The sequence below is a fragment of the Chryseobacterium lathyri genome, assembly GCF_030812195.1.
Classification (GTDB): domain Bacteria; phylum Bacteroidota; class Bacteroidia; order Flavobacteriales; family Weeksellaceae; genus Chryseobacterium; species Chryseobacterium lathyri_A.
In genome coordinates, this window is the sequence record NZ_JAUSSF010000003.1 from 403701 (window position 1) to 634386 (window position 230686).

The following is a 230686-nucleotide window of genomic DNA, read 5'->3' on the forward strand; positions in this document are numbered from 1 at the left end:
GCCACTCAATATGCAAGAAACTCTTTCTTTGCAGGACTGATGCCGTCTGAAATTGAAAAGCGTTTTCCGGATAAATGGTTCAATGATAATGAAGAAGGGAATAAGAATGAGTTTGAACGCGATTTTCTTGAAGACCAGATGAAAAGAATCGGTTTAGGATCTAAATCCATGAAATATCTTAAAGTCCTGAATGCAGATTTTGAGCGAAAGATTTATGATGATTTCAACCAGCATAAGAACAATGATCTTCTGGTAATTGTTTACAACTTTATTGACATCCTTTCTCACGCTAAAACAGATAATCATATTGTAGACCAGCTGATCCGTGATGATAAAACATTCAGATCTCTTACACTTAACTGGTTCGAGAATTCATCATTGCTGAAGATTATCAAAGCAGCTGCAGAAAGCGGATATAAACTTGTGATCACCACAGATCACGGAACAGTATACGTTAAAAAACCGAGCAAGGTAGTCGGAGACCGTGAAACATCAACAAATATCCGTTATAAGACCGGAAAGAGTTTAACTTATGACGACAGTGATGTATGGGCTGTTACCAACCCTGAAAAACTATTCCTTCCAAAAGGAAATTTAAGTTCAAAATATATTTTTGCAAAAAACAATATTTTCCTGGCTTATCCAAAAAATTACAATCACTTTGTGAATTACTATAAAGAGACTTACCAACATGGAGGGATCTCATTGGAAGAATGTATTATTCCTATCAGCATTTTAGAACCCAAGTAGTTTTTTTCATAGTTTATTTAAATTTTGGGTTTAAGGCGGCAAAAATCGAATGATTTTTGCCGCCTCTTTTTTGCAACTCCTTTTAATAGTCTCCAAGAGTTCATATCTTAGCAAAAAAACAATGTTTATTATTTCGCTTACCTACAAAACTGCTCTGGAAAATGTAGAGCGCTTCATTCCAGAACATAATATATTTCTTGAAAAACATTATCATTCCGGAAATTTTATCGCTTCGGGGAGAAAGGAGCCGAGAACAGGAGGAATCATACTAGCCGATGCTGTTTCTAAAAAAGAAGTTGAAGAGATTATTAAAGAAGATCCTTTTTATATTCATCAGGTAGCAGTTTATGATATCACTGAATTTATTCCATCAAAATATAACGAACACTTTAAATTTTTTATTAAAAACTCATGAGGCTAATTACATATAACGTTAACGGAATCAGAGCTGCCTTTACGAAAGATTTTTTGGGCTGGCTGAAGACTGCGGACCCGGATATTGTCTGTATCCAGGAAAGCAAGGCTGGAAATGATCAAATAGATATTGAAAGTCTTGAAAAAATAGGCTATAATAGTTATTGGCATTCTGCTGTAAGAAAAGGCTATAGCGGCGTTGGAATCGCGTCAAAAATCAAACCTAACCATATTGAATACGGATGTGGTATTGAAAGCTATGATAATGAAGGCAGGATCATCCGTGCTGATTTCGATGGATACTCCGTAATTTCGGTATATGTTCCGTCTGCCAGCAATATTGAAAGATTAGAGTTTAAAATGCAATTCTGCCATGATTTTCTGGCTTATATAAAGGAACTGAGGAAAACAATTCCTAATCTTATTATTTCAGGTGATTTCAATATATGTCATCAGGCTATTGATATTCATGATCCGGTCCGTTTAAAGAATGTTTCCGGTTTCCTGCCAATGGAAAGGGAGTGGATGACCAGTTTCATTGAAGAATGTGAGCTGATTGACAGTTTCCGTTTTTTCAATAATGAACCCGACAATTACACATGGTGGAGCTACAGACAGAATTCCAGGGCTAAGAACAAAGGCTGGAGGTTAGATTATAATTTTGCAACCTATACACTGAAAGATAAGCTCTCAAGAGCGGTAATACTAAAGGAGGCTGTGCATTCTGATCACTGTCCTGCCCTATTGGAAGTAAACGTTTAAAATAATAAAAGCCAGCTGATCAGCTGGCTTTTTAATTTAAATCATAAGGTTAGTCGACAATTTCATATTCAACCGGAATGGTACCACGACTGATATCTCCGATTTCATCGAACGCGGCTTTAGAAATATCTAATGCTCTTGATGCATGGAAAGGTCCTCTATCATTAATTTTCACTATTACCTGTTTTCCATTGTTCAGATTGGTAACTCTAATATTAGTTCCAAACGGAAGCGTTCTGTTCGCAGCGGTAAACTTTGAATTACTAAAGATCTCTCCGCTTGCTGTTTTTCTACCATTAAACTTATCGTGGTAGTACGATGCATAACTTGTTTTCTTCGCATCTAAGGTATTACCTGTAAAAGAATAAACACCTAAGGTTGAAATCATCATTATGATTACGAGAATGAATCTTTTCATCATCTTGAATTTTATTGGTTTTGACGGAGCAAAAGTATAAGGAATGTTGTAAAGTCCCTACTCCATATGTTAAAAACCGTTAACAGAATCTCAATTATATGTTAACAAAGCCTGTAAGTACCTATTAACAGGGGTTTTAAGTAGTACTGTTAAAAAACGTTAAAAAAAACAATCAAAAGTTAACATAATTAACTTATTGTCGAAAAAATTCAAATTACAAATTATTTAAAATACTAATTATCAATAACTTAAATATTTTTGGAAAAATTTAAATAATGACTATAGTTACTTATAAAAAACAAAAATTTTATGATATTAAATGAATAGACCTGTTTAATAGAAGTCAATACGAGCATAGGTGTATATCACTCTGTATTTATTTTAACAATGGTTTTTAACAGTAGAAAGAAAAGTAACTTCAAAATTCTATTAATTAAAAAAGGTGGATTGACTTTCTGCTTTAAACATTCTTATTTCTTATTCATTATATTCAAATGAAGTAAACAAAATTGAGGTCCTTAAATACTAAAGATTCCTCCCATTATAACCACTCTTATAAAAACAAAAAACCAATGATAGCTCATTGGTTTTAAATATATAAATAAGTATTAATCTTATTTTAAGTATTCTATTACATAATCATATGTTCCCGAAGGGTAAACAACTGACATACTTGGCGAACCCGTGATTGCATTTCCTGCAGTGGTTGCAATTGTATAAGAATATAAACTTCTGTCATAAACAGTGTTTGTTCCTGCTTTATAGATAGTAATACCATATAAAGTAGTCATCCCTGTTGGAGAAGGAATATTTACGGCTGTGGAAGTACCACTTGCTGTAAAAGATCCTTTCATAGCAAAAAGCTGCTTATCACCTGTTGTAGTATTGATTAGCGTATTGGTGGTTGTTTCAGTAGTAGCAATCGTTACTTTAGGAGATTCTCCGCCAATAGGCCTCCAAACACCTGCAGTTACATTACTATTTGATGCACCATTTGGATTATAGAAATAATAGTATCCTGGTGCTACTGGTGTCGCAGTAGAAGATCTGTTACCGGTTGTAAGCGTTGTACCCGTTGAACTGTTATATACAAGCATACCGTCGAAGTATGTTGGAAATGTAACACCATCTGCTAATGCAAGATCAAATTCAAAATTAACTAAATTTACACTCGGGATTACAACTCCTTTACCCACATTAGGACCAGCACCAGCTTCTGTACTAAAAGAACTGCTTAAGTCTATTCCTACATTTGAATTATTAATGCTAGACTGAACATTATTATTAACGTTTACCTGAGCATTGATTAAGGAACCAAAAGCTGCAATAGCTAAAAAACTAAATATATTTTTCATCTTGTTCTAAATTTTAAAATTATTTTTGTGGAACAGCCCAAAGAGTTCCTGTCCAAATGAATTCAATTCCTCTACCCTGGTTAGTTGATAAATTCGCCCCAACAGGTGTTGATCCTACATAAGTTAATCCCGTTGCTGTAGTATTATTATTAATAACCTTAACAATACGGCCTATATCAGCAGGTGTATTTGTCAGTGTAGGAAGTGTAATTTGAACACCTACACTAGCTTGTGTAACTATAACATTATCCGTTGCTGCAACAGTATAAGCACCTGTATTAACAAATGTTATATTACCTCTGATTCCTTCATATCTCTGAGGGGTAGCAGCACCGCCGCCACCTACAGCAACCCAAACAGAATTTGGAGCATCATAGTAGTAGAAGCCAGTTCCAGTTACATTTACTGTCTTACCAGCTGCAGTACCATCTAAAGTGGTAACAAAGGTAAGAGCTCCATTTTGAGCAGCTACATAAGCTGCATCTTTAGCTGCTAATTCAGCTCTTGACATACGAGGGACTAGTAAGGCATCAGGTCTGGCATTGTCAGTAGTATTAGCTACTACATCTAATGTTGCGGCTGGTGTGGTTGTGTTAATACCTACACGCCCCGTTGTCTGAGCCTTGGAAACTGCCGAAAGGCCAACGAGCATTGTCGCTGTTAATAAAAATTTTTTCATAAGTTTTTAAAGATTTTAAATTACATTATTTTCCATCAATATTTCCAAATGGAAGATGCATCCCAACTTGCGAACCATTAAGGTTAACTATTTTAGCTTTGTTGGATAGGCAACTCATTGAAGCATTTGATTTTAAAACATTGCTTACTGCGCAAATTTAAGATATAATTTTGAAATTTATTCATTTTATCTAAAAAAAATAAGATACTTTTATCCAATAAAACAATAACATGCTGAAAATCAACATAATCAATATTTTAACAACTATATAAAGTAAGTTAAATTTTGGTAATATTCGGAAAAATATAAATCTATATTTTAATTGTAAAAAGCAGGTTTTCAGACTAATTCCCCATATAAATCAAATTCTTCTGCAGAAGTTATTTTTACTTCAGCAAATTCTCCTATAGAAATATAGGTTTCATCGGCTGAAACGAGAACTGTATTATCTACATCAGGGGAATCAAATTCTGTTCTTCCGATGAAATAATTGCCTTCTTTTCTATCGAATATACATCTGAATGTTTTCCCAACCTTCTCCTGATTTTTCTCCCAAGAAATCTGTGACTGCAGCTCCATGATCTCTTCTACTCTTGCTTCTTTTACTTCCTGTGGAATATTATCCTCTAATACATAAGCTCCTGTATTTTCTTCGTGGGAATAGGTAAAACATCCAAGTCTGTCAAATTTCTGCTCACGCACCCAGTCTTTCAGCTCCTGAAATCTTTCTTCAGTTTCTCCAGGGTAACCTACGATTAAAGTTGTTCTAACTGCCATACCTGGAACTTTCTCTCTGAACTTAGCCAGTAGTGCATTGGTTTTTTCATGGTTAGTTCCGCGTTTCATTGATTTCAACAGATCGGAATTGATATGCTGAAGAGGAATATCAATGTAATTGCAGACTTTAGGCTCTTCACGGATGATATCAAGAACGTCTTCAGGAAAACCACTTGGAAAAGCATAATGAAGACGGATCCATTCGATCCCGTCAACTTTTACCAACTCTTTTAAAAGTTCTCCAAGCGCCCGTTTTTTATAGAGATCAAGGCCATAATAAGTAAGGTCCTGCGCAATAAGGATGATTTCTTTTGTTCCTTTTTTTGCCAGTTTTTGTGCTTCCAAAACAAGTTTTTCGATAGGTGTAGATACGTGTCCACCTCTCATTAAAGGGATGGCACAGAACGAACACGGTCGGTCACAACCTTCTGAAATCTTAAGATATGCGTAATGCTTAGGAGTGGTTGTCAATCTCTCTCCTACCAGCTCATGTTTGTAATCTGCCCCAAGATGCTTTAAAAGGATCGGAAGGTCTCTTGTCCCGAAATACTGATCTACATCCGGAATTTCTTTAATAAGATCCGGCTTGTATCTTTCGGAAAGGCAACCTGTAACAAAAACTTTTTCGACTTCACCTCTGTTTTTAGCTTCTACATAATCAAGGATTGTATTAATAGACTCTTCTTTGGCATTATCAATAAATCCGCATGTATTGATCACTACAATATCTCCGCGGTCTTCATGAACCACTTCTTTTCCATTCGCTTTCAGCTGGCTCATTAATACTTCAGAATCATATACATTCTTGGAGCATCCTAGCGTAACTACATTGATTTTCTTCTTCCCTACAGATTTTGTGCGCATCGTTTTGATTTTGAGTGTGCAAAGATACAAAATAATAAAGAGTTAGCTCAAAAAATAAAAACCACTTTAGGAAAGTGGTTTTCAAAGTTTTATTTAAAAGTTCTTCTCTTTGAAGCTTGGAGCATTCAGATCTTTTTCTGAAAGTATCATATCTTTTTCATCAATTTTCCAGTCTATGGTAAGGTCAGGATCATTAAATTTTACACTTCCTTCAGATTCTTTATTATAAAAATTATCACATTTATAGGCAAATACTGCAGTTTCGCTCAATACAGAAAATCCGTGTCCGAACCCACGAGGAACATACAGCTGTATTTTATTTCCTGCTGTAAGCTCTAATCCGAACCATTTACCAAAAGTAGGAGAATCTTCTCTAAGATCAACCGCAACATCCCATACTTTTCCTTCTAAACATGAAACTAGTTTTGCCTGCGCATGTTCACCTTTCTGTAAGTGAAGCCCCCTGAGTACTCCATATGAAGATTTTGAAATGTTATCCTGTACAAAGTGTCCATTCATTCCGGTTAGTTCTTCGAATTTTCTTTCATTGAATTTTTCAAAGAAATATCCTCTATCATCTTCGAATATAGTCGGTTCTATAATATAACAGTCCTTTAGTGGAGTTTCTTTTATTTTCATGTTTATGCTTCTATAAATTGTACTTTTTTTTCAAATTCCATTTTAATCCTAGATAAATTCCTCCCGCAGGAATAAATATAACCAAAATAATGGCCCAAACGGGAAGCTGTGAATGAATTAAGAATATATTAATTAATAGTTGACAAACAGCATAAACCGAACTTATTACTAAGTGTGAAACTTTTTTCTCGTTGGCAAAAAGCTGGTATAAGTGCCGTCTGTGTGCTTCAAAAATGTTCTCTTTCAATAATATCCTTTCAATGATTGTAAGGACTACCTCCATTCCGTAAATTGAAAGTAGCAGAATATATTTATATTCTCCGGTCCTCATGATAAGAAGGGTAATAAGACCTATTACCCAAAAACCAATTCCCATACTTCCAACATCTCCTGCAAAACATTTCGCCTTTTGCCTAAAATTAAAAAAAAGAAAAACGAGACATGCTAAAATTGAATACAATATAAAATTCTCATCTGTGAACTGAATAATATTCTTATTGATATAGGCTAATGAACCTAAAGTTACAAGACTATAGATCCCTGTCATTCCATTAATTCCATCCATGAAATTATAGGCATTCAAAGTTCCTATTATCATGACAAATAAAATAGGCCAAGTCCAAAAAGGCATCAGACTAAATGCACCTGTAAAATATAAAAGCAGGATTACTGAAATCAAATGAACTGAAAGTCTGATTTTATTTGATAAAGTCTTAACATCATCAATAAAACTGATTGTACATATAGCTAAAAGTCCTAACCCGAAGGACCAATAATTCTGTATGGCTTCATTAAGATTGAAAAGACAGAAAATAACAAATGCTACAGGAAAGATGATTCCTCCACCTCTTAATGTAATTTGTGTATGCGCGCTTCTATGATTGGGCTTATCGATAATATTGTATTTGTGAGCAATTTTGAAATAAGCCAACATCGAGATAAAAAATAAAATTATTACAAGTGCAAATTCCATAATTATAATTGAAGTTTTTCCAATGTGTTGGAAGGATTAAATTCTAATTCTCTTTTTATTTTTTCATTAGAGAAAGTAAGAGAATCTGTAATCTTTCTTAACCTTGAAGAATTAATAGGAGCTTTATTTCCAAACAAATCACCCATTTTGGCTATTAATTTGGCTACAAAATAAGGAATACTTGCTGGGGATTTTTTATTTAGAATATTTGCTATCTTATCGGAAATCTCCTTAAAACTAGGGTTTTCATCATCACAAATATTATAGATCCCTCCATTTTTTCCTACAATATTAGCTGTAATCTCAGCGAGATCTTCCACCCAGAGGATACTTTTTCGGGCTTTCCCTCCAGCAATATTAAAGTATCTTCCATTTTTTACAGCACTAATCATATCTCCTAAATTACCGGGTGGATTAGGACCAGCGATTAATGAAGGTCTTAAAATAAATAATTTCACATTATTTGTTCTGCACCAGTCGATAAGGAACTTTTCAGCCATGATTTTACTTTTCGCATAGGGAGTATAACCTTCCAATGCTGCATTTTCATTTATACTTTCGCCAAAATCCCTTCCATAAACAGCAACTGTACTGATGAATATAAAATATTTGGGAAGCGCGCTCTCTAAAGCCTCACAAAGATTTCTTGTTCCCTCATAATTTACTGTATAAAATAATTGCTCATCTGCTTGATTTTGAGGAATAGAATGTGCCTTACCTGCAGCATGAAAAATGGCATCGAATTTTTCATCAAATGGGACTATTGTATTAGTGATATTATACATGTAATCTGCGTTACTGGTCCCAAAAGTTTTTACATGGAATTCTTTTTCTCTAAGTAAAGGAATTACATTTCTTCCTAAAAAGCCATTAGCACCTGTGAATAGCACTTTCATCTAAATTGTATTATAAAATTTGTTCAATATTGTGTTTTCTGAAAATTTCTCTTCAACTATCTGTCTTGCTTTTTCTTTTTTCAATTTTAAATCTAAGATTGACTTTTCATTAAAAGAATTAAAAAAACTTAAAAGCTCTTGATGTTCAAAATGCTGAAACGAATATCCTATATTTTTTTCATTTACAAGCAGATCAATCTCACTATTTTTTTCACCAATATATAAAATAGGCTTTCCGGCAGCCAAAATATTATATGTTTTAGAAGGAACTCCCAAACCAAACATACCAGGTGCTAAACTTACAAAAGCTACGTCTGTTCTGTTTAATACTGAAAGCTGATCTTCTCTTGAATAAACTTCGCCAAAATAAACATTTTGTAATTTATTTTCCTGTACATACTGAAGCATCTTTTGCTTAACTGCTCCTTCCCCTACAAAATAAAAAGCAAGCTTATCATTATTTACTTTTTTAATTATCTCCAATATTTCCAGCAGGCCTTGAACCCTGCCTATATTTCCGGCATACTGAAAGATAATCTTATTTTTTATAGGTGAATCATTATCGAAAACCTCTTCTTTTGAAAGGGGGTAAATATTTTCAACATCACCCCAGTTTTCTATGATCTCAATTCTTGAATTACTGTTGTATCTTCGAATCTTGTTTTTAATAACTTGCTGCATATCTCTTCCCAACGTGATCAGCTGATCAGCATTTGAATAAGCTTTGTCAAATATCCTTCTCAAAATCTTGTAAGTAAATGATTTTTCAGATTTAATGATTCCAGCAGGAATTGTATTTTCAGGAAAGACATCATGTACTAAAATAATCAATTCAATTTTTTTAAATTTTTTAAGTATTGAAATGAATAGAATCAAAGGAGCCGGATTAGTCACAATAAAAACTTTTTCACCTTTCTTTACTTTTCCCCAAAGAAAGAAGAAGATTGAAAAACTTAAAAAGACAAATCTTAAAGACCTCCTTATTAAACTATTTTTATTACCTCCGAAACCTTTTATCCTATGAACAAAAACTTTAGAATTAAGAGTAAAATTCTCACTTTTTTTTTGTGTATCATATACAGGATCTCCACAAACAACTTTTACATCATATTTTTCTGACAGTTTGTTTGCTATTTTAGTAAGAATAAAAGAGGTGGAGGTTTCCTCAGGATAAAAAAGCTCAGTTGCGATCCAAAGATTTTTCATTATTTTTTGCTCCAAACTACTCTATTAATGTAATCGGTATAACTTAAGATAATTCGTACCATTTTCTCAGAAACATTTGGCATGGAATAATCAGATACGGCTCGGTAATTTCTCTCTTTACCTGTTTTTTGCTGTTGAAGCTGGGTAAGCCCCTGTAAAATTCTTTCTGGGGAAAGTCCCACCATCATTACTGATGCTTCTTCCATCGCTTCCGGTCTTTCGTGAGCATCTCTGATATTAAGTGCTCTGAAATTAAGGATGGATGATTCTTCAGAAATTGTTCCTGAATCAGACAGTACAGCATAGCTTCTCATTTGCAATGCATTATAGTCATGGAAGCCCAATGGTTTTAAAAACTGAATTTCAGGTCTTACTGCTATCTGCTTTTTATCTATCATATTTCTTGTTCTAGGGTGCGTAGAAACAATAATAGGATATTTAAATTTTTCTGCAATAGCATTAAGGCTATCCATTAAACCGTTAAAATTCTTCTCAGAATTAATATTCTCTTCTCTATGAGAGGATACTACAAAATATTGACCTTCTTCCAGGTTTAATCTTTTTAAAACATCAGAATTTTCTATTTCCGGTAAATAATGGTTCAATACTTCGAACATAGGTGATCCTGTTTTAATAATTCTATCGGCAGGAAGGCCTTCTCTTAATAAATATTCACGGGCAATATCTGAATACGTTAGATTGACATCTGCCGTATGGTCTACAATTTTCCGGTTGGTTTCTTCCGGGACTCTTTGATCAAAACATCTGTTTCCTGCTTCCATATGAAAAATAGGAATCTGTCTTTTCTTTGCTGGAATTGCACAAAGGCAAGAATTTGTGTCTCCTAAAACAAGGAAGGCATCAGGTTGAAGTTCTTCAAGAAGAGGATCGATTTTAATTAAGATATTTCCTACTGTTTCTGTAGCCGATTTTCCTGCCGCTTCTAGAAAGTAGTCAGGTTTACGCAAGCCCAGATCTTCAAAAAAGATCTGATTCAGTTCGTAATCGTAGTTTTGCCCTGTATGGACAATGATATGATCTACAGCTTCGGAAACATCCAAAGCTGTTAATACTCTTGATAATCTAATAATCTCCGGTCGTGTGCCTACGACCGTCATTACTTTTAATTTTTTCATCATTACAAAATAAAATTATAGATATAATTACTGCTGAAAAGCACCAAAATTCAATATTGGCAAATATACAGTAAGAAGTTTGAACAAGAACGAGATACTGAACGAAAAATAAAAAGTAGGGTAAATAATAGATATTTTCTTTAATATAACTTAGTTTAAACTTCAAAAGATCTTTAAAATATAAACCAAATAAGATCAATCCAAATATTCCCATACTCATTAATACTTCGATAAAAATATTATGTGGATACATTCCATCTTCGAATAAAATAGTTCCTCCAAAGAATGGGTTATTTTTAAAAACATCCCACCCTTTAGACAGATAATAGGATCTTCCATAACCATTACCTTCAAAAATTGCATCGTAAATTCTTACAATATATTCGGTAGAAAAGGAACTGTATCTCAAATAATAGATTCCAACAATAAAAATAATTATAGAAGTTACCAATACCAGCCAATACTTCAGTTTATTGATATAAAAGAACATTATAATAACAAGGACTGTAGCAGCTAAAATAGGACTTCTGGCAGAGGAAATCAATATGGCAAATAAACCTAATCCTGCTCCTAAAGCTGGTTTTATTATTTTTTTAGGTGATAAGAAATAATAAAATACTGATAATATAATCAATGAAAGTCCATAATGTCCAGTATTGATATAGTAACTAACGAATATACCACTTGCTCTAGCAAAAATATGGCTCACCAAGATAACATACAAAAAACTACACCCTAACATTATTAATAAAAAATTAAAAATGAGGCTGGTCAGTTTTTTGACCATTTCTTTTGAAAAACTGATACTTAGAAGCGCCACAAAAGGAGTCATATTCAGACATATTATCCTTATATAGACCTCATATTCGAGATTTAAAGTTTTTTTAATAAAGAAATTATAGTAATTAAAGCTATAAAATGCTTTAAATAAGTAAAAAAGCCAAAAAAAGCAAATAAAAAAAATAGTTGATCTTCTTTTTTTTATATTTTCAAAATTCTTATATACAATATATATAGCTGTAAAAAATATAATAATACGAAAAGGAACAATAAAATAATGATTAGAGGTATTGAATGGAATTGCAAATGAATAAAAAAATATATATCCAAAAGTAATCAGGAAAACGAAAAAGAACTCTATATTATTCTTTATATAATCCTTTCTTAGTGACTCCATATTTAAACCTCCAAAAAGTAAGTGTCAGCATCTTCAGCATTAAAAGGTTCATTGATCCAAAAAATGGTATATAATTCCTCTTCGCCAATATTTTTAATATTATGAGTATACCAAATTGGCATATCTACATATGCAGGTTCTTTTCCATCCAGATAAAAATCCAACACTTCCTCCGTATCAATTTTTCTGAGCTGTATTAATGCTTTTCCTTTTATGACTGCAAATCTTTCTATTTTTCTGGTATGGAAATGATTTCCACGGGTGATGCCCGGAACTGTTGTGGAAAAAGAGCACTGTCCACCTATTCCAAGCCGGATCACTTCCACAAAAGCACCTCTCGGATCAATATGTTGAGTAAATTTTACAGGATAATGATCCCTAATTTCGAAGTAGCAACGAAATGTATTGAAAAGGTTTAAATCAAATCTTGTTGTCAATTCTGGTATTTCTCCATTATCAAAATATAGTTGTTTATATTTCTTCAATTTTTCCAAAACTTCTGAAACTTTATTTTCTGAAGTGTGTGGAACTTCATATATATTCTGGGTTTCAGCAGTTTCAATTTTATCAATAATTTCCTGAACCAGTTCTCCAACGTAAATAAGCTTTACTTTACCATCATTATCAATAACGGGAGTTTCATCATGAGTCAGCTTATGACAAAACGTTGCAATAAAAGAATTGTAATTTGGCTTTCCAAATGGTCCAAATACATTCGGAATAATCAAACCTGTAAATTTTCCTCCAGATTTCATTGCCCATTCTGCAAAGATTTCTCTACCTTCTTTTTTAGATTTTCCGTATAGATTATCTTTCTCTTCTTGTGATGAAGACGAGAACAAAACATGTGTTTTTGATCTTGTTCTTTCCAGCGAGGCCACTAAAATCTTCACTAAATCTATATTATTATTAAAAATCACTCCAGCATCAGGGTGACGGTTCATAGCCGCCAAATGTACAATGACATCACATTGTTTTACAAATTCATCCAGCTTTTCAGAATCTTCAAAAAAATTTCTTTCAAAATTAATTCTCTCAAACTCATCAGACTTTAAACCTAAAGTATTATATAAATGTGAGCCTACAAACCCATTCTGTCCTGTAATTCCTATTCTTTTCATTTTATAAATTTACAAAGTAATCTAAAGGGAAACGGAAATCATCATCTATTTCTCCTAAATAATAATCTGCCATTACTAATAATCTTGAACCTTTTTCTCCAGCCTGGATAGCAGTTACATATCCTTTTGGCACATGAAGAACGCTTAATTTCTTGGAATCTATTTTGAACTTTAAAACATTTGATTCCTTTAATGGGGCTCGCCAATTATCTATCTTGATCAGCCTGATAACAAAACTTCCCTGAATTGCTGAAAACCAACGTTGCTCAATCTTATGACCAGTCCAGCCTCTGATAAATTCAGTATCAATATTTTCTATACAGTAGATTCTTTTAACTTTAGAAGCATTGAAATTATTATTGAAAAAGAGATTTCCTCTTTCATCAGAATAAGTTCCACCTTCAAAAATTTCCGGAGTTTCCATGTTTATTTTTTAATCAGGATACTGCATTAGATCTTCACCTAAAATCTCTTTTCTTATCAGGGGAAGTTTCCACAAAAGATTTTTCATCCCTTCAACATTCTGCTGTTCTGTATTATGTGAATGATAATCTTCTATTTTTGATACGTCTTCTATGCCTTCTGAAAAATACTGGGCATAGTTTAAATCTCTGTTGTCTGCAGGGATTCTATAGAAATCGCCCATATCTTCTGCTTTGATCATTTCTTCACGAGTACATAATGTTTCATAAAGTTTTTCACCGTGCCTTGTTCCAATAATTTTTATAGGATTATCTGCATTAAACATTTCTTTTAATGCCTGTGCCAGATCACCTACAGTACCTGCAGGTGCCTTATTAACAAATAAATCTCCTGGATTTCCATGTTCAAATGCAAATAATACTAAATCAACAGCTTCCTCTAATGACATTAAGAACCTAGTCATATTGGGATCTGTAATAGTAATCTCATTACCATTTTTAATTTGTTTTATAAATAATGGTATTACAGACCCTCTTGAAGCCATTACATTTCCATATCTGGTAAGACAAACAATGGTATCTTCTAAGTTTCTGGAAGCAGCTACCGCTACTTTTTCCATCATAGCCTTTGAAATCCCCATTGCATTGATAGGATAGGCTGCTTTGTCAGTACTTAGACAGATCACTTTTTTTACTCTATTTTTTGCAGCAGCATCAATGACATTTTGAGTTCCTTCAACGTTAGTCTTTACTGCCTGCATTGGGAAAAACTCGCAAGAAGGAACCTGTTTTAATGCAGCTGCATGAAAAACATAATCTACATTTCTCATGGCAGGTTCAACACTTTTATAATCTCTTACATCACCGATATAAAATTTCAATTTATCATTTTTAAATTGATTTCTCATATCATCCTGCTTTTTTTCATCGCGGGAAAAAATTCTGATTTCTTTGAAGTGTTCTGTATTTATAAACTTTCTTAAGACTGCCGTCCCGAAAGAGCCTGTTCCGCCGGTAATAAGAAGTATTCTATCTTTTATCTGCATATGTGTTTTTATATTATTTTATTATATCGACAATAATCAGTCGTATATTAAAAGTATTTTTTTATTATATCCTCTTTATCAGAAAAATTGGGATAATTAATCAAAACCGCTTTAAGTTTCCCTTTAAAAACAAATAAACTTCCAGCTGCAGCGCCGATTATCCCAAACTTACGAATAAGTTCACCAATATCTTCTAACTTACCAGCCCCCCCTATTGCGGTAAGCGGCAAGGTCGTCTCATTCCTTGAGGCTTCAATAAGCTTTATATCATAACCTTTCATTTCACCGTCTTTGTCAATAGAATTAATTACTATTTCACCAGCACCAAGCTGTTCAAACTTTTTAATTAACTCAAGTGGTGATTTTCCGGTTGCTTTTTTTCCGTTATGGGTATAAACTTCATATCCTCCAAATAATTTCTTTTTAACATCTAAAACAACAACAACACTCTGGCTTCCAACTTTTTCAGAGATTTCCTTAATAATCTCGGGATTATTAATTGCTCCTGCACTAAATGCTATTTTTTCTACACCTAATGAAAAGATTTTCTGTGCCTGTTCTACAGTTGTTACACCTCCTCCATAGCATAAGGGCATTCTGCACTCTTCAGCCCAATGTTCAATCATTTTAAAATCGGGACCTCTGCCCTCTACGGTAGCATCTATATCTAAAATAATCAGTTCGTCAACTTCTTTTTCATTAAAAATTCTAACCGCATTCATAGGATCACCAAGATATCTTGGGTTCTTGAAATGCTCGGTTTTTACCAATCCTTTATCATGAACCAAAAGGCAGGGTATAATTCTTGGTCTTAACATCTTTCAGCAAAATTCTTTAATAGTTGGATTCCAAAATGGTGGCTCTTTTCAGGATGGAATTGTGCTCCAAAAATGTTATCATGATTAACAGCACTGGTAAAGTTTATTCCATAATTTGTTTCTGCAATAGAATCATTCTGATCATTACATTTAAAATAATAGCTATGCAAGAAATAATATCTCGGATCCCTTTCCAAGTCTTTAAGGAGAGGTGTATCTTTAACTATTTGAATATCGTTCCATCCCATGTGTGGTAATGGCAATTTGGCAGAAACCTGTGATGCATCGAATTTATGAACATAAGCATTTATCCACCCCAATCCGGGAAGGCTGCCTTCATCACTTCCTTTTGCCATCATCTGCATTCCAACACAAACACCTACTACCGGAACTTTCTGATTAACCACAAGCTCATTTACTTTATCCTTCATTCCGGATTCTGTAAATCGCTGCATAGCATAATCAAAGTGTCCTACACCCGGAAGGATAAGTTTTGTTGCATGGTCTAGCCCTGCAGCTGTCTTTGCTGTGGTAGCCGGTATATTTAGCTGCTTGTAAATGTTCAGGAAAGCGTTGATATTGCCAACACCATAATCAATAATTGTAACCATATTATTTAAACGCTCTTTTTTCAAGACCTAACAATTGCATCACTTTAGTGCCCAATTGTATTAATTTATAATTATTTTTATAGTCTCTAAAAGTTTTATTCGGTCCATTGAAATACCCCCAAAGTTCATCAACTGTAAAATCAAGCTTTTTAGCTACATATTCAAACTCCTTCATCAATTCATCTTCCGGCAACTCCGATCTTGAAACTCGATCAAGGGCAGCTTCTCTTGTCAGTTGACCTGTAAGAACTAAGCTTGAAAGGTGATTTTTTCTTTTATCAAATCCGAATTTTCTTGGCAGCCAAAATGCTTCATAGAATCTTGTAAATCTCGATTCATGATGTTTGTGCTGGTATCTCTGCCATCCGAATTTTGCTTCCAAGAGATCTTCAGCTTCTTTTTTGATAAATCTTGTATGGTCAAGAGGCTTTACAACCCTTACACCATTCACCAACCTGTATTGAATTTTATATTTAAAAATATCACATCTAGGGAAAGTTTTTAATTTTCTTTCACCAAACTTTTTATGAATATCATTTACATATTTCATATCTGTCTGATAATAAGCCCCCCAATGAAGAGGCTCTCTCACACATTCTGTAGAGAAATTTCCTCCGGTTAATATATATTTAATTCCGTTTTTAGCACAGTAATTATAAAGTGATGAGAAGAATACCAAATCCTGAGGTGTATCAATATCCGGCACCTGAGATTTTATAAAAGCTCTTTGAAGGTCTTTCATTTCTTCCCAATTGATAACATCCGTATATAAATCTAATCCTAAACCATCAACAAGATTTTTGATATTATTGGTAGAAACATCTGAATTCCAACCTGCATCTACGTGGTAAAGCATTGGTCTTAAGCCCCATTTTTCTACAGCTAAATATACTAAGTATGAGCTATCCAAACCACCAGAAATACCTATGATACAATCATAATCTTTCCCTTTTCCTTCTTCTTTGATTTTATCAATAACTTTTTGTATTTCCTTTTCGCCCTGCTCATCTGGATGCCAGTTTGGCAAAATATTGTTATAATAATTTCCACAATAGTCACATACGCCTTTTTCATCGAATATAATTGTTTCATCCGTAGAGTCCATAATGCAGTTAACGCATACCTGAACAGGTTTTTCCGAATTTTTCATCATTTTATTTTTAATTTGCAAAGATATAATAATATAAGCTATATAAAATTGAATTTTTTATTTTTTGTCAGTTGCCTGATATACAAAAAACTTGCTAAGCAAAAATTCTATTTCCATTTTTTCAATCTTAAATATTACTTTATAATTTTGTTTTTCCGAACTAAATTACTTCCTGTATTTTCTTCTTTAAAAGACACCAACTCTTCCTGTTTTTTTAGGTTTCCGATAATTTCATTATTTTCAAATACATTACTTTTAACTTTATTCCCAACATATCTTTTAGCCTTGTCAGCTCCAGTACCTGAGAAATACAAAACATTTCCTTTAGTATAAAACTTGTTATTTTTTATTATAAAATTTCGTCCGGTATCTAAATTCAAATATTTATCTGTTTGCATCTGATCTTTGATATATTGAAGGGATGTATTTTCAAAGTAACCTTTAATAACAACCTCGCCTATATTTTGAAAAATGTTTCCAGATATCTCTACATCATTCATATTGATAAAGTAGGATCCAGACTTTCGAATATCTTTAATTTGATTATTAACAAATTTTGAATTAAAGCTATAGTCACTTACAATTCCATACATATATGAATTTCCAATAATATTATCCGAAACAATTGTTTCTGGAGAAAGACTTACAGATATTGCCCCAGGCCCCAAGGTTTCTTTTTCATCAGAGCTTCTTAGAACGTTATTAATTTTATTACTAATAATTCTTGAGTTTGGAGATTTCATTAAATAAATCCCCATTCCTTTGTATGTCTTTGCTCCTTCCCAATTCCCAATATCTTCCACAGAATTATTAGTAATTACTGTACCAGACAAAGATTTATCAGTATATATGGATTCATATGCAATAATTCCATAATGTCTGAACCCTTTTATTTTATTATTATTAATGATATTATCCCTTCCGTGGCCAATAATTCCAATCCCAATTTTTGGGATATTATTTCCATCGAGCTGATTGTTTTCTATTAAATTTTTAGAATGAAAATACCCATCTCCGGAATATCCCATCAATATAACGGCATCATCACCTTCATTCTTTGATGTTTCCATTTTTGGATTTGTAAAAATGTTATTTCTTATAATATTTTCCTGGCAACCTATGCTGTTATTGGGTATCATCATAATATTAACCCCTGAAATATTATCAAAGTGATTATTTTTGATAATACATTTGGAGGCGCCTTGCATCAGAATGCCAAAACCTTCATAAAAAGAACGTGTACTCTTACCAGTTCCTGAAAAGAATCCATTTTCTATAATACATGAATTTTTATTTATCAATATCCCTGAGCCTTCATTGGCAAATAGGAGCTTTGATTTCTTATCAAAGGAAAGCATTGTATTATCATTTCCAAATACAATGACCGAATTAACCTGGAAATTCCCTTTTAAATATATTTTTAGGTAATCCGTTTTCATTTTAGTATTAAGGGCACTTTGCAGATTTTTAGTGTCAGTTTCCGCATTATTGGTTCCTTGTAGTACTATTTTCAAAGTATCTATCAAAAAAGCATCTCCTAAGCCCTTTATCGGTGTTTTTCCGAAAGAAGAATTCATAAAAAAGAGTAGGACTAAAATTAGGTATTTATTCATTGATCTTTTTTATAAATAGTTCCACATTATTAAAATACCGTGCATATTCTTTGATCTTATCATCATTCCAATTATACCAATCTGTTCGCAATAACTGGTTAATTGTTTCATCATCAAATCTTTTTCTGATCCGTTTTGCCGGGTTTCCAGCCCAAATTTCATATGGTCCTACATCTTTCACCACTATACTTCCCATTCCTATAACAGCTCCGTTACCAATCTTAACCCCTGCTTTTATCTGAACATTATTGGCGATCCATACATCATGGCCAATATTTGTTTCTAGAAACAGATCAAATTTATGGTGGGAAAATTTTTGTTTTAGGTGATCCTTATTCTCGTTAAAGACAGGAGAAGTTGATACCCAATCGATGCTATGTGATAGTCCGCCAATAATAATATTAGCCCCAAGAGAACAAAACGAACCTATACTGGTATTGATTATTGTACAATCATACCCTATATCTGAGTGTTTTCCCATGACCACATTTACCAATTGTGAACCGGAACAAACTTTGGATGTAGAGTGAATTTTACTGTCAACAACTGCCTTAAATCTGATTTTCTTCAGAATTTTATTCCAGATGTATTCTATTTTCTGTAACATATTTTTTAGCTAATTGCTCTTTTTGCTATATTGTTGTATGAAAACTTTTCTAATCCTTTATTTCTGGCATTTTCCAGCATTTTCTTATATTCAGACTTGTCATTTATAAGAACTTCTTTTAATTCTTTATAAATTTCATCAGCCGAATCTTTATACAAAAATCTGCAGTTTCCTCCTACATCAACGTGAGTCATTCCATCCCAATGTTTAAAAAAGCTAGGGGTTCCAGATCCCACCGCCTGTTCCCACAATACGGAATGTGTCCCAGGAAACATAATCAAATCTGCTAAGATGAAATAATCTAAAATATCTTCTGCGGAAAGCCAATTTACAAAAATAATTCCTCCATTGGATTCTTTTAACAGTTTTTCGAATAGATCATTAATTTCAGGATTGACCGTTCCAAAAACAATCAGTTTGATATTCGGAATTTCTTTATTCACTTGATTAAAGGCTTCCATAACCAAATGAATATTTTTCAAATAATCAATCTTTCCTCCAGTAACAATTACAAAATCATTCCCTAAATTATATTTTGAACGAAGCCTTTCTCCAGTGTTTTCTTTCATTTTCTGTTCGAACACTACATCGTCAATACCCATTTCTAAAAGCTCTGTCTTTTCCAAGCTAATTCTATAGGCATCTCTTAAAAAGTCACAACGTAATGGAGTAACTCCATAAAATTTGGTAACATAGGGAGAGAGAACTTTACCATAGTATCTCCAAATGATATGATGAAATATATTTTTAGAAAGCCAGGTTTTTGCGCTGTTGATATAATCCGTATGACAGTCAACATATACTTTGACGTTCTTATTATTCTTTAAATACTTCAGGACAACAGTAATATCCAGGAATGAATAGTCATGAATAAATAGTAAATCAGGTTTTTCCTCGTACAAATATTTATTCAAATCTTTATAAATACGTAGAAAGCGACTAAATTTATAGAAAGGTTTTTTATAATCTATCCTAATTACTTTATAATTATCCTTACATATTTTGGTAGATTCTTCAGTAAGAAAATCCTGCTGCCCCTTTGAATTGAACGTAACCATAGAAGCAAGCACAGTGACATCGTGCCCTTGCAGTGTATGGTATTTTGGAAGCATATTTTCCTGATAGGAATAATCATCGATATAAAAACTGGACAAACAAAGGTGGACTATTTTCATCTTATTGCTTACTTGATTTAAAAAATATAAAATATAAATTTAGAAAAATAAAGCCTCCACTCAACAAAGATGTAAATAACCCTACGTTCAATATAATGAAACAGAAGGGAATAAACAAAAGTCCCAACAATAATCCGTTGGTGGAAGAAATTTGAGACTTTGTAAATGCAAAATATAGACCTAACAATACACAAATAAAAATAATGCCTGGCAACCCAAAACTTGCAATACCATCTGTAGCAATAAAATTTGCATTTGCATTGGTAACCCCATCACCCACAAAATATTCTGAAACTTCAACTCCCAGACTGTTTTTATACTTGTATCCTCCCGTAACTGCATTGACTAAGTTGATGTGAGAAAGATAGGTTTTCTCATGGATTTTAAAAAACTCACTATACTGGTATGTTAATAAGCCGGCAATGCCAAAAGTTCTCATTAATATTACTGCGGAAAATAAAAAAAAACTTTTTGAGATTGCCATAAAAAATAGACAAAGTCCACTAAATACAAGCCCCAGTGCATTAACGATTGAAGTGTTAGGATACTTATTATATAAATAATAAATAAGATAAATCACTAAAGGAATAAAAAGTGTGATTTTACTTGCACTTATTCCATATATAAATACTACTGCAAAAAAACCATATATTATCTGTGCTTTGTTTTTCTTTAGTAACCCGATAATAAAGATAAGCGGCCCGATAAAATAGCTGATCCAAAGGACAAGATACCCACTCAACATTGATGACTCTTTGGCCATATCTCTCTGATCATACACTTTTTCAAAGCTTACAATAGAGTATACATCTCTAAACTCAAATAAAATATACAAAATGATAAACAATGAAAAAAAGTACAGGACTCTAAGCTTTGGAGCAGGAAATTTGGTGGATGATGTTATCTTGGGAAAATTAATTCTTGCAAGCAAAAAGATAAGCATAAACCCAATAAGTACCGGAAGTTGATTAATCAGCCTTTCATACCAGTCACCATAATGAAACATAAAGGTGATCATTATAGGAATATACAAAAGGTAATAAAATATAGTAAAAGAAACTTCTATAAACAGATATTTCCTTTTTCTTATTAAAGCAATAGGCAGAACAATCATCACATAGGTAATGATTAAACTGAATATATCCACATCCTTTTTCATATATCCCAGATAGTCAAAGTATTTATACAGATAATCCGTGTGGATATATTGATATATAAGACTAAAAAAGAGAATCGAAAAAAATTCTTTATACTGTTTGAACATTTTTTACTTTTACAATTTTTATAAAACAATAACATGAAATGGCGGAAAACACCATCATAACTACTGATAATACAATCAGAAAAGTTTCAAATTGCCATTTAAGCAGATATGCCCCCAAATATATTATTAATGTAAGAAACAATTGTATAATATTAAGTTTCAATAACAGCTTTTTCCTATCAAAGACCAATGGAATATTACTAAGAGGAATAAAGAAAAATTGGGATACTGCATAAAAAATAATCAGAACTGATATATGCTCTATGCCATTCCATCTGGAAATATTAACAAAATTTTTAAGTTGGAATACAAAAAACTCTAAAACAGGAAAACATATCAGACAACTTAACAAAAGCCATAAAAGGATTCTATTCACTTCTTTTTTGATATTTGTATATTCTCCACTAAAATATAATTTGGATAAACTGTTTCTTAATAAAGCTCCTGTAACCGTTCCAATAATAATGGATGGCAACAGCAATATTCTCAATGCAAAGGAAAACAGTCCAACGTTCGCACTGTTATAAAGGTATGAAAGCAGTATAGGGTGAAAATAAAGAATTAGAATGGTAGCAATAGAGCTAGGAAATATATATTTCACGAAGGATCTGTTTTCATGAAAAATTTTTTTTAAAGACGGTAAAGAAAAAACAAGATATTCTTTCCCTTTTTTCAGCATCCAAAAAATATAAAAAAAAGTAACAAGCCATGAAGAGATTGTATATGCAAATATTAGCGCGTTGCTTCCCTTTAACAACAATAGGAAAATCAAATTCAGCAAGGCTGTCAAAACAGGCAATATACCATTAAGCATATGATTTTCTTCAAACAAAATATATTGCTGGATACTTCCATTCATAGCAATAGTGATAGACATTGCGATCAATATAAATAGGTCGATATTTGGCTCAAATACAAAATACAATACAGACATTATTATATTTGTAAGAAAACTTATAAATACAGTTAAACTGAGTTTTTCAATGGCTGATTTCGAATTTTTTGAAATGGCAACAGAAAGTTCAAACTTTAGGGTAGACAAAGATCCAATAATAGATGTTACGGATAAAACAAGACTAAAATATCCAAAGTCTTCAGGAGAAAAATGATATAAAATGTAAAGTGTGGTTAGCAATGTAATAACCTGAGACAATGCCGTTCCCACATAATAAACAAAATTCTCCTTATTGATCATTACTAAATTTTTTATTAAAAAACGCTTCGTTCTTTAAAATTTCTATTTTATCCCATTCCCACCATTTTGAAGACTCAAGCTCTTCTATAGACTGTCTGCTAAATCTTTCTCTTATTTTTTTTGCGGGATTGCCTGCAACAATCGTGTAAGGTTCAACATCCTTTGTAATCACAGACCCAGCACCGATTATTGCTCCCCTTCCAATTTTAACACCTGATAAAACCACAGAATTAGAGCCAATCCATACATCATCTTCGATAACAATACTTCCTTTTGAAATCAAATCACTTGCGTGCGAACGGAAAAAATGCGCCTGCATATTATAAGTGGTTGCCAAGTCATAATTATGGTAAAACTCCTGTATGACTACATTAGAAGCAATGGAACAGAAAGAGCCGATAACCACCTGATTCACTTCTGCACAAATCCTTGTAGACGGACCGCTTATACTTGTGTATTTTCCGACAACAACATTTCCAAAAATTTCAGGTTTATTAAAGAAAGTAACTCCATTATTTAATGTTATTCCTGACCCAAGTAAGGCATCTCTTAAATTTATATCTTTCAGTTTACTTTTCATGAGATAAAAAAAAACGTTATGTGACATACTCACATTAAAGTTGCATTTTATCTTTTTAAAAATATTAATAAAAAAGGCAAAAAAAAGGTTTGCAATAAATCTTTTCATATTAATTATTTCTTCAGTGAGTTTATCCTTTTCAATAGTATCTATTATCTTAAGTTCTTCAAGAATATCAATATCTTGGTAATAGCGCTTCTATTTTTTTAACATGTACTACAATTATCTATTACATATTGATGATTCCTGTTAACCCACTTATAAGCACCATTCTATTCAAGGAATTGATATGCAGTAGTCCCAGCATTGCATAACCTCTTATATTACAAATCTAACACAACAAAAAGGAGCATTAATATTTTGGTGTATAATCAAACCTCTTAAAATTTATTAATGCTTCCACATCCTAAATTTAAGAAATCGTATCTGCATATTTTTCTAAATTGATTTTACTTAACTATTCTCCACCTCGATGAGCTCTAAAGCATATAAATAACTTTTTATACGTCGTGATATTCTTTATGAGAACCTATAAAATTATAACCTTGCGTCGACCAAATTTCTGTCTAAACACGCCTTAGTATCAAAAACTACTGCATTTTCTTTCTTTAGTTTATCAAGATCCATATCAAGAAATTCATTGTGAGAAACTGCTATAATAAGAGATTCATATTTCTTTTCCTGAAGGCTATCAAGAATATCAATCCCATATTCACGCTTTACTTCTTCTTTGCTTACCCATGGATCGTAAATATCTACATTTACACCGTAATCTTTAAGTTCTTTATAAATATCTACAACTTTAGTATTTCTTACATCGGGGCAGTTTTCTTTAAAGGTAACTCCTAGGATTAAAGCATTTGAACCTTTAATAACTCCACCTTTCGCAATAAGAAGTTTTACAACCTTAGAAGCTACAAATTTGGCAATAGAATCATTTACTCGTCTCCCTGATAAAATAACGTCAGGATGATATCCTAGCTGTTCTGCTTTATGAGCTAAATAATATGGATCAACCGAAATACAGTGTCCACCTACTAATCCTGGCTTATATTTAAGAAAATTATATTTTGTTCCAGCAGCTTCAAGTACATCATTAGTATCAATACCAATTCTGTCAAAAATTAAAGCAAGTTCATTCACAAAAGAGATATTAACATCTCGCTGTGCATTTTCAATAGCTTTTGAAGCTTCTGCCACTTTTATGCTTGAAGTCTTATGTGTTCCAGCTGTAATAATTTTTTTGTATAACTGGTCTACTTCTTCAGCTATTTCTTCTGTGGATCCCGAGGTCACTTTTTTAACATTGGTAAGAGTATTTACTTTATCACCTGGATTGATTCTCTCAGGAGAATAGCCTACATAAAAATCTTCATTGAACTTTAATCCAGAAAATTTTTCCAGAACCGGTACACATTCTTCTTCAGTACATCCAGGAAAAACTGTGGATTCATAAATAACAATATCTCCTTTTTTTATAATTGCCCCCAACATTTTAGAAGCCGAAATCAAAGGGTTGAGATCTGGGGCATTATATTTGTCTATAGGAGTGGGAACTGTTACTATAAAAACATTAGCCTGTGCAATATCAGACAATTGATCTGTAGCTGTATATCCAATATCTCCATTAGATTCTTTATATTTTTTTAAGCCTTCATTAAGTTTTGTAATTTCAGCTTCAAGAGTTATATCCAGTCCATTATTAAGCTGTTCCACTCTTAGTGTATTGATATCAAATCCTAAAACGGGATAATGATCAGCAAATTCTAAAGACAAAGGTAACCCTACATATCCCTGTCCAATAACTGCTATTTTATATTTTTTCATCATTAGCTAAATTTATTTTTAATTTTTTCAAACCATGTCTTTTCTTTATGGTTATTATATCCATAACCATATTTGTTGTTGTAGCCTAAGTTTTCGCTGCTGACATCGTTAAGAACAAATCCAACATTTTTAATCTTGTTTGTATCAATATTATTGTTAGCAAACTCCAGAAGTGATTTCTCAGTATACTTTGACCTTGACACATAGATAGTCACATCAGCCAATTCAGCAATCAGGAATGTATCTGTAACTAAAAGCAACGGTGCTGTATCTAAAATAATATAATCATAGTTTTCCTTCAATTCAGTCAAAAGAATTTCATAGCGTCCGTTAGAAAGTAATTCAGTAGGATTTGGAGGAATCATTCCAGAATAAATTACATCCAAATGAGGATTAAAAGATGATACATGAACAATATCTTCCAACTTTGTCTGGTCACTATAAAGATATTCAGTAAGTCCTGTAAGTCCTCTTCTTGCTGGATTATATCTTTGAAGTTGTGGATTTCTAATATCCGAACCTATAATAATAGCTTTTTTCTTAGGATTAGCCAGTGTTAGTGCCAAGTTAACCGATGTAAATGTTTTCCCTTCACCCTTCACCGTTGATGTAACAAATACTACCTTGCTTTTTTTATTTTTGGGCAACATAAAATTCATATTTGTAATAAGAATTCGGAATGCTTCCGCCATTGGATTAATATCATTCACCTGAACAATATCAGAATCTCCTTTTTCAAGACTTGGCAATTCTGCGATGACAGGAGCATGAATTAATTTCTCTAAATCATGTTTGGTAACAACCTTATTATTCAGAAGAAGCATCAAATAAATAATAAGGAAAGGCAGTAATAATCCCAGAGCTAGAGCAGCCATAAGGACAGCATTATTTTTAGGAGAAATAGGAGCAGGGGAAGCATATGCTTTATCAACCACCTTCGCTTTAGGAGCAACAATAGATTGTGCAATGGCCGTTTCTTCTCTCTTTTGAAGTAACAGAAGGTACAGATTCTCTTTTATCTGTTGCTGTCTCTCTATACTTCTGAACATTTTTTCGATTGAAGGAAGTTTTGAAATCTTCCCGGAAACTTTATTCTGTTCGTTTAAATATTCATTTCTTGCCAATTCAAGACCAACTTTATTTCGTTGAAGGCTCTGCGTAATGGAATTACGCATGGAATTAATTTGTTTTGTTACATCTACAACTGTAGGATTTTCTGAGGTAGCAGATTCAAGAAGTCTGTTTCTTTGTAAGATAAGCTGATTATATGCAGAAATACCGGATGTAGACTCTGGACTGTTCAATCCTACATTAGAAGGAAGAATCTGATATTGCCCTTGTTTTGAGACATAATTTATCAACGCATTAGTAAGTTCTAACTGAGCGTCAACTTCCAACTGTTTTGCTCTGGCTGCTGCAGAACTTTCTAAATTAATCTTAGCTTCTGTTTCTAAGTCGGTCAGATTATTTTTAGATTTAAAACTTTCTTTCTGATTTTCAACTTCTCCGAGCTCGCCTGACAATTTTTTAATTCTATCTTCTATGAAGTTAAGAGTCTTTCCTGATTCTGAATTTTTATCAGAAATAGCATCATTATTATAAGCTATTACTAAGGTATTAAGAATATCTTTAGCTTTTGAAATCTGGGGATACTTAAGCCCTAATTTAACTACTGTAGCATCTTTTGCAGTAAGGGTCACATCAAGAGCACTTTGAAGGCTGTTTACCTTTGCATCCAGCATAGATATTTGAAGTAGAAGATTATTTGTATCAACACCTTTAATCTCAGTTGGATCAAATTTAGGGTTTTTTGTAATAATAATATTAGCGAATGGAAGACTTATTGTTTTTCCGTATGTAGTAACAAATTCTTTATTTAACTTTTCAGAAGTTAAAATTAACTTGTCATTTTCTATTATTAATTTAACTGTATTTGATAGGCCTTTACCTTGTTTTTCTGAAATTACTTTCACTTCTATGGGAGAAGTTTCTTTATATAACTCTAAAGTGGTAATTCTTCCTTTTGCAATAATGTTTGTCTGAAGATTTTGAGTTACAACCACTTCACGCATCATTTTCTTCGACTTTAAAATCTCTATCTCATTGGCAATACTGTTTGTCTTAAGCCCACCCAGCCCTGAAAGGTCAGGTAAAATTCCAAGATCATTAGGTATTGGCGAAGAAGAGTTCTTAGCATCCTTTATTAATATTGTAGACTGCACATCATATACAGGTACCATAAACTTTAATGAAATATATCCAATAACAAGCGCAGTAAATGCACTTAAAAAGAACCATGGCCACCTACGGAGAAACGGTTTTATAATTTCATTAATATTAATTGAATTTCTTTCTTCTGAAAATTGTGAAGGCTGTTGGTTATCCATCAATTTTTATTTCTTATTAAATAAACTTACTACTACTGCCACAGCCGTAACTGCTATAGAAATTCCGGTCAAGATAAGTCCTGTGTTCGGATTTTGTTTAGATGCAAGATCTCTTGTATTATTAGAAGAAACTATGATAGCATCTCCTTGCTTTAGATTATAATAAGGAGAATTAATAAGGTTAGCATCCTGCAAATTTACTCTTCCATGGGTAACTTGTCCATTCTCTGTTCTGATCACTAATACATCTTCCCTTTTTCCAAACATAGTAAGATCTCCTGCAAGACCTAAAGCATTTAGAATTGTAGCTTGTCCATTTGTTATAGTGTAATCTCCCTGTCTGTTAACTTCTCCTAAAACTGTAACTTTAAAATTGGCAAGTCTTACATTCACCGTAGGATTAATAACATATTTCTCCATTTTTGTTCTCAGATCATCCTTAAAGTCTACTAAGCTTTTACCAGATGTACTTAGTTTTCCTAATACAGGAAAATCTATCTCTCCATTAGTATCTACTATATATGTTGGACCAGAAAGCAAGGTTGCTCCTTGATTAGGCATATTGCTACCAGCAAAACTGTTTGTCTGCACTAATTCTGAAGATGAATAATTCTGATTGAACGGCTTTACTACGTCCATATCTTTTGCGGTAATTAAAATAATCAGTTGATCACCGGATTGTATTGTAGCTTTTGAATTTTTTTCTGACGCTTCAATAGCCACTTTTTCTATATTCTGCATATAGTTTAAGTCATTTGGCTTGTTTTGATTAACCTTACAGGAAACCAGCATTAATGCCAAAAATATCACTAATATTTTTCCATTCATATCTTAAAATTGTACAAATATACATTTATATTTTTCTATTTATCTAACAGTTCATAGACCGAATTATTACTCTTAAACTCCGGAACAATTGACTTTAAAATCTTGACTACCTCTACTTTATCCTTTACAACGGAAGCATCTGTAATCAAGTTGATAAGATTTTCTATTTCCAGAAATTCCATAGTCGGGTCTTTAGAAATCATGATCTTTTCATTATGAGTAGGAAGTGTTTTTGCATTGTCACTTAACAGCTCTTCATATAGCTTTTCACCCGGTCTGAGACCTGTATATATTATTTTTATATCAATATTTGGTTCAAAACCGGATAACTTAATCATTCTTCTCGCCAAGTCTAGAATCTTTACCGGTTCTCCCATATCAAAGACAAAAATTTCGCCTCCCTGTCCCATTGTTCCTGCATGAAGAACCAGCTCACAGGCTTCCGGAATGGTCATAAAATACCTTACAATATCCGGATGTGTAATCGTTACCGGACCTCCAGCTTCAATCTGTCTTTTAAAATGTGGAATAACGGAACCGTTTGAACCTAACACGTTTCCAAATCGGGTAGTAATAAATTTTGTAGTATTTCCTTCAACATGCTGTAAAGACTGAACAAATAATTCGGCAGCTCTTTTAGAAGCCCCCATTACATTGGTAGGATTTACAGCTTTATCTGTAGAAATCATTACAAACCTGTTGACTTTATAACGGCTTGATAAAACAGCAATATTTTTTGACCCTAAAACATTGACGCGTATAGCCTCATTAGGATTTTCCTCGACCAGCGGAACATGCTTATAAGCAGCCGCATGGTACACCATCGAAAAGTTATAGGTCTGAAATACAGGTTCAACTCTATGTATATTGGAAACATCGGCCAAAACAAATTTAAATCTGATATGAGGAAATTTCTCCTTCATTTCGAGCTCAATATCATACAGTGGTGTTTCAGCCTGATCCAGAACAACAATCAATGAAGGGTTGAACTGTGCTACCTGTCTTACGATTTCGCTTCCGATAGACCCTGCACCACCTGTTACCAATATATTTTTATTAAAGTGTCTGCTTCTGACTTCTTCGCTTTCTATTTTTATTGGTTTCCTGTTAAGCAGATCTTCGATCTGAAGATTCCTGATTGCTCCTCCCAGATCACTGTCTCTTAATTTTTGTACAGATGGAGCTTTGAATATATTTAAGTCTTTCTCTAAAAATAAATTAACCCATGAATTCATCTCATCTTTAGACATCATTTCTTTTACAATAATGACTCCGTCAATAATAAGATCCTCTTTTGTAGATTCTTCAATTTTGCTTTTTTCATAGATAGGTTTTCCTAATAAAGAAGCTCTTTTGGAATCTGTTCTTTGGGTAAGAAAGCCTACCACCTGATAAGGCAAACTTGGGTTATCCAAAATAGCACGTGCTATAGCGATAGACTGCTCATCAATACCAAGTACCAGAATTCTTTTCTTAAGAGTGCTTCTTCTATATTCTCTTACAATATGGAAAAATTCTTTCACATACAGTCTGAAAAGGAACAGCCCCATAAAAGAAATGATAAAATACAAGATCAAGAATGGTGTAAGTATAAATTTTCCGCCTGTAGACCAGAAATAGATAAGATTGACCAGCCCTACTACAGTCATAGTGCAGAAGCAGGAAATCAGCAATTTGAAAAGGTCAATAAACGTAGAGTGCCTTATAATTCCTGCATAGGTTTTGAAAAAATACATAAAAATTGTATTTATCAAAATAATAAAAGCAAAAACAATGCTTTTATCTTCGTGATAAATAAACTCTTTTTGGGTAATCTTTTCAATAGTATAAGTAGAGAGAAATAAAGACATTACCAGAATAATAATATCTATTACAAGTATTATCCATCTGGGAAGATATCTTACGTCTGAGAGATTGACAACATTATCACCTCCAAATATTTTTTTTCTAAGAGAGCTGTACATTGCCTGTATTTATGTTCATATTTAAAAGGGTAAACCTACTTTATTAATATTCGTTTCTTGGTGATACAAAATTAAAATAAAATCCTATCTATACTTAAATAAAAATAAATTTATTAAATTTTATTTTGTATTACTTCAGAAATCCTGGATCTGCAGTCGTCCGTTAAATTGGTCCCTGACGGCAAGCAAAGTCCTGTGTCAAAAAGTGTACCAGATAAATTATTTCCAAAAAACTTACACTTTTCATATAGAGGTTGAAGATGCATGGGTTTCCATAGATATCTGGTTTCTATATCATTCTGCGAAAATATTTCTCTAAGCTTTTCCTTCGAAAGTTTATTTTTTAAAATAACGGTATTAAGCCAATAATTAGAAAAAAAATCGCTATTCGGTGCGGAAAACAACTCAATATTTTCATTATTCTTCACCAGCTCTTGATAAAAATCATGATTTTTTCTCTTTTGTTTCACTTTTTCGTCCAGTATTTCCATCTGCCCTCTTCCCATCCCTGCTGCAATATTATCCATCCTGTAATTATATCCTAATTCGGAATGGCTGTAAAATTCTGCATTGTCTTTAGCTTGTGTTGCAAGGATAAGCGCTCTGCTTTTGAAATGTTCATTTCTTGAGATCAAAATTCCCCCACCGCCAGTTGTAATAATTTTATTTCCATTAAAGCTTATAATAGAAAGGTCACCAAAAGTTCCGCAGGGCTGCCCTTTATATTTACTGCCCAGTGCTTCTGCGCTATCTTCAACAATAGGAATTTCATATTTCTTTGAGATCTGGAGTATTTCTTCTGCCATAAAGGGCATTCCGTATAAGGATACTGCAATAATAGCTTTGGGCTTTTTTCCCTGCTGCATGCAATGTTTCACGGCATCTTCCAGAGCATTTGGACACATATTCCAGGTTTGGCTTTCGCTATCTACGAATACAGGAACAGCTTTGAGATAAAGAATGGGGTTGGCGGAAGCGACAAATGTAAAAGATTGGCAGATCACAAAATCCCCTTCTTCTATATTCAATAACCTCAATGCCAGATGGATAGCTGCAGTACCGGAAGATAAAGCTGTAACATGCGAGTTATTGCCTAAATAATTTTCCAGGTTCTTTTCAAATTCATCTATATTGGAGCCATATTGGGAAATCCAGTTGGTATCAAATGCGTTATGTATATATTTAAGCTCATTTCCTCCCATATGAGGAGGTGAAAGCCAAATTTTTTCTTTTTTCAATTATCTATTTATGTTTCGTCAAAAGTATCATTTATTTTTTCATATTCAAAGCCTCTGCTCATTAAATATTTTATCGTTTTAGATTTTTTTTGATATTCCTGCATTCCTTTTTGCCTGGAATAATAATCTTCGAAGATTTTCCTGATCATTTTTTCATAATCATCCTCATTTATTTCATCAAAACAGCTGTTGATAAGCTTTTCTGGAACCTGTTTCTGTTTAAGATGCATTCTGATCTTATTCCTGCCCCAGTGTTTGATATAAAACTTTCCTCTGATATAGCTGCGTGTAAATCTTTCTTCGTTGAGATAATTCTCTTTCAGAAGGTATAGGATAATTTCATCTTTTGCTTCGTCAATTAACAGAAACTCTCTCATTTTTTGCTCAACTTCTGCATGGCAACGGTCCTGATAAACACAATAATTTACCAGTTTCAGTTTTATTTCATCAAAGGTGAAAGATTTCTTCTCCATATAGATATGAAAAAGAATGGACAGGTGCCCATTCTTTATTATAATGTTTTTAAAATCAAATTAATAGTTGAACAGGGCTTTACCTTCCATCAGCTCATTTACTTTCTTTCTTACTGAAGTGATAACTTCTTCATTTTTGATATTGTCAACTACCTCAGAGATTAGTCCTGCAATGGTATCCATATCATTTTCTTTAAGACCTCTTGTCGTAATCGCTGCAGTTCCTAACCTGATACCGGAAGTCGTGAACGGCGATTTGTCATCAAAAGGAACCATGTTTTTGTTACATGTAATATCTGCAAGCACTAATGCTTTTTCTGTTTCTTTTCCGTTTACATTCTTATTTCTAAGGTCTACCAACATTAAATGGTTATCCGTACCACCGCTTACAATATCGAAGCCTCTGTCGGTCATTGCTTTTGAAAGTGCCTGTGCATTGGCTTTAACCTGTTTGGCATAAGTCTCGAACTGGCCGTCCAATGCCTCACCGAAAGCAACTGCTTTACCAGCAATAACATGCTCCAGCGGCCCGCCCTGAATTCCAGGAAAAACGGCTCCGTCCAATACCTGGCTCATCATTTTTGTTTCTCCTTTCGGGGTTTTGTGGCCATATGTATTTTCGAAATCTTTACCCATCATGATCATTCCTCCTCTTGGACCTCTTAAAGTTTTATGAGTGGTAGTGGTCACTACATGACAGTGCTCGAATGGAGAATTCAACAGTCCTTTTGCTACTAGCCCGGCCGGGTGGGCAATATCAGCCCAAAGTGTAGCTCCGATCTCATCTGCAACCTCTCTGAATTTAGCATAATCAAGATCTCTTGAATAGGCTGAGAAACCTGCAATAAGCATTTTCGGTCTTTCTCTTAAAGCAACTTCTCTCATCTGATCATAATCGATAAGTCCTGTTTCTTTCTGAACACCATAAGAAACCACCTGATATTGAATTCCTGAGAAATTAACTCCTGAACCATGAGTAAGGTGTCCTCCCATTGAAAGATCCATTCCCATGATTTTGTCTCCTGCTTTCAAAACTGCAAGATAAACGGCGGCATTAGCCTGAGACCCTGAATGCGGCTGTACATTAACATAGTCAACACCGAAAAGTTCTTTTGCTCTGTTGATGGCTAATGTTTCAACCTCATCTACTACTTCACAGCCTCCGTAATATCTTTTTCCGGGATATCCTTCAGCATATTTGTTGGTCAGTACACTTCCCATTGCTTTCATCACGTTCTCAGAAACAAAGTTTTCTGATGCAATAAGCTCTAATCCATGGGATTGTCTTTGTCTCTCTTTTTCAATCAGGTCGAAAATAATGTCCATTTTACTTTTAGTTTTTGAAATTTTTCACCCCAAATGTACGGAATTTCCTGTAAGATTTCTTTATCCCAAAGTCTGATTTGGGAATAAAATTTCAGATATTATGCATCAATTTACCATCATTTGTGACTTTTTACCCCATTTTATAGCTTCTTTTTAAATATAAACTTGCTTTCACCAATAAGATCAATACAGGAACCTCTACCAAAGGGCCGATAACTCCTACAAAAGCTTGTGATGAATGAATCCCAAAAACGGCAATACTCACTGCGATAGCCAATTCAAAATTATTTCCTGTCGCCGTAAAAGCAATGGAGACATTTTTGTCATAAGGAACTTGAAGCCATTTGTTTATTGAAAAACTAATAAAAAACATCAATACAAAATAAATGATCAGTGGAATTGCAATTTTTACAACATCCATAGGCAGTTCCAATATTTTATCCCCTTTTAGGCTAAACATTAAGACAATCGTAAATAGTAAAGCATATAAAGTGAGAGGTGAAATGACAGGAATGAATTTTTGGGTGTACCATTCTTTTCCTTTGAATTTCGTGAGAAAATAACGGCTTAGAAAACCTGCTAAAAAAGGGATGCCCAGATAAATTAAGACGCTTTCCGTCACATCGCTGATGGGTACAGAAACATTAAAATTACCCAATCCCAATTTTTGAGGAAGGATATTAATAAACAGCCAAACAAGAAAACTGTAGGATATAATTTGGAAAATACTATTTAAAGCAATCAGCAGAGCTGCATATTCCCGGTTTCCTTTTGCCAGGTCATTCCAGACAATAACCATAGCAATGCATCTTGCCAGGCCTATAAGGATCAGACCGATCATAAAATCCGGTTCATTTTTAAGAAAAATAACAGCTAAAACAAACATTAAAACAGGACCTACGACCCAGTTTAACAATAACGAAACAGATATTACTTTTTTATCCCGGAACACTTGTGGTAATAGGCTGTAATCTACTTTCGCCAGAGGTGGATACATCATCAGGATTAATCCGACAGCTAAAGGGATATTGGTTGTCCCTGAAGAAAATGAATTTGTGATTACAGGGATATCAGGAAAAAAGTATCCTAAACCAACTCCGATGATCATGGCAAGAAAAATCCAAAGTGTTAAATACCTATCAAGAAATTTCAATTTGGTCTTCATTTTTAATGATTTATTTTGGAAAAAACATAAAACATTTCAGCACCAATTTGCAGGCTCCTTTCTTTGTATATTCTGGTTTGTTCAGGTGTGCCATCTGAAATTTTCGGGTCTTCAAACATAACTGGAATACGTTTTTCGGCCCCTGAAATGAAGGGACATCCTTTATCTGCCTGTGAGCAGGTCATAACCGCAGCAAAACCTGTACTTGGATTAAAAATAGTATCATGCTTTTTAGAAAATCCAATAAGAGGTAAAGCATTTTCAGAATACTTAACAGCGTATACAGGGTTTTCGCCGTCACTTAATTTCCAAATATGAAAACCAGCTTCTGTTAATGTTTCGACAACTTTAGGAAATAAAGCTGTTGTTTCTGTGCCTCCGGAATAACAATTCACATTAGAGATTTTAAAATAGGCGGATGCAGTTTGTGCCCAGATTTGTGCAAGATGGCTTCTCCTGGAATTATGGGTACAGATGAAATTAACAGATATTGATTCTTGATCTCTTTTTTTCTGCTGTATAAAATCTATTAACGGCTGCAGCACAGCTTTTCTCTCTTCGCTGATCTCTAGAGAAAGAATTTCTTCTATATGTTTTGTCAATTTAGGATACATTCCAATCATTATAAAGGTTAATATTAGCAACAGCCCGAACCTGGTGTACAGCCAGAATCCTGAGTAGCCTTCAGCCCACTTAAGCTTATCTTTTGCTTTTCCAGAGGGATTCCACAGGCATCTGCCGCTAAGCAGGCCGTCAGTTTATTTCTTAAGACAAAATTTTTACCGGTAAATTCCAGGTCATATTTTCCGATGGTCTGATCCTGATATTCTACTTCAATTTCAAAATCTCCAATTCCCAGCTTCTCTTCTGACAGGTTGATGATATGCAGCAATTTTCCAGGTTTAAGACGGTGTTCATAATCTTCAGCATTCCATAGCTGGAAATTCACACGTTCTTCTTTTCTGATGGTTCCTCCACAGTCGATGAAGTTTTTGGTAACCATTCCTATTTCTGTGACATGGAAGTGTTCCGGCACAAATCTTCCGTCTTCCAGCTGGAATTCTACATTTTCCAATCCGGGTAAAATGTTTTTAATGTCTGATAGTTTCATAATTTAATATTTTAATTGTTATAATGCAATATTACGATGATTAAATTCAAAAAAATTTTAACAGCAGTTTTGTTTTTTAACAGTGAAAATAACATTTGAAAAGAAAACATTTAAAATTTCAAAAGCTTTTTCATCAATACAGTAACATACAGAATTGCCTTCAATATTCCCTTTGATCAGACCTGCATTCTTTAATTCTTTCAGGTGTTGTGAGACGGTAGGCTGTGCAAGGGGAAGCTCATTAACGATATCCCCACAGATGCATTCATTGACTTTCAGAAGATACTCAATGATGGCAATTCTTGCCGGATGTCCCAAAGCTTTTGCAATGACTGCGATCTTATTCTGCTCATCCGTAAAGAAATCTGTTTTTGTAGCGCCCATGATATTTATTTATATCGCAATATTACGATAATATATTTTAGCCACAAAATTTTTAAGTAAAAATCCCCGCAGAAATTTTCTGCAGGGACCACACCAATTTATAATATATGATTAAAAACTTTCTTCTGCAAGCTCTTTATTAACAACAGCCCCTGTAAAATTTCCCTGGGCAACAACATTAGCCACAGACCTCATCATGGTGACATTATCGCCGCAAGCAAAAACACCGGGAATATTGGTTTTATGCATAGAATCAACTTTGATAAATCCGTGTTCTGTCAATTCACAGCCTAGGTCTCCGGAAGCATTGATATTTTGAAGAAAAGGTATTTTAGCGTACAGTGCTTTCAGAGAGATTTCTTTTCCGCTTTTAAAAATGATTTTCCGGATGCTTCCGTTTTCGTGTTCTATTTTTTCAATTTCATCTTCAACCAGACTGATATTATTCTGAGCCAGTTTGTTTTTCTGATCTTTGGAAAGAACCGACTTACCATTGCTGAATAGGAAAAGATCTTTCGTCAGGTTATAGACCAGTTTTGAAAATTCATAGCCCATATCACCATCTGAAAGAATTCCAGTCACTTCATTTTTCACTTCATACCCATGGCAGTATGGGCAATGCAGCACTGAAATTCCCCAACATTCTGCAAATCCGGGAATATCCGGCATAATATCTTTCACTCCTGATGCCAGGATCAGCTTTTTGGTGTAGAATTTTTCGCCGGCAGAGGTTTCCGTTTCAAATCCTTGATCTTTTCTTCTCAATTTTATGACAGAACCTTCATGAAATATTACCGTATCATATGCTTCGACCTGTTGCCTGGCAAGATCAGAAATTTCTTTTGGTGCTTTTCCGTCGTGTGTAATAAAGTTATGTGAATGCGGAGTTTGCCTGTTGCATGGCTTGCCGTTGTCAATGATCAGGATATTTCTTAATGATCTTCCCAAAGACATTCCTGCAGATAGCCCTGCATAACTTCCTCCTATGATAATGACATCGAAATTTTTCATTTTACTAGATAATATGAGCTGTTATTCTGTTTTTGATTTTAGCTGTTCGCTTTTCATTACAAAGTTAAAATAAAATTTCACTAATGCAATATTGTTGCGTTAATATTCTACCAGACTGTATACTTATTTTCAACCGATCTGCGAATCAATAAATTAAAATATGTTTCACGCTCAGGTATTAGATCATACTGAATTGAGTATTAATCTCTGTGCTTCACTTCATTAATTTCATCCCTGATTTTTGTGCGGATATCAATTTTTGCTCCTTTAAAACTAAAGATCGTGGTTCCTTTTTCACGGGCAAATTTATTAACAATGGAATCTGCGGCTTTGGAGCTTTCGAAGTAAGGACCTGTTTCTTTTAATTCATCATCTTCTTTGGAAAATTCTTTTACCCGGATCAGATTATCATATTTTTTACTGAGATCGAACCAGTTAATATAATCTGCGTTGAAGGAAACTGCCTCAATCCCTTTCCTGGAATAATAATTAATAGCCCCTGCCTGCCCGTAATTATCGCAAAGAACCAAAGTTCTGCCGCTTCCTGAAAGCTGGGAATATTCCTTATCAACTTTTTGAGCAAGCTCTTTCCATCCCTGCATATCTGCAAAATCCTGGGGCAGTGCATGATCTTTACCGTCTTCCCAACGAAGCAGTCCCATTTTTTTATATTTTTCAGGATGGCTGATGATATATTCCGGACTTTTATTGGGAAAAGCTACATTATATAAGGGTAGAAACAGCAGTACAGGAATCAGGATAAAAACAGGCCTTAGAAACTTCTTCCAGCCTTTTTCAAAAGTGTGGGCCAGAAAAACGGAACCGAATGCTATAAAAACGGGATAAAGCCCGACAGCATAATAATCTTTGGCCCTGAAAAACAAAAATAAGGCAATCGTGATTACATACATCCAAAAGAAGGATCTGAACTTTTCAAACGGTTTATAAAAAAGCAGGGCATAAAATCCCGCAAGGATCACTAATAGTGAACCGATAAAGAAAACGATCTGAGATTTAAAGAAATCAAACCTGTCAACATGAACCAACTGTCTTTCAGTAAGCTCTTTCATGTGATGAACCACAGGAAAATCATGATGGTATTGCCACCACAGATTAGGAAGCACTATCAGTAAAACTAGCAGTCCTGCCCCGTAAAGATGAGGCTGGACAAAGACCTTCCTTTGTCTGGTGAGCAGAATGGCGGGAATAATTCCCAATACGGAAAAAACAATATTATATTTATTCAAAACGCCTAGTGCAAAGATCACGGCAGCAAGGTAGAGCCATTTTACTTTTTCGGAATTAAAATACAGGATCAGGACATAATAAATAAGTGTCCATAGTAATATCTCCAGGGAAGTGGGCTGAAAAAGCATATTGATACGGAGAAGCACCGAAAGTAAAAGACCTGTTGAAGCGAGAATTTTGGCATATAAACTGCCCTGAAGCTGTTCTATAATTTTCCATACAACAACAATGGTCATTGCTCCGAAGAATGCCGGAAAAAATTTCACCCAAAATACGGATCCTCCGAGTGTTTTAACGAGCCAGGCCAGCCATGAATTCACTGGGGGAACGGAAAGATAGCCCCAAGCCAGATGATTACCCTGATCCAAATGCAAATACTCATCTCTGTGTAGCTCATACTCAGGGCTGATCAGGGAATACTGCAGGATAAATTTTGCAGTTATAAAGAAAAAGAGAATAAGGTAGCTTTTCTTCATGGCGTATGGGATAATATGGCTATTGTTTCTTTTAAGACAATTTATTAAAAGTATCCGTTACATCAATGTAAACAATTAAAATAAAAAATCCTGAGAAATAGTTCCCCAGGATCTTACAGTTTAAATATATAGTGATTGTTTACTATTTTTTCTTTTCTTTAAGCTCTTCTTTATCCTTATCGGAAGGGTTCCATACTTTCACCTCAGAATCTTTGGTAAGGCCTGAAAGAATCTGTACATTGATCCCGTCGCTGGCTCCTAATTTCACATATACTTTTTTGAACTTTCCATCCGGCTGTTTTACTTCTACAAAAGGAGTGTCTTTTCCGTTCTTCTTTTCGTACTGGATAAGTGATTCATCCAATAGCAATGCATTTTTCTCAGATTTCAGGACAATTTCACCGTTAGCAGAAAATCCTGCTCTGATATATTCGTTGTTAGGGTTGTTTACATCCCCTTCTACCGGGAATTTTATGGTTCCCAAATTATCTTTTCCTTTAGGAGCGATCATGGTCAGTTTTCCTGGAAACGTTTTGTTCTGAAGGGCACCGATCACGATCTTCATATCCATTCCCTGCTTCAGTTTCCCTGCCTGAGCTTCATCTATCTCTCCCTGGAAGATCAAAGAATTAAGATCTGCAATGGAACAGATGGTTGTACCTGCGTTGAATGAGTTGGCCTCGATTACCTGGCTTCCTACTTTTACAGGAACTTCAAGCACGGTACCTGCTGCTTTGGAACGGATCTGCGTAGTTGCCAGGCCCTGAAGTTCCGGAGTAGCTCCCGTTTTTACGATCTGTAATCTTTTTTGAGCTGTAGCCAGCTGCTGGTTGGCATTTCTAAGGGCCTGCTGCTGTGAAAACAATTGCTGCTGCGAGTTTAAGTACTCCTGCTTGGAAATAACGCCCTGCTTGTACAGCTTTTCCTGCATGGAATATTGCTTCTGCATATTATCTACGTTCATTTTAGCATTACTGATCTGCAGTTGGGAATTCACTACTTCCTGCTGTGCATTATTTACATCAGCAATATTAGGGATGATTCTCACAGTAGCAATCAGCTGTCCTGCCGTTACTTTATCTCCTTCATCTACCAGAATTTTATCAATGATTCCTGCAATATTCGGTTTGATCTCGATCTCTTCTTTTGGGATGATCTTCCCTGTTGCCATTACCTTGTCTTCCATATCCTGGTACTTTGGTTTTCTGGTCAGGAAAGCTTCACTTTCTTTAGAATTGGATTTCACGAGATACCCGATCCCGGAGAACAATGCCACTGCAAATAAAAGCCCCAGTACAATATAAATGGCTTTTTTCCAAGTGAATTTCTTTTTCATATATCTAGTTTATTTTTTACGATTAAAAAGGTTAAAGATTTAAAAACATTATTCTGATCTCAAGGCTTCAATCGGCCGGATCTTTACTGCACGCTGTGCGGGGATCATCCCGATAATCAGGCCGAGAACCACCATTACGGCCATAGCTCCAAATACATTTCCATAATTTACGGTCGGGTTATAGAATGGAAACTCGTCCTGGTTCTGGGTCACCATATTTAAAATAATCAGAACAAAGATCCCACACATGAATCCGAGAATTCCTGAAGAAAGGGTAATGACAACACTTTCCAGAAGAATCTGGTTTCTTACTTCAGCCGGTTTTGCTCCTAAAGCTCGTCGTATTCCTATTTCTTTTGTCCTTTCTTTTACCGTGATCAGAAGGATATTCGAAATGGCAATAACTCCCGCAAGAATAGTCAGTGTTCCTACGATGATCGTTAAAAGCTGCATTCCTGTAAGGAAACCTGTCAGTTTTTTAAATTCTTTTCCTAAGTTGAAGCTTCCGAAGGCATTGGTATCTTCGGGAGATACTTTATTTTTAGTCTTCAGTACTTGTTTTACATTTTCTTCTACTCCGTTAACGTTGGCATTGGGCTTGCTTACAATGGCAAACATGTCAATCTGTTCTCCTGCATTATACATTTTTGTATAGGTTGAAAGAGGGATAAAAGCAGTTCTGTCATTTTCAAAACCACCTCCTTTTTTAACTCTGAAAACACCGATCACGTTAAAGAATATCCCTTTTATATTCACCTGTTTTCCAATGGGATTTTCTTTTTTCTTGGCATCAAAGAAGTTCTTGTAGATTTCTTCTCCAATTACCACTACATTCTTATTTCCCATAACATCAGCATCGTTGAGATAGCGTCCGAAAATAAGTTTTTTCTCAGAAATTTTATTTCCTACCGCATAGTCTCCTGTAAGAGAATAAGTGCTGCTTTTACCGTTTCTGGACATGGACTCGCCGGGCGTTCCGGTAAAGCTTCCTCTGGCATTCTGTGGAGAGATATAATCTATTGCAGTCACTTTTCTTTTCAGCATTTCCATATCTGATAACTGGAGGTGAACTTCCCTTCCTTTCGGAAATCCATCAAATGGAATAGAAGTTTTCTGAGCCCAAAGAAAAATAGAGTTGGTCGCAAATCCGGAGAATAGCTTATCGAAACCATTTTCCATTCCTTTTGCTGCTCCAAGAAGACTCACATACAAAAACATTCCCCAGCCTACACCAATCATGGTAAGGAATGTTCGGAGCTTATTATTCCTCAGTGAATAATAAATTTCCTGCCAAGTATCTTTTTTAAATAAAATGTTCACTTCTTTGAGTTATAAGTTTATAATAATACTATGAGTGATGATTGATAATTGATACTGTCGTAAGAATCATCTGATTATCTTATCACTATTCAGTTCTGAGAGCTTCTATCGGTTTGATCCTGGAAGCTCTGTATGCCGGAACGAATCCTGCAATAAGCCCTGAACACACCAAAGCTATAAATGCCATGAAAATGGTTCCCCATCCTACGCTCGGGCTTTTGATGAAATATTCTTCAAGACTGTCTCCTATTAAGCTAAGCGCCAATACTCCCACTGCAACTCCAACAATTCCTGAAACTACCGTGATCACAACACTTTCCTGTACAATAAGCGCTACAATACTTCTCGGTTTGGCTCCAATAGCTTTACGTACACCGATTTCCTTGGTTCTTTCCTTTACGATATACACCATGATATTACTGATCCCGATAATTCCTGCCAGCAATGTTCCCAGTCCGATAAAACCTACAATCAGGGTAAGCACTGCCATAAACTGGAAGGTCTCGTTCATATTCTGGGCATTATTCCAGACACGGACTCCATTTTCATCATCGGGAGCAACATTCTTCCTGGCTTTTAACCGGTCTTTAAGCTCATCACCATACTTTATGGCTTCCTGTGGGGTTAATTTCTCATTATAGGCGATATATGCTGTAGATACTGTATCGGAACCTTTTTTCATCTGCTGAAGGGTCGTAATTGGAACGGTAATATGTCTTTCGTCCCAGTCTCCGCCGTCATCGGAAAATACGCCCACTACTTTGAACATGGTTCCGTTGATATTTAGGTCTTTTCCAACCGGGCTTCCGTTTTTGATCAAGTCACGCTGAACCATTCTTCCGATCACCGCTACATTCTGCTTTCTTGTAAGGTCCATAGGCGAAAGATAGCGCCCATCCAGCATCTTCCTGTTCTCAATCGTCTTTTCTCCCGGTTCCGCTCCGTTGATCTGGTAAGTACCGCTTTCCTTCCCGTATTTTACCATTAAACTTGTGGTATATCTTGGGCTGGCATCACCTACTTTTTCTTTATCTGTATTAATCAGGAAATCATAATCTTCATTATCCATCGTGACCGTTCTGTCAGACTGAAGTCCTTTATAGGCCAGCGTGGTTTTGCCTGTATAGATCGTGATAAGATTCTGTGCATCTCTTGCAAAACCTTCGGTAAAGGCATTCTGAAGCCCTTTCCCTATTCCGAAAAGAACAACAAAAATAAAAAGCCCCAAAGCCACTGTAAACCCCGAAAGCACCGTCCGCAATACGTTACTGCGAATAGAACTGAATATTTCCTGCCAACGATCTAGGTCAAACATAGTTTTTATTTTTTACTTTGTAAAAGTCAATTAACTGCGTTGTAAATTTTCTCCGAAGTCAATTAACCCTGTTGTCAATGGTAAAGTTGTTCTTAAAGTAGATTCTTTACAAATTTTAATTCACTATTGACAATTCACAACTAATTTTTTATCCTTTTTTCAACATTCCGCTTAATAAAATAAATGTTGTTTTTATTAAATTTTCAATTTTTACTAATTCTTCTTTTTTGATATAATTACAGTCTATAACTATATCAAACATGAATCTAATTCTATAACCGAGCCTCTGGCTATTTCAAAATATCTTTTCCTTTCAATTTCCGATCTTCTGGAACATCCTTCCGTTATATTTAAAACTACCGAAGTTGAAGCTCTCCGTATCTGATCTGTCAGATTAAATCTTTCACTATCCGGAATCACAGATAAAATTTTATAACATTCAATTCTTAACTGTCTGGCCGATTGATAAACATCAAGTTTATAGTGGTTCAGATTTAAAAACATGATTATTTTTTTTCATTTGTATTGGTGTGTTTGTATAACTTAATTTCTAATTAAAATTGATTTTTCAACATTCACAATTCACTTGCGAAGCAAAATTCACCATTCACCATCTACCATCACCTACAAAACAATCTGCTTAATAAACTCATCACTTTCTATGATGCCGTCTTTCAGTATTACATTTCTTTTGGTCTGTGCCGCCACGTCGGGTTCGTGGGTGACAACGATAATAGTTCTGCCTTCATTATTGATATCCTGAAGGAGTTTCATAATATCATGGGTCGTTTTTGAATCCAGTGCTCCGGTTGGCTCATCGGCCAGAACCACTTTAGGATCTGTGATCAACGCCCGTGCAATGGCTACCCTCTGTTTCTGCCCTCCCGAAAGCTCATTGGGAAGGTGGCCGGCCCATTGTGCAAGACCCACTTTTTCCAGATATTCCAGTGCTTTCTGGTTACGTTCTTTTCTCGGAACATTCTGATAGTATAAAGGAAGCGCTACATTTTCCAAAGCTGTTTTATAGCTGATCAGGTTAAAAGACTGAAAAATAAAGCCCAGAAATTTGCTTCTGTACTCTGCAGCTTTTACTTCAGACAGATGCTCAATCGGAACATTATCCAGCTCATAAGTTCCTGAATCTTTTTCATCCAGAATACCGATGATATTAAGAAGCGTAGATTTCCCGGAACCGGAACTTCCCATAATAGAAACAAACTCTCCTTCGGAAATATTAAGATTAATCCCCTTAAGAACGTGCAGCTTGCTTTTCCCCGTATCGTATGATTTATGTAAATCCTGAATTACTAACATTAAGTGATGCTTGTTTTATACCCAATAAGTAGATGATATTTTCAATTTGTTACAAGAACAATAATTTATTCGAATATTTTATTGTTTAACTTATTAATCCTTTATTTACAGTACATTACAAAAAAGTGTTTAACTGTAACTTTAATTTTTCATTTATTTTTTATCAATAACCCCTTCTAAGCCATTATCCGTGCTGGTTTCATGTAAATGTGGAAAACTTTTACAGTTAAAACTCAGCCAATTAGTATTTACCCCTTTCAAAATCAGTTCTTTTTTTCGAACTTTGTCATTAGTTCTTTACAAGAAACCGACACTTATGAATGTGAATATGTTTCTCATGTAAATACCAAACATACAAGAAGTTAAGCATTACTTCAGCGTTATCCACAGTGATGCAGATTATTTAATTTTAAAGCTATTTTAATATGGGAATTTTCGATAAAAGAGTAAGTTACAAGCCATTTGAATACCCTGAGGTTCTTCAGTTTGTAGAGGCGATCAACAAATCGTTCTGGGTGCATTCGGAAGTGGATTTTACTGCAGATGTTCAGGATTTTCATTCGCAGTTAGAGCCGCACGAAAAACATGCTGTGAAAAATGCACTTTTAGCCATTGCACAGATCGAGGTGTCTGTAAAGACATTCTGGGGAAACCTATACAATCACTTGCCAAAACCTGAATTCAACGGACTTGGAGCTACTTTTGCAGAATGCGAATTCCGTCATTCTGAAGCCTATTCCCGATTGGTAGAGGTATTGGGATATAACGAAGAATTTTCGAATGTTATAGAAATTCCTGCCGTGAAAAAAAGAATTGACTTCCTGTCCAATGTTCTGAAACACGCCAATTCTACAACACCGAAAGAATATGTATCTTCTCTTTTATTATTCAGTATCCTGATCGAAAACGTATCGCTATTCTCACAATTTGCGATCATCCTTTCTTTCACAAGATTCAAGGGATATATGAAGAATGTTTCCAATATCATCGCATGGACATCTGTTGACGAGCAGATTCACGCCAACGCAGGAATCTACCTGATCAACAAGATCCGTGAAGAACAGCCTGATCTGTTAACAGATTCAGATATCGAGGACATTTATACCTTGGTAGATCAGTCCATTGAGCTGGAAAGTGAGATCCTGGACTGGATCTTTGAACTGGGAGAATTAAGCGTTTTCTCAAAAGAAGATCTTCTGAATTTCATGAAATACCGTGTAGACGACAGCTTAAAGAAAATCGACATGGAAACCCGTTACAACGTTTCTCCTGAACAATACCGTCCAATGAAGTGGTTTGAAGAAGAAGTTTTCGCGAATTCTATGGATGATTTCTTTGCCAAAAGACCGGTAGATTACACGAAACACGATAAGAGTATTACGGCGAACGATTTGTTTTAATAAGTGAATAAATGTAGCGCGAGCGAAGCGAGCGTCAAAGCAGATAGTATCAGCAATATCATATTGAGTCTATCGAAGCATTTTATTCAAATAAAATTTCTTCATTTCCCGGAATGACAAAATAATTCAAAGCACAAAAAATGATCAATGTAATCGTAACCTACACCGTAAATCCTGAATACGTTTCAGAGAACAAAACCCGTATTCAAACATTTCTTGATGATTTTAAAAATCTGGATCAGGAAACATTTGAGTATAAGGTGTATGTAAAAGAAGACGGGGTTACCTTTTTACATTATTCAAACTACATCAATGAAGAAGTTCAGCATGAGGTTTTGAATACCCCTTCTTTTAAGAAATTTCAAAGATTAAGAGATGAAAGCGGACTGAACGGTACGCACAAAGTGGACATATTACAATCAATATAAAAAGCAACAAAATTCCGGAGCATAAACACTGTTCCGGAATTCGAAAATATAACATCTATGGAAGAACAAAATTCAAATATATGGTGGCTCAATGAAGAGTCTGAGCAGATGCTGAACAGAGGATATCTGTTAAAAGGAGAAACTGTGGACGGAGCCATCGACAGAATTACGACTGCAGCTGCAAAAAAATTATACAAGCCGGAACTACAGCCTGCTTTCAAAGAAATGATCACCAAAGGATGGATCAGCTTCTCATCTCCCGTTTGGGCGAATATGGGAACACAGAGAGGTCTTCCTATTTCTTGTTTCAACGTTCACATTCCGGACAGCATCGAAGGAATTACCCACAAAATGGGTGAAGTGATCATGCAGACGAAAATCGGAGGGGGAACTTCAGGGTATTTCGGAGAACTTAGAAACAGAGGTACGGCAGTGACGGATAACGGAAAATCTTCAGGGGCGGTTTCGTTCATGAAGTTATTCGATACTGCAATGGATGTGGTTTCTCAGGGAGGCGTAAGAAGAGGTGCTTTTGCCGCTTATCTGGATATTGACCATGGTGATATTGAAGAATTCTTATCAATCAAAGATATCGGTAGCCCGATCCAGAACCTGTTTACAGGGATCTGTGTTCCTGATTACTGGATGCAGGATATGATTGATGGGGATATGGATAAACGTAAAATCTGGGCAAGAGTTCTTGAAAGCCGCCAGCAGAAAGGTCTTCCATATATATTCTTTACTGATAATGTTAACAGAAACAAGCCTCAGGTTTATAAGGATCTGGGAATGCCTGTCAATGCAAGTAATCTTTGCTCTGAGATCATGCTTCCTTCTACCAGAGAAGAATCTTTCATCTGCTGTTTATCTTCCATGAACCTGGAATTGTATGATGAGTGGAAAGATACTGATGCCGTAAAACTGGCTGTCTATTTCCTGGATGCTGTTTTAACTGAATTTATCGAAAAAACTGAAGGAAACTACTACCTGCAGGGAGCAAGAAACTTCGCAATGCGTCACAGAGCTCTTGGATTAGGGGTTTTAGGATACCATTCTTATTTACAGAAAAACATGATCCCGTTTGAAAGTTTTGAGGCAACTCAGTTCAACGCAAGGGCTTTCAAACATATCAAAGAACAGGCGGAAACTGCTTCAAGAGAATTAGCCAATATCTACGGCGAGCCGGAACTGTTAAAAGGGTACGGATTGAGAAATACTACCACAATGGCTATTGCTCCTACCACTTCAAGTTCTGCGATCTTAGGACAGACTTCTCCCGGAATTGAGCCGTTTGCTTCCAACTATTATAAAGCAGGTCTTGCCAAAGGAAACTTTATGCGTAAGAACAAATATTTAGCAAAATTATTGGAAGAAAAAGGTCTTGATAACGAAGAAACCTGGAGAACCATTATGCTGAACCACGGTTCTGTACAGCACCTGAAAGAGCTGACTGATGAAGAGAAAGCAGTATTCAAAACATTCAAAGAGATTTCTCCAATGGAAATCATCTCTCAGGCTGCTCAAAGACAGCAATATATTGACCAGGCCCAATCCCTGAACTTACAGATTCCATCTACAATGCCTGTAAAAGATGTTAATTACCTTTATATTGAGGCATGGAAGAAAGGGGTAAAAACTCTTTACTATCAAAGAAGTTCTTCTGTTTCTAAGGAAATGATGGTCAATTTTGTGACCTGTTCTGCTTGCGAAGCATAATAATATCTTAATAATAACATTTATATAATATCAAAGCACACTCTAAAAAGTGTGCTTTTTATTTATAATTAAATTTTAACACATCTTAACATTTAAATTAAAAAATTTAATTTCCTGCTTAATCTTCCGTTAATACTGAAAATATTCACTCACTGTTCCCAGAAACGTGAATCAAGTATCTGCAGTATAAATTTTTAGCAGTTATTATTAGTAATTTTTATATACATTTGTTAAAATTCTATAATACAGAATTTTAAATTATTTATTATTGGCAAGAAATTTGTTAATAGTACACAACACAAAAACAACACAAAAAAAATTATTTCGAAATGCACAAGATTATTACTTTAATTTTGGTAATGGCTTTTTGTACCATTACTGCTCAGGTGGGTATTAACACTTCAACACCTGATCCAAGCTCAACTTTAGACATTACGAGTACTTCTAAAGGAGTTCTTTTACCAAGAATCAGCAACATTGCAGCGGTGACTAGTCCTGCCACAGGGTTAGTTATTTTTGATGTCAACAAGAAATGTATCAGCCAAAACGTAGGAACTCCTGCCCTTCCGGACTGGGTGTGCCTTTCTCCGTATGTAGCCAAATTCTTCTACATGCCGAGCGTAGTTTTTGATACTACCACTATTGCTGCAGGACAAACAAAAGACCTGTATACTTTGTATAAAAACCAGTTCTCGAATGTACCGACGAATGCAAGAAGTGCATCCGCACCGGCTTCGATTCCGTTTTTTCCAAATGCAACAGATCTGTACTATTATGTAACGGGGTATGATGCCTCTGTTTTCAGAATAAACAGCATCAGCAGCACAGGCGTACTAAATTATGATGTCTTATCAAATGCTACTTCAGCATCTTTCATCAACATCGTATTTGTTGTAAAATAAGCAGCCATGAAGCAAAATTTTAAAGGGCTATCTTTGATGAGCCTTGTTTTCACCCTGCTTACCAACTTCGTGTATGCACAGACAGACAGTACTGAGGTAGCAAGTATTTATGGGTTCTATTCCTATTCAAGTTCGCTAATGAATGCTTCTTCGGCATCAGAACTTTCGATACAGGGAAGTGCCTCTCATACTTCTACAGGAGTACAGCTTACTCCAGCAAGCTCTGGCCAGTTTGGAGGATTGTTTATCAACGGAAGAACTTTTACTTCGGTAAACGGACTTCATGTTGAATTTGAATATGACATGAAAAATGGGACACCTCTAGGAGGCGCCTATGGAGACGGTTTATCTTTTTTCCTTTATGACGGGGCAGTAACAAGCCCTACCATTGGAGCGCCTGGTGCCGGTATCGGATATTCCTATAACAGAACACAAAATACCTATGCAAGCCAAAGAAAAGCTGGTTTATCCGGGGCTTACCTGGGTATTGCCCTGGACGAGTTCGGGAACTTTAAATCGAAGCGTTTCCAGGGGGAATCCAGAATAAATGGTATTGCGGGGGTAACATGGAGCCAGGCAACAAGTCATGTTACTTTAAGAGGAGCCAGAGGAGCAGCCATCAATGCCAATGGTTTAGGATTAGGATATACCGGATATCCCGTATTGGTTACCCGTTCTACCTTAAGCAACTCAGGAGCGGTAGGAAGAATCCTGCAAACTGACAGAAGCTATCTTACAACTTCCAATACACTTCCCTCTTTATTTGATCTCAGAAATAACGCCGGAGAGTTCAGGAAAGTATACCTTGATTTGATCCCGCATTTTACAACTCCAACTACAACGGACGGATTTGATATCAAAGTGGATATCCAGACTACCCAAAACGGAACACCTGTGAATGTGATCAATTATTATCATTACAAAACTTCAGTACCTTATACTGAGAATGCAAATCCGCAAACAACTGATTTTAATACTTCGGATGTTGAAGGAGCTCCCACACCCCAAACGCTGAATGCAACCGTTCCGTCTGTTTTGAAACTAGGCTTTGCAGCAGCTACAGGAGGAGCTTTTCAGCAGCATATTATCCGGAATGTGAGACTTACCCTTCCTTATGCAGCTGTCACGAGAGACGATGTCACTTCCACTTGTAAGCTACAGCCAGTTAACATTCCAGTCTTCACTAATGATGTAGCCTACAAAGGCCCTATCAGTATTACTACTCCACCAACAGCGAGCAGTACTAATATAGATTATTCTACATTCAGTTTTACGAAAAGCAGTGATACGGATCTTACGCTATACCGTAAAAAAGTGACTCCGCAAGGAACATGGACCTATAATCAGTCTACAGGCATTGTCACCTTCAATCCATCGAGTGGATTTACAGGAACAGCAACGATGACTTATACAGTAAAAGGAAGAACTGTAAAAGATTCAAACGGCAGAATCATTGAACCTTACGGCGATACGGCTTACCGGTCTACTCCAGCTACCATCACGGTCAATTTAAAAACCACAGGCTGTATCTATTCTGTTATTTCGAACAGAATGGTAACACAGGGGGTAAAATAAAACAATAATATTCAATTATAAAAGGCATTACAAAACCATAGAACTTTCTATGGTTTTTGTTTTATATTTGTTAAAGTAGTTTAATCCTTAAATATTAAATATGAAATTCGGACAAGTAGAAGACCCTTCAAAAATAGATTTCACACTTCCTAAAGATCATTCCAAAACCAAGGAAATTTTAAGTCAGAATAAAAAAGGGCTGGAAAACATTTCCATCGGATGTGCAAAATGGAACAAAACCGACCTTAAAGGATTTTATCCTAAAGGCACCAAGGACGAACTGACCTATTATGCCAGGCAGTTTAATTCTATTGAGCTGAATGCTACTTTCTACGGTATGCCTACTCCTGAACAGGTAACAGTCTGGAAAGAAAAAACACCAGAGAATTTTAAATTTTTCCCAAAAATAACCAATACGGTTTCTCATTTCAGAAGGCTAATCGATGTTACTGAGCCGGTAACCCAGTTTGCATCAGCTGTCATGAATTTTGATCAGAAATTAGGAATGGCTTTTCTGCAGCTTCATGATAATTTTAAACCAAAGGATTATGACAGGCTGGAGAAATTCGTGAAAGACTGGCCCAAAGAAGTTCCTCTTGCCATTGAGCTCCGCAATACAGAATGGTTTACTGACGAGGAGATTTTCAATACTACCTGTGAGCTTTTTGAAGCCAACAATATCACTAATATCATCGTGGATACCGCAGGGAGAAGAGACATGCTTCATATGCGCCTTACTACCCCCAATGCTTTTATCCGATATGTAGGCGCCAATGCCGAAAGCGACTATGAAAGGCTGGACGACTGGATGAAACATCTGACAAAATGGAAAAAAGAGGGTCTGCAGAATGTATATTTCTTTGTCCATCAGAATATTGAAAAAGCATCTCCACTGCTTTCTGCCTATTTCATTAAAAAGATGAATGAGGAATGGAAAACCAATCTTAATATTCCGCAAATGGCTACCGATAATAACGGAACATTATTCTAGCAATCATGGAAAAGGATTCTATTTTTTCAATTAAAAGCCACAAAAAATTGATTTTGTTGAAAAAATTTAGTAACTTAGGATACACTGTGTCCATCTAAAGCACAGTACCTTAAAATACAAATGCCATGGAAAAAAAAATTTGCACAATCAGTATTGCCAGTACGTGGCTCGGTGATGAATATACGTTTTACGAAGACCATAAAATAAAAAGGGTTTATGATAATCACAGCCTGAGCTCCAACCGGACTGAGTGGCTGGAACCTCACCAGATCAGTAAGCAGAATAAGGATAAGCTGATTAAAAACTGTCCTGAAGAATTTAAGGAACAGGTCATGCAGATCCTGGATTATCCGTAATATATAAGTAATGAGTAATAGGTAATGGGTAATTCTTTAAACCAACAGTTTAATATTACCCATTGTTTATTGCTTATTCTTTCTTAACAAAAGTACAAGGTTCAGGAACAGGAGCAGAAAATCTAAGGATACCCAGATTCCCAGCTTTGCATTTTCATAATTATAAGTCTCCACCTGTTTTTTTGCAGCTTCCGAAAGTTTTACACTTTGATTGATATAGTTCTGGACTTCCACAATCTGGTCGATATTTTTGTTCGGAACAGCATGCTGGGAGAAATAGACCATATTCTTTTTACCCAGATATCCTATAATCCAGTATTCATCGGATTTGTCCATTTTAAGATATTCTATTCTGTAATATTCCGGACGTATTTTCCCGATATGTTTAGGCTCCAGATTTTGACTTTTGGCAGTATCCACCTTGATAAGATAAAAATCCAGTGTCTGGGGAAGCTTATTGACCACCTGCAGACCTACAGAATTATCTACAAAACCTACCGCACTTTTTTTAATGAACCAGTACGTAAACGTTGAGATTGAAAAAACCAGTGTAAGGATACGGAACAGTTTTGCCCATTTTGCCACCCTTCCTGATTTTACCTTATATAAAACCAAAGAAAGGACACAAGCCCAAAAGATAACAAAAATGATAAATACCATACTGCAAAGATACTGATTTAAGATTTTTCAGAGGAATCTTAATCTACATTCCATTCTTTGTAAAACTGATCAAGGAATCCCAGCATATAATCATGCCTTTCCTGAGCCAGCTCCTTTCCTTTTCCGGTATTCATAAGGTCTTTTAAAAGCAAAAGTTTTTCGTAGAAATGATTGATCGTGGTACCGTTGGATTTTTTATACTCTTCTTTAGACATGTTCAAACTTGGCTGAACTTCCGGATCATACATCGGATTGTTTTTAAAACCACCGAAATTGAACGTTCTTCCGATTCCAATTGCGCCAATTGCGTCTATACGGTCCGCATCCTGTACGATCTTAAGCTCAATCGGCAGCTCAGCCGGAACTTCTCCTCTGTTTTTAAATGAGATATTTTTAATGATAAATAAAACTTTTTCTATTACCCCTTCAGAAATCTGCTGACCTTCCAGAAATTCTCTTGCTATTTTTGGAGCTATGGTTTCATCCCCGTTATGAAACTTTGGATCAGCAATATCATGCAGCAATGCGGAAAGTTCTACAACTTCCTGATTACAGTCTTCTGTTGCTGCTATTTTTTTCGACAGCTTCCATACTCTTTCAATGTGGTACCAATCGTGTCCGGCTTCGGCGCCTTCTAATTTTTCTTTTACAAATTCTACGGTGTTTTCAATCGTACTTTTCATTTATCTGCCAATTCGTTTAAAATAATATTCCAGAGTTTTTTGTTATAACTTCTAAAAAAATTGATGTGCCCGATCTCATTTTTATCAGATTCAGAGGTTTTTACCAGCCTGTAGGAAGGTTTTAGGTTGGGATATGTATTGTTTAAAAGGCTCAACACTCCCTTTTCAGTCAGCCATACATCGTCTTCTGCGCGGATCACAAACACTTTTTGCGTCAATTTTTTAGAATAGTCATCAATTTTTTCCAACAATCTGTTGGTTGATTTCCTGTTTAAAATTAAGGTTCTCCAGTCATATGCGCAATTTTTTGGAAGACTTTCTCCAAGCCCGAACCAGTTCGCGGGAAAATAACCTAACAATCCGGTGGTTAATGGCTGAACAATTCCAAACCCAAGATATGCCTCTACTTTAGTTCTGAGTTTCAGGTTTCCTACAAATGCATTCTGTGTTCCCACAAAAATAAATTCATCAAACATCATGGAATCTTCATTCATACCGAGAATCAATGCCCCCACCGAATGTCCCAGACAATATTTTTTATGTTCCGGAAATTGTATTTTAATATATTGGGTCAGTGTTTTATAATCTTCAGAACCCCAGATTCTCATGGAGGCTTTAAAGCCTTTCATATTTTCCGGTTTTGAAAGCCCTATTCCTCTATAATCATAAGCAATGACTGTAAATCCTTGTTCTGAGAAAAAATGAGCAAATGAGAAATACACCTGCTGCTTTACACCTGTGGCAGAATTGATCAGAAGCAGTTTTCCGTTGCTTTTTCCGGGTCTGAAAAGATGAACTGCCAGAGGTATGTGGTCTTTTGTAATGAGCTCAAGTTTTTCCATATTATAAAAAGAAAAAATCCACTATAAAAGTGGAGATTTTACTTATATTTTTATGTTAAGTTTACAACTTTCGATATGTGGTAAATAGCTTTAGGATAAGAAATCGGACATTCTTGGAAGCCCTGTCTGTGAACCCTTCCCTCCGGAAACCCTTGAGGAAACTTCATTACCGAATTTCACACAATCCTCGATAGAATTTCCGTGACAGAGCGCTACAGCAAATCCTGAAGTAAAGGCATCTCCCATCCCCATTTTATAAACGGTTTCGTCTTTGTCATTTCGATAATATTTCATTTCTGTTCCGTCAAAATAGACTGTCGAATTGGTATCATCCCTTACGAAAACCTTATTGAAATATTTCTTCAGTATCTCTTCTCTCTTATCTTCGCCAAAAACAGTATGGAGCTCACTGCTTTTTGTCACAATAAAATCTACATTCTCTATAATTCCTTCACTGATTTTCATAGCTGGTGAAGCATAAAGCCCTACTTTCTTGCCGTATTTCTTCGCCTTTCTTACGGTATATTCTACAACTTCCATCGCTACTTCAAGCTGGACAAGAATAAGATCTGCCGTATGAAAATACCGATCTGCATCTTCTATATGCTGTATACTAAGGAATTTATTGGCTGCTGGAACCACTACAATAGCTGCATTTCCATGGCTGGTGGTTACATATGCTGTGCCTGTAGATTCCAAATCAGTTTCATGGACAAAGCCCACATTCACACCTTCACCTACCAGATTCCGCATGATCTGCTGGCCTAAGGGATCCATTCCCACACATCCTATAAAATAGACATTAGCTCCCAATCTTGCAGTTCCTACTGCCTGATTGGCGCCTTTTCCTCCAAAATAACTATCTGAATTGACAGCCAAAACCGTTTCATTGGTTTGAGGAATTTTTTCAGTTTCTAAAACCAGATCGATTGAAGAGCTGCCTACAACAATAATTTTGGGTTGTTCTGATGAGAAGTTCATTGGTGTTTTTATGTTAGTTTAATATATTCCATTCAAAAAACTAGGTTCCAAAAATAACTAATTTAATTAACTTATTTCAATAAATTCTGTAATTATCTTCACAGGTTTGTGATCTTGGCCGTATGCAATATAGCTGGCATAAAATCCTTCACCATATCCTGTTTCAAAGGCAAAAATTGTTCCCGGATGCCCATCGGCCGGCTTCAGGAATGCATACTGGTCTATGGCTCCTTTCTCATCAAAGAAATAGTCATGGAAAAATTCTTCATAGATTCCCATGAAATCGGCCCCTTTGCTGTGATACAATTTTTTTTCAAGTTCATTAAGGCTATGCTGGGTATCTACATCCATCAGGCATCCCATTCCACTTTCTACAGGATATCCGAAAACCTCCTCTTCAGCAAGATCTCTGATATCCTGGCCTTCGGTAACAGCCATTTTCCAGTCTGTAATTTCTGTATTGCTGAAAATAACTTCCGCATATGCGACACAGTTGCTTTCTCTTTCTTTATGCAGTAAAACAGGAAAATTCCCTTTTGGGAATTCTGTCGTGAAAGGCAGCATGTCATTAGTAATCAAAGGATCGCAGGCAACGAGCTTCCCACTGGAAAGATAAAGTTTCCCCACTTCGAAGCTTTCCAGTAAAGGACTTTCCACGAAGTTTCTTGAGAATAGTTTTTTTATGTTTTCTATATGTGTCATTTATTCTTTATTAATCTGCACCAGTCAATGTGATGTGTACATTTTCACTCCCTACATTGAGACAAAACAAAATATTATTCATTTCATCTTCCGAGCTTTCAATTATTAAAAGCTGATAGATTTTAGGGTCATTAGCCATTTCAATATTTTCTGTAGAAGAAATTCTTGCTGAAACTGCTAAGCTTGAATTTAAAACAATATTGACATAACTGTTTTCTATCAAATTTCCGTCCAACAGTTCTCCAATCAGATAAAACTCTTTTTTTCTTCTGATGGTAAAACTGCTAATGATCCTAAAAGTCCCAATTTTATCTTTAAAGTTCATTACAAACTTTTCAGCTTCTCTTCTAAAATAGCGATTTTATCCTGAGCATCTTTCTGTTTCTGGCGTTCTATTTCTACAACTTCAGGCTTCGCGTTAGCCACAAATTTTTCATTAGACAGCTTTTTGTCCACAGAAATTAAGAATCCTTTTAAATATTTCAATTCTTCTTCTGTTTTCTTTTTCTCTTCACCCAGATCTAAATTTTCACTCAGAGGAATGGAAACTTCTGTTGCGCTAACAAGGAATGTAAAGCTAGGCTTGTCTGTTTTTTTGCTGAAATGAATTTCAGTAACATTGCCCAGTTTTCTGATCACGGCTTCATTCTCAAAACCGGTCGCATTCGTGTAAACCTCAACCGCTTCTCTGGGAGAAATCCCTTTGGTCTGGCGGTAGTTTCGGATTCCGGAAATAATTTCTTCAGCAGTTTCGAAATTTTTAATGATTCCTTCATTAAATGTTCCTGCTTTCTTCTGCTGAGCAACGATTAAAGCTTCTTCAATGCTTCTCTCAGAAATAGTCTGCCATAATTCTTCCGTTAAGAAAGGCATAAATGGATGAAGTAATTTCATTAATTCTTCAAAGAAATATATTGTTTTATGATAAACTTCTTTAGAGATCCCTTCTCCGTAATTCGGCTTAATGGCTTCAAGATACCAACCGCAGAAATCATCCCAGATTAATTTATAAATTAAATGAAGAGCATCTGAAATTCTGAATTTTTCAAACTGATCATTAATCTCAACAATTGTTTTATTGAGCTTATTTTCAAACCACACAATAGTTTGGTTGTCTGCAAAGTTTGCCGGCTTGTCTTCATGATTCCACATATTGATCAATCGGAAAGCATTCCAGATCTTTGTTGCAAAATTTCTTCCCTGCAGCATCAAATCTTTATCAAAAAGAAGGTCATTACCTGCTGCTGAGCTCAATAAAATTCCAACACGAACTCCATCTGCCCCAAATTCAGAAATTAATTCTAACGGATCCGGAGAATTCCCTAACGATTTTGACATCTTCCTTCTCTGGCTATCTCTTACTATACCTGTAAAATATACATTTTTGAACGGAACTTCTTTTCTGTATTCCAGTCCGGCCATAATCATTCTGGCTACCCAGAAGAAAATAATATCCGGGCCTGTTACCAGGTCAGCGGTTGGATAATAATAGTTGATCTCTTTATTTTCAGGATCCAAAAGACCATCGAATACAGACATTGGCCATAACCACGATGAGAACCAGGTATCAAGCGCGTCTTCGTCCTGACGCAGATCATCTAATGTTGCAATAATTCCCTTTTGCTCTTCTAATACTACAAGAGCCTGGTATTTATCTTCTGCAACGACAAAATCATTTTCCCCATCTCCATAGTAAAAGGCAGGAATCTGCTGTCCCCACCAAAGCTGGCGGGAAATATTCCAGTCACGGATGTTTTCCATCCAGTGCTTATAGGTATTTTTGAATTTTTCCGGATAAAATTTCACCTCATCATCCATTACTACATCCAAAGCAGGTTTAGCAATTTCAGACATTTTCAGAAACCACTGAACTGAAACCTTAGGCTCAATAACTGCGCCTGTTCTTTCTGAAGTTCCAACCTTGTTCACATAATCTTCTGCTTTCAGTAAAAGATCTTTTTCCTGTAATTCTTTTGCAATCAGCTTTCTTACATCAAATCTGTTTTTACCTGCATAATGCAAACCATGCTCGTTAAGGTTTCCGTCATCATCCAAAGCATCGATCATTTTCAACTGATGCTTTTGCCCGATTTCATAATCATTGGTATCGTGGGCAGGCGTAATTTTCAACGCTCCGGTTCCAAATTCAATATCTACATAGTCGTCCTCAATGATCGGGATTACTCGGTTAACGATGGGTACAATTACATTTTTACCTTTCAGGTGGGCATATCTTTCATCATTAGGGTTAATGCATACCGCAGTATCCCCGAAAATAGTCTCGGGACGCGTGGTGGCAACGGAAAGAAATTCTTCCGTTCCTTCGATTTTATATTTTAGGAAATATAATTTTCCGTTCTGTTCTTTAAATATAACCTCTTCATCAGAGATATTGGTTTTTGCTTCAGGATCCCAGTTAACCATTCTATAGCCTCTATAGATCAGTCCTTTATTATACAGATCTACGAAGCTCTTGATTACCTGTTCTGAAAGTTTCTCTTCCATGGTGAAACGGGTTCTGTCCCAGTCACATGAGCAACCAAGCTTTTTCAGCTGCTCAAGAATGGTTCCTCCATATTTATCAGTCCATTCCCAGGCATGTTTTAAGAATTCCTCACGGGTAATATCTGATTTGCTGACCCCTTCAGACTTCAGTTTGGCAACAACTTTGGCTTCAGTGGCAATTGAAGCATGATCTGTACCTGGAATCCAGCAGGCATTAAAGCCCTGCATTCTTGCACGGCGGACGAGAACATCTTGAATGGTATTGTTCAGCATATGTCCCATGTGTAATATCCCCGTTACGTTTGGCGGAGGAATTACCACAGTATATGGTGGCTTCTCATTAGGTTCCGAATGGAAAAATTTGTTTTCCATCCAGAAGTTGTACCATTTCTGTTCTGTTTCCTGTGGATTGTACTTTTCTGAAATCTGCATAAAATTCTGTTTCTTTTGCTTACAATTTGCAAAAATAGTCTAAAGAAAAAAAATTTTAAGTATGAATTAAAATAATTTTTAACTTTGTTTCTTGAAATTTATCTAACAAACATATTAACATTCAAGAATATGAAAAATTTAATTGCAGGAATTGCATTATTTGGAACGTTTGCATTGGCTTCTGCACAAACGATTACGTTTGACAAAACTACTTTTGACTATGGTACTATCAAGCCAAGTGCTGACGGTACAAGATTCTTTACAGTAACGAACACAGGCGACAAACCTTTGATTCTTTCTAATGTAAAACCTTCTTGTGGATGTACTACACCTGAGTTCAGTCAGGATCCAATTATGCCAGGAAAGTCTGCTAAAATTAAAGTGGGATATAACACTACGCTTAACGGACCTTTCAATAAAATGATTGAAGTTTTCTCTAATGACCCTGCTAACAGCAGAAGCGTAATCTACATCAAAGGTAATGTAGACGCTAATGCTCCTGAACCAAAGCCTTTAACAGCTGAGGAACAAAAAGCAGCTGCAAAGGCTGAAAAGAAAGCAGCTAAACTAGCTAAAAAAGCAGCAGCAAAATAATCTCTACTAAAAAAATAAAAGAACCGTCTTCACTTGGAGACGGTTTTTTTATTACATTTAAGTAAGATATCAGATTGTAGAGGTTAGTATGAGTTGGCATTAACTAAAATCCCTTAATCTTTAATCTTTTGATCTTTAAATTTTTCAATCATTTAATCTAAAAAAATATGGACATCAATTTTTCAGATGACTTCCTGGTAAAGGGAAAGATCACAATAAAAAAAATTTCAACAGAATATAAAGGAAAGCTTACAAAAGAAGAAGGTGAGCAGTTATTGATTGCAGAAAAAGAAAAACTCCGCGAATTGCAGGAAAAACTTTATGCCGATGGCAGCCAGTCTCTGCTTGTTGTCCTGCAGGCAATGGATGCAGCAGGGAAAGACAGTTTGATAGAACATGTTTTCGGAGGGGTGAATCCACAGGGCTGCAGTGTTACAAGCTTTAAAACCCCAAGCTCAAAGGAATATTCCCACGATTTTCTGTGGAGACATTACCTGGCTCTTCCACAGAAAGGAATGATTGGTATTTTTAACAGATCTCATTATGAAAGTGTTCTGGTATGCAAGGTTCATCCTGAATATAATCTCAGTGAAAAAACATGGTCTTCTGTAAAGGATTTCGATGCAAATTTCTGGAAAAACAGGTATGAGAGTATCCGGAATTTCGAACAGCATCTGGCCCAGAACGGAACTACTATTGTGAAGATATTTTTAAATGTTTCCAAGGACGAGCAAAAGAAGAGGCTTCTGGACAGAATTGATGAACAGGAAAAAAACTGGAAGTTTTCTGCTGCAGATCTTCCTGAAAGGGCACTTTTCCCAAAATATATGGAAGCTTATGAAACAGCTATCAATGAAACTTCAAAGGACTATGCTCCATGGTATGTACTTCCTGCAGACACTAAATGGTTTGCAAGAGTAGCGGCTATCCAGATCATTATTGATACTTTGGAGAAAATGGATCTTAAATACCCACAGCTGGGTGAAAAGGAAAAATCTGAACTCCTGGAAGCTAAAAAAACACTTGAAAGCGAATAAACTAAGCGTAAAATATCCCATCATAGCTAAATAAATGTAAATAATTTAACAAATAAGACACTAAAAAGTGTATAATTTATTGTTCATGTTATTTTTTTTTATAAATTTATCAAAAATTAGTTTTTAACCATAAATCATTAAACTTTAGCTATGAAAAAACATTTATTATTATCAGCAATCGCTGTAATGAGTCTTATTTCCTGTAATAATGAGGGAACAGCTGTAAGTACTGTAGAAAGCATGAAGACTCCGCAAATGGAAAATTTCGACAAAGCTTTCAAAAGCCTCGGTGACCCTCAGAACAGGCCTACTGAAGAAGAGAAGAAAAGGAATACTTCTGAATTGAGTGACAGAAGAAAAGCTCTCCTTGTTCCGGCATCCAAAGAACTGATTCTTTCCACAGGTGTTACAGAAGCTGAGCTTACCAGAAAAACCGGTGGCGATATGAGCCAGATCATTGTCTGGGCTACCCAGATCTATATGCAGAAAAGTGACGAGATCCGTAGAAGCTTAAAATCTGATAAATAGATTATGAAAAGGCTATTACTTGTTCTGGGGATCTGTTCTGTTTCCTCAGCATATGCCCAGGGAGGTCCCCTTATCATTCAGAATTTCACCTCCAATTATGATTTTCATGGAACTATTTATGCCAATAATAATATAGGAGGCGGATGCTACCCCTTTGTTATTTCCAAAGATCCTGACCCTATAATAATACCGCCTGGCACTACAGTAAAATATGAAAATTACAGAGATCAATACTCTTTTTCCGGTTACCCGATTTCTACCTGGGATGTTATTTTGGGAGCAGGATCTCTTGCCTCGCCAAGACCATGGAATCATGGAAGTCTTATTCCAGGCGGTGTGATTTCCAATAACACAAGATGGTCCATGTCTAAATTCCAAATGTACCACACCGGAACTTCAGTACCTGAAACCTACTTTAACGGGGATATCGGAGAAACCGCTGCTCCGTGTAATACTGCCCCCGATGCCATAACAACAGCGTGGGGAAGCGCCAAATGGTTTACCATTACTTCCGGTACAGACGTATACACTTACCTTATCATCCAATAAACTTATTACTATGAAAAAGATACTCTTACTTTTATCAGCTTTGGCAGGAATTCTTTCTTTTGCCCAGACTTCTCCTTTAATCATACAGAACTACAACACTTTTGATGCTGTAGGAAGACTGCGTACCGGCATGCCCGGTGGCGCTCCCGGACCTTATATGTATGCTGCCCCAAATGCTCCATATGGAACATACACTATACCTGCAGGGGCTGGTACAGTATATAATACATTCGATACTTCCGGCACTGCCTTACTTCCCATAACAATTTGGTACGTTACAGATCCAACTAACCCGGCCAACAGCGGAACATATCCCTATAATCATCCTTTTATCACAACTGTAATGAACCCATCCAATGTTTGGGGCGGATTCCACTTCTGGCTGACAGACCCTTCAACCGGAGCCACGGATACTTACGAGTTGGGAGATCCTACGGTATATCCGGGATTCAGTGCTTCAGGAACGGGTACTTTTTCAAGTGCAGACTGGTTCACGATAACCACACCCAGCGGCCCAACCACTTACCTGCAGATCTTTTAGATAAACGGCAGCTGTTCTGCAGCTGCCTATTTTATTGAACAGCATGATACGGAAAATAGCAGTTTGCTTTCCGGGGATATTCTACGTCCAAATTTCACTAATCATTTACTCTATACTTAATACAAATTTAATCATGAAAAAAATATTTTTATCAGCTTTATTGGCTGTTTTAACATTAGTGTCATGCAGCAATGAAAACACTGCTGCAAATACTGTGGAAAGTATGAAAACCCCACAGATGGAAAACTTTGATAAGGCTTTTAAAAGTCTCGGCGATCCACAGAACAGACCTACAGAGGAGGAGAGAAAAAGAAATACTTCAGAGCTGAGCGACAGAAGAAAAGCTCTTCTTGTTCCGGCTTCCAAGGAACTGATTCTTTCCGCAGGGGTTACAGAAGCTGAACTGATGAGAAAGACAGGTGGCGACATGAGCCAGATCATTGTCTGGGCTACCCAGATCTATATGCAGAAAAGTGACGAGATCAGAAAAAACCTAAAATCAGAGAAATAATTATGAAAAAGTATTTAACTATGATAGGATTAGTATCCTTATCTTTTGCTTATGCTCAGGGCGGTCCTCTTGTTATCAACAATTATACATCGTATGATTTCCACACCAGAGTTACTGCAGCTAATCTTGCTACACCAGGATGTTATTTTTATGTGGCTTTAGACAACCCTGAGCTTGTAATCCCAGGCGGAGGTTCTTCTACGTATAACAGCTACAATATTCCAGGCACCAGCTGGAAGGTATCTACATCACCTTCGCCTGCAACGCTAAGATTAGGGAGCCATCCAAGTCTTGCACTGGGAGGAGCAATCTCTAATAATACGAAATGGGTGGTATCTCAATTTCAGTTTTATCAGTCGGGAACGCCTTTATCGGTGGGAGCTGTAGGTGATACTTCTTATACATGTGAACCTGTTCCTAATATTTTCATCACTCCACAAGCATCGGTGGAATGGTTTACCGTTACCAGCGGATCAACCACTTATACTTATCTCCAAATTTATTAACCTTTTTTAAAAATTCAACTTAAAAATTAATTACCTGCTCCTATTATGAAAAAATATTTTTTACAGACTGCTTTTACCGTTCTGGTTTTGATTTCATGCAGTAATGAAAATTCTGCTGTACATACTGTGGAAAGCATGAAAACGCCACAGATGGAAAACTTCGACAAAGCTTTTAAAAGTCTCGGTGATCCACAGAACAGGCCTACTGAAGAGGAAAGAAAAAGGAGTACTTCGGAACTGAGTGACAGAAGAAAAGCACTTCTGGTCCCTGCTTCTAAGGAAATGATCCTTTCTACAGGTGTTACAGAAGCTGAACTAATGAGAAAGACAGGTGGCGACATGAGCCAGATCATTGTTTGGGCAACTCAGATTTATATGCAGAAAAGCGATGATATCAGAAAAAACTTAAAATCAGAGAAATAAACACTAATCATTAAACAAATTACAACATGAAAAAACTAAGCATTATTTTAGGTATCATTGCAGGAGTAACCATTGCTGCCCAATCTTCTACGCTGGTGATCAATAATTACAGTAGTTATGATGCTGCAGGGAGGTTTATGACAGTGGGATCAGCAGGCTCTGGGTCATCCCAACCTTATATGTATGCTCTTGCCAATGCCCCTTACACCAGATATACAATTCCTGCTGGTGGCTATACCAAATATGATAAATTCGACAATACCGGAGCGGGCAACCCCATTCCTATTCCCGGCTGGTATTATATTGATCCGTTAAACAGCGCCAATACGGGAAACTACCCTTATAATCATCCTATCATCACAGCGGTGACCGCCATAGATGAATGGATGGGCTTCGCTTTCGTACTTACAGACAATACCGGATACAGCTATGACAGTTTCGAGGTAGGAGATCCTGCACTGTCAGGAGGCTTTTTAAGCAATACCCAAACCGGAGTCAATACAGGTGTTACTGCAGATTGGTACACAATCACAACAACTGGAGGACAGATTACTTATTTCCAAATCTATTAATATCTCTAATATAATCAGACCGAACATTAAAAAATATCCTATGAAAAAACTACTGTTATCTGCTGCTTTTGCCATTTTAACTTTGGCATCATGCAGCAATGAAGGCTCTGCCGTAAATACTGTGGAAAGCATGAAAACCCCACAGATGGAAAACTTCGATAAAGCTTTTAGAAGTCTGGGAGATCCGCAGAACAGGCCTACTGAAGAGGAAAGAAAAAGAAATACTTCAGAGCTGAGCGACAGAAGAAAAGCACTTCTTGTTCCGGCTTCCAAGGAACTGATTCTTTCCACAGGCATTACAGAAGCTGAACTAATGAGAAAAACAGGAGGGGATATGAGCCAGATCATTGTCTGGGCCACTCAGATCTATATGACAAAAAGTGATGAAATCCGTAAAAATATTAAATCTGATAAATAATGACTGCCATGAAAAAAATATTGACAATAGTAGGAATTACAATAGCCTCTCTGGTTTATTCGCAGGGAGGAACAATGATCGTAAACAATTATACCCCTTATGAATACCGCGGAGCCTTAATCGCTAATAATTTTTCCGGGGGATGCTATCCTATCATCGGGACCAATGCTGGAGTTATCATTCCGCCGGACTCTCATACGGGCAATGGCAATGCATTGATATATACCAATTACAGAGACCAGTATACCACATCACTATATCCTATGCCGAGCTGGACGGTTAGCCTTGCAGCCAACAGCAACAGCATAAGACCCTGGAACCATGGCAGTCTTATTCCCGGAGGAACACTTTCCAATAATACAAAATGGTCTGCATCAAAGTTTGAAATGTATGATCCTGCAACTTCTGCTTATGTTCCGGGGTTCAATACGACCGTAAGCTTAGCAGGAAACTCATGCTATATGGCACCAGACTACTTTGTAACTCCAAGCGGGGCCAACAGTGCAGAAATATTTACAATCACAACAAGTACTGGTTTAGTAGAAACCTATCTGCAACTTTATTAATCTGATTTTAAATCATGAAAAAAATATTCGCCATTATTACATTACTGTTTCTGTCATCTGCTGATGCACAACACAGCCTGATGATCGTTAATAATTACTCTACAACCTATGATTTTCAGGGAACAATTGGTGCTCATAATTTCGCCGGGAGCTGTTATCCTTATGTAACATCAAGTACCCCAATAGCGATCACCGTTCCTGCAGACTCCCATACAGGTAATGGTAAAGAATTGGCTTACAAAAACTTCAGGGATCAGTTTACAGGGTCTTTGTATCCTACTACAAACTGGACAGTGCAGGTCTCTCCTACTAATTCTTCGGTAAGAGTGTGGAATCATCCAAGTATAGCACCGGGTGGTGTTATTTCTGAGAATGTGAAATGGGCTTCTTCGCAGTTTCAGATGTATTATGCCGGAACTTCTACACCGGAGCCTGGTTTCAGCGGTCTTATCGGAGAGTCTCCTGACCCCTGTACAGGTGCCACCGGATATATTTCAACACCATACGGAGATGCAGAATGGTTCAATATCACAGTAGCCAATATTACCTATTCTTATTTACAAGTTTATTAATCAAAAAAATCAACCCTAAATTCTAATTAATTATGAAAAAACTTTTTTTATCAGCCGCTTTTGCTGCTTTAACTTTAATGTCATGTAATAATGAAGGTTCTGCAGTACATACTGTGGAAAGCATGAAGACTCCACAAATGGAAAACTTCGACAAAGCTTTTAAAAGTCTGGGTGATCCACAGAACAGACCTACTGAAGAGGAGAGAAAAAGAAATACCTCGGAACTGAGCGACAGAAGAAAAGCACTTCTTGTTCCGGCTTCTAAGGAACTGATCCTTTCTACAGGTATTACAGAAGCTGAACTGATGAGAAAAACAGGCGGCGACATGAGCCAGATCATAGTCTGGGCTACACAAATCTACATGCAGAAAAGTGACGAAATCCGTAAGAATATCAAATCTGATAAATAAATTATGAAAAAAATTTTAACAGTATTAGGAATAGCGGTAACATCGCTGGCTTATTCGCAGGGAATGTTCATGCTTAACAATTATTCTCCGCATGACTACCATGGAAATCTTTTGGCCATTAATCTCAGCGGATGTGTTCCTGCAGTCATCAATAATGACCCGGCTACAATTATCGTTCCTGCCAATTCACATATGGGAAACAGTCTTGCATGGAAAATTGATAATTACAGGGATCAGTTTGCTAATTCTCTGTATCCCATCACCAACTGGCTTGTAACACTAGGACCATCACCTTCAACAGTAAGACAATGGGATAACCCCAGCCTTATGCCAGGCGGTGTAATCTCCAACAATACCAAATGGATGACGTCTAAGTTTGCCATGTATTATGCAGGAACAGGCAACAAGGTTTTCGGCTTCAATACGAATCTGGGAGATGCAACCCCAAATTCATGTGTCACCAGTATTGATTATTTTTCTACTCCGGACGGTTCTGCAGAATGGTTTACCATCACAGCAGGGACTACAACAACAACTTATCTTCAAATATATCCATGAAAAAAACAGCAGCTTTATTATTGGGTTTAGCAGGGATATTGTCCTATGCCCAGAGTTCTTCGTTTGTATTTAATAACTACAATGTCTATGATGCTGTAGGAAGGCTGATGACCTGCAGCCCCACCCCGGGACTGATTAAGTATATGTATGCTTCTCCAAATGGGTCCTACGGATCGTATACGATGCCGGCAGGAATTTCTTCTTCCTATGCATCTTTTGGGACTACCGGTCTGGCTCCTTTCCCTATGAACATGAATTATTGGAATGTAACGGACCCTGCTAATACCGCGAATAATACATCATATCCTTATAACCATCCTTATATCACCTCTACTATGTCTTCTATTAACGAGTGGGCCTCATTCCATTTCTTTCTGAAGGACAGTGCAGGAAACAACATTGACTCTTATCTTGTAGGAGACCCCGCCGTTGCCATTAATGCAGGAGTAACGGCGAATGCCTATCAGGTGGGAACCAACAGTGGTATAGAAGCGGAATGGTTTACGATAACAACACCTACGGGAAAGGTTACCTATTTCAGTATTTATTAATGGTCCTGAACCATGTGACATGCATGAAATAGTATTTAATCCGGAGAAAGACTTTCTCCGGGTTTATTCGTTTAAAGTCAGGATAAAGTGCGTCCTTAAAAAGAAAAAACAGAGATTATTTCTCTGTTTTTTTATAAGTAATGATAATATACATAAAAAATCACGAGAAAATCTATAAGCCGGATTTTGTCCTTCCGAAGAAGTGCCTGTTATTTATCTACGTTTTACATTGCTGCAAAACTTGAGCTGATTACCCCTCGGCTTTCAGGACGAGCCGCCCCTATTTCCATTACTGAAAAGAACCGATATACTTATCATTGCACCGCAAAGAGTTTACCTGGTTTCACTACAGCCGAACTGTACCTGCTTTCTGTTGCACTTGTCCTACCCTCACGGGTGACGGATGTTATCCGCTTTGCTGCTCTATGGTGTCCGGACTTTCCTACCCCCGCCGAAACAGGAATCAACAAGCCGATTTTCTCGCGACTGCAAAGATACGCGATAATTTCGACAATTGAGAACGTGGAAACAGGTCAATTTGAAATCTTAAAATGCAGTGTCTTTTCAAATTAAGAAATTATACCGTCACATATCAACAAATTACTGCATTATTATTATCTTCGTGCCATTATATATCTATGAATTCCAGAGAAAAAGAATTTGCGCAGCTTATTAAGGATAATCAGGGCCTGATTATTAAAGTTTCGCGTTTGTATACCAATTCTCTTGAAGATGAAGAAGATCTGTTTCAGGAGATCGTCTTGCAACTCTGGAGAAGCTACGATTCTTTTAAAGGAAACTCTAAAATTTCTACGTGGATGTACCGTGTAGCCCTTAATACAGCCATTACTCTTTTCAGAAAAAAAAGCAAAAGCCTTCCAACGAACGAACTGGATATCAATCACAGGGATTTTGTAGAGGATGACGATGAAAAGCAGCAGCAGATTTCCCTTCTGTACACTGTGATTAAAACACTACCCAATGTAGAAAGAGCAATTGTAATGATGTATCTTGACGACCTGCCTTATAAGGATATTGCAGAAAACCTCGGGATTACCGAAGTTAATGCACGCGTGAAAATGAACAGATTAAAGAAAACCCTTAAAGAACAGATGCAGAAATATGCCTGATTTTGATTTAGACAGTTTTAAGAAAACATGGCAAGAGCAGCCTGTTCAGCCAAAATATGACAGCAATGAAATCCTTCAGATGCTGAACAAAAAATCACGTAATTATGTGAAGTATATTTTCTGGATCAGCGTGGCAGAATTTTTATTCTTTTCTGTTCTGGGATTATTCTATTTCTTTCAGGACGAGGAATCGGATAGCTTCCGTAAGATACTGGAAAAGCTGGGAGCTCAGAAATCCCCTGAAATAGAAACCAATTTTGACCATGCTTATTTAGCTATAAAAATTTTAAGTCTTTTAATCACAGCCTACTTTGTTCTAAAATTTTATCAGAATTACCGCAAAATAAAGATCGAAGAAAATCTCAAAGGCCTCATTATACGGATCATTAAGTTCAAGAAAACCGTTAATGCTTTTATTCTTATCAGTATTGCACTGCTAGTTGCTTTTACATTTGTATTCACCGCCTTTATTTTCTATGTTTTAAATTCTCAAAATGTACGTCCGGATAATTCCAACCTGATTATTGTTATTATCGGAATAATCGTAAGCACAGTAATGTGTGTACTGCTGATCTGGCTTTACTACAGACTTGTGTATGGAATTATCATCAGAAAACTGGACAAAAATCTAAAACAGCTTAAAGACATAGATTCTCAGGAAAATTAGCATAAACAGGCATCAGTTCAAGATTTTTCATTAATTTTATTCCACCAAATCTTAAACTATGCCATTATCTTACGTCTATGGAACTTCCGCCATTCCATTACTGGGACAAACCATCGGTGGAAATCTTAAAAAAACCGTTGAAAAATATCCGAACCAAGAAGCTTTAGTTTCTGTTCATCAGAATTACAGGGCTACCTATCAGGAATTTTATAATCAGACAACAGCTGTTGCAAAAGCTTTAATTTTTCTAGGAGCTAAATCCGGAGACAGGATCGGAATCTGGGCTTCAAACCGCTATGAATGGGTTCTGCTTCAGTATGCTACAGCCCGGATAGGAACCATATTGGTGAATATCAATCCTGCCTACAGAACACATGAACTTACTTATGTGATCAATCAATCCGGTATCCGGCTGATGTTTTCTTCCTTAAGCTTTAAAACGAGCAATTATAAGGAAATGGTAGAATATGCCAAAGAAGTCTGTCCCAGTCTTGAGCATGAAATCTTTTTTGATGATAACTGGGAAGATTTTTTGAATAACGGACAGGATATTTCGGATGACACACTTCACAGCTTTGAAGAACATGTGCAGTTCGATGATCCTGTAAATATTCAGTATACTTCGGGAACCACGGGCTTTCCAAAAGGCGTTACCCTTTCCCATCATAATATTTTAAATAACGGATATTTTATAGGCGTACGCTTAAAATATTCGGAGAAAGACCGTGTCTGCATTCCTGTTCCTTTCTATCATTGCTTTGGAATGGTGATCGGAAATATCTGTTGTACCGCTCATGGCGCATGCATCGTAATTCCCAACGACAGCTTTGATCCGGATATTACTTTAAAAACAGTTTCTGCAGAAAAATGCACCTCTTTATACGGAGTCCCAACGATGTTTATCGCTGAACTGGCTGTTAAGGATTTTGACACCTATGATTTTTCAAATTTAAGAACCGGGGTCATGGCAGGATCAGTCTGTCCGCCTGAAATTATGAAAAAGGTGGAAAGTCTGATGAACATTAAAGAAATGAGTATCTGCTATGGAATGACTGAAACATCTCCCGTTTCTACACAGACCCTGATAGGAACCCCATTGGAAAAGCAGGTCAGTACTGTAGGAACCGTTCAGGACCATCTTGAAATAAAGATCATTGACGAAAACGGAAAAACTGTAAAGCGTGGTGAACACGGTGAATTATGCACCAGAGGCTATTCTGTGATGCTGAAATACTGGAATGATCCGGAAAACACGAAAAAAGTACTGGATGACGCCCGGTGGATGCACACCGGCGATATGGCTGTAATGGATGATGATGGCTTTATTGCCATATCCGGAAGAATAAAAGATCTCATCATTCGCGGCGGTGAGAATATTTCCCCTAAAGAAGTTGAGGATTTCCTGTACACTTACCCCAACATCCTTGATGTACAGATTATCGGGGTTCCTAGTGAGAAATTCGGGGAAGAAGTCATGGCCTGGGTAAAGGTCAGAAAAGGGTTTAATGTATCGGAGACCGAACTTTTAGAATACTGTCAGGGAAGGATTGCGCATTATAAAGTTCCGAAATACTGGAAATTTGTGGATGAATTCCCAATGACAATATCCGGGAAAATAAGAAAGGTGGAAATGCGGGAGATTTCTATAAAAGAATTGGAACTGGATAAATTGAAACAGCGTATCTAAAATTGTTTTTGATATAGTACAAATATAGGGGTGAGAATGCTTCAACTGCATGAATAAAATTCCATAGATTAAACAGAAATCCACTCTAAAAAAAGCCCAGAAATACTGGGCTTTTACTTATTTATAGATAACTTACTAAAGTTCTTTTCTTAATCTTGCTACCGGAATATTGAGCTGTTCACGGTATTTGGCGATTGTTCTTCTGGCAATATTATAGCCCTGTTCTTTCAACATTACGACCAAAGCATCATCTGTAAGGGGTTTTCTTTTGTTTTCTTTCCCGATCACTTCCTGAAGATGGGTTTTGATCTCTTTCGTAGAAACTTCTTCACCGTCATCATTAGTCAGGCTGTCAGAGAAAAGATCTTTCAGATACACGATCCCGTTCGAAGTATCGGCATATTTACTTTTCACAACCCTTGAAATGGTAGAAATATCAAATCCAGTGATATCTGCAACATCTTTCAGAATCATTGGTCTCAGAGATTTTTCATCACCTGTGATAAAATAGTCCTTCTGAAATTTCACGATAGCTGTAATGGTTTGCAGCAGGGTGTTCTGACGTTGGTTAATAGCGTCTATATACCATTTTGCAGCATCTAATTTCTGTTTGATAAACAATGCTGCCTGTTTGTGCTCTGAAGAGTTTTTGTCATGGGAATACGTGGTTAAAATGTCCTTATATTCTTCTGAAACTCTTAACGTCGGAGCATTTTTGCTGTTAAGCATTGGAATCACTACTCCATCTTTTACCTGAATCACAAAATCCGGAATAATTTCCTGATTGATGGTGATCGTCTGTGTATCAAAGTTCCCTCCAACTTTTGGGGAAAGTTTTGAGATTTCATCAAGGGCATCTTTAAGATCTTCTTCTTCAATATCGTACTTCTGGATAATCTTGTTGTAATGCTTATTGGTAAGGGCATCGAACTGATGCCTTAAGATATTGGCTGCCAAGGAAACTGCTTTATCAGAACTTACTTTCTTTTCGATCTGAAGCAACAGACATTCCTGAAGACCTCTTGCTCCCACTCCCGGCGGATCCAGCTTCTGGATGTAGTTTTCCAGAATATCTTCAACTTTTTCCTTAGTAGTATAAATTCCCTGTGAGAAAGCAAGATCATCTACAATAGCTTTGATCTCTCTTCTTAAATATCCATCAGTATCGAGATTTCCAATCACATACTCTGCAATTTTCTCATCTTCGTCACTGATATTCACCAAATGAATCTGCTCCAACAGATAATCATATAATGACTGACCTTCCGTTAAAAGGCTTTCATTATCGAACTCTTCATCGTCCGGAGAGTAGTTGCTTGATGCAGTTTTATAGTTAGGTTCGTCATCATAAATATACTCGTTGACGTCAAAATCTGTTTGAATACTTTCTGTTCCTTCATCCTGATAAGCATCTTCAAGAGAAGAATATTCATCTTCTTTAGGATCTTCCTTAACAATTTCCAAAGCAGGATTTTCCTCTAGCTCTCTTTCCAGCTCCTCTTCAAACTCCAGTGTATGAAGCTGAATAAGCTTCATCAACTGAATCTGCTGAGGGGCCAGCTTCTGTCCTAATTTGAGTTGTAAGTGTTGTTTAAGCATATTAGTCTTTGTGTTTTAACATAAGATATCTACGAATTTAATAAATTAATTCGACAAAAAACACATTTAGCATGATTTTTGCATTAACTTATTAACATAATAAACTATTAGAAAATAAAAAAAGCCTTAATTTTTACATTAAGGCTTTTTTATTGATCTAGAATTCAGCACTTTTCGGTGTTCTAGGGAAGGGAATCACATCTCTGATATTGGTCATTCCCGTTACGAAAAGAACCAGTCTTTCCAATCCTAAACCGAAGCCTGCATGCGGCACAGAACCGAACTTTCGGGTATCAAGGTACCACCAAAGTTCTTCTGCATCTACATGCATATCTTCCATTTTCTGTTTCAGTACATCCAATCTTGCTTCTCTTTCCGATCCTCCGATGATTTCGCCGATACCGGGGAAAAGAACGTCCATTGCTGCAACGGTCTTATTGTCATCATTCAGTTTCATATAGAAAGCTTTGATCTCTTTAGGATAATCGAATAATACTACCGGGCTTTCAAAATGTTTTTCCACCAGGAATCTTTCGTGTTCAGACTGAAGATCCGTTCCCCAGCTTTCAACCGGATACTGGAATTTTCCTTTTTTATTTTCTTTTGAGTTCATCAGGATCTCAATGGCTTCTGTATAACTTACACGTTTGAAACGTTTGGCTATAACATTCTGAAGTTTTTCAATAAGTCCTTCTTTTGCTCTGTCTTTTTCAGGTTTTCCTTTCTGTTCCTCCTCAAAACGTTTGTCCAGGAATTCAAGATCATCTTTACAGTTGTCAAGAACGTACTGGATCACATATTTTAAGAAATCTTCCGCAAGGTCGATATTGTCTTCGAGGTTGTTAAAGGCCACTTCCGGCTCTATCATCCAGAATTCGGCAAGGTGCCTTGTTGTATTTGAGTTTTCAGCACGGAAAGTTGGTCCGAATGTATAAATTCTGCCTAATCCCATTGCCGCCGTTTCTCCCTCAAGCTGTCCGGAAACCGTCAGGTTGGTTTTCTTTCCGAAGAAATCCTGTGCAAAATCAATTTCACCGTCTTCAGTTCTTGGGATATTGTTCAGATCAAAGTTGGTTACCCCAAACATTTCTCCTGCTCCTTCTGCATCAGCTCCTGTGATTACCGGTGTGTTGATATAGAAGAACTGGTTTTTGTTAAAGAATGAATGCACTGCAAAGCTAACCGCATGACGCACTCTGAAAACAGCCCCGAATAAATTCGTTCTGAATCTTAAATGGGCCTGATCTCTCAGAACTTCCAAAGAATGTTTTTTAGGCTGAAGAATCGTTTTATCTCTGTCTTCTGTAAAGTTGTCTCCTAAAATAATAATTTTCTTTGCCACGATTTCAACGCTCTGCCCTGCTCCCTGACTTTCCACAACTTCACCTACTACTTTTAATGAAGCAGCCGTGCTGATTTTACTGATAACCTCTTCATCGAAATTTTCGAAATCAACAACAATCTGCAAATTATTAATCGTAGAACCATCATTTAGTGCTATAAAGCGATTGGCGCGGAATGTTCTTACCCAGCCGTAAACCGTAATGTCATGATGTAATACTTTCTTGTAATCCTGTAGGATTTCTTTAATCGTCTGCTTTTTCATTTGTTGATTATAAATTTTCTTATAAAATTAACGTCTGCAAAGTTACAAAAAAACAGCGCAACTTGATGATTACGCTGTCTTTTTAAAAAATCATTTATCAAAATATTGAATCTAAAACTATGCTATAGATATTATTTAGACGATGATATACTTTAATGGACCAATTATCACTATTTATTAAGTCTTCTCTCCGTATGTCTGTAACTACACATGCTGCATTTATTGTCCTGGTATAATTAATTTTTGATTTTATTAGAGCTTTAAATGGCAGATTAAAGTATATTAGTATCAAAATAATCTTTCGATAGTATAATTTACTCAGATGATCATCATATACCGTAAAACAGCTTTAATCGAAGGGCTTTCATATCTGATTCTGCTCTTCGTTGCCATGCCTTTAAAGTACTTTTTTAACATACCGGAAGGAGTAAAATATTTTGGATGGATCCATGGAATTTTGTTTCTTGTATTTCTGATAGCTCTTCTGTTATCCGCAATAAAATACAGGTGGAGTTTAAAAAGAATCATATTGTATCTAATAGGTTCAGTACTTCCATTTGTACCATTTATACTGGATAAAAGGCTCAAAGAAGAATATTCATAAAGTAATTTCGTGACCATTATTTTAGAATTTAAAAAGCAGGAAGCTGCCTTATTTTATCGGGATTTCAAAGGTCAATAAAACCGCGTTACAGTTCTGCTTTTAAACGATCCTCTTCCAATTCCGTCTCCTCACATTATACTCTAATTAAAGAATACTGTTTTTTTTCTCTCTTTTCCGGTTCGGATTTTCCATGCATGATAGGAGCTTGGTACGTCATATTGCCATTTGGGAAGCAGTAAAATGATCAGTATAACATCGATATGGGATACAAATCCTAACCCGACTGTAAGGTAGAATGCCCAGCCTGTCTGTTGAAACCCGATCAAATAGGTAAAAGCAATCAACAGGCTTAAGCCCCACATTTTTGACAGAAAAGCGTGCGTACAGGTTTCTTTACCGAATTTACAGATACTGACAATGTAGCAAAGGGCTTCCATGATGAAGATCAGAAGAACTCCCTGCCATTCATTTTTAATTAATCCAGGATTTAGGAAATAGGACGCAAATCCTAAGGAAAGCCAGAAAATCAAATCGGTCTGGCTGTCTAATCTTCTTAATTTTTCTGATGAAACACCGACTTTTCGGGCAATGATTCCATCGAAGATATCTGTTAATAATCCTAAATACATTAAAGCTACAATTAAAAATCTTGATTCTGTGCCTTTAACATAGGCTAATAACAAAATTACCGGAGCTAAGATAAATCTGGTTGCAATAAGCAGATATGGGAGTTGTTTCATGACTTTTTATTTTTAAAATTCCAATTGATCAGGGGGAATTTTCTTTTTTCATTTTGATTCCAAAAACCGATCTGTATTCCCCGTGAATCTTTACAGACATTGATTAAAGCAACCTGGACACCTCTGCATTTTTGACTTACATTCGCAAGAGTGGAAATGGCCACGCCTTTCGTTGTATGATGAAAATTGTACAATGGTGATACAGCAACTCCATTGGTGACTGAAGGTGCACTGATATTACTGGATAAACTTAATTCCAACCCGTTGGTAACAGTAGGCTCCATATTGACAATAGAAAGCTGCAGACCGTTAATCTTATTCATTTTATCCGGTAAAGGATCCGAACCGATATCATTAATTTCCCAGTTATCAATAGATGTAATGTTAACAAGGAACAACACGGGAAAGAAAATTCCTAAGCCATTAAACCCTAATCCAATCCCATTAACTTTCTTAGGCTTTATTTCCTGATCAATTTCATCATAATATTTAATCAGCATTCCATTAACATTTTTAGTTTCTTTCGAAGGAGAAAAGCCTATAATCCCAGGTTTATCCGATTGAGTATATAAACTATCCTGAGCATTGATAATACTTCCTGTAAAGAAAGCAATCATCATTAAAAATTTTATTTTCATAATTCATTGTTTTAAAAGTATGTTCAAAATTATCTGTGAAAAACACAAATCCGAATGCGAAAAAAAATTAAAATAAAGAAGTACATTTGTGAAAATCACAAAACCATGTATCAGGAACTTTTACTTAAGGAAATCCGCAGAAAAATTGGTAACAAATCTTTGAATGATGAGATTGCCAATATTCTCAATATAAGTTATGACGCATCGCACAGAAGGACCTCCCTGAAAGCAAAATTCAGTTTTGAAGAAGCTTTGGAACTGGCAAAATATTATCAGATTTCTCTTAATCAATTTATCACTTCAGATCAGCAGCTTGTGGTTCAGAAAACCTCAGTGGTGAATGAAATGGAAGATCTACAGTCTTTTTTTCAGAATAATCTCAGTATTTTTGAAAATCTGCCACTTTCCGATGAGATGACTATTTACTATTCTGCGAAAGATATTCCGTTTTTTTATACACTTTCAGACACTCTGCTTTCCCGTTTTAAAATTTATGTATGGATGAATCTGCTTAATGCGAAACAGGTTTTTATTCCCTTTCTGCAGTTTTCTCCGCCATATTTTGAATCAAATACACAGGAACTCAAGAAAAAATATGAAGCACAAAACATTGTGGAACTGTGGAATGACCGGACTATTTCCAGTATTCTGCAACAGATTTTATTTTATTTCGAAACCGGACTTTTACAGAAGAATGAAGCCGGAATTATTCTGAAAGAGCTTAACGAGCTTATTGAATATATCGAACAGAAGACAGAAAACAACCCAAAGTTTCATTTATACGAAAATGAATTGATGCACCTTTCCAATGACATTTTTTTCCATCATTCCCACCAGTCACTTTTTGCGATACCTGTGAATATGTTTGGATATATTCTGATTAATGATGAGAAAACCTGTGGTGAAACACGGAATTATTTTGAACATCAGATCAAAAACTCAAAGTCTCTGAATACTTCCGGAAACCGTGACAGAAAAATATTTTTCAATAAAATGTATGAGCAGATTGAAAATTTAAAACAAAAACTCTAGCATGAAAAACCTTCATAATGGTGAATTTTTCGGGAAGACTCATGAAACCCTTCGTTTCGACGGACTGACCATTACGGATACGGAATATACGCATCCTTACGTCGACTGGCATTACCATGAAAATGCTTATTTCACTTTTATGCTGCAGGGAAATATGACGGAAGGAAACAAAAAAGAAATTTATGACTGTCCGGCAGGAACACTCCTCTATCATCATTGGGAAGATGCTCATTACAACATCAAACCGGATATTTTCACAAGAGGATTCCATCTTGAACTTACGGAAGAATGGTTTGAACAATTTGACATTTCAAAGGATTCCATTGAAGGCAGCTTTAATTTGAAAAATCCGGATATAAAATTGTTAATGTATAGGATTTTCAGAGAAACGAAATTGAATGATCCATCCTTTGAGCTGTCTGTTCATGAGCTTTTACTCAACATTTTCTGCACGCTATACAATAAGGTTCAGAACCCTGATAAAAAACCAAGCTGGGTAAACAAAATTGATGAAATTCTTCATGAAAGCTTTACAGAAAAACTGAATCTGACAGATCTTTCTAAAACTATAGACATTCATCCCGTTCATCTGAGCCGGGATTTCCAGAAACATTTTCACTGTAATTTAGGCACATATATCAGAAAACTGAGGATTAACAGATCTTTAGCCCTTCTCAACACGCATAAATCTTTAGCTGAAGCAGCACTGGAATGTGGTTTTGCAGATCAAAGTCATTTTATCAGGTCATTCAGAGAGCATATGGGAATTACCCCTTTGCAGTATAAAAATCTTCTGAAGAAATAAGGATGTTAATTTCATTCTATTTTTTCTGAAAACCTATTTATACTTTTGTCAGAATAAAACATTAAAATGAAATCTATCCTGCTGTTTGCCTTATTTCTTAGTTTCGGATTTTCTTTGGGACAGTCCAAAAATAGTACAGGTCCTGACACCATAATAAATCCTCTCCATAAAAAATACATTGGTAAAATTGTTTTCCTGGATAAAACCGTTCTTCCAGACCATTTAAAAGAATCTGACTTCCTTAAAACCACAATATTCCAGGAAGATAAAGATCTCGACATCCGTGTTTTTATGGACAATTCTCTGGTTAATTATTTACGTCAGATTGATCCTTCATTATCATCTGAAGAATTACTGAAAAAAGGAAATTATCAATTCAGTTTCTACATTGACGGAAAATTAATCTATACTGAAAATTTGAATACCGGAGCTGGAACCCAGGAGGACAAAAAGAAGAAAACCACGTTTAGAATTCCTTTATTAAGTTCAAAAAATGAAGATTCCTGGGGGAAATATATGTGGATGAGATTTTACCTGGGCAATGGAGGTATTGATGCCCTGGAAGAGGGAAATCATATTTTAAAAATTGAAATCAGGCCTTACTTAAAAACTTCATCAGTAAAAGTTGGAAATATTATTGCTTCTGGTGAAATTAACTTAACGGTTCCTCACAAGAATATTTCAGAACAGCAAATTGCCGTGCAAAAGATCCAGCCCAATAGTGGATGGAAGATGTCTGACGAAAAACTTGATGAGGAAAAAATCAGGCTTTTAAATACGAAAATTGCAGGGAACAGGTTCAGAGATATCACAAGTATTGTGATTATTAAAAATGAAAGACTTCTTTTAGAAGAATATTTCAGCCAGTCCGGAAGAGATTCTTTGCAGGATACCCGTTCGGTAGGAAAGTCTTTTGCTTCCGCACTGATGGGGATTGCCATCAAAGACGGTTATTTTAAAAGTGAAAATCAAATGCTGAAGGAGTTTTATGATCTAAAGCAATTCAAAAATTATTCGTCCCACAAAGACAGTGTTACTCTCAAAAGTCTGCTGACGATGAGCTCCGGATTTGACGGAAATGATGCAGATGAGACATCTCCGGGAAACGAGGAAAACATGTATCCTACAGAAAATTGGGTGAAGTTTGCACTGGATCTGCCTACGACCCAAAATAAGCCCGGAAAAATCTGGAATTACTTTACGGCTGGTGTTGTGGTGACAGGAGATATTTTAGACAGAACCGTTCCAAAGGGACTGGAAAATTATGCAGAGAAAAAACTATTTCAACCTCTTGGAATCACAAATTATAAATGGCAGTTTACCCCACAGCAGAAGCCTTCTTTAGCTGGTGGCCTGCGAATGAGAACATTGGATTTTGCCAAATTCGGACAACTTTATAAAAATAATGGAGTATGGAATGGTAAAAATATCTTCGATAAAAGCTGGATACAGAAATCTTTCACCAATTATTTCACCAATGATCAGAATTTTGAAGGGTACGGCTATTTATTTTGGAGGAAGATTTATAAAGTGGGAACCCAAAATTTTGAAGCTTACCAATCCAGTGGAAACGGTGGAAACAAAATTATCATCTTCACAGAAATCCCTGTTGTGATCGTTATTACAGCAAAAGCTTATAACCAGCCTTATGCCCATCCACAGGCAGATAAAATAGTTGAGGAATATTTACTGCCTTCAATAAATGATAAATAAGTCAATATGCCAGCCGATCAGCCTGGAAAACCAAATGGTTTCAACGAAAAATCATATCAGAATGACCGCTTCTGAACCTAAGGACCAAAGCGGAAAATATTTTTCAGTAAGTTATTTGAAATAGATAGGTTTCAGACCTTTATCTGAAAATTGATTATTCGTCTTTTTTAGAGGAAACTAAAAAGACATCGATAAGTCCTTCCGGCAGCTGCATTTTGATGAATCTTTCTTCCCGGTTCACCTCAAGAATCCAGTCTTTGATGATGGGAATCACCACTTCTTTTCCATCCAGATTGGTCACGAAATAGTTTTGGGCAGTCTGATCATTTACAGATCTTATGACCCCACATTCTTTGTCATTTTCATCCAGAATATCGAAACCGATGATCTCATGATAATAGAACTGCTTTCCTGAAAGTTTTGGAAGTGTAGAAAGGGGTAAGTAGACATTTTTCCCTAAGGATTGGTCTACCAATGCCTCGGAAGAGTTTTTAAAAGCAAGATTCAGCGCATCGTTTTTACTCCATGCTGATTTTGCAATAAAAAAAGGAACCAATAATCCGTTGATTTCAACGAATATTGATTCCAATTTATTGTAAAGCTCGGGCTGATCGGTATCCAGTTTAAGGATAACGTTTCCCGCAAGGCCATGTCTGCGTGTGATTTTTCCTAATAAATAGCAATCTTCTTTACGCATACAGGGATTTCTTAAGCTTCAGTGTTTTCTTCAGTTTCAGCAGCAGGAGCTTCTCCTTCTGTAGCTTCAGCAACTTCCTCAGCAGGTGCGTTAGCAGCTTCTTCAGCAGCTTTAGCATCAGCTTCAACTTGTGCAGCAGCAGCGATTCTAGCTTCGTTTACTTTAGCTTCAGCTTCTAAAGCAGCTTTCTTAGAGTCAGCCTGAGCTTTAGATAAACCTTCAACTTTACCTTGTACTTTTTGTTCTTTAGATTCTAACCAAGCATTGAATCTTTTTTCAGCTTCAGCTTCGTCAAAAGCACCTTTAGCAACACCACCTTGTAAGTGTTTTTTGTAAAGGGCACCTTTATAAGAAAGGATTGCTCTTGCAGTATCAGTTGGCTGAGCACCGTTGTTTAACCACTTTACAGCAGAATCAACGTTCAAATCGATAGTTGCAGGGTTAGTAATTGGGTTGTAAGTTCCTAGTTTCTCGATGAATCTACCATCTCTTCTAGCTCTAGAATCTGCAACCACGATGTGGAAGAAAGGCTTACCTTTTTTACCGTGTCTTTGTAATCTGATTTTTACTGACATAATGTTGTGAATTTTATGGGAACTCGTCCCAGTTAAATATTTAAGAGTGCAAAGATATATAAAAATTTTTATTCAACAATTATTAAATACAACAATTTATCAATCTAGCAATATAACAGTATTTTTGATTTTTCTTACCTAAAAATTCAATGGTAAATTGGTCAAATTTCACATAATTATTAATCTACCTTTCCCATATAGAAAAGCCCAAGGCATTTCTGGTTTTCTTCGATGGTTAAAGATTCTTTAAGATGATTCACAATACCGGGAGAGCTCCAATAGCATCCGACATTATTCGCTGTACAGGTAAGGTACATATTCTGAACTGCCATGGAAACAGCAGCGATTTCTTCCCATTCAGGAACCATACCACTGAAATTCACCACAATGGAAACTACAGCATCTGCTTTATTGATTTTGAAACCGATATCCTGGTATTTTTTCTCCAGAAAAGTCTCTTCAGGTTGTGTAGCTTTATAAATAGTCTGCATTTCTGAAGCTAATTTTGCTTTTTCTTCCCCTTTAAAAACCTTAAAACGCCAAGGTTTTGTACGCTTATGATTAGGAGCTAGAGTTGCTGAGTGCAAAATTTCATCTATGATTTCCTGAGATATTTCATTTTCAGAATAATCTTTCGGGAATATACTCCTTCTTTGTTCTATGATTTCTTTTAAAATTTCTGCATTATTCATATTGCAAATTTACAATATGTAATTGAATGCATTACACTGATTGATACCTGATTTTTCAGCAGTAAACTTTGCTTTCTGTACTATCCTGTAATTCCTGAATGGAAATATAAATGGATTTTGAGTATATGATTTACAAATTAGCTAAGGAGAACATCTTGCGCAATTAAATTAAAGACTTCAAAAATCTGAAACCTGGCATCTTGATTCTTGGTTCCCGGCTCTTGGCGAGCAATCAAATCACCTCTACAATTTTCTGATGGATATTATTCAGTGTAAAAGCATCACCGGATTTCATACCCATCATTTTTTTAGCCATAGGGCTTTCCGGGGAAATAGCGTAAAAACGGTCGCCTTCATAAAAGAATTCTCCCAATGAAACCGAAATATAGAAACGGGCTTTATTAGTGATTACCAGAGAACCCAGCTGTATTCTTTCAGTAGAAGTGTTCAGAACTTTTGACATATTTCTTTTAAGATCATTCAAAGCACCTAGCTGACGCTGCATCTGATAAATTTCTTCCTGCATTTCTTCCCGCATACTGTCATATTTTGGGGTCTTTTTAATATCACGGCTTGCTTCCAGGGTAAATTCAATAAAATTTTTAAGCTTTTCTATTTTTTCAGAAATTACTGTTTTTACATAATCTCTTATATCACTTTTTTCAAATACGATCTTCTCCATGAATCTAATCTTTACATAAAGATAATAATTTTTTAAAATAATCTGAGTCCGGATAAAAAATGTGTAATCCAAAAAAGGCAGCAAAAAGCCTTGCATTTCTACAAGGCTTATATCTTTAGTTTTCGGCAATCTTTTTAAGATCTCCCAACCCCTGATCAAACATCTTTTTCATATTCATATCCATCATAGGTTTCATGATCTTCATCATGGTAGTCAGTTCGTAATCAATTGCCCAGGTTACTTTGGTTCCGTTTCCTTCAGGAGTTAGCACAAAGGCAGTTTTAGCGTCGCTTTCAAAAGGTTTGATAAAATGAAGCTTTGTAATTAACTTTTCATTGGGTACACTTTCTGTAATGGATTGTTCTCCCTCTCCTACTTTATCATTGCCCTTCCAGTGGTAGGAATCTCCCACTTTGTCACCTGCCCCGGAATAGGTGATTACAATATTTTTGTCAGCTTTGGAAAAAGGATCCCACACATTGTATCCTTTCAGCGATCCTACATGCTGCCATACTTTTTCTTTAGGAGCATTGATCATCATCGATCTTTCAAAATGATAATCTTTACTGAAAGCCAGCATTGCAATAATTGCATATACTATAGCCAAAAGGATGATTACGCCAAGAATTTTTAAGAGTGTTTTCATAGTTTTGATATTTAAAGTTGTTGGTTTAATTTTTCAAATACAAAAGTTACATTAATTTGAAATTCAAATATTTATGAAACTTATATATTTCCCGTTTATTCTTTTCAAAATTAGTTATTCCATCCTCGCCGTCTCTTTTCATATGACAAGATTATTAAAGATAAAGCATTTTTGTCATATCTTGATATCCGGGCATTATTTTTGTGTATTTCAGCTCTGATTCCCGATGAATCATTAAATTTACCTTTATATAAAAATCGAAAAATGAATATTTTAACAGAGAAATTCAATACACCATATCACGCAGCGCCTTTTGATGGCATTAAAAATGAAGATTTCCTTCCCGCATTCAAGGAACTGATCAAAAAATCTGAAGACGAAATCAATGATATTGTCAGCAATCCTGAATCCCCCACTTTTGAAAATGTCATTGAAGCATTGGCTTACTCGGGTGATCAGCTGGATGTGGTTTCGAATATTTTTTTCAATTTAAATTCTGCGGAAACAAGTGACGAAATTCAAAAAATCGCCCAGGAAGTTTCCCCGCTTCTCACTGAATATTCTTCAAAGATCTCTCAAAACGAGGCTCTTTTTAGTAAGATCAAAACAGTATACGACGAAAAAGAAAAATACAATCTGAATGAGGAACAGGAAATGCTATTAAACGAAACTTATAAAGGTTTTGTAAGAAGTGGCGCACTGCTGAATGAGGAAGACAAAGAAAAACTGCAGAAGATCAATATGGACCTGTCTTTGAAATCGCTTCAGTTCGGGCAGAATGTTTTGGCATCTACCAATTCCTATTTTAAACATGTTACCAATAAAGAAGATCTGGCAGGGATTCCAGAAGCTATCCTTGAGCAGTATGCTGAAGAAGCGAAAGAAAGAGAACTTGGAGGCTGGGTAATTACTTTACAATATCCTAGCTACATCCCGTTTATGACCTATGCTGAAAACCGTGAGCTGAGAAAGGAAATTGCCTTGGCCAGTGGTAAAAAATCTTTTGACGGTGGAGAATTCGACAATCAGGAGCTCATTAAAGAGCTTCTGCAGCTAAAGCAGCAGAAAGCTGAACTATTAGGCTATAAGAATTATGCAGAGTATGTTCTGGAAGAGAGAATGGCAAAATCTCCGGTGAAAGTTTTTGATTTTTTAAATGAACTTTTAACGAAAGCAAAGCCTTATGCAGACAAAGAAATTGAAGAATTGAAATCCTTGGCCAAAGCTGACGGAATAGATGAATTACAAGGATATGATCACACGTTCTACGCAGAAAAGCTCCGAAAACAGAAATATGATTTTAATGATGAAGAGCTGAAGCCGTATTTTCCATTGAGCCAAGTACAGGAAGCTGTTTTTGGCCTGGCAGGAAAACTTTTCGGACTTAGTTTTGAAGAAAGACATGATATTCCGAAATACCATGAGGATGTAAAAGTATATGAAGTTTCTGAGGCTGGAAGCATGAATACACAGAAAGATTTCAAAGCATTGCTTTATGTAGACTATTTTCCAAGAAAAGGCAAAAGAGCAGGAGCATGGATGACAAGCTATAAAAATCAGTATAAAAAAGACGACGAAAACTCCCGGCCGCATATTTCTATAGTCTGCAATTTCAGCAAGCCAACAAAAGATACCCCAAGCTTACTGACATTCCAGGAAGTGACGACCTTATTCCACGAATTCGGACATGCACTTCACGGAATGATGGCGGATACACAGTATCCAAGCCTTTCCGGAACTTCTGTGAAATGGGATTTCGTAGAGCTGCCCTCTCAGTTCCTGGAAAATTTCTGCTATGAACCTGAATTTTTAAAAACGTTTGCCAAACATTATAAAACAGGCGAAGTTCTTCCTGATGAAAAGATCGAAAAAATTGAACAGTCTAAAAACTTCATGGAGGGTTATCAAACCATGAGACAGCTTGGTTTCGGACTTCTGGATATGAATTACCATACGAAAGTTGGAGAATTGGAAAGTGTAAGTGTGAAAGAATTTGAAGATAAGCACACAAAAGCCACTTCGCTTTATCCCGTGAATCCTGAAACGGCTATGAGTCCTAGCTTTTCTCATATCTTCCAGGGCGGATACTCTGCAGGTTATTATTCTTACAAATGGGCAGAGGTTCTGGATGCGGATGCGTTCCAGTATTTTAAGGAAACCGGAATTTTCAATCCTGAAACGGCTGCCAAATACAAAGTTCTTCTTTCTTCAGGCGGAACAAAAGATCCTATGGAATTGTATAAGAGCTTCAGGGGAAGTGAGCCAAAGGTGGAGAGTTTACTGAAGAGAGCGTTTGGGTAAAACAGAATGAATTCATTCAAAAAGTAATTAAATAAAATCTCTAAGTTGCAATGAAAGAAAATAAATATGACACCCCATCTTTTTTCGAGCAATACGGAAAAATGCTCCGCTCTCAGAAAGGGCTGGAAGGCGCAGGAGAATGGCATACTTTTCAAAAGATGTTACCTGATTTTACCTCAAAAGTTGTTCTTGATCTGGGGTGTGGCTTTGGGTGGCACTGCCGCTATGCAATGGAACAAGGAGCACAATCTGTTATCGGAATTGATCTTTCGGAAAAGATACTCGAAAAGGCCCAAGAGATCAATCAACTGGACGGCATTGCATATGAAAGAAAGGCACTTGAAGATGTTGATTACCCTGCTGAACAGTTTGATCTTGTCTTAAGTTCTTTGACATTTCATTATGTAGAATCATTTGAGGCAATAGCAGCTAACATATATAAATGGCTTAAACCTGAAGGCCATTTTGTTTTCTCTGTAGAACATCCAGTTTTTACAGCAGAAGGTAGTCAGGATTGGGCTTACGGATCCCTAGGGCAGAAGCAGAACTGGCCTGTAGACAATTATTTTCTGGAAGGAAAAAGAAATACAACGTTTCTTGGTAAAAATGTTGTGAAATACCACAGAACTTTAACGAATTATCTCAGCAGCCTTTTGAAACAGGGTTTCAAGATTAAAGAAGTGATTGAGCCGCAGCCTACTGCAGAAATGCTGAAAGAATTCCCAGAAATGAAGGAGGAATTGCGACGTCCTATGATGCTGTTGATTTCTGTAAAAAAGTAATTTAGTTTTTAATTTCTAAGCCATATAAAGCCACTTTACATTTCGTGTAAAGTGGCCTTTTTACTTCTGCGAAAATGTGTAAATTGCCCGGATTGTATTTTTAATCTTATCTAATAATACCTATAAACTGTTATGTTACATTTTTAATATCCAAAACAAATAACCTATGAAGAAAATTTTAATTTTAATTTTTATTACAATCATTTCCAGTGGTTTGGTTTATGCCCTGGCTTACTATATCAGAATGGATAGCTTCTCTTTCGCATTGGCTCTGAACTTCATGCTGATGGCATGTGTACTTACTTTTACCGAAGTAATGAAAAGCGGACTCAATTCCCCTTACTTTAACGAAAAGACCTGGGAGAAGAAAGGACAAATTTATGAGTCTCTTGGAATCCATTTTTTCAGAAAATTATTAGTCGTAACCGGCTGGGAAAAACTGAACAAAAAAAGCAAACCGGTACAAAAGAATCCGGAAGCTTTAGTAAATCTGTATTACCGCACAAAACAAGATGAGCTGGGTCACCTGATTATTATGATTATTGTTTTGGGATTTAATATTTTCGTTGCCTATAAATTTGGAATCCTTAAATCCATGTGGTTGCTGATATTAAATATTTTACTCAATATATACCCTATTTTTTTACAGCGATACAACCGGCCGCGAATAGAAAGAATTATGCATTTCATCGGGCGTAGATAAATTTGGTTGCAAAGCTCAAATATTAGAAAATACCGCAATGACAGAGTTAATTCCTACAATAAACGAAATTATCAAGTATGGGCTTACTTTCCCATTATTTGAATGTCTTTAAACAGCATATCAACAACAAGAATGAACATACAGGAACAAATCAAAGAATACATCATCAGCCAGCCTGAACTGAAACGCAGCGATATGCAGGAGCTACATCGTATTATTCTGGAAATCATGCCAGAATGTAAATTATGGTTTCTGGATGAGAAAAACGATGAAGGTAAAACTGTTTCCAATCCCAATATTGGCTATGGACACTATACCATACACTATGCTGGTGGAAAAACCAGAGAGTTTTATCAAATAGGGCTCAGTGCGAACACAACCGGAATTTCTGTCTATATTCTCAGCATTAATGATAAGACTTACTTAGCTGAAACATATGGGAAAGAAATTGGCAAGGCAAGCGTGACTGGGTATTGCATTAAATTCAAAACCCTGGAAGATATCAATATTGAAATACTTAAGGCAGCCATATATGATGGGTTTAAGGCACGGTAACACTGTCCAAAACCTAAGATAAAGGACAAACTGAGATTCCCTTACCTTCAGCATACGTTTTACCCCAATCGCAAAGGCTTTCTAAAATAGGAATTAAATCCAGACCTTTATTGGTCAAAACATATTTAACTCCGGCAGGAACAGTTTCAGGAATTTCTTTCTTGACAATTACCGCATGGGTCTCCAGCTCTTTGAGTTGCCTCCCCAAAACCTGCTCAGAAATATTCGGGAGCTCCTTTTTCAGCAAATGAAACCGATTGTTCCCCTGTGAAATGGAATAAACAATTTGCGACTTCCAACGGCCGCCAATCATTGCTATTGCTGAATTTAATTCACAGACCTGAAACAAAAACTGTTCATTGATTGCATTGGTAGAATTTTCTTTACGCATAACTGTCGTTTTAATGCTCACAATTTTGTTCGTTATTGCACACCACAAATTGCTAGCCGAATTTTGCAATAAAAATACGAAATATGAACAAAGCAATAAGTATGATAATTGGATTACTGGCAGCAATTTCATCAAAAGCCCAGGAAAAATGGATTATAAAATCTGAGCATTTAGCACAATCCGATACTGTTCTGGTTTTTAAGCCAAAAGCATATAACAGAACGGAAAAATTCCCTTTGGTTTATCTTTTACATGGTTACAGTGAAAACTATAAACAATGGTCGCAAACTACAGATTTACAAAAAACGGCTGATCAATACGGTTTTATCATCGTTACCCCAGACGGTTTTACCTCTTATTACATGAACAGCCCAATCAACAAAGGTTCGCAGTATGAAGATTTTTTCTTCAAAGAATTGGTTCCGAAAGTGCATCATTCATTTAATATTGATAACAAGAATATTTTCATCAGTGGTTTGAGCATGGGTGGCTATGGCGCTTTGCGGTATTTCATTTTACATTCTGACTACTTTAATACAGCGGGTTCCACAAGTGGAGCCCTGGAAATTGATTATTCGAATTTTCAAAAAGTAAGCCAGCAATTTTGGCAGAACAGCAGAATGCCGGAGGACCTAACAACGAAATTGGGAAATCCCAAAAACACCAATTGGAATCAGTTCAGTATATCAACCCTTTTGAAACAGCATCCTGATTTTAAGAAAGCATTTATCTTTGACTGCGGAACGGAAGACATTTTATATTCAAATTCCATCAGCCTGAAGCAACAAACCGAAAGTCTGAACATTCCTGCAACTTTTATCAGCCAGCCGGGCGATCATAATACAGAATACTGGAGCAAGTCTATTGAGCATCATTTTGTGTATTTTAAACAGCATTTGATAAAATAGTGAATCAAAAGCAACTGAAAAATCACTTAAAATCTATAGATTTAAAAATAAAAGTTAATTAGATTCTTTCTCCGGTACGTTTATGAATTCACCATTTTCAATCACAACCCGGTTGCCCCATTCTGTAATTACTTCTAAAACAGGAATAAACGTTTTTCCAAGATCAGTAAGGCTGTACACCACTTTGATGGGAGGTTTTTTACCAAAAACTTTCCTTGACACCAACCCGTCCTTTTCTAATTGCTTCAACTGTAAGCTCAACGTCATCTCGGTAACCGTTGCCAGCTCTTTACGAAGTTCGCTGTATCTTTTAGCCTCGTTTTTTAAATGGTAAAGTATAACTGCTTTCCATTTTCCGCCTACCAAATCCATGGTAAGACTTACGGTACAGGGATATGTTTTCCCTTTCAATTTCACGTGATCACCAATACATTCTGTTTTCATTTCAATTGTATTTAGCCTATCTGTTTAGATAGTTATTGCATATTCAGTGTACTAAAAATAATTTTGTAACTCAATTAATTATAGTACAAATTTAGAAAAAATGAAAATACTTATTATCCTTGCTCATCCTGAAGAAAAAAGTTTCAATGCAGCCATGTTTAACACCGCCATCAGCACTTTGGAAAAGGAAGGCCACGAAGTCAAAACGACTAACTTATACCGGGAGAACTATCAGCCTGTAAGCGGAAAAGGAAATTTCACCCAATTAAAAAATGCAGATTATTTCAAACAGCAGGACGAAGAGGTATTTGCCTTACAACAGTCTACATTCATGCCGGATATTGTATCGGAACAAGAAAAGATTGAATGGTGTGAAATGATGATCTGGCAGTTTCCACTGTACTGGTTTTCTGTTCCTGCCATCTTAAAAGGCTGGATCGACAAGGTTTTTACCATGGGGAAATTTTATGACAACGGAAAAATTTTTGAAAATGGATTTTCGGCAGGGAAAAAAGCCATACTCTCTGTGACGACCGGCGGTCCTGAAAAAAATTATGTGGATGACAGATACGGAAATATCAATTCAATCTTATTTCCAATACATCGCGGAATTCTCGAATTTCTTGGCTTTTCAGTTGTACAGCCGGAAGTGGTCTATTCTGTTGAACGGCTTTCTGAAGAGGAAAGAAACAGGGTATTAGATAACTGGTCAAAAAGGCTAATCAATATTGAGAGGGAAATCACAAGGGAGTAAGGAGCAAACCGGATTGAAGTAGTACATTTGTATTTGCGATATAACCTACCATAAAACCATTCAGGAAATTGAAAAATATACTAAGCTTAATAATCCTATTTTTAACCTGTATCCATTTATATTCTCAAAATACATATGTCTTTTTTGGCTCATTTAACCGGGATAAAACAACCGAAGGATTATATGTTTATAAGCTGGATACTATTAGGGGGAGATTATCCAAAGTAACTTCCGTAAAAGGAATTTTGAACCCCTCATTTCTGACTGTATCTCCAAACGGTCAATACATTTTTGCCTGTACGGAAAGTAAAACGCCCAATGCAGGAAGTGTCAGCAGTTTTAAGTTCAACCCCAAAGATGAAACGCTTACTTTTATAAACAGCCAGAAAAGCGGCGGTGAAAATCCGGTTTATGTAACTGTTCATAAAAATGGTAAATGGTTGGTTAATGCCAATTACACCGAAGGCAGCGTTTCTGTATATCCATTGTCTGAAGACGGAACGATACATGCATATGTACAGAATTTTCAGTTTTCAGAGGGAAGCATCAATAAGGAAAGGCAGGACAGGTCGCATGTCCACGCAGCTGTTTTTTCTCCGGATTTCAAACAGCTGTTTTTACCAGATCTCGGTGCTGATAAAATCAGGTCTTATAAGTTTGACACTGATAAAACAGAGCCTTTGCAGCCGGCCAGGCAACCGTACATACAATCCGCATCAGGAAGCGGGCCAAGGCATTTTACTTTTCATCCTAACGGGAAATTTGCCTATTGTATCAATGAGTTATCCGGAACTATCAATGCCTACAGGTATGAAAATTCCAGCGCGGAAAGCATTCAGACAATTAATGCACATACAGACCAATACAAAGAAGAGTTTGAAAGTTCTGATATTCACATTTCTCCGGATGGTAAATTTCTTTACGCTTCCAACCGCGGGTACGAAAATAATATAGCTATTTTCTCAATCTTTAAAGACGGGACGCTAAAAAATATTGGTTATCAGCCGACTTTTGGGAAACAGTTAAGAGTTTTTGACATGGATGAGACCGGAAAGTTTTTAATTGTAACCAATGCAGCCACCGGAAATGTTTTTGTATTCAGGCGGAACCCTGAAACAGGTTTATTAAAAAAAGCAGGAAGAAGAACAAAAATTCATGGTGTTTCCAGCGTGAAAATCAGAAAATATTAATTCAAATTAAAGATTCCCCGAATTTACTGCTTTTGATTTTGTTTTATTCAGGTTCATTATTAACGGTCTAGTAACAAATAGGTTTGCATTCATACTTATCTTTAGGGTTGTCGGAAGATCAGATAATCCAGTAAAATATCATCAAAACTTAAAATCATGTTACTAGCCATCTTACTTCCTTTTCTTTCCTTTATGGTTCGTGGAAAAATTCTTACCGGGATCATCTGTCTGATTTTGCAAATTACCCTCATTGGCTGGCTTCCTGCTGCCATCTGGGCTGCTTTATCCCTAAACAGTGCAAGAGCAGAACGGCGCAATGAAAAACTGATTCGCGCGATCAAGCAAAATCAAAGATAATAGATGAGCCCTGTACTTTTCAGATTATCTTCTTTTAGGAAGTATATGTTCCGGAACTTTTAAAATCGACAATAAAACGATAAAAAGACAAATAATATTCACCCCCAAAGCGATAGAGAAAGCACTACGATAATGCTGTGATGAAGGCTTTGTTCCTAAAAAATAATAAAAGATACTTCCTACCACAATAATTCCGACTATCGCAGCCGCCTGCTGAAAAGTATTATAAACTCCCGAAGCATTTCCTGCAAGTGCTTGCGGCAGCCCGGACAAAGCAAGATTGGCCAGTGAAGGAATAATAGACCCGACCCCTAACCCATGAAAAAACAGCAACAGACAGAGTATAAAAAAAGGAGTTTCCGAATCAAATAAAAGAATCTGAAGGAGAAGAACTACTATAATCAAGCCCAATCCGGCAACTAAAAAATTTTTGCCATAACATAAAATAAGCTTTGCAGAAAACAGAGAGGCCAGGATAAAACCCAATCCCTGAAAAACAATAATTTCCCCTGCAGCCATTGACCCAATCCGCAGCCCATCCTGGAAAAACAGGGACAGGATATAAAAATAAGAATCCAGCATTATAAAGAAAAAAGAAACCGCCAAAATACCAAGATTGAAATTTTTATAACTGAATAAACTTAAATCCATCAGATAAGGCTTTCCTTGCTTTATTCTTATCTTTTGATTTTTAATAAAATAAATTAAAATGAGTATTGAAACCATCGTTATTACTATACTTTTAACCTGGATTCCGTGATGTTCAGATATAGTAAGCGAATAGGTAAAGCAGAAGAGTCCGGCAGCCAATATCATCACACCAAAAAAGTCAAAAGTATTTTTTCCGGCTAAGGTTTTAGATTCATTTAATATTTTCTGACTAAAAAATAGGGCGAGCATACACACCGGAATATTGATGAGAAAAATAAGTCTCCAGGATTCCTGCATCAGGGTTATGGACAAAAAATAGCCCCCAAGGAACTGCCCCAGAACGGTCCCTGCCCCAATAGTGATTCCGTACCAGCCCATCGCTCTGGTTCTTTCTTCGTGTTCTGAAAACAGGATCTGTATCATCGACAGAACTTGCGGAGACATAAGCGCTGCACTGACTCCCTGAATAAAGCGGGAAACAACAAGAAGGACTGCATCGGACGATAATCCACATGCAATAGAACTCAGCATGAAAAAAGCGAGCCCCGTCATAAATATCCTTTTCCTGCCGAACAAATCCCCAAGTCTTCCGCCTGTAATCAGAAATGAAGCAAAACCGATAAGATAAGATGCAATCATCAGCTGCATTTCGCCATTGGAAGCATGAAGATCACGCTGGATTGACGGAATGGATACATTGATAATGAAAATATCCATGATGGTTAGCAACTGACCGGATAATATCACCATCAGTTTCAAATATTTATCTTTCATTTTTATATAGATATATCTATTTTTATTTAAGAAAAAAATTAAGGCAGCTGAGCCTCAATCATTTTTTGAATCTGGTCAAAAGAATCTGAATTTTTATTGATCGTGGAAGTTACTACTGCTCCTTCTATCAGCAGGAAAATATTTTCAGTAAGCAAATCTGCATCCGTGTTTTTTTTATTGTCCACATAATCACTTACCAGCTTTCTGATCAATTCTTTCTGTTTCAGTTTGTGTTGCCTTACAAAATCAGAAACTGCCGGGCTGCTGTCTCCTACTTCCGAAACAATTTTGATGAAATGACAGCCTGCGAATTTTGATGATAGCTGTAATTTTTTACGGTAATCAATCAACGAAAATATTTTTTTTTTCGGCTCAGAGACTTTTGCAGCATGTTCTTCAAACCCTTTGAACCATTCAAATTCTTCTCTGGTAAGGTAAGCCTGAAGAAGATCATTCTTGGAGGAAAAATGATTATACAGTGAACCTATTGCAATATCAGCTTCGGCAATAATCTGGTTGATCCCGGTTGAATTAAAACCCTGTCTGTAAAAAAGATCTGAGGCCACTCTGATAATCCTTTCCTGTACTTTCTCCTTTTTCATCTGAAAAATTTTTACAAATCTACATAAAAAAATAGATAAGTCTATCTATTTTACTTTACATGTGTGTAAAAAATGAATGATATTAAACTAGAATATTGATAAAGCAATGATTGAGGGACTTTTATCAAAAAACACCAAAAATATGAATATCCTACAGCAGAATTTAAGGATTACGAAGGGAGTAAAAGATAATTTTATAAAAACATAAATATGATTAATAATTTACTGCATAATATTTTTAATTTTAATCGCTACATATTTTGTATCTTTAGTTACCACTTTACAAAAAGATCATGTGGTACAAAGCAATGGCAGAAGAACTTTATTTCATCAAAACGAATCCGAATATTGCTAAAATCAATTTGTACAATAAACTTTGCCGTGAAGAAGAAAATATCATAAACTTTCTTCAGGCCGATCCCAAAGTAAGTCTTGAGATTATCAAAAAAAAAGTAAAAGACTCGGTAGAAAATCTCTCGAAAGAGGAACTTTCAAGCATTTTTACGTGGTTCAGCAGCATTTATCCGGCTGACCGCGAAGAGGCCAAAACCCAGCTTTTCATCCATGGACTTGATCTTTTTTACGAAATTCCGAAAACACAGAATGTACAAACTTTCCGGGAGATGCTTTCAGCATACGAAAATTACTCTAAACAGAAACTGGATTTTATGGTAGACGCTCAAAATTTCAATCAGTTCCTTCTCTACGGATTATTTTTCACAGACATCTCCTTAAAAGAAAAAGGAAACTCTACCACTCTTTCCCATTATTTGAAAACAGATTACCCCTTATTGTATGCTCTTGCAGAAGACCAGTTTCAGAAAAAAGGATCTGATCAGGATAATGATCTTGCTCTGCAGCGTTATTTCGGGGAACTGTATGATCTGACCAAATTTTATAAAGGATCAATTATTCAGCTTCACACTTCATAGCTCTGTATTGTCATTTAAATTACAGACGTTGAGCCGTAATTTGTTTTTCTTTTATACTACAGATTTGAACTACTGACATATCTGAATCAGAGCAAAGGTTCTAATTTTGAAATATGATTTAAACTCTCTTATATTCGGGCCGTGAAAACCAAGGATAAAATATTGTCAAAAGCAATGAAACTGTTCAATGATCGATATTTTACTCAATGATTTACAGACTATAAAAAATAGAAGCTTTATGAAGAAAAATACATATTTGGGTCATGATCATGAAACTGAGAATTGATGCAGAAAAAAATCCAAGAATCGCTATCTTAGATTCCTATTAATTCCGGGAGGTCTCAACAACAGCTTATGAATACTAATATCACCTACAGAAAAGCTTCAGAAAACGATATCGATTATCTTCTTGATTTAAGAATGAAAACCATGAATCCGCACTACATCGATTCTAATCTTCCAACGGACAAGGAAACAACGCTCCAGAGAATCCTGTATCAATTCGACAAAGCCCATATCATTCTTTTAAACGATGAAGCTGTCGGATTATTGAAGATCAACAAAGCTGATGATAAAACAGAAGTTTTGCAGCTGCAGATAGACCCAAGCCAACAAGGGAAAGGGCTGGGAAAAACGATTTTAACAGCTATTCTGAAGGAAGCTTCCGCAGCAGGAAAAACAGTAGCATTAAGTGTCTTAAAAACTAATAAAGCTCAACATTTATACACAAGTCTGGGGTTTAAAACTGTAGATGAGGATGAGCATTCCTTTTTTATGGAATTTAAAGGTACAATGGCCTCTCATTAATGACAATCATTTCTGGAGACTGCATCCACTTAGATTTTTTATGATTGATTCGCTAAAGTAACAAAAATCAACCTTCCGCCTTCTTCAGCAGACAAAAGTATTTTCTTACCATCCGCCAGTTCCACCATAGATCCCGGCGGAATCTCTTTCTGTTCCGTAACATCCTTCATCGAAGTCAGGCTCTGATTCACCAGCACCCATCTTCCTTCATGAAAAGTGAAATATCCGACTGGCATTTTATCCTGCATCGTAAGGTTTTCATTTCTGATCACCTTTCTTGAAACATGCCATTTGAATAAATACTGGTTATTGTAAACCATCAATCGGTGGTTTTCGGGCTTCCATACGTCATCATCAAATTGATAATAGAGGTCCAGAACGGGAAGCGTTCCCTTATGCGAGGTACCGCAGAAAGGGCACTTTGGATTGCTGCTGTTGTCAAATACATACCATTTTTCCGTGCATTCCGGATTGTGACAGGGTTGGATAAGATCGGCAGTCTTTAGAAGCGCAGTTTCCCATTCATTGGCTGTAGGACGTCTGATCGGATCATGAAGTCCGTCTATAAATGCTTTTCTAAACAGTTCAGAAAGATAAGGACCGGCAGCGGTATAGGGAATTTTTTGAGGATCGCCCCAGAAAGCATCCCATTTTCTCAGATGATCAGCTTTAACTTGGTTGGACGGATCACTGGAATGCTCTATGAATAAAGCTTTTTCACCCATAGAAATAATATCGTCCTTTTCAGAATCCAGATCCCATATCTTTCCTCCTCTCAAAGGATGTCTCCGGAAAAGATACATATAGATGAGCACTGCCAGTGCATGAAGATCGGTCTTCTGATTGGGCAGATGCCTGCCGGGATCCTGCATGCTGAGATGTTTGGTCTTTAAAACTTCGGGTGCAATAAAATCTGCCGTCCCAATTACTTCCGGCGGGAATAACTTCGGAACCACTAATCCGTCTATATCAATGATGCAGGCGGATTTCGTCACCGGGTCTATCAGAATGTTATTATACGAAAGGTCGGAGTGTGCCAGTCCCATCTGGTGAAGCTTTTTCACTCCTCTGCTGATATTGATGGTGATCTGAAAATAGCTCAGCCAATCTCCGAGTTCCGAATGATCGAGCCTCAGCGGATACTGCTGGTTTCTGAACATGGGAGCAGTGAACCATTTCCCTACTTTATCCTGACCCTGGATATTATCTGATCCGATATATCCTTTTGCAAAGAAGAATTTTTTATGGTAAACGGGCACCACAATTCCCGTCAGTTTATTTTTTTCTACAATATCATACGGCCATCTGAATATTTCGTTCAGAAAGTAATCTGCTGAATTTCCGTTCTGAATATTTCCAAGATAAGTGGAAACAATTCTCATAATACGCTCTTTCTGCCCGGCGTCCAGAGGATTCCGGTAAAAAGCCACTACATATTCTCTGTCCGGCGAAAAATAAACATCTTTCACTCCGCCGCGGATAGGGCTTTCATCAACATATTCATAGGATTTTGCTGCGTCCAGAATAGAAACAACTTGAATGGTCTTTTTCATGCTTAATAGATTATGGCCAGTGTTCTGTCGTCATGATTTCCCCGGCTCCAGAAATCGGTCCATGCCAGAAGTTGTTGATCAATATCTGCATCGCTGACAAAGTCTACTTTTGTGCGGTCATCGTTATTTCCTGCAAGGTCATTAAAAAATGTTTTCCAGCTGTTGATATCTTCAAGCTTGTTTTCTGTCATGAATTTCGGATCATAAATACCATCGGTCATCAGCACGAGATAGGAAAAATCATCCACACAGGTTATTTCAAATCTTGAAGCCATATCATCACCAAATATCTCCTTCATTGTAATAAAACGGGTACCGCCTCCAAATTCACCCACATCCATACGGTTCAAAAGCTTTACTTCTGAAAAATCGGGGCTGATCAGGTTGATCGGGCAGTCTCCTACTCCAAAAGTGAGAATTATATAGCCGAAATCAAACTTTTTAAGCAATACAAAAATCAGTGTAGTATGGAGATCTTTTATAGAAAAAGAGTTTTCTGTGGCCGTCTTGTCTAAAATATTATACACGTTCAGGATTCCCTCATAGAGAGTTCTTATAATATTTCCTCTGGCTTCGGACTGTATTTCTTTTGATGATTCAGAGGTCCTGTAGACGATTTCAATATTTTTTTCGATCCCGGTTAAAATCTCTTCAGAATTAAGAAAACTGTTTATTGAAACTGTTGCCAGCCTGGAACCTTCTCTTGCCATTACCGCAGAACCGGCACCGTCAGCAACTGAAACAATGCTCCACCCTCCGGGAAGTTCATCAACAGCAAAATCATCATCCCTGAATTTTCCTTCATGGGCATGGGAGCGTCCTCTTTTTGATACAATGGTGATTTTCTTGTCTGAAAACTTTCCTTTGTAGGATATTTCATCTGGTTTATAGTAAATATCATTTGTATCAGATGGAATGTTTTTCCAAAGATCTTTTGGATCCGCATTCACAAACAGATGTGTTTTTTTGATTTCCATCCTGTTTTCATCGTAGATATGATAGAACTCAATATCCAGGTCATGAACACTGTTTACATAGGGAATACCCGATATTTTGTTGTTTTCGAAGGTAAGTCCTGTTCCCTTAAGGTTGGCTATGTTTTTGATCCTGATATTCGGAAAGCTCTCCATATCGAAACGATATTCATAAAACTGCTTTGAACTGGCATTTTTAAGTACCAAATGAATCTCTTTAAATTCTTCTTTCTCCCTGTAAATAACGGCTTTTTCCATGGTTTTGCATTTGATCTCGAAAATAAAATTCTCTTTCGTTATCCAAGAGTTCGGTTAATATCAAATCCTTCGCTGGAAAACCCATAGTAATCCGAAGTTCCGCACCATGGGCATTTGTTGTATCCTTCTCCTTTCAGACAGTGAATTCCGCCACATGAGCAGGTTGCCAGCGCAACAGGATTGGCACAATGAGGGCATGAAGTCCCTCCCTGAAGTTCTTCAATAGAAATTTTAAGGTTATTTTTCTGGGAAGATGACAGCCTTAAATATGCTTTTTCATCAATTTTATAGGCTCCATCCAGTCTGTAATATCTTGTAGACATTCCGGGTATGCTTGATTCAGCAAATGTTTTTTTAAACTTCATCAAATACAGCTTCTCCGTTTCTGAGCATTTTCCGTTTAAAACAACAAAGTTATTGTCCGGAAACTTCTGCTCCAGCTCAGGATCTACTTTTTCAAGGATAATGGAATCGATCTTGGAAAGGTTAATTCCTTCTTTATTGGCCTCAGTAACACTCTGGCTGGTCGTTTTGATGGAATCTGTCACCCATTTGAAAAATTCTTTATAGGAATTTTCATCGGAATTATTAAACAGTAAAACGTTGTCTGATAAAGTTCCCAGCAGCTTATAGTTGGTATTTTCTCCGATAGATACCGCAATCGTATTGGATTTCCCGTGATATTTAGTATTCCATCTTTCAATAGCTTTTGTGGCATCATCGGTAGGAACCCCGTCTGTAAAGAGAAAAACAATAGGTTTCCAGTCGCCTTTTCTTTCATAAGTGGTTTTCACAATATCCCTGTCTATACAGTCCATCACTTTAATAAGACCTTGGGACAGTGATGTTCCGCTTCCAATCGGGATTTTTGGCGGATAAAAACTGATGATGTCCTGCAATGGTGTGATAACTTCCGCCTCTCCGGCAAAACCTATGATGGAAATATAAACCGTTTCCAGTGAATACGGATCTTTTTTTAATTCTCTGATGATATTGGCAATACCTTCCTGTACCTGCTCAATAGGCTCTCCAACCATAGATTCGGAGACATCGACTAAAAAATAAATGGGCAGTCTTCTCATGATTTATATTAAAGACAAATGATTTAGATAATAATATTAAGCTCGGAAGGCGGCGGAGGCAACGGTGTACTTTCTCCGGTTCCTTGTGACTTTCCGCCCATCGTGATGGATGAACTTACCCATTTGAAAAATGAGGAAAGCGTTATCGCATCAGTTGTATCCAATTTTACCACGTGGTCTGTAAGCTCCTGCAGAAATTGTTCATCTGCTTTCGGACCTGCTGCACAGCCTACAATAGCTCCGAATTCCAAACTTCTGATCACCGGAATCATCTGTCTATATTTCTGGATATCGGAAGGTTTTCCGTCAGTAAATATAAACAGCAGCGGTCTCCAGTCTTCTTTTTCATCTGAAGACCCTTTGACCAGTTCTTTTTTGACCAGCTCCGAAACCATCTCCAATGCCGCACCGGTATGGGTCGGTCCGCTGTCCGGACAGGTAATCTCCATAGGGTAAAAACTGGCCAGATCGGTCAGAGGAATAATATTTTTAACCTCACGGTCAAAAGTGATGACACTCAGATGGAGACTGTCCATTGCCTGCGGATCTGCGCGGAGCATGCTTATCAGCCCGTTAAATCCATTATTGAGTGCCTGGATAGGTTCTCCATTCATAGAACCAGAAGTGTCCAGTAAAAAATATGCTAATAATCTCCTGCTCATGATAAGACAATATTAATTCTGAAACCGTCAGGGAAAGTTTTCAACTTTCCCTGACGGTTTTATGTTTGATAATCTGGTTTAATTGGAATATGCGTATTGCTTCAGGATCTCAATAAAGTTATCGGTCTGATGCGGTTCTCCAATGGCCCGGAATTTCCAGTCCCCATTGTGACGGTAGGCTTCGGCAAAAACCATCGCACATTTACCGTTCATACTTGCATCTCCTGAAAGACTGTATTTTGTAATTTCTTTGCCTTTGGCGTCTACAGCTCTGATAAAGGCATTCTCGATCATTCCGAAATGCTGGTTATTCTGTTTTCCCTGGTAAATGGTCACCAGGAATAATATTTTCTGATAGCTTTCATCCAGCTGGTCAAGTTTAACGATGATCTGTTCATCGTCTCCATCTCCGGCACCAGTTCTGTTATCTCCTGTCAGCCATATATTTCCGCTTGGATGCTGCATGGAATTAAAGAAAACCACATCACCCTGATACAATGCGATCTGCCTTCCTTCATTGGTCTGTACTGTTTTTCCAAGGTTCGCTACTTTGCCGTTTCCATCTAAAAGAAATGCAACGGCATCAAGATCATATTCTGCTTCTTTGCTGAACAGTTTCCCAAAGAAACCGCCCTGCTTTCTTACATCCCATCCCAAACCGATCGTTACTTTTGAAAGATCGTAAACATTTTCCCCACGGTCATTTTTTCTTAAATCAATCGTCTGACCTTTCTGTAAATTAATTGCCATAGTTATCGTTTTTTTTATTTAAAAATATAATTATTTTATGATCTGTCCTTTGTAGTATTTCTCAAGGAAAAAGGAAAGATCTGCTCTGTAGCCGATTCCTGACGCTTCAAATTTCCAGCTTCCATTTCTTTTGTATAATCTTCCGAATTCTACTCCGGTTTCGATGGAGAAATCTTCATCCAGCTCATATTTTGCAATCTCCTGACCGTTACTGTTATCCACAATTCTGATGTATGAATTTCTTACCTGACCGAAGTTCTGCTTTCTTCTTTCAAAGTCTTCAATGGTTACTACAAAAAGTATTTCTTCCGCTCTTGGGTCTACTTTTTCAAGATCTACGATAATTGCCTCATCATCGTCACCATCACTGTTTTTACCGCTTGGATCATCTCCTGTATGGGTCAGTGCCCCATCAGGGGACTGAAGGTTGTTATAAAAAACAAAACATTCCTCATTGATTAATTTTCTATCGGAGTCAATCATGATGGCAGAAGCGTCCAAATCAAAGTCGAAGCCAGTTCCTTCATTTGGGTCCCAGCCTAGTCCTATCGTCATTTTTGTAAGCCCTATCTCGATCTTTTGTCCTTTCTGTAAATTAATTGCCATAGTGTTTCAGTTATTAATTATTTTTTGTTTAAGATAAATTTGATTTGTGGATTGACCAAATTTATTGATAAAAAATAAATGGCAGACGATAATGTTTCATTTTAATAGGGTTTTAACATAAAAAAAGCCCAATTAAAAATTGGACCTGTATTTATGAAAGTTATTGTTGAACTTAATTTTCAAATTCTTTTTCAGAAACGGCTTTTTCTCTTGCCTTCGCCAGCATAGGAATAGAGATAAGACCCATCACTAGCATAATGGTGATCTGTAACGGAAGTGAAATAAATGAATAGGTCAGTCCCATTTCGCCACCTAATTCTGCAGTTTTCCCCATTGAAATAAACAATGCCATAAATCCGTACTTCATGGCCAGATTAAATGCTCCAATTCCGCCGCTGGCAGGAATGATCATCCCCAGAGTACCAACAACGATAATGAAAAAACCGTCAGCAATAGTGAAATTAGAGGTTTCAGGAAGTGCAAAACACACAAGATAAGCTGCAAAGTAATAGCAAACCCATATTCCTATAGTATAAAGGATAAATTTTCCTTTTTCTTTTAATTTAAATATTGTGGCCAGCCCTTCGAAAATCCCGTCTATAAAACTTACTATCTTTCCTAAAAACGGAACACCTGCAAGCCTTTTTCTAAATACAAAGAACAGAACTGTACCAACTCCCAGGATTAAAAGGACAAACAGGATCTTATTGGGTATCTGAATATCTGAATTCTCATAAAAAGACAAAATTGCATCATATTTAAACAACAGGGTTAGTCCCAGAAATCCCAGCATGCAGATAAGATCTACTACTCTTTCCAGAATAATTGTTCCGAAAGACTTGTCAACAGGAACTTTTTCCACTCCGTATAAAGCTGTAGCTCTTGCTACTTCCCCGCTTCTCGGAATGGTAAGATTCATCAGATATCCGAAAGATATGGACCAGAGTGAATTTGAATTAGAAATCTTATGTCCCATAGGTTCCAGCATTAGATTCCAGCGTATAGCTCTGAACCAGTAGGCCAGAATACCGAATACCGAAGCAAACAGAACCCACAGATAGTTAGCCTTCGCTAAAGATTCTTTGATCACCTTGAAATCAAGACCTTTTAAGGCAAGCCATAAAAAAAAGCCTGCAAAAGCAAGCGATATTACTATTGTTAATATTGATTTTATAGGATTCTTTGATTTTTTCTCCATGGATCAGGTTAGAAGATTTGTTTTTTCATCCGGGAAAACAATTTTCGGCTGAAATGCTTTTGCTTCTTCGGGTGTCATCTGTGCATAGGCAATAATGATAATGATATCATCTCTCTGTACTTTTCTTGCAGCAGGTCCGTTTAAGCATACTTCCCCAGATTTTCTTTTTCCTTTGATAACATAGGTATCAAAACGTTCTCCATTATTCACATTAACGATATAAACTCTTTCTCCCACTACCAAACCGGCAGCTTCTATAAGATCTTCGTCGATCGTTATACTTCCAATATAATTAAGGTCTGAGGCTGTAACCCGTACCCTGTGGATCTTAGATTTGAAAACTTCTATTAACATTCTGCAAATTTATTAATAAAAATTAATAAATCGGGCTTTTGGAATCATTTTAAAACTCCCACAAAGCCAGCTATTTAATTTTATATTATACAAGCTTTCAGGCCATTATTTATAAAATCAGCAAACATATCATCAAAAATATTAATACTTTACACGTAATTTAGGATTTAATAAATACAGAAAATAATATTATTTTTTTGCTAAAGTCAATACTCATAAGCATTTGGCATGATTTTAGTGAGCGGTAACGTAGATTTTACGTGAAAAGTCAAATTATCATATTTTAACTGTTTTCATCAAAAAGCAAAAAAATTTTATAACTTTTAATAAAATAATTGCACAATTAGAAAATAGTATTATATTTGCTATAATTACGAACTAACTTAATATTAAAAATTATGAACAAGTCTGAATTAATCGACGCAATCGCAAAAGATGCAGGAATCACTAAAGTTGCAGCTAAAGCTGCTTTAGAATCATTCATTGGTAATGTAACTACTACTTTAAAGAAAAAAGATGGAAAAGTTTCTTTAGTAGGATTCGGTACTTTCTCAGTAGCTGAGAGAGCTGCTAGACAAGGAATCAACCCTGCAACTAAAAAACCAATCAAAATTGCTGCTAAAAAAGTTGCTAAATTCAAAGCAGGAGCTGATTTATCCAATGCAGTTTCTGGTGCTAAGAAAAAATAATCATTCAGATTAAAAAATTCAAAGGCCGTTTCTTAAGGAAACGGCTTTTTTTATTTTGAATCTGGCAGCTTCGAAGACAACAGAAAGCCAATCATTTACTTTTTCTCTTTTAAGTTTTGGCTAAAGCCTCTGTAATATCTATAAAAATTTAAAGCGGGCTAAAGCCCGCTCCTATTGAATTTTAAATAGCATTTTTTCTTTATAGAAATTAGCGATTCTCTTCAACACCATAAAGTTCAGATATCCTCATCAGAACCTCCCTCCCCCATCTTCTAGCCTCTAATTTCCAGCTTCCAAATTGTGTTATGGTGCCAATCGTGAAATCTTCCAGTCCAGATCTTCCAGCTGATAAATAATCCTGTCATGAAGACGGTTGGGTCTCCCCTGCCAGAATTCAATTTCGTAGGGTTTTGCAATGTACCCTCCCCAGTTGGAAGGTCTTGGGACCTCACTGGTTTCATATTCTTTTTCCAGCTCTTTTAATTTTTCTTCCAGAAATTCTCTGTTCGGGATTGCCTGGCTTTGAGGTGAAACTACCGCCCCAAGCTGACTTCCTTTAGGCCGCGAATGAAAATATCCATCACTTAAGTTTTCTGCAATTCTTTCAAGGTTTGCTTTAATAATGATTTGCCGTTCGAGGTTCGGCCAGAAGAAACTAAGACAGGCTTTATGGCTGTTTTCTATTGCTTTTCCTTTTCTACTGTCATAGTTGGTGTAAAATATGAAACCTTCATAAGTATATTCCTTAAGCAGTACCATTCTGGTTCTCGGACAGCCGTCTTCTTCTACTGTAGAAATAGCCATGGCATTGGCTTCTGAGACCGCCGGACTATTGCTGGCTTCAATATACCAGTCTCTGAACTGTTCAATGGGGTTTTGTTTTATCTCACTTTCAATAAGTTGGGATTTCTCATACACTTTTCTTTTGTCGTGCAGGTTTTCCATAAATATTTTTTATTAAATTTGAGTATGAATTACTCATACAAAGGTAAAATATTAATTTCCACACCTGACATTTCCGGCGATATTTTTTCGAGATCGGTGGTGTTGATCGTTGAACATAACGAAAGCGGGGCATTTGGTTTGATATTGAACAAAAAAAATAACCAGATGAGTAGTAAGTTCAAAAACTTTTTTGATTTTAAAATAGAGGTCTACGACGGCGGGCCTGTGGAAAACGACAAGGTATTTTTTATCGTTAAAGAAAAGAAGGTAACTCAGGTCTATTCTGAGATCAGCAAGGATTTTTATATTACGGAAGACATTGAAAGTATCATCAGTGCTGTTCTTAATAAGGAATTAAGCATCAATGATGTGAAAATTTTCTCAGGATACTCAGGATGGTCTGCTGAGCAGCTGGATAATGAGGTACAGAGGAAGATGTGGACTGTGGTAGATATTTATAATTTGGACTATACACTTCCTAATGACCAAACCCTCTGGAAGTCAATTATGCAGAACCTGGGCGGAGAATATCTACTCTGGGCCAATTCACCTGAAGACATTTCCCTTAACTAATTGAATTTCTATCTGATACGCTTTAAAAACATTAACAAAATTTAAGATTATGTTAACCAATTTTAAAGAAAGAATTCACGTTATTTGAAAAACCAAAATCACTGACATGAAAGGAATCAAATTACTTGCTTTATCAGTTTTCTCTGCTTCATTTTTATCATTTACTCCTATCAATAAAAAATATATTGTTATTGATGCCGGACATGGTGGAAATGATATGGGATCGGTTTTCAATAAATTCTCTGAAAAAGAGATTACAATAAATATTGCTAAAGAGATTCAGAAGCTGAATGAAAATCAGGATCAGTACGAAGTGATATTAACGAGGGATTCTGATACATCTCCAACCCTTCAGGAAAGAACAGCTATAATCAACAAGCTTAATCCGGAAATGGTTATTTCTCTTCACATGAATAGCAGTCCTCACAAGGAAGCTGTGAAACAAGGGACTGAAGTGTATATTCAGAATACTGAAAATTCAAAAAAACTTGCTGAAAAAATTTCCAAAAAATTTAACGTCATTAAAATTGAGGAACGTAATCTCCACATGCTGAGAGAAACAAAAGCTCCTGCGGTACTGGTAGAGCTTGGCTTTATCAATAATGCCAAAGACAGGGAATATGCTACCAGCGAAAATGGACAGAAGGAAATCGCTCAAAAATTCACAGAAATCATCCGTGAATACTAAATAAAGAAACAATTTCTGATTTATTCAGAATAAAACCCGGTAAAGGACTTGGGTACTTTGTTGTTTACCGGGTTTGTCAATTTTAAAAACTATTCTTCCAGCTTTCCACCATTTCTATAAAACGGGAGCTTTCAAAAGTCTTATTTCTTATTTTACCTACACAAAATATGCCTTTCTCGTCAGAGATCATTAAAATCTCTTCAGCCTTTTGTGATTCAAAAGCGATTATCTCATGTTCCTGAATATCTGCAAGGTTATTTTTATGCAAGAAAGTCACGAAGTTTTCCATCAAGGGAGAGATGTATGCGCCTTCGGACTGCTTGGGAACTTTGATCACAGTTCCTTCTAAAAACAATAAATTTCCGGAAGTGGTACGCGCAATCCTCTTGTTCGGATTAAGGAGAATCACATCATCCAGGTCATTTTCTTCTGCATAAATTTCTCCGTAAATATTTTCTGGACAATGAACCCTGATATTGCTTAACAAATTATTGTTTACATTGATTTCCTTGGTAAGATCCATTTCCAGCGGTCTTTGATGAACCGCAAGTATATCATCCGATTCCGTTACTTCATAAAAATAAGATACGGAAGATTTTGAAACGGTTACCGCATCATTATTTCTGAAAACCTGAAAATTGATAATTCCATTTTTTATTCCTTTGCCATCGATAACATCTTTATGAAAAAGCGTCTGAAAAAATTCCAGGGTATAGGTAAGCGGAATATTCATTCTCATTTTCCTCATGGAAGCCATTAAGAAGAAGTAGCATTCTTCGTCCATGATCAATCCCCCGTTTCTCACGAAGAAAGAAACCTTCACTGCGTCGCCCAAAAGGAACGCTCTGTTCTTTACATTTAATCCGTCTGATGTAAAATATTGATTTTCCAATTTTTGAAGTGATTTATTTATAAAAAAATAATGAACGATAAATCGTTCATCAGTTTTACCATTTAATAGTGTACAGCTTATGCAGCACCTAATTTTATTCTAAGGTTTTCTATAAGGTTTTCCCAATATAATGCATTTTCTTCTTCATCACCTTCCTCACAGAAATCTGTAATATTTAAAGCCAAGTCTTCTGTAATATCATCTATCGTGATAGTCATTTCAAAGAAATTCTTAGTTCCCTCATCTTCTTCCCATCTGAAACGAACGAAACCTTCAGGCTTATATCTAATCAAAGTGGCCTTTTCAGCAGGTCCTCCACCCCAGCTAAAAAAGAAATCATCGCCTTTCTCTGTTACCTCATCCGCAAACCATTCAGATAAACCCTCCGCCGTTGCCAGATATTCGTATAAAATCTCTGATAAACAATGCATTGGAAATTCGTAATGGACTTTATGTTTCGCCATATAATCTTTGTTTTTATCGTCCCGCAATATATAAATTAATTTTTTTATTACACTAAAAAGCAATTATTTTTTTAAAGAATCTTCATGATATTTATCACAGCTTTTAAATCTTTTCTGAATATAATTTTTAGTCCTAAAAACTGCCATGTAACACATAAAAAATCTCTCCGAAAATGGAGAGATTTATCGTCTATTTTTCATTTAAAACATCCAGAATGATTTGGCATCCCTGCCGGATTTCATCCATAGAAATGGTAAGTGGCGGTGAGATTCTCATATATTCATTTCTGTAAAGCTGCCAGAATACAATAAGACCCTTTTCCATACATTTTTTAGCAGCTTCAAGGGTATATTCGGGTGTTCCAAGATTCACAGCCAGCATTAAGCCTTTCCCATTAATATTTTTAATCTTTGGATGTACAAGAAGTTCTCTGAACAGCTTTTCTTTTTCAGTGGTTTCATCCATCAGCCCGCTTTCTAAAACTTCTTTCAAAGTAGCATGGCTGGCTGCTGCTATCAGCGGATTTCCCCCAAATGTTGTAATATGTCCCAGCTTTGGTGAATGTGACAGGGTTTCCATAATCTTTCTGGAACTCATAAAAGCACCTACCGGTACTCCTCCTCCCATTCCTTTACCCATTACAAGGATATCGGGAACAATTCCGAAGTGTTCAAAAGAGAATAATTTACCGGTTCTTCCAAAGCCTGGTTGAATCTCGTCAAGGATAAGAAGAGCTCCTACTTCTTCACATCTTTTTTTAAGTTTGATCAGGTAATTTTCTTCAGGCATTAAGAATCCTGCTGCTCCCTGAATTGTTTCCAGGATCACACAGGCGGTTTTCTCTGTAATTTTATCAAAATCATTTTCATTGTTGAATTCTATAAAGCTGACCATTGGCAGCAAAGGACGGAATTCTCTTTTATGGGTTTCGTTTCCGGATACACTTAAGGCGCCGTGCGTATTACCGTGATATGAATTTTTAAAGGAAACAATCTCTTCCCTTCCTGTATAACGTTTGGCCAGCTTAAGGCTTCCGTCGATAGCTTCTGCTCCGCTGTTTACCAGATAAGTGATTTCCAAGGGGTCAGGGGTAGCTTCTGCCAGAAGCTTACAGAGTGATACAGGTTTTTCCTGTGCATATTCTCCATACACCATTACATGCAGGTATTTGTCTGCCTGCTCTTTGATAGCTTTTATCACTTTAGGGTGTGAATGCCCCAAGGTATTGGCAGAAACACCTGCCACGAAATCCAGATATTTTTTTCCATTTGTTCCGTAGATATAGCTTCCTTCTGCTTTTTCGACTTCAAAACCTGCTGCAAATTTTGTGGTCTGTGCCTGATATAAAAAAAAGTCTTTATGCATTTCCATGTCGCGAAAATTTTTCAGCAAAGCTAAAAAAGATTCATCACATGTAGAAATTATCTGTCTTAATAAAAAATTACCCTTAAAATCTTAAAGGTAATTTTTATTCTAAAAGTATATACTGTTATTACAAAACCTTTTCTATTGTAACATAACTGTTATTCGTTACTGTATAGGAAGTGGTTCCTCCAACCTCAGAAACAGCTTCTAAGGTAATATACTGTCCCTGTATGGCATAAACGGAGAAATCCAAGTTAATTTTCCTATTGGTCCCATCAAAATTTACAGTATTTTCCAACAACTGAAATCTCTGTGAGTCATTCACATACAGACCGGCACCCAATCTGCTGCTGAAAGAGCCTGCAGGTCCTGTAAAAGTGATATTTAAGTTAATTCTGTATAAACCTGTCTGGCGGATATATAACCTGTTAAGATTAGCGCCCGTCGTTGGAACATTGGTTTTAAGCTTTAAAGGATCAGCCAGGAAATTAACCTTATCTATTGTAGGGTTGATCGGAAGCAATACAGATCCTGACGTTGTGGAAACCGAATTGAGCTGAAATCTGGAAGTATTATCTGATTCCACTTCAAAAGCCTTACTCCATACTAATCCATTAAAAACCATTGTCTGTCCCGTACTTTTAACGAACAGCAACATTCCTTTTAATTCTTCTATAGCCGTTACCGGTGCACTTGCTCCTGTAAAAGGCAGTAAAGCCTCTGTATCAACAGCCGGAAGGCCAAAACCCTTAACTCCTGCGGCTTCGCTTGTATTGGTAATGTATAACATGACCTGATCATTTCCGCTGGCGTTGGAATCCGGATTGGGAATATTAGTAACATTAACCTGTGCGCTGTATATATTGATCATCAATATCAAACAGCAGAACATATATTTTTTCATGATTAGTAAGCTTTAATTAAACGTGCTGCAAGATATGAACTGGACGGATTTGTGTCTGTTCCGTAAGCAGCCAAAGCTCCACCGGAAATAGCAGTGGAACTGATTGCAGGGACCACTCTAAGCTCAGCTCCTGCCGGAAGAGAAATGGTCTGGGCAAAACTTGATGTTTTATTACCCTGTGTATCCACGATAAAAACGATAGAATAATTGGTCTTCGAAACTACAGTTTCCCAATCTGAAGCCGGTGTATATTTAACTTGCAGTGTAAGTTTAAATTCTGTAACTCCAGCTACTGCTCCAAAACTTCCGCCTGTAAAAACAAGAGCAACTCCCACATCATAAACCCCTGCTGCCTTAACTGTTACACTGCTTGCATTTTTAAGAAGTAAGTTATCAACAAGAACCTGGCTTCTGTTATCGGGTGCCAGATAACTCGGAGCTCCTCCTGCGAAGCAGAATCCTATCCCAAATGAAATACACGGAATGGATATTCCCGAAGATATTCCAAGTCTTGATGCTTTTGGCTGATAGATGCCCTGGATCTGTCTTGAGGGATTCCATGCATAACCGTCATATTTGTAATACTGTTCGTCATTCTTGTTATAGATAAGACTTCCTACAAGATTAGGATAGTCATCAAATATATCGGGCGCTGAAGCATTATATCTCGGAAAAGAGGTGTAAATATTTGAATACGGAAGGATCGCTCCTTTTACACCGTCCTCAACTTTCAGTATATTCTGATTACTTACCGTACTGCTGCCGATAGTAACCTGTGCCATTAATACGTAATGAAAAATAAGCACTATAAATAATGTAATCTTTTTCATCTTATTGCATATTTATTTTTTCAACAATGATTTCAGAAACAGCATTTCCGGTTTTTGACATCGCAAAAAACATGTTATTTCCACCTAATGCCCCAGTACAGATTCCTGTACCGATATCCTGGGTACCACCCATTGTAAGCCTAAGCTTATCTCCTGCATTGAAAACGCCTACATAGGTAAATGCCAGAGACTGTCCTACATCTATAGATCCAGGAAGAAGAGTGGTCACAGACAGGGCTCCGGCTGTGGAACCACTTGTAGTATCATTAATAGGTCTCCAGGTAGCATCTGAAGCTGTACTCAGTTCCAGATCAAGTTTTGACCTTAGATTGATGATAACACCTATACAAAGTGGAGTACTGATGTCTAATGCCCCACTTTTGAAGGAAACTTTGTATAGACCTCTTGTATTGATATTGATCACATTACTTGTAGCTGCTGCTAATGATACATCTGTTGAAATTTCATTAAAACTTGGTGCAGTGGTTGTAAAATTAACATTAGCTACACTGCAGGTCCTCACTGTCAAAGCGCAAGCCAATCCACAGGTTCCACAGCTGGTAGTAACAGTACCTGACCTGATGAAACGTGCCATTTTGTTATTTTTCATGGTCGTTACAATAGGATCTGATATTTTCCAGACTGTACCGTCATTCTGTACAATACTTCCCGTTTCCCTATTGAAAATAATGGAACCCTGGGTCCCATTCCCTGTTGTCCCTGTAGCAGATACGGGTAGTAATGCAGCTGTGTTAGAGCGGGGCATCCGGGCTGCATTGTTATCCTGTTTTACATGCAGAAGTGATCTTGTGTCGGGTTGAAAACCTGGAGCTTTCGAAATCCCAACCTGTGCGTTGACCCCTATAAAGCAAAAAATAAGGGCCAAGAGGAAATAGTTGATTTTCATTTTTAAATTTTTTTATCATTCTTGGTGTATTAAATTTATAAAATATTATAACTCAAATGATATCATTCATGAAAAAATTAATGTTAAATAAAAAAGGAAGAAGAAAAACATAGATTTAAAGCGGTGTTTGCGCATTAAACAATTTACCATAAGATTAAAAAAAACAATTATTTTACTACATTTCAAACGTATTTACATTTTTTTATCATAAAAAAATCACCATTTCTTAATTAAAAATGGTGATTTATTACTCTTCGTTGAAAGATATTGGTTTATTTCCGTACCCGTTTGGGTTTTTTGGCTTCTTCTTTAGCTCTTTCTTTATCTATGGCTTCCTGAGCCTGATTAAAGAGTTCATTATCAGCAGAATATTTTATTTCTTCGTAGTTTGGGCTATCGACAAGGATATCCTGCCATTTTCTGATCCGGTCTCTGGTATTCCAATTGAAATCGGGGAATTTTCTTTTATCCGGCTCTATTTTACTCATTGGATAAGTATCTGAATTGGCCCCTATACTGCATGATATAATCTGTAAGCCTCTTTCTTCAAATAAAGCTCCTATGATCCCGCAGGTAGAAAGGGTAATCCCTATTCTCTGAGGCTGCTTTGTTTCCTGATCTACATCATCAACATAGACGATTGACTGCGCATTTCCGACTACTCTGGCTTCTTTAATATCATTATTTTCATAGTAAACGGTCATAAACTTACCTTTTACCTGATTGAATTCATCTTTAAGATTTAATGAATCTACTTTGCTGATCGCAAACGCATTTCCAATTACTTTAAGTGAGTCTATATTTTCAGTTTTAGTATTGAAATACGCTTCAACTTTGTCTCCGGTTACCTGTTTTTCGCCACTCCAAAGAATGGGGCTGGTATACATGTGCATGATACCGTCTGTTTCGTTGAAAGCAATGGAATCTGCTCTTCCCTGGGCATTTGATTTGAAGATACGTGCTTTTTTATAAGCTCTTAAAAAGCTTTTCTTTACACTTATATCTGCTGAATCGGGTTTCTGGTAGGAAAGAATCTTTTCTGCAGCAAAGTAAATAGAGTCTTTTTCCATGATTTTAACAGCATAAGGACTGTTGGTCATCATGGCAGAATCTTTTTTCTGAAAAACTTCTCCATAACCGCCTTTGATATATCTTCTTTCTATGGGATCATCGAGTGTAACGTTTCCGGTTGCTTTACCGAACCCGGTAATATTGTTAAAATACATATCATCCCCGGTAAGAATTTTGTCGTTATAAAAGATTTTAGAATTTTTGTTAAGGAAGGCTTCCTTAGTTTCCATTCTGTAAGTTCCTCTTTCTGTATAAATACGGTTCTTAGGATTGGCTCGGTTAGTAATTGTTGTAGGCCCAAAAAACTCAGCAATTTTGGTATTTTGGTTCTGCTTGATGTTAGGGCCTTCTATGATGTAATCCGGGCTGTCGATCTTTACGTTCCCTACAAAATCAATCATTTTGGTATTAAGAAAATAGGTCGCAGATTTGGTATACATTACATTCTGCGCATCAGAAATCGTCCCTCCGGTATTGAAGTATGCCTGATTGGCAAGCCTGTCATAATACAGGATATCAGTTTTAATAGTCTGTTTCGGATCGGTAAGAACAACATCTTTTTTGGCAACCCCTTTCTGGGTAACTCCGTTGTACTCCATTTCGTGGGCTGTAATCACGGAGCCGTCTGCATTTTGCAGCTTTGCATTACCAATAGCTTTTACCAGGCTTTGGTCGTTGTAAAGGATAACTTCATCAGCATAGAGGATAGAACCCTGATGTTCTATCTGAACATGGCCTACCATATACTGGTTTCCTTCGTACTTGGTGTCTTTTTTAAATTCGTCGGAATGGATGATTTTCACCTTATCTTCCGGTCTTACTGCAGGCGAAGTTTTTCCTTTATTTTGGATATAAGGATCCATCTGCGTAGTTTTATTGTCCTGTGCGGAGCTGAACGCAGAAATAAAAATTAACAGAAAAAGGATTATTCTCATTGATTAATCATTCTTAGTACCATAGAAATACAGCGAATGCGAATCAATATTTACGCCAAAAGCTTCTTCAATTGCTTCTTTGATTCCCTGTATTCTCGGATCACAGAACTCTATAATTTCTTCGATTTCTTTATCAGAGCCTTTTTTGTAGATTACCAAATGGTCATGCTGCTTATCAAAATAAGACTTCTCATAAGATGAAGAGGTCAATGTTTTTTCTCCAAACTGATGCTTACGGATCAAACCTGCATCAAGGAAAATTTCAATAGTATTGTAAATCGTTGCTTTTGAAACATGATATTTCTTCTGCATCATAAGAAGATACAGATCATCCACATTGAAGTGATGATCCATACTATAAATCTCTTCTAATATCGTATATCGTTCAGGTGTGTTTCTGAAACCCTTTTCTAAAAGGTAGTTTCTGAGAACATCCTTAATCAAAGCAATATTTTTTTCTTTTTGTACTGTATCCATCAAAAAAATTATCTACAAATTTATTGATTTTTATTTAAATAAACCTTATGGTTTCGTAGACTCCTATTTAAGAATTATGACGGAAAAAACCCGATTGTTCAATTTTGTTGTCATAAACTGTAAGTTCTGTGATGGGTGCAGATTCCACTTCTACGTTGTGCGAAGATACGCCCCAAGCTTTGAAATCATCGCTTCCGATGTACTTCACAAAGCTATAGATATTGAGGGTAATCTTCTGTTTAACAGTTAAAAGTATATCGTTGATATATGTATTATCAATAATTACATATTTCAGATCCGGCGGAATGTTGTGCGCTCTCAGAGACGGATGGCTGCTTCTTGATGGAATGGTTCCTTCTGCCATAAGATCTTTGAGTACCATATTAAAATAATCGTTGATTCTACGGTCTACTTTAAATCCTAAGAGGAAATTGACTTTGTATACGGTTCCGGGCAGAATTTCGTCTACCGTATATTTGAAAGTATACGGATCTTCCTGGTTAACAATACTTAATATAAAATAATGATCTGCTCTTTTGGGCTGCTTCTTGATAATGGAATAGATAATTTTTGATTCTACTTCATCGTTTCTTTTGGCTCTGCTCAGGTAAGCAAGATTGGTTGCGTATTTGGGAATGCTTTCATCCAGCTTCATATCTTTTATGATAGAAACATATTTCTCTATTTTTACAAACTGGATAAATCTTGTTTTTATCAGTCTTCCATTATACCATGCATACATTGAAATTCCGATGGAACCGGCCAGCACAACCGTAATCCATCCACCTTCCATGAACTTGATGATGTTTGCACTGAAAAATCCTAGTTCAATAGCCATATAAACCAAAGCGAAAAATACAATTAATACTTTGCTTACTCTGTGCTTCAGCAACCAGAAAACCAACAGGACTGTTGTCATCAGCATGGTTACTGTAATGGAAAGTCCGTATGCAGCTTCCATTTTGCCTGATTCCCTAAAATGGAGTACTACAATAATACATAAAATAAGAAGTCCCCAGTTGATTCTTGGAATATACATTTGTCCTTTAACTCCGGAAGGGTAATCGATTTTTTGATTTGGCCACAAATTAAGGGACATTGCTTCTGAGAAAATGGTAAAAGAGCCTGTAATCAAGGCCTGGCTTGCAATAATTGCTGCTGCAGTTGCCAAAATTACTCCCGGTACAATCATCCACTCTTCCATGATTCCAAAGAATGGGTTGACTACAGAAAATCCAGGTTTACCGTGATTGGTTAATAACCAGGCACCCTGTCCAAGATAGTTTAAAATAAGCATGATTTTAACGAACCCCCAGCTTACTCTTATATTTTTGGCACCACAGTGTCCTAAATCTGAATAAAGAGCTTCTGCCCCCGTTGTACACAGGAAAACAGCACCAAGAATAACAATTGCACTTGGAGAATTTACAATAAGCTTGTAGGCATAATAAGGATTGAAAGATCTTAAAATTTCTAAATTTTCACTTAAATGCATTACACCCAAACCACCCAGAACTAAAAACCAGACAACCATTACAGGGCCAAAAAATTTCCCGATAAAACTGGTTCCGAATTGCTGTACTACAAAAATTACAATCAGAATTCCAATGGTAATAGGCACAACCGGTGTATGAGGATTATAGATCTCCAGACCTTCAATAGCTGACATCACTGTAAGCGACGGAGTGATTACCCCATCCGCGACGAGTGCTGCTGCACCTACGATAGCTATAAGATACAGCCATCCTTTTTTAAGGTTTTTAACTAACGAGAATAAAGCTAAAATACCTCCTTCCCCTTTGTTGTCTGCCCTTAAAGCGATGATCACATATTTTATCGTAGTCTGCAGAGTAAGTGTCCAAATAATACAGGAAAGAGCTCCTTCTATATATTCGTTGAAAGGCATATTACTACCTCCGTCTTTTGCATTTACGATCGCTTTCATTACGTAAAGCGGGGATGTTCCAATATCTCCGAAAACAATTCCGAGAGAGACTAAAACCCCAATAAAAGAAAGTTTCTTTATGTCAAAATGATAACCATCTTCTGTAAGTTCTGCCATATCAGCTTATTTTTTTAAACGCGCAAATTTATACTAATTTTATGACGTCAAGAACTATTCTTCATGAATAGAATAAATGAAAAAACTTCCTTTCGGAAGTTTTTCTCTATAATAGTTATTTTACGTACATCGCTTTTTTGATCTCCTCTTTCACTTTTTCAAGCTTAGGGAACCATTCTGCAAATAATGCAGCAGAATAAGGTGCAGGCGCATCAGGAGTAGTAATTCTCTTGATAGGCGCATCCAGATAGTCAAATGCTTTCTGCTGTACCATATATGTAATTTCGGAAGATATCGAAGCAAACGGCCAGGCTTCTTCCAGGATCACTAATCTGTTTGTTTTTTTAACGGAAGCTAAAACAGTATCAAAATCAAGAGGACGAACGGTTCTAAGGTCGATCACCTCTACAGAGATTCCTTCTTTAGCCATATCTTCAGCCGCCTGGATAGCCAGCTTCATAATTTTACCGAAAGAAACCAAAGTAACATCTGTACCTTCTCTCTTGATATCTGCTTTACCTATTGGCAGGTAGTATTCTTCTTCAGGAATTTCCATTTTGTCGCCATACATCTGCTCAGATTCCATGAAAATCACCGGATCATTATCCTGAATAGCTGTTTTCAATAATCCTTTTGCATCGTAAGGGTTAGAAGGAACTACTACTTTAAGCCCCGGAACGTTCGCAAACCAGTTTTCAAAAGCCTGAGAGTGTGTAGCACCCAATTGTCCAGCCGAAGCTGTAGGCCCTCTGAAAACGATAGGACAGTTCCACTGGCCACCACTCATCTGACGGATCTTAGCCGCATTATTAATAATCTGATCAATACCTACCAATGAGAAATTGAACGTCATATACTCTACAATTGGCCTGTTACCATTCATCGCAGCCCCTACAGCAATCCCTGTAAAACCAAGCTCAGCAATGGGTGTATCGATTACTCTTTTAGGACCAAATTCATCCAACATTCCTTTTGAAGCTTTATACGCACCATTGTATTCTGCAACTTCCTCCCCCATTAAAAAGATGGATTCGTCTTTACGCATTTCCTCGCTCATTGCTTGTGCAATTACCTCACGAAAAGTATATTCTGCCATATTTATTTGAAAAATTTAGACTACAAAAATAGTGTTTTTTTATTACTAACATAACAAAAAAGGCATCTCATTGAATGAGATGCCTTAATTATTTAATCAGAGAGGTTTTTCCTATTACCTATCTGTTTATTCATAGCTTTTTTATGGCTGAACATAATTTTTATGAAAATGAAAAACGGCATCTCATTTCTGAAATACCGTCCTAAAAGTTTATTTAAAAACTGATTAATTTACTTTGTCCCAAACCTGGGTTCTTCCGAATACAGAAACTCCCATATAACCTCTTACATTCAGTTTGTCACCGCTTTTTGTAATGGTACATTTGTAAGTTTTACCTGTTTTAGGGTCGGTAATAGTTCCTCCTGTAAATTCATCTCCTTCTTTTTTAAGTCCTCTGATGATCTCCAGTCCTAAGATTGGCTTCCCTTTTCTGTCATCCTTACATGATGTACAGTTTGGATTTGTAGGCTTTATAAGCAGCTGGAAAACTTTTCCGTAATACTTTCCATCTGACTTTTTATAGATCTCAACAATAGATTTAGCCTGTTTTGTTTCGTCATCTATAGTCTTCCATTTACCTTCAATCTGTGCAAACGATAATACGCCAAACAGGGAAAGCACGAAGGTTAATAATAATTTTTTCATATTTCTTATAGTTTTAATTCTGATACGTTTTTGTTATCTATCTACTGCTAAATGTATAAATTAAATTTTAAACGAACAAAAACTTTTACTATACAGAGCATATGATAGGCCAAAACCGCAAATTTATTATAAACCTTGGTATTTTGCAGTTTAGCAATGCTGTCTTTATTTAAGTTTTCTATTGATCACTCTATCCATATAATCCTGGTACCAAGCCTTTGCAGTCTTCATTTCCTTTTCTATTTCAGGTGTCTTTAATTTTCCTATTAAGTTGTTTGCGAATCCCAGGTCATTCTTCTCATAGATTCCTGTAATTTCCTTGCCATCAAAACGGTACATATGGTCTCCTATGATGAACTGTTCTGAACTTCCATCCGAATTCACTACAATAGACGGATATTTTTTATCGCTTACAAGACTCCTTCCCCAGCTTCTGATCTGTTTATTGTATCCGATAAGATCTGCCAGCGTAGGATAGATATCTATTTGCTGTGCTGTTTCAGGATTCACGCCTTTAAGATTGTACGCCGGATTTGGGGAATACAATATTAGAGGAACAGCAAAACGGTTCATTGCTTTTTCATACTCCCCATAAGCAATCTGGTTGGTATGATCTCCCGTGAAAACGAAGATGGTATTATTGAACCATGGCTGTTTTTTAGCCGTTTCAAAATATTCTTTGATAGCATAATCCGTGTATTGCATCGGCTCGTGCATTTCTATAGTTCCTTTTTTAAATTTTCCCTTGTATTTTTCCGGGACTTTAAACGGATGGTGTGACGAGGCCGTAAATACTGTGGACATAAAAGGCTGCGTTTTTCCTACATTCTTCGCAAAGTACTGAAGAAAAGGCTCATCCCATATCGCCCACATTCCATCAAAATCTTCATCATGGTTGAATTCATTCTTCCCGAAATAATGCTTAAAGCCCAATATATTCCCAAATCCGAGGAAACCCATCGAGCCGTTCGGAGCTCCGTGATAAAAAGAAGTGTCATAGCCCAGATCATTACAAACTGAAACAATAGACTGAATTTTCTGATTGGAATACGGCGAGCTGGTAAAGGCATCGGTAAGGCTTGGAATTCCCGCCAGCACGCTGCTCATCCCATGAATAGACTGTCTGCCGTTAGCAAACATGTTAGGAAAAATCAAACTTTGACCTGCAAGGCTATCTATAAAGGGAGTATAGGAAACGTAACCGTTTATATTTTTGTCTTTATTAAAGGCGCCTGAATATTCACGCCCAAAAGATTCAACAATAAAAATAACAATATTGGGACGGTCCTCCACCTTCCTGTCATATATTTTATAAGGCTGAACATGGTCAGCAATATATTTTTCGTCTACAAAATGAACTTCTTTAAAGTTATTGGTTCCTAAGGTTCTGAAAAACGAGAATGTACTGTTCAACACTATATTTCCCTGCAGAGGGTTCGCTACAAAACGGTTAGCATCTACTAAATTAATGGGTCTTGTGCTATGCTTGAAATCGCCCCGGATTCCTCCAATAGCCAAAACAGCCGTACCGCAAAGAACTAACACAGACCAGATAAAGTATGGAATAAGCTTTACCGGTTTCCGTTCCGTAATCTTCACCTTTTTATAAAGGAAAACCCAAAGTGCCATTAAAATAATGAACCATATGAGAACAAAAGGATGTTGTCCTAAAGAAACTGTGAATACTTTAAAAATGTTGGTTTCATGTTTTGCGACCTCTAATGCTGTGGATGTCAATCTTGCCTGTGAAAATTTATAATAGACAAAATCACCGAAATTCATGGCATAGGCAATTCCGTTGGTTATAAAATACAGCCAGAATAAAACCGTCTGGTATCCTTTCTTTGTATTGATAACAATTGGGACCAGGCTTAAGAGAATAAATAAAGCATTGACATATAAGATTGCCGTGGTATCAAAGGCAGTTCCATGGAATGCCAGGTTGAAATAATCTGAAACGGAATCCACTTTAATAAGCTCTTTATTGAAGTACCAAAACAAAAGCCGGGCAATCTGATAAAAAACGTATGCTAAGAAAATCCGGTAAAAAAGGACCAGAACTTCTTGTTTTCTAAATTCTTTAAAAAATTTCATTCGGCAAATTTACATCAAAAACCTATTAATGTATTTTTTCCTTCATAATATTTCAGGTTAAAATTTGGAAAAACTGTACTTTTGCTGACATGAATTTCATAAAAAATAATCTTGCCAATTTATTGACCCTTGCCAATTTACTTGCAGGCTGTGTAGGTGCGATACATCTTATTCTGGGCGATTACCAGACTACGGCAATCTGTATCATTCTTTCTTCTGTTTTTGATTTTTTTGACGGGTTTGTAGCCCGGGCTGTAAAATCAAACTCCAATCTGGGGCTTCAGCTGGATTCGCTGGCGGATATGGTAAGCTTCGGACTGATTCCCGGTCTTACGATGTATAAGGCGCTGGAACCTTTTGGAAATCAAATATTAGGCATTCATCTTCCTTTTGAGGCAAGTTATATTGGTCTTCTGGTGACGGTTTTTTCATGCCTCAGACTTGCGATCTTTAACCTTGATGAGGAGCAGCGTTATTATTTTAAAGGACTGAATACACCTACCAACACGGTATTGCTGTTTGGATTATATTATGCTTTCAAAGAAACAGGAGCTTTTGAATTTTTATTTGAAAATTCATTGTTTTTAGTTTTATTAACGGTTATCACATCGTGGCTTCTGATCAGCCCAATTAAGATGATGGCAATGAAATTCAAATCTAAAAAGCTCCAGGACAATTACCCGAAAGTTATTTTACTAGGCGGCGGAATTGCTATTCTGGCCCTGTTTCAGATCGTTGGCATTCCCATGCTTGTTATTTATTATATAGTAGTATCACTTATTTTTCAGAAACAGCTTAATTAGAAGTTAGATTTCAGATATTAGACTTTGGAAGCTACAAATTTAAAGATTAGCTTATTTTCAAATTAACACATTATCAAATTATAGACATGAATTTAAAACTCCATAAACCTCTCTGCATTTTTGACCTTGAAACCACGGGAACCAATATCGGAAAAGACAAAATTGTAGAAATCTGCATTTTAAAAGTAAACCCGGATGCATCCAGAGAAAGCAAAACATGGCGTGTAAATCCGGAAATACCTATCCCGAAAGAATGCAGCGAAATCCACGGGATTTATGATGAAGATGTAAAAGATGCCCCAACATTCAGAGAAATTGCTCCAAAAATCATGGAAATGCTTTCTGGAAGTGATTTGGGAGGCTTTAATTCGAACCGTTTTGATGTTCCGCTTCTGGCAGAAGAGCTGCTAAGAGTAGAAATTGATTTTGACCTCAGTAAATTCAGACTGGTAGATGCCCAAACCATTTTCCACAAGAAAGAACCGAGAAATTTAGGAGCTGCTTATCAGTTTTACTGTGGAAAGGTTCTGGAAAATGCCCACTCTGCAGAAGCTGATGTAATGGCCACTTTTGAAGTGCTGGATGCACAGGTCGGAAAATATGATGATATTCCTAATGAAATTGCTCCTTTAAGCGAATTCACATTCCACAATAAGAATGCAGATCTTGCCGGATTCATTGGATATAATGAAAAATCAGAACCCGTTTTCAATTTCGGAAAATATAAGGGACAGGTGGTAAAAGCTGTTTTCCAGAAAGACCTGGGATATTACGGATGGCTTCAAAATGCCGATTTCCCGCTTTACACGAAGAAAGTCTTTACAAAAATTCAATTGTCAGGTAAATTTTAAAAAATGTCAAACCTAGTTCGTTTTAAATTTTACGAAACAGCTCTTGAAGCCAACCGGGACAAGCAGATCCTTGCCGAAAACGGAGTGAACGGGTTCATTGCTAACGAACAGCTCATCCAGTCTGACTGGCTGCTTTCTCAGGCTGTAGGCGGTATCCAGCTCCAGGTTTTTGAAGATGATCTGGAAAAAGCGAAACAAATACTGCAGGATTATAACGATAACGAAGCTTATTCCCTGGAAGTTGAACATACTATAAAAGACCCGGCATTTGATTTTGTATGTCCGAAATGCGGTTCAAACCATATTTACAGGGACGACAGAGCAACGAGCTTCTTTGGAATATCAATTTTGTCAAGCCAGAAGTTTGTGTGCTATTATTGTGGAAATGAATTTACACACTAAAATACATTTCATATTAATGTATGAGAAAAATTAAAAGACTTCTTTTATTCATTGGTATTGTTACTGTTTCAATCCCAGTCTTTATTGCGGCTTATTATTTTATAGCGTTGAAACAGAATGAAACGGACCCTTATTTATCCAAAAATCCAATTTTTAAGATTTTCGACAAACAAAAACAAAAAACAATCTTCGTAGGAGAATCGGAAGGTGGGAAGTCTAATAATTTAATAATAAAAACAGATACTGATACCGGTGAAGAATTTTACAACTGCTATATCAGTGACAATAAACTGTCCCTTGATATCAAATTTTCCGTAGGAGATGGTTTTAGTGGTGGAGGTTATGAACTGGAAATAATAAAGAACAGACACCAACTTTCTCCTTATCATTATACCGATGTGATAAGACCCTTTGATTTCCTCGACACAGGAGAGTATTTTAAAATCTTAGAAAGCCGACTGATCCTTAATAAAGATTCCTACAAAAAAGGAGACAGCATCTATGGATATACAGCATTTAAGATTCAAAGAAGATACGGTCCTGAAAAATATATTGAAGAAGGAAAAGGCTATTTTAAAGGCATAGTAAATTAAATAATTAAAGAGTTATGAAAATCATTTGTATAGGAAGAAATTACAGCGAACATGCAAAAGAATTAGGAAACGAAATTCCTGAAAAGCCGGTTATTTTCATGAAGCCGGATACAGCAGTTTTGAAGGGAAATGATTTTTATATCCCTGAATTTTCCAATGACATTCACTATGAGCTGGAAGTTGTTGTAAAGATTTCAAAAGGAGGAAAATATATCCAGAAAGAGGTGGCTCACAAACATTATGAAGAAATCAGCTTAGGAATAGATTTTACAGCCAGGGATCTTCAGAGCGAACTCAAATCCAAAGGTCTTCCCTGGGAGCTGGCTAAAGGTTTTGACGGTTCTGCAGTGGTGGGAAACTTTTACAATAAAGAAAATTATGATCTTGAAGGGCTGCAGTTTTCATTGCTGCAAAACAAAGAAAAAGTTCAGGATGGTAATACAAAAGACATGATCTTCAGTGTTGATGATATTATTGCTTTTGCTTCACAGTATTTTACATTAAGGGTAGGTGATCTTATTTTTACCGGAACTCCAAAAGGGGTGGGAAAGGTGAATGAAAATGATATTCTTGAGGCTTATCTGAAAGATGATAAAATTCTTGATATTCGAATATTATAAGTATTTAACATAAGAAATTGGGCAATTTTTCTTATCTTTAAATAACAAAATTAAAGGTCATGATAAATATTGTACTACCCGTAGATTTTGGGGACAAAACAGAACAGCTTGTAGACGGAGCTGTAAAATTTGCAAAACAGCTGAACGGCAGAATTTTTCTGATTCACGTAGCACCTTCGGATATTGGTTTTGCTATCGGAGATATGGGATATCAATATTTTCCTGAAGTAGAAGCCAATGAGATCAGAGAGGAACTTATACAGCTGAATAAGATCGAGCAAAGGATTATTGCCCATGATATAGACTGCGAGCATCTATTAAAACAGGGCATTGCAAAAGATACCATCCTGGAATATGCAAAAGCAAAAAATGCTGATTATATCGTAATGGGATCACACGGAAGAAGCGGAATATATGATGTTTTTGTAGGAAGTTTAACGAAAGGACTTACAAAAGATTCTCATGTTCCGGTACTGGTGCTTCCTATCCACGACTAAAAAATAAATTTTAATCGTTAATAAAAAAACCGATCAGACCAGAGTCCGATCGGTTTTTTACTATATAACCAATTAATTAACCTTCTTTTTTATAGATCTTAGGATCGTAGTAAGGGTTCTTACCCTCAGTAGGAGAATAATAGTCTTTATCCTTATCGCCACCTAGTTTTACTACCAGTACATAGCACCAGTAAGTAAACAATACGCAGCAAACGATAAATAAAATCCAGTTTAGAACATTTCCAAATGCATCAAAAAAACCGAAGGCCCATTTGAAAACTTTACTTAAGAATAACCAGAAAGACGTCATTATTTTCCTTTTTTAAATTAACTTTGTACAAATTTATAAAAAATGTTTAAATTACTTTCAAAAGAAAGCAATATTTTTTCAATTCCTGTTTATATTGGTTTTCTTCTTTTAGTAGTCATAATATTTAACATACTGAATTTCAACACTTATGAAGCGATTATCGCAGGAATAACTTTCCTGGGAATCGCTTTGGGATATTTTTGTTTTCACAGTATTGCGCTTAATTATCAGACACATCTGCCGTTATTTTTATATACATTTTTTATTTTTGGCCTTTATCCGGGAAATCTGGATATCGGAATTGCCGTTTCACTGCTTACCAATTCTTTTCTGTTACTGCTTTTAACGAGTGCAGATGAAGACATCAGGAAGAAATCGTATGTTCTGGTAGGAGCCATTGTTGCGCTGAATTTTATTTTCCTTCCTACAACATGGCCCATGGCTCTTTTTGTAATCGCTCACGTGATTGCAACCTCTCAAAAAATAAGCCTGAATCTTTTCAGGTTTCTCTTGGGGATTGTATTGATTGCCTTCAGTTATTTTTCCCTCATGTTCTTTTTCCAGTTTACTACATGGAATATTGATTATTTCCCTTTTGGAAAAATGAGGCTTAAGACAGATTATATTGATCTGATACCTTTAATTCCTATCCTCCTGATGCTTATTTATGCAGTATACGACCATTTTAAAAATTACAACAAGAAAAGCCCGATAAGCAGATATAAGTACACGTTTTTACTTGTATTCTCACTGGCCCAGCTGGTAACGATTATTCTGTACATGAATAAAAACTATGAATATTTACTGCTTCTGGCATTTCCATCGAGCATTATCCTGAGCAGGATGATGAGATTTCTGCCTAAGTACTGGATGCAGGAGGTGAGCTTATGGCTTATCATTATAAGTTTGATTGCTTTTAAAGCAGGTACGTATTTTAATTTATTTTAAAGATTATGATTCAGATAGACGATAAATTGATTTCAGAGGATATATTTTCCGAAGAATTTGTTTGCAACCTTACGAAATGTAAAGGTGCATGCTGCGTGGAAGGAGATGTAGGTGCTCCGCTAGATAAAGATGAACTTGAGATTTTAGACAGCATTTTTGATAAAATAAAACCTTATCTTACACAGGAAGGCATCAAAGCTCTTGAAGAACAGGGAACATGGACAACCGATCCGCAAGACGGCATGTACGTTACCCCTATGGTGGAAGACCGCGAATGTGCCTATGTTACTTTCGACGAAAGAGGAATTACCAAATGTGGTATTGAAAAAGCATATGAAGACGGTGCTGTCGACTGGCAAAAACCGATCTCCTGCCACCTCTATCCGATCCGCGTTACGGAATATTCTACTTTTACTGCCCTGAACTATCATGAATGGAATGTATGCAGCGATGCCTGCACCCTGGGAAAAGAGCTGCAGGTCCCTGTCTACAAGTTCCTCAAAACTCCGCTGACCAGAAAATATGGTGAAGAGTTCTATAACGTTTTAAGCGAAGCTGCCGATGAATGGAAAAAAGCATATGGCTCTTAAATAAAAAAACCGCAGACTGATCTGCGGTTTTTCTTTTATCAATTATTTTTTAAATAAATTACTGTTTAACTACTGTTGCTCCCATTACTGCTGTTTTCGTCTCTTCTTTTTTAGCATTTTCCCAACCGTCTTCCGGCATCAGCGTTGCTGTAATTTTTCCTTTTGTCAGGTACTTTTTAGCCACATCCTGAAGGTCTTTCACAGTAAGTGCTTTTACTTTTTCCTGATAGTTCAGGATGTCATATTTATCACTTCCATCCAGTTGATTTTTAGCAAGAGCATTCAGCCAGAACATATTGTCCTTAAGTTCTGTTTTGTTGTCGTTGTACTCTCCTTCTTTGTATTTGTCAAGATCTTTCTGTTCAGGACCTTTATCGATCAGTTTCTGAAGTTCGGTAACGGCACTTTTCGTAAGTTTCTCCGCATTCTCAGGTCCGCAAGGGAAACTGATGCTGAAATTGTAAGCACTGTAAGGAATTTTATTCATGCTTCCTCTTGCACCACCACCGTAAATTCCGCTTTCATCTTCTCTAAGCTTTTCAATGACCTTGATGGTAGCTACTTCTCCAAGCGCTGCAAGGGCCAAAGCATCTTTCTCATTGTAAGGAGCTTCTCCACTGTAAGAGATCGTCACTAAACTCTTAGGATCTTTTCCTTTTTTGTACACTTTCGAATGATCTCCGGTCAGCTGTCTGTAGCCCGTATCTTTAAATGTTGAAGTTTTTCCTGATGAAGGAAGACTGCCGATATACTGAAGTATCTGCTCTTTAAAGGTAGCTTCGTCAATATTTCCTACGAAATAGAACTGGAAGTTTCCTGCATTGGCAAATTTCTCCTTGTAGATGTCGTAAGCCTTTTTATAATCTGTATTAGCCCAGTCTTTTTCCATTGGAAACAGTCCGATAAATCGTGGGTTCTTCTGATTCATGAATTTTGCATGCTCATTGGAGAAGTAAGCCTGTGGATTGGACAAAAGATTATCAAGCATTGCAGACTGCTTTTCTTTGTAAGCATTAAATGCTGCAGGGTTATAATTTAAACCTGTAAAGTATGCGTAGGTAAGCTCCATAGCGGTTCCTAAGTCTTTTTGGGAAGTTCTTCCTGAAATTCCCTCATAATAAGGTCCAACCATTGGATTTACACTCACCTGCTTTCCGGCAAGATAGTTGGTGAGATCTGCTTTTGAGAATCCACCTACTCCTGCTTCGGATAATGCTGCAAAAGCGAACTGAGTTTTTATAAAATCAGCATCGGAGATCAGGGAATTTCCGCCCAGGCTTCTTGCAGAAAATACAATTTCGTCATCTTTGAAATCGGTCTTTTTGAAAGTCACTTTAGCTCCGTTGCTTAATGTCCAGGTTGTTGTTCCCAGTTTGGCATCTGTTTCAGTTTTAGCAATTTTCCCTTCTGATTTGAAAGGTTTCACTAAGTTTTTGATCGCTGCCTTCTCTTCGTAAGGCTTAAGATCTGCCATTTTCACAGATTCAAAGGTATTCAGAACCATTGCTTCTGTAGGCATGGTAACGTTATCTTTTTTAGGTCCTGTAATTACGATCACACGGCTGTCATCCTTCACCATTTTCTTGATCACTTCATTGGTCTGAGCCAAAGTAACTTTAGGAAGGAAGGACTTCGTATCTTCATATTCCCAGGCGATTCCGGGCATCGGTTCCTGCTCCAGGAAATTTCTTACATACTCATCTACCAGCATATCACTTTCTGTCTTGTCGCGGTTATTGTAAGATCTTTCAAGGTTAGACAGCATCTGCGCTTTTGCTCGGTCAAGTTCTGTCTGTGTAAACCCGAATCTCTTCGCTCTTTCCACTTCTTCCAAAAGGACTTTCAGAGCGTTTAGCTGGTTTCCTTCCTTTACCATTGCAAATCCCTGAAATGCTTCTTTGCTTCTTGCATAGGTTCCTCCGTGATAAACCGATCCGAAAGTAAAAGGAGGATTATTTGAGTTAATCAGTTCTTTTAATCTATTGTTCAGCATTGTAGTGGAAAGACCTTCTACAAGGCTTTGGTTGTACTGCTCAATCGTTACATCCGGCTGATAAGCCTCAGCATCTTTCATAATAAACTGAACCATTGAATTTGTAGCATCGGGATCCGTTTCTATAGCTACTAATGTTTCTTTATGGTTGGGAAGGTCAAATACTTTTCTCTCTCTTGGTTTAGAAGGATTTTTATATTTGCCGAAATTGTCTTTAATCTTCTTTTCAACCTCATCTACGTTGATATCTCCTACTACTACAATCGCCATCAGATCGGGCCTGTACCAGTCCTGATGGAATTTTCGGATCACATCCGGCTTGAAGTTTTCCAGTACATCTTTTTTACCGATCGGAAGTCTGTCTGCGTATTGAGATTTGTATAATAATTTAGGAAGATATTTATCAGCCATTCTTTTGTCGGCGCCAAGACCCAGTCTCAGTTCTTCCAGGACAACACCTCTTTCTTTATTGATCTGCGCGTCGGAAAGTGTTGCATTAAAAGCCCAGTCTTCCATTACTTTCAGTCCTGCATCCAGATTGCCCGGCTTATCTAATGGAACCGGAAGCATGTATACAGTTTCGTCAAAGCTTGTATAGGCATTAAGGTGCTGACCGAATTTTACCCCGATAGACTGCAGGAAATCCACAAGCTTGTTGTCTGGAAAATTTTTGGTTCCGTTGAAGTTCATGTGCTCCATAAAGTGCGCTAAGCCTCTCTGGTTTTCATCTTCAAGAATAGATCCGGCATTGATGGCCAGACGGAAATCTACTTTCTTTTCAGGTAATGTGTTTTTTTTGATATAGTACTTCATTCCGTTGGGAAGAGTACCGATTCTCACGGAAGAATCCACAGGAATATTCTGTCCGAAAACATTTGATGACATCAGGAAGATGACCGCAAATGAGGATAAAACTTTCTTCATATTATTAATTTTTTATTTTCTGACTAAAAGTATTAATTATTCACCATCTGAAGAAGTTTTAAAATTCATATTAAAGTTAAAATTGAGTTAAAATTATAAAGGCAACAAAAAAGCCGGAAAATATCCGGCTTTTACATTGTAAAACGTGAGTCTTTATTTAAAATTAGCATCGGAAACTCCGGTATTAAGAACAACTTTGGTTGTCTTTATTGTTACTTTCTGACCTTTCCCGTCAATATCCACTTCGGAAGGGAACTTTATACCTTCCACTGTCATATAGTTTTTCACGATAACACTTCCTTCCCCTACAGAAGATTGGTATAAAAGTCCGGTAGCGGCATCAAAGTAGAATTTTCCTTTTTCTGAAGACAATACATTATAGTCTTTGGAGTCCAGTTTTTCCACAGTAACATCTTTGAACTTTGAGGGATCAAAAGCCAACGCCTCAATGGTAGTTCCTTTCTTCAGTTCAGCAATATTATCGGCAGGAAAATCAGTTTTCTGTCCTGCTCTTTCTATATATCCTTTTTCACCGTCAAAAACCTGGCTTACCGTCTGTCCCATTGCAGTCTGTACAGATTTAAATTTGTTGCCCATTTTTGTAGTGCTCATGGTGATATCCATTCCCTGAACGTTCAGTGTATTATCAATAACCGTAGATTTTACTGCTTCTAATTTACTTTTACCTCCCAGAGCTTTAAAATAATTATCAATAACATCTTTTGGGGTCAGTTTAGATTTCACGACTTCTGTCTTTACGGGAGCTGCATTGGTTTGAGCTGCTGCCGGAACTGCAAAGAGTACAGCACAGAAAAACGGAATGATGATCTTTTTCATATCTATAATAAGTTTAAGGTGTAAATATATGAATATTGATCACAAGAAAATTAAACACAGCATATTTATGGGGAATACAGTATAATTCCTGCCCGGATATATTAAGGTTTTTTAAGAATATCCGAAACTAAATAACAAGATTGCTTACTTATAGTAGTGATTTCTGGTAATAAAAATGAGGAATATATTAAAAGAAATATAAATTTTAGTCCGGAGATAAAAAAAACCTCCGATTCTTCGGAGGTTTTGAAATATTTATATCGGAATAAATTACTTTTTAAGCTCTTCTAAAAACTCGTCGTGAGAGATTTTAGTTTCTTTTTTAGATGCTTTTTCAAGAATTACATCTTTCAGTTTAGCCATAGCTACTTCAGAAGAAATCTGTCTTACCTGCTCCTGGTCTTTCAACATTTCAACAGCATATTTCTGGATTTCCTCATCACCTAAGTGGTGGATTCCGTAAATAGCCAACTGATTTCTTACTAATTGCTCAGCCTGTGCCAATACATCAGCATAATCTAACTGGATGTCGTTATCTGTCATTAATTTACCTTCAATAATCTGGTATCTTAACTGGCTTTTCTCTGCTTCAAGAATTCCTTTAGCCTGCTCTTCAGACTGGATGTTCTGGTTAGAGAATAATAACCATTTTACAAGGAAATTTTCAGGAAGCTTCACTTCTTCTTTTTCAGTAACCTGCTCCAATACTTTATTCACATAATGAACGTCAGCATTCTGCTGGAAGTACTCATCCAGCTCAGATTTTACTTTTTCTTTAAGTTCTTCTTCAGACTTGATTGTTCCTTCACCATACACTTTGTCGAATAGCTCCTGATTAAGTTCAGCAAGTTTCAATGAATAGAAATCTTTTACCTTAACTTCTACTTCAGCATGGTGTAAATGCTCAACTTCTTCTTTGCTGAATCCTAATTCTTTAGCCAAGTCTTCGTCACCTGCAAGAGTTTCTTTAGATACTTTTACAGAACCGTCCATTTTTAAAGCTTTTACCAATTTGAAAGCTTCTTTGTTTTCAGCAGTAATGGTAACGTTCTTTGGATGGTGGTGGTGTTCTCCTTCAGCATCTTCTTCTACAACCTGAGAAATTTCTAAAGCTATATAAGAATCCTTAGTGATTTTATCCTGAGGAACCTGCTCTGCAAAACGCTTTTGCATGTTCTCAATGCTCTTCGTAATTTCTTTGTCAGAAGCTTCTACTTTATAATGAGGAGCTTCATATTTAGCTAAATCTATAGTGAATTCAGGCTCATATCCTACTTCGAAAGCAACTTCAATTTTTTCAGCGTTGTAATCCAATTGATTTACTGGCTGAGGAACAGGCTGACCAACTAATCTTAACTTGTTTTCGTTAACATAGTTATTCAATGCGTCAGAAACCTGTTTGTTGATTTCTTCGAATGCAATACCTGCTTCATATTGTTTTTTAACCATACTCAAAGGCACTTTCCCTTTTCTGAAACCAGGAACTTGCGCATTTTTAGCATAATTAATCAACTGCTTGTCTACTTTTTCTTTGTAGTCAGATTTTTCCAATGTCACTGTAAGTAATGCACTTACGTCATCATGGTTTTGTGCGGTAACCTTCATTATTGATTAAAATTTTAGGTTGCAAAAATATGAAATTTTTATGAGAATTACCTACTTATAATCAATTCTTAGCATTCAAATGTTTATAAATAAAAAACCACTGAAAATCTCAGTGGTTTTTATGGTTTGATATGAAAAAATTTATTATTGAACCCCTATTAAGGCATCTACATCACTTTCACCTCCTGTGGTAGTTCCCTGCTGGTTGTCCGCAGAAGGGGAATTCTGGTTTACAGCACTAGGTGCATGGATCAGTTTAATGTTGGCTGTGGCATTGGAAGGTGCACCGGTAACCGTCCAAACTGTTTTAAGACCTAATTTATTTCCGTCCGTTCTTACAATATCATCAGCTGCTCTTTTCACATTTACATTTACGCCTGCAAATTTGTAGGTAATGAAATGCTCATCTTTCTCTTCAATGATCTCGTCATTGGCACTGTGAGAATGATCGTCATGGATAGTCTGGAAGTCCAGGCTTACATTATATGTTTTTCCGTTTTGTAGAATTATTTTTTTATTTGCCACTCCCCCAATGTATGTAATAACTTGTGGAGTTCCTCCTGCATTATCAGCAATAGTCACCTCAAGTTTGGAAATCTCTTCATGCTCATGGATATCTTCAGGAATATCAGTGTTGTCATCATTACGGCAAGAGAATAATAAAACGGCAGCTAATAGTAAAAGTGTTATGTTAAATATTTTTTTCATTGTAATTTAAATTTTAAGTATTAATAATAATTAGAAGTTGTATTTAAGAGTAACCACGAAATTTCTTCCGGCTTCAGGCATATAATATCTCAATCTGTTCAGATATTCCCTGTACTCTTTATTGAATATATTGTTGATCCTGAAATTCAGATTCAGGTTCCTGAAAAGGTCTGCTCCCACAGACGCATGAAATATGGAGAACGCAGCAGGGGTGGAACTGTAGTCAATTACTCTGGTAACCAGTTCGTCATCCTGGATAAACTGTACGCTCTGATCCCTGATCGGGAAACTATTCTGCTTGAAAACATTTTCGTTTTCCAGTCTTATATAGAAATTGGAAGGCTTATTCAGATTCAGCTCGATAGAATTTCTGAGATTCGTAGGCATCATCAGGATAAGCGGTTCATTCTTCGTCAGATCTTCACCTTTAAGGGTACTGAAACTGGTCGTCCATTTCAGGTTGTCAAGAATTTTAAGCTGTGCATCTGCATCAATTCCATAGATTCTCGCTTTTACCTGCTGATATTCCCAGATCGCAAAGCTTCCTCTGTTAGTCGATTGGAAACCTACCGGCATCTGGTTGATAAAACTGTCCGAGAACATCATATACGGATTGGCTTCCACCTGAAGACCTTTCAAAACATCAAAACGTCCGGTAAGGGAAAGATTGGCATTATAGATCTCTTCTTTTTTTATCCTTAAATCTCCTTTTTCAATAATCGCCGCAGAATGATGAAGCCCATCGGCAAATAATTCCGCTGGATTCGGTGTTCTGCTCATTCTTGAAAAATTAAACTTAATGTCAAAATCCCTGGAAGGCTGGTAATTCAATCCGATATTGGCTGAGAAATTATGATAGTCAAAGACTGGGCGGGCCAAGATTCTGCTGTCATTCTTCTGCACATAAAACTGCGGAAAAACAGAGGCATATTTCTCTTCCCATTCCGATCCGTCATAATATTTATAAGAATCATATCTGCTGAAATCATATCTCACACCAGCTTCAGCATTCAGTTTTGGGCTGAAACGGTATTTAAATACAGAAAAAGCTCCTGCATCATATCTGTAATAATCAGGAATCAACCTTCTTGCTTTGGTAGCCGGATTGGGATAATTATCCTGATAACCTGCGGAAATCCCGCTTTCCAGACTCCAGCCTGCACGTTCTATAAGATGAGTGAGGCTTGCTGTATGGGTAATGAGCCTTAGGTCCATTGAAGGAACATCGTTCAGCTCTCCCCTTCTGATATCATATTCTTTACGTCTGTTTAACTGAAAGCTGTACTGGAACGTAAGTTTTCCGAAATCAGCGAAGCGTTTGTAAGCGGAAAGCTTTACAATATGATGTTCTACATCCTGCTTAGGATTGGTGATATCATAACTGAAATCGTCCAGGAAATACGGCTGCCCGAAATTAATCGCCATATAGGCATCATAATTATTACCCAGATGCGCTCCCTTATAGATGCCGAATTCCTGATTGATTCCGCTGTAGGAAACATCAAATCCCTGCATAAAGCCATGATTACCAAAAGAAAAGTTAAAAGAATTCACTTCTGCTCCGGTATTCTGAAGGGTATGATGGGGGATATAAAGATCACCTGTCTTTTTATAGCTTCCTCCCGCTTTTACAAACCATTCGTTTTCCCATGATTTAAGAACACTCGCTGCAATTTCTCCTCCTCTTCCGTTAGAAATTCCTGAAAGCTTCAGGTTTCCCATAACAGTATCTTTTTTCGGAGGTATAGCCGGCTCCAGCAGGACAACACCCGCTACTCCGTCGTTGCCATATTTCAATGCAGATGCCCCTTTAATGACATCGATATGCTCGAAATCATTCACATCTACATTCGGGGCGTGTTCCGCGCCCCATTCCTGTTCTGCCATCTTCACACCGTTATTCATAATAGAAATACGGCTTCCGTACATTCCATGGATCACAGGTTTTGTAATATTATTCCCCGTCTTCAGTACTGCGACTCCTGAAATTTTAGAAAGAAGGTTTCCCAGATTCTCCGTGGAATTTCTTTCTATATCGGTTTTGTCCAGTGTTTTCAATACTACAGAGCCTTTATTTTTGTGATTTCCGTGCAGGGTTACGGTTTCAATATCACCGACATGATGCTCTAAAGTAATGGCAATGTTCAGATCCTGATTAATTCCTATATTTTCAGTATAATCATTACAATCAGGATGCTTCGCAATGAGTATATATTTTCCCGCAGGAATTTTATTCAACGTAAACTTACCGGCGTGATCTGTTTTAGTGGTAAATCCCCCGATCTTCACTACTGCATTTTCTAACGCAGTTTTATCATGAAAATCCTGAACAGTTCCTTCTACAGTATACGTTTTTTGTGCATTTATCAATGTCAGTCCACATAGAACCAGCATCAGACTATATATCAATTTCATTGTCAATAGATTGATTGCGTACCTTATACAGGTACATTTTCGTAAAAATTTGTTGAATGGGTTGGTTTTACATTGTAAAATGTAGAATCTAAAAGTATTAATGACTGATGAATAGATGTCAGATTGTGATGTCAGATATCAGACTTGAGATATTAGAACAATTAATTCTGTCCAAGAACATCAAACCAAAAACTCTGAATCTCCGAATCACATAACGCGTATTTCGTATCCCGAAAAATCCGGAATTCAGAAACCACATCTACAGCTATCAATCAATAGCTTTAAACCCAAAGTATTGAACTTTAAACCGAATTAAAGTCAATAAAAAAATCTATGATTATGCAACTGCAGGAGGCCCCCGGAGCTGAAACGTGAATTTGGTCTGAGACCATATTTTTTCCTGAACAGCAATTACCTGTTTTACTTCGTGTGTAAAATGCTCGAAGGTAAAGCGGAATTCTTCAGGAACCAGTGTATGCCCTGTAGCTAAGAAATGGCACGCCAGACAGTCACCAGGCTTTTCTTTAGCTGAAGTTTTGGCCATTGTATTTTCTGTCTTTTTAAGATTGAAACTCTTAAGATAATCGACAGTATCATGATGGTGAAAACTTTGAGAAAACAGCGCAATGAAGTATATCCCAAACAAAAGTTTGGAGATAAAGTTCTTCAGATTTCTGCTTTCTTTAAAAATCATCCTGTAAAATTATAAAAATAATTTAAGTTTTAAATTAAGTTTTAGTAAAACTCTCCAATACGTCGGCGGAAGTATGCTTTTGTTACAAACTTATACCTGGGCGAATGTACTTGTTTTTTATACTAAAAATTTTCGACTTCGCTCAGGATGACCCTGTTAAAAAATAATACCGTCGTATTAGATTATTATCAGCAAGCTATCCTGAGCAAAGTCGAAAGATCTGTAATATTTTAAATCTAAAAAATTAAATCAGTTGAGAACCCAAATGCTCCCATTCCTGTAGAGCAACTTCTAATTCTTCTTTAGTTTTATTGTATTTTTCTAAAGTTTCTTCAGAAGGATTTTCTTTTGTGAATGAAGCTTCCAATGTTTCAATTTCCGCTTCAAGCTCGGAAATTTTCTCTTCTACTTTCTTTAATTTATTCTGAATATTTTTTTGCTCTTTGCTGACAATTGTTGATGATTTTTCTTCAACCTTTACTTCTTTGGGAACTGGTTTTGCCTCAACTTTCACATCATCGCTGTGAAGTTTTGCTTTTTCGGCAGATATTTCCCTAAGGGTTTCCTTTTGTCTGTATTCAAGATATTCACCAACGCTTCCCAGGAATTCCTTCATTCTTCCGTCACGGAATTCATAAATTTTATCACAAAGCCCATCCAGGAATTCCCTGTCGTGAGAAATTACGATCAATGTCCCTTCAAAATTCTGTAAAGCCAGTTTGATAATCTCCTTAGACTGAATATCAAGGTGGTTGGTAGGCTCATCCATAATCAATGTATTGAAAGGACGGAGCAACAACTTACAAAGGGCCAGACGGTTTCTTTCTCCTCCGGAAAGTACTTTTGTTTTCTTGGTTACCGCTTCACCCTGGAAAAGGAAAGATCCTAAAAGGTCTCTTACCCTAGGTCTGGTTTCTTCTGTAGCGGCATCTTCGGCTTCTTCCAGAACTGTTTTATTCGGAGTCAGTACTTCTTCCTGGTTTTGGGCAAAGTACCCGATGTTTACATTGTGTCCTAAGTTCCATGTCCCTGTATAATCTTTGATATCTCCGGCAAGAATTTTAGCCAAGGTTGTTTTTCCCTGCCCGTTCTGTCCTAAAAGGGCAATCCTATCTCCTCTCTGAACAATAAAGTCTACATCATCAAAAATTTGTTTTTTCCCGTAAGCTTTTCCTAAATGATTAGCCTCAAAAATAACTTTTCCGGGAACCATAGACTGTACGAAACGGATGTTGAATTTTGAAACGTCTTCGTTATCTACCTCGATGCGTTCAATCTTATCCAATTTTTTAATAAGTGACTGTGCAAAAGATGCTTTTGTAGCACTGGCACGGAACTTATTGATGTTATCTTCCATCTGCTTGATCTCCGCATCCTGATTCTTTTTGGCCTGAATCAGTTTTTCACGGCGTTCTTCACGCATAACCAGATATTTGGAATAATTGGCTTTATAGTCGTCAACTTTTCTATTGTTGATGTCAAAAGTCCTGTTGCAGACAGCCGTCATAAACTGCTTATCGTGACTTACCAGAACAATAGCTCCGGGATAATCTTTCAGGAAGTTTTCCAGCCAGATGATGGATTCCATATCGAGGTGGTTGGTAGGCTCATCGAGAAGCATGATGTCGTTCTTCTGAAGAAGCAGTTTGGCCAGCTCAATTCTCATTCTCCATCCTCCGGAAAATTCATCTGTAATTTTATGAAAATCATCTGCCTTAAAACCTAAACCGAATAATATTTTCTCCATATCACCTTCCAGGTTATAGGCATCATGGTTCATCAGAAGATCATTCAGTTCTGTCATTTTGTTGATCAGGTCTGTGTAGGCATCACTTTCGTAATCAGTTCTTGTTGCCAATTGGTGATTAACTTCTTCCAGCTCATTTTTCCAGGCATTGATCTGTTCAAAAGCCTGCATTGTTTCGTTCCAGACGGTTCTTCCTTTTACAAAGTCAAGATCCTGCTTCAAGAAACCTATGGTAACATTTCCTTCGGGAACAACACTTCCTTCATAGAAATTAATTTCTCCGGAAAGCATTTTCAGTAAAGTAGATTTTCCTGCTCCGTTTTTCCCAACGAGACCTACTTTATCATCCTTTTTAATGGTGAAATTTGTATTTTGAAACAGATAGTTTCCTGAATGATGTAATCCTAAACCTTGAACCGAAAGCATTTTATTAAATAAAAATTAAGTGATGAATAATGAATTTTCGGGTGCAAAAGTACGGAAAAAGAAATGAATAGCCCAGAAATAAAAAGTGCCTGCCCCGGAATAACATAAAAAGGGATGCCCTGACAGACACCCCTTCGCAACCTAAATTTAAAACTGAAAAGTACATTTAATTCTGTTCTGCCGCAAAAGATCTTATCTCTATTGTGCGGCTCCAGATATCATTATTGGGAACATTGGTTCCGTACATAAAGTCTGCGGTGAAGCTGTCTTCAGAAAGATGCAGCTCAGTAAGAAGTTTGGTATGAATCTCCCGGTCTGCAGATGTACTGCTGGGTACATTCAGGCCAATGTTGATCAGTTCCGCTTCTGTTTCATCAGCTGATTTTTGTAATGTATGGTCATGATACCGCCCGAAATTGGCTGAAATATGGGTATATGCTGCAAAGTTCGCATAATCATAATGAGGTTTCATAGCAGGTGAAAAATTTTTAACATATGCGGCAAGATCGATACAAAAGTTTGCCAGAAAAGTATCATTCACAATTTCAAGGCCTGAATTGGCAAGATCTGTACTGAAAATTCCGGACATTGCATGATTGGTTTCTTCCAGCATTATCCTGCCGTACACAAATGGAAGTGTATTGAAAACTAACTCTCTGGAAACATAAGCCTGGGAGAGAACAACTCCTTTATCGATCTGAAAATCCGACAACAATGAATTCCATATCTTGTTTCCTTCGGCATCGGTTTTTGTATTTCTCACCTCTGAAATATAGTCCTGTAAATCGCTGACATTCATAAAGTCTGTAGAAATATAAACTGACTGGGGCGCTGGCAGATATCCGCCACCTACATCGGCATGAGCACCGGGAACGAAAACTTCTTTCCATATGGAACCGGCTGTCTCAATTTTGGTGTCCTGCATACTTCCTGAATTTTCAAAAAAACCTGTGAGCGGGAAAAAGAACCTGCATTCATTAACCGCGCATAGATGAAGGGCATGTTCCACTTCCTGAGGCAGGCTCATGTCGTACGTGTTAAATGGTTTGGACTCCACGGTATCAAAAACACCTAAAAACTTTATGATAATATTTCCACTGGGATAATCTGCCACGAGCCGGTTACAGAATTCTCTCGCCAGCATACTTCCCCTGCTGAATCCGTAGACGTAAAAATGATAGTCAATAGTTTTGCCATTCACAAGATTCTGTACAAAAGCATTGGCTTTCTGCAGTTTGTCATCGGAAGAATATCCCTGAGTGTCGGGAGGATTAGCGCAGGTGGCCATGGCAAAGTTGCTGTCTTCACCACCTGTAACCGTTCCTATTCCTTCTACATATATTTTGTTGTTTCCGCTGAATAGATGAAACAGTTTAAAAACATTGGTAGGTGCTCCTTTATAGCTTTCATTATTCGCTGAAGGCATATCGGCTGAGCCTGCATTGATCCCGTTATTTCCGGTTCCGTCAAAAAAGATTCCGACAGGTAATACTGTATTGCTTTCCATCGCTGTGTTTTGTTTTAATTGTTGAAAGTTTTCCAGGACACTATCTTGCTTTGAATCCTGTAAAACTTATTTTTCAAATTAACGGAAGAAGAAAAAACAATACTAGCGTGAAAAATACCAAATAAAAAATTCCGTATTTCTACGGAATTACATTTTATCAAGAGAATATATATTGTTCACAACTGCATAAATAACAATTCCGACTGTGTTCTTCGCTCCAATCTTTTCCAGGATCCGCTGGCGGTGGCTTTCTACCGTTCTGGGACTGATGAAGAGCTTTTCTCCGATCTCATTATTGGTGTATTCCTGGCAGATCAGCTTCACAACATCTTTTTCCCGTTCGGAGAGTTCGTCTTCCATTTCAAAGAGAGATTTCTTTTTTGCAGAACTGTTCATATAGGTAAAAAGCATCTGATGATCTTCTGCCGTGAAGAAAACTCCATTTTTGTAGACCATGGTAATGGCATCGATAAATGTTTTGCGGTCTGAATTTTTAGGAAGAAAAGCTGAAACTCCCAATTTAACCATATACCCCAAAATGGAAGTTTTGTAATGGGAGGAAAGGATAATGATCCTGAGATCGGGATATTTTTCTTTAAGAATTTCTACAAGTTCAAAGCCGTTCATAGGCTGCATCTGTACATCTACAAGAGCTATGTGGGGGAAATCATCTTCAGAAAGGGTTCCCAGCTTTTCAATAAAATCTGCACCATTATTGGAGGTAAGGCATACGGAGATATTCTTTTCATTCGAAAGCAGCATTTTCACCCCTTCCAGGATCAGCTGTTCGTCATCAATTAAGGCTATTTTGATTTGGGAGTTCATGGTTATCTGGAATTAAAATGATTAAACGGCTTCCTTTATTCAGGGTATTTTTCCATTTATGGACGGCATTCATAGATTTTACCCTGGATTCGATGTTTTTGATGCCCATTCCTTTTTTTACGAGATCAAAATCAAATCCCTGTCCGTTGTCAGAAATAATGACAGCCATATGCCGGGGATAGTCTTTGATGTAGATCCACAGGTCTGTAGCCGTAGAATGTTTGATCACATTGGTCGTAAATTCCTGAATGATACGGTACAGCTGCACCTCTATAAAGATATCTTTTTTCTCATATCCGGGCATTACCCGCATAGAAATATTGATCTTATGGGAGAGGTTGGCAATCATTTCTTCTACATAGAGAACAAATCCCACCGATTCCAGGTTAACGGGATACAGGGAGTGGGAAATACTCCGGGCTGCATCAATGAGAGACGACATCTGGCTGTAGATCTTTTTCTTGATGATCTCATCTCCTTTTGTATCAAGGTTGTTGAGCCACAGGGAAAGGATATTGAGCCTGTTCCCAATATCATCATGGATCATAACGGCTATTCTTTTTCTCTCTTCTTCCTGGGCTTTGATGTTTTCAAGCACGAGCTTTTTCTGATGAAGAACCTCAGCTTCGTGCTGAGCATTCTTTTCTTTGATAATCCTGCTGATAAAAGATCTGTAGGCTAAGAGAATAAAGGACACTATAACTGTTATGGTAACAATTATAAGGATCAGCAGGCTAATATTTAAGGTTACTTCTTTAATTTGATGAAAGTATATAAAAATGAACAGTATAAAATGCTTGACAGAATATTATTCACACTGAGAATAATTAAGTACTCATTTTCTGAAAGATTCGCGATCTGATGCTGGATAATAAAAATAAATACCGAAACTGAATAGTAAAAAAAAATACAGGCATCCACAAGAAGAAAACGGTTCTCTGTGGAGACACCCCTGATCTCTCTGATCAGAGTAAATCCTGAAAGGCATATAATGATGATATTTGATATTACTTTTACAATATCACTGTTGAAGGGGTAGTTGAATACATATTTTGATATCATAAATCCAGCTGCAAGAAGTGCTGTAATTCCTAAAAAGTATTTTGGAAGCTCTAGTTTCCTGATAAATAAGGCGGTGATCAGAGAAAATTCGCCGGCGATATACAAAGGATACAGAAAAGAGGTATCATTAAAATTGAAAAGATAAGGCAGGGCTAAATTTAATAATTCAATAAAAAAAAGAAAAGCAATACAGTGAAAATATTGCTTTTCTTTGGCATTCAGTATACGGTATTTGGCTGCTCCCAAAAATATAATGGACAGAAGCAGACCATAATTTAGGAATAAAATTGCTTTAAAAAAATCTGTCATTCCTGTTTATACTATGTATTTAAGATCCAATTTCAGGAATACGGCAGACAGGCGGGCATGGTTTCGCCCAATCATAAGTATTTGAAATAGTTGCCACATTGGTTCCTTCCTGTAACAGTTCATGAAAGGAAATAAAGATCAGTGTTACCAGCATTCTCTGATAAATATCATTATGCCTAAGTCCGAAAGAGCATTTAATGCCTAAAACCTCAGGGCTAGGGTGAGTGAGGTCTTCCATAGGAATATAGAATCTTCTGAAAACTCTTTGTCCCCCGAATTCATTACACTCACGGAAAAACCATTCCATTCCTTCATTTCTCCAGCGTTCAATTGCTTCTACAGCAATATCCTGGTCCAGAATTGGCTGTTCGGATACCGGAACAGAGGTATTAGTATTACCGTCCACTTTCGTAAGGTTACTGGAAAGAACAGCATTTTTGGTAACCGTAAACTCTTTTGTTTCCTGTAGTCTGAGATCATATTTAAGTGGTCCCAGGACAGTATACTGATATTCAACAACACTTTTATCCACATGTCCCTGTGCATCCAAAGGAAGGAAAATCAGGACCATACTGCTGTTGTACACACCTACCTCAGCGCATACATCTACATATTTGTTGTGCTCCATTATTTTTCCGATCTGTTCCGAAGAAAGCTCAAAAATGTAATTGGTGGGAATTAAATTTGCAATTCTAGGATAATCTGACACATACTTGGCCCATTCGGCGGTTGCCAGCTTGTAATCGTTCTCATTCATAAGTTCATAGTTATTTAGTTGCATAAAATTATACAAACTAAATATCCTGCACAAATAATCGCATCATAAATTTATTATTCGTAAAATAAATTTAATTTTAGCGGGAAGAAATTTCCGATCACAAAACAGTTTAAGATTAACTGATCACATCAATAATTCCTCACAGTAATGTGATAACAGCTTTGCTGCCTTTCCCTGATATAATAAATCCTGCCGGCATTGGCATAATACTTTAGAACTTTTTCCAGCGCCGCTTCCATTTTAGGATTGTATTTCAATACATCATTGAACCTGACATAGGAAATATCAAAGGAATTGCCGTAATTATGTGAGCTTATCCCTAAGGATGCATTGGAATTCACTTTCCTTAGCCTGCACTGATCTTCAAGTGTTCTTGTGATGGATGAAACGGTAAAAGTATGACCTTTTGTCTCCTTACTGAACCTGGCCCCCATCTTTTCAAGGGTGATTTTCGCTTTAGAAACCATATACGGCCTGCTGTAATCAAGTTTCTGAACCCGATATCCTTTTCCGCTTTTTTTTATTTTATGAAATTTTCCGTTGCCTATATACTTTTGCACTGTTTTGGAATCTTTCAGCAGTTTTACCTTAAAACTTTTGGAAGCATCCAGATGCGGCTTGTACAGAGCGGTAGGCTCTACTTTCAGTACCGATGTCAAATCATAGCAGGGAAGTGCTTTTTTTGCTGCCTGCGGGTAATAAAAGCTATACATAAAAGGCACGAAGGCTACACAAAAATACTTTCTCATTAACCACACTTTTAAATTACTAAACGAAAGATAAACATTTATGATATACTATTTAATTTACACATAATGTCGTTATAAAAAAATTCCCAACAAACATTAAACCAAATTACTAAATATGTAATTTTATATTAAGAAATCCTAAAAGATTTTTAAGTTTTATCTTTTTATTTTAAAATTTAAATTTTACATTTGAGATACATTTAAATAATAAACATATGATAAAAAAACTTTTTGCTGAATTTTTCGGCACATTTTGGCTTGTTTTCGGTGGTTGCGGAAGTGCAGTTTTCGCTGCCGGAGTTCCCGATATAGGTATTGGCCTTTTAGGGGTTTCTTTAGCCTTTGGTCTTACGGTTCTCACGATGGCCTATGCTGTCGGGCATATTTCTGGCGGACATTTCAATCCGGCAGTATCCTTTGGACTTTTTGCGGGAGGCAGGTTCCCAGCTAAAGATCTTATCCCTTACATTGTGGCGCAATGTCTTGGAGCATTGGTAGCAGCGGGATGTCTTTACGTTATCCTCAGTGGTTCGGGAGCTTTAGATTTTTCCCAGCCAGGGGCTTTTGCCACTAACTTCTATGGAGAGGCAGTCTACAATGGAAAAGCATTCAGCATGGGAGCAGCATTTCTTGCTGAGTTTTTATTAACAGCTTTTTTCCTTATTGTTATTTTAGGAGCTACGGACAAATGGGCTAACGGAAAATTCGCAGGTATTGCTATTGGTTTGGCACTTACCCTGATTCACCTTATCTCTATTCCTATTACCAATACTTCCGTAAACCCGGCAAGATCGCTTTCACAGGCTGTTTTTACGGGTGGACTTGCAATGTCTCAGCTTTGGCTGTTTTGGGCAGCACCTATTTTAGGAGGGATTGTAGGAGGATTGATCTACAAGTTCCTGCTTCAGAGAGATACTGTTGAAGTTACTGATTAATACTAATTTTCATATTTATATAAAATCCTGTCGTCTGGCAGGATTTTTTTGTGTCGAGAATCATTCATTTGTAAACAATTTTAGGCTATTCTTTCCCATTTACGAGACTGTTGCTATTTTACATTTATGAAAAGAAAAGAAACAGTTATTGAATAATCTTCCACATTTGCTAATTATCCTTTTAGCAGGTAAATAATAAGCCTCAATTTTAGTTAAGATTAATCGAAATAAATAACAGAATAACTTAAAATTTAACTAAAATGAAAAAAATTCTCTTTTTACTATTCTTTGTATTGATTTGCGAAAACCAATTAAACGCACAAAAAAATACAGCTCCCGCACCAACTTATAACATCACCGTTACCAGAAATGATATTTTTGGCGAAAATGTCCCCGGTCATGCCCATACGGATGTTAAATTTGACATTAAAATCGGGTCCAATGAACGGGTCGCTGCACCTTTTCCTCCAGATATCAGTACATTCAGAACTTATAACTTTCCTGTAACTTTCACACTTCCCGGAGGAACTCCCCCAATCAGATACGGCAAAGTAAGCTTTAGCAATCCATCTACATTATACAGCGGATATTACCCGCTTCCAACTGCAATTGGAGACCATACAACAATTCCTTCAGAACCTACTATGATCTATTATCCGGGGCAGTTTGGATACGGAGTAGACATTACCTGCACAGGCCCCAATCAATATCTCATAGGTGTTACCAGGTTTGAATGCTATATATGCGTTCCCGGTGGTGGCACAGTATCAAAACAAGCAGCATCACAGCCTAAAACAGCTATAGTATCAAATCCTGATATGGGAATAAGCGAACTTTACTATACAGCTGCAGACAGAGAAACTGTTTCAATACGTGTTATTGACCTTAACGGTAAAACAGTAAGAGCATATACCACAGATGTAAGAGCCGGACAAAATAAACTGCCGATTGATCTCCAGAACCATCCGGGAGGCACTTATCTTGTTAAATGGAGCTCCAGCACCGGCGCAAACGGAACCTTAAAAATGGTGAAAAACAAATAACCATGGTTTAATATTTATATCCAACTCCTGTAGAAATGCAGGAGTTTTTCATCTTATTTTTTCCTGATCTCGAAAGGATTTTTGAAAATGAGTTCTTCCTGCCTACCTTTGATTTCCATTTTACGCTGCAGTAGATTCAGGGCCATTTTCCGGATAAAAAGATCTTTGTCAGTAAGTTTCCAGTAAGGATCCTCATGGACTCTTTTGGGCTTACGTATGAGGTAGAATTCAGTTTCCCAGGTATCTGCATTGTGGTAAAATTCAATAATTCCGCAATGCTCCGGAATTAGGTTATGTTCTATCATTCCCATCGGAAGCAGAAAACTGAAGGTATTACAAATATAGTCACCACATGAAATCTTATCATGTTTCAGGAATCTCTCCCCGGTATCTTTATTGAGATACGATTTTTTAAAATCGTTTTTAAAATCGCTTTTTGAAAGTTTAATTTCAATTTCATGACTAAACCCTTCAGAATCTATGAACAGCATATCTGCTTCCCAGTCGGCCTGGAAATAGTTCGTCAGCACAATTTCTTTTTCGAAATCGCAATGAGAATGGATATATGCATGAACAAGCTCTTCTATTTTCAGCATTACAATTAAAGTTTTTTAATTAACATGAATTCGAATAAGTGGTTAAAAATAAAAACAAGGATAAACAAGAATTTTAAGCAATCAATTGTTTTTAAGTTAAATAAAAGTCATTTCACTTATTGGTAAGTAATACAAAGGAAATGCTTTGTACTATTTGCTGAAGGAAATATCTTTTGCTTGCCTTGGCAACAATAAAATCGATTTCAGGTATTTTCTTCAAACCCAGACTAATTTATTTTTTGAAGCTCTACTATCCCATAGTGCAGCCATATTCCAAAGACACCTGTTTTGGTAAAGTATTTTTCATCTTTCCCAAATGTAACGGAAGTATTAGGCTGTGTCTGACAAATAAAAAAATGTCCGCCGTCAATACAGTTCATTTTCCCTTCTTTATGCAGCTCTGTCCATCCAAATTCCTTATAAGCATCCCGGTCATTTTCTCCATCAAATGAAAACTGCCTAACCGTAGCTTTATCTTTATCTCCATCTCTTTTCGAAATCAAAGACCACCGGACCATATCTGATTCTTCCTTTACCGGAATTCCTTTCGGATCGGCATCTTTCATACTCGCAACCACTAGAGTATCTGTAATCCCGGAAACTCCGTTATTGAGTTCATTTACCAGATAAGTACCGGACCAGATATCTTTTTCGGTCATTGTTTGTGCTGACAATAGATCAGATATACCTATTAAGATTAAAAATAAAAAGAAACTTTTCTTCCAGTCCATAATAAGAAGTCTTTATTTGTTTATTTCTAATATCAAGAAACCAATAAGCTGCATCCGCGGATATCGGAGTGATCTATTCTTCCGAGTACCTGGAACTTATCTTCCGGAAGCGATTTTCCCAAATCCTGCGTTGCTATAAAACAGCATGAATGGATATTGGCCAAATCTATAATATTTATCGCTCCGGTTCTTCCCTCTTTTTCGTAAGAAAAGGGATCTTCTGCATTCCGGACCAATATTCTCATCCAGTTGGGACATTTATATTCATTGTTCCCAAGAGAATAAGCCTGCGAAAGCAGTTCTGTCATTGAATATTCTGAGTAAATCTTTTCTGTTTTAAAGCCATTCTGCAGAATTTTCAGCAGCTCGTCTTTGGTCATTTCTTCTTTTCTACCCTTCATACCTCCTGTTTCAATAATTATCAGATTTTGAGATCCGGAAACTGAAAGGTTCAGAGATTCAACGGAATCCAGGAAGTCCAACAAGGCGAAAGATACCCCGAAAAGAATGACTTTTTTATCTTTCAAAGTGTTTAAAAGCTGGAACAGTTCGGAATGGTTGTAAAGAAAATATCCGTTTTCAGGTTTAGCAGATTTTTTCATGAGATAATCTACCATATAGATCAAAGAAGAATTCTGTTTCTCCAGATAGCTTGGAAGAAGGCCCAGAAAAATAAAATCTTCCGGCTTTCCTATAAACTGCTCAAAACTTTTATAAATGCTTTCTTCATAGATGCCCGGATTTGCTATAAAATGTTTTGAAAGATTCATCTGTGTAGTTCCTGAACTTTGAAAAAACAGATCAGCAGCTGCATTTTTATCCAAGATCTGATGGTTTTTAAACATTTCTATCGGCAGGAAAGGAATTTTTTCCAGACTGCGAACCTCATCCGGATTTATTTTCAGGAAATCCACGAACTTTCTATATATCCCAACATTTTCATACTGATAATGAAAAGCTGCCAATGATGCATCCAGGAAATCCTGTTCTGTCTGTATGCTGAATATATTTTTCAATTTTTGGAGATTTTTTTTAAGCTATTACCAACTCATAATTAGCCAGTTATACAAAAAGCTTGTTTTTTTAATATTTTTTTAATCTATGATTAATACTTTGGTAAACTTCTTGCAATTGTTAATGTGGAATATGGATTAAAAACAAGAGTGGACTTCGGTTCATTCGGAAATTACCTCTCTCTCAGGGGTAATTTTTTTTGTTCCGTCTGCAAAGGTTTTGAGTTCAAATTCTTTTTCAAAGACTCCATACGTAAAGTAGGAAATCCAGTCACCCAGATTAACGTATTTTGCTTTCGGTTCAAGATCCAGCACCATCGGAAGATGGCGGTGGCCATAAATAAAATAGTCAATTTCCTGAGTCTTAAGCTTTTCTTTTGAATAGATGACAAGAAACTCTTTATCTTCTCCTAAAAATGCTTTATCTTCTTCTCCGGAGATCATTTTATTTTTCTGTGAAAGATACAGCGCCACTTTCATGGCGATATCGGGATGAAGCCATTTGAAAAACCATTGTGCCACAGGATTTGTAAACAGTTTTTTCATTCTTTTATAGCCTTTATCGCCAGGCCCCAGTCCATCTCCATGAGCCAGCAGAAACTGCTTTCCTCCCATTTCAAAATACTGCTTTTTGTAAAAAACGGTACACCCTATTTCTTCTTCAAGATAGTCTTTCATCCACAGATCATGGTTTCCTACAAAGAAATAGATATGAATTCCACGGTCTTTCAGTTCAGCAATTTTTCCGAGAACACGCACATATCCTTTTGGAATAACATGTTTCCACTCGTGCCAGAAATCAAAAAGATCACCCATTAAAAACAAAACCTGAGCATCTTCTTTAATCTCATCCATCCAACGGATAAATTTCTCTTCACGCACTTTGCTTTCCTTCGGTGTGGGAGCACCAAAATGCTGATCTGAAGCGAAATACACTTTTTTTCCAGGCTCTAAATTAATAATCGTTTTTAACACCGGTCTGAATTTTATTGATAATTAGTGTTACTTATTGTCTTCTGCAAACCATTCTCCATAGGAGTTTTCTGTTTCGTGAAGTTTAAGATAGGCCAGAGAAACCTCAGCAGGAAGCCTGGATTTTATTTTGGCTGCAATGGCATACAGCATATTCTCACAGGTAGGCTGAAAGCTGCAGTAGATCACTTTGTGACCTTTATTTTCAAGGTCTTCGCCCAGTTCTTTATGGGGAGACAATGCATTAACAAGAACTGCATGATCCCAGACATCCACAATTTCAGATTTTACGATACTTTTGATATCTCCAAAATCCACCACCATCCCGTTTTTGGGATTTTCCAAATCATTAACCGGTCTTCCTTTTACTGTTACAAAGAGCTTATAGGAATGTCCATGCATATTTTTACATTTCCCATCATAGTTATACAGCACATGAGCTGTCTCGAATGTGAAAATTTTTGTAATACGTATCATAGTGCAAAGATATGACAAAACATAATGATAAGTTGCGTATTAAACTTGGAAAAACAAATTCTAACCTCTTGTTGTAGTTGTATAATAATTTAAATCACGCAGTTTACCCTAGCTTATCCAGCCAGTCGCTTTCCAGCCTTTTAATCTTTTGAGTTTTCGAATCAACCAGGACCCAAAGGGTACTTGAATCCACGACAAGCTGATCATTGCAGTAAAATTCAACTTTTCTGGGCTGCCGGATTCCTTCCGGAGCTTTCGGATAGGTTTTAACGGTGATCACATCTCCAAGGTAAACCTGCTTTTTGTATTGAATATGATGATCAACGAGCATCCATATATCTTCCGGATACTCTGTTTTTTCCTTTACTTTTTCCCAGTGTTCACCCGCAATTTCTTCTACCCAATGCACATACTGCACATTGTTGACATGCTTGTTCCGGTCTATATGTTCTTCCGTTACCTGAATCTGTTTTTGGTATATTAAATTCATTTTTCTTCAGCTTCATTAATAATCAAATATATGGACTTTAAGTTTTTTTATTCTTATTTAAACCAAAAACCTTCCCAAAATTGAGAAGGTTTCACTCTGAAAAATTTATTTTAATATGGAAAATGATCAATGGAACTGGGCTGTTTCTGTAGAGTCTTTCATGGCTACTGTTGCCGAAGAACCGTTAGTTACCACATTCTGAACCTCATCAAAATAGCCGGTTCCTACGAATGATTGGTGTTTTACTGCTCGGAATCCTTTCTGCTGAAGGGCAAACTCCCGTTCCTGAAGTTCGGAATAGCCTGCCATTCCTCTTTCTTTATAAGCCAAAGCAAGCTCAAACATTGCGGTATTCAACGCATGAAAACCTGCCAGCGTGATAAACTGGAACTTATAGCCCATTTTTGCAAGCTCTTCACGGAAATTAGCCATTTCTTCCACACTAAGCCTCGCAGCCCAGTTGAAAGATGGCGAACAGTTATACGCCAGCATTTTTCCCGGAAACTGGGCATGGATTCCTTCTGCAAATTTTCTTGCCTGCTCCAGATCAGGATTAGAAGTTTCCATCCAGATCAGGTCTGCATAAGGTGCATAAGAAAGACCGCGGTCGATTCCCTGCTCTACTCCATTATTTACAACGTAAAAGCCTTCGGAAGTTCTTTCTCCGGTCACAAATTTTTTGTCTCTGTCATCAATATCCGAAGTCAGCAGATCTGCCGCATCTGCATCTGTTCTTGCGATAATAATGCTTGGCACACCCAGTACATCCGAAGCTAAACGGGCTGCAACCAGCTTATTAATCGCTTCTTGGGTAGGAACCAGAACCTTACCTCCCAGATGCCCGCATTTTTTTGCCGAAGAAAGCTGGTCTTCAAAATGAACTGCCGCTGCTCCAGCCTCGATCATCTGCTTCATGAGCTCGAAAGCATTCAGATTTCCACCAAATCCGGCTTCTGCATCTGCTATAATCGGAACCAGATATTCTTTATTTCCGTTCCCGCTTACCGACTGCACCTGATCTGCTCTTAATAAAGCATTATTAATTTTCTTGACCACAGAAGGCACTGAATTGGCCGGATACAATGACTGGTCAGGATACATTTCCCCCGAAAGGTTCGCATCAGCAGCCACCTGCCATCCTGAAAGATATATAGCTTCCAGCCCTGCATCCACTTCCTGAACCGCCTGATTCCCCGTCAAGGCACCAAGCCCGGCCACATAATCCTGGCTATTCAGTTTGTCCCAGAATTTTTTGGACATTTCCGTTGCAATGGTATAATCAATTTTATAAGAACCGCGAAGCTTCAGTACTTCTTCAGCCGTATAGGTTCTTTTTACTCCATTCCAGCGGGGATTATTCAGCCAGTCTTGTTCTATAGTCTGGATTTGTTCTTGTCTTGTTTTCATAATATTTGGATTTATTGTTTTTCTTGGAATTAGTTGAGTTATCATTTATAAGAGATACATTATGAGGCTGAGCAAATTGTTTTAGTATCGTAGAATTTTCTACTTTTTAACACGTCAATTCCCCTACACTCAAATGCTTCAAGCTCCTTCTCTAAAAAATATTTCAAGCTAAAATACTCTTACTCAATAAACGGATATGCTTTCAAAGTCAGGAATTCTTCAAATTTTTCTGAAAATATCAGTTCATTGAAAAGCTCTTTGGCTAAATTGAATTTTCCGTTTCTGAAACGCTGTTCGCCTACATATTTTTCAATATGCTCTATTTCTTCGGACTCCCATTGAAGGATCATTTCACGGGTCAGAACAAGTCCGTTGTCCAGCCTGGCATCGTTTTTCAGCCATTGCCAGATTTGTGTCCTCGAGATCTCAGCAGTGGCCGCATCTTCCATCAGATTGTAAATTGCCGCCGCACCAGTTCCCATCAGCCAGCTTTCCAGGTAAAGAATACCTACATTGATATTTTTTCGCACTCCTTTTTCGGTAATTTCACCTTTTGGAATTTCCAGCAGATCCGTTTCTTTGATATGGTATTCAAATTTTTTGTCGATCTGGTTTTCTGCCGGCATATATTGGTCAAAGACATCTTTTGCAACAGACACTAAAGCCGGATGTGCCACCCAGGTTCCATCATGACCGTTCTTCACCTCAAGTTTTTTGTCATTACGTACTTTTTCAAAAGCAATACTGTTGGCTTCATAGTTATCTTTTACAGGAATCTGGGCAGCCATTCCTCCAATGGCATGAACGTTTCTTTTATGACAGATCTCAATCACTCTTTTTGAATAAGCGCTCATAAATGGAGAAGCCATTGTTACCTGATCCCTGTCCGGAACGATAAATTCGGGAAGATTTCTGAATTTTTTGATGAATGAAAAAATGTAATCCCATCTTCCGCAGTTCAAACCTGCACTGTGTTCTTTTAATTCGAATAAAATTTCATCGATCTGGAAAGAAGCAGTGATTGTTTCTATCAAAACGGTAGCTTTAATAGTTCCTTCCGGAATACCTAAATAACTTTGAGCAAAGACAAAAACCTCGTTCCACCATCGGGCTTCTTTATAATGTTCTAATTTCGGAAGGTAGAAATATGGACCACTTCCGTTTTTCAACAACTGTTCTGCATTAGAAAAAAAATAAATTCCAAAATCGGTCAGCGAGCCTGATGCTTCCTCCCCATTGATCTCGATATGCTTTTCCGGAAGATGCAACCCTCTTGGACGTACCTGAAGAACAGCTGTTTTTTCATTGAGCTGATAAGATTTTCCATTTTCAGCAGTAAAATCTATTTTCCGACGGACCGCATCTGCAAGATTAATCTGTCCCTGAATGCAATTTTCCCAGGTTGGCGAACTGCTGTCTTCAAAGTCAGCCATAAAAGTCGATGCCCCGGAATTTAATGCATTAATGATCATTTTCCGGTCTACAGGTCCTGTGATCTCTACCCTTCTGTCCAACAGATCGATAGGAAGGGGCGCACAGCTCCAACTACCGTTTCTCACTTCTTCAGTTTCAGACAAAAATCCAGGAAGATTTCCCAAATCAAAAAAGTGCTGTGTATTTTTTCTTTCTTCTAAAAGCGTCAATCTTCTTTGATTAAAATTCTGATGAAGAGCCACCAAAAAATCTGTCAGTTCCGGAGTAAAAATCTCCCTAAACTGTTTCTGAGCTTTTATTTCCAATTGAGTTTCTGTTTCCATAACCTGTTGATTTTGTGATTTGATATTACAAACATAAATAAAAATATTCACAATTAGCGAACGTTCGCTAATTATTTTAAAAAATTATTATGCGAATAATCGCATTCATTTTTTATATTTGATTATGAATTCAGAAAGTGATTTTATTAAAACGGTCTTTGGATTGAAGCTGAAACAGCTGAGACAAAAGAAAAACTGGTCTCTGCAGGATCTTGCTGTAAAGACCGGGCTGTCTAAATCTTATTTAAACGAAATTGAAAACGGAAAGAAATATCCGAAGCACGATAAAATCATCCAGCTTTCAGAATCCCTGGGCTGCACCTTTGATGAACTCGTTTCTACCAAGCTGGATAAAAGCTTAGCTCCTTTTAACGAGATCCTGCAATCGGATTTTTTCAAGGAAGTACCCCTGGACCTTTTCGGCATCAGTAAAAATAATCTTATCAGCATTATCAGTGATGCTCCCAAAAAAGTTACTGCTTTTATCAATGCACTTATTGAGATCTCTCAGAATTACAATTTGGGCAAGGAACGTTTTTATTTTGCCGTACTGAGGTCTTTCCAGGAGCTTTACGATAATTATTTTCCCGAAATTGAAGAAAAAGCGATGGCATTCATCAGAGGAAACGGACTGGATATCAGTAAAGACCTGAGATCTTCTGTTTTGGAAAGCATTCTTACTGAAAAATTCAATTACAGTATAAGGTCTGAAGATTTTGAACAGTTCGGAACTCTTGACAACCTGCGCTCTCTTTTTATTCCTGAGCAGAAGCTTCTTCTGTTGAACCGGAAACTTGAAAAAGATCAAAGAACGTTTATTCTGGCCAAGGAAATAGGATTCAATGTTTTGGAATTAAAGATCCGCCCGAACACTTATTCATGGCTGGATTTCGGAAGTTTTGAGGAAATTCTGAACAATTTTTATGCTTCGTATTTTGCCGGAGCTTTACTGATCTCTAAGGAACAGACCATTGGAAAAACCACGGAATTTCTTCTTCAGCATACCTGGGAACCGAAAAGCTTTGAGGAACTGATTGAAAACTTTACAGATTCTCCTGAAACTTTTTATTACAGGCTTACCAATCTGCTTTCTTCTGAAATGGGTATCAAGGACTTATTTTATCTGTGCTTGGTCAAGAAAAAGGATTCGGATAAGATTCAGATCTTAAAGGAACTTCACCTCAACCATCAGCAGGCTCCTCATGCCAATGCGACCAACGAACATTACTGCCGAAGATGGATCGCTGTAAAAAACCTGCATCATTTAAAGGAGAATGAAACGCTTACGGATGCCCAGATCTCGCATTACAAAGATCAGGGAGTCAGTTATCTTGTTATTTCAACATCACAGAAAAATCCATTTTCAGACGGAAGTAACAGAAGCTACTGTCTGGGAATTTTATTAAACACGCAAACGATAAAAAAGATCGGTTTTATAAAATCTCCGACTTTAAAAACAATCAATGTAGGAGTTACCTGCGAATCCTGCAGCATTCCGGATTGTGAAGTGAGGCAGGCACCACCGGTCCGGCTGGAAAAGGAACACTTTAACCTGAGTATGAAGAATGCGATTGAGAAAATCAGGAAACTGATCATTGATAATTAAAACTTGAAATCTAGCTTCTAACTAAAAAAACACAAATGATATTAGACTTATTTTTTCCCAACCGCTGCATCAACTGCAGCCGGATCATAGATGCAGAGCTTTTAGTCTGCAGCTTATGTTTTGAACAAATTCATTTTACCCATTTTGATTATTTCAGCGAAAACATTATCAAAGAAAAATGCAGGCTTCTGTTTCCAGTTGAGAACACTTATGGATTGATGAAGTTTGAGGAAAATGGACTGAGCCGGAAACTCATCCATGAGCTAAAATACAAAAGCAGGAAAAATGCGGGTAAAACTCTCGCCGAATGGACTGTAGAGCGTCTGGACTTCAAAGATGAAAAACCTGATCTTTTGGTATCTGTTCCGCTTCATCCGAAAAAATTAAGGGAAAGAGGTTACAACCAGCTGCATTTATTTACAGAGGTTTTGTCCGGGTTTTATCAGATTCCATATGACCATGAACTGATTGAAAGAAATCATTATTCAAAAGCCCAGGCTTTAAAGGATAAGAAGCACCGCCTGGAAACAGTAAATCCTTTTTCTGTTTCGAAACCCATCTCCGGAAGACACGTTCTTTTAATTGATGACGTTTTTACTACCGGAAATACCATATCATCCATTGCCTGGGAGATTTTAAATGCCGGAGATAACAGGGTGAGTGTTTTGGTGATGGCAGTAGATGCGTAATTATAAGGGTTTGAGGGTATAAGCTTGAGAGCTTTTAGTATCGGTGTTTAACATGTAAATCTCGGAGGGAGCTCAACCAAAAACTCTCTTTTTTCTTCCGATTCTTTTTCTTAATTTTCCGGTAAACTATTGATCATGAAAAACTTGCTTTTGCTGCATGGTGCACTGGGTCACAGCGATATTTTTAAGCCTTATGAAAAGGAGCTGTCCAAACACTTCAATATTCATACACTTTTATTTTCCGGGCACGGAAATACAGAACTACCGGAAAATGCTATCAGTATTGAAAAATACACTGAGGAAATAAAGAATTATTTAGAAAAAGAAGAGTTAAAGGACGTTTGCATTTTTGGACACAGCATGGGAGGATATGCAGCGCTTTGCTGTGCATTAAGATATCCTGAAAGGATCAGTTCCATCATGACCCTGGGTACAAAATTCGACTGGACTGAAGAGCAGGCTTTAAAGGAAAGTAAAATGCTTGATCCGGAAGCTATTCTTTTGAAAATTCCAAAATATGCAGAGCAGCTGGAGAATCAGCACGGTGCAAAATGGAAACAGCTGCTGCCTGCCATTGCAGGGATGATGATTGCAATGGGGAAAAATCCTCCTTTGAATGAAAATAACCTTTGGGCGATTACTATTCCAGTACAAATTATGACCGGAGATAAAGACAGTATGGTAAGTATCGAGGAAAGCATCAGTGTTTACCGCAGTATTCCTAATGCAAAATTGGCCATACTTCCGGATACTAAACATCCTATGGAAAAAGTACGGCCCAATTTATTATTTGATCTGATGAAAGATTTCTGGAATCTTTCTTAATCTATCGTTGTAGTTTTTCTCCGTAGCTTAAGTCTCCGGCATCACCAAGTCCTGGCGTGATGTATCCTTTTGATGTTAATCCTTCATCTATGGCCCCTACCCAAATTTTTGCCTCAGGATAAGCCTTTTCGATGGTTTCCACACCCTGTCTGGAGGCTATTGCAGCTACAATATGCAACTGGGTCGGAGTTCCGTTGGTCAGAAGGTCTTTGATAGCCTCAATTAATGAAGCCCCTGTTGCCAGCATGGGATCTGCTACGATCAATGGTCTTCCTTCAATATTCGGACAGGTAAGATAATCCTGTTTAATAGAGAAGTAATCATTGGCATCGTGTTTTCTGTAAGCAGCTACGAAACCACAGTCTGCCTTGTCAAGATAACTCAGAATACCTTCAAACAAGGGCACTCCTGCTCTTAAAATCGTGGTAATTACCGGCTGAACAGCTATTTCCTGAACTTTAATCTTATCTAAAGGTGTTTGAATCTCTATTTCTTTATATTCCAGCTCTTTACTGATCTCAAAAGCCGCAATTTCACCAATACGTTCCATATTTCTACGGAATCTCATTCTGTCATGCTGGATGTCTATATTTCTGAGCTCATTGATCCAGGAGTTTACTAAAGAAAATTGTTTTGACAATACAATTGTATTCATTATTCTGAAAAAACTTTTATTAAAAATATTGAATTTACTATGAATAAAATCCCTCTTAGAAAAATCTAAAAGGGATTGTTTTTTATTTCTGTCTGAAATACACTTCGATCGGAACTCCGGTAAACCCGAATTCTTTTCTCAATTGGTTTTCTGTAAATCTTTTGTAAGGTTCTTTTACATACTGAGGGAGGTTGCAGAAAAACACAAACTGTGGTGACGGCGTAGGAAGCTGTACACAGTATTTGATTTTAATATATTTCCCTTTGTTGGCCGGCGGCGGTGTCTGCTCAAAAATAGGAAGCATCACTTCGTTTAGTTTTGACGTTTTGATCTTCTTTTTACGATCTTCATACACCTGCATAGCCACTTCTACAGCTTTTAAAATTCTCTGTTTCGTTAAAGCTGAAACAAACAAAATTGGAATATCATGGAACTGACCGATCTTCTCTTTAATTGAGTTTTCAAAATCCCTAACTGTGTTGGTTTTCTTATCTTCAATAAGATCCCACTTATTTACAACAATCACAATTCCTTTTCTGTTCTTTTGTGCTAAACCGAAAATATTCATATCCTGAGATTCCCAGCCCAGTGTGGCATCCACCATAATGATCACAACATCTGAAAATTCAATAGAACGGATCGATCTCATTACCGAATAGAATTCCAAATCCTCATTTACTTTAGATTTTCTTCTCATTCCGGCAGTATCAACTAAAACAAATTCGTACCCGAATTTATTATAAAGAGTCTGAATACTATCTCTTGTAGTCCCTGCAACATCAGTTACGATGTTTCTTTCCACATCAAGCAAAGCATTTGTTAAGGTAGATTTCCCAACATTGGGACGGCCTGCGATCGTAATTTTCGGCAAACCTTCAAAAGGATCTTTATAATCTGTGGTAGGGAAATCTTTAACGATATCATCCAAGACTTCTCCTGTTCCTGAACCTGTAGCTGAAGATAAAGTATAATATTTTTCAATTCCTAACTGATAGAATTCAGTAGCATTTATTTCTTCTTTGGCAGAATCTACTTTATTGATAACGATATAAACGGGTTTATTTGATCTTCTAAGAAGTTCGTGAATTTCGTAATCGGTATCAGTAAGACCTTCTTCCACATTCATCATAAAAATGATGGATGTAGCTTCGTCTATTGCCAGCTGAACCTGCTTGCGGATCTCTTCTTCAAAAATATCATCCGTTCCTACATCATATCCGCCGGTATCTATAACTGTAAAATCTACTCCGTTCCAATCAGATTTTCCGTAATGACGGTCTCTGGTAACACCAGCCGTAGAATCTACGATGGCCTCCCTTCTTTCTAGTAAACGGTTAAAAAGTGTGGATTTTCCTACGTTGGGACGCCCAACGATTGCGACAATATTTGACATAAAAATGTTTAATAAATGAAATTATTAATGGGTATCTCCAACTTTTGGAGCCCAATTTTTTTGCAAAGATAGGATTTTATTATTTAGCTGCTGAAAAAGTACAGTTTGTGAAATTATTTTAGTTAAATCATCATCCACCTATTCAATTCAAAATCATTCAATTATGGATAAACACAGCTTTTTTAATTATTAACCTTCAAAAAATTATTTTTTAATTAAATATTTTTTTATAATTTCGCGCCACCAAAATAAGCAGACCTATAGTGTAACGGTAGCACTCCGGTTTTTGGTACCGTCAGTCGGGGTTCGAATCCCTGTGGGTCTACAAACAAATAAAAGCAACTCGCTAATTTACAGCAAGTTGCTTTTTTTATTTTGGTCACTTCTGGTCACTTGGTCACGATTTTGGTCACTCTTTTTGTAAAAACACTCTTCTTACACCTTATTTAACTTATTTGAATGTGATTGCATTTCAGCAACGGAAGTAAAGACCGTTTCACTTTAATAACCATCTATTCATGAGTATCTATTATGAGTATTAACAAAATCATAAAGAGAGATACTTTTTATAAATAATAAAACCACTGCAATTACAGTGGTTTTTGTTATTCTATTCATTATTGTAATAAATAAGATATTTCTCTTATTTTACAACTCCAGAAAATAATTTAATCATGATTCATTGATGATATATAGTGTAGCATTTGATAAATGCCCTTGTACGGTAATCCTTTTTCTGTATCGATAATTAAAGATGAATTGTCATTGCAAGTTATTAAAAGTTTTGTGAAATCATCTGCCTTAGTAACACCATTTTTAATTTCTTCAGATAAAGCAGGCTTAACATGCATAAGTTTATTATATTCTAATTCTGATAATTGATTTTTTTTACTGAAAATTATTTTGGTATCTGTAAATAACATCCAAGATTCATTATCAATAAAGTAAATTAAAATTGAATTTTCACATTCTTTTATATCATAATTAATTTGAGCTAACAAACTATAATCATTTTTAATTAATCTTGTTTTAAGTCCTTCACCACCTTTTCTATTGAAGATGGATTCTAATGTTGTTTTTTTTACCATAAATCTTATTTTAATGTCTTTTGTAATAGACTACCCGAACCTATTTTCTCAAAAGAATATCCAAAACGTTTTGCTATAGCTGGATTTAAAAAACCGTCATTTATAACTGCTGCTCCATAAATAGAAATTTTGTTTGCCCCTTTTTGAGCAGCTTGCTTTTCCATCGTAGCAATTGTAGATCTTAGTCCAGAAAGACTTTTTTTCTTGGTTTCCATTAAGAAAATATTTCGAGTGTAAGTATCTCCTACCAGTCCTTGAGTCCCATATATACTATAAGTTCCAATAGTCTCAGGTAAATCACGAGATGCTTGTTCAAGTGTTTCTTCTGCCATTGGAACAAGAAAACCTTTAGCCTCTTTCTCTGCCATTTCTTTAGCAGCAGTTTTGGCAGCATCTTTAACTGCCATTTCTATACCTTCCTCTACCAGTTCAGTACCAATAGCTTTTACTCCACCTTTGATTACAGATCCCGCTCCCAGTGTCGCTATGTCCAAGGCTAATCCACCAACACCGATACCAGCCTGTACCCAGTTACCATCTCTTATCCCTTCATAGATATCTAATCCACTCCCTACAATAGGTACAAAACCAACACCAACTCTTGCTGCATCCCCCCAGCTAATTCCACCTAGATTTTGACTCGAAACTGCAGAAGCACTAGAAGACGATTGGAAAGTTCCTAAATCTACAGTTTCAATATTTCTTGTACCATCTGCTCCTATTGAATATTCTGTATGAGATAAGCTAAGTCCATTTACCTCCATATCTCCTTGTGCATTAAGCACATACGCTTCCAATCCTTCTATTTCCCTGGCATCAATAACCCTGTTTTCAGAGAAATTATAATGAGACTGATAAGCATACATTTCACTTAGCGGGTCAATATTAAAAAATCTGCCCACATCTGGCATATAGTTTCTCCATTTAAAGCTGTACCATCCATTTTCCTGAAGCTCCTGTCCCTGATATTTATATTGATAGGCATTTCGGGTTGTGGCAGCGTAATTATGCAACATACCAAAAGGATAGTAATTGTTTGTTTCTACAATTTCGCCAGGCTTCCACTCTCCCAAGCACCCAAATGTAGGTAAACATGTTGAAGTATTATATTGTCTGGGTTGGATAATTCCATCACCATTTGTATCTGTATAGCTTAATCGTAGATTTCCTAAATGATCCGTGAAATTATAAACATATTTATTTAGCAGGGTATCATAATAACCTTCAGAGGTGGGAATTATTCTCAGCTTTAATACTGGTATTTCATTAGGATCAGGATGATAGGTTCCCTCACCGTTCCATGATTCTATTTGAAATGTGGACTTATACTGAAATCCGTCTAGATAATCTGTTTCTAAATCTCCAAAGAGCTTCTTTACTTTTACACCGTCTGCTCTGTAGGTGTAATTTGTTATTTTGGCATTTTGAGTAACCTGTTTGGGTAAATTTAGATAATTATATTGTATTGAGGAAATACCCTTATCCAGATGGCTTGTCATGTTTCCATTACCAATACCTCCATTATCATATTGAATGGTATTAGGATTGACCAGATAAGGATAACCTGAAGGGTTTTGCTGTTCATCCGTTACCTTTATTAATCTGTTTCCAACATAATCATATTTCAGATTATCAATTACCTGTGCTGTACTACCTCCAATGAGAGCTCCTTCTGACCTTTTTAATCTCTGGATATTACCATTCAGATCATATTCCAGTTTTTCAAAGTATTCTTTTGCCGTTTCACTGCCTGCCTTTTGGTAAAAGCCCCCTAAAAGCCTGTTTAACGGATCATAAGAATATCCGTATCTTTTTAAAGGCTCATTTTCCTCAGTAAGTGTTTTCCAGTCTACTTCCGCAATATTTCCATTATATTTAGGCTTTACTTTAAGTTCAGGAAAATCTGAGTTAGGAATTTCCAAACCTTCACGCTGGGCATATTTAATTTTATATCCAAATAAATCATTTCCTAAGTTATTGGGATCATTAACTGCTGTCATCCAGCCTCGAATGTTATAAATATAATCAACCGTCTGAAGTGGCATTGAAATATTTGTTCCACCCACTTTTTTAGTTTTTAACTGCGAAAGTTCATTATATTCATTCTGGGCAAGAATCTCTTCGGTATTATTGTCAATTTTATGTTTTTGTACTTTCAACCTGTTTTGGTTGTCATACTCAAACGTTTCGGTAACAATTTTTTCTGTATCTGTATTGAGCCTTCTATGATAGGTTTTAGTTTGTTTAGGTAAACCTGAAAAATCAAGTTCAGCCTCAGTTTTAGTATATCCTCCTAAATGATTGACAGAATGAGTTCCTATTACTCTTCCTTTGGTATCGTACCAGAAAAAATCTTTACTCCAATTATCATCTTCTATATTCTTAATATAAGAAGCAGTAGGGAAACTCTTTGTACTTCTTGATGAGCTTTGTGCATCCTGCGTTAATACTGATTGTGTTGGATTTATGATATAAGAAGGAATCGAAACACCTGCTGGAAGTGGAGGGTAAGTATCATAATAATTGATGATTAAGACCCTTCCTACATTTACAGGAGTAGCTACATTGGAATAATATATAGGCATTCCATTCATTGTAAAGGCAGCTGTACTTCTGGATTCGTATACATTGGTGCTGGCATTTGCATTGGTTTGTAATGCCTGCCTTGTAAGGGAAGTTATTGAAATACCAGTATAAGTGACTCTTCCAAATTTATCATATTTAGTAAACATCCAATTCGAAGATATCCTCATATTGGCATCCTGACTCATAATGAGTTTATCAGCCTTGTTATACACCATATATTCCCAGCCTTTGCCTGGAAGTTTCTTTTCAACTAATCTATTTTTGTTATCATAACGGTACTGATAACACAGATTATCTAACGTAGTTGAAGTTAGTGCAGATGAAACCGATGCTAATGGTGGAATAACATAGGCTAAATGATCATTACTATCATACACATAATATGTATCAATATTATGTGTTCCATCATTTTTTCTTATCAATACAATGTGACCATAAAGATCTTTAAATACTATCTTTTCATTATTGTCTTCATCTTTGACACTAAACTTATATAATGAATTTTCATCATAAATAGTAATCTGAGAAAGAGTTGAATTATAAATTTGATTGGTATTATCCCATGTTGTAGTAGCCTGATATTTCTTTACCTGATCACTTGTTGAATTGGCATCATAAGCATATTTTACAGTATGCCCAGAATTCATTTTCCATTCTTCCCCAGGGCTGGCAGATTGAAACATTCTGCTTAAAGGGGAAGATTCAAGCTCTTTTTCGGAAAATGCATTGGTAACCCCATAATATGAATTAACCGTACTTTCTGTAACTGAAGTTTGAATACCAGCATTAGAGGTCTGTACAGGAACAGGCAAATAATCCTTTGTTACCCTGCCAAACTGGTCATAAACTATTGGTAAAACCATATCCTGCCCTGATGGTGTAGACTTTACAGATATTATTTGCTTAGGTCTCCCAAGTCCATCCAAATACTGGACATCTTCTAACTGTTTCTGTACAGGATCGAAAGGATCAGAAAGGTATGTTTTCTTGTAAATATAATTTTCAGTATCAGTAAGATTCTGAGAGTAGGAATAACTAAAAATTATCCCTAATAATATGAATAATATTTTCTTCATGATTTTAGTTTTTATAGTGATACTTATATTCCTCTCTTACCTTACTATCAACATCTATCACTTTTTCAAGTTTATGGGTCTGAGCATGATACTTATAATTTTCTCTTAATCCGTCGGGATTTGTAAGGCTTGTTATTCCGATCAAAGGATCATAAGTATAAGTTGTGATCTGGTAGTCTTTAAAAGCTATATTTTTTCTAAGATCATCCAATAATGAAATCAGGATATTTTCTGAGGCTGTATCCACATCGACATCTGAAGCATCCTGTAAGTATCCAATGTTTGTGTTTGTGCTTACATAATTATAAGTCGCACCTACAATTTTTGCAATGGGCTGAGATTTATTGTACCCCCAAATTATTGTTGTAGGAATCCCAGAAGCATCAGTATACTGTAAAACACGACCATGAGCGTCATATAAATCATAGGTTACTTTCGTATCAACACTTGAATCACTTCCATAATCTATAACACCAGTTTTTATAGATCTGGTAGAAATTGGAAGAATCAGATTATTCGTGGTAGAATTTTTGGCAAAAATCGTCTCACTTCTAGATATAGGTTGCTGGGCTTCATTATATTTTGTAGCTGATAAAGGAATTCCTATCATATTTTTAGCAATCATATCAGAAAAAAGCTGGCTTGAAGTACCCATATCTGTCGCATATTGGAACTTAACACTCTTGAACTTTGAAAGATCAAATTTATTGGGGTATTCCTCTATTTTATCAATGAGATTGTAGCTTGGGTCAACAGGGTTTTGGTAGTAATACTTTTTTAAATATTGTAAGTTTCTTCCATCTTTAAAAAATTCTGTTGTAAAAATTTCACTTAAAAGATTATCTGAATAATCAATCTCATAAGGGGATGCATTAGTGATGCAAAAATAACAATTAACATAAGTGCTTGTAGAAAACAAATCATAAGAGACACCTCTACCAAGCAAATTTGTTGTTTTTATGTATTTGAAATCTATTCTCTTAATAATTTTTTGACTATTGTCATAAAAATCTTTTCTTAATAATAAACCTCTTTGATTAGATAAATCATTTCTGGTTAATCCTAGTGTGTTATTACTAGGTATTATTCCAGGATAATAATTATCAGGAACATCAAAATGAGTTGAAAAATTATAATGGGTATAACCATCATTACTTTTCTCGAAAACTGATGAATATACTACATCTGAAGGCTCAAATATCGATTTCGGATTAATCCCCATTATATTCCCTATATATGTATTGTTTGGAAAAGAGGGGTTTGCATTAGAATTATTATAGAAACCTAATATTTCTAAAGCTTTATTTGAATTATCATAGAAAATCGGTTCATTAACCAAAATACCACTTGATATGTTATAATCCATTTCATTAAAAGAGTTCGTATAAAAAAACTCTTTTGTAGTATTATCAGAAGTTATTTTCTTAATTCTTGCACCTCCGCCAGGTAAATTTGCAGAAACTAAGTTACCACTTTTGGGGTAAACTCTTGTTGTGAAGCTGTTGGACTCCCAGTCAAGGACAGTTTTTCCTCCAGTTGGCCAATATATTTCTTTAAGAGTTCCATAATATAAATATGGAGTATTAACTTGTAATTCCCCGAATTTGTTATTTTCAAAATTATTCCAATAAGTTTTTGTACTCCCAAAATCTACATGTATTTTATATGGAATATTATTATAGTATCCCCACATGTCAGTTTTATTACTTAACAGTGGCGGAAGTAAATTTAAGTTATCATAATTAAAGACGTAAGTTTTTTCATTATTTTTAATACTATAAAGGAAAATTCTTTGTGTTGCATTGGCATGAGTAAGCTTAATATCATTAATAAGAGCCCCAGTTGATGAAGTCAATTTTATTGTCGTCAACTTTCTTTTTTTAAACTTATTAAAAGATGCTGTATTATCTCCAATCCCAAGTGTTGGTGAATTACTACCCCATGTATGTGGTGGTGTTAGTATGTTGTTATAATAGGAAGGATCATTCTCAAGCAATGTGTTCCCTGAACTACTAAAATAATTTAAATTATCTTCAATTATTGACAAGAAATCAATCTTATTTCCTGATTTTGTTCTAATTACACTTGGATATGTTGGAATATATAAAATCCCAGAGGCCTTATAAAAACTACTATAATGTGCTGTACTATTAGTGGTATTATTAGGGTGAACTGATGTAGTGGTTAAAGGATTATTTCCATCCGTTGATTCTTTAGGCACTACGATATATTGTTTACTATTACTATACAAATAGTTAGAATAGTGTTCTCCATTAATATGTTCAAAGTCATATAAAACAATATTATTGGAATCATAAACCTTAACAATACTCCAAGAATTTGCATATACAGGAAGCGAATCTACTCCATGATAAAAATCTCGCAAATTCATTTCAATATTTCTCACATTATTGTCTCCAAAAACATACTTATAACCTTTATCATCAATAATAGTAAATCTACCAATAGTTTTTATTCTGCATGTTGCTGGATACGCTCCCCAAATATCTTTAAATCCATTTAAGCCATAAAACATATCCTGTTCTTTGTCAAAAAGTATTTTTAAATTACTTTTTGATGAAACTTTCCACATTCCATCAGGTCCAATAAAGAAAAATCCAGTATGGCCAAAAAAACTAAAATTAAAAATATCTGGCTCATAATCAGCTCTATATCCACCGTCTTTTGGGGTTGTTTCTGCCATCAAGTTTACAAGATTGTCTAACCCACGCCAACTATTATCGGTTGAGTTAATTTTAGAATGTGTGAGCATAAAGCCTTTTGCTAATCCACCATATTGGAAATCTCCCACTCCAACTGTTCCACTTGGTAAAGGATAACAATTGCCATCATGATTATTTGGAGCAACACCTTCAGCATTGTTAAAGTCTAATTCATCAAATTGCATTCCCTTAACTGTTCGATTAATGCTACCAACTTCTAACATCCAATCATGTCCTACCCAATTTGAGGGTTTATTAACTTTAACACCTTGAGACTTATATTTTAATGAAATATCTAACGTTAGCCCTCCCTCTTCAACACTAAATAACGGAATATTTATATTAGGCTGACCTCGATAATGATCTACACTAATCAAATCATTGCCATATTTATTTACAGAAAAATCATTGTTTTCACCCCATTTTGCTACTGGTATTAACTCCGCTTGCCCCCAGATAAGTGTATTAAGTGAGATTGATAATAATAGACCAAGAATTATTTTTGTATTCATCATTTTTTAATCAATTTAGCGTTAGCAGTTTTATTCGTATCTGTTTTTATCGTAACCAGATAAGCTCCCTGAATTAAATTCTGAGTATTGATCTTAGTTACTTTGTTCTTTGTCTTCAAACTCTGAAGCTGTCTTCCTCCCATGTCATACAACAAAATATCTGCTTCTTTAAATTCAAAACCGATTTCTACATATGCATAGTCTGAAACAGGGTTTGGATAGATTTTGATGTCTTGTTTTTCAATCAGCTGATCAAGCTGTTTATCTCCCAGCTTTACGATCTTCCAGTTTTCTTTTCCTAATTCTTCTGCGCTGGTTCCTGCCAAAATAATGGAGCCGTCTCTATTCAGCTTTAAATCGGAAAGTCTCTCCTCACGTTTTCTGGATTCGCCTTTTACGTGTTTTCGCCACTGCTCGTTTCCATTGGTATCTAAATAAAGCATCCAAAAAGTTTCATCATCCGATTCTATTTTCCCTTCTGCTTGGGTATAGCCACCTAATAGAATTCCTTTGGAAGACTTATCATCTGCTGAATGAAGTACACTTGTGCCCATCAGAATATCTCTGTTTCCAAAATTGTAGGATTTTTGCCAGATCTCTTCACCTCTTTCGTTTAAGGAGATTAACCACAGATCTGTTCCTTCTTCTATTCCTCCAGTTTTGTTTCCTGATCTTTCGGATCTGGATTCTCCACCAATTAAATAACCTGTAGATGTTAATGACAGTGTTCTTAGATGATCATCAGCCTTACCTCCAAAGTTCTTTTCCCATTCTGTTTTTCCGGTTTTATCCAGCTTGATCACCCAGAAATCTCCTTCGCCAAAGTTTTCGGTTTTCTTTGAGCCGCCTGTAGTACTTCTGGAATAAATTCCTAGCAAGGCTCCACCATCTTTTGTAGGAATCATCTTCTCCACTTCATCCAGACCTTTTCCTCCTAAAATTGATTGAGACAGTTCTTTTCCGTCTTTGTCCAGTTTTACAACCCAAACGTCTTTGGAGCCATAACCTTTGGCTGAGTTTTGAACATTACCAGCTACAAAGAATCCGAGATCTGTCGTCTGAATAACTGATCTTGCTTCTTCATCGGATGCTGATCCTACTGTTTTCTGCCAAAGCTCATCTCCAAATTCATTCAATCTGATGAGCCAGATGTCTGAACCTCCTTTTGAATCTTCTTTTTTATCGAGACCTTTGCTGGAATACGAAGAACCTGACACCAAAAATCCTCCGTCCTGTGTAGAAACCGTTGCAGATAAATAGTCATGATTGTTTCCAACAAAGAACTTTTCCCAAACTTCCTGACCTTGCTGATTGAGCTTCACCAAATGAAAGTCGTAGCCGTTGTTTTGCTTACTGTCTTGTTGCAGTTTATTGCTCTGAATTAAGCTTCCGGTAATCAGATACTGTTGATCTATAGTTGTAGTGATTTGGCTTAAAAAATCCTGAGTAGTGGATTTGATATCTTTTTGCCAAACAACCTCCTGAGCCGACAGACCCAAGATTGTGCACATCGTAAATGCACTCATGTAGAATTTTCTCATCTATTTGTGTATATTAGTTCGTATAGTTGCAAATTTAACGCTTTTTAACACAGTCAAATCATATTAATGTGATTTAATGTAAATTTTAACACCAGACATCTATATTATGACTTTAACCTTTATTAATACAAATCTACTGATACGAAGCGACAGAATATGTCGTGTTAAAATATAATATTACTATTTTAAAAATGATTTGTGAAAAATTAATAAAAATAATGGATACCAACTGAGGGTCCACAAAAAAGCCTTTAAAATAATAGTTTTAAAGGCTTTTGTCTTTCAATGGGAAAATCCATTCTTTAGAATAGATTAGGTTAATAAAGATTTTAATATCTCGAAATCACCACCCAGGCTGAGCCGGTACTTTGCACCACAATTGCTCTTCCCCAATCACTGTTATTCAAACCATAATTGGTAAAATTGCCTCCGTTAATCCTAAAATTTCCATTAACAGTAACATTTCCAGCTGTATCATTGACCAGATTATAAACTTTTCCTTGATTGGCTGCAGTTGCAGCCGGAAGTGAAATATTTCCTGTAACAAGGATGGTGTAATCATCTGCTGCAACAGGCCCTGAAGACATTGTTCTTATTTTTGCATTTAAAGATGAGCCATCTCTCCAGAATAACGTTCCAGCCCCGTCTGTCGCTAAAACCTGACTGGCCTGACCACTTGTTCTTGGAAAAGTATAATTTCCCTGAGAGGCACCAGAAACATCTTTATAAGAAAAGGTAACCCCTTTAAGCTTTTCAATGGTAATATCTGTTGATCCTGTCCCAACTCCATTATGGCTCAGGGTAAGATTATTGATACTTCCATTACTTATCCCCCATATAGAAGCATTGACACTTTGATCAAGATTATTGGAAACTAAACCAAAAGAGCCACCACTAGACTCTGAAAAAGCAGCAATACTTCCTCCACCCAATCCATTATTAGATTGTAAACTGCTTATTCCCGGTCTCGTTATCACTACACTTGTACTGGTAGCAGCGGCCAAATCACTGTTATCTGAATAGTATAACCCATTGCCCACCCCAAAAAGATTTGTATCTATTCCAAAGTAATTGCTTCCAGCTCCATACTGAGCTTTCATATCACCTTTCACTTCAAATTGTCTGTCAGACACAGTATCAGTAGCAGCAAATCCAATCCCTACCTTTCCATTTTGATAAATATTTTGGATATGAGAAGTCGCAGCAGAAGATGTATTCTGTACATTCCATGGTGATGTGGAAATTCCGGAATTAAGCTTTACCCATTTATTCAGATCCCCATTAAAGTAATAATAGCCTACAGAATTTACGTCAGCAGTCTGTCCAGTTAAAACTCCGGCGGCCGTAACATACACCAATGCTCCTGTTTGTAAAGGAGTGTAATTTTTCAGATTGAGCTGATCTCCTGTGATTCTCGGCGCAATAATTCCGTCGTATTTTGAAGTATCAGCCGGGTTTCCAGCTATGTCCAGTGTAGCATTGGGAAGCTCTGTATTAACCCCGACTTGAGCGAAACTGAAAGAACCTAGCAATAACAGGGCAGGAAATAATTTTCTTAACATATAATATTTGTTTGTTTTTCAACAAATATATAATTAATTTGAATATTTTAATCATTTATAATTAATTTTAAATAATAATCAATAAAAAAAGGTGACTTTTGCAGTCACCTTCACAATATTATGTTAAGTTTGATTATTTTAAATCAAATCTGTCAGAATTCATCACTTTAATCCAGGCAGAAGCAAAATCATTTACAAACTTTCTCTGAGCATCGGAACTGGCATATACTTCTGCAACCGCTCTCAGTTCGGAATTGGATCCGAATACAAGATCAGCACGGGTAGCAGTCCATTTTGGCTGTCCTGTTGACCGGTCAGTCCCCATATATAACTCATTATCTTCAGAAATTGCTTTCCATTGCGTTCCCATATCGAGAAGATTAACAAAGAAGTCGTTGGTAAGTACCCCTGGACGGTTGGTAAACACACCGTGTTTTGATCCGTCAAAATTCGTATCCAATACGCGCATTCCGCCTATAAGAACTGTAAGTTCGGGAGCTGTTAGGTTTAAAAGCTGTGCCTTGTCAATCAATAAAGATTCTGTAGATACACTGAACTTTCTTTTCAGATAATTACGGAAGCCGTCTGCTGCAGGCTCCAGATAACCCATAGATTCTACATCGGTCTGTTCCTGTGAAGCATCCATTCTCCCAGGTGCGAAAGGAATTTTGACATCATGCCCTGAATCTTTTGCGGCTTTTTCAACGCCTGCACTTCCAGCAAGAACAATTACATCTGCCAATGATACTTTTTTACCATCAATTTGATTTTCGTTGAACTCTTTTTGAATGTTTTCTAAAATTCCTAAAACTTTCTGAAGCTGGGCAGGATTGTTTACCTCCCAGTCTTTTTGAGGAGCCAGCCTGATTCTTGCACCGTTAGCTCCCCCACGCTTATCACTTCCTCTGAATGTAGAGGCAGAAGCCCAGGCAGTTGCTACCAATTCCGAAACGCTTAATCCGGAATTCAACATTTTCTCTTTTAAAGCATCAATATCTGTATCGTTTACCAATCCATGATTAACTTCAGGAATGGGATCCTGCCAGATCAGTTCTTCCTGAGGTACATCCGGTCCCAGATATCTTGCCTTAGGCCCCATATCCCTGTGGGTAAGCTTAAACCATGCTCTGGAGAAAGCATCTGCAAATGCATCCGGATTTTCATAAAAGTGTCTTGATATCTTTTCGTAGACAGGATCCAATCTTAAGGAAAGATCTGTCGTAAGCATCGTAGGTCTGTGTTTTTTTGCCGGATCAAAAGCATCCGGAATAATCTCCGCTCCGTTTTTAGCCACCCATTGGTGAGCTCCGGCAGGGCTTTTTGTCAATTCCCATTCATTTTCAAATAAATTCTTAAAGAAATAATTGCTCCACTCAGTTGGTGTTTCCGTCCAGGTAACTTCCAGCCCACTGGAAATGGCATCTGCCCCTTTTCCTGATTTATAAGTGCTACTCCACCCTAATCCCTGAAGTTCAATTCCGGCGGCTTCCGGCTCTTTTCCAACGTTATCGGCAGGTCCGGCACCATGTGTTTTCCCAAAGGTATGTCCGCCGGCAATTAAAGCTACCGTTTCTTCATCATTCATTGCCATACGTCCGAAAGTATCCCGGATATCTTTAGCTGCAGCGATAGGATCAGGATTTCCGTCCGGTCCTTCAGGATTTACATAAATAAGTCCCATCTGTACAGCTGCAAGCGGTTTTTCAAGGTTCCTGGAGTGAATATCACCATCTGCATTATCATCGGTAGGAAGTACACCGTGTTTTTCCCCTACACCTTCTGAACCATGGGCATAACGCAAATCGCCGCCCAGCCATGTTTTTTCCGATCCCCAATAGATATCCATATCCGGTTCCCAGACATCCTCACGCCCTCCTGCAAAACCGAATGTTTTAAAGCCCATAGATTCCAGAGCAATGTTTCCGGTAAGAATCAAAAGATCTGCCCATGAGATTTTATTTCCATACTTCTGCTTGATTGGCCATAATAATCTTCTGGCTTTGTCTAAACTTACATTATCCGGCCAGCTGTTCAGAGGGGCAAAACGCTGCTGTCCTGACCCGGCTCCTCCTCTTCCGTCACCAACACGGTATGTACCTGCACTATGCCACGCCATACGAATGAACAGGGGACCATAATGTCCGAAATCGGCCGGCCACCAGTCCTGAGAATCTGTCATCAGTGCATGGAGGTCTCTTTTTACAGCTTCGAGGTCGAGGCTTTTAAATGCTTCAGCATAATCAAAGTCTTTATCCATAGGATCTGAAAGAGATGAATGCTGGCGCAGAATATCTACCCTAAGCTGGTCAGGCCACCAATCAAGATTTTTGGTTCCTCCGCCTGCTACAGCTTCTTTTTTCATTGTTCCGTTGTGAAACGGGCATTTACTGATGTCATTTAAATCATTTTCCATTGTCGTTTAATATTTTTTATGTTGATTAATACAGTTTATTCTTAAAGACATGACAAATCTACAAAGCTTTATTTATAAATACAATCTATTAATTTTTATTCTTATGATAGTTAAAAACTATGGGAAAATATTCCTGGCAACATCAAAACTAAAACACAATTGTTGCATTAAGTTAGTAAATTTTAAGAACCCTTGTTTAAAGTATGGAGATAATTACTATATTTAGAATGATTCAATGAAACTCATCCTAGTTCATAGATACCATCAATAGACAATTACATTATGGCAACAGAGATTCTACAACAGACCTTTTTCCACAGAAGAACCAGACAAAATAATACATAAAAATGTAGAAGGAACCTGAGATTTTACTTACTACGATATGAATATTAATTATTATTCAAGTTCCTGAGTTATCGCAATAACACATTCCATAGAAACAGTGAAAGTTGCAGGATAGAAGAATATGAGTATAAAGATGGGATCTTAGCTAAAATTTCATTATTTTTATAATGTAAACAAGAATTCGATATGAAAAAAATAGTGGTTGTCCTTCTCGTAGCATTTATCATCATTCAGTTTTTTCCAATCGATAAAACCAATCCGCCACCTACTCCGGGAATGGATTTTCTGAAAATCAAAAATACGCCGGAACCTATTGCAAAAATCATCAGAGCCTCCTGCTATGACTGCCATTCCAATGAAACTGAATATCCATGGTATGCAAGCATTTCACCGGCTTCATGGTTTGTTAAAAATCATATAGAGGAAGGCAGAAAGCATCTCAATTTCTCTACTTTCGCAGTATATGAACCTAGGAGACAGGCCGATAAACTGAAAGAATGTATAGAAATGACAGAAAAAGAAGAAATGCCTCTGGAATCTTATTATGTAGGACATCAGGATGCCAAGCTAACGGCTGAACAGCGCAAAGAACTGATAAAATATTTCAAAAAAGTGCAAGAAGATACCGAAAGGAAAATATTATTTTAAGATCAACATTATGAAGGAGAAATGGGAAGATAAACATATTGTGTTTTTTGACGGCGACTGTGGTTTCTGTAATTTTTGGGTGCAGTGGATCCTTGAACGGGATAAAAATGACAGATTTATGTTTGCATCCCTGCAGTCCGGTTTCGGACAGAAATTTTTATCTGAAAGAGGTCTGGAAACTAAAGTATTCAATACGCTATACCTCTGGAAACCCGGAGAATATTACTTTACCAAATCACGGGCTGTGCTGCAGATCGCCAATATATTGGGCGGAGTGTACAGATTATCAGCTGCCGGAAAAGTATTGCCTGCATTTTTGAGTGATCAGGTGTATGATTTTATTTCGAGAAACAGAATGAAAATGGCCAACCAGAAATGTTTTCTTCCGGATCGTGAGCAAAAGAAGAAATTTATCGAGATCTAATTGGTTAAATCACTGCAGGCTGGTCCGTTTCTATTAATCAATATTTTTCAAAATATAAATAAAAAAAGCAAAGATGAAATTCATCCTTGCTTTTCTTAAATTTTTACTGGTTCAATGACCATATTGAATAACTGTTTGGTGGTGCCTGAATTTTCACCCATTTATCACCCTGTGTCGTTGGATACCAGCCAGAGTTACCTGTGAAATCTTTTATCTGCTGACTGCTCCAGTTGGTTTCTACCCATCTTTCCTGCCAGCTCGAAGAATTATTGATATAGACAACCAGTCCCGGATTTCCGTTATAGCCGTTACGTCTTGCAATATACTCATCATTATCGGTATAGAGTATGGAAGTTGTTCCTGTAGCTTTATTATTGTGGATCCAGATCAGATTATTCAACCTTTCTTTGTTTAGCCATTCTTCGTAATCACGGTAAAAAATGGTAGGATAGCCTTCATGAGTAAGAATATAGGCGTAGGCCGGCATTTTGTTGTTAATGATATCGGTGTCATGATTGGCTACGAAAGTCACTGCTTTATATGGGTTTCTTTTCCACATCATATCGTCATTAAGAACATTTAAATTCCCATTATCGAAAGCTTCATCCATTTTATAATAGGCTGCAAAATCGAATACAGAGCTATTGGCATTATTGGCCCACCATTCCAGGGTATTCACATTGGAATCCCACAGCTCTCCAATGGAAAATCCACCTACATTAGAATTCCAGCTATTGACAACCCAAGGCCCGAAACCTTTGACATAATCAAATCTCCAGCCGTCAAATTTCATAACATTTTTATAATATTTCCCGACAGAATCATCCCTTCCCCAAAGCCAGTCCTGCACATAAGGATTAGCATGACACAGATCCGGAAAGCCTCCGAAAGCACCTTCATCATTATTTCCGTAAGAATTTTTGTAAAAGTCGTTATAACTTCGCTGGAATTTTCCGGATGCGATTCCTGAAAAATCAGTCCATGTATTTGTTCCGGTAAAAGGATTCGCCTGGGACTGTCCACCACTATTGTGATTGATGACAATATCTGCATAGACCTGCATGTTTTCAGCGTGGGCTTTTGTAATCAATGCTTCCAGTTCAGTCCGGGATCCAAAGCGGGTTTCCACACTTCCGTTCTGATTAAAATTCCCAAAATCATAATAATCTGTAGGATCATACCCCATAGAATAAGCTCCGTTTTGAGCTTTTGAGGCGGGAGGAAGCCAAACTGCACTGATACCTGAGTCTGACCAGGCTGTCAGCTTGTCTTTTACAGTAGTCCACCAGTTTCCACCTTCAGGAACGTCCCAATAAAAGCCCTGCATGAGAACTCCGCCTCCTGGACCGGATACAAATTTCCCAACTGCAGATCCGTTTCCGGTGCTAAAAGGCCGCCCATCATGATTCGTAACATTTACGGTTTTGGCATGGACTTCCTGATCCCTGAGATTTTCATTATCGTTTTCATCACCGCTCCGGCAGGAACTGAAAAATGCTAAAGCCAGCATCGAAACTAAGAAATGTGTTTTTTTCATACGTGTATTTTAATTGTTAATCTATTAACTAAATTACAATTTTCTTGAAACAAAGTCTATAAAATGTAAAATATTTTCATTTTCACTAAAAGATTTCTACTAATGAGTATATAAAAATTTCATTAAAAAATCATAAACTTTTAATAATTTCAAAACAATTTTTCTTTTAATCCATATATTTGCATACTATGGAATATAACACCCAAAAAACTCAGCTTCATATGCCGGAATACGGCAGAATTATACAGCAGCTGGTTGAACGCTGCAAAGAGCTCCCTACCAAAGAGGAAAGGAGTGAAATGGCTATGGCCATTATCGATTTTATGGGTCAGAGAAACCCTCAGCTCCGTGACGAAGAAAATTATAAACATAAACTTTGGGATCATCTTTTCATTTTAGCAGAATATGATCTTGATGTGGAATCACCATACCCTTTTCCTACCAGAGAACAGCTAGCTGAAAAACCTAAAAGAATGGAATACCCTAAGCTTCAGGGAGATTTTAAATTTTACGGAAAAAGTATTCTTCAGCTGATAGAAAAAGCTATCGAATTGGAACCGGGTGATGAAAAAGAAGCACTAATCGAGGTGATTGCCAATAACATGAAGAAGTCTTATAATGTATATAATAAGGAACATGTAACCGATGACGTTATTTTCCGTCACCTGAAAGAGCTTTCTGAAAACAGGCTGGATCTTACCGGAATAGAATCGCTTGAAAAGAGCAAAATCTACTATACCAGCAATAACAACAACAGCAGAAACAACAGTAACAGCGGCAGAAGCAGCAACAGTAATAACAACAATAATAAAAACCAGACCAGTAAGAGAAGGCATAACAACAACCATAAAAACAGAAAGTAATGAGTGGAACATTTCAGATAAGAGGAGGGAAAAGACTGCATGGTGAAATCACTCCACAAGGGGCAAAAAATGAAGCCCTACAAATTTTATGTGCTGTCCTGTTAACAGATGAGGAGGTAAGAATTAAAAATATTCCGGACATTCATGATGTAAACAGATTGATTGAAATTCTTGGTGATTTCGGGGTTAAAGTAACCAAGAATGGCCAGGGCGATTTTACATTTAAAGCTGATAAAGTCAATTTCGATTATATCAAGTCTGATGAATTTAAAAAAGACGGAGCCAAACTAAGGGGTTCTATTATGCTGATGGGGCCAATGCTTGCCCGTTACGGTGAAGCCTATATGCCGACTCCGGGAGGTGACAAGATAGGAAGAAGAAGACTAGATACTCATTTCCAGGGACTTGTGGAACTCGGTGCTGAATTTAATTATGACGAGGATGAATATTTTTATTCTTTAAAAGCTAAGGAACTCAGAGGGAAGTTTATTCTTCTGGAAGAGGCTTCTGTAACCGGAACTGCGAATATTGTAATGGCTGCAGCTCTTGCCAAAGGAAAAACAAGAATTTATAATGCCGCCTGCGAACCTTATCTTCAGCAACTATGCAAAATGCTGAACAGAATGGGTGCAAATATTTCCGGAATCGGGTCCAACCTGGTAACGATTGAAGGAGTAGAACATCTTCACGGTACGGAACACACGATGCTTCCGGATATGGTAGAGATCGGATCATGGATAGGTCTTGCTGCCATGACTAAATCCGAGATCACTATTAAAAATGTGAACTGGAGCCAGCTTGGCGTTATCCCTAACACTTTCAGAAAATTAGGAATCGAGCTTGAGCAGAGCAATGACGATATATTCATTCCTGCCCAGGAAAACTATAAGATCCAGAAATTTATCGACGGATCTATTCTTACCATCTCAGATGCTCCGTGGCCTGGATTTACACCGGATTTATTATCAATTATCCTGGTGGTAGCCACTCAGGCAAAAGGAAGTCTTTTGGTTCACCAGAAAATGTTTGAATCCAGATTATTCTTTGTGGATAAACTGATCGATATGGGTGCGCAGATCATTTTATGTGATCCGCACAGAGCTACGGTAATCGGGCTGAACCAGGAAGCTCCGTTGAGAGGAACTACAATGGTTTCCCCGGATATCAGAGCGGGAAATGCCCTTCTTATCGCAGCCCTTTCTGCAGAAGGAAAATCCATCATCCACAATATCGAGCAAATCGACAGAGGTTACGAGAATATTGACGGAAGGCTGAAAGCCATTGGTGCTGACATAGAAAGAATTTAGAAATATATTATTCTAATCCAATAAAAAAGCGTTCAAATTAATTTTTGAACGCTTTTATTTTTTTATAAGCTTTGATGGCTACCAGACACCTCCGCCACCGCCACCGGAACCGCTGCTGGAGCTGAATGACTTGGTAGATGCAGACTGTATGGACTGCGTAAGACTTGAGTTTAAAGTATTGGCACAAGCGTAATGATTCATTACACCTCCGTAATACCAGGTATTATGATATTCCGTGGCTGTTCTTTTCAGGAGTTCATCAAATTTCTCTCCCCAGATCTGATCCACTCCCATGGCCATAGCAAAAGGAAGCAAGGCCTCAAAAACCTGCAGGGTCATCTGAGGAGGATTATGGAATTTCAGCTGTTCGTTCTCTGCTGCTCCGGATAAACAGTAGGGATTTCCGAATCTATCCCGTATTTCATCCAGGTTAAATAAAGATACAGCATCAATCCTGAGAAAATGACACATCCGCCAATCAGGATCCCATACTTTTCCAGAAGACATTAAGAAGAATTTATGGATAAAATTAATTAAGATCGATCATTTGGATTTTGTAAGGCATTGAAGAGGTTGTTTTTAATATCCTTCGCGGTTTATTACATCTTAATGATCAGAAATAGAAGTTAGTCCTGTCCATGGTAAACGGTTATAACAAAAAAAGCACCCGATAAACCGGATACTTTCTTGTAATTAAAACTATATGAATCTCCCTTAAAAATACTTACGGCAGTTATATTCCACCGTGGTACTTAAAAGTTTATTTTTATTCAGATAAAATTCCAGCTGCTGGTAATCTTCTGAATTAACGTTAATATATAATTGTACTGAACCAAAACTGTTTCCGTTGACATATTCTACATTAGCAGAGAGCACCCTGTGGCAGATTCCGAACTGGTTATAGATAGTGTTCATTAAATGCTCAAATTTCATTTTGCCATTTAGTTCTATTTCCAGTATCAATTCTTTTTTAGGCAGGCCTATTTTGTTGGGTAATACCTGCAACGTAGGATTAGGTGTAATCATCACTAAACAATTTTTTGGTTAAACATTTTCTAGATCATGGTTGCTTTTGCGTTAAATCTTTGACAAAAGTATAAAAAATTATTAGTCCACCAAATTAGTGGACTAATAATTTTAAATTTTAACTAAATTTTTTTCTTAGTTTAATATTGAAGAATTATCATATCAACCTTTTGGGCCAGATTTGTAAACAAAAAATCGCCCTAAAGATCATTACATCTTCAAGGGTAAAGTTACTCCTTAAGCGTTATTTATAATTCTCCTATTCTTTCCAATTTTTCTGAAGCAGCCAGCCCATTGGGATTACACCCCGGTTGGCCTTCAGGAACATCCAGATTTTTCTTTTTGTAAAATTCTGTCCAAAATTCATTGGTTTTACCGGTTTGGGGATCAATGAATGTCATAGGTTCCAGTTTGAATATATGATTATCCCTGAATGCTCTTTCAATATAATCTGAGCAGTAATAAGAATTGTCGTCCAGAATATAATTGAAATTATAAGGCTTCCCTATCATGGATTCTGCTTTTTTAAGAGCAGCCGGAATAGATTGCTGATATTCCGGTTTAAGACGGTAAATCATTACTTTCTGACCATCATCAGCCTGATCTTTAAGAAAAGATGTCATGTCCTGTTTTTGAGAACCTCCTTTGGGAGCTGCATGCAAAACATACCAGTGATTATTTTCTTTCTCTACAATCCCAATATGATCAAATGAGGCCTCTTTCTGCTTTTGAGTAACATTATTGATGGCTCCTGAAAGTCCGGTATCTTTTGCGGTGACAAAAAGCAGATCTCCGTTCATCAGCTTCCCGGATTTAGCCTGAGAGGTACATTGCTGCAATAACAAAATAACAACGAGGAAAATAGCACAGGCCAGCGTTTCAGGAACTTTTTGAAACAAATCTTTTTTAAGTTTAAACATAGTATTTTTATCCTAATACAATCAGGAGCTACAATTATTATTAAGTCTATTTTCCTTTTGAAACAGATTCCTTACTTTTTTTAAACTGTGTTTCATAGGTATTGATCCAGTCTTCAACTGTCATTTTTTTACTGACCTCAGCAATGAGTTCAAAAGGAATATCATCCATTTTTTTGAACCTTACACAGGATTTCCCCATATCGAGCTTTCTCTTTGAGTATTTGGGATATTCAGCTACGAACCAGTTTAATAATTCAGGATCTGCATAAATTCCCATATGATAGAATGCGATAAAATTTTTCTGGGAAGCCAGGGCCATAAACGGCAATGGAGTACCCGGTGCACAATGGTAGCCGGCAGGATAGGTTTCGAGTGGAACACCCCAGCCAACCATGCCGTAGCTGATATTTTCCCGGAAGCCTTTTGGCAGGCTATCGTTTATGGTATCAAATAGCTTTTTGAATACTTCCTGTCTTTCTTCAGGAATTTTTGAGATATAATCGGGTATAGAATCCGCTGGAATTTGCATTTTCAGTAAGTTTTAATTTCTCCAAAATAACAAAAATTATAAATACCATACCGAAAATTTAATCCACAAAAAACGGCAGTACATCAATGCACTGCCGCTCAACCTTATTGACATTAAAAAAATTATTTTTTGACAGCCTTCACCGTAGATTGTGAACCGTCTTTGAAGTAGATCGTAACAAAATACAGACCCGCATTCAGTGTACTTAGATCAAGCTCTTTTACAGTTTCTGCAATTGTTTTTACAGTTCTTCCGGAAGAATCCCCTACCGTTACAGATTTTACTTCTCTTTTATCCGAAATATAAAGAATGTCTTTAAACGGATTTGGATGAACCGCTACTTTCTTAATACTCTCTTTTACTTCTGAAGTACTCAGCTGTGCACTTTCAACAGTAAAATTATCAATATAAAAATTATAGTCAGGGGCATCGTTCACTGTTCCGTCTGTTCCGTAAAACGCAAATACGGTATTGGCACTGTTATATCCTGTTAAGCTGTAAGCATACTGAGTTGATGTGTTGGTAGGTGCATTAGCCTCATTCCAGGTCTCCAGAACAGTCCATGTCGTTCCACCATCATTGGACACCAAAAGCTGAACAGAATCATCAGATCCCATCGGTGAAGAAGTAGTACTCAGATATTCTGTAACACCATAATCAAATTTTACTTTATAGGTTCCCGCGGAAAGATTAAAAGGTACTGTCTTTAGCCAGCCTGTTCTCCCTGTACTGTATAAATTGATGGTCGCTGATCCTCCAGAACCGGTACCTAAGAATCCACCTGATTCCCAATAAGAAGTAGTTCCTGTAGGACCTGTAGCAGGAGTACCGCCGGAAATCCCGCCGGCCCAGCATGTTCCCGGGAAGGTGCTGAAATCATTCGTATAGGAAGGAACCACCGCACCACACAAAGTGGTAAATGTTCCTGGTAACGACCAGCCGCTCTGAGACGTTGCCGTGCTGCAATTGCTTCTTACCCAATAATAATAGACCGTACTTGGTGATAAAGAAGGAATCGTAAAAGAAGTTCCTGTAACTCCAGGATGATTAGGGACTGTTGCAGCTGTAGGTGCTGTATTGCTGGTGCTGTAATAAATATCATAGCTTACCGCCTGAACACTGGCCGGTATCGTCCATGAAACATGAGCGGAATTTGAAGTAAGCGTACCTACAGGCTGAAGTGTTGGTGCCACACAATCTGTATAGGCATCGGCAGAGAAAGCAAAAACATTCGCGATCCCTGTACCGCTTACTTTCGTTACTGTAACACTTTGAATAGGTTTGGTTTGATTGGCAGCATCGATGGTTAAGGCAGACTGATACAATCTGGGGTTAAAAGAATTCGGCTCCAAAACATTATTGCTCCTGTTGATTCTTCCTATTCCCTGGATGGCATAATTTGATCCGTCATACCAATCGGAGATTGCTACCCCTGAAAATGTTTGGGAAGTATTATCAGTAAAATTGACTGTTACATTGGCTGTACATGTTCCACTTCCGCTGGTAGAAAGCATATATACTTTAAAAGCGGAAACAGGAGTTACAAATGAAAGTGTTCCGCTGTTACTGCCGGCAGCATTGCTTGAAATCTTCAAAGAATTGTTTCCGGACAGATCTCCCAGTTTAAAACTCAGCCCGGGAGTAGAGCTTACTACAGAATTTATGATTCCGTTAGCCGGAAGTCCATAAGTAATTGGCGTACTGCTGGATGTAAGTTGAAAATCCCTTGCTACAAATGCAAAAGATACCCCGTCAACATCTTCTGTAGTGGATACCATTGCAGAACCCACGCCATTGGCAATGACATCTGCCGTATATCCGGACTGGACAGGCATGGTTTGAAAGTTTTGGGCATTCATCATTGTTGCCGCAAAAAGAGTCATAACAGGTAGAACTCGAAGTGGTAAATTTGTTTTCATAATTATTTTTTATTATCGCCTAAATTTAACAATAAAACCAATACAATATCATAATTTTTATAAAATAATTAAAGATTAGCCTATATTTTTAATATATATATATTTCAAATTATATAAAAACATTATTTTATGACCAAATGTTTTATTCGCATTTTAATATATTATTTTAACAATTTCATCCATTTTGACATGTAATCAATTTCAAACTATCAATATCTTTAAAAAATCGCCGGCCAATATCAAGCCCAATCAATTTTCAATTCACTGATTTTCAAAACAATTAAAAAGCTCTCAAAATGGGTGACAGGTTATTTTATTATTGAGAAATTAAATCTTATTTTTGCCATACAAATTTTTTGAACAATGCCAAATATTTCAAACAGAGCACAGCATATGCCGCCATCGCCGGTAAGAAAACTGGTTCCTTATGCTTCAAAAGCAAAACAGCAGGGAATAAAAGTATATCACCTCAACATCGGGCAGCCTGATATTGAAACACCGGAAACAGCTTTAAATGCTTTAAAGAATATTGATCTTAAAGTATTGGAATATGCGCTTTCTGAAGGTAATATAGAGTACAGAAAAGCCCTTACAGAGTATTATCACACCTTAGGTTTTTCAGATCTGACCCCTGATAATTTCATTGTGACGAACGGGGGATCTGAAGCATTAAACTTCGCAATCTCCACTTTATGTGATGATGGCGACGAAGTAATCATTCCTGAGCCTTATTACGCCAATTATAATGGATTTACCAGCACATTCAACGTTAATGTTGTAGCAGTTCCTTCAACTATTGATACAGGTTTTGCCCTTCCACCAATCGAAGAATTTGAGAAAAAAATCACAGAAAAAACAAGAGCAATTGTTATCTGTAACCCAGGTAACCCTACGGGATATCTCTATACCCGTGAAGAGCTTCAGAAGCTGGCAGAAATTGCTTTGAAATATGACATCGTTGTTATCTCCGACGAAGTCTACAGAGAATATGTGTATGACGGAAAACAGCAGATCTCAATGCTGGATTTCCCTGAACTGAGCGACAACTGCATTATTATTGATTCAGAATCCAAGCGTTATTCTATGTGCGGGGTAAGAATCGGGTGCATGGTTACACGTTCTAAAAAGATCCATGATGCGGCGATGCTTTTTGCGCAGGCAAGACTGAGTCCTGTTCTTTTGGGACAGATTGCAGCAACAGCAGCACACCAGAACGACGGCGCATACATCAGAGCGGTAAGAGAAGAATACACACACAGAAGAAATATCCTGGTAGACCTTCTTAATGCGATTCCCGGAGTTATCTGTCCTAAGCCAAGAGGCGCTTTCTACTGTGTAGCAGAGCTTCCGGTAGATGATACTGAAAAATTTGCACAGTGGCTTTTAGAAAAATATTCCCTTAATAAGGAAACGATTATGGTAGCTCCTGCAGGAGGCTTCTACAGTGATCCTGAATTGGGGAAAAAGCAGGTGAGAATTGCTTACGTTTTAAAAGAAGAAGATCTTAAGAGAAGCGCAGAGATCCTTAAAGAAGCTTTGAAAAAATACAGAGAAGAATTCAGTCTCTAAAATATAATCTATGATGCCGGCAATAAAAAATACCCATCTGAAACTCCTGTTTTCACTGTTTTTGCTGCCGGCATCTTTTTCCTGTGACAAAAAGAAAGAACAAACTTCTGCCAGTCATAAAAACCCGAATGAAATAACTTTCATCAGTTTATCCAATATCGGTGGTGACCAGGGAGATTATAAGATCATCAAAGTCACAAAAGATTCCATACACGCAGAACAGGGCACTACAACCCGCAAAACTCATAAAGAATGGGATTCATCCATTAGTATACAAACCTGGAACAATCTAATCTCCCCGATTAACATTAAAGATCTGGATGTGATACAAAGTTCTCCAAGCCAACAGTCTGTAGACGGCATTGACGAAACTTTTCAGATCAGGACTCCAAGAAAGTCACACATTTATGTCAATTCTTATGCAGACACACTGCATTACAGACAGCTGAAACAGTTTAAAGAACAACTCAAGCTCATTCTTCCCACAGAATACCAATAAACATGCAAGAAAATTTTTCCTTAAAGCCTTACAATACATTTGGTGTTGATGCCAAATCAAAATACTTCACTGAAGTCCAGACGCTTGAACAGCTCAGGGATGCGGTCAAATATTCCAAAAATCATCATCTTCAGATTTTATTTCTAGGCGGTGGAAGCAATATCCTGATGACCAAAGATTTTGATGGTCTTGCCATTAAGCTCAGCTTAAAGGGAATTTCTGAAAAAGACCTTAATGAAGATGAAGTTCTTGTAACGGCAAAAGCCGGAGAAAACTGGCATGAATTTGTGATGTACAGCCTTGAAAAAAATTATGGCGGACTGGAAAACCTCTCATTAATCCCGGGAAATGTAGGAACTTCACCAATGCAGAATATTGGAGCTTACGGAACGGAAATAAAAGATGTTTTTGTCAGCTGTACTGTTTTAGATCTTGAAAATCTTGAGCTTAAAACTTTTAATATTGAAGAATGTCGTTTCGGCTATAGGGATTCTGTTTTCAAGCAGGAAGGAAAAGGAAGGTATGTAATTCTGGAAGTCAGTTTTAAACTAACAAAGAAGAATCACCACATTAAAACAGAATATGGAGCAATAAAAGCAGAGCTGGAAAATTTAGGCATCACTCATCCTACCATTCAGGATGTTTCCAAAGCGGTCATCAATATCAGACAGAGCAAACTTCCGGATCCTAAAGAAACGGGGAATGCCGGAAGCTTTTTTAAAAACCCAACTATTCCTCTCACCCAGTTTGAAGACTTAAAGCTAAAATTTGAAAATATTCCGGGATATCCGAACGGAGACGTTGTAAAAGTACCTGCAGGGTGGCTGATCGAGCAATGCGGATGGAAGGGAAAACAAATAGGAAATGCAGCCTCTCATAAACTCCAGGCATTGGTTATTGTCAATGCTACGGGAAACGCTACGGGAAAAGAGATTTTTGATTTTTCTACTGAGATTATCCATTCTGTAAAAGAAAAGTTTGGGATAGAGCTGGAAAGAGAGGTGAATATTATATAAATCCAACTGGGTATTATGTAAGTTTTCTCCAAATATATTTCTGATTTTTATCAATTATTTTAATTTATTCTAAATAAGTATTTATTCGCGTTATTATATTCAATACTTTTGCGCTTGAATTTTTATTTAGAATAAATCAGAATGATCAGATTTTTATCTTTCGCTTTCTTTTTCATTTTCTGCACACAATATGTTTATGCTCAAGATGACAAATACCAGTTAAACATTACTGTTTTTGATGACAAAAACAAAGTGCTGGAAGAAGCTTCTATTGCTATTAACCAGATCTCAACAGTTACAGACAAAAACGGCAATGCTAATCTAACACTCCCAAATGGAAAGTATAATCTAAAAATTACTCATCCTAATTACCAGGAAAAAGAAATAACTTTAACACTATCCGACGGACTGAACTTAACAGTCCAGCTACAACCTGTCAACAAACTGGAAGAAGTCGTTATATTCTCTAAAGAAAGCAAGGGACTGACCACTAAATCTGTGATAGACAGACAGGCAATGCAGCATTTACAGCCGTCAAGTTTTACAGATCTGATGGAACTATTGCCCGGCGGCCTTGCAAAATTCCCTTCTTTGAACGGTGTAAATAAAGCAACCCTGAGAGAAAATACCGGTGGACTTTCTGGTGATAAATACAGCACCTCATCACTTGGTGTTCAATTCATGGTGGATGACAATATCATTAATTCCAATGCAGATTTGCAACTTTCAGTTGATCCAAAGCAGTTTTTACAAGCTCCAATGGGCAGAGAAACAGCTTTTTCAGGGGTAGATATGAGAACTATTTCTACGAATGATATTGAAAAAGTGGAGATCATCAGAGGAATCCCTTCTGCATCTTATGGTGACCTGACTTCCGGACTGATCAAAATAGAACGTAAAATAGGACAATCACCTTTGCAGGCCCGATTCAAAGCGGATGGATACAGCAAGCAGTATTATGTAAGCAAAGGTTTTAAAGTAACGGATAAATGGCAGCTGAGTGCAAGTGCGGATTATCTTGATTCCAAATCTGATCCTACGAATGAATTTGAAAATTACCAGCGTATCACAGCTTCTATCCGTTCAAAAAAAATGTTAAATTTATGGGGCAGACCTTTGGAATGGAGATCTAATATTGACTTTTCCACCAATATTGACAAATTGAAATACGATCCGGACAACGGATACCCTTCAACGGATAAGTATGAATCCACCAATACAAGAATCAGCCTGACCAACAATTTTATCTATCAGCTGGAAAAGGCTTTTTTCTTCAATAAATTTACTTTAAACACAGCCATCCGACAAGGTTTTGAGAAGATTGAACAGGTAAAACTGATTCAGCTTTCAGGGCCGCGTTCATTCTCTCTGGCTACTGAACAGGGCGAGAATGTAGGATTTTATCCCAACCTTCGTTATGTGGCGAATTTTTCAACGGAAGGAAGACCTTTGGATATCACCGCTTTATTCAAAGCCAATGGAGTAAGAAAAACAGGAGGAATTACACACATTTATGAAGCCGGACTTGACTGGAGGTATTCAAAGAACAACGGAAAAGGCTTGCAGTACGATATGAGAACGCCTCCATCTGCCTCTGTCAATATAGAAAGACCGAGAGCTTATGATGAGCTGCCGGCATCCAATCTTTTATCTGCTTTTTTTGGTGATCAGATGAGCTATGCGCTTGACCAGCATAAATTTACTTTGTATGCAGGTTTAAGAATGTCTAAAAACTTTGGAATTGATGAATCATTTGCCATCAGCAAAAAAGTTTTTACAGAACCGAGATTGAATTTCCAGTACAATCTTCCTCATCTGATGATCAACAATTATCCACTGAAAACAGATATAACTTTAGGGTATGGGCTTTTCTACAAACAGCCTACACTTCTGATGCTTTATCCGAATAAAGATTACCAGGACTATACCCAGCTGAATTATTACCATAACGATGAGCAATACCGTTATGTCAACTTTATGACCTATGTTCAATCGAGGGAAAATAAAGCCATTGAAGCAGCCAAAAGTATTAAAAAGGAAATCCGTCTTGACCTGAGCTACAGGAATCATGAGCTTTTCGTTACATATTTTAAAGAAGATATGAACAATGGTTTCCGTAATATGGTTCATACGGCAGTTCATTCCTACAAGCAGTATGATGCTACACAGGTAGATGTGTCCCAATGGACTCCTAACGGTCCGGATCTTACGAATGTCCCTTACGAGTTAAAAACAAATCTTGGTGAATACCTGGTCACAGAAAACGGAAGTGAGACTTTAAAACAAGGTATTGAATTCGGGTATACTTCGCCAAGGATCAAAGCTATCAATACAAGATTTACATTTACCGGTGCCTGGTTCAAAACGCAGTACAGAAATTCTGTGCCTTATGCTTTCAAGCCTAATGTATCAATTGGTGTAGGACCATTCCCTTATTATGGAATTTATAAAAATGATGACGGCTATAATAATTCCAACATCAATTATAATTTACTGATTGACACTTATCTTCCAAGCCTGGATCTGATTGTTTCAGCATCTTTACAGGGAAGCCTGTATGATCACAGCATCAATGACAGGAGAATTCCTGAACCTATTTCCTATTACGGAGCAGACGGTATCATTCATCCTTTCACGGATGCCGACAGAGCAGATATGTATAAGCAGTGGCTGGTAAGAAATGTGTCTGTAACCGATAATTTAGACAGGTTAACCACTTTTACGCTTACCGGAAATATTAAAATAACGAAAAGCATTTACAAAGCCTTAAAAACTTCACTGTTTGTCAACAGGCTTTTCAATTACAGCGCCCCTTATACTTTCAACAATGTAAAAGTGTACAGAAAAGGGCTGAATACTCCGTATTTCGGAATGGAATTAAATTATAATTTTTAATATATATCAAAAGAAAACAACATGAAAAAAAGAGTTATACTATTAAGTTTAGCAGCAATGATGACCGCTACATTTACGGTAACTTCTTGCTCCAGCGATGATGATTTCGGAGTAACAACTGCACAGAAAGGAGCTTTAACTTTGTCTTTTTCGGGAGAGAATATTTCTTCTTACAAAACCCTTGATGTAGAGCTGAAAGAAGTGAACACAGGAGCCATCATCAAGCAAACCATACAAAATAAAAATACTTATACTTTCGAGGTCCCTTACGGTTCTTATAAGATTACAGTAAACGGTGTGGTAATTTCCAGCAATGATGAGATCGGAGTAGGTGCTTCTGCACAGACTGACATCTCAACTTTGATCACCAATCTTGAGATTCCGTTGATCCTGAAAAAATTCCATGAGGATTTTGTGATTGAAGAAGTATTTTTTACAGGGGTAAAAACCGCTGATGGTAAAAACTACAATTCAAGTCGTTACTTCAAATTAACCAACAATACCAAAAAAGTACTGTACGCCGACAAACTTATTCTGGGACAGTCGGAATTCCTGACAACAGATGATAAAAATCCTACTCCATACAGCAAAAACCTTTCATTTGCAGTAAAAGCAGTAATGGTTTTACCGGGAACAGGAACCGAATACCCTGTACAGCCGGGTGACTTCATCGTAATTGCAGACAATGCCATTAATCATAAGGAAAACACAAGTACAGCATATGACCTTCATAATGCTAATTTTGAATTCCCGTCTGTAAATCCTGCACTGGGACAGGTGGACAACCCTTCTGTACCGAATGCGAAAATCATTTATACCCAGATGAACTTCAATATGTTCTTCCTTCACGACCGTGGATTTGAAAGCTATATTATCGCACGTTTCCCTGCCGGAGAAGATGAAAATACATTCCTTACGAATTTCAAATATGATTATACTTACCAGAACAGTGCGGGAGGAGTTACTTCAAAAAGCGCCTATGCTATTCCGAACTCATGGATCATAGACGGTGTAAACAACAGTATTTCAACAAAATTTGTTCATATTCTGACTTCAGCAAGCATCGATGGAGGATGGACATCAGTAGGAACAATAGACAAGGATCCAACCCGTTTTGGCAAGTCTGTAAGACGTAAAGTAACAGGACAGATGGACAACGGTAAAAACCTTTATTTGGATACCAACAATTCGTCTAATGACTTCACCAAAGACTCTGAGCCAAGTCTGAAAAACGGTATTATACACTAAAAGTTTAGATTACTTTATTATGCTGCATACAAAAGGATCTTTCTTCTTACTATTGATCGTGTTTTCATTAACAGCAAAAGCTCAGGACAGTCTGAGTCTTTTCAAAACCCTGAACAATCAGTACAGTACAGAAAGAAATTTTAAAAATAATTTCTACTATAATCCGGCAGCCATGTCGGATTATAGTTCTGCTTCCTTCTCAGAATTTAATGCCGGATATCATGACAACAATGAAAAAAACTACCGCCAGCAATTGGGAAGCGGGAGCAAAGGCTTAACGGTAGAAGCAAAATCTTTTCAAAAATTAAAGCCTAACCGCTATGTCTGGGGAAATGCAAGCTATCAGAACTTAAAAGTTAATTCTGTAAAATGGAATGAAACTTTAGATTATGACCGCATTGCACCTTACATCACAGCAGATTCTGTAGGTGGAAAATTAAATCTTGAACGCTATCAGTTTGCCGGTGGTTATCTCCAAAAGCTGAACCGTTGGACCCTTGCCGGACAGGTAAGTTATTCCGCACAGCTTGGATACCGTTCAAGAGATCCGAGAATGAGAAGCACAACTTCTGACCTGAAAATCAATGCCGGATTGAACTACAAGGTTTTCAAAACATATGAAATAGGCATTTTCGGTGAGTTGAATAAATACACCCAGAACAGTTCTGTCAACTTCCAGAGCTTATTGGGAAGACCTTATGTTTATCAGATGTCAGGCTTCGGCTTTTCCAACTATCTTTTCAATGGAGGAACATTTCCTAAAAACACGTTTGAAGAATTTTCTTACAAGGGAGGAATTCAGATTTCCGGGAACGGAGGCCAGAATTTTTACCTTCAGGCATCCGCAGGAACGGGTAATAACCTGAAAAGCTATAATGACGGCTCCAATAATTTCTTTGATATTTCTGATCTGAAGAATGAAAACCTTGAAATAGAAGGTGCTAAGTTCTTCACTGTTCACGAAAAACACAGATTAGGTGTATTAGTCAACTACAGAGCGGCAAGAAATACAGGCTCAGAATATGGCTATTCCCTGAATACTGTAGCTTTAACTCAAATTTTTAAAAGAGAATCCTATCGCAGGGAAAATTACGAAACTACCGTAAAAGGTTTCTATCAGTACACCAAAGATAATTTTTCGGTGACAGCAGTTCCTTTTTTCAGCCGTGAAGACATCAAAGAAAGAAGATTATTTCCTGATGCCGGGCAAAAATTTGTTTACTCTTATTTCGGGATTAATGCAGATGTAAAACATCAGATCAATGACCGTCAAATAATCACATTCCAGCCTTATTTTTCTACAAGAAAGGTGAATAAATCCATTAATGCACTGGCCACCACACCAAATGCCGGGGTTAATGCGTGGATTCTTCAGGATTTCAACTTCCAGGCCAGTGATATCACTACATTCGGAGCATCTTTAAGGTATGATTTTAAGCTTGAAAAACTGCCTGCATTCTTTGTAAGTGTACAGTATCAATCACAAAAAATTCAGGAAAAAAATAATAATTTTGCAGGAGGAAATATCGGAATAACATTTTAAGTGATGAAAAGAGGTATATATTGGGTTTTAGGATTGGTTTTATTGGTATTGTGGAGTTTTACCTCTAAAGTAAATCAGGATCTTTCGAATATTCAGGATCCGGGTATTGAGGATATTGTAAAAAGCTACAAAAAAGCAATCACAGATTGGCCGAAACCTGATATCGATTACGGAGTGCAATGGAAAGAATTTGCTCCCATTAAAAATGATACCGCTTTTTTCACCGAGCAGGATAAGCCTGGTGTTATTTTAGGTAAAATGCTTTTCTTTGATCCTAAATTATCCAAATCAAGCCAGGTTTCCTGCAGTTCATGCCACGATCCTGAAATGGGCTGGTCGGATCGCAGACGTGTTGCTTTGGGAAGCGACCATCTTTTAGGAAACAGAAATTCCATCTCCCTGTATAATATTTCAGAACGCCAGTCGTTTTTCTGGGACGGAAGGGCAAAAACCCTTGAAGAGCAGGCAGCAGGTCCGCTGGGTGCCCATCATGAAATGGCAATGGATGTAAAAACACTTCCTGCCAAGATACAGGCCGTGAAAGGATATAAAGAACTGTTCAAAAAAGCGTACGGCACAGATAAAGTGACATATGACCGAATTGTAAAAGCCATTGCCGATTTCCAGAGAACCATCAAAAGCCAGCCGAGCCGTTTCGACAAATTCCTGGAAGGAAAATACAACGCTTTATCAGACGAAGAAATCTACGGAATGCATATTTTCCGTACCAAAGCCCGATGCATGAACTGTCATAACGGGCAGTACCTTACAGACGAATCTTTCCACAATATCGGGCTTACCTATTACAAAAAGAAATACCAGGATCTGGGATTGTATGATGTTACCAAAAAACCTGAAGATATCGGTAAATTCAGGACCCCGCAATTAAGAGATCTACTGCTTACCCAGCCATGGATGCACAACGGACTGTTCAATGATCTTGAAGGTGTTGTAAATATTTACAACAGCGGAATGCATCAGCTGGACCCCAGTCCTGAAAAAAAGAAACTGGACCCGATGCACCCTGTTACCGACCCTTTATTAAAACCTCTGAACTTAACAAAAGAAGAAACCAAAGCGCTCGTTTCTTTCCTGGAATCTCTTTCAGGAACAAAATTTAAAATGAGACGTCCGGAATTTCCTACGGAATAGAATTTAAGCTGATTCACACCCTATCTTTGGTTAAATAGTTTTAATTTAGCTGAAATATCGGGACTATGGCCAAAAAGTATTCAGAAAAAGCATTTAAAAAATCAATCCAAAACATATCCGGAATATTGACTTTGTCAAAATTACTCTTGATGATGATTCTGCAATACGTGGTTTCTTGGTAAAATTATCTGATGATTTTCTAATGATGGAAGATACTTATGACTTTACATTGGCAGGGACTAAAATTATTCCCTACAAAACAATCAGAGGTATCCGAAACAATATATAAAAACTACCTATAAAGAATAAAGAACACAAATATGAAAATAGCCATCCTCGGAGCCGGCAATATGGGCCTATCCTTTTCGAAATCATTTTTAAAATATGAGCTGATCAAGCCGGAGCATCTTCACCTGATCACCCGCAGCAAGACTAAAATCTCTAAAATTGCTGAAGATTTCCCAAAATCTAAAATCTCCACTTTTGAAGAAACTCAAGAGCTGGATGCCGATCTTATCATAGTAGCAGTAAAACCGCAGGACTTTCTGCATGTTACTGAAAATCTTCAATTTACATTAAAAGAAAACCAGATGGTTCTGTCTATCATGGCAGGAATTAAGATAGAAAAGATTCAGAAATTATTAAACCATCCTCTTGTTGTAAGAGCCATGCCCAACTCTCCTACCCTTCTGGGAATGGGGATCACAGGCTACACTGCTGCTGCAGGCATTTCTTTCAGCCAGCTGATCAATATTGAAAGATTACTGAACAGCACTGGCAGATCGGTTTATCTCGAAAATGAAAATCTTCTGGACGGCGTTACGGCACTTTCGGGAAGCGGACCTGCTTACTTCTATTATATTGTAGATGCCATGATAAAAGCAGGTGTAGAAATGGGGATAGAAGAAAATTTGTCTAAACTCTTTGTACAGCAGACCATGTTGGGTGCTTATCACCTGATCAACAATTCTGAAAAGAATCTGGAGGAACTTATCAAAGATGTGGCTTCCAAAGGCGGAACTACTGAAGCTGCTTTAAAAACATTTGAGGATAACAGCTTTAAAGAAATTTTAAAAAACGGAATTTTAAATGCCGAAAAGCGCGCTAAAGAATTAAACGGCTAAATCTTTTTTCAATCAACCTGCAGAGTACCCATCCGAGATAAACACCGAAAGTATTAAGAATAACATCATCTACCTCGAATATCCCCATTCTGGTAAAATACTGAAGTGCTTCAATGACAACAATGGAGGAAATGAACGTATAGAGCAGTACTTGCAGATCTTTGAGCCGGGGAAAGATCCAGCCGAGAAAGCCGAAAGGAATAAACATAATAATATTACCCAGAACAATAATGACAATATCCTTCCATCCAATCGTATTGCGGATAAACTGTACGGTAGACAAAAACGGCTCTATCCTGATCAGGTTATCCTCATACTGAAACCTGCCCATCCCAAGAAACATAAGATAAAGCAGAAACAGCGTATACGGAACAATAATAATTTTATAAGATTTCTTTAACATCAGCTACAAATGTATTCATTTCAAAAACATTAAATTTGTGTGTTAAATTAATTTAATGAAATACATTTTACTTACGCTTATTTCAGCAATGCTGCTATCTGTTTCGTGGCCTACTTACGGAGTTCCGTTCTTTATATTTTTTGCACTTGTTCCGCTTTTAATGATGGAACACGGAATCTCAAAATTTTCATCGTATAAAAGAAAAAGCTGGATGGTTTTCGGACTATCCTATCTTTGTTTTGTGATCTGGAATATTGTAACAACAGGATGGCTGTATGGCTCCAGAAACCCGGACGGAAGTCATTCCATGATGGCGGTTGTATTTCCCGTTTTGGTCAACTCCTTCCTTTATTCTCTTGTTTTCCAGTGCTATCACTGGTACAAAAATGCACAGGGAACCTATTGGGGATTGGGATTTCTGATTGCCATATGGATGGGGTTCGAAAAATTCCATATGAACTGGGAACTCACCTGGCCGTGGCTGAATTTAGGAAATGTGTTTTCAGATTATCCTAAATTAATACAATGGTATGATACTTTGGGAGCAACCGGTGGAAGCTTCTGGATCTTATTAATCAATGTTTTGATCTTCTATACTTTAAGAATCTGGGAAGCGGGAAGAAAAAGAAAAGACCTGATCAAAAACAGCTCAATTGTTGCTGCTTTGATCATTCTTCCGATGATTATCTCATTGATCAAATACAATAATTTTGATGAAAAGCCTTCCGGACAGGTCAATGTTCTGATGCTGCAGCCGGATCTTGATCCTTACGCTGAAAAGTATTCAAAAGACAGTCTGACGATTGAAAATGACCTTTTAACCCTGGCAGAAAGCAATTCAAAAGGAAAAATTGATTATTATATTGCTCCGGAAACAGCTCTTCCCGGAAGAGGATCCATCTCTGAAACCGCTTTTGAGAAAAGTCTGCTTTTAAATAATGTAAAAGGATTTCTAACAAAACACCCTGGGGCCGTTTTTGCAACCGGAATTTCTTCACACCGTTTTTATAAAAACCAGGAAAACATCCCGAAAGAAGCCTACCAGATCAATCCAGAGCTTTGGGTGGAAAGCTATAACACCGCTATCCAGCTTGCACCGCAACAGAAGGTTCAGGTGTATCACAAAGGAAAACTCGTTCCAGGCGTTGAGATCTTCCCTTACATGAGTGTTTTAAAGCCTATTTTAGGCAATGCCATGCTTAATCTGGGCGGAACTGTGGCTTCTTTAGGAATAGATGAGGAAAGAAAATCTTTTTCAAATCCTTACAATAAAGGCAGGCTGGCACCTATTATCTGCTACGAAAGTATTTATGGAGAATTTACCACGGATTATGTGAAAAAGGGGGCCAATTTCTTAGGCATTATGACCAATGATTCCTGGTGGGGTGTTACCGAAGGACATAAGCAGCTTTTATCGTATGCAAAGTTAAGAGCTATTGAAACCAGACGAGAAATTGCACGTGCAGCCAACAGCGGCATATCCGCCCACATCAATGCAAAAGGAGAAGTGGTAGCCGATACTTTCTATGGCGATAAAACAACATTATTCGCCAAAGTGAATCTTTACGAAACGATGACCTTCTATACGAGAGCCGGAGACCTGCTATCGAGATTTTCCATTTTTGCACTGGGCTTTTTACTGTTTTACTTTTTGATCGAAAAGTTCAGGAACAAGGCCAAGAAAGCATAATATTGACTACAAAAGTCACAAAAGATAAATATTTAGTTTTTAGTTTTAAAGTTTGTGCATAAAAAGTACACTTAAGTTTTTTTTAACTCTAAAGATTTATCCACGACTTGTACAATTAATTTGATGAGCAGTTTACAACAATACAACCAAAATATAAAAGAACTTTATCTACCGGGATAAAGTTCTTTTATAATCTTCATGGTAAAAAACAGAAAAGCCAGCTGGACGTCTGGCTTTTCTTACTAATAGAACTCTTCAGTTTTATTTAATCATAAGTTTTTGACTGGTTATCTCGTTTTTAATTTTCAGTTTTAATAAATAAGTTCCTTTCGTAAGGTGTGATATGTTGATCGACTGATCGTTGTTTAAAATAACATTCTGTTTTCTTCCATCCATAGAATATATTTCAACGTCCGAAACCTTTTCTCCTTTAATAAATACTTTCTCTGATGCCGGATTCGGATATACTGAAACCTTGCTGTTTATTGCTCTATCACGCGTTCCCAATGTGCCCTGTGCTGAAGCATCAGAAAACACCTTTGAAGCATCTATTGATTTTACACTCCAATACACATTCTGAACAGAAGGATCCAGATCCAGAAACCATGACGGTGTGGTTACAACGTATTTTGCAATATTGGCGGCTCCGGGAGTAGTTCCGACTTTGATCTCGTAACGCAGGGCATTCGTTGGTGTTTTATCATCAGATGCACCGCTCCAGGAGAAATTAAAACGGCTTCCGGTCTTTGTTACATTAAGGACTGCAGGAGGTGCAGGTTTCAGATTAACTTCCGTAGAAGTGTTTTTGAAAATTTTGGTAAGTGAAGGCATGCCCGGATCTGCCCAATCAAATCCGGCCAATAAAATATCCAGACGGTGGTTATTGTCAAAGTCAAGTAAATTCACAAAACCCGGACCTCCTAAAGTATGCAGTCCTGTAGGTATATTTTCAGTAAAATTTTGAGTGGAAGGATTGTATAAAAAAGTTTTTACTACGGCATCGTTGTTTTCATCATTGCCTGAAACAATAAAATCATAGTATCCGTCATTATTCAGGTCACCTGTAGCTACAGATGAGTCAGAGATCTCAGCAACGTTTATCTGCTGAGTGTTCAGATGCCCGGTTCCATCATTCACCAGTACGGCAAGAAATCCGGAATAACTGTTATCCTGACCTGTAATAACAATATCCTGATAGCCATCTGCATTGAAGTCTGCAAAATCCATTTTCCCACCTGTCAAGGCAGTAAGATCCTGCGAAAACATCAGTGTTCCTGCCTGATTCAGATACACTTTACAGGCCGGATGATCACCTTGCTCCATTCCAAGAATAACGAGGTCCAGAAGATGATCATTATTAAGATCTACAAACTTAAAGCTTCCGTTCTGTGTTCCGGGTTGCCAGCCTTTAAAGATCTCAAAATCAGTTCCGGTATTCTTATAAAAATCAAGGTTGTTCAGAAACCCAGCTCCCTCTACATATTGTGTTCCGTTAATAGCATAATCTATCTTACCATCATTATTAAAATCAAAGGCCTCTAAAGACCCATAGATTTTTCCGTCAAGCACAGCTTCATTAATAAAACCTGTTCCTGAGTTCCGGAACCTGTAATGTTTATAATTAACAACATCATTATAGCTTAATCCTGTAGAAATAATATCCAGAAGACCGTCATTATCAAAATCCATGAATTTTATATCTCCCAGGTGCGTTGCATTCACTCCCAGATTAGCATAAGGTTCCAGTGAAGTGCCGTTATTTTTGTATACTTCATTAAAAGACGTATCAACATTTCCATCATGGTCAGTATCAATAGCTCCGTTGATTACTACATCCTGCTTTCCGTCACCATCCATATCAGCCGTATCAGCCGATCCATAGTAAAAATTTTTCATATTGGTCTGGATTTCAGCATAGTTTTGCGCTATCAATCCAACGGGAAGCATAGATAAAAGAATACAAATTCTCTTCATATTATTTTTATTTAGATTAATTAAAAACAAAGGTAAAACATTCGGATTTGCTTTTACCGGAAAGTTTACATGAAATATATCAGTCACTTGGCTTAGCATGTCTCAGGGATTATTTTATTTTAAAATTCATGATTATTAATCAGTCAGTTATTTATAAATATTTTCTAAAAGATTTGTCTATCTAAAAAATTCTTCGTTATTTTGCAACCTCAAATATTATACAAATAAGAACATCGAGATATGTCAAGAATTTGCCAAATAACAGGAAAGCGTGCAATGGTTGGTAACAACGTTTCTCACGCTAATAACAAAACGAAGCGTCGTTTTGAAATTAACTTATTGGAGAAGAAGTTTTACCTTCCGGAGCAAGATAAGCACGTAACACTGAAAGTATCAGCTCATGGATTGAGAGTGATTAACAAGATTGGAATCGAGGAAGCTATTGAAAGAGCTACTAGAAACGGATTGATTAAAAAGAATTAATAAATCATGGCAAAAAAAGGAAACAGAGTTCAGGTAATCCTTGAATGTACAGAGCACAAAGAGAGTGGTATGGCGGGAATGTCAAGATACATTTCCACTAAAAATAAAAAGAACACTACTGAGAGACTGGAATTGAAAAAGTACAATCCTGTTCTTAAGAAGGTTACAGTTCACAAAGAAATCAAGTAATTTATAAATATAATTTACCATGGCAAAGAAAGTAGTAGCAACCCTACAAAGCGGTCAGTCAAAAAAAATGACTAAAGTTGTGAAAATGGTTAAGTCATCTAAGTCAGGTGCTTACGTTTTCGAAGAAAAAGTAATGAATGCAGACGAAGTAGACGGTTATTTGAAGAAATAATCTCCACTTTATTTACAATATAAAAAACTACTCATATTTTGGGTAGTTTTTTTGTTATCTTTGTTCACCAGATTATTAATCAATTAAATATATTCATATGAAAAAGATTCTTATTCTGGCTTTCACAGAAATTTTTCTATTTTCATTCGGTCAGGAAAAAATGAACAATGTAGAATACAAAAGCTCCCCAGAGGTTTTTACCATTAAAGGGCTTTCACAATCAGTAAGTATCGACTGTGGGACTTCTACAATGATTTTGCTTTCCGGACAGGTTCCGCTGGATGCTGCAGGTAATCTTGTAGGAAATGATGTTGAGAAGCAAACCCAACAGGTTTTTAAAAACATTGAATTCATTCTGAAAGAATATGGAGCTACTGGAAAAGATATTGTAAAACTGGGAATCTTCATTACTGATATTTCCAAAACACCAGACTTTAGAAAAATCCGTGACTTATATATCAACCTTCAAAATCCTCCCGTAAGCAGCCTTGTGGAAGTAAGCCGTCTTTTCAGAGATGATGTGCTTATAGAAGTAGAAGCTACGGCAGTTATAAAAAACAAATAAGAATGAACTATGAGTTGGTTTAAAAATATTTTCAAAAAAGAAGAAAAGGAAACTTTAGATAAAGGCCTGGAAAAATCCAGCCAGGGTTTCTTTGAAAAAATGACGAAAGCCGTAGTCGGTAAAAGCAAAGTAGATGATGAAGTCCTGGATAACCTGGAAGAAATACTGATTGCATCCGATGTAGGCGCCTCCACAACCATTAAAATCATAGAAAGGATTGAAGAACGCGTTTCTCGTGATAAATATGTAGGTGTAGATGAACTTGACCATATTCTCCGGGAAGAAATTTCAGGACTGCTTCTTGAAAATCCTCATGCTGGAACAGGAAACATTGATACTTCAAAAAAACCTTATGTCATCATGGTAGTGGGTGTAAATGGTGTTGGGAAAACCACTACGATCGGAAAACTTGCTCACCAGTTCAAATCCGAAGGAAGAAAGGTTGTTCTGGGCGCAGCAGACACCTTCAGAGCTGCAGCAGTAGACCAGCTGACCATCTGGAGCGAAAGAGTGGGAGTTCCTATTGTTAAACAGGATATGGGCTCAGATCCGGCCTCTGTAGCTTTTGACACTGTACAAAGTGCTGTTGCACAGGGTGCAGATGTAGTGATCATTGATACTGCAGGAAGGCTTCATAATAAGATCAACCTGATGAATGAACTTTCAAAGATCAAAAGGGTAATGCAGAAAGTAATTCCAGATGCTCCTCATGAGATCCTGCTGGTTCTTGACGGATCTACAGGACAGAATGCATTTGAGCAGGCAAAACAGTTTACAGCAGCCACAGAAGTGAATGCATTGGCAGTAACAAAGCTTGACGGCACAGCTAAAGGAGGTGTCGTTATAGGGATATCAGATCAGTTCCAGATTCCGGTAAAATATATAGGGGTAGGCGAAAAGATGCAGGACCTACAATTGTTTAATGGTACAGAATTTGTAGACTCTTTTTTCAAAAAAAGATGATATTTATCATATTTTATCTTTAACTTAGATATCAAATTTACACATTATTAACAATTAAAAATTTAGGACTATGGGAATTTTAACTTGGATCATATTTGGGCTACTGGCTGGAGCCATTGCAAAAATGATTATGCCTGGTAACCAGGGAGGCGGATGGCTGATCACTATTATTTTAGGAATTATTGGAGCATTCGTTGGAGGTGCCATTGGAGTTTATGTTCTGCACTGGGGTGACGTTACTTCATTCTGGAATCCAAAAAGCTGGATCCTGGCTATCGGAGGCGCTTTAATTGTTCTCTGGATCTACGGAATGGCCACAAAGAAAGGCTAATACAAGCAAATAAAAAATAAAATCCCGGGACTGAAATTCAGTCCCGGGATTTTTCTTACAATATAATTTAGTTTAGTTGATCTTAACCTGGTAAGGCATTTCCATTTTCACCTCAGACTGTAGCTTTTCATCAGTAATCTGCTGAAGAATTTCATAGTTGGCTTTACCTATTTTATTTTTAATGATCCTTGCAGAAATATCTTCTTCATTCAGATCTTTGAAGATCTGTTCAAATGGAGACATTCTTTTAGGATAAGAAGATACATGGTAAGATTTCAGTCCTGCTTTTTGTGCTGCAAATTTTACAGCATCATTTAGAGTTCCAAGTTCATCTACAAGACCGACTTCCTTGGCACGTACACCACTCCACACTCTTCCACCTCCAACACTGTCGATCTGTTCAAAGGTTTGCTTTCTGTTTTGTGTCACAAAATGTACAAATCTTTTATAGGTTCCTTCCACACTTCTGGTGATCAGGTTTACTCCGTAAGGGGTAACGCCGTTCAGAGGTGAATAATATTGGGAATTGGCATTGGTAGCGACAATATCTGAACGGATACCGTTTTTGTTTGCGATATCCTTATAATAAGGTATCACTCCGAAAACTCCGATAGACCCTGTCAGTGTATTAGGCTCTGAATAGATTTTATCTGCTGCCATTGCAATATAATAACCTCCTGAAGCCGCATAGTCACCAAAAGAAACCACTAATGGCTTTTTCTTTTTCAGCTGTTGCAATTCAAATAAAATTTCATCTGAAGCATTAGCACTTCCCCCGGGAGAATTGATTCTGAAAACAACTGCTTTTACTTTATCATCATCCTGAAGGTCCTTGATGTATTTCACATATTTTTCAGAATAGATCTCATTGTAACCGTCCCCATTGTTAATTCCTCCTGAAGCATATAAAACGGCTACTTTTTCTCCAGACTTATCTTCATCTGCATAAGAACTGATATAGCCTGCTAGCGATACCTTATTCAGTTTTTCTTTTTCTTTAAGACTGAGTTTGGATTTAATCATCTGATCATATTCTGTTTTCTGGATCAGTTTGTCAGCAAGTTTATATTTTAATCCTAATTCTGGGATCATCCCGTATAAACTGTCTACTACCATTCTGAACTGGGCTGTATCAATTTTTCTTGAAACGGCCATTTTAGTTGAAGTGTTTTTCCAGATGTCATTTAAAAGAGTACCCAGTTGCTCTTTATTTTCCGGAGAAATATCATTTCTTAGGAAGGGCTCAACCGCTGACTTAAATTTTCCATGTCTTATTACTTCTAAACCTATACCGTATTTATCCGCAAAATCTTTAAAAAAAGTAACTTCAGTAGCCAGTCCTTTTAATTCTATCATTCCTGATGGGTTAAGATAGTACTTATCAGCAACAGATCCTAAATAATAAGAAGCCTGTGAAACAGCATTTCCATAAGCATATACAAATTTTCCGCTCTTTTTAAAATCTTCGATAGCACTTCTGATATCATCTATCTGCGTTATTCCGGCATGCAGATCATCTGCTTCGATACTTATACCTTTAATATGATCATCAGTTTTAGCTTTTTTAATAGCCTCCAATACATCATACAGCATTACACTCTTGCTCTTGTCACTGATATTGAACAGTCCCATTTCCTCTTCAGTAGGGCTATCTATTATATTAGTCTTTAAATTAATCGTAAGAACAGAATTATTTTTCACCACAACAGATTTGTCATTCCCCATAGAACTGAACACAAGCATCATAATGAAAAAGACGAAAAATAAGGCACATAATAGGACAATAGCCACTATATTTGCCAATACGTTTTTAAAGAAACTTCTCATAAATCAATCAATTTTCCAATATGTCGCAGCATAAGGTAGTTTTGTTACTAGGAAGTAACCTGGGAGATCAAAAAAAAAATTTAGAACTGGCCTTACAAAAAATCAGTGAGGGCGGTAATTACATTTCACAAATAAGCGAATTTTTAATAACCGAACCCGTAGAATTTGTCAGTTCCAATATTTTTTGTAATATTGCATCAGTAATATTCACGCATCACTCGCCAATTCAACTGCTTGATTTTATTAAAAGTATAGAAGTTGAGATGGGAAGAACCAACGATTCATCAGCATCTGGCGGTTATAGCGATAGAATAATAGATATTGATATCATTAAATATAACGATCTGAAATTCAGATCAGAGAAATTAGAGATACCCCATCAAAAGCATTTATTAGAAAGGGAATTTTCTAAAATATTATTGAAAGATTTTATCTAAATAAAACATAAAAAACATATATGAAATTAGGTTTATTATTATTGGCCACACTACCTATCGCGGCTTATGCCCAGGATAGTACCGCAGTAAACACTTCTAGTGAGTATCCTAATACCTTCTCTTCAGGTTCTGCTAATGTACAGCGTTTTGACAACAAAGCCAGACGTTTCAACGACTGGTCTATTTCCGTTGGTGGAGGTGCTGCATTCATGGCGCACTCTGATCTTAGATCTTTTTATGACAAAAAGGTTAACTGGGGGTATAATGCTTACGTGAGTGTTGACAAACAGATTACTCATGTTTTTGGATTAAGCCTTATCTATCAGAGAGGTGAAACAAAACAGAAAGCGATGTTACCAGGCTCAGCAGGTGCTGCAGCCGGAGTAGGTACAGCAACTACCAAATTTGATCAGGTTGCTTTAATGGGAGACATTAACTTTTCCAATCTTTTGAGAAGAGTAGACAATCATTCTCCTTACAGATGGGCTTTACACGGTTATGCAGGAATTGGGTTCCAAGGTTACAACACTTCTCTGCATGATTCAAATGAATTCAGATGGAGCGAAAGCCCAAAGAGAGTTCCTTTATTTATTGACAAGAAATTTGACATTAACTCTCTATACTACCAGTTTGGAACAGGGTTGAAATACAAAGTCTCAAAACTTATCGACATCGAAGCTAGAACAATGTATATTGTAAGTGGTGATGATGAATTCGACGGAGGCGGATGGGCTGAGCCTAACGACTACGACCCAGCAACTCCGGGTTCAAAGTATAATATGATCAGTGATTCAAGATCTGACAATGCATGGACTGTGACTTTAGGAGTTTCTTTCAAATTAGGAAACAAACTGTCACACTTAGCATGGCATGACCCACTTCAGGAAGCATACTACAGAACAAGCGTTTTAGAAAATGCAGCTACAGAACTTGTAGTATGTGAAAAAGGAGACGCAGATAATGACGGCGTATGTGATGACTGGGACAGACAGCTTGATACCCCTGCAGGGGCAAGAGTAGATGGTGCCGGTGTAGCTTTAGATATGGATCTTGACGGAGTGATAGATCTCTATGACAAATGCGTAACGGTTCCCGGACCTGTTGAAAACAACGGATGTCCTACAAAATAAATCATTTAATTAACTAAAATAAAAAAATACACTATGAAATTAAGTTTAGCAATTGTAGCATTAGCAATGGCAATTCCAGCCGCAAGCTATGCACAAGACTCAACAGCAGTTTCAAATGGAGAATATCCAAACACATTTTCTTCTGGTTCTGCCAATGTTTCTCCGTTTACCAATCAGTCAAAAAGATTTAATGATTGGTCTATTTCAGCCGGTGCAGGTGTACCACTTGTACAGTCAGCTGATTTAACATCCATTAAAAATGGTAACGGTAAAAACCTTTTCGGATACTCTGCTTATGTAAGTATTGATAAAGCGATCACTCATGCGTTCGGTTTAAAATTACAATATGACAGAGGTGAAACAAGACAAGGATGGTTCAACACTAAAGATGCTGCTCCAGATGCAAAAGCTGTAGGAGCAAGAACTCAATATGATGCAATCTCTTTATTAGGAGACATCAACTTCTCTAATTTATTGAGAAGAGTTGACAACCATTCACCTTTCAGATGGGCACTTCACGGTTATGCCGGTATAGGTACTATTGCCTACAGAGCTTATCAAAAAGACATCAACGGACAGAGACTGGCTACGGAAGTTAAACCTTTCAAACTAGGATCAATGTTTATGCAGGCTGGTGCCGGTTTAAAATACAAAATTAACAGAAGACTTGATCTTGAAGGAAGATTGATGTATGTAGTAACTGGTGATGATGAATTTGATGGAGGAGGTGACAAATACAGTGCAATCAATAAACGTGAAGAGCAGGTATCTGATAACTTCTTTAATGCTACTTTAGGTCTTACATTGAAGTTAGGAAAACACGAGTCTCACCTAATGTGGCATGATCCACTTCAGGAAATCTATTACAAGCTTGATGTTTTGGCTAACAAAAATCAGGATATTGAAGTATGTAAAAAAGGTGATGCTGATAACGACGGAGTTTGTGACGATTGGGACAGACAGCTTGATACTCCTGCTGGGGCAAGAGTAGATGGTGCTGGTGTTGCTCTTGATACTGACCTTGACGGTGTAATCGACCTTTACGATAAGTGTGTAACTGTTCCTGGACCTGTTGAAAACAACGGATGTCCTACAACAACTGCAGGACCTATAGTAGAAACAGAAACTAAGCTTGAAGGAATTGAGTTTGATTTAAATTCTGACAGAATTTTACCTTCAAACACTCCAATCTTAAATAATGCTGTTTCATATATCAACTCTTCAAACGGAGCATATAATGTAATCGGAGCTACAGATACAAGAGCTTCTGATGCTTATAACCAAAAGCTATCTGAAAGAAGAGCGAATAGCGTTAAGAACTATTTGATCAAAAACGGAGTTGAATCTTCTAAACTGAACGCAATCGGTAGAGGTGAAAAAGACCTTAAATATCCTGAGTGTGAACCAGCTACTAAATGCCCTGAATGGAAAAACAGAGCTAACAGAAGAGTATATTTCGAAGCTAAATAATATAATTATTAGTAAGTATATCAAAGCCGTGCCTTGCACGGCTTTTTTTGTTGTAATACTTTTATTACATTTACCTTATGATTTCTCAGCAGGACTTTCAAAAATTAAAATATGATACCCTAAAATATTTTTGGGGTTATGATGCTTTCAGAGATTCCCAGGAAGGGATTATCGATGCAGTCATTAATGAAAAAGACTGTCTCGTTCTTCTGCCTACCGGTGCAGGGAAATCTCTATGCTACCAGCTTCCTGCCTTATTAAAAGAAGGGACCTGCCTTGTCATCTCTCCCCTTCTTGCATTAATGAAAGATCAGGTAAGTCAGCTTAAACATCGCGGTATTGAGGCAGAATATCTATCCTCTGAACTTGACGAATATGATGCAGAAGCCGTATACGACCGCTGCAAAGACGGGCTTACCAAACTGCTTTATGTATCCCCGGAAAGACTGATGAATACTCAGTTTCTTCAGAACATTGATGAAATTCGGCTGTCATTTATAGCTGTAGATGAAGCCCACTGTATTTCAGAATGGGGACAAGATTTCCGTCCCAGCTACCAGAATATTAAAGAATTCAGAAAAAATCATCCCAAGATCCCTTGCCTTGCCCTTACAGCCACGGCAACTCCCAAAGTTTTGGAAGAGATCAAAAATAAATTGGAGCTTAAAAGTCCTTTTGTTTTTCAGAAAAGCTTTAGGAGAGAAAATATCAGAATTTTCTTGGATGAAGTTTCTGATAAATTCCAGCGTGTTTTTGACATTTTAAAGCATAATAACGATTCCGGAATTGTCTATGTGAGAACCCGGAAGGATGCAGAAATGCTGGCAGAATTTCTCAAAAAAAATCAGGTAAAAAATGTAGATTATTTTCATGCCGGTTTAACAACGAAAGAAAAAAATACAAGACAGACTATCTGGAATAAAAACGACAACCATGTCCTGATCTCCACCAATGCCTTCGGGATGGGAATAGACAAGGACAATGTACGTTTTGTGATTCACTTCTCCCCTGCTCCGTCACTGGAAAATTATTACCAGGAGATCGGAAGAGCGGGAAGAGATAGTAAAGACAGTTTTGCCTTTCTTCTTTGGAATAAACAGGAACTGCTCAATTTTGATGAGATTTTAAAAAACCAGACTCCCAACAAAGCTGAATTTTTAAAGATCATCACCTATCTCTACTCTATTTTCCAGGTTGCAGAATATGAGCTGCTGGAAAAAGTTTTTCAGCTGAATATTCAGGGAATACAGAATTTTACCAGGCTTTCTAAAGCAAAAATCAGCAACGTTCTTAATTTTCTGCACAATCAGGAAATCATATACCATAATGACAACAAAAGCTTGTCTTCATTGCAGCTTCTCTTCAATGCTGAGGAAATAGATCAGCTGCCACAGAAGGATGCCTATTTCATAGAGCTTCTGCTGCGTACCGTATCAGGAATTACTACACATAAAGTAATGTTCAGTGAACAGCAGGTCAGCAATAAGATCGGAGTAAGTGTTCCGCTGATTAAAGAACGGCTTAAAGAACTTCAACAGAAAAATTATCTGGAATATGTGGATGGAGCTCTTTCAAGTATCAAATTTCTGAAACCACGTGATGAAAGAGCCATTAATGCTGCCTATTGGAAACTTTTTGAACATATCCAAAAAAATAAAATCCAGAAGTGGGAAGAAATTAAGTTTTTTATAGAAAATACTGATTACTGTAAGATGAAACTTATTCTCGCCTATTTTGGTGAAAAGAACACAAAAAATTGCGGACAATGCTCAGTCTGTGAGAAAAACAAGCAATCGATTTTCGGAAAAAACATTTCCCAGCAGATCATCAATTTACTGGCTAAAAAACCTTCAACTATCGAAGACCTTTCTGTCCAGCTCAACTATCATTCTAAAAACAATATTTTAGAAAACCTTATTTTCCTTTTAGATTCAGGAAAAGTGAAAATGTTGAATTTCAGGACATATGCGCTGAATTCTGAATAATAAGCTTCGCAAGTGAATGATGAGTGGATAATAAAGATCAAGATTTTAGATTCCAGATAACAGACATCAGATTTCAGAATTTTCAACTTATTTACGCTCAAACTCCCAAACCCTAATACCCTTCAACTCCTAAAAACTCTTATCTTTGCCGTATGAAATCATTGAAAGTCATTTTTTTAGGAACCCCGGAATTTGCAAAGACTTCTTTGGAGGCAATCCATCAGTCAAATCATGAAGTTGTAGGTGTTGTAACGGTTGCCGATAAAGCCAGTGGCCGCGGACAGAAGATCAGCCAGTCACCGGTAAAGGTGTATGCTTCAGAAAATAATATTCCTGTTTTTCAGCCAGAAAAGTTGAGAAATCCTGAGTTTTTAGAAGAACTTAGAAAACTGGATGCTGATATTTTTGTAGTAGTAGCCTTCAGAATGATGCCAAAGGTTCTTTTTGAAATGCCCAGAATGGGAACTTTTAATCTTCATGCTTCGCTTCTTCCTGATTACAGAGGCGCTGCTCCTATCAATTATGCAGTGATCAACGGTGAAGAAAAAACCGGTGCCACCACATTCTTCATTAACGAAAAAATAGATGAAGGAAATATTCTCCTTCAGGAAGAGCTGGAAATTTTACCGGATGAAAATGCAGGAAGTCTCCATGACAGGTTAATGGTAATGGGTTCAAAGCTGGTTGTAAAAACACTTAATGGTTTGGCAGAAAACTCTATTATTGAAAGGCCTCAGCCTCATGTAGAGCATCCTAAAAATGCCTATAAAATATTTAAAGAAGATACTAAAATCAACTGGAATGCTCCTTCAAAGACAATTCACCAGTTTATCCTTGGAATGTCCCCTTATCCGGCTGCTTTCACCTCTATAAAAATAGGGGAAGAAGAAAAAGGACTAAAAATATTCGCCGGAAAATTTGAAATCACAGATCATGGAAGGCCTTCCGGAACTCTGGATATTTCCAAGAACGAATTTAAAATCTATACAGAAGACGGAATTTATTTCCCTCAGGAGCTTCAACTCGAAGGCAAAAAAAGAATGACTGTGAAGGATTTTCTGAACGGGTTTAGAAATTTTGATGAAATAAGCATGTAAAGTATCAGTTAAAAATAAAAAAGGTTTAGAATTTTCTAAACCTTTTTTATTTTATTTAATCTTCGATCTCTAAATAAAATTTGACAACGAAGTTAATTCATATTTGATCATTCGCTTTTACAGCTGAACCAATTCCGTAACCTCTACATCATATCCACCAACCTGTGGCTTGATATTTGGGTTTTGCGTGATTACTTTGAATTTATTGATTCCTAAATTCTTAAGGATCTGTGTTCCGATACCGTAATCTCTGTAATTATATGCTAAAGTAGGATGCTGCTCCTGCCCGTCCTGGTAATTCAGGAACTGCTGAAGTTTTCTCAGTGTATTTTCAGAATTTGAAACGTTATTGATGAAAATAACAGCTCCTTTTCCCGCTTCATTTACCATATTGGTTACCTTCTCCAACAAAGGTTTTTCTCCGTTATTCAGTCTTGTCAGCACATCAAAATATGAATCTGAAGACTGAACTCTTACCAAAACAGGCTCATCAACCGTCCATGAACCTTTTGTCAAGGCAAAATGGATCTGGTCATTGGATGTTTCTCTGAATGCAAAAAAATCGAACTCACCATAAGCTGTTTTTACTTTTCTTTCTTCCAGTCTTTCGATAAGGTTTCCTTTTTTAAGCTGATAATGGATCAGATCTTCGATGGAAACGATCTTCATATTATGTTTTTGAGCGAAAGCATGCAGTTCCGGCAAACGTGACATGGTACCGTCATCATTCATGATCTCACAGATCACTCCTCCTTCTTTTAATCCTGCTAAGTTCGTAAGATCAATAGCTGCTTCAGTATGTCCTGCTCTTTTTAAAACCCCTCCTTTTCTTGCACGAAGCGGGAAAATATGGCCGGGTCTCATGAAATCTGTCGGCTTGGACTTTTCATCCATCAAAGCTAAAATTGTTTTGGCTCTGTCACCAGCAGAAATTCCTGTAGAGGTCCCGTTTCCAAGAAGGTCAACAGAAACGGTAAAAGCGGTTTCCTTAGGATCACTGCTTCTGCTTACCATTACTTCAAGGCCAAGCTCGTCGCATCTTTTTTCGGGAAGCGGCATACAGATCAGCCCTCTCCCGTGAAATGCCATAAAATTGATAATTTCCGGCGTTGTTAGTTCTGCAGCACAAAGAAAATCGCCTTCGTTTTCTCTGTCTTCATCATCTACTACTATTATTATTTTACCATTTTTGAGGTCTTCAATGGCCTCTGGAATAGTATTCAATTTAATATCAGACATGTTTACTTTTTATTTGTGCAAAGATACTTATAAAAATAAGCATCTGCCAATTAATATGAAGGGTTTGTTAGGCTTTGGATAAAGAGTTTACTGCCTCTCTGAAAATCTCGTAAGATCTCAGTCTCTTATGATGATCGTAGATATGTGAATTGATAATTAATTCATCTACATTGAATTTTTCCTGAAAATCTTTCAGCTTTTCTTCAATTTCTGCCTGATTCCCGATCAATGTATATTTTAGTTTCTGAAGCACCATCGATTTTTCCATGGGCGACCAGATGTCATCCATATCATCTACTGGCGGCGCAAAAGGTTTCCTGTCATTTCTTATGATATTGATAAATGCCTGGAATAAGGTTGTGGAAATTTTATGTGCTTCTTCGGAAGTTTCTGCTGCCACTCCATTGACGCACGCCATCACGTAAGGTTTATCCAGCTGAGCAGAAGGCTGAAAATGTTCTCTGTAAATTTTAAAAGCCATCTCCATTTGTTCAGGAGCAAAATGTCCCGCAAAAGCATACGGAAGTCCTAGTTCCGCAGCCAGCCACGCACTCTCTGTACTGGATCCTAAGATATAAAGCGGAATATCGAGACCTTCCCCCGGAATGGCACGAACTAAAGCATCAGAATTTTCTTTCGAGAAATACGTTTGCAGCTCTAAGATCTGTCTCGGAAACTGCTGGTTGATGATGGCAGGATTTCTTCCTAAAGCCTGGGCTGTAAGACCATCTGTACCGGGAGCTCTTCCCAGACCAAGATCTATCCTTCCCGGAAAAAGGGATTCCAGAGTGCCTAACTGTTCTGCAATGATTAACGAACTGTGGTTGGGAAGCATGATTCCACCGGATCCCACTCTTATTGTTTTTGTTCCGTTGGCAATAAAACCGATCAGAACTGTGGTGGCGGAGCTGGCAATACTTTCCATATTATGATGCTCGGCCAGCCAGAATCTTTTATAATTTAAGTTTTCAGTATGGTTTGCTAAAGACAAACTGTCCTGAAAGGTATCATGAATACTTTTCCCTTGCTTTACAGGAGCAAGATCAAGCACCGATATTTCAAAATGTTTCATATTTTAAATTTTAGGTTTAAAAAACCAAACAAATTTAAAGCTTATAAATTGCATTAGTTACTTTTTGTAATTGATAGGATGGATTAGCTAGTTCAGGCAAAAACTATTGGAATAAAGTTTAATTAAATTATTTTTTCCTAAGATGTGAGCATACTTTGTATATTTGATTATAAACAATCCTATGAAAACTATTGTTATTGCTTTATTAATACTAACTTTTGCACGTTGTACAAAGCATAAAAATATGAAAGATAAAGTTCCTGCAGAAAGTCAACAAAACTCCTCTTCATATAAAGCAAATCGCAACTCAAAATATTATACAAAGCTAAATACAATAGTAATAGCAACCGAAATTGGTGATACATTACAATTTAAAGGAAAAGATTTTAACAAAATAATAGATAATCATGGTGAATTTCTTTTTGAGATTCCTGAAAATCCCGATTATTTATATAGGGAGTTTGGAAACAGATTAAATTTTGGAAGCGAAAGAGGAAAAGATGAATATTATATTTTGTACGCTTATTTTGTGAAGCAAAAAAATGGTATTGAAAAATATTCAGATCAAAGAAAAAAACTTATTGACATTTATTCAAATATTAATACTCTGTTCAGCTACATTCAATATGGGGGAACTTATTTCGGACATCAGCAATTAAGAATCTTAGGGTATGCTGAGTATTCAATTTATCTATATTCAAGAAATAATGATAATATTCAAAAAACTTACGATATTTCAAAACAGAAAGCGCTCTATATAAAATCTTTAAGACAAGTAGTAGATGATGAAATTAACATTGATCATCAAACATCTGACCAACAGAAAGCTGACAGATCAAAAAAGATGAACACACTGATTGATAAACTTAATGAGCAGATTACAAACAATTTCTACTTGCAACGAGCACAAGCTTTTCATTACGGGAATTATGAATACTATTAAAATTGCAACTGATATACTATGATCTTTCGTCAAAACTATTTGATTCCATCCCATAAAAAATAGAATTTATCAATTAACAAACTATAAAAAATTATTATGAAAAGCCTATAACTTATTTTTATTTCTTTTCTCCAGACCATTTGTTCTAATCAGACCTTTTTTGTTATATCGAATCGTTCTTCTCCTTCTTAAAATTATAATGATTAATCAAAATCCTGATCTCATTAAACTCAAAATCATTAGGCAATGCATTTTTCCATTCTGTTAGAGTTTCATGCGGGTTTTCATAGAATTCTTTTTCAAAGGCTTTGATCTTATCCGAAGTAATCACTCTTGAAATATCAAGCAGCCCCTGTTCTGCAAATTTTGCCAGATGCCCGATTACAGTTTCTTTTACCAAACCTCTTTCCATGGCTATTTCACCAATAGTTTTTCCCTGCTCAAATAACTGGAAGGTCAGAACCTGCGAAGGAACTTTTGCGATCTTTAAATTGATCTCTTTATCATTTTTCTCATCTAAAAGCTTAGTTTCCAACAGATGAATTTCTTTCAGGCTGTTCAGGTATTCTTCAGTATCTTCCAGCCAGTTTCTGAATTCCTCATTATACTGTTTCAGGCCTTTTGCCCCTTTAATTTCGGCATAGAATTCCTTCAGCGGATTGAATACTTTGTCTCTGATTTCTGTGAAAAAGAAATTAACCGCACCTTTGGTTTTGCTTTCAATGTCGGACCATTCTTCTTTATTTTCAATAAAATTATTAACTTTCTGGGAAATTACCCTTTCCAGTTTTTCGAAGATCTTTCCAAGATTAACTATTTCGTGTTTCAGCTGAAGGTACAGCTGGTTTGTTTTTACATGATCAATACTTTTCGTGGTTATGGAAAGCTTATTCCACTCCTCTACTTCATTCAGGAACCATAAACAGTTGACGGTACGAAGTACTTTTTTGATGCTGTAGTCATATTTTTCACGGTTAAGAATAGCCTCCACACTATCATTGGCAAAAGTATCTCCCTGGAACTGCAGAATCCTGTTGTCCTTGAAGATCACTTCAGGGGTAATTTTAGATTTCAAAACGATCCCTTCCAATGTACGGCATCTCGACAGCGCAACATAAACCTGCCCGGCCGTAAAACTTTTTCCGGCATCAATGATTACATTATCAAAGGTCAAGCCCTGGCTTTTATGAATGGTAACTGCCCACGCCAGCTTTATCGGAAACTGCTCGAAACTTCCTAAAACTTCTTCTTTGATATTTTTTTCGGTATCGAGAAAGTACTTTTTCTGCTCCCAGACCTCTCTTTTAACTGTAATTTCTCTTTCACTGCCATTAAGAACAACCTTGATCTCATTATCGTCTAAAGCAGAAATTTCTCCCAGCTTTCCGTTGAAATATTTTTTCTCTCCGGTAATATCATTTCTGATGAACATGACCTGTGCTCCGACTTTCAATTCTAAAAACTGCTCGTTCGGAAACTGATTTTCCTTAAAATCTCCAAATAGCTTGGCTTCATAGGTTTTAACAGTCAGATCAATTTCTTCCAGCTTTTCCTGATTGATCTCATCCGCCATTTTATTGTGTGAACACAGATAAACGTAAGATTCAGTTCCTGCCTTAAAATCAGGATCATATCTTTTATTAAGCTCCTCAAAATTGATATTGGCAACATCACCGTCACGGATTGCGTTCAAAATATCCAGGAATTTTTCATCCGACTGTCTGTAAACCTTAGTCAGTTCAATGGTCAGTAACGGAATATCTTTAATGGCATGACTGTCAAAAAAGAACGGTGACTGGTAGCATATCTTTAAAATATGCTCGTCTCTCACTACAGGCGGAAGCTGATAAAGATCTCCAATGAACAGCATCTGCACCCCACCGAAACGCTGGTTATTTCTTCTGATAAATCTCAGTGAGAAATCCATCATATCGAGAACATCAGCCCTCAGCATGGAAACCTCATCAATGATAAGAACCTCTACTTCTCTTAAGAGCTTGAGCTTATCTTTTCTGTATTTGAAATGAGGCATCAGGTCGGCAATATTATTTGCCAAGCTTCCGTCAATACGATCTGTGGTTGGTAAAAAAGTCCTTAAAGGCAGTCCAAACATGGAATGAATGGTAACTCCTCCTGCATTAATCGCAGCAATTCCGGTAGGAGCAACCACAATATATTTTTTCCTCGTCTTCTTTACAAAATCATTAAGGAAGGTAGTTTTACCTGTTCCTGCCTTCCCTGTAAGAAAAACGCTTCTGTTCGTATGCTCTATTAAGTCAAAAAAATGATTGTTCATTGTGCTTCAAAATTACGGAAATGAATTTGAATTTCTTACCTTGGCATAACTTTTGAAAATTCTTCAACAGAAAAGAAAATTATAATGAAAATAAATTTCATATACACTCCACTATTAGTATTATGCACTATGTTTGCCCTGGTTTCTTGCAATACATCCAAGAACGCCAATACGAATCTGCCTAAAGATATTTCTGAAAGACCTGCGGATGAAGACAGCCAGAAATATGAGCAGGCCCAGCTGGATAAGTTAAAAGCATCCATTGAATCTGAAACATCCAAAGAAAAATGTACTGCCGCTTCGGAATGGACGTTTGCTCCAATGGGCGCCAAAGCCTGTGGCGGACCTCAGCAATACATCGCTTATCCTAAAAAAACAGAGACGACCATTCTTCCAAGAATTGAGGAATATACACAGAAAGTAAAAGCTTTCAATGAAAAATACAATATCACTTCTGACTGTATGCTGGTGATGCCGCCAACATCTGTGAAATGTATCAATGGAAAAGCGCAGCTTATAACAGCGGAGCAATAAGTAAAAAAAATCAAAGCAAAGGTTATATATCCTGTTGAAAATCAACACAAAAAAAACTCATTCAGGAGTTTATACTAAGGATTGAAAAAAGCTCTATCGGTATGATGGAGCTTTTGTTTTGTTTTTTTAAATGTAAAATACAATGTATTAATGTTGGAGGTAGATTCCAGAGGACATACATCAAATTTCCCTAGTATGAGACCTTTTGATAGTGATTTGAGCAAGTATCAACCAGCAGCTTTTCCCACAAATACGCTCAAATCCTCCAATTCAGAACTAACTTCCCACTTCCAGATTTTCTTTATACCATGAAGAATACTTCACGTAATTATCAGCAATTCTGTTTACTTCTCCTTCCAATAACTGGGCAGAAATATCTTTAATTTTTCTTGCCGGAACTCCACCCCAGACTTCTCCTGATTTAATATGAGTCCCCTGTGTCACTACAGAACCTGCTCCTACGATAGAGTTTTCTTCTACCAGACAGTCATCCATTACGATAGCTCCCATACCGATGAGTACGTTATCTTTGATGGTACAGCCATGCACAATTGCATTATGTCCTATGGAAACATTATTCCCAATATTTAAGGGATGCTTCTGATAAGTACAGTGCAGCATAGCATTGTCCTGAACATTTACTTTATCGCCCATCCTGATGTAATGTACATCTCCTCTGATCACTGCATTATACCAGATACTGCAGTCCTTTCCCATAGTAACGTCACCAATAATTGTTGCCGTTTCTGCCAAAAATGTACCCTCTCCTATCTGAGGTATTTTCCCTAAAAGTTCTTTTACAATTGCCATAATTTTAGTTTGGTGATGAGTCAATTCGAAAATAATAATTTCTAAAAACGGCCACTTCTATTCTCTGTCTTCTAATTTTAAAATAACCGTGATAGCAAAAATCTAATTTCTAATCTCTAACTTCTAATTTCTAATTGCGTATTTTTGTATTTCAAATTTAACGAAAAAATGCGTACGATACTTATAGAACCAACTGAAAACCCGAAAGTGATGAAATTTGTCGCGGATTATAACCTGATCCCGGGCTCTTTAGAGTTGGACAGAAGTTCAGATATTTCAGAAATTCCTTTAGCTCAGGAACTTTTCAACTATCCTTTTGTGGAAAGAATTTTCATTACAGCTAATTTTGTAGCTATAGCGAAACAGGACACTGTAGAATGGGAACATGTAGCTGACAGCCTTAAAAATGTCATTGAGGATGAATTATTGGCCAATCCAAGAATTTACCTTCAGAAAAGAAAGGAAATGTATCAGATTTATGCTGAAATGACTCCTAATCCGAGTGCTATGAAGTTTGTTTCCAATAAACTGCTTATGGAGGGGTTTGTGGAAGTAAAATCGAGAGAAAAATCCGAAGGGGTTCCTTTGGCTCAGGCTATCTTTAATGAATTTGATTTTGCAAAAGAAATTTTTATTTCAGACAATTTTGTAGCTGTAACAAGAGATGATTCTGTGGAATGGCATCAGGTGATGATGGCTGTACGCGGTTTTATTGCTGAATATCTTCAGAGTGGAGGCGAAATTTCAAATCTTGAGCCTCAGAAACATGAAAACCCTGTTGAAAAGATCATCAATAGAGATTATACAGATGACGAGCAGAAAATTTCAGATATTTTAAATGAATATGTAGCGCCTGCTGTGGAAAATGACGGTGGAAAAATTTCCCTGATGGAATATGATCAGGAAAGTAAAACAGCCAAGATGCTTTTACAGGGTGCCTGTTCAGGATGCCCGAGCTCTACAGCTACTTTGAAAAACGGAATTGAAAATATTTTAAAACAGTTTGTTCCGGACTTAGTGGAAAAAGTAGAAGCCGTAAACGGATAACTGATCGTAAAATGGTACCCGCAAAGAAGATTTTGGTCATTATTGGAAGTGCCACAAAACAATCCAGCAATCTGAAATTAATAGAACAGGTTCTGGAAAAACATTCGGACACCGGTTTCCGCATATATGATAATCTTTCTGCTCTTCCGCATTTTGACCCTTCATTAACGGACACAGATACACCACAGGAAGTATTGAAGATCAGGGAAGAAATTGAAAATTCCGATGGTATTTTATTTTCGACTCCGGAATATATTTTCAGCATCCCCAGCAGACTGAAGAATTTATTGGAATGGTGTGTTTCTACCACTGTTTTTTATGAAAAACCGGTTGCTGTCATTACAGCATCGGCCAACGGAGAAAAAGGACATGAAGAATTAGTTATGATTTTGAAAACACTTGGAGCCAAAACAGAAGGTCAGCATCAGCTTTTAATAAAAGGGATAAAGGGTAAATTTAATGATAAAGGCTTGGTCGAAAATAATATCTTTGCCCAAGTATCAACATTGATAACAGATTTCGAAAACGCTGTTTCATAATTAAAATTAAAAATATTGGATAAAAAAGGAATTTTACTGGTAAATCTTGGTTCTCCAAAATCTACGGCTGTAAATGATGTAAAGGAATATCTTGATGAGTTTTTAATGGATGAAAGGGTCATCGATTACCGCTGGATTTTCCGTGCACTGCTGGTTCAGGGAATTATTCTTAAAACAAGACCCGCAAAATCCGCAGAAGCCTATAAAACAGTATGGACGGATGAAGGTTCACCTTTAATAGTCATTACCGAAAAAATCCAAAAGAAACTGCAGAAAGTAGTGGATGTTCCTGTGGAAATCGGGATGAGATATGCTGAACCAAGCATTGAAACTGGAATTCAGAAGTTAGTGGATCAGGGAGTTTCCGAGATCGTTCTGTTCCCATTGTACCCGCAATATGCGATGAGTACTACGGAAACAGTGATTGAAAAAGCAGAGGAAGTACGGAAAAAGAAATTTCCGAATGTAAAGATCAATTATATACAGCCCTTTTACAACCGGGAGATCTATATCAACTGTCTTGCGGAAAGCATTAAGGAAAAGCTTCCTGAAAATTTTGATGTTTTACAGTTTTCTTATCATGGTGTACCGGAAAGGCACATTTATAAAACAGATCCTACAAAGACCTGTAATCTTAACGACTGCTGTTCAAGGGATACTAATCCAAGCCACCAGTTCTGTTACCGCCATCAGTGCTATAAAACGACAGAAGCTGTTATTGCCAGGATAGGGCTTCCGAAAGAAAAAACAATTGTTTCTTTCCAGTCAAGATTAGGAAAAGACAAATGGATAGAACCTTATACGGATGAGACTTTGGAAACGATTCCTAAAAAAGGAGTAAAAAACCTGGCTATTGTCTGCCCGGCTTTTGTTTCAGACTGCCTGGAAACCCTGGAAGAAATTTCGGTAGAAGGTAAGGAACAGTTTCAACATGGAGGCGGAGAAAACTTCCACTACATTCCGTGTCTGAATGATGAAGACCGATGGATTGATGTAGTAAAGATACTCTGTGAAGAAAAGCTGAATGATTTTTATCTGGTATAAATTTCTCAATACATAAAACAAAAGGCTGCAAAATTATTTTGCAGCCTTTTTTGAAATATATAAAATTTATTTTTTGATAAGACATCTGTTCCCAGTATCTCATCATTCTCGGCACCTACGAAAATTACTGTCTGCTTACTGAACTTTCTGCATGGATATCAAATTTATAGGTTTTACACCGGATGGTTTTTGATTCAAAATTATTTCCCGATAGGAGTTCTGAATTCCCCATATCCCATCAGTCCATCATAATTACGTCCGAAAGGGGCATAATATAGAAATGCCTGGTACAGGTTTTCCGTCTGCCAGAAATTACCGTTTATCTCTCCAAAGTTCAGAGATCCATTACTTTCTTTTGTGGCAAGGATATAATTGTAAAACCCTTGTTTCAGGAATATTTTAGCAATATATTTTTTACTAGCAGCATCGTACTGCATCTGATTTTCTTTACCTGGTTTAAAATTATTAAAACCTCCCAGCACATAAATTTCTTTATCCACAGGGTCAGAATCCAGAGAAAAGTATACCCATGAATAATCAGCTTCCCTTTCTGCATTTCTCTCCAATCCCAGATCATTTCTTCTATAGAACCATGCTCCGTTTACGTCAGGCTGGTACTGATAGTTCAGAGGAAAAGCCCATACCGGATGCAGATATGTGTGATTCACTCCGTCCTTCAATTCTGTAGCACTCACCATATCCGCAGCCATATTCATATTCTTATTGTCAAAATAATAGAATTCGTTATTGCCGGGGAATGTTAAGTTCATCTGCTGAAAAAGCAGCTGGTTCCCTAATGTTGCGCTTGGTTTTAGATTATTAACCACTTCATTAGGATTGTTGTTCTGCATAACGTTTAAAGTCATTGAATTGACATTGGAAGAAAGGTCTCCCGCTTTTGAAGTTGCTTTTACTTCTACCCTTTGATTGATATCTGGTTTTTTGGCATCAGCAATTCTTGAGACATTTAAAGCAAGTGTTGCGGCATCTTCTACCAGATAAAATCGTTTTTTAAAAAGTGGTCTGTCAGCAGAATCTTTATAAACAATCAGTTCAAAATTTCCTGAGATTTTCGGCTGCATTTTATCATTCGGGAAGGTAAGCTTATAATGGGTATAAGCCTGTATGGTATTAAAAGAATATTGAAACTGGTCCAGAAGCCCGTTTAAGCTTCCATTGGCAATCTCTGTAAAAAACAGGTTGTCATCATTCCAATTTCTGTCGTAATGCTTAATGGTGTACCTATAAATCTCGCTGGCATTACTGAGGTCATCAAAGCTTAAAACAAGCTGTTCGCCGAACTTTATAACGGGCGTTTCATCGTTCGTCTGAGGGTTGAATAATTGTATACTCTGGATGTTTTGTCCAAAAACCAGTCCTCCTAAAGAAAGTAAAAGTATTCGCAAAGTTTTCATTATGACGAAGATAACGAAAAATCGGGATTTTCTTAATAATATCGTATTTTTGAAATAAAAAATATCCGTTATGCTTCAGATTCAAGGCTTCGTTTTCAATTTTGCCAGCGAAAATACTTATATCCTTTACAACGAAAATAAAAATGCCTGGCTGATTGACCCGGGAAATATGAATGAACAGGAAACCAAGGCTATAGAAAGCTTTATTTCTGAAAACAGTCTGAAAATCGAAAAAATCCTCCTCACCCATGCTCATATTGATCACGTTCTGGGTTTGCAGTGGGCTTTTGATACTTTTAAAGTTCCTGTTCATATGCATAAGGAAGATCAGGAAGTCCTGGACATGCTTCAGGCCAGCGGAATGAGATTCGGATTTCCTGTTGAACCCGTAAAAGCAGACATCAAATATATTAACGAAGGGGAAGTTCTTGACCTAGACGGAGAAAAATTCAAAATTTACCACGTTCCGGGACATTCACCGGGAAGCGTAGTTTACCATAATGAAAATCAAAAATTCATGATCTCAGGGGATGTTCTTTTTGAAGGCAGTATCGGAAGAACCGATCTTTACAAAGGGAATCATGAACAACTGATCAACGGTATCACCAATAAACTATTTGTACTGGATGATGAAACACAGGTTTTTTCAGGCCACGGCAACCCTACTACAATAGGTTTTGAGAAACAATACAATCCGTTTTTTAAGTAGATTTAGTTACTAAAAACAAAATCTGGCATCTGACCTTGATTCTTGGCTCTCAGATTATTCACCAATACTAAAAAACCGCCAGAAATAATTTTATTCTGGCGGTTCATTTATGAAGAAAATAAATATAAGTTTAGAAATCCAGTGTCACAGACGCTCTTGCAGCGGCACCCATAATTGGTCTTGCCATTCTGATATTCGTTCCCGCTGTAGTCTGAGATCTTGGATCTCCTTCGGTAATTCCGATGGTGTTAAAGATATTGGTTCCATCTACTGCGAAACGTATTTTCCCTAACTGGTAAGACATTCCTGCACCCACTTCAGTGAATGAAGGCAGAATATTATCATCTGTATTCCCTTCGTTCTGGAAACGTTTTCCATAATAGTTCATGCTTACATAGGCTCTCCATTGTTTTGTGATATTCACTGCCGGAGAAATATTAAAATAGAACTTTGGCATTCTTCTTACCGTATTTCCATCGTAATCAAATAGAGTTCCGTCCGCGTTTTTTCCTACGAAATCTTTGTATTTGGGATTCTGGATCGTCCCATTGAAAGTAACTTCAAGTATATTGTTGAACAATCTTGTGTATCCTTCGATCTCTACCCCAAAATTCGTGGTATTGGCGAATTTATTTTCTGAAGTTCCGTCTGAAAATACATCGGTGAATGAAAGGTTTTTAAGCGTAGAATAGAAAGGAATAATTCCGATATCAAAAGTACGTGAATAATATTTGTATCCTACTTCCAACTGATTGGTATCAACCGCTTTAATTGCGCTTAGGTCTGACATATTATTATAGTAGGCTTCTTCATTCGGAGATCTGAAACCGTGGGAGAAACGTGCATATACAGCATTCCCTCTGTTGATCTTATAATTTGCAGCCAATGTATAGGAAACCTTATTGATATCATAGTACCAATAGGTGTACTTATTGCCCAGCACTGCCATATTATCGTCAGCCGTTGTTGTTTCAAAACCGTGAGTTCCATCGGTCGTTAAGCCTGAATTGTTAAGATTTGAGGTTGTTGTATTCACTCCGTATCCTTTATAAAAGTCGCGGCTGTAGCGCATTCCTCCGTTTAAGCTCAGGGCATCTGTAATATTATAATCTAAATTTAAATAAAGATCATTAAGACTCCCCTGTATCTGCGAATCTCTGATCAGGAAGGACATATCGGTAACCCCATTGTAAGTTTTGGAATAACCGGCATCTGATGGATTAAGTGAAGGATCAACCAGATTTAAAAGCTGCGGCCTGTCTGAAGCTGTTGTTAAAATATTGCTCCAGTTCCAGTATTGGTGCGATTTCCAGTTTGATTTGTAGAAGCCAGCTGTTACATTTCCTTTATCAAATTTATAATTCAGCTGAAGGTCATTTACAAAATTATTCATCTGCTTATCAATAGCCCAGAAGCCTAATTTCTGTACATATTGAGGATTCACAACGGAACCATTGCTCACAAGAGAATATTGATAGCTGCTCATTCCTAAACCTCCCTGGTCAACAGGATTTCCAGCAAATTCAGAGGCCAGTTTAGGAGCTCCGGCAGGGAACATTCCGGTATATTCCATATTAATATTGGTATACCTTGTTTTGTTCAGCACGCTGAAATTATTTCCAAGATCATATTTAAATTCTGCACCTACCACATCTACTTTCGGGTGAATTCCGTTTTCAAGATCTCTTTTGAAAAATCCGCCACCGGCCTGTGGAATATTAAGCTGACTGATCGTTCTGTAGTTGTATGTTCCGTAATTTGCATCGAAACCTGCGAATTCTTTAAGATCATTTCCGTCTTGAATCAAAGGAATCGGAAGGAAAAATGTATTCCTGTCATCCAGTTTTTTATAATATACTTTAGCATAGCCTTTATCAAAGACATATTTAAGGTTCATTCTGATCTGCCCGCCGTTATTGGCTCTGAAACCCGTCTTTCTGATTCCGTTATCTGTTCGGTAAAATCCGCCAACGTTAAAGAACAATTTATCCTGAACTAAGGCACCTCCTACGTTAATATCTGTACGCATCAGGCCATAAGTACTGGTTTCCAGTTTAGCTGTACCTCTAAAATCATTGCTCCCTTCTTTAGTAATAAAGTTGATCAGACCTCCGGGAGAATTATTTGCATAGATAGAGCCTGAACCTCCTCTCAGGGCTTCCAGACGGTTTACTGTATTATCCACACGGAAAAAATTATCTGCATTCGCAAACTGAAGTGCACCGTCTTCAAAAACCGGCAGCCCATCTTCCTGGACCTGTACAAATTCATAAGCTCCTGCAGAGGGAATACCTCTTGCAAAAAGGTTGTTACCTACTTCACCACCTGAAGTTTCCACGGCAAATCCAGGAACTCTCTGCAGTAATGCAGCAGCACTGATGGGGTTCTGCTTCTGGATTTCTTTCGCGGTAAATGTAGAAATAGCTGTACTGGATTCTATTTTCTTTTTCGGTCCGGAGTTCCCGGTAATAACAATTTGGTCTATGGAAGACGTTTTGACTGAATCCTGAGGGGTTTCCTGGGCATACGCATTATTAAAGTAAAGCGTAGCGGTGGCAGCCATTAAAAATATCGATCTTTTTTTCATAGCATGATTTTTATATAGTTAGTTTTGTTTTAATTTAAGATAGACCCCATTTGTCCATCCGAATCCATCCTGATTCGGATATTCTCCGCCTCCCGCAATTGTTTCAGTATCTAACGCATTGTATTTTTCCATTAATTTTCCGGTGTTGCTGTATACCCTTTCTACATTTCCGCACCAGTTGTTTTTTATTTCCGCAGCCAGTTCATTAAAGCCGTAATTCTTCATCGCTTTGAAACCTAACCACTGGTATGGGGCCCATGCATTTGGAAGATCCCATTGCTGGCCGGTTTTCTTTGTAGTGGTCACAAGACCTCCCTGATACAGGAACTTCTCTGCTATATTTCTGGCAACAGATTCTGCCTGTGCCTGGTCTGCCAGTCCCAGAAATAAAGGGTAAAGAGCAGCAATATGTTCAGACGGTGTGTTTTTGTGTTTTTTTAAGTGATAATCTTTATAACATTCAGTATTTTCATCCCAAAAGTATATATTGATCATCTGTCTGCGTCTTGCTGCTCTTTCAGTAAAATAATTTTCTTTTTCTGTCAGATTCAGAAGCGCTGAAGATTGTGCCAGTGTTTTCTCCAAATGCCATAAAAGGCTGTTCAGATCCACTTCTGCAATATTCAGTGTTTCTATCGTCTGTATGTGTTCTCCGTCTGCAAACCATCTGCTGGAAAAATCCCAGCCGGATTCGCAGGCACTTCTTATATTACGGTAGAATTCCTCTCCTGTATTTTCGCTGTCTTCAATATCAATCAGATAACTTTCAGGGCGTGGGGCATTTTCTGCATCATAATAACGGTTCAGGATATCTCCGTTCTTTGTCTTTGCCACTCGTTCTACAGTGGAATCGTTGTCCAGCCATTCTTCCCCGTTCATCCAGAAAGCATATTCTTTTTCTAAAGTGTCATGATATTGAGTATAAATTTTTTCGTCATTGTTGGTTTCAAAAAGCAGATCCAGCATCAGCGAAAAGTATGGAGGCTGTGAACGGCTCAAAAAATGTGTTCTGCTTGCATTTGGAACAAAGCCTACATTTTGAATTAGATATGAACAGTTCTCCACAATGTTTTCCATCATTTCCGTTCTCCCGGAAACCTGTAGACCAAGCATAATGAAATAGCTGTCCCAATAAAAGAACTCATTAAAACGGCCTCCCGGCACAATGTATGGTTTTGGAAGCTTTAGTAATGTTCCTTTTTCTTCATAAGCCGTACGGGTCAGTTCATCCCAAAGCTTTTCGATATGTTGCTCGATCGGCAAGTGATCTTCCCTTTGAATTGATATTTTAGCTTCCAGAAAATCAAAATTGGCCATTACAAAATCTTTCAGATCAAACCCTTCACTGCTCTTTTTCTTGTTATACTCTGCATTGATCTCAGAAACAGGAAACATCGGAACGGCATCTGTCATCATCTTTTGATCCTCAAAGATCTGTGCTCTCTGTACAACATCAAAAAGAGCCTGAATTTCCTTTATGTAAAGCTGTTTATTCATTATTATTTCTTAGGATTTATTTTTAATTTATTCATGAAAATAGCTGAAATGATCAGCAGTGAAAGCGGAATCAGTGAAAGATAAAATGCCTGCTGCCCACTGAATTCCTGGAAAACAAAACCGGTGATCATAGAGCCAATCGTTCCGCCGATCGCAGAAAAAACCACAATCAGCCCGGACATGGCGCTGTGTAAATATTTTGGAATGGATGCCAGGATCACAGAATTGATACTTGGGTAAATAGGTGCCAGCAAACCTCCCATTAAAGGAAATAAATACACCACAAGAGGTGCATTAAACCATCCTGTTCCTTCATCAATCCGAATGTTATGAGTCAGTGGCAGAACCAAAATAATACTTACCGCAAACCCGACCACACAGAAAGAAACCACATAGATCCAGCTGAATTTTTTCGAGAAAAACCCCGATAAGAATCTTCCCAGTGCAAAAGCTCCTGCCAGAACTGCTCCCGCCTGGATACTCATAGAAGTAGGAAGTTTTAATATTTCTTTATAAAAAGTAGGTGTCCATGTCTGGAAGCTCTGTTCTACCAGTACAAATAAGAAGGCACACAAGAGGAAAAACAATACTTTTTTATAACTGAATAAACTGATACTGTTCTTCAGATCTCCCAGCAAATCAGTTTTCTCGCTTCTGGCTTCGTTTTCATTTAGCTTTGAAAAGAATAAAAACAAAAATGACAATGCGGAAAGTGCTCCCAACACCCAATATACATTCAGCCATTGGGTAGATTTCGGATTGTGATCATCAATAAACAAGCTGAAAAGTACATTTCCCGCCAGTACACCGATCATAAAAAAACCTTCCAGAAATCCCATAAAGCTCGAATGCTCTTTATCTGTATCGGTGACAAGACCAATAGAAGTAAAAACTGAGATCTTTATTAAAGCAAATGAAATTCCTACAATAGCAAATAGCAATTTGAAAAACCAGAAGTCATTTGAAAATGGCATTACAAAGCACATACAGCTCACCAGAAAAAGCCCAATGAGCATAGAGTTCTTGATTCCTATTTTGGGCAGAAATGAAGCCAGAATAAATGAGCATATGGCAATCGGCAGATCTTTAAAGCCTTCTAGAACGCTTGCAGAAGATTTTGAGATTCCGAAGTTTTGCTGTACCTGCAGAATAACGGTTCCCACGGAATTCAAAAGAATCGCAAAAACAAAATAATTCAAAAATAATACAGCTTTAATATTGAAATTTTTCATGGAGATCATTTCTTGTCAGCTAAGATAGAAGCATTTAGGTTAACATTAATTTAACACAATAAATCAATATTTGAACTATATTAATATAATTAGTATTTTTATTGAATAAATACGATTAATCAGATGAAAGTTAGTTTTGAAAGAATAATTCCTGACGAAAAGAGTTCCTTCCGCACTTTGCACAACAATTCGCCGATTTCAGAATTTAAATGGGAGTACCATTACCATCCCGAAATCGAACTTGTATGTATTGTTTCTGGAAACGGAACCCGCCATGTGGGCTATCACAAAAGCAATTATACGAATGGTGATTTGGTATTAATAGGTTCCAATATTCCGCATTCAGGTTTTGGATTAAATTCTACAGATCCTCATGAAGAAATTGTCCTTCAGTTCAGGGAGGAAATTCTTCAGTTCCCGCAACAGGAAGTGGAAGCCCGATCGATCAAAAATCTGTTGGAAATTTCGAAATATGGAATTCATTTTCCTCATAAGATCAAAAAAGTGATGCTTCCCAAACTAAAACTGATGCTGGAATCCGAAGGCTACAAAAGATATCTGCTCCTGCTGGAAATTCTGTTTGAGCTTTCAAAATGTAAAGATTATGATCTTTTGAACAAAGAAATCATGCCTTACACCATTATCTCAAAAAACAAGACAAGACTGGAGAACATCTTTACTTACGTAGAACATAATTATGATCAGGAAATCAATATCGAAGATGTAGCACGAATTGCGAACCTCACGCTTCCGGCTTTCTGTAATTTTTTCAAAAAAGCCACCCAGATCACGTTTACGGAATTCGTAAACCGGTATCGTATTAATAAGGCATGTCTGCTGATGGCTCAGGATAAGAGTATCTCAGAATGCAGTTACAGCTGCGGATTTAATAATGTAACTTATTTTAACAGGATGTTTAAAAAGTATACGGAGAAGACGCCTTCTGAGTTTATTAAAAACTATTCCCATAATAATGTAAATGTGGATTTAAAGGTTGAGAATGAAGCTAAGGTTAAGGCCAGTTTTTAAATCCTTTGTCAATTAATTTATCCTGTTGATGGAAAACCAGCAATGGCACCCAATATTTAAGGACTGAAGCAGACAGTACAGTAAAAAATAATTTATTGTCACTTCCGGAATGTCCATAAAATAGTCTGGGCATAGAAAAGCTGCTCTTGAAAAAGAACAGCTTTATACTTATTTATATGATGGTCAAAATCTCAACCATTCAGTATTATTTCCATTTGATATTACACCCCATACTTGGTCTTTGGATCTCTTCCTGCGGTTCCCCCAACAAAAGATTTTCGAAAGCAATGATCAGATCTTCCCCGGTTACATCTTTATTATTTCCAGGTCTTGAATCATCCATTTGTCCTCTGTAGATAAGGTCTAATTTATCATCAAAGAAATAAAAGTCCGGTGTACATGCAGCATCATAAGCTTTAGCAACGGCCTGACTTTCGTCGTACAAATAAGGGAAATCAAAATTTCTTTCGATCTGGAATTCTATCATTTTTTCCGGAGCATCAGCCAGATATTTTTCTACATCATTGGCATTGATCGCAATAAATTCAATCCCTTTATCATTATAATCTTCATACAATTCGTTGATCTTGTCGATCACGTGAAGAACAAACGGGCAATGGTTGCACATAAAGATCACCAGTGTTCCTTTTTCACCTTTCAGATCTTCCAGAGATTGGATCTCATTAGCCTTTGAAGGGTTCGGAAGCTCAAAAAAAGGAGCCTTGGTTCCTAGAGCCAGCATATTTGAGGGAGTATTCATATCCTTTATTTTCTTTATCCGCAAAGATAAAGTTTCTTTTAATACAAGCCAATTCAGTAATTTATAAACTTGCGTTAAATGTTAATTATCAAATATTATTTGGAAGATATATTAAAAAGTTTGTAGTTTTGCTAACACTGTTAGTAAATAAAAATCATGGGCCTATATGAACGTCGTCAAAGAGAGAAAGAATCTATCCGTGCAAATATCTTGCAGGCGGCTTTCGGTTTGGCTAAAACAGAGGGCTGGGCATCACTTTCGATGCGTAAGATTGCAGATGCTATTGAGTACAGTGCTCCTGTAGTGTATGATTATTTTGAAAACAAAGAAGCAATTTTATATGAAATTTCCCTGAACGGCTTTCACAGTCTTCACATAGAACTCTTAAAAGCACAGAGAAAATTTGATACTCCTGAGGAACAGCTTATTGCTATAGTAGATGCCTACTGGAATTTTGCTTTTAAAAATAAGGAATACTACCAATTGATGTTCGGTTTAGGAATGCAATGCAGTGGAAAAGGTCAGATGAAAGAAGAATTTTCGTCATTCCAGGACCTTATTTATGAGTGTACCTATAATATCATCAAGAAAAACGGATCTAATCCGGATAATGCCTGCCATATGTCACACGCTCTATTTTCAGCTGTGCATGGACTGATCTCTATTATGATGATGCGAAATACGGATATTCCTTCTACAATGAATAAAACAACTTTAGACGAAACGGTTTCCGCTTTCGTTAAGTCTTTATAAATTTTTTTTGAACCAAAAATTAACACCGTTAGGAAAAATAACATCAAATATCGGTAAATTATTCAGTTAAAAACTAAAAAACATGGAAACTATCATTCAATATTTCAGGGCAAATTTCCCCCATTCACTTAACACCGTTAGATAATTTAACACACATTTAATACACCTCATTTATATACTTCAACATTAAAAAACAGACAGCAATTATGAAAATGACGATCTGACTCCTTTATTAAAAATTCTGAAATTTTTTTTGAACAAATCATTAACACCGTTAGGAAAAATAACAGAATTCATTTAAAAGAACACTATTACTTAAATTTAACACTTCATTAAAAAAATTAAACCAACAATGAAAATACCTGGAAAAATAAGGTTTATCGTACTTATATCAAGTATTATCCTTTTGCAGAACTGTACCCAAGCAGCAGAAGGTTCCAATGCAGCACCGCCTGCTCCGGAACTTCCGGTTTACACCGTGATCACCTCTCCAGCTACAACATATCAGGAATTCCCTACCGCACTGGAAGGTAAAAATAACGTAGAGATCAGATCTCAGGTCGATGGATACCTGGACAGGATCTACGTGGAAGAGGGCTCTTATGTAAGAGCCGGACAGCCTTTATTTAAAATAGACTCAAGAGCATATGGCGAGCAAATGAATATGGCCCAGGCCAATTTGCAGGTGGCCAATGCCAATATTCAGAAAGCTAAAGTGGAAGTTGACAGACTTCAGCCACTGGTAGCTGCTAAAGTAGTTTCTGATGTGCAGATGAAAACAGCAAAAGCAAACTACGCCGCCGCAGTGGCCGCCGCATCACAGGCAAAAGCATCTGTAGGAGGCGCTAAAATCAATGTAGGATTTACCACCATTACAGCGCCTGTAAGCGGATATATCGGAAGAATTCCTTACAAAAAAGGAAGTCTGATCTCAAGAACAGATCCCAGCCCATTGACGCTATTATCGGATATCAGCGAAATTTATGCCTACTTCTCTTTAAGTGAATTGGATTTCATTGCATTTCAGAATAAATATCCCGGAGCAACTTTAGATGAAAAGCTGAAGAATATGCCAATGGTAGATCTGGTGATCGCAGACAACAGCACTTACCCTGAAAAAGGTAAAATGAGTATTGTAGACGGACAGTTTGATAAAACTACCGGAGCCATCACCGTTCGTGCAGTTTTCCCTAATGCAAAAGGTGCTTTAAGAACAGGAAATACAGGAAGAGTGCGCATGCCTCAGATGCTTTCCAATGCTGTTGTCATTCCACAGGAATCCACTTTTGAAATTCAGGACAAAACCTATGTCTATATTTTAGGTAAAGACAACAAAGTAACCAGCAAACCGGTAAAAATCTCAGGAAAAACCGAAAGCTATTACTTTATTTCTGAAGGACTTTCTCCGGGTGAGAAAATCGTATACACCGGAATCGGAAACTTAAAGGATGGAGCTTCTATCAAGCCGAAAGCAATTTCATCTGACAGCTTATTGAGAGCTAAACCTTTATAACCTATTCCATATACAGAAGACTTAAAAAAATAAACTTCTTATGTTAAAACAATTTATAGAAAGACCGGTACTATCAACGGTCATCTCCATCATACTGCTATTGCTGGGAGCTCTTTCGGTTTTCAACCTGCCGATCACGCTGTTTCCGGATATTGCACCTCCCAGCGTTCAGGTAACCGCATTTTATCCGGGTGCGAACGCTGAAGTTGTAGCCCGTTCCGTTGCCGTTCCTATTGAAGAAGCTGTAAACGGGGTTGAGAATATGACCTACATGACTTCCAATTCAAGTAACGACGGTACCATGACCCTGAGCGTGTTCTTCAAGCAGGGCTCAGATGCAGATAATGCTGCCGTAAACGTTCAGAACCGTGTATCTAAAGCAATGAGCCAGCTTCCTCAGGAAGTCGTTCAGGCCGGAATATCCACACAGAAAGTACAGAACAGTATGATCATGTTCATGGGACTGTCAAGTGATGATCCTAAACAATATGACGAACTGTTTCTTCAAAACTATCTTAAGATCAATGTTATTCCTCAGATACAGCGTATTCCGGGTGTTGCCCAGGCTCAGGTTTTCGGAACGAGGGATTACTCGATGAGAATCTGGTTAAAACCAGACAGATTAGCCGCTAATAATCTTTCTCCACAGGAAGTAATGGCTGCTATCAAAGACCACAACCTTGAAGCTGCCCCGGGACGTCTCGGTCAGGGAAGTAAAGAAACTTACGAATATATTCTAAAGTATAAAGGTAAATTAAGCAAAAATGAAGACTACGAAAACATTGCTATTAAAGCCAATAATGACGGCTCGTTTTTAAGATTAAAAGACGTAGCAAGAGTAGAATTCGGTTCCTATACTTATACAGCAGCCAACAGAGTGGACGGTAAACCTGTAGCAGGATTCGCTATTCTTCAGACTGCAGGTTCCAATGCGAATGAAATTTTAACTGAAATTGAAAAACAGGTGGATCAGTTTTCCACTACCCTTCCAAAAGGGGTGAAACCGATCATTATGTACAATTCCAAAGATTTCCTTGATGCTTCTATTCATCAGGTGGTTGAGACTTTGGTGATTGCATTTATCCTGGTATTTATTGTAGTATATATTTTCCTTCAGGATTTCAGATCTACATTGATTCCTGCGATTGCAGTTCCTGTTGCGATTATTGGTACCTTTTTCTTCCTGCAATTATTTGGATTCAGTATCAATATGTTGACGTTGTTCGCCTTGGTACTCGCCATCGGTATTGTGGTGGATGATGCCATTGTGGTAGTAGAGGCCGTCCATTCCAAAATGGAACAGACAGGTATGCCTGTAGAGCAGGCCACTACAAATTCCATGAGTGAAATTTCCGGCGCTATTATTTCCATTACCCTGGTCATGTGTGCTGTATTTATTCCGGTTGGTTTCATGCAGGGTCCTGCGGGAGTTTTCTACAGACAGTTCGCTTTTACTTTGGTCATTGCAATTATGATTTCAGCAGTAAATGCATTAACGTTGAGTCCTGCTTTATGTGCCTTATTCCTGAACGATCCTCAGGGGGAACATGGCGAGCACGGTCATAAAAAAGGTTTTGGAGCGAAATTCTTCAATGCATTCAATGTCGCATTTAATAATATGACCAGAAAATATATCTACAGCCTTAAGTTTTTAATCAAAAACAAATGGGTTGCAGTAGGAGGACTAGCTGTTATCATTGCTGCCAGTGTTTTCTTAATCAATAAAGCGCCTACAGGATTTATTCCAACAGAAGACCAGGGATTTGTTCTGTATGCCGTGAATACCCCTCCGGGAAGTTCACTGGACAGAACGAACAGAGCGACTGAGCAGATCGATAAAATTGTAAATGCTGAAAAAGCCATGAATCACCTTTGGGTAGCCGATGGGATGAACTTTATCAGTAATGCCAACGCTTCCCCTTATTCTGCCGGTTTTATCAAACTGAAAGATTATAAAGACCGCGGTGAAATGAAAGATCCTGACCAGATTGCAGCAGCATTGACAGGGAAAGTTGCGCAGGTGAAAGATGCCAATGCATTCTTCTTCAATTTCCCAACAGTACAGGGATTTGGTAACGTTTCCGGATTTGAATTCATGCTTCAGGATAAAACAAACGGCTCTTTTGAACAGTTGGGAACAACAACCCAAGCCTTCATCGGCGAACTGATGAAACGTCCTGAAATTGCATTTGCTTTTACCACTTATGCTGCCGGAAATCCACAGTACACAATTGATGTAGATTCGGATAAAGCCAATCAGCTGGGTGTTTCCATAACAGAATTGATGCAGACCATGCAGATCTATTACGGAAGTAGCTTTGTTTCGGATTTCAACAGGTTCGGGAAATATTACAGGGTAATGGCCCAGGCAGATATTCCTTACCGTACAGACGCGAATTCCCTGGAAGGAATTTACGTTAAAAATAATTTAGGTGAAATGGTTCCTGTAAAAACCTTGGTCACTTTAAAAAGAACTTTCGGCCCTGAAACCGTAACAAGAAACAACCTGTTCAATGCAGTAACCATTAACGGAACTCCAAAACCTGGTTACAGTACCGGAGACGCCATTAAAGCTGTAGAAGAAGTGGCTCAGAAATCACTTCCGAGAGGTTTCGGGTATGAATGGACGGGAATTACCCGTGAGGAGATCAAAACAGGTGGCCAGACTGCATTTGTATTCATGTTAAGTATACTATTTGTGTATTTCTTATTGGCTGCCCAGTATGAAAGTTATATCCTTCCGTTCGCTGTTATTTTGACAGTTCCTACAGGGATTTTCGGAGTATTTGCTTTCACTGGTTTAGCGGGAATTGACAATAATATTTACGTTCAGGTAGGTTTGATCATGCTGGTCGGGCTGTTAGCGAAAAACGCAATTCTGATTGTAGAGTTTGCCGTTCAGAGAAGAAAAGCAGGAAAAACACTGATTGAATCAGCACTTCAGGCTTCAAGATTACGTTTGAGACCTATTCTGATGACCTCATTTGCTTTTATCATCGGTATGCTTCCACTGGTTTGGACACAGGGAGCTGCAGCAAAAGGTAACCACTCTATCGGTATCAGTACCGTAGGAGGAATGTTTACAGGTGTAGTATTCGGGATCTTCATTATTCCGGTAATGTATGTGATCTTCCAGTATCTGCATGAAAAAATGCCTAGCAGGAAAAAGAGAAGACTTCAAAAACAGAAATTGGAGGAAGAACTTTTAGCCCCTGCACATTAATACATATGATATACAAAACTTTGGGATCAATAGAGAAGCAACTATTCAAACTGACATCATTGATGCAAATTTCTCCTACTAAAGACTCTTTGCAATAAAAGCATCTCAAAGTTTTGTTTTCAATTAAAATTCTATTTAAAACTATGAAAAGAATTAAGAATTTTCTTCTAACACTTATATTGGCTTTAGGCGCGGTTTCGTGTGTGTCAAAACTGGCATACACGGAGCCGGACCTTCAGCTCCCGGAAAAATTCCAATACACAGCAACTGCTGATACAGCAAGTGTTGCCAACCTGGAATGGAAACAGTTTTTCAGCGACCCCATTTTACAGGGACTGATTGAAAAAGGAATAAAAAATAACTATGATCTGCAGATCGCTCTGAAACAGGTAGCTTCTTCACAGGAAAAACTGAAACAGGCAAAATATCTTCAATATCCTGATGTAGGCTTTGCAGTTTCCGCGCAAATTTCAAAACCTTCGGAAAACAGCATGAACGGGAAAAGCTTAAATTCATTTTTAGGCCAGAACCACGTTGAAGATTACAATGCTGCATTCAACCTTTCATGGGAAGCTGACATCTGGGGTAAGATCAAAAATCAGCAGGAAGTTTCAAGAATGCAGTACCTGCAAACTTATGAAGCTACAAAAGCAATTCAGACACAGGTTGTAGCAGCGATTGCCCAGGGATATTATAACCTGTTGATGCTTGACAAGCAATTAAATATTGCAAAATCAAATCTGGAATTAAGCACCAATACCCTTTCGATTACTGAAAAAATGTGGCAAAGCGGTGATACAACTTCTTTAGGTGTTCAGCAGGCTACGGCACAGAAACAGTCTACGGAGCTCTTGATTACTCAATTGGAACAAAATATTGCAATCCAGGAAAATGCTTTGAGTATTCTTGTAGGTGAAAACCCGACTAAAATCAGCAGAACAATCGAAATGTCTGACACTTCTCTTCCACAGGGTATTTCAGCAGGACTTCCGGCAGCAATGGTGAGCCGTCGTCCGGATGTCCGTCAGCAGGAACTGGTTCTGTTGGAATCCAATTCAATGGTGGGAATTGCTCAGGCAAATATGTACCCGGCTTTGAAGATTACAGCAAGCGGAGGCGTAAATTCATTTAAAATTGATAATTGGTTCCAGATTCCGGCCTCTCTGTTCGGATCTGTATTGGGAGGAATTACCCAGCCAATTTTTCAGAAAAGACAGTTAAAAACCGACCTGAATGTAGCTAAAATCCAGAGAGAGAAAAACGTTTTGGCCTTCCGTCAATCTGTTTTAAATGCTGTGGGTGAAGTTTCCGATGCTTTGGTTTCCAATGAAAGCTTAAAAGTTCAGGAACAGAAAGCAACAGAACAGGTGTCAACGTTGAAAAACGGAATAAAAAGTGCCGAGATGCTTTACAAAGGCGGTATGGCCAATTACTTAGAAGTGATCACAGCTCAGGGAAATTCTCTGCAGGCTGAACTGAATCTTGCGTCTGTAAAAAGACAGAGGCTGAGCAGCATTGTAGATCTTTACAGAGCTCTTGGCGGCGGTTGGAAGTAGTAAATTTAATTATATTGTTTGGAGTGCGGTCTTTCGGGATCGCATTTTTATTTTTCTCAAATAATTTCCTTAACAAATGTATGACAATTTGTCACAAAAGCAACAATGTCACATTTTTTAACACATTGTCATTAAAAATTAAAATGGAATATTTTTTGTGCGAAAAAACTTTAGTGCTAGTTTGCACCAAAGTTGGTTTCAGCCTTTTAGAAACACTGAATTTGATCGTTTAAGTGTGCAAAGGTATAAATAATTATATTTGAAACAAATTTTGGTGCGTTTTTAACATATTTTTAACATATTAAATTTTGTACCAATGAAAAAAAATGTACATGTCACTCCAAAAGGAGAAAATTGGCAAGTTAAAACTGCCAATAGTAGTAAAGCGTATAGAATTGTAGATACGCAGAAGAAAGCTATCCAAATAGCTAAAAATGTCGCCACAAACAATCAGTCCGAACTATTAATACATAGACAAAATGGACAAATAAGAGCAAAAGATTCTTATGGAAATGATACATTCCCACCTAAAGGTTAAATTTATGAAGAAGTGTATCATATCCATAAATCAGTATGCAGATTTTGTAAAAGCTACTGATTCAAAAAAGCAAAGAATTATTAGGCAACAAAAAAAGCCTAATCTATTTAGAATTGCTTATTATCAGCTTGCAAAAGCGAGAATTAGAAAAACATTAAAGAATAATGG

At 36.9% G+C, this 230686-nt stretch carries 225 protein-coding genes, 1 tRNA gene, 1 other RNA gene and 1 pseudogene (2 of these 228 only partly in view); 98 read left to right on the plus strand and 130 right to left on the minus strand.

Annotated elements, in window-relative coordinates:
* The 3 genes from porX to J2T03_RS17015 all read left to right on the plus strand — a co-directional run.
* A protein-coding gene (gene porX, locus J2T03_RS17005; protein ID WP_111956614.1) for a T9SS response regulator signal transducer PorX crosses the window boundary here: on the plus strand, positions 1-750 show its end. Its footprint begins 795 nt before the window's first position; the window shows 750 of its 1545 coding nt (coding positions 796-1545); its start codon lies beyond the left edge, outside the window; its stop codon occupies positions 748-750.
* Between the two features lie 121 nt (positions 751-871).
* Entirely contained in the window at positions 872-1165 is a 294-nt protein-coding gene (locus J2T03_RS17010; protein ID WP_307212888.1) for a YciI family protein, read from the plus strand.
* Positions 1162-1926, plus strand: coding sequence for an exodeoxyribonuclease III (locus tag J2T03_RS17015; protein ID WP_306843393.1), 765 nt, complete (start codon positions 1162-1164; stop codon positions 1924-1926). The genes J2T03_RS17010 and J2T03_RS17015 overlap by 4 nt, the downstream gene beginning before the upstream one ends.
* 49 nt (positions 1927-1975) lie before the next feature.
* Here the strand turns inward: J2T03_RS17015 and J2T03_RS17020 are convergent, their stop codons facing one another.
* From J2T03_RS17020 to J2T03_RS17115, 20 genes are all read right to left on the minus strand, one after another.
* The gene (locus J2T03_RS17020; RefSeq protein WP_306843391.1) at positions 1976-2347 is read right to left on the minus strand and encodes a septal ring lytic transglycosylase RlpA family protein; all 372 of its coding nucleotides are present in this window, start codon (positions 2345-2347) and stop codon (positions 1976-1978) included.
* A 611-nt stretch (positions 2348-2958) separates the two neighbouring features.
* Positions 2959-3699, minus strand: coding sequence for a hypothetical protein (locus J2T03_RS17025; protein WP_306843388.1), 741 nt, complete (start codon positions 3697-3699; stop codon positions 2959-2961).
* A 19-nt stretch (positions 3700-3718) separates the two neighbouring features.
* Positions 3719-4351 (minus strand): hypothetical protein, encoded by a 633-nt coding sequence (locus tag J2T03_RS17030; RefSeq protein ID WP_306843387.1) that lies wholly within the window; start codon positions 4349-4351, stop codon positions 3719-3721.
* 366 nt (positions 4352-4717) lie between these two features.
* The gene (gene rimO, locus J2T03_RS17035) at positions 4718-6019 is read right to left on the minus strand and encodes a 30S ribosomal protein S12 methylthiotransferase RimO (protein ID WP_307212891.1); all 1302 of its coding nucleotides are present in this window, start codon (positions 6017-6019) and stop codon (positions 4718-4720) included.
* 93 nt (positions 6020-6112) lie between these two features.
* Positions 6113-6658 carry a dTDP-4-dehydrorhamnose 3,5-epimerase gene (gene rfbC / locus J2T03_RS17040; RefSeq protein ID WP_307212894.1) on the minus strand — a complete coding sequence of 182 codons (546 nt, stop codon included), beginning with the start codon at positions 6656-6658 and terminating at the stop codon, positions 6113-6115.
* Positions 6659-6668: 10 nt separating this feature from the next.
* Positions 6669-7631 (minus strand): MraY family glycosyltransferase, encoded by a 963-nt coding sequence (locus tag J2T03_RS17045; RefSeq protein WP_307212898.1) that lies wholly within the window; start codon positions 7629-7631, stop codon positions 6669-6671.
* Positions 7632-7633: 2 nt separating this feature from the next.
* On the minus strand, positions 7634-8527 hold the full coding sequence (locus J2T03_RS17050) for an NAD-dependent epimerase/dehydratase family protein (RefSeq protein ID WP_307212900.1): 894 nt from the start codon (positions 8525-8527) through the stop codon (positions 7634-7636).
* Positions 8528-9733 carry a glycosyltransferase family 4 protein gene (locus J2T03_RS17055; RefSeq protein WP_307212903.1) on the minus strand — a complete coding sequence of 402 codons (1206 nt, stop codon included), beginning with the start codon at positions 9731-9733 and terminating at the stop codon, positions 8528-8530.
* Positions 9733-10869, minus strand: a complete 1137-nt coding sequence (gene wecB, locus J2T03_RS17060) for a non-hydrolyzing UDP-N-acetylglucosamine 2-epimerase (RefSeq protein ID WP_307221116.1) — start codon at positions 10867-10869, stop codon at positions 9733-9735. Before wecB ends, J2T03_RS17055 begins: the two co-directional genes overlap by 1 nt.
* Positions 10817-11701: an O-antigen ligase family protein gene (locus tag J2T03_RS17065; RefSeq protein ID WP_307212906.1), complete on the minus strand. Its 885-nt coding sequence runs from the start codon at positions 11699-11701 to the stop codon at positions 10817-10819. Before J2T03_RS17065 ends, wecB begins: the two co-directional genes overlap by 53 nt.
* Before the next feature lie 347 nt (positions 11702-12048).
* The gene (locus tag J2T03_RS17070; RefSeq protein ID WP_307220441.1) at positions 12049-13167 is read right to left on the minus strand and encodes a polysaccharide biosynthesis C-terminal domain-containing protein; all 1119 of its coding nucleotides are present in this window, start codon (positions 13165-13167) and stop codon (positions 12049-12051) included.
* Position 13168: 1 nt separating this feature from the next.
* Positions 13169-13591, minus strand: a complete 423-nt coding sequence (locus J2T03_RS17075; protein ID WP_307220444.1) for a WxcM-like domain-containing protein — start codon at positions 13589-13591, stop codon at positions 13169-13171.
* Positions 13592-13600: 9 nt separating this feature from the next.
* On the minus strand, positions 13601-14635 hold the full coding sequence (locus J2T03_RS17080; RefSeq protein ID WP_307220446.1) for a polysaccharide biosynthesis protein: 1035 nt from the start codon (positions 14633-14635) through the stop codon (positions 13601-13603).
* A 47-nt stretch (positions 14636-14682) separates the two neighbouring features.
* Positions 14683-15453, minus strand: a complete 771-nt coding sequence (locus J2T03_RS17085) for an AglZ/HisF2 family acetamidino modification protein (protein WP_307220449.1) — start codon at positions 15451-15453, stop codon at positions 14683-14685.
* Positions 15447-16064: an imidazole glycerol phosphate synthase subunit HisH gene (hisH, locus tag J2T03_RS17090; RefSeq protein WP_307220452.1), complete on the minus strand. Its 618-nt coding sequence runs from the start codon at positions 16062-16064 to the stop codon at positions 15447-15449. Before hisH ends, J2T03_RS17085 begins: the two co-directional genes overlap by 7 nt.
* Before the next feature lies 1 nt (position 16065).
* Positions 16066-17217 (minus strand): N-acetyl sugar amidotransferase, encoded by a 1152-nt coding sequence (locus J2T03_RS17095; protein WP_307220454.1) that lies wholly within the window; start codon positions 17215-17217, stop codon positions 16066-16068.
* Positions 17218-17348: 131 nt separating this feature from the next.
* Positions 17349-18827 carry a right-handed parallel beta-helix repeat-containing protein gene (locus tag J2T03_RS17100; protein WP_307220456.1) on the minus strand — a complete coding sequence of 493 codons (1479 nt, stop codon included), beginning with the start codon at positions 18825-18827 and terminating at the stop codon, positions 17349-17351.
* Positions 18820-19434 (minus strand): CatB-related O-acetyltransferase, encoded by a 615-nt coding sequence (locus J2T03_RS17105; protein WP_307220459.1) that lies wholly within the window; start codon positions 19432-19434, stop codon positions 18820-18822. The genes J2T03_RS17100 and J2T03_RS17105 overlap by 8 nt, the downstream gene beginning before the upstream one ends.
* A 5-nt stretch (positions 19435-19439) precedes the next feature.
* The gene (locus J2T03_RS17110) at positions 19440-20609 is read right to left on the minus strand and encodes a glycosyltransferase family 4 protein (RefSeq protein ID WP_307220462.1); all 1170 of its coding nucleotides are present in this window, start codon (positions 20607-20609) and stop codon (positions 19440-19442) included.
* A 1-nt stretch (position 20610) separates the two neighbouring features.
* A complete protein-coding gene (locus J2T03_RS17115) occupies positions 20611-21372 on the minus strand; it encodes a hypothetical protein (RefSeq protein ID WP_307220466.1) in 762 nt (253 codons plus the stop codon).
* 73 nt (positions 21373-21445) lie between these two features.
* Between J2T03_RS17115 and J2T03_RS17120 the strand changes: the two genes are divergently transcribed.
* Positions 21446-21577, plus strand: a complete 132-nt coding sequence (locus J2T03_RS17120; protein ID WP_307220469.1) for a hypothetical protein — start codon at positions 21446-21448, stop codon at positions 21575-21577.
* 279 nt (positions 21578-21856) lie between these two features.
* Here the strand turns inward: J2T03_RS17120 and J2T03_RS17125 are convergent, their stop codons facing one another.
* The 20 genes from J2T03_RS17125 to J2T03_RS17220 form a co-directional block, all read right to left on the minus strand.
* Positions 21857-23068 carry an oligosaccharide flippase family protein gene (locus J2T03_RS17125; protein WP_307220470.1) on the minus strand — a complete coding sequence of 404 codons (1212 nt, stop codon included), beginning with the start codon at positions 23066-23068 and terminating at the stop codon, positions 21857-21859.
* Positions 23058-23756, minus strand: a complete 699-nt coding sequence (locus J2T03_RS17130) for a CatB-related O-acetyltransferase (RefSeq protein WP_307220472.1) — start codon at positions 23754-23756, stop codon at positions 23058-23060. Before J2T03_RS17130 ends, J2T03_RS17125 begins: the two co-directional genes overlap by 11 nt.
* A 429-nt stretch (positions 23757-24185) precedes the next feature.
* Positions 24186-25478 carry a nucleotide sugar dehydrogenase gene (locus J2T03_RS17135; RefSeq protein WP_307220475.1) on the minus strand — a complete coding sequence of 431 codons (1293 nt, stop codon included), beginning with the start codon at positions 25476-25478 and terminating at the stop codon, positions 24186-24188.
* Complete coding sequence (locus J2T03_RS17140) at positions 25478-27862, minus strand: GumC family protein (protein ID WP_307220478.1); 2385 nt, start codon at positions 27860-27862, stop codon at positions 25478-25480. Before J2T03_RS17140 ends, J2T03_RS17135 begins: the two co-directional genes overlap by 1 nt.
* A gap of 6 nt (positions 27863-27868) precedes the next feature.
* A complete protein-coding gene (locus J2T03_RS17145) occupies positions 27869-28690 on the minus strand; it encodes a polysaccharide biosynthesis/export family protein (protein WP_307220481.1) in 822 nt (273 codons plus the stop codon).
* Between the two features lie 35 nt (positions 28691-28725).
* Positions 28726-30654 (minus strand): polysaccharide biosynthesis protein, encoded by a 1929-nt coding sequence (locus J2T03_RS17150; protein WP_307220483.1) that lies wholly within the window; start codon positions 30652-30654, stop codon positions 28726-28728.
* 113 nt (positions 30655-30767) lie between these two features.
* On the minus strand, positions 30768-31856 hold the full coding sequence (locus tag J2T03_RS17155; protein ID WP_307221119.1) for an aminotransferase class I/II-fold pyridoxal phosphate-dependent enzyme: 1089 nt from the start codon (positions 31854-31856) through the stop codon (positions 30768-30770).
* A 44-nt stretch (positions 31857-31900) separates the two neighbouring features.
* Positions 31901-32365: a regulatory protein RecX gene (locus J2T03_RS17160; protein ID WP_307220485.1), complete on the minus strand. Its 465-nt coding sequence runs from the start codon at positions 32363-32365 to the stop codon at positions 31901-31903.
* Positions 32366-32425: 60 nt separating this feature from the next.
* Positions 32426-33691, minus strand: coding sequence for a serine hydroxymethyltransferase (gene glyA, locus J2T03_RS17165; protein WP_306843346.1), 1266 nt, complete (start codon positions 33689-33691; stop codon positions 32426-32428).
* A 130-nt stretch (positions 33692-33821) separates the two neighbouring features.
* Positions 33822-34856, minus strand: coding sequence for an ACR3 family arsenite efflux transporter (arsB, locus tag J2T03_RS17170; RefSeq protein WP_307220488.1), 1035 nt, complete (start codon positions 34854-34856; stop codon positions 33822-33824).
* A gap of 2 nt (positions 34857-34858) precedes the next feature.
* Positions 34859-35470, minus strand: coding sequence for a protein-tyrosine-phosphatase (locus J2T03_RS17175; protein WP_307220493.1), 612 nt, complete (start codon positions 35468-35470; stop codon positions 34859-34861).
* A 23-nt stretch (positions 35471-35493) separates the two neighbouring features.
* A complete protein-coding gene (locus J2T03_RS17180; RefSeq protein ID WP_307220496.1) occupies positions 35494-35967 on the minus strand; it encodes a DUF6428 family protein in 474 nt (157 codons plus the stop codon).
* A 57-nt stretch (positions 35968-36024) separates the two neighbouring features.
* Entirely contained in the window at positions 36025-36351 is a 327-nt protein-coding gene (locus J2T03_RS17185) for an ArsR/SmtB family transcription factor (RefSeq protein ID WP_306843339.1), read from the minus strand.
* A 111-nt stretch (positions 36352-36462) separates the two neighbouring features.
* Positions 36463-37362, minus strand: coding sequence for an NAD(P)/FAD-dependent oxidoreductase (locus tag J2T03_RS17190; protein ID WP_307220498.1), 900 nt, complete (start codon positions 37360-37362; stop codon positions 36463-36465).
* A 200-nt stretch (positions 37363-37562) separates the two neighbouring features.
* Positions 37563-39086, minus strand: a complete 1524-nt coding sequence (locus tag J2T03_RS17195; protein WP_307220501.1) for a glycosyltransferase family 39 protein — start codon at positions 39084-39086, stop codon at positions 37563-37565.
* Positions 39087-39228: 142 nt separating this feature from the next.
* Positions 39229-40422: an efflux RND transporter periplasmic adaptor subunit gene (locus J2T03_RS17200; RefSeq protein WP_306843334.1), complete on the minus strand. Its 1194-nt coding sequence runs from the start codon at positions 40420-40422 to the stop codon at positions 39229-39231.
* Positions 40423-40470: 48 nt separating this feature from the next.
* A complete protein-coding gene (locus tag J2T03_RS17205) occupies positions 40471-41742 on the minus strand; it encodes an ABC transporter permease (RefSeq protein ID WP_307220504.1) in 1272 nt (423 codons plus the stop codon).
* Positions 41743-41827: 85 nt separating this feature from the next.
* Positions 41828-43057, minus strand: a complete 1230-nt coding sequence (locus J2T03_RS17210) for an ABC transporter permease (RefSeq protein ID WP_306843331.1) — start codon at positions 43055-43057, stop codon at positions 41828-41830.
* A gap of 249 nt (positions 43058-43306) precedes the next feature.
* Positions 43307-43561, minus strand: a complete 255-nt coding sequence (locus tag J2T03_RS17215) for a four helix bundle protein (RefSeq protein ID WP_307220507.1) — start codon at positions 43559-43561, stop codon at positions 43307-43309.
* A 120-nt stretch (positions 43562-43681) separates the two neighbouring features.
* Complete coding sequence (locus J2T03_RS17220; RefSeq protein WP_034704703.1) at positions 43682-44371, minus strand: ABC transporter ATP-binding protein; 690 nt, start codon at positions 44369-44371, stop codon at positions 43682-43684.
* A gap of 425 nt (positions 44372-44796) precedes the next feature.
* On the opposite strand from J2T03_RS17220, the gene J2T03_RS17225 reads away from it, so the two are divergent.
* The 7 genes from J2T03_RS17225 to J2T03_RS17255 all read left to right on the plus strand — a co-directional run bounded on the left by J2T03_RS17225 (position 44797) and on the right by J2T03_RS17255 (position 51739).
* Positions 44797-45771: a ribonucleotide-diphosphate reductase subunit beta gene (locus J2T03_RS17225; protein ID WP_306843329.1), complete on the plus strand. Its 975-nt coding sequence runs from the start codon at positions 44797-44799 to the stop codon at positions 45769-45771.
* Positions 45772-45911: 140 nt separating this feature from the next.
* Positions 45912-46199 carry a hypothetical protein gene (locus J2T03_RS17230; RefSeq protein ID WP_307220510.1) on the plus strand — a complete coding sequence of 96 codons (288 nt, stop codon included), beginning with the start codon at positions 45912-45914 and terminating at the stop codon, positions 46197-46199.
* Positions 46200-46247: 48 nt separating this feature from the next.
* Positions 46248-47915 (plus strand): ribonucleoside-diphosphate reductase subunit alpha, encoded by a 1668-nt coding sequence (locus J2T03_RS17235; RefSeq protein ID WP_262510864.1) that lies wholly within the window; start codon positions 46248-46250, stop codon positions 47913-47915.
* Positions 47916-48244: 329 nt separating this feature from the next.
* Positions 48245-48817: a hypothetical protein gene (locus tag J2T03_RS17240; RefSeq protein ID WP_306843325.1), complete on the plus strand. Its 573-nt coding sequence runs from the start codon at positions 48245-48247 to the stop codon at positions 48815-48817.
* A gap of 6 nt (positions 48818-48823) precedes the next feature.
* Positions 48824-50392: a hypothetical protein gene (locus J2T03_RS17245; RefSeq protein WP_307220512.1), complete on the plus strand. Its 1569-nt coding sequence runs from the start codon at positions 48824-48826 to the stop codon at positions 50390-50392.
* 100 nt (positions 50393-50492) lie between these two features.
* Positions 50493-51383: a DUF72 domain-containing protein gene (locus tag J2T03_RS17250; RefSeq protein WP_306843323.1), complete on the plus strand. Its 891-nt coding sequence runs from the start codon at positions 50493-50495 to the stop codon at positions 51381-51383.
* 125 nt (positions 51384-51508) lie between these two features.
* Entirely contained in the window at positions 51509-51739 is a 231-nt protein-coding gene (locus tag J2T03_RS17255) for a hypothetical protein (RefSeq protein ID WP_306843322.1), read from the plus strand.
* A gap of 66 nt (positions 51740-51805) precedes the next feature.
* On the opposite strand, the gene J2T03_RS17260 is transcribed toward J2T03_RS17255, so the two are convergent.
* From J2T03_RS17260 to J2T03_RS17290, 7 genes are all read right to left on the minus strand, one after another.
* A complete protein-coding gene (locus tag J2T03_RS17260) occupies positions 51806-52324 on the minus strand; it encodes a hypothetical protein (RefSeq protein ID WP_307220515.1) in 519 nt (172 codons plus the stop codon).
* 113 nt (positions 52325-52437) lie between these two features.
* The gene (locus J2T03_RS17265) at positions 52438-53082 is read right to left on the minus strand and encodes an HD domain-containing protein (protein WP_307220518.1); all 645 of its coding nucleotides are present in this window, start codon (positions 53080-53082) and stop codon (positions 52438-52440) included.
* Entirely contained in the window at positions 53079-53924 is an 846-nt protein-coding gene (locus tag J2T03_RS17270; protein ID WP_306843319.1) for an alpha/beta hydrolase family protein, read from the minus strand. The genes J2T03_RS17265 and J2T03_RS17270 overlap by 4 nt, the downstream gene beginning before the upstream one ends.
* Positions 53925-54014: 90 nt before the next feature.
* Positions 54015-54905, minus strand: a complete 891-nt coding sequence (locus J2T03_RS17275; protein WP_306843317.1) for a ribokinase — start codon at positions 54903-54905, stop codon at positions 54015-54017.
* Between the two features lie 66 nt (positions 54906-54971).
* Positions 54972-55607: a DUF4241 domain-containing protein gene (locus J2T03_RS17280; RefSeq protein WP_306843315.1), complete on the minus strand. Its 636-nt coding sequence runs from the start codon at positions 55605-55607 to the stop codon at positions 54972-54974.
* A gap of 10 nt (positions 55608-55617) precedes the next feature.
* A complete protein-coding gene (locus tag J2T03_RS17285; protein ID WP_307220520.1) occupies positions 55618-55932 on the minus strand; it encodes a hypothetical protein in 315 nt (104 codons plus the stop codon).
* A complete protein-coding gene (locus tag J2T03_RS17290; protein WP_306843313.1) occupies positions 55932-58544 on the minus strand; it encodes a valine--tRNA ligase in 2613 nt (870 codons plus the stop codon). Before J2T03_RS17290 ends, J2T03_RS17285 begins: the two co-directional genes overlap by 1 nt.
* Positions 58545-58673: 129 nt before the next feature.
* Between J2T03_RS17290 and J2T03_RS17295 the strand changes: the two genes are divergently transcribed.
* The 15 genes from J2T03_RS17295 to J2T03_RS17365 all read left to right on the plus strand — a co-directional run bounded on the left by J2T03_RS17295 (position 58674) and on the right by J2T03_RS17365 (position 66880).
* Positions 58674-59138, plus strand: coding sequence for a DUF1573 domain-containing protein (locus J2T03_RS17295; protein WP_306843312.1), 465 nt, complete (start codon positions 58674-58676; stop codon positions 59136-59138).
* A gap of 167 nt (positions 59139-59305) precedes the next feature.
* Positions 59306-60175, plus strand: a complete 870-nt coding sequence (locus J2T03_RS17300) for a polyphosphate kinase 2 family protein (RefSeq protein WP_307220523.1) — start codon at positions 59306-59308, stop codon at positions 60173-60175.
* Between the two features lie 150 nt (positions 60176-60325).
* Positions 60326-60703, plus strand: a complete 378-nt coding sequence (locus J2T03_RS17305) for a hypothetical protein (RefSeq protein ID WP_307220526.1) — start codon at positions 60326-60328, stop codon at positions 60701-60703.
* Positions 60704-60706: 3 nt separating this feature from the next.
* Complete coding sequence (locus J2T03_RS17310; protein ID WP_307220528.1) at positions 60707-61252, plus strand: hypothetical protein; 546 nt, start codon at positions 60707-60709, stop codon at positions 61250-61252.
* A 10-nt stretch (positions 61253-61262) separates the two neighbouring features.
* The gene (locus J2T03_RS17315; RefSeq protein WP_306843308.1) at positions 61263-61793 is read left to right on the plus strand and encodes a hypothetical protein; all 531 of its coding nucleotides are present in this window, start codon (positions 61263-61265) and stop codon (positions 61791-61793) included.
* A gap of 133 nt (positions 61794-61926) precedes the next feature.
* Entirely contained in the window at positions 61927-62304 is a 378-nt protein-coding gene (locus tag J2T03_RS17320) for a hypothetical protein (protein ID WP_307220531.1), read from the plus strand.
* Between the two features lie 2 nt (positions 62305-62306).
* A complete protein-coding gene (locus J2T03_RS17325) occupies positions 62307-62810 on the plus strand; it encodes a hypothetical protein (RefSeq protein WP_307220534.1) in 504 nt (167 codons plus the stop codon).
* A gap of 45 nt (positions 62811-62855) precedes the next feature.
* Positions 62856-63233: a hypothetical protein gene (locus J2T03_RS17330; protein ID WP_307220537.1), complete on the plus strand. Its 378-nt coding sequence runs from the start codon at positions 62856-62858 to the stop codon at positions 63231-63233.
* A gap of 26 nt (positions 63234-63259) precedes the next feature.
* Complete coding sequence (locus tag J2T03_RS17335; RefSeq protein ID WP_306843304.1) at positions 63260-63805, plus strand: hypothetical protein; 546 nt, start codon at positions 63260-63262, stop codon at positions 63803-63805.
* Positions 63806-63845: 40 nt separating this feature from the next.
* Positions 63846-64223 (plus strand): hypothetical protein, encoded by a 378-nt coding sequence (locus J2T03_RS17340; protein ID WP_306843303.1) that lies wholly within the window; start codon positions 63846-63848, stop codon positions 64221-64223.
* Positions 64224-64231: 8 nt separating this feature from the next.
* Positions 64232-64789: a hypothetical protein gene (locus J2T03_RS17345; RefSeq protein WP_306843302.1), complete on the plus strand. Its 558-nt coding sequence runs from the start codon at positions 64232-64234 to the stop codon at positions 64787-64789.
* A gap of 14 nt (positions 64790-64803) precedes the next feature.
* Entirely contained in the window at positions 64804-65361 is a 558-nt protein-coding gene (locus tag J2T03_RS17350; RefSeq protein WP_307220540.1) for a hypothetical protein, read from the plus strand.
* Positions 65362-65393: 32 nt separating this feature from the next.
* On the plus strand, positions 65394-65771 hold the full coding sequence (locus tag J2T03_RS17355; RefSeq protein ID WP_307220543.1) for a hypothetical protein: 378 nt from the start codon (positions 65394-65396) through the stop codon (positions 65769-65771).
* A 3-nt stretch (positions 65772-65774) separates the two neighbouring features.
* Positions 65775-66329, plus strand: coding sequence for a hypothetical protein (locus J2T03_RS17360; RefSeq protein WP_306843299.1), 555 nt, complete (start codon positions 65775-65777; stop codon positions 66327-66329).
* Positions 66326-66880 carry a hypothetical protein gene (locus J2T03_RS17365; protein WP_307220546.1) on the plus strand — a complete coding sequence of 185 codons (555 nt, stop codon included), beginning with the start codon at positions 66326-66328 and terminating at the stop codon, positions 66878-66880. Before J2T03_RS17360 ends, J2T03_RS17365 begins: the two co-directional genes overlap by 4 nt.
* Before the next feature lie 159 nt (positions 66881-67039).
* On the opposite strand, the gene rnpB is transcribed toward J2T03_RS17365, so the two are convergent.
* Positions 67040-67363: RNase P RNA component class A (rnpB, locus tag J2T03_RS17370), an RNA gene on the minus strand.
* A 155-nt stretch (positions 67364-67518) separates the two neighbouring features.
* Here rnpB and J2T03_RS17375 point away from each other — a divergent pair.
* The 3 genes from J2T03_RS17375 to J2T03_RS17385 are packed head-to-tail and all read left to right on the plus strand — an operon-like array spanning position 67519 to position 70364.
* Positions 67519-68010 carry an RNA polymerase sigma factor gene (locus J2T03_RS17375; protein WP_306843297.1) on the plus strand — a complete coding sequence of 164 codons (492 nt, stop codon included), beginning with the start codon at positions 67519-67521 and terminating at the stop codon, positions 68008-68010.
* The gene (locus J2T03_RS17380) at positions 68003-68677 is read left to right on the plus strand and encodes a beta-carotene 15,15'-monooxygenase (protein WP_306843296.1); all 675 of its coding nucleotides are present in this window, start codon (positions 68003-68005) and stop codon (positions 68675-68677) included. The genes J2T03_RS17375 and J2T03_RS17380 overlap by 8 nt, the downstream gene beginning before the upstream one ends.
* Before the next feature lie 58 nt (positions 68678-68735).
* On the plus strand, positions 68736-70364 hold the full coding sequence (locus J2T03_RS17385) for an AMP-binding protein (RefSeq protein ID WP_307220549.1): 1629 nt from the start codon (positions 68736-68738) through the stop codon (positions 70362-70364).
* 135 nt (positions 70365-70499) lie between these two features.
* On the opposite strand, the gene rpoN is transcribed toward J2T03_RS17385, so the two are convergent.
* Both rpoN and asnS read right to left on the minus strand, forming a co-directional pair.
* A complete protein-coding gene (rpoN, locus tag J2T03_RS17390) occupies positions 70500-71963 on the minus strand; it encodes an RNA polymerase factor sigma-54 (protein ID WP_306843293.1) in 1464 nt (487 codons plus the stop codon).
* 157 nt (positions 71964-72120) lie between these two features.
* Positions 72121-73569, minus strand: coding sequence for an asparagine--tRNA ligase (gene asnS / locus J2T03_RS17395; RefSeq protein WP_306843291.1), 1449 nt, complete (start codon positions 73567-73569; stop codon positions 72121-72123).
* Positions 73570-73891: 322 nt separating this feature from the next.
* Here asnS and J2T03_RS17400 point away from each other — a divergent pair, with 322 nt between their 5' ends.
* A complete protein-coding gene (locus J2T03_RS17400) occupies positions 73892-74173 on the plus strand; it encodes a DUF3817 domain-containing protein (RefSeq protein WP_307220552.1) in 282 nt (93 codons plus the stop codon).
* 140 nt (positions 74174-74313) lie between these two features.
* On the opposite strand, the gene J2T03_RS17405 is transcribed toward J2T03_RS17400, so the two are convergent.
* Together J2T03_RS17405 and J2T03_RS17410 are read right to left on the minus strand one after the other, a co-directional pair.
* A complete protein-coding gene (locus J2T03_RS17405; RefSeq protein ID WP_307220554.1) occupies positions 74314-74913 on the minus strand; it encodes a CDP-alcohol phosphatidyltransferase family protein in 600 nt (199 codons plus the stop codon).
* The gene (locus J2T03_RS17410) at positions 74910-75551 is read right to left on the minus strand and encodes a hypothetical protein (RefSeq protein ID WP_307220557.1); all 642 of its coding nucleotides are present in this window, start codon (positions 75549-75551) and stop codon (positions 74910-74912) included. Before J2T03_RS17410 ends, J2T03_RS17405 begins: the two co-directional genes overlap by 4 nt.
* 54 nt (positions 75552-75605) lie before the next feature.
* Here J2T03_RS17410 and J2T03_RS17415 point away from each other — a divergent pair, with 54 nt between their 5' ends.
* The 3 genes from J2T03_RS17415 to J2T03_RS17425 all read left to right on the plus strand — a co-directional run bounded on the left by J2T03_RS17415 (position 75606) and on the right by J2T03_RS17425 (position 79101).
* The gene (locus tag J2T03_RS17415) at positions 75606-76583 is read left to right on the plus strand and encodes an XRE family transcriptional regulator (protein ID WP_307220560.1); all 978 of its coding nucleotides are present in this window, start codon (positions 75606-75608) and stop codon (positions 76581-76583) included.
* Position 76584: 1 nt separating this feature from the next.
* Positions 76585-77388 carry a helix-turn-helix transcriptional regulator gene (locus tag J2T03_RS17420; protein WP_307220563.1) on the plus strand — a complete coding sequence of 268 codons (804 nt, stop codon included), beginning with the start codon at positions 76585-76587 and terminating at the stop codon, positions 77386-77388.
* Positions 77389-77454: 66 nt separating this feature from the next.
* Entirely contained in the window at positions 77455-79101 is a 1647-nt protein-coding gene (locus J2T03_RS17425) for a serine hydrolase domain-containing protein (RefSeq protein ID WP_307220566.1), read from the plus strand.
* Positions 79102-79255: 154 nt separating this feature from the next.
* Here the strand turns inward: J2T03_RS17425 and rimM are convergent, their stop codons facing one another.
* The 5 genes from rimM to J2T03_RS17450 all read right to left on the minus strand — a co-directional run bounded on the left by rimM (position 79256) and on the right by J2T03_RS17450 (position 82393).
* Positions 79256-79798: a ribosome maturation factor RimM gene (gene rimM / locus J2T03_RS17430; RefSeq protein WP_306843281.1), complete on the minus strand. Its 543-nt coding sequence runs from the start codon at positions 79796-79798 to the stop codon at positions 79256-79258.
* 11 nt (positions 79799-79809) lie between these two features.
* Positions 79810-80373: a 30S ribosomal protein S16 gene (locus J2T03_RS17435; RefSeq protein WP_306843280.1), complete on the minus strand. Its 564-nt coding sequence runs from the start codon at positions 80371-80373 to the stop codon at positions 79810-79812.
* 179 nt (positions 80374-80552) lie between these two features.
* Positions 80553-81065, minus strand: coding sequence for a nitroreductase family protein (locus J2T03_RS17440; RefSeq protein ID WP_307220568.1), 513 nt, complete (start codon positions 81063-81065; stop codon positions 80553-80555).
* A 232-nt stretch (positions 81066-81297) separates the two neighbouring features.
* Positions 81298-81747 carry a hypothetical protein gene (locus tag J2T03_RS17445; protein ID WP_116011090.1) on the minus strand — a complete coding sequence of 150 codons (450 nt, stop codon included), beginning with the start codon at positions 81745-81747 and terminating at the stop codon, positions 81298-81300.
* Between the two features lie 115 nt (positions 81748-81862).
* Positions 81863-82393 (minus strand): SRPBCC family protein, encoded by a 531-nt coding sequence (locus tag J2T03_RS17450; protein WP_307220571.1) that lies wholly within the window; start codon positions 82391-82393, stop codon positions 81863-81865.
* Between the two features lie 264 nt (positions 82394-82657).
* Here J2T03_RS17450 and J2T03_RS17455 point away from each other — a divergent pair, with 264 nt between their 5' ends.
* The 4 genes from J2T03_RS17455 (at position 82658) to J2T03_RS17470 (ending at position 86734) form a co-directional block, all read left to right on the plus strand.
* The gene (locus J2T03_RS17455) at positions 82658-84694 is read left to right on the plus strand and encodes a M3 family metallopeptidase (RefSeq protein WP_307220574.1); all 2037 of its coding nucleotides are present in this window, start codon (positions 82658-82660) and stop codon (positions 84692-84694) included.
* A gap of 50 nt (positions 84695-84744) precedes the next feature.
* Entirely contained in the window at positions 84745-85476 is a 732-nt protein-coding gene (locus tag J2T03_RS17460; RefSeq protein ID WP_307220577.1) for a class I SAM-dependent methyltransferase, read from the plus strand.
* Positions 85477-85642: 166 nt separating this feature from the next.
* Positions 85643-86179, plus strand: a complete 537-nt coding sequence (locus J2T03_RS17465; protein ID WP_307220580.1) for a glycosyl-4,4'-diaponeurosporenoate acyltransferase CrtO family protein — start codon at positions 85643-85645, stop codon at positions 86177-86179.
* A 132-nt stretch (positions 86180-86311) separates the two neighbouring features.
* The gene (locus tag J2T03_RS17470; RefSeq protein ID WP_307220582.1) at positions 86312-86734 is read left to right on the plus strand and encodes a DUF1801 domain-containing protein; all 423 of its coding nucleotides are present in this window, start codon (positions 86312-86314) and stop codon (positions 86732-86734) included.
* A gap of 13 nt (positions 86735-86747) precedes the next feature.
* Here J2T03_RS17470 and J2T03_RS17475 read toward each other — a convergent pair whose 3' ends face one another.
* On the minus strand, positions 86748-87125 hold the full coding sequence (locus J2T03_RS17475; protein ID WP_307220585.1) for a winged helix-turn-helix transcriptional regulator: 378 nt from the start codon (positions 87123-87125) through the stop codon (positions 86748-86750).
* A gap of 83 nt (positions 87126-87208) precedes the next feature.
* Between J2T03_RS17475 and J2T03_RS17480 the strand changes: the two genes are divergently transcribed.
* Entirely contained in the window at positions 87209-88033 is an 825-nt protein-coding gene (locus J2T03_RS17480) for an alpha/beta hydrolase (RefSeq protein WP_307220588.1), read from the plus strand.
* Between the two features lie 54 nt (positions 88034-88087).
* Here J2T03_RS17480 and J2T03_RS17485 read toward each other — a convergent pair whose 3' ends face one another.
* A complete protein-coding gene (locus J2T03_RS17485; protein ID WP_306843271.1) occupies positions 88088-88477 on the minus strand; it encodes a winged helix-turn-helix transcriptional regulator in 390 nt (129 codons plus the stop codon).
* Positions 88478-88577: 100 nt separating this feature from the next.
* On the opposite strand from J2T03_RS17485, the gene J2T03_RS17490 reads away from it, so the two are divergent.
* The 3 genes from J2T03_RS17490 (at position 88578) to J2T03_RS17500 (ending at position 90778) form a co-directional block, all read left to right on the plus strand.
* Positions 88578-89231: an NAD(P)H-dependent oxidoreductase gene (locus J2T03_RS17490; protein WP_307220591.1), complete on the plus strand. Its 654-nt coding sequence runs from the start codon at positions 88578-88580 to the stop codon at positions 89229-89231.
* A 68-nt stretch (positions 89232-89299) separates the two neighbouring features.
* Complete coding sequence (locus J2T03_RS17495; protein ID WP_307220594.1) at positions 89300-90421, plus strand: lactonase family protein; 1122 nt, start codon at positions 89300-89302, stop codon at positions 90419-90421.
* A 156-nt stretch (positions 90422-90577) separates the two neighbouring features.
* Complete coding sequence (locus J2T03_RS17500) at positions 90578-90778, plus strand: YqaE/Pmp3 family membrane protein (RefSeq protein ID WP_306843268.1); 201 nt, start codon at positions 90578-90580, stop codon at positions 90776-90778.
* 24 nt (positions 90779-90802) lie between these two features.
* Here J2T03_RS17500 and J2T03_RS17505 read toward each other — a convergent pair whose 3' ends face one another.
* The gene (locus J2T03_RS17505) at positions 90803-92203 is read right to left on the minus strand and encodes an MFS transporter (protein WP_307220597.1); all 1401 of its coding nucleotides are present in this window, start codon (positions 92201-92203) and stop codon (positions 90803-90805) included.
* A 38-nt stretch (positions 92204-92241) separates the two neighbouring features.
* Entirely contained in the window at positions 92242-92805 is a 564-nt protein-coding gene (locus tag J2T03_RS17510) for a TetR/AcrR family transcriptional regulator (RefSeq protein WP_307220600.1), read from the minus strand.
* A gap of 293 nt (positions 92806-93098) precedes the next feature.
* Here J2T03_RS17510 and J2T03_RS17515 point away from each other — a divergent pair, with 293 nt between their 5' ends.
* Both J2T03_RS17515 and J2T03_RS17520 read left to right on the plus strand, forming a co-directional pair.
* Entirely contained in the window at positions 93099-93737 is a 639-nt protein-coding gene (locus J2T03_RS17515; protein WP_307220603.1) for a hypothetical protein, read from the plus strand.
* Positions 93738-94091: 354 nt separating this feature from the next.
* A complete protein-coding gene (locus J2T03_RS17520; RefSeq protein ID WP_307220606.1) occupies positions 94092-94544 on the plus strand; it encodes a GNAT family N-acetyltransferase in 453 nt (150 codons plus the stop codon).
* Positions 94545-94582: 38 nt separating this feature from the next.
* On the opposite strand, the gene J2T03_RS17525 is transcribed toward J2T03_RS17520, so the two are convergent.
* From J2T03_RS17525 to panD, 8 genes are all read right to left on the minus strand, one after another.
* Entirely contained in the window at positions 94583-96097 is a 1515-nt protein-coding gene (locus tag J2T03_RS17525; RefSeq protein ID WP_307220608.1) for a helix-hairpin-helix domain-containing protein, read from the minus strand.
* A 2-nt stretch (positions 96098-96099) separates the two neighbouring features.
* Positions 96100-97329 (minus strand): PP2C family serine/threonine-protein phosphatase, encoded by a 1230-nt coding sequence (locus J2T03_RS17530; protein ID WP_307220611.1) that lies wholly within the window; start codon positions 97327-97329, stop codon positions 96100-96102.
* Positions 97330-97367: 38 nt separating this feature from the next.
* Positions 97368-98411, minus strand: coding sequence for a TerY-C metal binding domain-containing protein (locus J2T03_RS17535; protein WP_307220613.1), 1044 nt, complete (start codon positions 98409-98411; stop codon positions 97368-97370).
* 23 nt (positions 98412-98434) lie between these two features.
* Positions 98435-99073, minus strand: a complete 639-nt coding sequence (locus J2T03_RS17540; RefSeq protein WP_306843258.1) for a vWA domain-containing protein — start codon at positions 99071-99073, stop codon at positions 98435-98437.
* Positions 99074-99151: 78 nt separating this feature from the next.
* On the minus strand, positions 99152-99823 hold the full coding sequence (locus tag J2T03_RS17545; RefSeq protein ID WP_259839206.1) for a TerD family protein: 672 nt from the start codon (positions 99821-99823) through the stop codon (positions 99152-99154).
* A 30-nt stretch (positions 99824-99853) separates the two neighbouring features.
* Positions 99854-100429: a TerD family protein gene (locus J2T03_RS17550; protein ID WP_306843257.1), complete on the minus strand. Its 576-nt coding sequence runs from the start codon at positions 100427-100429 to the stop codon at positions 99854-99856.
* A gap of 172 nt (positions 100430-100601) precedes the next feature.
* A complete protein-coding gene (locus tag J2T03_RS17555; protein ID WP_306843256.1) occupies positions 100602-101627 on the minus strand; it encodes a lysylphosphatidylglycerol synthase transmembrane domain-containing protein in 1026 nt (341 codons plus the stop codon).
* A gap of 3 nt (positions 101628-101630) precedes the next feature.
* Positions 101631-101981: an aspartate 1-decarboxylase gene (gene panD, locus J2T03_RS17560; protein WP_306843255.1), complete on the minus strand. Its 351-nt coding sequence runs from the start codon at positions 101979-101981 to the stop codon at positions 101631-101633.
* A gap of 398 nt (positions 101982-102379) precedes the next feature.
* Between panD and J2T03_RS17565 the strand changes: the two genes are divergently transcribed.
* Complete coding sequence (locus J2T03_RS17565; protein ID WP_002976900.1) at positions 102380-102670, plus strand: HU family DNA-binding protein; 291 nt, start codon at positions 102380-102382, stop codon at positions 102668-102670.
* A gap of 303 nt (positions 102671-102973) precedes the next feature.
* On the opposite strand, the gene pdxH is transcribed toward J2T03_RS17565, so the two are convergent.
* Complete coding sequence (gene pdxH, locus J2T03_RS17570; protein WP_307220615.1) at positions 102974-103615, minus strand: pyridoxamine 5'-phosphate oxidase; 642 nt, start codon at positions 103613-103615, stop codon at positions 102974-102976.
* A gap of 24 nt (positions 103616-103639) precedes the next feature.
* Between pdxH and J2T03_RS17575 the strand changes: the two genes are divergently transcribed.
* Together J2T03_RS17575 and J2T03_RS17580 are read left to right on the plus strand one after the other, a co-directional pair.
* Positions 103640-104188, plus strand: a complete 549-nt coding sequence (locus tag J2T03_RS17575; RefSeq protein WP_306843228.1) for a YqgE/AlgH family protein — start codon at positions 103640-103642, stop codon at positions 104186-104188.
* A gap of 106 nt (positions 104189-104294) precedes the next feature.
* Positions 104295-104876 carry an N-acetylmuramoyl-L-alanine amidase family protein gene (locus tag J2T03_RS17580; protein WP_307220617.1) on the plus strand — a complete coding sequence of 194 codons (582 nt, stop codon included), beginning with the start codon at positions 104295-104297 and terminating at the stop codon, positions 104874-104876.
* Between the two features lie 82 nt (positions 104877-104958).
* Here J2T03_RS17580 and J2T03_RS17585 read toward each other — a convergent pair whose 3' ends face one another.
* From J2T03_RS17585 to J2T03_RS17640, 12 genes are all read right to left on the minus strand, one after another.
* Entirely contained in the window at positions 104959-105768 is an 810-nt protein-coding gene (locus J2T03_RS17585) for an aminotransferase class IV (protein WP_307220619.1), read from the minus strand.
* Positions 105769-105845: 77 nt separating this feature from the next.
* Entirely contained in the window at positions 105846-106232 is a 387-nt protein-coding gene (locus J2T03_RS17590; protein WP_202089068.1) for an START-like domain-containing protein, read from the minus strand.
* Between the two features lie 190 nt (positions 106233-106422).
* On the minus strand, positions 106423-107598 hold the full coding sequence (locus J2T03_RS17595) for an aspartate aminotransferase family protein (protein WP_306843934.1): 1176 nt from the start codon (positions 107596-107598) through the stop codon (positions 106423-106425).
* A gap of 127 nt (positions 107599-107725) precedes the next feature.
* Entirely contained in the window at positions 107726-108502 is a 777-nt protein-coding gene (locus J2T03_RS17600) for a hypothetical protein (RefSeq protein ID WP_307220621.1), read from the minus strand.
* A 2-nt stretch (positions 108503-108504) separates the two neighbouring features.
* Positions 108505-109332: a hypothetical protein gene (locus J2T03_RS17605; protein WP_306843222.1), complete on the minus strand. Its 828-nt coding sequence runs from the start codon at positions 109330-109332 to the stop codon at positions 108505-108507.
* Position 109333: 1 nt separating this feature from the next.
* Positions 109334-110239: a hypothetical protein gene (locus J2T03_RS17610; protein WP_306843221.1), complete on the minus strand. Its 906-nt coding sequence runs from the start codon at positions 110237-110239 to the stop codon at positions 109334-109336.
* Positions 110240-110511: 272 nt separating this feature from the next.
* Positions 110512-112245 carry an OstA-like protein gene (locus tag J2T03_RS17615; protein WP_307220623.1) on the minus strand — a complete coding sequence of 578 codons (1734 nt, stop codon included), beginning with the start codon at positions 112243-112245 and terminating at the stop codon, positions 110512-110514.
* A 3-nt stretch (positions 112246-112248) separates the two neighbouring features.
* Positions 112249-112722: a Fur family transcriptional regulator gene (locus J2T03_RS17620; protein WP_034706517.1), complete on the minus strand. Its 474-nt coding sequence runs from the start codon at positions 112720-112722 to the stop codon at positions 112249-112251.
* A 67-nt stretch (positions 112723-112789) separates the two neighbouring features.
* Positions 112790-114784: a KUP/HAK/KT family potassium transporter gene (locus J2T03_RS17625; RefSeq protein ID WP_306843215.1), complete on the minus strand. Its 1995-nt coding sequence runs from the start codon at positions 114782-114784 to the stop codon at positions 112790-112792.
* Between the two features lie 115 nt (positions 114785-114899).
* Positions 114900-115880 (minus strand): pyruvate dehydrogenase complex E1 component subunit beta, encoded by a 981-nt coding sequence (locus tag J2T03_RS17630; RefSeq protein WP_034709939.1) that lies wholly within the window; start codon positions 115878-115880, stop codon positions 114900-114902.
* Positions 115881-116105: 225 nt separating this feature from the next.
* Positions 116106-116525, minus strand: coding sequence for a DUF2147 domain-containing protein (locus tag J2T03_RS17635; RefSeq protein WP_307220625.1), 420 nt, complete (start codon positions 116523-116525; stop codon positions 116106-116108).
* 165 nt (positions 116526-116690) lie between these two features.
* Positions 116691-118619, minus strand: coding sequence for an LTA synthase family protein (locus J2T03_RS17640; RefSeq protein ID WP_307220627.1), 1929 nt, complete (start codon positions 118617-118619; stop codon positions 116691-116693).
* A gap of 89 nt (positions 118620-118708) precedes the next feature.
* Here J2T03_RS17640 and J2T03_RS17645 point away from each other — a divergent pair, with 89 nt between their 5' ends.
* The 6 genes from J2T03_RS17645 to J2T03_RS17670 all read left to right on the plus strand — a co-directional run bounded on the left by J2T03_RS17645 (position 118709) and on the right by J2T03_RS17670 (position 122385).
* The gene (locus J2T03_RS17645; protein ID WP_307220628.1) at positions 118709-119422 is read left to right on the plus strand and encodes a CDP-alcohol phosphatidyltransferase family protein; all 714 of its coding nucleotides are present in this window, start codon (positions 118709-118711) and stop codon (positions 119420-119422) included.
* Between the two features lie 86 nt (positions 119423-119508).
* Positions 119509-120273: a 3'-5' exonuclease gene (locus tag J2T03_RS17650; protein ID WP_307220630.1), complete on the plus strand. Its 765-nt coding sequence runs from the start codon at positions 119509-119511 to the stop codon at positions 120271-120273.
* 3 nt (positions 120274-120276) lie between these two features.
* A complete protein-coding gene (locus J2T03_RS17655) occupies positions 120277-120675 on the plus strand; it encodes a putative signal transducing protein (protein ID WP_306843203.1) in 399 nt (132 codons plus the stop codon).
* 20 nt (positions 120676-120695) lie between these two features.
* Entirely contained in the window at positions 120696-121268 is a 573-nt protein-coding gene (locus J2T03_RS17660; RefSeq protein WP_307220632.1) for a hypothetical protein, read from the plus strand.
* 14 nt (positions 121269-121282) lie between these two features.
* Positions 121283-121888: a fumarylacetoacetate hydrolase family protein gene (locus tag J2T03_RS17665; RefSeq protein WP_307220634.1), complete on the plus strand. Its 606-nt coding sequence runs from the start codon at positions 121283-121285 to the stop codon at positions 121886-121888.
* A gap of 59 nt (positions 121889-121947) precedes the next feature.
* Positions 121948-122385, plus strand: coding sequence for a universal stress protein (locus J2T03_RS17670; protein ID WP_111956352.1), 438 nt, complete (start codon positions 121948-121950; stop codon positions 122383-122385).
* Between the two features lie 76 nt (positions 122386-122461).
* On the opposite strand, the gene J2T03_RS17675 is transcribed toward J2T03_RS17670, so the two are convergent.
* Positions 122462-122695, minus strand: coding sequence for a DUF6341 family protein (locus J2T03_RS17675; RefSeq protein WP_111956350.1), 234 nt, complete (start codon positions 122693-122695; stop codon positions 122462-122464).
* A 42-nt stretch (positions 122696-122737) separates the two neighbouring features.
* Between J2T03_RS17675 and J2T03_RS17680 the strand changes: the two genes are divergently transcribed.
* Positions 122738-123643: a DUF6427 family protein gene (locus tag J2T03_RS17680; protein WP_306843198.1), complete on the plus strand. Its 906-nt coding sequence runs from the start codon at positions 122738-122740 to the stop codon at positions 123641-123643.
* A 5-nt stretch (positions 123644-123648) separates the two neighbouring features.
* Positions 123649-124233 (plus strand): DUF3109 family protein, encoded by a 585-nt coding sequence (locus J2T03_RS17685; RefSeq protein ID WP_307220636.1) that lies wholly within the window; start codon positions 123649-123651, stop codon positions 124231-124233.
* Positions 124234-124291: 58 nt separating this feature from the next.
* Here J2T03_RS17685 and J2T03_RS17690 read toward each other — a convergent pair whose 3' ends face one another.
* The 13 genes from J2T03_RS17690 to J2T03_RS17750 form a co-directional block, all read right to left on the minus strand.
* A complete protein-coding gene (locus tag J2T03_RS17690) occupies positions 124292-127150 on the minus strand; it encodes a M16 family metallopeptidase (RefSeq protein WP_307220638.1) in 2859 nt (952 codons plus the stop codon).
* Between the two features lie 153 nt (positions 127151-127303).
* The gene (locus J2T03_RS17695) at positions 127304-127987 is read right to left on the minus strand and encodes a hypothetical protein (protein WP_307220639.1); all 684 of its coding nucleotides are present in this window, start codon (positions 127985-127987) and stop codon (positions 127304-127306) included.
* Positions 127988-128257: 270 nt separating this feature from the next.
* A complete protein-coding gene (locus J2T03_RS17700) occupies positions 128258-129592 on the minus strand; it encodes a trigger factor (RefSeq protein ID WP_306843193.1) in 1335 nt (444 codons plus the stop codon).
* A gap of 144 nt (positions 129593-129736) precedes the next feature.
* Positions 129737-130300 carry a hypothetical protein gene (locus tag J2T03_RS17705; RefSeq protein ID WP_306843192.1) on the minus strand — a complete coding sequence of 188 codons (564 nt, stop codon included), beginning with the start codon at positions 130298-130300 and terminating at the stop codon, positions 129737-129739.
* Positions 130301-130330: 30 nt separating this feature from the next.
* On the minus strand, positions 130331-132715 hold the full coding sequence (locus J2T03_RS17710; RefSeq protein ID WP_307220641.1) for a TonB-dependent receptor: 2385 nt from the start codon (positions 132713-132715) through the stop codon (positions 130331-130333).
* Between the two features lie 337 nt (positions 132716-133052).
* Positions 133053-133409, minus strand: coding sequence for a hypothetical protein (locus tag J2T03_RS17715; protein WP_306843188.1), 357 nt, complete (start codon positions 133407-133409; stop codon positions 133053-133055).
* Between the two features lie 244 nt (positions 133410-133653).
* Positions 133654-135582 (minus strand): ABC-F family ATP-binding cassette domain-containing protein, encoded by a 1929-nt coding sequence (locus tag J2T03_RS17720; protein WP_307220643.1) that lies wholly within the window; start codon positions 135580-135582, stop codon positions 133654-133656.
* 166 nt (positions 135583-135748) lie between these two features.
* Positions 135749-137089, minus strand: coding sequence for a T6SS phospholipase effector Tle1-like catalytic domain-containing protein (locus tag J2T03_RS17725; RefSeq protein WP_307220644.1), 1341 nt, complete (start codon positions 137087-137089; stop codon positions 135749-135751).
* A 147-nt stretch (positions 137090-137236) separates the two neighbouring features.
* On the minus strand, positions 137237-137914 hold the full coding sequence (locus J2T03_RS17730) for a response regulator transcription factor (protein ID WP_307220645.1): 678 nt from the start codon (positions 137912-137914) through the stop codon (positions 137237-137239).
* Positions 137883-138611 (minus strand): sensor histidine kinase, encoded by a 729-nt coding sequence (locus tag J2T03_RS17735; RefSeq protein WP_306843183.1) that lies wholly within the window; start codon positions 138609-138611, stop codon positions 137883-137885. Before J2T03_RS17735 ends, J2T03_RS17730 begins: the two co-directional genes overlap by 32 nt.
* A 50-nt stretch (positions 138612-138661) precedes the next feature.
* On the minus strand, positions 138662-139285 hold the full coding sequence (locus J2T03_RS17740) for a hypothetical protein (protein ID WP_307220647.1): 624 nt from the start codon (positions 139283-139285) through the stop codon (positions 138662-138664).
* Between the two features lie 19 nt (positions 139286-139304).
* Complete coding sequence (locus tag J2T03_RS17745) at positions 139305-140042, minus strand: hypothetical protein (RefSeq protein ID WP_307220649.1); 738 nt, start codon at positions 140040-140042, stop codon at positions 139305-139307.
* A gap of 149 nt (positions 140043-140191) precedes the next feature.
* Positions 140192-140812: a DUF5715 family protein gene (locus tag J2T03_RS17750; RefSeq protein ID WP_306843179.1), complete on the minus strand. Its 621-nt coding sequence runs from the start codon at positions 140810-140812 to the stop codon at positions 140192-140194.
* Positions 140813-141027: 215 nt separating this feature from the next.
* On the opposite strand from J2T03_RS17750, the gene aqpZ reads away from it, so the two are divergent.
* Together aqpZ and J2T03_RS17760 are read left to right on the plus strand one after the other, a co-directional pair.
* Complete coding sequence (gene aqpZ / locus J2T03_RS17755; protein WP_373425313.1) at positions 141028-141747, plus strand: aquaporin Z; 720 nt, start codon at positions 141028-141030, stop codon at positions 141745-141747.
* A gap of 260 nt (positions 141748-142007) precedes the next feature.
* Positions 142008-142790, plus strand: coding sequence for a T9SS type A sorting domain-containing protein (locus J2T03_RS17760; protein ID WP_307220651.1), 783 nt, complete (start codon positions 142008-142010; stop codon positions 142788-142790).
* Between the two features lie 53 nt (positions 142791-142843).
* On the opposite strand, the gene J2T03_RS17765 is transcribed toward J2T03_RS17760, so the two are convergent.
* The 8 genes from J2T03_RS17765 to aceB form a co-directional block, all read right to left on the minus strand.
* Positions 142844-143386 (minus strand): hypothetical protein, encoded by a 543-nt coding sequence (locus tag J2T03_RS17765; RefSeq protein WP_307220653.1) that lies wholly within the window; start codon positions 143384-143386, stop codon positions 142844-142846.
* A gap of 227 nt (positions 143387-143613) precedes the next feature.
* Positions 143614-144045 (minus strand): phosphate ABC transporter permease, encoded by a 432-nt coding sequence (locus J2T03_RS17770; RefSeq protein WP_307220655.1) that lies wholly within the window; start codon positions 144043-144045, stop codon positions 143614-143616.
* Between the two features lie 104 nt (positions 144046-144149).
* Positions 144150-145133 (minus strand): LuxE/PaaK family acyltransferase, encoded by a 984-nt coding sequence (locus J2T03_RS17775; protein WP_307220657.1) that lies wholly within the window; start codon positions 145131-145133, stop codon positions 144150-144152.
* A 159-nt stretch (positions 145134-145292) separates the two neighbouring features.
* The gene (locus J2T03_RS17780) at positions 145293-146105 is read right to left on the minus strand and encodes a UDP-2,3-diacylglucosamine diphosphatase (RefSeq protein ID WP_307220660.1); all 813 of its coding nucleotides are present in this window, start codon (positions 146103-146105) and stop codon (positions 145293-145295) included.
* A 27-nt stretch (positions 146106-146132) separates the two neighbouring features.
* Positions 146133-146579, minus strand: a complete 447-nt coding sequence (locus J2T03_RS17785; RefSeq protein ID WP_306843169.1) for a 6-pyruvoyl trahydropterin synthase family protein — start codon at positions 146577-146579, stop codon at positions 146133-146135.
* Between the two features lie 103 nt (positions 146580-146682).
* Positions 146683-147069 carry an acyl-CoA thioesterase gene (locus tag J2T03_RS17790; RefSeq protein ID WP_306843168.1) on the minus strand — a complete coding sequence of 129 codons (387 nt, stop codon included), beginning with the start codon at positions 147067-147069 and terminating at the stop codon, positions 146683-146685.
* 126 nt (positions 147070-147195) lie between these two features.
* Positions 147196-148476, minus strand: coding sequence for an isocitrate lyase (gene aceA, locus J2T03_RS17795; protein ID WP_307220663.1), 1281 nt, complete (start codon positions 148474-148476; stop codon positions 147196-147198).
* A gap of 179 nt (positions 148477-148655) precedes the next feature.
* The gene (gene aceB / locus J2T03_RS17800; RefSeq protein ID WP_306843166.1) at positions 148656-150233 is read right to left on the minus strand and encodes a malate synthase A; all 1578 of its coding nucleotides are present in this window, start codon (positions 150231-150233) and stop codon (positions 148656-148658) included.
* 124 nt (positions 150234-150357) lie between these two features.
* Between aceB and J2T03_RS17805 the strand changes: the two genes are divergently transcribed.
* The 3 genes from J2T03_RS17805 to J2T03_RS17815 all read left to right on the plus strand — a co-directional run bounded on the left by J2T03_RS17805 (position 150358) and on the right by J2T03_RS17815 (position 153353).
* Complete coding sequence (locus J2T03_RS17805) at positions 150358-151839, plus strand: helix-turn-helix domain-containing protein (protein WP_307220665.1); 1482 nt, start codon at positions 150358-150360, stop codon at positions 151837-151839.
* 35 nt (positions 151840-151874) lie between these two features.
* Entirely contained in the window at positions 151875-152528 is a 654-nt protein-coding gene (locus tag J2T03_RS17810; protein ID WP_306843164.1) for a ComF family protein, read from the plus strand.
* A 135-nt stretch (positions 152529-152663) separates the two neighbouring features.
* A complete protein-coding gene (locus J2T03_RS17815) occupies positions 152664-153353 on the plus strand; it encodes an alpha/beta fold hydrolase (protein ID WP_307220667.1) in 690 nt (229 codons plus the stop codon).
* A 1-nt stretch (position 153354) separates the two neighbouring features.
* Here J2T03_RS17815 and upp read toward each other — a convergent pair whose 3' ends face one another.
* Entirely contained in the window at positions 153355-154008 is a 654-nt protein-coding gene (upp, locus tag J2T03_RS17820) for a uracil phosphoribosyltransferase (RefSeq protein ID WP_307220670.1), read from the minus strand.
* Positions 154009-154090: 82 nt separating this feature from the next.
* Entirely contained in the window at positions 154091-155401 is a 1311-nt protein-coding gene (gene der, locus J2T03_RS17825) for a ribosome biogenesis GTPase Der (protein ID WP_306843160.1), read from the minus strand.
* Between the two features lie 254 nt (positions 155402-155655).
* Between der and J2T03_RS17830 the strand changes: the two genes are divergently transcribed.
* Positions 155656-155726, plus strand: a tRNA-Gln gene (locus J2T03_RS17830).
* Between the two features lie 343 nt (positions 155727-156069).
* Here J2T03_RS17830 and J2T03_RS17835 read toward each other — a convergent pair.
* The 6 genes from J2T03_RS17835 to katG all read right to left on the minus strand — a co-directional run bounded on the left by J2T03_RS17835 (position 156070) and on the right by katG (position 168902).
* Complete coding sequence (locus J2T03_RS17835; protein ID WP_307220672.1) at positions 156070-156489, minus strand: hypothetical protein; 420 nt, start codon at positions 156487-156489, stop codon at positions 156070-156072.
* A gap of 5 nt (positions 156490-156494) precedes the next feature.
* On the minus strand, positions 156495-160151 hold the full coding sequence (locus J2T03_RS17840) for a DUF6443 domain-containing protein (protein WP_307220673.1): 3657 nt from the start codon (positions 160149-160151) through the stop codon (positions 156495-156497).
* Between the two features lie 4 nt (positions 160152-160155).
* Entirely contained in the window at positions 160156-163389 is a 3234-nt protein-coding gene (locus J2T03_RS17845; RefSeq protein ID WP_307220675.1) for a hypothetical protein, read from the minus strand.
* Entirely contained in the window at positions 163386-164927 is a 1542-nt protein-coding gene (locus J2T03_RS17850; protein ID WP_307220677.1) for a T9SS type A sorting domain-containing protein, read from the minus strand. The genes J2T03_RS17845 and J2T03_RS17850 overlap by 4 nt, the downstream gene beginning before the upstream one ends.
* A 329-nt stretch (positions 164928-165256) precedes the next feature.
* Positions 165257-166489: a hypothetical protein gene (locus J2T03_RS17855; RefSeq protein ID WP_307220678.1), complete on the minus strand. Its 1233-nt coding sequence runs from the start codon at positions 166487-166489 to the stop codon at positions 165257-165259.
* Positions 166490-166622: 133 nt separating this feature from the next.
* Positions 166623-168902, minus strand: coding sequence for a catalase/peroxidase HPI (gene katG, locus J2T03_RS17860; RefSeq protein ID WP_307220680.1), 2280 nt, complete (start codon positions 168900-168902; stop codon positions 166623-166625).
* 531 nt (positions 168903-169433) lie between these two features.
* Here katG and J2T03_RS17865 point away from each other — a divergent pair.
* Complete coding sequence (locus J2T03_RS17865) at positions 169434-169895, plus strand: heme-binding domain-containing protein (RefSeq protein WP_306844763.1); 462 nt, start codon at positions 169434-169436, stop codon at positions 169893-169895.
* A gap of 10 nt (positions 169896-169905) precedes the next feature.
* Positions 169906-170319 carry a thiol-disulfide oxidoreductase DCC family protein gene (locus J2T03_RS17870; RefSeq protein WP_306844765.1) on the plus strand — a complete coding sequence of 138 codons (414 nt, stop codon included), beginning with the start codon at positions 169906-169908 and terminating at the stop codon, positions 170317-170319.
* 103 nt (positions 170320-170422) lie between these two features.
* Here J2T03_RS17870 and J2T03_RS17875 read toward each other — a convergent pair whose 3' ends face one another.
* Positions 170423-171856, minus strand: a complete 1434-nt coding sequence (locus tag J2T03_RS17875; protein ID WP_307220681.1) for an alpha-amylase — start codon at positions 171854-171856, stop codon at positions 170423-170425.
* Between the two features lie 188 nt (positions 171857-172044).
* Between J2T03_RS17875 and J2T03_RS17880 the strand changes: the two genes are divergently transcribed.
* Positions 172045-172719 (plus strand): DUF4290 domain-containing protein, encoded by a 675-nt coding sequence (locus J2T03_RS17880; protein ID WP_306844769.1) that lies wholly within the window; start codon positions 172045-172047, stop codon positions 172717-172719.
* Positions 172719-174026, plus strand: coding sequence for a UDP-N-acetylglucosamine 1-carboxyvinyltransferase (gene murA / locus J2T03_RS17885; protein WP_306844771.1), 1308 nt, complete (start codon positions 172719-172721; stop codon positions 174024-174026). The genes J2T03_RS17880 and murA overlap by 1 nt, the downstream gene beginning before the upstream one ends.
* Before the next feature lie 78 nt (positions 174027-174104).
* Here the strand turns inward: murA and J2T03_RS17890 are convergent, their stop codons facing one another.
* From J2T03_RS17890 to J2T03_RS17910, 5 genes are all read right to left on the minus strand, one after another.
* Positions 174105-174533 (minus strand): hypothetical protein, encoded by a 429-nt coding sequence (locus tag J2T03_RS17890; RefSeq protein ID WP_307220682.1) that lies wholly within the window; start codon positions 174531-174533, stop codon positions 174105-174107.
* A gap of 207 nt (positions 174534-174740) precedes the next feature.
* Positions 174741-175052, minus strand: a complete 312-nt coding sequence (locus J2T03_RS17895; protein ID WP_306844775.1) for an NIL domain-containing protein — start codon at positions 175050-175052, stop codon at positions 174741-174743.
* A gap of 248 nt (positions 175053-175300) precedes the next feature.
* Entirely contained in the window at positions 175301-175972 is a 672-nt protein-coding gene (locus J2T03_RS17900) for a YiiX/YebB-like N1pC/P60 family cysteine hydrolase (RefSeq protein ID WP_307220684.1), read from the minus strand.
* A gap of 46 nt (positions 175973-176018) precedes the next feature.
* Positions 176019-176501, minus strand: a complete 483-nt coding sequence (locus J2T03_RS17905; RefSeq protein ID WP_306844779.1) for a DUF1801 domain-containing protein — start codon at positions 176499-176501, stop codon at positions 176019-176021.
* 122 nt (positions 176502-176623) lie between these two features.
* Positions 176624-178420 (minus strand): T9SS type A sorting domain-containing protein, encoded by a 1797-nt coding sequence (locus J2T03_RS17910; RefSeq protein WP_307220685.1) that lies wholly within the window; start codon positions 178418-178420, stop codon positions 176624-176626.
* Positions 178421-178783: 363 nt separating this feature from the next.
* On the opposite strand from J2T03_RS17910, the gene J2T03_RS17915 reads away from it, so the two are divergent.
* The 8 genes from J2T03_RS17915 to proC all read left to right on the plus strand — a co-directional run bounded on the left by J2T03_RS17915 (position 178784) and on the right by proC (position 189466).
* The gene (locus J2T03_RS17915) at positions 178784-179989 is read left to right on the plus strand and encodes a pyridoxal phosphate-dependent aminotransferase (RefSeq protein WP_307220686.1); all 1206 of its coding nucleotides are present in this window, start codon (positions 178784-178786) and stop codon (positions 179987-179989) included.
* Between the two features lie 10 nt (positions 179990-179999).
* Positions 180000-180488, plus strand: coding sequence for a hypothetical protein (locus J2T03_RS17920; RefSeq protein ID WP_307220689.1), 489 nt, complete (start codon positions 180000-180002; stop codon positions 180486-180488).
* A gap of 2 nt (positions 180489-180490) precedes the next feature.
* On the plus strand, positions 180491-181504 hold the full coding sequence (murB, locus tag J2T03_RS17925; protein WP_373426927.1) for a UDP-N-acetylmuramate dehydrogenase: 1014 nt from the start codon (positions 180491-180493) through the stop codon (positions 181502-181504).
* Positions 181505-181645: 141 nt separating this feature from the next.
* Complete coding sequence (locus tag J2T03_RS17930) at positions 181646-184399, plus strand: TonB-dependent receptor (RefSeq protein WP_307220690.1); 2754 nt, start codon at positions 181646-181648, stop codon at positions 184397-184399.
* 21 nt (positions 184400-184420) lie between these two features.
* The gene (locus tag J2T03_RS17935) at positions 184421-185647 is read left to right on the plus strand and encodes a DUF4876 domain-containing protein (RefSeq protein ID WP_306844789.1); all 1227 of its coding nucleotides are present in this window, start codon (positions 184421-184423) and stop codon (positions 185645-185647) included.
* A gap of 19 nt (positions 185648-185666) precedes the next feature.
* Positions 185667-187190, plus strand: coding sequence for a DUF6850 family outer membrane beta-barrel protein (locus tag J2T03_RS17940; protein WP_307220691.1), 1524 nt, complete (start codon positions 185667-185669; stop codon positions 187188-187190).
* 3 nt (positions 187191-187193) lie between these two features.
* On the plus strand, positions 187194-188342 hold the full coding sequence (locus tag J2T03_RS17945; RefSeq protein ID WP_306844794.1) for a cytochrome-c peroxidase: 1149 nt from the start codon (positions 187194-187196) through the stop codon (positions 188340-188342).
* A gap of 320 nt (positions 188343-188662) precedes the next feature.
* Complete coding sequence (gene proC / locus J2T03_RS17950) at positions 188663-189466, plus strand: pyrroline-5-carboxylate reductase (protein ID WP_307220693.1); 804 nt, start codon at positions 188663-188665, stop codon at positions 189464-189466.
* Here proC and J2T03_RS17955 read toward each other — a convergent pair.
* On the minus strand, positions 189447-189869 hold the full coding sequence (locus J2T03_RS17955; protein WP_306844798.1) for a VanZ family protein: 423 nt from the start codon (positions 189867-189869) through the stop codon (positions 189447-189449). The two genes, proC and J2T03_RS17955, sit on opposite strands and share 20 nt — an antisense overlap.
* A gap of 55 nt (positions 189870-189924) precedes the next feature.
* Here J2T03_RS17955 and lnt point away from each other — a divergent pair, with 55 nt between their 5' ends.
* On the plus strand, positions 189925-191559 hold the full coding sequence (gene lnt / locus J2T03_RS17960) for an apolipoprotein N-acyltransferase (RefSeq protein ID WP_307220694.1): 1635 nt from the start codon (positions 189925-189927) through the stop codon (positions 191557-191559).
* A 261-nt stretch (positions 191560-191820) separates the two neighbouring features.
* Here the strand turns inward: lnt and J2T03_RS17965 are convergent, their stop codons facing one another.
* On the minus strand, positions 191821-193533 hold the full coding sequence (locus tag J2T03_RS17965; protein ID WP_307220696.1) for a T9SS type A sorting domain-containing protein: 1713 nt from the start codon (positions 193531-193533) through the stop codon (positions 191821-191823).
* A 240-nt stretch (positions 193534-193773) separates the two neighbouring features.
* On the opposite strand from J2T03_RS17965, the gene rpmB reads away from it, so the two are divergent.
* From rpmB to J2T03_RS17995, 6 genes are all read left to right on the plus strand, one after another.
* The gene (rpmB, locus tag J2T03_RS17970; RefSeq protein WP_002976757.1) at positions 193774-194016 is read left to right on the plus strand and encodes a 50S ribosomal protein L28; all 243 of its coding nucleotides are present in this window, start codon (positions 193774-193776) and stop codon (positions 194014-194016) included.
* 6 nt (positions 194017-194022) lie between these two features.
* Complete coding sequence (rpmG, locus tag J2T03_RS17975) at positions 194023-194205, plus strand: 50S ribosomal protein L33 (protein ID WP_007841812.1); 183 nt, start codon at positions 194023-194025, stop codon at positions 194203-194205.
* 19 nt (positions 194206-194224) lie between these two features.
* Entirely contained in the window at positions 194225-194377 is a 153-nt protein-coding gene (locus J2T03_RS17980; RefSeq protein ID WP_002976755.1) for a DUF4295 domain-containing protein, read from the plus strand.
* Positions 194378-194474: 97 nt separating this feature from the next.
* Complete coding sequence (locus J2T03_RS17985; RefSeq protein ID WP_306844868.1) at positions 194475-194942, plus strand: RidA family protein; 468 nt, start codon at positions 194475-194477, stop codon at positions 194940-194942.
* A gap of 9 nt (positions 194943-194951) precedes the next feature.
* Positions 194952-195905: a signal recognition particle-docking protein FtsY gene (gene ftsY / locus J2T03_RS17990; protein WP_306844870.1), complete on the plus strand. Its 954-nt coding sequence runs from the start codon at positions 194952-194954 to the stop codon at positions 195903-195905.
* Positions 195906-195975: 70 nt separating this feature from the next.
* A complete protein-coding gene (locus J2T03_RS17995; protein WP_306844873.1) occupies positions 195976-196236 on the plus strand; it encodes a GlsB/YeaQ/YmgE family stress response membrane protein in 261 nt (86 codons plus the stop codon).
* Between the two features lie 72 nt (positions 196237-196308).
* Here J2T03_RS17995 and sppA read toward each other — a convergent pair whose 3' ends face one another.
* On the minus strand, positions 196309-198063 hold the full coding sequence (sppA, locus tag J2T03_RS18000) for a signal peptide peptidase SppA (RefSeq protein WP_307220698.1): 1755 nt from the start codon (positions 198061-198063) through the stop codon (positions 196309-196311).
* Positions 198064-198083: 20 nt separating this feature from the next.
* Between sppA and folK the strand changes: the two genes are divergently transcribed.
* The 5 genes from folK (at position 198084) to fmt (ending at position 204182) form a co-directional block, all read left to right on the plus strand.
* Positions 198084-198500: a 2-amino-4-hydroxy-6-hydroxymethyldihydropteridine diphosphokinase gene (gene folK / locus J2T03_RS18005; RefSeq protein WP_306844876.1), complete on the plus strand. Its 417-nt coding sequence runs from the start codon at positions 198084-198086 to the stop codon at positions 198498-198500.
* 20 nt (positions 198501-198520) lie between these two features.
* Positions 198521-199630: an OmpA family protein gene (locus J2T03_RS18010; RefSeq protein WP_306844878.1), complete on the plus strand. Its 1110-nt coding sequence runs from the start codon at positions 198521-198523 to the stop codon at positions 199628-199630.
* Positions 199631-199663: 33 nt separating this feature from the next.
* A complete protein-coding gene (locus J2T03_RS18015; protein ID WP_306844879.1) occupies positions 199664-201100 on the plus strand; it encodes an OmpA family protein in 1437 nt (478 codons plus the stop codon).
* Positions 201101-201177: 77 nt separating this feature from the next.
* Entirely contained in the window at positions 201178-203085 is a 1908-nt protein-coding gene (locus tag J2T03_RS18020; RefSeq protein WP_307220700.1) for a RecQ family ATP-dependent DNA helicase, read from the plus strand.
* A gap of 152 nt (positions 203086-203237) precedes the next feature.
* Entirely contained in the window at positions 203238-204182 is a 945-nt protein-coding gene (gene fmt, locus J2T03_RS18025) for a methionyl-tRNA formyltransferase (RefSeq protein WP_307220702.1), read from the plus strand.
* Between the two features lie 117 nt (positions 204183-204299).
* On the opposite strand, the gene ribB is transcribed toward fmt, so the two are convergent.
* Positions 204300-205421: a 3,4-dihydroxy-2-butanone-4-phosphate synthase gene (gene ribB, locus J2T03_RS18030; protein ID WP_306844884.1), complete on the minus strand. Its 1122-nt coding sequence runs from the start codon at positions 205419-205421 to the stop codon at positions 204300-204302.
* A 67-nt stretch (positions 205422-205488) separates the two neighbouring features.
* A complete protein-coding gene (locus J2T03_RS18035; protein WP_307220703.1) occupies positions 205489-206493 on the minus strand; it encodes an LLM class flavin-dependent oxidoreductase in 1005 nt (334 codons plus the stop codon).
* A 181-nt stretch (positions 206494-206674) separates the two neighbouring features.
* Here J2T03_RS18035 and J2T03_RS18040 point away from each other — a divergent pair, with 181 nt between their 5' ends.
* Positions 206675-207436: a hypothetical protein gene (locus J2T03_RS18040; protein ID WP_307220705.1), complete on the plus strand. Its 762-nt coding sequence runs from the start codon at positions 206675-206677 to the stop codon at positions 207434-207436.
* Between the two features lie 163 nt (positions 207437-207599).
* On the opposite strand, the gene J2T03_RS18045 is transcribed toward J2T03_RS18040, so the two are convergent.
* Positions 207600-209732 (minus strand): helix-turn-helix domain-containing protein, encoded by a 2133-nt coding sequence (locus J2T03_RS18045; RefSeq protein ID WP_307220706.1) that lies wholly within the window; start codon positions 209730-209732, stop codon positions 207600-207602.
* 84 nt (positions 209733-209816) lie between these two features.
* Between J2T03_RS18045 and J2T03_RS18050 the strand changes: the two genes are divergently transcribed.
* Entirely contained in the window at positions 209817-210266 is a 450-nt protein-coding gene (locus J2T03_RS18050) for a hypothetical protein (protein WP_307220707.1), read from the plus strand.
* A gap of 276 nt (positions 210267-210542) precedes the next feature.
* On the opposite strand, the gene J2T03_RS18055 is transcribed toward J2T03_RS18050, so the two are convergent.
* Entirely contained in the window at positions 210543-211076 is a 534-nt protein-coding gene (locus J2T03_RS18055; RefSeq protein WP_306844894.1) for a gamma carbonic anhydrase family protein, read from the minus strand.
* A gap of 168 nt (positions 211077-211244) precedes the next feature.
* On the opposite strand from J2T03_RS18055, the gene J2T03_RS18060 reads away from it, so the two are divergent.
* The 3 genes from J2T03_RS18060 to hemH are packed head-to-tail and all read left to right on the plus strand — an operon-like array spanning position 211245 to position 213706.
* Positions 211245-212123: a NifU family protein gene (locus tag J2T03_RS18060; protein WP_306844895.1), complete on the plus strand. Its 879-nt coding sequence runs from the start codon at positions 211245-211247 to the stop codon at positions 212121-212123.
* 11 nt (positions 212124-212134) lie between these two features.
* Positions 212135-212662, plus strand: coding sequence for an NADPH-dependent FMN reductase (locus tag J2T03_RS18065; protein ID WP_307220709.1), 528 nt, complete (start codon positions 212135-212137; stop codon positions 212660-212662).
* Between the two features lie 15 nt (positions 212663-212677).
* Positions 212678-213706 (plus strand): ferrochelatase, encoded by a 1029-nt coding sequence (hemH, locus tag J2T03_RS18070; RefSeq protein WP_307220711.1) that lies wholly within the window; start codon positions 212678-212680, stop codon positions 213704-213706.
* 200 nt (positions 213707-213906) lie between these two features.
* Here the strand turns inward: hemH and J2T03_RS18075 are convergent, their stop codons facing one another.
* Positions 213907-215121, minus strand: coding sequence for a type IX secretion system plug protein (locus J2T03_RS18075; protein ID WP_306844898.1), 1215 nt, complete (start codon positions 215119-215121; stop codon positions 213907-213909).
* Between the two features lie 70 nt (positions 215122-215191).
* Between J2T03_RS18075 and J2T03_RS18080 the strand changes: the two genes are divergently transcribed.
* Positions 215192-215830 (plus strand): MBL fold metallo-hydrolase, encoded by a 639-nt coding sequence (locus J2T03_RS18080; RefSeq protein ID WP_306844899.1) that lies wholly within the window; start codon positions 215192-215194, stop codon positions 215828-215830.
* A gap of 130 nt (positions 215831-215960) precedes the next feature.
* Here the strand turns inward: J2T03_RS18080 and J2T03_RS18085 are convergent, their stop codons facing one another.
* From J2T03_RS18085 to J2T03_RS18095, 3 genes are read right to left on the minus strand one after another with little or no spacing between them, the layout of a single operon-like run.
* Positions 215961-218417, minus strand: coding sequence for a TonB-dependent receptor (locus J2T03_RS18085; protein ID WP_307220713.1), 2457 nt, complete (start codon positions 218415-218417; stop codon positions 215961-215963).
* An 18-nt stretch (positions 218418-218435) separates the two neighbouring features.
* Complete coding sequence (locus J2T03_RS18090) at positions 218436-219914, minus strand: trehalase family glycosidase (protein WP_307220715.1); 1479 nt, start codon at positions 219912-219914, stop codon at positions 218436-218438.
* Between the two features lie 2 nt (positions 219915-219916).
* Positions 219917-221146, minus strand: a complete 1230-nt coding sequence (locus J2T03_RS18095; RefSeq protein WP_306844904.1) for an MFS transporter — start codon at positions 221144-221146, stop codon at positions 219917-219919.
* A 123-nt stretch (positions 221147-221269) separates the two neighbouring features.
* Between J2T03_RS18095 and J2T03_RS18100 the strand changes: the two genes are divergently transcribed.
* Complete coding sequence (locus J2T03_RS18100) at positions 221270-222175, plus strand: AraC family transcriptional regulator (protein WP_306844906.1); 906 nt, start codon at positions 221270-221272, stop codon at positions 222173-222175.
* Positions 222176-222216: 41 nt separating this feature from the next.
* A pseudogene (locus J2T03_RS20505) lies at positions 222217-222294 on the plus strand (DUF3892 domain-containing protein); the annotation flags it as partial.
* An 86-nt stretch (positions 222295-222380) separates the two neighbouring features.
* On the opposite strand, the gene J2T03_RS18105 reads toward J2T03_RS20505, so the two are convergent.
* Positions 222381-222935 carry a thioredoxin family protein gene (locus J2T03_RS18105; protein ID WP_307220717.1) on the minus strand — a complete coding sequence of 185 codons (555 nt, stop codon included), beginning with the start codon at positions 222933-222935 and terminating at the stop codon, positions 222381-222383.
* Between the two features lie 156 nt (positions 222936-223091).
* On the opposite strand from J2T03_RS18105, the gene J2T03_RS18110 reads away from it, so the two are divergent.
* From J2T03_RS18110 to J2T03_RS18135, 6 genes are all read left to right on the plus strand, one after another.
* Positions 223092-223688: a TetR/AcrR family transcriptional regulator gene (locus J2T03_RS18110; RefSeq protein ID WP_306844911.1), complete on the plus strand. Its 597-nt coding sequence runs from the start codon at positions 223092-223094 to the stop codon at positions 223686-223688.
* A gap of 352 nt (positions 223689-224040) precedes the next feature.
* The gene (locus J2T03_RS18115; RefSeq protein WP_307220719.1) at positions 224041-225201 is read left to right on the plus strand and encodes an efflux RND transporter periplasmic adaptor subunit; all 1161 of its coding nucleotides are present in this window, start codon (positions 224041-224043) and stop codon (positions 225199-225201) included.
* A gap of 40 nt (positions 225202-225241) precedes the next feature.
* Positions 225242-228424 carry an efflux RND transporter permease subunit gene (locus J2T03_RS18120; protein ID WP_306844913.1) on the plus strand — a complete coding sequence of 1061 codons (3183 nt, stop codon included), beginning with the start codon at positions 225242-225244 and terminating at the stop codon, positions 228422-228424.
* Between the two features lie 143 nt (positions 228425-228567).
* The gene (locus J2T03_RS18125; RefSeq protein WP_307220721.1) at positions 228568-229980 is read left to right on the plus strand and encodes an efflux transporter outer membrane subunit; all 1413 of its coding nucleotides are present in this window, start codon (positions 228568-228570) and stop codon (positions 229978-229980) included.
* Positions 229981-230296: 316 nt separating this feature from the next.
* Positions 230297-230518: a DUF2188 domain-containing protein gene (locus J2T03_RS18130; RefSeq protein WP_307220723.1), complete on the plus strand. Its 222-nt coding sequence runs from the start codon at positions 230297-230299 to the stop codon at positions 230516-230518.
* 4 nt (positions 230519-230522) lie between these two features.
* A protein-coding gene (locus tag J2T03_RS18135; RefSeq protein ID WP_307220725.1) for a hypothetical protein crosses the window boundary here: on the plus strand, positions 230523-230686 show its start. It continues 514 nt past the right edge of the window; the window shows 164 of its 678 coding nt (coding positions 1-164); its start codon is at positions 230523-230525; the stop codon falls past the right edge of the window.

Coding starts and splice junctions, on each gene's coding strand:
- J2T03_RS17010 (WP_307212888.1), top strand. CDS start 872: ATGTTTATTATTTCGCTTACCTACAAAACTGCTCTGGAAAATGTAGAG.
- J2T03_RS17015 (WP_306843393.1), top strand. CDS start 1,162: ATGAGGCTAATTACATATAACGTTAACGGAATCAGAGCTGCCTTTACG.
- J2T03_RS17020 (WP_306843391.1), bottom strand. CDS start 2,347: ATGATGAAAAGATTCATTCTCGTAATCATAATGATGATTTCAACCTTA.
- J2T03_RS17025 (WP_306843388.1), bottom strand. CDS start 3,699: ATGAAAAATATATTTAGTTTTTTAGCTATTGCAGCTTTTGGTTCCTTA.
- J2T03_RS17030 (WP_306843387.1), bottom strand. CDS start 4,351: ATGCTCGTTGGCCTTTCGGCAGTTTCCAAGGCTCAGACAACGGGGCGT.
- rimO (WP_307212891.1), bottom strand. CDS start 6,019: ATGCGCACAAAATCTGTAGGGAAGAAGAAAATCAATGTAGTTACGCTA.
- rfbC (WP_307212894.1), bottom strand. CDS start 6,658: ATGAAAATAAAAGAAACTCCACTAAAGGACTGTTATATTATAGAACCG.
- J2T03_RS17045 (WP_307212898.1), bottom strand. CDS start 7,631: ATGGAATTTGCACTTGTAATAATTTTATTTTTTATCTCGATGTTGGCT.
- J2T03_RS17050 (WP_307212900.1), bottom strand. CDS start 8,527: ATGAAAGTGCTATTCACAGGTGCTAATGGCTTTTTAGGAAGAAATGTA.
- J2T03_RS17055 (WP_307212903.1), bottom strand. CDS start 9,733: ATGAAAAATCTTTGGATCGCAACTGAGCTTTTTTATCCTGAGGAAACC.
- wecB (WP_307221116.1), bottom strand. CDS start 10,869: ATGAAAAAATTAAAAGTAATGACGGTCGTAGGCACACGACCGGAGATT.
- J2T03_RS17065 (WP_307212906.1), bottom strand. CDS start 11,701: ATGACTCCTTTTGTGGCGCTTCTAAGTATCAGTTTTTCAAAAGAAATG.
- J2T03_RS17070 (WP_307220441.1), bottom strand. CDS start 13,167: ATGAAAAGAATAGGAATTACAGGACAGAATGGGTTTGTAGGCTCACAT.
- J2T03_RS17075 (WP_307220444.1), bottom strand. CDS start 13,591: ATGGAAACTCCGGAAATTTTTGAAGGTGGAACTTATTCTGATGAAAGA.
- J2T03_RS17080 (WP_307220446.1), bottom strand. CDS start 14,635: ATGCAGATAAAAGATAGAATACTTCTTATTACCGGCGGAACAGGCTCT.
- J2T03_RS17085 (WP_307220449.1), bottom strand. CDS start 15,453: ATGTTAAGACCAAGAATTATACCCTGCCTTTTGGTTCATGATAAAGGA.
- hisH (WP_307220452.1), bottom strand. CDS start 16,064: ATGGTTACAATTATTGATTATGGTGTTGGCAATATCAACGCTTTCCTG.
- J2T03_RS17095 (WP_307220454.1), bottom strand. CDS start 17,217: ATGATGAAAAATTCGGAAAAACCTGTTCAGGTATGCGTTAACTGCATT.
- J2T03_RS17100 (WP_307220456.1), bottom strand. CDS start 18,827: ATGAATAAATACCTAATTTTAGTCCTACTCTTTTTTATGAATTCTTCT.
- J2T03_RS17105 (WP_307220459.1), bottom strand. CDS start 19,434: ATGTTACAGAAAATAGAATACATCTGGAATAAAATTCTGAAGAAAATC.
- J2T03_RS17110 (WP_307220462.1), bottom strand. CDS start 20,609: ATGAAAATAGTCCACCTTTGTTTGTCCAGTTTTTATATCGATGATTAT.
- J2T03_RS17115 (WP_307220466.1), bottom strand. CDS start 21,372: ATGGCCAAAGAGTCATCAATGTTGAGTGGGTATCTTGTCCTTTGGATC.
- J2T03_RS17120 (WP_307220469.1), top strand. CDS start 21,446: ATGATAAACAATGAAAAAAAGTACAGGACTCTAAGCTTTGGAGCAGGA.
- J2T03_RS17125 (WP_307220470.1), bottom strand. CDS start 23,068: ATGATCAATAAGGAGAATTTTGTTTATTATGTGGGAACGGCATTGTCT.
- J2T03_RS17130 (WP_307220472.1), bottom strand. CDS start 23,756: ATGAAAAGATTTATTGCAAACCTTTTTTTTGCCTTTTTTATTAATATT.
- J2T03_RS17135 (WP_307220475.1), bottom strand. CDS start 25,478: ATGATGAAAAAATATAAAATAGCAGTTATTGGACAGGGATATGTAGGG.
- J2T03_RS17140 (WP_307220478.1), bottom strand. CDS start 27,862: ATGGATAACCAACAGCCTTCACAATTTTCAGAAGAAAGAAATTCAATT.
- J2T03_RS17145 (WP_307220481.1), bottom strand. CDS start 28,690: ATGAATGGAAAAATATTAGTGATATTTTTGGCATTAATGCTGGTTTCC.
- J2T03_RS17150 (WP_307220483.1), bottom strand. CDS start 30,654: ATGTACAGCTCTCTTAGAAAAAAAATATTTGGAGGTGATAATGTTGTC.
- J2T03_RS17155 (WP_307221119.1), bottom strand. CDS start 31,856: ATGGGAGGAAATGAGCTTAAATATATACATAACGCATTTGATACCAAC.
- J2T03_RS17160 (WP_307220485.1), bottom strand. CDS start 32,365: ATGGAGAAGAAATCTTTCACCTTTGATGAAATAAAACTGAAACTGGTA.
- glyA (WP_306843346.1), bottom strand. CDS start 33,691: ATGGACATTATTTTCGACCTGATTGAAAAAGAGAGACAAAGACAATCC.
- arsB (WP_307220488.1), bottom strand. CDS start 34,856: ATGAAGACCAAATTGAAATTTCTTGATAGGTATTTAACACTTTGGATT.
- J2T03_RS17175 (WP_307220493.1), bottom strand. CDS start 35,470: ATGTATCCTAAATTGACAAAACATATAGAAGAAATTCTTTCTCTAGAG.
- J2T03_RS17180 (WP_307220496.1), bottom strand. CDS start 35,967: ATGAAACTATCAGACATTAAAAACATTTTACCCGGATTGGAAAATGTA.
- J2T03_RS17185 (WP_306843339.1), bottom strand. CDS start 36,351: ATGGGCGCTACAAAAACAGATTTCTTTACGGATGAGCAGAATAAGATC.
- J2T03_RS17190 (WP_307220498.1), bottom strand. CDS start 37,362: ATGAAAAATTTCGATGTCATTATCATAGGAGGAAGTTATGCAGGGCTA.
- J2T03_RS17195 (WP_307220501.1), bottom strand. CDS start 39,086: ATGAAGAAAAGCTACCTTATTCTCTTTTTCTTTATAACTGCAAAATTT.
- J2T03_RS17200 (WP_306843334.1), bottom strand. CDS start 40,422: ATGAAAAAGAAATTCACTTGGAAAAAAGCCATTTATATTGTACTGGGG.
- J2T03_RS17210 (WP_306843331.1), bottom strand. CDS start 43,057: ATGTTTGACCTAGATCGTTGGCAGGAAATATTCAGTTCTATTCGCAGT.
- J2T03_RS17215 (WP_307220507.1), bottom strand. CDS start 43,561: ATGTTTTTAAATCTGAACCACTATAAACTTGATGTTTATCAATCGGCC.
- J2T03_RS17220 (WP_034704703.1), bottom strand. CDS start 44,371: ATGTTAGTAATTCAGGATTTACATAAATCATACGATACGGGGAAAAGC.
- J2T03_RS17225 (WP_306843329.1), top strand. CDS start 44,797: ATGGGAATTTTCGATAAAAGAGTAAGTTACAAGCCATTTGAATACCCT.
- J2T03_RS17230 (WP_307220510.1), top strand. CDS start 45,912: ATGATCAATGTAATCGTAACCTACACCGTAAATCCTGAATACGTTTCA.
- J2T03_RS17240 (WP_306843325.1), top strand. CDS start 48,245: ATGCACAAGATTATTACTTTAATTTTGGTAATGGCTTTTTGTACCATT.
- J2T03_RS17245 (WP_307220512.1), top strand. CDS start 48,824: ATGAAGCAAAATTTTAAAGGGCTATCTTTGATGAGCCTTGTTTTCACC.
- J2T03_RS17250 (WP_306843323.1), top strand. CDS start 50,493: ATGAAATTCGGACAAGTAGAAGACCCTTCAAAAATAGATTTCACACTT.
- J2T03_RS17255 (WP_306843322.1), top strand. CDS start 51,509: ATGGAAAAAAAAATTTGCACAATCAGTATTGCCAGTACGTGGCTCGGT.
- J2T03_RS17265 (WP_307220518.1), bottom strand. CDS start 53,082: ATGAAAAGTACGATTGAAAACACCGTAGAATTTGTAAAAGAAAAATTA.
- J2T03_RS17270 (WP_306843319.1), bottom strand. CDS start 53,924: ATGGAAAAACTTGAGCTCATTACAAAAGACCACATACCTCTGGCAGTT.
- J2T03_RS17275 (WP_306843317.1), bottom strand. CDS start 54,905: ATGAACTTCTCATCAGAACAACCCAAAATTATTGTTGTAGGCAGCTCT.
- J2T03_RS17280 (WP_306843315.1), bottom strand. CDS start 55,607: ATGACACATATAGAAAACATAAAAAAACTATTCTCAAGAAACTTCGTG.
- J2T03_RS17285 (WP_307220520.1), bottom strand. CDS start 55,932: ATGAACTTTAAAGATAAAATTGGGACTTTTAGGATCATTAGCAGTTTT.
- J2T03_RS17290 (WP_306843313.1), bottom strand. CDS start 58,544: ATGCAGATTTCAGAAAAGTACAATCCACAGGAAACAGAACAGAAATGG.
- J2T03_RS17295 (WP_306843312.1), top strand. CDS start 58,674: ATGAAAAATTTAATTGCAGGAATTGCATTATTTGGAACGTTTGCATTG.
- J2T03_RS17300 (WP_307220523.1), top strand. CDS start 59,306: ATGGACATCAATTTTTCAGATGACTTCCTGGTAAAGGGAAAGATCACA.
- J2T03_RS17305 (WP_307220526.1), top strand. CDS start 60,326: ATGAAAAAACATTTATTATTATCAGCAATCGCTGTAATGAGTCTTATT.
- J2T03_RS17310 (WP_307220528.1), top strand. CDS start 60,707: ATGAAAAGGCTATTACTTGTTCTGGGGATCTGTTCTGTTTCCTCAGCA.
- J2T03_RS17315 (WP_306843308.1), top strand. CDS start 61,263: ATGAAAAAGATACTCTTACTTTTATCAGCTTTGGCAGGAATTCTTTCT.
- J2T03_RS17320 (WP_307220531.1), top strand. CDS start 61,927: ATGAAAAAAATATTTTTATCAGCTTTATTGGCTGTTTTAACATTAGTG.
- J2T03_RS17325 (WP_307220534.1), top strand. CDS start 62,307: ATGAAAAAGTATTTAACTATGATAGGATTAGTATCCTTATCTTTTGCT.
- J2T03_RS17330 (WP_307220537.1), top strand. CDS start 62,856: ATGAAAAAATATTTTTTACAGACTGCTTTTACCGTTCTGGTTTTGATT.
- J2T03_RS17335 (WP_306843304.1), top strand. CDS start 63,260: ATGAAAAAACTAAGCATTATTTTAGGTATCATTGCAGGAGTAACCATT.
- J2T03_RS17340 (WP_306843303.1), top strand. CDS start 63,846: ATGAAAAAACTACTGTTATCTGCTGCTTTTGCCATTTTAACTTTGGCA.
- J2T03_RS17345 (WP_306843302.1), top strand. CDS start 64,232: ATGAAAAAAATATTGACAATAGTAGGAATTACAATAGCCTCTCTGGTT.
- J2T03_RS17350 (WP_307220540.1), top strand. CDS start 64,804: ATGAAAAAAATATTCGCCATTATTACATTACTGTTTCTGTCATCTGCT.
- J2T03_RS17355 (WP_307220543.1), top strand. CDS start 65,394: ATGAAAAAACTTTTTTTATCAGCCGCTTTTGCTGCTTTAACTTTAATG.
- J2T03_RS17360 (WP_306843299.1), top strand. CDS start 65,775: ATGAAAAAAATTTTAACAGTATTAGGAATAGCGGTAACATCGCTGGCT.
- J2T03_RS17365 (WP_307220546.1), top strand. CDS start 66,326: ATGAAAAAAACAGCAGCTTTATTATTGGGTTTAGCAGGGATATTGTCC.
- J2T03_RS17375 (WP_306843297.1), top strand. CDS start 67,519: ATGAATTCCAGAGAAAAAGAATTTGCGCAGCTTATTAAGGATAATCAG.
- J2T03_RS17380 (WP_306843296.1), top strand. CDS start 68,003: ATGCCTGATTTTGATTTAGACAGTTTTAAGAAAACATGGCAAGAGCAG.
- J2T03_RS17385 (WP_307220549.1), top strand. CDS start 68,736: ATGCCATTATCTTACGTCTATGGAACTTCCGCCATTCCATTACTGGGA.
- rpoN (WP_306843293.1), bottom strand. CDS start 71,963: ATGCTTAAACAACACTTACAACTCAAATTAGGACAGAAGCTGGCCCCT.
- asnS (WP_306843291.1), bottom strand. CDS start 73,569: ATGAAAAAGCAGACGATTAAAGAAATCCTACAGGATTACAAGAAAGTA.
- J2T03_RS17400 (WP_307220552.1), top strand. CDS start 73,892: ATGATCATCATATACCGTAAAACAGCTTTAATCGAAGGGCTTTCATAT.
- J2T03_RS17405 (WP_307220554.1), bottom strand. CDS start 74,913: ATGAAACAACTCCCATATCTGCTTATTGCAACCAGATTTATCTTAGCT.
- J2T03_RS17410 (WP_307220557.1), bottom strand. CDS start 75,551: ATGAAAATAAAATTTTTAATGATGATTGCTTTCTTTACAGGAAGTATT.
- J2T03_RS17415 (WP_307220560.1), top strand. CDS start 75,606: ATGCGAAAAAAAATTAAAATAAAGAAGTACATTTGTGAAAATCACAAA.
- J2T03_RS17420 (WP_307220563.1), top strand. CDS start 76,585: ATGAAAAACCTTCATAATGGTGAATTTTTCGGGAAGACTCATGAAACC.
- J2T03_RS17425 (WP_307220566.1), top strand. CDS start 77,455: ATGAAATCTATCCTGCTGTTTGCCTTATTTCTTAGTTTCGGATTTTCT.
- rimM (WP_306843281.1), bottom strand. CDS start 79,798: ATGCGTAAAGAAGATTGCTATTTATTAGGAAAAATCACACGCAGACAT.
- J2T03_RS17435 (WP_306843280.1), bottom strand. CDS start 80,373: ATGTCAGTAAAAATCAGATTACAAAGACACGGTAAAAAAGGTAAGCCT.
- J2T03_RS17440 (WP_307220568.1), bottom strand. CDS start 81,065: ATGAATAATGCAGAAATTTTAAAAGAAATCATAGAACAAAGAAGGAGT.
- J2T03_RS17445 (WP_116011090.1), bottom strand. CDS start 81,747: ATGGAGAAGATCGTATTTGAAAAAAGTGATATAAGAGATTATGTAAAA.
- J2T03_RS17450 (WP_307220571.1), bottom strand. CDS start 82,393: ATGAAAACACTCTTAAAAATTCTTGGCGTAATCATCCTTTTGGCTATA.
- J2T03_RS17455 (WP_307220574.1), top strand. CDS start 82,658: ATGAATATTTTAACAGAGAAATTCAATACACCATATCACGCAGCGCCT.
- J2T03_RS17460 (WP_307220577.1), top strand. CDS start 84,745: ATGAAAGAAAATAAATATGACACCCCATCTTTTTTCGAGCAATACGGA.
- J2T03_RS17465 (WP_307220580.1), top strand. CDS start 85,643: ATGAAGAAAATTTTAATTTTAATTTTTATTACAATCATTTCCAGTGGT.
- J2T03_RS17470 (WP_307220582.1), top strand. CDS start 86,312: ATGAACATACAGGAACAAATCAAAGAATACATCATCAGCCAGCCTGAA.
- J2T03_RS17475 (WP_307220585.1), bottom strand. CDS start 87,125: ATGCGTAAAGAAAATTCTACCAATGCAATCAATGAACAGTTTTTGTTT.
- J2T03_RS17480 (WP_307220588.1), top strand. CDS start 87,209: ATGAACAAAGCAATAAGTATGATAATTGGATTACTGGCAGCAATTTCA.
- J2T03_RS17485 (WP_306843271.1), bottom strand. CDS start 88,477: ATGAAAACAGAATGTATTGGTGATCACGTGAAATTGAAAGGGAAAACA.
- J2T03_RS17490 (WP_307220591.1), top strand. CDS start 88,578: ATGAAAATACTTATTATCCTTGCTCATCCTGAAGAAAAAAGTTTCAAT.
- J2T03_RS17500 (WP_306843268.1), top strand. CDS start 90,578: ATGTTACTAGCCATCTTACTTCCTTTTCTTTCCTTTATGGTTCGTGGA.
- J2T03_RS17505 (WP_307220597.1), bottom strand. CDS start 92,203: ATGAAAGATAAATATTTGAAACTGATGGTGATATTATCCGGTCAGTTG.
- J2T03_RS17510 (WP_307220600.1), bottom strand. CDS start 92,805: ATGAAAAAGGAGAAAGTACAGGAAAGGATTATCAGAGTGGCCTCAGAT.
- J2T03_RS17515 (WP_307220603.1), top strand. CDS start 93,099: ATGTGGTACAAAGCAATGGCAGAAGAACTTTATTTCATCAAAACGAAT.
- J2T03_RS17520 (WP_307220606.1), top strand. CDS start 94,092: ATGAATACTAATATCACCTACAGAAAAGCTTCAGAAAACGATATCGAT.
- J2T03_RS17525 (WP_307220608.1), bottom strand. CDS start 96,097: ATGAAAAAGACCATTCAAGTTGTTTCTATTCTGGACGCAGCAAAATCC.
- J2T03_RS17530 (WP_307220611.1), bottom strand. CDS start 97,329: ATGGAAAAAGCCGTTATTTACAGGGAGAAAGAAGAATTTAAAGAGATT.
- J2T03_RS17535 (WP_307220613.1), bottom strand. CDS start 98,411: ATGAGAAGACTGCCCATTTATTTTTTAGTCGATGTCTCCGAATCTATG.
- J2T03_RS17540 (WP_306843258.1), bottom strand. CDS start 99,073: ATGAGCAGGAGATTATTAGCATATTTTTTACTGGACACTTCTGGTTCT.
- J2T03_RS17545 (WP_259839206.1), bottom strand. CDS start 99,823: ATGGCAATTAATTTACAGAAAGGTCAGACGATTGATTTAAGAAAAAAT.
- J2T03_RS17550 (WP_306843257.1), bottom strand. CDS start 100,429: ATGGCAATTAATTTACAGAAAGGACAAAAGATCGAGATAGGGCTTACA.
- J2T03_RS17555 (WP_306843256.1), bottom strand. CDS start 101,627: ATGGAGAAAAAATCAAAGAATCCTATAAAATCAATATTAACAATAGTA.
- panD (WP_306843255.1), bottom strand. CDS start 101,981: ATGTTAATAGAAGTTTTCAAATCTAAGATCCACAGGGTACGGGTTACA.
- J2T03_RS17565 (WP_002976900.1), top strand. CDS start 102,380: ATGAACAAGTCTGAATTAATCGACGCAATCGCAAAAGATGCAGGAATC.
- pdxH (WP_307220615.1), bottom strand. CDS start 103,615: ATGGAAAACCTGCACGACAAAAGAAAAGTGTATGAGAAATCCCAACTT.
- J2T03_RS17575 (WP_306843228.1), top strand. CDS start 103,640: ATGAATTACTCATACAAAGGTAAAATATTAATTTCCACACCTGACATT.
- J2T03_RS17580 (WP_307220617.1), top strand. CDS start 104,295: ATGAAAGGAATCAAATTACTTGCTTTATCAGTTTTCTCTGCTTCATTT.
- J2T03_RS17590 (WP_202089068.1), bottom strand. CDS start 106,232: ATGGCGAAACATAAAGTCCATTACGAATTTCCAATGCATTGTTTATCA.
- J2T03_RS17595 (WP_306843934.1), bottom strand. CDS start 107,598: ATGCATAAAGACTTTTTTTTATATCAGGCACAGACCACAAAATTTGCA.
- J2T03_RS17600 (WP_307220621.1), bottom strand. CDS start 108,502: ATGAAAAAATATATGTTCTGCTGTTTGATATTGATGATCAATATATAC.
- J2T03_RS17605 (WP_306843222.1), bottom strand. CDS start 109,332: ATGAAAAAGATTACATTATTTATAGTGCTTATTTTTCATTACGTATTA.
- J2T03_RS17610 (WP_306843221.1), bottom strand. CDS start 110,239: ATGAAAATCAACTATTTCCTCTTGGCCCTTATTTTTTGCTTTATAGGG.
- J2T03_RS17615 (WP_307220623.1), bottom strand. CDS start 112,245: ATGAGAATAATCCTTTTTCTGTTAATTTTTATTTCTGCGTTCAGCTCC.
- J2T03_RS17620 (WP_034706517.1), bottom strand. CDS start 112,722: ATGGATACAGTACAAAAAGAAAAAAATATTGCTTTGATTAAGGATGTT.
- J2T03_RS17625 (WP_306843215.1), bottom strand. CDS start 114,784: ATGGCAGAACTTACAGAAGATGGTTATCATTTTGACATAAAGAAACTT.
- J2T03_RS17630 (WP_034709939.1), bottom strand. CDS start 115,880: ATGGCAGAATATACTTTTCGTGAGGTAATTGCACAAGCAATGAGCGAG.
- J2T03_RS17635 (WP_307220625.1), bottom strand. CDS start 116,525: ATGAAAAAATTATTATTAACCTTCGTGCTTTCCCTGTTTGGCGTATTA.
- J2T03_RS17640 (WP_307220627.1), bottom strand. CDS start 118,619: ATGAAATTTTTTAAAGAATTTAGAAAACAAGAAGTTCTGGTCCTTTTT.
- J2T03_RS17645 (WP_307220628.1), top strand. CDS start 118,709: ATGAATTTCATAAAAAATAATCTTGCCAATTTATTGACCCTTGCCAAT.
- J2T03_RS17650 (WP_307220630.1), top strand. CDS start 119,509: ATGAATTTAAAACTCCATAAACCTCTCTGCATTTTTGACCTTGAAACC.
- J2T03_RS17655 (WP_306843203.1), top strand. CDS start 120,277: ATGTCAAACCTAGTTCGTTTTAAATTTTACGAAACAGCTCTTGAAGCC.
- J2T03_RS17660 (WP_307220632.1), top strand. CDS start 120,696: ATGAGAAAAATTAAAAGACTTCTTTTATTCATTGGTATTGTTACTGTT.
- J2T03_RS17665 (WP_307220634.1), top strand. CDS start 121,283: ATGAAAATCATTTGTATAGGAAGAAATTACAGCGAACATGCAAAAGAA.
- J2T03_RS17670 (WP_111956352.1), top strand. CDS start 121,948: ATGATAAATATTGTACTACCCGTAGATTTTGGGGACAAAACAGAACAG.
- J2T03_RS17675 (WP_111956350.1), bottom strand. CDS start 122,695: ATGACGTCTTTCTGGTTATTCTTAAGTAAAGTTTTCAAATGGGCCTTC.
- J2T03_RS17680 (WP_306843198.1), top strand. CDS start 122,738: ATGTTTAAATTACTTTCAAAAGAAAGCAATATTTTTTCAATTCCTGTT.
- J2T03_RS17685 (WP_307220636.1), top strand. CDS start 123,649: ATGATTCAGATAGACGATAAATTGATTTCAGAGGATATATTTTCCGAA.
- J2T03_RS17690 (WP_307220638.1), bottom strand. CDS start 127,150: ATGAAGAAAGTTTTATCCTCATTTGCGGTCATCTTCCTGATGTCATCA.
- J2T03_RS17695 (WP_307220639.1), bottom strand. CDS start 127,987: ATGAAAAAGATCATCATTCCGTTTTTCTGTGCTGTACTCTTTGCAGTT.
- J2T03_RS17700 (WP_306843193.1), bottom strand. CDS start 129,592: ATGAAGGTTACCGCACAAAACCATGATGACGTAAGTGCATTACTTACA.
- J2T03_RS17705 (WP_306843192.1), bottom strand. CDS start 130,300: ATGAAAAAAATATTTAACATAACACTTTTACTATTAGCTGCCGTTTTA.
- J2T03_RS17710 (WP_307220641.1), bottom strand. CDS start 132,715: ATGAAATTGATATATAGTCTGATGCTGGTTCTATGTGGACTGACATTG.
- J2T03_RS17715 (WP_306843188.1), bottom strand. CDS start 133,409: ATGATTTTTAAAGAAAGCAGAAATCTGAAGAACTTTATCTCCAAACTT.
- J2T03_RS17720 (WP_307220643.1), bottom strand. CDS start 135,582: ATGCTTTCGGTTCAAGGTTTAGGATTACATCATTCAGGAAACTATCTG.
- J2T03_RS17725 (WP_307220644.1), bottom strand. CDS start 137,089: ATGGAAAGCAATACAGTATTACCTGTCGGAATCTTTTTTGACGGAACC.
- J2T03_RS17730 (WP_307220645.1), bottom strand. CDS start 137,914: ATGAACTCCCAAATCAAAATAGCCTTAATTGATGACGAACAGCTGATC.
- J2T03_RS17740 (WP_307220647.1), bottom strand. CDS start 139,285: ATGACAGATTTTTTTAAAGCAATTTTATTCCTAAATTATGGTCTGCTT.
- J2T03_RS17745 (WP_307220649.1), bottom strand. CDS start 140,042: ATGAATGAGAACGATTACAAGCTGGCAACCGCCGAATGGGCCAAGTAT.
- J2T03_RS17750 (WP_306843179.1), bottom strand. CDS start 140,812: ATGAGAAAGTATTTTTGTGTAGCCTTCGTGCCTTTTATGTATAGCTTT.
- aqpZ (WP_373425313.1), top strand. CDS start 141,028: ATGATAAAAAAACTTTTTGCTGAATTTTTCGGCACATTTTGGCTTGTT.
- J2T03_RS17760 (WP_307220651.1), top strand. CDS start 142,008: ATGAAAAAAATTCTCTTTTTACTATTCTTTGTATTGATTTGCGAAAAC.
- J2T03_RS17765 (WP_307220653.1), bottom strand. CDS start 143,386: ATGCTGAAAATAGAAGAGCTTGTTCATGCATATATCCATTCTCATTGC.
- J2T03_RS17770 (WP_307220655.1), bottom strand. CDS start 144,045: ATGACCGAAAAAGATATCTGGTCCGGTACTTATCTGGTAAATGAACTC.
- J2T03_RS17785 (WP_306843169.1), bottom strand. CDS start 146,579: ATGATACGTATTACAAAAATTTTCACATTCGAGACAGCTCATGTGCTG.
- J2T03_RS17790 (WP_306843168.1), bottom strand. CDS start 147,069: ATGAATTTAATATACCAAAAACAGATTCAGGTAACGGAAGAACATATA.
- aceA (WP_307220663.1), bottom strand. CDS start 148,476: ATGAAAACAAGACAAGAACAAATCCAGACTATAGAACAAGACTGGCTG.
- aceB (WP_306843166.1), bottom strand. CDS start 150,233: ATGGAAACAGAAACTCAATTGGAAATAAAAGCTCAGAAACAGTTTAGG.
- J2T03_RS17805 (WP_307220665.1), top strand. CDS start 150,358: ATGAATTCAGAAAGTGATTTTATTAAAACGGTCTTTGGATTGAAGCTG.
- J2T03_RS17810 (WP_306843164.1), top strand. CDS start 151,875: ATGATATTAGACTTATTTTTTCCCAACCGCTGCATCAACTGCAGCCGG.
- J2T03_RS17815 (WP_307220667.1), top strand. CDS start 152,664: ATGAAAAACTTGCTTTTGCTGCATGGTGCACTGGGTCACAGCGATATT.
- upp (WP_307220670.1), bottom strand. CDS start 154,008: ATGAATACAATTGTATTGTCAAAACAATTTTCTTTAGTAAACTCCTGG.
- der (WP_306843160.1), bottom strand. CDS start 155,401: ATGTCAAATATTGTCGCAATCGTTGGGCGTCCCAACGTAGGAAAATCC.
- J2T03_RS17835 (WP_307220672.1), bottom strand. CDS start 156,489: ATGGTAAAAAAAACAACATTAGAATCCATCTTCAATAGAAAAGGTGGT.
- J2T03_RS17840 (WP_307220673.1), bottom strand. CDS start 160,151: ATGAAGAAAATATTATTCATATTATTAGGGATAATTTTTAGTTATTCC.
- J2T03_RS17845 (WP_307220675.1), bottom strand. CDS start 163,389: ATGATGAATACAAAAATAATTCTTGGTCTATTATTATCAATCTCACTT.
- J2T03_RS17850 (WP_307220677.1), bottom strand. CDS start 164,927: ATGAGAAAATTCTACATGAGTGCATTTACGATGTGCACAATCTTGGGT.
- J2T03_RS17855 (WP_307220678.1), bottom strand. CDS start 166,489: ATGTTAAGAAAATTATTTCCTGCCCTGTTATTGCTAGGTTCTTTCAGT.
- katG (WP_307220680.1), bottom strand. CDS start 168,902: ATGGAAAATGATTTAAATGACATCAGTAAATGCCCGTTTCACAACGGA.
- J2T03_RS17865 (WP_306844763.1), top strand. CDS start 169,434: ATGAAAAAAATAGTGGTTGTCCTTCTCGTAGCATTTATCATCATTCAG.
- J2T03_RS17870 (WP_306844765.1), top strand. CDS start 169,906: ATGAAGGAGAAATGGGAAGATAAACATATTGTGTTTTTTGACGGCGAC.
- J2T03_RS17875 (WP_307220681.1), bottom strand. CDS start 171,856: ATGAAAAAAACACATTTCTTAGTTTCGATGCTGGCTTTAGCATTTTTC.
- J2T03_RS17880 (WP_306844769.1), top strand. CDS start 172,045: ATGGAATATAACACCCAAAAAACTCAGCTTCATATGCCGGAATACGGC.
- murA (WP_306844771.1), top strand. CDS start 172,719: ATGAGTGGAACATTTCAGATAAGAGGAGGGAAAAGACTGCATGGTGAA.
- J2T03_RS17890 (WP_307220682.1), bottom strand. CDS start 174,533: ATGTCTTCTGGAAAAGTATGGGATCCTGATTGGCGGATGTGTCATTTT.
- J2T03_RS17895 (WP_306844775.1), bottom strand. CDS start 175,052: ATGATTACACCTAATCCTACGTTGCAGGTATTACCCAACAAAATAGGC.
- J2T03_RS17900 (WP_307220684.1), bottom strand. CDS start 175,972: ATGTTTAAACTTAAAAAAGATTTGTTTCAAAAAGTTCCTGAAACGCTG.
- J2T03_RS17905 (WP_306844779.1), bottom strand. CDS start 176,501: ATGCAAATTCCAGCGGATTCTATACCCGATTATATCTCAAAAATTCCT.
- J2T03_RS17910 (WP_307220685.1), bottom strand. CDS start 178,420: ATGAAAACAAATTTACCACTTCGAGTTCTACCTGTTATGACTCTTTTT.
- J2T03_RS17915 (WP_307220686.1), top strand. CDS start 178,784: ATGCCAAATATTTCAAACAGAGCACAGCATATGCCGCCATCGCCGGTA.
- J2T03_RS17920 (WP_307220689.1), top strand. CDS start 180,000: ATGATGCCGGCAATAAAAAATACCCATCTGAAACTCCTGTTTTCACTG.
- murB (WP_373426927.1), top strand. CDS start 180,491: ATGCAAGAAAATTTTTCCTTAAAGCCTTACAATACATTTGGTGTTGAT.
- J2T03_RS17930 (WP_307220690.1), top strand. CDS start 181,646: ATGATCAGATTTTTATCTTTCGCTTTCTTTTTCATTTTCTGCACACAA.
- J2T03_RS17935 (WP_306844789.1), top strand. CDS start 184,421: ATGAAAAAAAGAGTTATACTATTAAGTTTAGCAGCAATGATGACCGCT.
- J2T03_RS17940 (WP_307220691.1), top strand. CDS start 185,667: ATGCTGCATACAAAAGGATCTTTCTTCTTACTATTGATCGTGTTTTCA.
- J2T03_RS17945 (WP_306844794.1), top strand. CDS start 187,194: ATGAAAAGAGGTATATATTGGGTTTTAGGATTGGTTTTATTGGTATTG.
- proC (WP_307220693.1), top strand. CDS start 188,663: ATGAAAATAGCCATCCTCGGAGCCGGCAATATGGGCCTATCCTTTTCG.
- J2T03_RS17955 (WP_306844798.1), bottom strand. CDS start 189,869: ATGTTAAAGAAATCTTATAAAATTATTATTGTTCCGTATACGCTGTTT.
- lnt (WP_307220694.1), top strand. CDS start 189,925: ATGAAATACATTTTACTTACGCTTATTTCAGCAATGCTGCTATCTGTT.
- J2T03_RS17965 (WP_307220696.1), bottom strand. CDS start 193,533: ATGAAGAGAATTTGTATTCTTTTATCTATGCTTCCCGTTGGATTGATA.
- rpmB (WP_002976757.1), top strand. CDS start 193,774: ATGTCAAGAATTTGCCAAATAACAGGAAAGCGTGCAATGGTTGGTAAC.
- rpmG (WP_007841812.1), top strand. CDS start 194,023: ATGGCAAAAAAAGGAAACAGAGTTCAGGTAATCCTTGAATGTACAGAG.
- J2T03_RS17980 (WP_002976755.1), top strand. CDS start 194,225: ATGGCAAAGAAAGTAGTAGCAACCCTACAAAGCGGTCAGTCAAAAAAA.
- J2T03_RS17985 (WP_306844868.1), top strand. CDS start 194,475: ATGAAAAAGATTCTTATTCTGGCTTTCACAGAAATTTTTCTATTTTCA.
- ftsY (WP_306844870.1), top strand. CDS start 194,952: ATGAGTTGGTTTAAAAATATTTTCAAAAAAGAAGAAAAGGAAACTTTA.
- J2T03_RS17995 (WP_306844873.1), top strand. CDS start 195,976: ATGGGAATTTTAACTTGGATCATATTTGGGCTACTGGCTGGAGCCATT.
- sppA (WP_307220698.1), bottom strand. CDS start 198,063: ATGAGAAGTTTCTTTAAAAACGTATTGGCAAATATAGTGGCTATTGTC.
- folK (WP_306844876.1), top strand. CDS start 198,084: ATGTCGCAGCATAAGGTAGTTTTGTTACTAGGAAGTAACCTGGGAGAT.
- J2T03_RS18010 (WP_306844878.1), top strand. CDS start 198,521: ATGAAATTAGGTTTATTATTATTGGCCACACTACCTATCGCGGCTTAT.
- J2T03_RS18015 (WP_306844879.1), top strand. CDS start 199,664: ATGAAATTAAGTTTAGCAATTGTAGCATTAGCAATGGCAATTCCAGCC.
- J2T03_RS18020 (WP_307220700.1), top strand. CDS start 201,178: ATGATTTCTCAGCAGGACTTTCAAAAATTAAAATATGATACCCTAAAA.
- fmt (WP_307220702.1), top strand. CDS start 203,238: ATGAAATCATTGAAAGTCATTTTTTTAGGAACCCCGGAATTTGCAAAG.
- ribB (WP_306844884.1), bottom strand. CDS start 205,421: ATGTCTGATATTAAATTGAATACTATTCCAGAGGCCATTGAAGACCTC.
- J2T03_RS18035 (WP_307220703.1), bottom strand. CDS start 206,493: ATGAAACATTTTGAAATATCGGTGCTTGATCTTGCTCCTGTAAAGCAA.
- J2T03_RS18040 (WP_307220705.1), top strand. CDS start 206,675: ATGAAAACTATTGTTATTGCTTTATTAATACTAACTTTTGCACGTTGT.
- J2T03_RS18045 (WP_307220706.1), bottom strand. CDS start 209,732: ATGAACAATCATTTTTTTGACTTAATAGAGCATACGAACAGAAGCGTT.
- J2T03_RS18050 (WP_307220707.1), top strand. CDS start 209,817: ATGAAAATAAATTTCATATACACTCCACTATTAGTATTATGCACTATG.
- J2T03_RS18055 (WP_306844894.1), bottom strand. CDS start 211,076: ATGGCAATTGTAAAAGAACTTTTAGGGAAAATACCTCAGATAGGAGAG.
- J2T03_RS18060 (WP_306844895.1), top strand. CDS start 211,245: ATGCGTACGATACTTATAGAACCAACTGAAAACCCGAAAGTGATGAAA.
- J2T03_RS18065 (WP_307220709.1), top strand. CDS start 212,135: ATGGTACCCGCAAAGAAGATTTTGGTCATTATTGGAAGTGCCACAAAA.
- J2T03_RS18075 (WP_306844898.1), bottom strand. CDS start 215,121: ATGAAAACTTTGCGAATACTTTTACTTTCTTTAGGAGGACTGGTTTTT.
- J2T03_RS18080 (WP_306844899.1), top strand. CDS start 215,192: ATGCTTCAGATTCAAGGCTTCGTTTTCAATTTTGCCAGCGAAAATACT.
- J2T03_RS18085 (WP_307220713.1), bottom strand. CDS start 218,417: ATGAAAAAAAGATCGATATTTTTAATGGCTGCCACCGCTACGCTTTAC.
- J2T03_RS18090 (WP_307220715.1), bottom strand. CDS start 219,914: ATGAATAAACAGCTTTACATAAAGGAAATTCAGGCTCTTTTTGATGTT.
- J2T03_RS18095 (WP_306844904.1), bottom strand. CDS start 221,146: ATGAAAAATTTCAATATTAAAGCTGTATTATTTTTGAATTATTTTGTT.
- J2T03_RS18100 (WP_306844906.1), top strand. CDS start 221,270: ATGAAAGTTAGTTTTGAAAGAATAATTCCTGACGAAAAGAGTTCCTTC.
- J2T03_RS18105 (WP_307220717.1), bottom strand. CDS start 222,935: ATGAATACTCCCTCAAATATGCTGGCTCTAGGAACCAAGGCTCCTTTT.
- J2T03_RS18110 (WP_306844911.1), top strand. CDS start 223,092: ATGGGCCTATATGAACGTCGTCAAAGAGAGAAAGAATCTATCCGTGCA.
- J2T03_RS18115 (WP_307220719.1), top strand. CDS start 224,041: ATGAAAATACCTGGAAAAATAAGGTTTATCGTACTTATATCAAGTATT.
- J2T03_RS18120 (WP_306844913.1), top strand. CDS start 225,242: ATGTTAAAACAATTTATAGAAAGACCGGTACTATCAACGGTCATCTCC.
- J2T03_RS18125 (WP_307220721.1), top strand. CDS start 228,568: ATGAAAAGAATTAAGAATTTTCTTCTAACACTTATATTGGCTTTAGGC.
- J2T03_RS18130 (WP_307220723.1), top strand. CDS start 230,297: ATGAAAAAAAATGTACATGTCACTCCAAAAGGAGAAAATTGGCAAGTT.